This is a genomic window from Vescimonas coprocola, from assembly GCF_018408575.1.
In the GTDB taxonomy this organism is placed as follows: domain Bacteria; phylum Bacillota; class Clostridia; order Oscillospirales; family Oscillospiraceae; genus Vescimonas; species Vescimonas coprocola.
This window is the reverse complement of the sequence record NZ_AP023418.1, coordinates 397450-626732: the sequence shown is the minus strand read 5'-3', so window position 1 is coordinate 626732 and position 229283 is coordinate 397450. Positions and strand designations below refer to the sequence as shown.

The 229283-nt window shown below is 57.7% G+C and carries 224 protein-coding genes, 1 tRNA gene, 1 other RNA gene, 2 pseudogenes and 1 riboswitch (2 of these 229 only partly in view); of the genes and pseudogenes, 93 read left to right on the top strand and 135 right to left on the bottom strand.

Annotated elements, in window-relative coordinates; genetic code table 11:
* The 7 genes in view from KJS28_RS03110 to hprK are tightly spaced (at most 15 nt apart) and all read right to left on the bottom strand, a layout consistent with a single transcriptional unit that may run on beyond the window.
* On the bottom strand, positions 1 to 51 hold the beginning of the coding sequence (locus KJS28_RS03110) for a C-GCAxxG-C-C family protein (RefSeq protein WP_228298456.1). It extends 402 nt beyond the left edge of the window; the window shows 51 of its 453 coding nt (coding positions 1-51); its start codon is at positions 49 to 51; its stop codon lies beyond the left edge, outside the window.
* A complete protein-coding gene (gene whiA, locus KJS28_RS03105) occupies positions 51 to 950 on the bottom strand; it encodes a DNA-binding protein WhiA (protein WP_213541695.1) in 900 nt (299 codons plus the stop codon). Before whiA ends, KJS28_RS03110 begins: the two co-directional genes overlap by 1 nt.
* Positions 951 to 957: 7 nt before the next feature.
* On the bottom strand, positions 958 to 2007 hold the full coding sequence (locus KJS28_RS03100; protein WP_213541694.1) for a gluconeogenesis factor YvcK family protein: 1050 nt from the start codon (positions 2005 to 2007) through the stop codon (positions 958 to 960).
* Positions 2008 to 2022: 15 nt separating this feature from the next.
* The gene (rapZ, locus tag KJS28_RS03095; RefSeq protein ID WP_213541693.1) at positions 2023 to 2880 is read right to left on the bottom strand and encodes an RNase adapter RapZ; all 858 of its coding nucleotides are present in this window, start codon (positions 2878 to 2880) and stop codon (positions 2023 to 2025) included.
* 13 nt (positions 2881 to 2893) lie between these two features.
* On the bottom strand, positions 2894 to 3805 hold the full coding sequence (gene murB, locus KJS28_RS03090; protein ID WP_213541692.1) for a UDP-N-acetylmuramate dehydrogenase: 912 nt from the start codon (positions 3803 to 3805) through the stop codon (positions 2894 to 2896).
* A gap of 11 nt (positions 3806 to 3816) precedes the next feature.
* Complete coding sequence (locus KJS28_RS03085; RefSeq protein WP_213541691.1) at positions 3817 to 4782, bottom strand: ROK family protein; 966 nt, start codon at positions 4780 to 4782, stop codon at positions 3817 to 3819.
* Complete coding sequence (gene hprK, locus KJS28_RS03080) at positions 4779 to 5741, bottom strand: HPr(Ser) kinase/phosphatase (RefSeq protein ID WP_021857911.1); 963 nt, start codon at positions 5739 to 5741, stop codon at positions 4779 to 4781. Before hprK ends, KJS28_RS03085 begins: the two co-directional genes overlap by 4 nt.
* A 284-nt stretch (positions 5742 to 6025) precedes the next feature.
* Between hprK and rpmB the strand changes: the two genes are divergently transcribed.
* A complete protein-coding gene (gene rpmB / locus KJS28_RS03075; RefSeq protein WP_021857912.1) occupies positions 6026 to 6214 on the top strand; it encodes a 50S ribosomal protein L28 in 189 nt (62 codons plus the stop codon).
* A 455-nt stretch (positions 6215 to 6669) separates the two neighbouring features.
* On the opposite strand, the gene tsf is transcribed toward rpmB, so the two are convergent.
* From tsf to pyrH, 12 genes are all read right to left on the bottom strand, one after another.
* Positions 6670 to 7596 carry a translation elongation factor Ts gene (gene tsf, locus KJS28_RS03070; protein WP_213541690.1) on the bottom strand — a complete coding sequence of 309 codons (927 nt, stop codon included), beginning with the start codon at positions 7594 to 7596 and terminating at the stop codon, positions 6670 to 6672.
* Positions 7597 to 7680: 84 nt separating this feature from the next.
* Positions 7681 to 8409, bottom strand: coding sequence for a 30S ribosomal protein S2 (rpsB, locus tag KJS28_RS03065; protein ID WP_021857915.1), 729 nt, complete (start codon positions 8407 to 8409; stop codon positions 7681 to 7683).
* 195 nt (positions 8410 to 8604) lie between these two features.
* Complete coding sequence (locus KJS28_RS03060; protein ID WP_213541689.1) at positions 8605 to 8883, bottom strand: YlmC/YmxH family sporulation protein; 279 nt, start codon at positions 8881 to 8883, stop codon at positions 8605 to 8607.
* A gap of 43 nt (positions 8884 to 8926) precedes the next feature.
* Entirely contained in the window at positions 8927 to 9493 is a 567-nt protein-coding gene (locus KJS28_RS03055) for a 4'-phosphopantetheinyl transferase family protein (RefSeq protein ID WP_213541688.1), read from the bottom strand.
* Between the two features lies 1 nt (position 9494).
* On the bottom strand, positions 9495 to 13442 hold the full coding sequence (locus KJS28_RS03050; RefSeq protein WP_213541687.1) for a PolC-type DNA polymerase III: 3948 nt from the start codon (positions 13440 to 13442) through the stop codon (positions 9495 to 9497).
* 15 nt (positions 13443 to 13457) lie between these two features.
* A complete protein-coding gene (ispG, locus tag KJS28_RS03045; protein WP_213541686.1) occupies positions 13458 to 14495 on the bottom strand; it encodes a flavodoxin-dependent (E)-4-hydroxy-3-methylbut-2-enyl-diphosphate synthase in 1038 nt (345 codons plus the stop codon).
* A gap of 92 nt (positions 14496 to 14587) precedes the next feature.
* A complete protein-coding gene (locus KJS28_RS03040) occupies positions 14588 to 15649 on the bottom strand; it encodes a M50 family metallopeptidase (protein WP_213541685.1) in 1062 nt (353 codons plus the stop codon).
* A gap of 8 nt (positions 15650 to 15657) precedes the next feature.
* Entirely contained in the window at positions 15658 to 16800 is a 1143-nt protein-coding gene (locus tag KJS28_RS03035; protein WP_213541684.1) for a 1-deoxy-D-xylulose-5-phosphate reductoisomerase, read from the bottom strand.
* Positions 16801 to 16813: 13 nt separating this feature from the next.
* Entirely contained in the window at positions 16814 to 17650 is an 837-nt protein-coding gene (locus KJS28_RS03030; RefSeq protein WP_213541683.1) for a phosphatidate cytidylyltransferase, read from the bottom strand.
* Positions 17651 to 17662: 12 nt separating this feature from the next.
* A complete protein-coding gene (locus KJS28_RS03025) occupies positions 17663 to 18415 on the bottom strand; it encodes an undecaprenyl pyrophosphate synthase (protein ID WP_213541682.1) in 753 nt (250 codons plus the stop codon).
* On the bottom strand, positions 18415 to 18972 hold the full coding sequence (frr, locus tag KJS28_RS03020) for a ribosome recycling factor (protein ID WP_213541681.1): 558 nt from the start codon (positions 18970 to 18972) through the stop codon (positions 18415 to 18417). The genes KJS28_RS03025 and frr overlap by 1 nt, the downstream gene beginning before the upstream one ends.
* A 2-nt stretch (positions 18973 to 18974) precedes the next feature.
* The gene (pyrH, locus tag KJS28_RS03015; protein ID WP_021857925.1) at positions 18975 to 19694 is read right to left on the bottom strand and encodes a UMP kinase; all 720 of its coding nucleotides are present in this window, start codon (positions 19692 to 19694) and stop codon (positions 18975 to 18977) included.
* Between the two features lie 160 nt (positions 19695 to 19854).
* On the opposite strand from pyrH, the gene KJS28_RS03010 reads away from it, so the two are divergent.
* A complete protein-coding gene (locus KJS28_RS03010; protein WP_213541680.1) occupies positions 19855 to 20748 on the top strand; it encodes an MBL fold metallo-hydrolase in 894 nt (297 codons plus the stop codon).
* 123 nt (positions 20749 to 20871) lie between these two features.
* Here the strand turns inward: KJS28_RS03010 and KJS28_RS03005 are convergent, their stop codons facing one another.
* Positions 20872 to 21504 (bottom strand): HAD family hydrolase, encoded by a 633-nt coding sequence (locus tag KJS28_RS03005; RefSeq protein WP_213541679.1) that lies wholly within the window; start codon positions 21502 to 21504, stop codon positions 20872 to 20874.
* Between the two features lie 145 nt (positions 21505 to 21649).
* Here KJS28_RS03005 and KJS28_RS03000 point away from each other — a divergent pair, with 145 nt between their 5' ends.
* Entirely contained in the window at positions 21650 to 22318 is a 669-nt protein-coding gene (locus KJS28_RS03000) for a dTMP kinase (RefSeq protein WP_213541678.1), read from the top strand.
* 73 nt (positions 22319 to 22391) lie between these two features.
* Here the strand turns inward: KJS28_RS03000 and KJS28_RS12610 are convergent, their stop codons facing one another.
* Positions 22392 to 22517: a hypothetical protein gene (locus KJS28_RS12610; protein WP_267873552.1), complete on the bottom strand. Its 126-nt coding sequence runs from the start codon at positions 22515 to 22517 to the stop codon at positions 22392 to 22394.
* A 118-nt stretch (positions 22518 to 22635) separates the two neighbouring features.
* Between KJS28_RS12610 and mltG the strand changes: the two genes are divergently transcribed.
* The 8 genes from mltG (at position 22636) to KJS28_RS02960 (ending at position 33067) form a co-directional block, all read left to right on the top strand.
* Positions 22636 to 23772, top strand: coding sequence for an endolytic transglycosylase MltG (mltG, locus tag KJS28_RS02995; RefSeq protein ID WP_213541677.1), 1137 nt, complete (start codon positions 22636 to 22638; stop codon positions 23770 to 23772).
* A gap of 5 nt (positions 23773 to 23777) precedes the next feature.
* Positions 23778 to 25001: a peptidase U32 family protein gene (locus tag KJS28_RS02990; RefSeq protein WP_213541676.1), complete on the top strand. Its 1224-nt coding sequence runs from the start codon at positions 23778 to 23780 to the stop codon at positions 24999 to 25001.
* A 246-nt stretch (positions 25002 to 25247) separates the two neighbouring features.
* Positions 25248 to 26510, top strand: a complete 1263-nt coding sequence (gene yfmF / locus KJS28_RS02985) for an EF-P 5-aminopentanol modification-associated protein YfmF (protein WP_213541675.1) — start codon at positions 25248 to 25250, stop codon at positions 26508 to 26510.
* A 2-nt stretch (positions 26511 to 26512) separates the two neighbouring features.
* The gene (gene yfmH, locus KJS28_RS02980; RefSeq protein WP_213541674.1) at positions 26513 to 27778 is read left to right on the top strand and encodes an EF-P 5-aminopentanol modification-associated protein YfmH; all 1266 of its coding nucleotides are present in this window, start codon (positions 26513 to 26515) and stop codon (positions 27776 to 27778) included.
* Positions 27779 to 27780: 2 nt separating this feature from the next.
* Positions 27781 to 29463 carry a M3 family oligoendopeptidase gene (locus tag KJS28_RS02975; protein ID WP_213541673.1) on the top strand — a complete coding sequence of 561 codons (1683 nt, stop codon included), beginning with the start codon at positions 27781 to 27783 and terminating at the stop codon, positions 29461 to 29463.
* A gap of 59 nt (positions 29464 to 29522) precedes the next feature.
* Positions 29523 to 30557, top strand: coding sequence for a prolipoprotein diacylglyceryl transferase (gene lgt / locus KJS28_RS02970; RefSeq protein ID WP_213541672.1), 1035 nt, complete (start codon positions 29523 to 29525; stop codon positions 30555 to 30557).
* The gene (gene folD / locus KJS28_RS02965; protein ID WP_213541671.1) at positions 30554 to 31405 is read left to right on the top strand and encodes a bifunctional methylenetetrahydrofolate dehydrogenase/methenyltetrahydrofolate cyclohydrolase FolD; all 852 of its coding nucleotides are present in this window, start codon (positions 30554 to 30556) and stop codon (positions 31403 to 31405) included. The genes lgt and folD overlap by 4 nt, the downstream gene beginning before the upstream one ends.
* A 3-nt stretch (positions 31406 to 31408) precedes the next feature.
* Positions 31409 to 33067 (top strand): formate--tetrahydrofolate ligase, encoded by a 1659-nt coding sequence (locus KJS28_RS02960; RefSeq protein ID WP_213541670.1) that lies wholly within the window; start codon positions 31409 to 31411, stop codon positions 33065 to 33067.
* 81 nt (positions 33068 to 33148) lie between these two features.
* On the opposite strand, the gene KJS28_RS02955 is transcribed toward KJS28_RS02960, so the two are convergent.
* The gene (locus KJS28_RS02955; RefSeq protein WP_213541669.1) at positions 33149 to 34276 is read right to left on the bottom strand and encodes a C40 family peptidase; all 1128 of its coding nucleotides are present in this window, start codon (positions 34274 to 34276) and stop codon (positions 33149 to 33151) included.
* A 21-nt stretch (positions 34277 to 34297) separates the two neighbouring features.
* A complete protein-coding gene (locus KJS28_RS02950; protein WP_021857940.1) occupies positions 34298 to 34594 on the bottom strand; it encodes a hypothetical protein in 297 nt (98 codons plus the stop codon).
* Between the two features lie 376 nt (positions 34595 to 34970).
* Between KJS28_RS02950 and KJS28_RS02945 the strand changes: the two genes are divergently transcribed.
* Together KJS28_RS02945 and KJS28_RS02940 are read left to right on the top strand one after the other, a co-directional pair.
* Complete coding sequence (locus tag KJS28_RS02945; RefSeq protein ID WP_228298426.1) at positions 34971 to 35480, top strand: transcription repressor NadR; 510 nt, start codon at positions 34971 to 34973, stop codon at positions 35478 to 35480.
* A gap of 157 nt (positions 35481 to 35637) precedes the next feature.
* Positions 35638 to 36744: a PTS sugar transporter subunit IIC gene (locus tag KJS28_RS02940; RefSeq protein ID WP_213541668.1), complete on the top strand. Its 1107-nt coding sequence runs from the start codon at positions 35638 to 35640 to the stop codon at positions 36742 to 36744.
* A 58-nt stretch (positions 36745 to 36802) separates the two neighbouring features.
* On the opposite strand, the gene alr is transcribed toward KJS28_RS02940, so the two are convergent.
* From alr to yqeC, 3 genes are all read right to left on the bottom strand, one after another.
* Positions 36803 to 37966: an alanine racemase gene (gene alr, locus KJS28_RS02935; protein WP_213541667.1), complete on the bottom strand. Its 1164-nt coding sequence runs from the start codon at positions 37964 to 37966 to the stop codon at positions 36803 to 36805.
* Positions 37967 to 38086: 120 nt separating this feature from the next.
* Positions 38087 to 39454, bottom strand: coding sequence for an alanine/glycine:cation symporter family protein (locus KJS28_RS02930; protein ID WP_213541666.1), 1368 nt, complete (start codon positions 39452 to 39454; stop codon positions 38087 to 38089).
* Between the two features lie 93 nt (positions 39455 to 39547).
* Positions 39548 to 39639, bottom strand: a riboswitch (glycine riboswitch).
* 115 nt (positions 39640 to 39754) lie between these two features.
* The gene (gene yqeC, locus KJS28_RS02925; RefSeq protein WP_213541665.1) at positions 39755 to 40414 is read right to left on the bottom strand and encodes a selenium cofactor biosynthesis protein YqeC; all 660 of its coding nucleotides are present in this window, start codon (positions 40412 to 40414) and stop codon (positions 39755 to 39757) included.
* A gap of 324 nt (positions 40415 to 40738) precedes the next feature.
* On the opposite strand from yqeC, the gene nrdD reads away from it, so the two are divergent.
* The 4 genes from nrdD (at position 40739) to rnpB (ending at position 44451) form a co-directional block, all read left to right on the top strand.
* Positions 40739 to 42937 (top strand): anaerobic ribonucleoside-triphosphate reductase, encoded by a 2199-nt coding sequence (gene nrdD / locus KJS28_RS02920; protein ID WP_213541664.1) that lies wholly within the window; start codon positions 40739 to 40741, stop codon positions 42935 to 42937.
* A gap of 43 nt (positions 42938 to 42980) precedes the next feature.
* Entirely contained in the window at positions 42981 to 43514 is a 534-nt protein-coding gene (gene nrdG / locus KJS28_RS02915) for an anaerobic ribonucleoside-triphosphate reductase activating protein (protein WP_213541663.1), read from the top strand.
* 194 nt (positions 43515 to 43708) lie between these two features.
* Positions 43709 to 44077: a hypothetical protein gene (locus KJS28_RS02910; protein ID WP_213541662.1), complete on the top strand. Its 369-nt coding sequence runs from the start codon at positions 43709 to 43711 to the stop codon at positions 44075 to 44077.
* Between the two features lie 33 nt (positions 44078 to 44110).
* Positions 44111 to 44451: RNase P RNA component class A (gene rnpB, locus KJS28_RS02905), an RNA gene on the top strand.
* Between the two features lie 44 nt (positions 44452 to 44495).
* Here the strand turns inward: rnpB and KJS28_RS02900 are convergent.
* The 5 genes from KJS28_RS02900 to rsmA all read right to left on the bottom strand — a co-directional run bounded on the left by KJS28_RS02900 (position 44496) and on the right by rsmA (position 49038).
* Positions 44496 to 45833, bottom strand: a complete 1338-nt coding sequence (locus tag KJS28_RS02900) for an Orn/Lys/Arg family decarboxylase (RefSeq protein ID WP_213541661.1) — start codon at positions 45831 to 45833, stop codon at positions 44496 to 44498.
* Positions 45830 to 47212, bottom strand: a complete 1383-nt coding sequence (scfB, locus tag KJS28_RS02895; protein WP_213541660.1) for a thioether cross-link-forming SCIFF peptide maturase — start codon at positions 47210 to 47212, stop codon at positions 45830 to 45832. Before scfB ends, KJS28_RS02900 begins: the two co-directional genes overlap by 4 nt.
* A gap of 76 nt (positions 47213 to 47288) precedes the next feature.
* Positions 47289 to 47438 carry a six-cysteine ranthipeptide SCIFF gene (gene scfA, locus KJS28_RS02890; protein ID WP_213541659.1) on the bottom strand — a complete coding sequence of 50 codons (150 nt, stop codon included), beginning with the start codon at positions 47436 to 47438 and terminating at the stop codon, positions 47289 to 47291.
* Positions 47439 to 47519: 81 nt separating this feature from the next.
* Positions 47520 to 48176: a YesL family protein gene (locus tag KJS28_RS02885; protein WP_213541658.1), complete on the bottom strand. Its 657-nt coding sequence runs from the start codon at positions 48174 to 48176 to the stop codon at positions 47520 to 47522.
* 1 nt (position 48177) lies between these two features.
* Positions 48178 to 49038 carry a 16S rRNA (adenine(1518)-N(6)/adenine(1519)-N(6))-dimethyltransferase RsmA gene (gene rsmA / locus KJS28_RS02880; protein ID WP_213541657.1) on the bottom strand — a complete coding sequence of 287 codons (861 nt, stop codon included), beginning with the start codon at positions 49036 to 49038 and terminating at the stop codon, positions 48178 to 48180.
* A gap of 161 nt (positions 49039 to 49199) precedes the next feature.
* On the opposite strand from rsmA, the gene tsaE reads away from it, so the two are divergent.
* The 5 genes from tsaE (at position 49200) to ygfK (ending at position 55636) form a co-directional block, all read left to right on the top strand.
* The gene (tsaE, locus tag KJS28_RS02875) at positions 49200 to 49628 is read left to right on the top strand and encodes a tRNA (adenosine(37)-N6)-threonylcarbamoyltransferase complex ATPase subunit type 1 TsaE (RefSeq protein WP_213541656.1); all 429 of its coding nucleotides are present in this window, start codon (positions 49200 to 49202) and stop codon (positions 49626 to 49628) included.
* Positions 49625 to 50338, top strand: a complete 714-nt coding sequence (gene tsaB, locus KJS28_RS02870) for a tRNA (adenosine(37)-N6)-threonylcarbamoyltransferase complex dimerization subunit type 1 TsaB (RefSeq protein WP_213541655.1) — start codon at positions 49625 to 49627, stop codon at positions 50336 to 50338. The genes tsaE and tsaB overlap by 4 nt, the downstream gene beginning before the upstream one ends.
* A 32-nt stretch (positions 50339 to 50370) precedes the next feature.
* A complete protein-coding gene (gene upp, locus KJS28_RS02865; protein WP_213541654.1) occupies positions 50371 to 51012 on the top strand; it encodes a uracil phosphoribosyltransferase in 642 nt (213 codons plus the stop codon).
* Between the two features lie 289 nt (positions 51013 to 51301).
* Positions 51302 to 52645 (top strand): putative aminohydrolase SsnA, encoded by a 1344-nt coding sequence (gene ssnA / locus KJS28_RS02860; protein WP_213541653.1) that lies wholly within the window; start codon positions 51302 to 51304, stop codon positions 52643 to 52645.
* A gap of 39 nt (positions 52646 to 52684) precedes the next feature.
* Entirely contained in the window at positions 52685 to 55636 is a 2952-nt protein-coding gene (gene ygfK / locus KJS28_RS02855) for a putative selenate reductase subunit YgfK (RefSeq protein ID WP_213541652.1), read from the top strand.
* Between the two features lie 133 nt (positions 55637 to 55769).
* Here the strand turns inward: ygfK and KJS28_RS02850 are convergent, their stop codons facing one another.
* A complete protein-coding gene (locus tag KJS28_RS02850) occupies positions 55770 to 58661 on the bottom strand; it encodes a 5'-nucleotidase C-terminal domain-containing protein (protein ID WP_213541651.1) in 2892 nt (963 codons plus the stop codon).
* 275 nt (positions 58662 to 58936) lie between these two features.
* Between KJS28_RS02850 and hydA the strand changes: the two genes are divergently transcribed.
* From hydA to KJS28_RS02835, 3 genes are all read left to right on the top strand, one after another.
* Positions 58937 to 60310: a dihydropyrimidinase gene (gene hydA, locus KJS28_RS02845; RefSeq protein WP_213541650.1), complete on the top strand. Its 1374-nt coding sequence runs from the start codon at positions 58937 to 58939 to the stop codon at positions 60308 to 60310.
* 18 nt (positions 60311 to 60328) lie between these two features.
* Positions 60329 to 60874 (top strand): hypothetical protein, encoded by a 546-nt coding sequence (locus KJS28_RS02840; RefSeq protein ID WP_213541649.1) that lies wholly within the window; start codon positions 60329 to 60331, stop codon positions 60872 to 60874.
* A 303-nt stretch (positions 60875 to 61177) separates the two neighbouring features.
* Positions 61178 to 61318 carry a hypothetical protein gene (locus KJS28_RS02835; RefSeq protein WP_213541648.1) on the top strand — a complete coding sequence of 47 codons (141 nt, stop codon included), beginning with the start codon at positions 61178 to 61180 and terminating at the stop codon, positions 61316 to 61318.
* 46 nt (positions 61319 to 61364) lie between these two features.
* On the opposite strand, the gene htpG is transcribed toward KJS28_RS02835, so the two are convergent.
* The 3 genes from htpG to srtB all read right to left on the bottom strand — a co-directional run bounded on the left by htpG (position 61365) and on the right by srtB (position 64497).
* Positions 61365 to 63239, bottom strand: a complete 1875-nt coding sequence (gene htpG / locus KJS28_RS02830) for a molecular chaperone HtpG (RefSeq protein WP_213541647.1) — start codon at positions 63237 to 63239, stop codon at positions 61365 to 61367.
* A 61-nt stretch (positions 63240 to 63300) separates the two neighbouring features.
* Complete coding sequence (locus tag KJS28_RS02825; RefSeq protein ID WP_213541646.1) at positions 63301 to 63582, bottom strand: hypothetical protein; 282 nt, start codon at positions 63580 to 63582, stop codon at positions 63301 to 63303.
* A gap of 144 nt (positions 63583 to 63726) precedes the next feature.
* Positions 63727 to 64497, bottom strand: coding sequence for a class B sortase (srtB, locus tag KJS28_RS02820; RefSeq protein WP_213541645.1), 771 nt, complete (start codon positions 64495 to 64497; stop codon positions 63727 to 63729).
* A 180-nt stretch (positions 64498 to 64677) separates the two neighbouring features.
* Between srtB and ylqF the strand changes: the two genes are divergently transcribed.
* The 15 genes from ylqF (at position 64678) to KJS28_RS02745 (ending at position 80187) form a co-directional block, all read left to right on the top strand.
* Positions 64678 to 65544 carry a ribosome biogenesis GTPase YlqF gene (gene ylqF / locus KJS28_RS02815; protein WP_213542208.1) on the top strand — a complete coding sequence of 289 codons (867 nt, stop codon included), beginning with the start codon at positions 64678 to 64680 and terminating at the stop codon, positions 65542 to 65544.
* A complete protein-coding gene (locus tag KJS28_RS02810) occupies positions 65541 to 66164 on the top strand; it encodes a ribonuclease HII (protein ID WP_213541644.1) in 624 nt (207 codons plus the stop codon). The genes ylqF and KJS28_RS02810 overlap by 4 nt, the downstream gene beginning before the upstream one ends.
* A complete protein-coding gene (locus tag KJS28_RS02805) occupies positions 66161 to 66517 on the top strand; it encodes a YraN family protein (RefSeq protein WP_213541643.1) in 357 nt (118 codons plus the stop codon). The genes KJS28_RS02810 and KJS28_RS02805 overlap by 4 nt, the downstream gene beginning before the upstream one ends.
* Position 66518: 1 nt before the next feature.
* A complete protein-coding gene (locus KJS28_RS02800) occupies positions 66519 to 67496 on the top strand; it encodes a dipeptidase (protein ID WP_213541642.1) in 978 nt (325 codons plus the stop codon).
* 21 nt (positions 67497 to 67517) lie between these two features.
* Positions 67518 to 68207: a metallophosphoesterase gene (locus KJS28_RS02795; protein ID WP_213541641.1), complete on the top strand. Its 690-nt coding sequence runs from the start codon at positions 67518 to 67520 to the stop codon at positions 68205 to 68207.
* A gap of 91 nt (positions 68208 to 68298) precedes the next feature.
* Positions 68299 to 69621, top strand: coding sequence for a trigger factor (gene tig, locus KJS28_RS02790; protein WP_213541640.1), 1323 nt, complete (start codon positions 68299 to 68301; stop codon positions 69619 to 69621).
* Positions 69622 to 69695: 74 nt separating this feature from the next.
* Positions 69696 to 70277 (top strand): ATP-dependent Clp endopeptidase proteolytic subunit ClpP, encoded by a 582-nt coding sequence (clpP, locus tag KJS28_RS02785; protein WP_021858329.1) that lies wholly within the window; start codon positions 69696 to 69698, stop codon positions 70275 to 70277.
* A gap of 3 nt (positions 70278 to 70280) precedes the next feature.
* Positions 70281 to 71582, top strand: a complete 1302-nt coding sequence (gene clpX, locus KJS28_RS02780; RefSeq protein ID WP_213541639.1) for an ATP-dependent Clp protease ATP-binding subunit ClpX — start codon at positions 70281 to 70283, stop codon at positions 71580 to 71582.
* Between the two features lie 63 nt (positions 71583 to 71645).
* Positions 71646 to 74021, top strand: a complete 2376-nt coding sequence (lon, locus tag KJS28_RS02775; RefSeq protein ID WP_213541638.1) for an endopeptidase La — start codon at positions 71646 to 71648, stop codon at positions 74019 to 74021.
* Positions 74022 to 74044: 23 nt separating this feature from the next.
* Positions 74045 to 74635, top strand: coding sequence for a ribosome biogenesis GTP-binding protein YihA/YsxC (gene yihA, locus KJS28_RS02770; RefSeq protein WP_213541637.1), 591 nt, complete (start codon positions 74045 to 74047; stop codon positions 74633 to 74635).
* Between the two features lie 290 nt (positions 74636 to 74925).
* Positions 74926 to 76053, top strand: coding sequence for an aminotransferase class V-fold PLP-dependent enzyme (locus tag KJS28_RS02765; RefSeq protein WP_213541636.1), 1128 nt, complete (start codon positions 74926 to 74928; stop codon positions 76051 to 76053).
* Positions 76050 to 76280 (top strand): putative Se/S carrier protein, encoded by a 231-nt coding sequence (locus KJS28_RS02760; protein ID WP_021858333.1) that lies wholly within the window; start codon positions 76050 to 76052, stop codon positions 76278 to 76280. Before KJS28_RS02765 ends, KJS28_RS02760 begins: the two co-directional genes overlap by 4 nt.
* Before the next feature lie 216 nt (positions 76281 to 76496).
* The gene (xdh, locus tag KJS28_RS02755; protein WP_213541635.1) at positions 76497 to 79085 is read left to right on the top strand and encodes a selenium-dependent xanthine dehydrogenase; all 2589 of its coding nucleotides are present in this window, start codon (positions 76497 to 76499) and stop codon (positions 79083 to 79085) included.
* 207 nt (positions 79086 to 79292) lie between these two features.
* Entirely contained in the window at positions 79293 to 79979 is a 687-nt protein-coding gene (locus KJS28_RS02750; protein WP_021858335.1) for a GTP pyrophosphokinase, read from the top strand.
* On the top strand, positions 79972 to 80187 hold the full coding sequence (locus KJS28_RS02745; RefSeq protein ID WP_213541634.1) for a hypothetical protein: 216 nt from the start codon (positions 79972 to 79974) through the stop codon (positions 80185 to 80187). Before KJS28_RS02750 ends, KJS28_RS02745 begins: the two co-directional genes overlap by 8 nt.
* A gap of 212 nt (positions 80188 to 80399) precedes the next feature.
* On the opposite strand, the gene KJS28_RS02740 is transcribed toward KJS28_RS02745, so the two are convergent.
* Genes KJS28_RS02740 through KJS28_RS02730 form a run of 3 tightly spaced genes read right to left on the bottom strand, consistent with a single transcriptional unit; the run spans position 80400 to position 84300 of the window.
* On the bottom strand, positions 80400 to 80963 hold the full coding sequence (locus tag KJS28_RS02740) for a ribonuclease M5 (protein WP_228298425.1): 564 nt from the start codon (positions 80961 to 80963) through the stop codon (positions 80400 to 80402).
* 8 nt (positions 80964 to 80971) lie between these two features.
* On the bottom strand, positions 80972 to 82018 hold the full coding sequence (gene holA / locus KJS28_RS02735) for a DNA polymerase III subunit delta (RefSeq protein ID WP_213541632.1): 1047 nt from the start codon (positions 82016 to 82018) through the stop codon (positions 80972 to 80974).
* Positions 82019 to 82020: 2 nt separating this feature from the next.
* On the bottom strand, positions 82021 to 84300 hold the full coding sequence (locus KJS28_RS02730) for a DNA internalization-related competence protein ComEC/Rec2 (RefSeq protein ID WP_213541631.1): 2280 nt from the start codon (positions 84298 to 84300) through the stop codon (positions 82021 to 82023).
* A gap of 130 nt (positions 84301 to 84430) precedes the next feature.
* On the opposite strand from KJS28_RS02730, the gene KJS28_RS02725 reads away from it, so the two are divergent.
* Entirely contained in the window at positions 84431 to 84721 is a 291-nt protein-coding gene (locus tag KJS28_RS02725) for a hypothetical protein (protein ID WP_213541630.1), read from the top strand.
* Positions 84714 to 85139 carry a DUF1893 domain-containing protein gene (locus KJS28_RS02720; protein ID WP_213541629.1) on the top strand — a complete coding sequence of 142 codons (426 nt, stop codon included), beginning with the start codon at positions 84714 to 84716 and terminating at the stop codon, positions 85137 to 85139. Before KJS28_RS02725 ends, KJS28_RS02720 begins: the two co-directional genes overlap by 8 nt.
* Before the next feature lie 351 nt (positions 85140 to 85490).
* Here the strand turns inward: KJS28_RS02720 and KJS28_RS02715 are convergent, their stop codons facing one another.
* Together KJS28_RS02715 and KJS28_RS02710 are read right to left on the bottom strand one after the other, a co-directional pair.
* Entirely contained in the window at positions 85491 to 88925 is a 3435-nt protein-coding gene (locus KJS28_RS02715; RefSeq protein ID WP_213541628.1) for a M14 family metallopeptidase, read from the bottom strand.
* 378 nt (positions 88926 to 89303) lie between these two features.
* Positions 89304 to 90320 (bottom strand): helix-turn-helix transcriptional regulator, encoded by a 1017-nt coding sequence (locus KJS28_RS02710; RefSeq protein ID WP_213541627.1) that lies wholly within the window; start codon positions 90318 to 90320, stop codon positions 89304 to 89306.
* Positions 90321 to 90625: 305 nt separating this feature from the next.
* Between KJS28_RS02710 and KJS28_RS02705 the strand changes: the two genes are divergently transcribed.
* Complete coding sequence (locus KJS28_RS02705) at positions 90626 to 91864, top strand: dicarboxylate/amino acid:cation symporter (RefSeq protein WP_213541626.1); 1239 nt, start codon at positions 90626 to 90628, stop codon at positions 91862 to 91864.
* A 360-nt stretch (positions 91865 to 92224) separates the two neighbouring features.
* On the opposite strand, the gene KJS28_RS02700 is transcribed toward KJS28_RS02705, so the two are convergent.
* From KJS28_RS02700 to rbr, 5 genes and pseudogenes are all read right to left on the bottom strand, one after another.
* A complete protein-coding gene (locus KJS28_RS02700) occupies positions 92225 to 92827 on the bottom strand; it encodes a Type 1 glutamine amidotransferase-like domain-containing protein (protein WP_213541625.1) in 603 nt (200 codons plus the stop codon).
* A gap of 137 nt (positions 92828 to 92964) precedes the next feature.
* Positions 92965 to 93150: pseudogene (locus KJS28_RS12420) on the bottom strand (TnpV protein); the annotation flags it as partial.
* A 38-nt stretch (positions 93151 to 93188) separates the two neighbouring features.
* Positions 93189 to 93755: an NUDIX hydrolase gene (locus KJS28_RS02690; protein ID WP_213541623.1), complete on the bottom strand. Its 567-nt coding sequence runs from the start codon at positions 93753 to 93755 to the stop codon at positions 93189 to 93191.
* Positions 93752 to 94516: a formate/nitrite transporter family protein gene (locus tag KJS28_RS02685; RefSeq protein WP_213541622.1), complete on the bottom strand. Its 765-nt coding sequence runs from the start codon at positions 94514 to 94516 to the stop codon at positions 93752 to 93754. Before KJS28_RS02685 ends, KJS28_RS02690 begins: the two co-directional genes overlap by 4 nt.
* Before the next feature lie 80 nt (positions 94517 to 94596).
* On the bottom strand, positions 94597 to 95130 hold the full coding sequence (gene rbr, locus KJS28_RS02680; RefSeq protein ID WP_213541621.1) for a rubrerythrin: 534 nt from the start codon (positions 95128 to 95130) through the stop codon (positions 94597 to 94599).
* A 173-nt stretch (positions 95131 to 95303) separates the two neighbouring features.
* On the opposite strand from rbr, the gene proC reads away from it, so the two are divergent.
* Positions 95304 to 96104, top strand: a complete 801-nt coding sequence (proC, locus tag KJS28_RS02675; RefSeq protein ID WP_213541620.1) for a pyrroline-5-carboxylate reductase — start codon at positions 95304 to 95306, stop codon at positions 96102 to 96104.
* A gap of 381 nt (positions 96105 to 96485) precedes the next feature.
* Here proC and KJS28_RS02670 read toward each other — a convergent pair whose 3' ends face one another.
* The 7 genes from KJS28_RS02670 to KJS28_RS02640 form a co-directional block, all read right to left on the bottom strand.
* Positions 96486 to 97277 (bottom strand): SDR family oxidoreductase, encoded by a 792-nt coding sequence (locus KJS28_RS02670; RefSeq protein ID WP_213541619.1) that lies wholly within the window; start codon positions 97275 to 97277, stop codon positions 96486 to 96488.
* The gene (locus KJS28_RS02665) at positions 97270 to 98457 is read right to left on the bottom strand and encodes an aminotransferase class I/II-fold pyridoxal phosphate-dependent enzyme (RefSeq protein ID WP_213541618.1); all 1188 of its coding nucleotides are present in this window, start codon (positions 98455 to 98457) and stop codon (positions 97270 to 97272) included. Before KJS28_RS02665 ends, KJS28_RS02670 begins: the two co-directional genes overlap by 8 nt.
* 628 nt (positions 98458 to 99085) lie before the next feature.
* A complete protein-coding gene (locus KJS28_RS02660) occupies positions 99086 to 99670 on the bottom strand; it encodes an indolepyruvate oxidoreductase subunit beta (RefSeq protein WP_213541617.1) in 585 nt (194 codons plus the stop codon).
* Positions 99670 to 101442 (bottom strand): indolepyruvate ferredoxin oxidoreductase subunit alpha, encoded by a 1773-nt coding sequence (gene iorA, locus KJS28_RS02655; RefSeq protein WP_213541616.1) that lies wholly within the window; start codon positions 101440 to 101442, stop codon positions 99670 to 99672. The genes KJS28_RS02660 and iorA overlap by 1 nt, the downstream gene beginning before the upstream one ends.
* Positions 101443 to 101498: 56 nt before the next feature.
* A complete protein-coding gene (gene buk / locus KJS28_RS02650) occupies positions 101499 to 102554 on the bottom strand; it encodes a butyrate kinase (protein WP_213541615.1) in 1056 nt (351 codons plus the stop codon).
* 189 nt (positions 102555 to 102743) lie between these two features.
* Positions 102744 to 103193: a GNAT family N-acetyltransferase gene (locus KJS28_RS02645; RefSeq protein ID WP_213541614.1), complete on the bottom strand. Its 450-nt coding sequence runs from the start codon at positions 103191 to 103193 to the stop codon at positions 102744 to 102746.
* The gene (locus tag KJS28_RS02640; RefSeq protein ID WP_213541613.1) at positions 103190 to 103792 is read right to left on the bottom strand and encodes a TetR/AcrR family transcriptional regulator; all 603 of its coding nucleotides are present in this window, start codon (positions 103790 to 103792) and stop codon (positions 103190 to 103192) included. The genes KJS28_RS02645 and KJS28_RS02640 overlap by 4 nt, the downstream gene beginning before the upstream one ends.
* A gap of 122 nt (positions 103793 to 103914) precedes the next feature.
* Between KJS28_RS02640 and KJS28_RS02635 the strand changes: the two genes are divergently transcribed.
* Positions 103915 to 104748: a TrmH family RNA methyltransferase gene (locus KJS28_RS02635; RefSeq protein WP_213541612.1), complete on the top strand. Its 834-nt coding sequence runs from the start codon at positions 103915 to 103917 to the stop codon at positions 104746 to 104748.
* Positions 104749 to 104819: 71 nt separating this feature from the next.
* On the opposite strand, the gene KJS28_RS02630 is transcribed toward KJS28_RS02635, so the two are convergent.
* The 24 genes from KJS28_RS02630 to KJS28_RS02515 all read right to left on the bottom strand — a co-directional run bounded on the left by KJS28_RS02630 (position 104820) and on the right by KJS28_RS02515 (position 127892).
* A complete protein-coding gene (locus tag KJS28_RS02630; protein WP_213541611.1) occupies positions 104820 to 105329 on the bottom strand; it encodes a hypothetical protein in 510 nt (169 codons plus the stop codon).
* 224 nt (positions 105330 to 105553) lie between these two features.
* Positions 105554 to 106699 carry a cell division protein FtsZ gene (gene ftsZ, locus KJS28_RS02625; protein ID WP_021858003.1) on the bottom strand — a complete coding sequence of 382 codons (1146 nt, stop codon included), beginning with the start codon at positions 106697 to 106699 and terminating at the stop codon, positions 105554 to 105556.
* A gap of 136 nt (positions 106700 to 106835) precedes the next feature.
* The gene (locus KJS28_RS02620) at positions 106836 to 107588 is read right to left on the bottom strand and encodes a cell division protein FtsQ/DivIB (RefSeq protein ID WP_213541610.1); all 753 of its coding nucleotides are present in this window, start codon (positions 107586 to 107588) and stop codon (positions 106836 to 106838) included.
* A 13-nt stretch (positions 107589 to 107601) separates the two neighbouring features.
* Entirely contained in the window at positions 107602 to 108858 is a 1257-nt protein-coding gene (murA, locus tag KJS28_RS02615; RefSeq protein ID WP_213541609.1) for a UDP-N-acetylglucosamine 1-carboxyvinyltransferase, read from the bottom strand.
* A gap of 57 nt (positions 108859 to 108915) precedes the next feature.
* The gene (gene murG, locus KJS28_RS02610) at positions 108916 to 110034 is read right to left on the bottom strand and encodes an undecaprenyldiphospho-muramoylpentapeptide beta-N-acetylglucosaminyltransferase (protein ID WP_213541608.1); all 1119 of its coding nucleotides are present in this window, start codon (positions 110032 to 110034) and stop codon (positions 108916 to 108918) included.
* Positions 110035 to 110045: 11 nt separating this feature from the next.
* Positions 110046 to 111323: a putative lipid II flippase FtsW gene (ftsW, locus tag KJS28_RS02605; RefSeq protein ID WP_228298424.1), complete on the bottom strand. Its 1278-nt coding sequence runs from the start codon at positions 111321 to 111323 to the stop codon at positions 110046 to 110048.
* Between the two features lie 37 nt (positions 111324 to 111360).
* Positions 111361 to 112350, bottom strand: coding sequence for a phospho-N-acetylmuramoyl-pentapeptide-transferase (gene mraY, locus KJS28_RS02600; RefSeq protein ID WP_213541607.1), 990 nt, complete (start codon positions 112348 to 112350; stop codon positions 111361 to 111363).
* A gap of 33 nt (positions 112351 to 112383) precedes the next feature.
* A complete protein-coding gene (locus tag KJS28_RS02595) occupies positions 112384 to 113814 on the bottom strand; it encodes a UDP-N-acetylmuramoyl-L-alanyl-D-glutamate--2,6-diaminopimelate ligase (RefSeq protein WP_213541606.1) in 1431 nt (476 codons plus the stop codon).
* Between the two features lie 30 nt (positions 113815 to 113844).
* Positions 113845 to 116088 carry a penicillin-binding transpeptidase domain-containing protein gene (locus tag KJS28_RS02590; RefSeq protein WP_213541605.1) on the bottom strand — a complete coding sequence of 748 codons (2244 nt, stop codon included), beginning with the start codon at positions 116086 to 116088 and terminating at the stop codon, positions 113845 to 113847.
* A 95-nt stretch (positions 116089 to 116183) separates the two neighbouring features.
* Positions 116184 to 116717 (bottom strand): hypothetical protein, encoded by a 534-nt coding sequence (locus tag KJS28_RS02585; protein ID WP_213541604.1) that lies wholly within the window; start codon positions 116715 to 116717, stop codon positions 116184 to 116186.
* 60 nt (positions 116718 to 116777) lie between these two features.
* The gene (gene rsmH / locus KJS28_RS02580) at positions 116778 to 117743 is read right to left on the bottom strand and encodes a 16S rRNA (cytosine(1402)-N(4))-methyltransferase RsmH (RefSeq protein ID WP_213541603.1); all 966 of its coding nucleotides are present in this window, start codon (positions 117741 to 117743) and stop codon (positions 116778 to 116780) included.
* Between the two features lie 3 nt (positions 117744 to 117746).
* Entirely contained in the window at positions 117747 to 118163 is a 417-nt protein-coding gene (gene mraZ, locus KJS28_RS02575; protein ID WP_213541602.1) for a division/cell wall cluster transcriptional repressor MraZ, read from the bottom strand.
* Between the two features lie 39 nt (positions 118164 to 118202).
* The gene (locus KJS28_RS02570; protein WP_213541601.1) at positions 118203 to 118604 is read right to left on the bottom strand and encodes a hypothetical protein; all 402 of its coding nucleotides are present in this window, start codon (positions 118602 to 118604) and stop codon (positions 118203 to 118205) included.
* A complete protein-coding gene (locus tag KJS28_RS02565) occupies positions 118601 to 119140 on the bottom strand; it encodes a hypothetical protein (RefSeq protein ID WP_213541600.1) in 540 nt (179 codons plus the stop codon). The genes KJS28_RS02570 and KJS28_RS02565 overlap by 4 nt, the downstream gene beginning before the upstream one ends.
* A gap of 5 nt (positions 119141 to 119145) precedes the next feature.
* Positions 119146 to 119616 (bottom strand): pantetheine-phosphate adenylyltransferase, encoded by a 471-nt coding sequence (coaD, locus tag KJS28_RS02560; RefSeq protein WP_213541599.1) that lies wholly within the window; start codon positions 119614 to 119616, stop codon positions 119146 to 119148.
* The gene (rsmD, locus tag KJS28_RS02555; protein ID WP_021858016.1) at positions 119613 to 120173 is read right to left on the bottom strand and encodes a 16S rRNA (guanine(966)-N(2))-methyltransferase RsmD; all 561 of its coding nucleotides are present in this window, start codon (positions 120171 to 120173) and stop codon (positions 119613 to 119615) included. Before rsmD ends, coaD begins: the two co-directional genes overlap by 4 nt.
* Positions 120174 to 120176: 3 nt before the next feature.
* Entirely contained in the window at positions 120177 to 121007 is an 831-nt protein-coding gene (locus tag KJS28_RS02550; protein WP_213541598.1) for a glycerophosphodiester phosphodiesterase family protein, read from the bottom strand.
* A 6-nt stretch (positions 121008 to 121013) separates the two neighbouring features.
* Positions 121014 to 122564, bottom strand: a complete 1551-nt coding sequence (locus tag KJS28_RS02545) for an MFS transporter (RefSeq protein WP_213541597.1) — start codon at positions 122562 to 122564, stop codon at positions 121014 to 121016.
* A complete protein-coding gene (locus KJS28_RS02540; protein WP_213541596.1) occupies positions 122561 to 123358 on the bottom strand; it encodes an HAD-IIA family hydrolase in 798 nt (265 codons plus the stop codon). Before KJS28_RS02540 ends, KJS28_RS02545 begins: the two co-directional genes overlap by 4 nt.
* Positions 123359 to 123475: 117 nt before the next feature.
* Positions 123476 to 124888 carry a spore germination protein gene (locus KJS28_RS02535; protein ID WP_213541595.1) on the bottom strand — a complete coding sequence of 471 codons (1413 nt, stop codon included), beginning with the start codon at positions 124886 to 124888 and terminating at the stop codon, positions 123476 to 123478.
* Between the two features lie 386 nt (positions 124889 to 125274).
* Positions 125275 to 125823, bottom strand: coding sequence for a GNAT family N-acetyltransferase (locus tag KJS28_RS02530; RefSeq protein WP_213541594.1), 549 nt, complete (start codon positions 125821 to 125823; stop codon positions 125275 to 125277).
* Positions 125813 to 126856: a M42 family metallopeptidase gene (locus KJS28_RS02525; protein ID WP_213541593.1), complete on the bottom strand. Its 1044-nt coding sequence runs from the start codon at positions 126854 to 126856 to the stop codon at positions 125813 to 125815. The genes KJS28_RS02530 and KJS28_RS02525 overlap by 11 nt, the downstream gene beginning before the upstream one ends.
* 45 nt (positions 126857 to 126901) lie before the next feature.
* Positions 126902 to 127258 carry a Smr/MutS family protein gene (locus KJS28_RS02520; RefSeq protein ID WP_213541592.1) on the bottom strand — a complete coding sequence of 119 codons (357 nt, stop codon included), beginning with the start codon at positions 127256 to 127258 and terminating at the stop codon, positions 126902 to 126904.
* Positions 127203 to 127892, bottom strand: coding sequence for a gamma-glutamyl-gamma-aminobutyrate hydrolase family protein (locus KJS28_RS02515; protein WP_213541591.1), 690 nt, complete (start codon positions 127890 to 127892; stop codon positions 127203 to 127205). Before KJS28_RS02515 ends, KJS28_RS02520 begins: the two co-directional genes overlap by 56 nt.
* Positions 127893 to 128368: 476 nt before the next feature.
* Between KJS28_RS02515 and KJS28_RS02510 the strand changes: the two genes are divergently transcribed.
* Positions 128369 to 128457, top strand: a tRNA-Ser gene (locus KJS28_RS02510).
* A 91-nt stretch (positions 128458 to 128548) separates the two neighbouring features.
* On the opposite strand, the gene KJS28_RS02505 is transcribed toward KJS28_RS02510, so the two are convergent.
* The 3 genes from KJS28_RS02505 to KJS28_RS02495 all read right to left on the bottom strand — a co-directional run bounded on the left by KJS28_RS02505 (position 128549) and on the right by KJS28_RS02495 (position 130103).
* Positions 128549 to 129481 carry a site-specific integrase gene (locus KJS28_RS02505; protein WP_229365630.1) on the bottom strand — a complete coding sequence of 311 codons (933 nt, stop codon included), beginning with the start codon at positions 129479 to 129481 and terminating at the stop codon, positions 128549 to 128551.
* A 157-nt stretch (positions 129482 to 129638) separates the two neighbouring features.
* Positions 129639 to 129776 carry a cysteine-rich KTR domain-containing protein gene (locus tag KJS28_RS02500; RefSeq protein ID WP_228298454.1) on the bottom strand — a complete coding sequence of 46 codons (138 nt, stop codon included), beginning with the start codon at positions 129774 to 129776 and terminating at the stop codon, positions 129639 to 129641.
* 72 nt (positions 129777 to 129848) lie between these two features.
* Positions 129849 to 130103 carry a DUF1653 domain-containing protein gene (locus KJS28_RS02495; RefSeq protein WP_177288864.1) on the bottom strand — a complete coding sequence of 85 codons (255 nt, stop codon included), beginning with the start codon at positions 130101 to 130103 and terminating at the stop codon, positions 129849 to 129851.
* Positions 130104 to 130259: 156 nt separating this feature from the next.
* Between KJS28_RS02495 and KJS28_RS02490 the strand changes: the two genes are divergently transcribed.
* Positions 130260 to 131591: a sodium-dependent transporter gene (locus KJS28_RS02490; protein ID WP_213541590.1), complete on the top strand. Its 1332-nt coding sequence runs from the start codon at positions 130260 to 130262 to the stop codon at positions 131589 to 131591.
* Here the strand turns inward: KJS28_RS02490 and KJS28_RS02485 are convergent.
* The 12 genes from KJS28_RS02485 to KJS28_RS02430 form a co-directional block, all read right to left on the bottom strand.
* Positions 131531 to 131827: a ParB N-terminal domain-containing protein gene (locus tag KJS28_RS02485; RefSeq protein ID WP_213541589.1), complete on the bottom strand. Its 297-nt coding sequence runs from the start codon at positions 131825 to 131827 to the stop codon at positions 131531 to 131533. The two genes, KJS28_RS02490 and KJS28_RS02485, sit on opposite strands and share 61 nt — an antisense overlap.
* A gap of 13 nt (positions 131828 to 131840) precedes the next feature.
* Positions 131841 to 133199 (bottom strand): relaxase/mobilization nuclease domain-containing protein, encoded by a 1359-nt coding sequence (locus KJS28_RS02480; protein ID WP_213541588.1) that lies wholly within the window; start codon positions 133197 to 133199, stop codon positions 131841 to 131843.
* Positions 133200 to 133528: 329 nt separating this feature from the next.
* Entirely contained in the window at positions 133529 to 133951 is a 423-nt protein-coding gene (locus tag KJS28_RS02475) for a class I SAM-dependent methyltransferase (protein WP_228298423.1), read from the bottom strand.
* Positions 133952 to 134037: 86 nt separating this feature from the next.
* Positions 134038 to 135447: a recombinase family protein gene (locus tag KJS28_RS02470; RefSeq protein WP_228298422.1), complete on the bottom strand. Its 1410-nt coding sequence runs from the start codon at positions 135445 to 135447 to the stop codon at positions 134038 to 134040.
* A 101-nt stretch (positions 135448 to 135548) separates the two neighbouring features.
* Positions 135549 to 135944, bottom strand: coding sequence for a recombinase family protein (locus tag KJS28_RS02465; RefSeq protein ID WP_050618475.1), 396 nt, complete (start codon positions 135942 to 135944; stop codon positions 135549 to 135551).
* Positions 135941 to 137548, bottom strand: coding sequence for a recombinase family protein (locus KJS28_RS02460; RefSeq protein ID WP_213541586.1), 1608 nt, complete (start codon positions 137546 to 137548; stop codon positions 135941 to 135943). Before KJS28_RS02460 ends, KJS28_RS02465 begins: the two co-directional genes overlap by 4 nt.
* Positions 137549 to 139255, bottom strand: coding sequence for a recombinase family protein (locus KJS28_RS02455; protein WP_008816136.1), 1707 nt, complete (start codon positions 139253 to 139255; stop codon positions 137549 to 137551). It lies immediately after the preceding gene.
* A 15-nt stretch (positions 139256 to 139270) separates the two neighbouring features.
* Positions 139271 to 140905, bottom strand: coding sequence for a recombinase family protein (locus KJS28_RS02450; protein WP_213541585.1), 1635 nt, complete (start codon positions 140903 to 140905; stop codon positions 139271 to 139273).
* Positions 140906 to 141118: 213 nt separating this feature from the next.
* Positions 141119 to 141361 carry a DUF6870 family protein gene (locus KJS28_RS02445; protein ID WP_008816138.1) on the bottom strand — a complete coding sequence of 81 codons (243 nt, stop codon included), beginning with the start codon at positions 141359 to 141361 and terminating at the stop codon, positions 141119 to 141121.
* Between the two features lie 511 nt (positions 141362 to 141872).
* A complete protein-coding gene (locus tag KJS28_RS02440) occupies positions 141873 to 142355 on the bottom strand; it encodes a hypothetical protein (protein ID WP_008816140.1) in 483 nt (160 codons plus the stop codon).
* Between the two features lie 450 nt (positions 142356 to 142805).
* Positions 142806 to 143534, bottom strand: a complete 729-nt coding sequence (locus KJS28_RS02435; RefSeq protein WP_008816141.1) for an ImmA/IrrE family metallo-endopeptidase — start codon at positions 143532 to 143534, stop codon at positions 142806 to 142808.
* Positions 143531 to 143857 carry a hypothetical protein gene (locus KJS28_RS02430; RefSeq protein ID WP_008816142.1) on the bottom strand — a complete coding sequence of 109 codons (327 nt, stop codon included), beginning with the start codon at positions 143855 to 143857 and terminating at the stop codon, positions 143531 to 143533. Before KJS28_RS02430 ends, KJS28_RS02435 begins: the two co-directional genes overlap by 4 nt.
* 203 nt (positions 143858 to 144060) lie before the next feature.
* Here KJS28_RS02430 and KJS28_RS02425 point away from each other — a divergent pair, with 203 nt between their 5' ends.
* The 21 genes from KJS28_RS02425 (at position 144061) to KJS28_RS02320 (ending at position 161021) form a co-directional block, all read left to right on the top strand.
* Complete coding sequence (locus tag KJS28_RS02425) at positions 144061 to 144489, top strand: helix-turn-helix domain-containing protein (protein WP_005934745.1); 429 nt, start codon at positions 144061 to 144063, stop codon at positions 144487 to 144489.
* 140 nt (positions 144490 to 144629) lie between these two features.
* Entirely contained in the window at positions 144630 to 145094 is a 465-nt protein-coding gene (locus KJS28_RS02420; RefSeq protein ID WP_223385148.1) for an ImmA/IrrE family metallo-endopeptidase, read from the top strand.
* A 24-nt stretch (positions 145095 to 145118) separates the two neighbouring features.
* A complete protein-coding gene (locus KJS28_RS02415; protein WP_008816143.1) occupies positions 145119 to 145943 on the top strand; it encodes a hypothetical protein in 825 nt (274 codons plus the stop codon).
* A gap of 33 nt (positions 145944 to 145976) precedes the next feature.
* Positions 145977 to 146282: a hypothetical protein gene (locus tag KJS28_RS02410; protein ID WP_008816144.1), complete on the top strand. Its 306-nt coding sequence runs from the start codon at positions 145977 to 145979 to the stop codon at positions 146280 to 146282.
* Positions 146282 to 146968, top strand: coding sequence for an AlkZ-related protein (locus KJS28_RS02405; protein ID WP_148336294.1), 687 nt, complete (start codon positions 146282 to 146284; stop codon positions 146966 to 146968). The genes KJS28_RS02410 and KJS28_RS02405 overlap by 1 nt, the downstream gene beginning before the upstream one ends.
* Positions 146969 to 146974: 6 nt before the next feature.
* Positions 146975 to 147454 (top strand): flavodoxin, encoded by a 480-nt coding sequence (locus KJS28_RS02400; protein WP_213541584.1) that lies wholly within the window; start codon positions 146975 to 146977, stop codon positions 147452 to 147454.
* Positions 147455 to 147487: 33 nt separating this feature from the next.
* Entirely contained in the window at positions 147488 to 148144 is a 657-nt protein-coding gene (locus KJS28_RS02395; RefSeq protein ID WP_004851532.1) for a hypothetical protein, read from the top strand.
* A 37-nt stretch (positions 148145 to 148181) separates the two neighbouring features.
* Positions 148182 to 148391 carry a hypothetical protein gene (locus tag KJS28_RS02390; RefSeq protein ID WP_008816147.1) on the top strand — a complete coding sequence of 70 codons (210 nt, stop codon included), beginning with the start codon at positions 148182 to 148184 and terminating at the stop codon, positions 148389 to 148391.
* A gap of 19 nt (positions 148392 to 148410) precedes the next feature.
* Complete coding sequence (locus KJS28_RS02385) at positions 148411 to 149454, top strand: O-acetyl-ADP-ribose deacetylase (protein WP_008816148.1); 1044 nt, start codon at positions 148411 to 148413, stop codon at positions 149452 to 149454.
* Positions 149455 to 149459: 5 nt separating this feature from the next.
* Entirely contained in the window at positions 149460 to 150992 is a 1533-nt protein-coding gene (locus KJS28_RS02380; protein WP_213541583.1) for a hypothetical protein, read from the top strand.
* A gap of 22 nt (positions 150993 to 151014) precedes the next feature.
* Positions 151015 to 152523 carry a Y-family DNA polymerase gene (locus KJS28_RS02375; RefSeq protein ID WP_213541582.1) on the top strand — a complete coding sequence of 503 codons (1509 nt, stop codon included), beginning with the start codon at positions 151015 to 151017 and terminating at the stop codon, positions 152521 to 152523.
* Positions 152520 to 152942 (top strand): YolD-like family protein, encoded by a 423-nt coding sequence (locus KJS28_RS02370; protein WP_213541581.1) that lies wholly within the window; start codon positions 152520 to 152522, stop codon positions 152940 to 152942. Before KJS28_RS02375 ends, KJS28_RS02370 begins: the two co-directional genes overlap by 4 nt.
* A 101-nt stretch (positions 152943 to 153043) precedes the next feature.
* Positions 153044 to 153700, top strand: coding sequence for a vWA domain-containing protein (locus KJS28_RS02365; RefSeq protein WP_407701751.1), 657 nt, complete (start codon positions 153044 to 153046; stop codon positions 153698 to 153700).
* On the top strand, positions 153700 to 154359 hold the full coding sequence (locus KJS28_RS02360; protein ID WP_213541579.1) for an SIMPL domain-containing protein: 660 nt from the start codon (positions 153700 to 153702) through the stop codon (positions 154357 to 154359). Before KJS28_RS02365 ends, KJS28_RS02360 begins: the two co-directional genes overlap by 1 nt.
* A 236-nt stretch (positions 154360 to 154595) precedes the next feature.
* Positions 154596 to 154925 (top strand): plasmid mobilization protein, encoded by a 330-nt coding sequence (locus tag KJS28_RS02355; protein WP_005934759.1) that lies wholly within the window; start codon positions 154596 to 154598, stop codon positions 154923 to 154925.
* Positions 154886 to 156250, top strand: coding sequence for a relaxase/mobilization nuclease domain-containing protein (locus tag KJS28_RS02350; protein ID WP_213541578.1), 1365 nt, complete (start codon positions 154886 to 154888; stop codon positions 156248 to 156250). The genes KJS28_RS02355 and KJS28_RS02350 overlap by 40 nt, the downstream gene beginning before the upstream one ends.
* 149 nt (positions 156251 to 156399) lie before the next feature.
* On the top strand, positions 156400 to 156639 hold the full coding sequence (locus KJS28_RS02345) for a helix-turn-helix domain-containing protein (RefSeq protein ID WP_008982943.1): 240 nt from the start codon (positions 156400 to 156402) through the stop codon (positions 156637 to 156639).
* A gap of 69 nt (positions 156640 to 156708) precedes the next feature.
* On the top strand, positions 156709 to 158211 hold the full coding sequence (locus KJS28_RS02340; protein WP_118564759.1) for a class I SAM-dependent DNA methyltransferase: 1503 nt from the start codon (positions 156709 to 156711) through the stop codon (positions 158209 to 158211).
* A complete protein-coding gene (locus tag KJS28_RS12415) occupies positions 158201 to 159373 on the top strand; it encodes a restriction endonuclease subunit S (RefSeq protein ID WP_228298421.1) in 1173 nt (390 codons plus the stop codon). Before KJS28_RS02340 ends, KJS28_RS12415 begins: the two co-directional genes overlap by 11 nt.
* Before the next feature lie 108 nt (positions 159374 to 159481).
* Positions 159482 to 160465, top strand: coding sequence for a site-specific tyrosine recombinase/integron integrase (gene xerA, locus KJS28_RS02325; RefSeq protein ID WP_118564838.1), 984 nt, complete (start codon positions 159482 to 159484; stop codon positions 160463 to 160465).
* Positions 160466 to 160478: 13 nt separating this feature from the next.
* Entirely contained in the window at positions 160479 to 161021 is a 543-nt protein-coding gene (locus tag KJS28_RS02320) for a restriction endonuclease subunit S (RefSeq protein WP_213541577.1), read from the top strand.
* On the opposite strand, the gene KJS28_RS02315 is transcribed toward KJS28_RS02320, so the two are convergent.
* A complete protein-coding gene (locus KJS28_RS02315; RefSeq protein WP_213541576.1) occupies positions 161018 to 161740 on the bottom strand; it encodes a restriction endonuclease subunit S domain-containing protein in 723 nt (240 codons plus the stop codon). The two genes, KJS28_RS02320 and KJS28_RS02315, sit on opposite strands and share 4 nt — an antisense overlap.
* Between KJS28_RS02315 and KJS28_RS02310 the strand changes: the two genes are divergently transcribed.
* The 5 genes from KJS28_RS02310 (at position 161705) to KJS28_RS02290 (ending at position 170494) form a co-directional block, all read left to right on the top strand.
* Positions 161705 to 163207 carry a hypothetical protein gene (locus KJS28_RS02310; protein ID WP_213541575.1) on the top strand — a complete coding sequence of 501 codons (1503 nt, stop codon included), beginning with the start codon at positions 161705 to 161707 and terminating at the stop codon, positions 163205 to 163207. The two genes, KJS28_RS02315 and KJS28_RS02310, sit on opposite strands and share 36 nt — an antisense overlap.
* A 16-nt stretch (positions 163208 to 163223) precedes the next feature.
* Positions 163224 to 166313: a type I restriction endonuclease subunit R gene (locus KJS28_RS02305; RefSeq protein ID WP_213541574.1), complete on the top strand. Its 3090-nt coding sequence runs from the start codon at positions 163224 to 163226 to the stop codon at positions 166311 to 166313.
* 25 nt (positions 166314 to 166338) lie between these two features.
* Positions 166339 to 167730: an NYN domain-containing protein gene (locus KJS28_RS02300; RefSeq protein ID WP_213541573.1), complete on the top strand. Its 1392-nt coding sequence runs from the start codon at positions 166339 to 166341 to the stop codon at positions 167728 to 167730.
* Between the two features lie 29 nt (positions 167731 to 167759).
* Positions 167760 to 169808: an ATP-dependent DNA helicase gene (locus tag KJS28_RS02295; protein ID WP_213541572.1), complete on the top strand. Its 2049-nt coding sequence runs from the start codon at positions 167760 to 167762 to the stop codon at positions 169806 to 169808.
* Positions 169809 to 169882: 74 nt separating this feature from the next.
* A complete protein-coding gene (locus KJS28_RS02290) occupies positions 169883 to 170494 on the top strand; it encodes a hypothetical protein (protein WP_213541571.1) in 612 nt (203 codons plus the stop codon).
* A gap of 277 nt (positions 170495 to 170771) precedes the next feature.
* Here the strand turns inward: KJS28_RS02290 and KJS28_RS02285 are convergent, their stop codons facing one another.
* On the bottom strand, positions 170772 to 171347 hold the full coding sequence (locus KJS28_RS02285; protein ID WP_213541570.1) for an SLOG family protein: 576 nt from the start codon (positions 171345 to 171347) through the stop codon (positions 170772 to 170774).
* Between the two features lie 151 nt (positions 171348 to 171498).
* Here KJS28_RS02285 and KJS28_RS02280 point away from each other — a divergent pair, with 151 nt between their 5' ends.
* Positions 171499 to 171828 carry a helix-turn-helix domain-containing protein gene (locus tag KJS28_RS02280; RefSeq protein WP_196031883.1) on the top strand — a complete coding sequence of 110 codons (330 nt, stop codon included), beginning with the start codon at positions 171499 to 171501 and terminating at the stop codon, positions 171826 to 171828.
* 143 nt (positions 171829 to 171971) lie between these two features.
* Here the strand turns inward: KJS28_RS02280 and KJS28_RS02275 are convergent, their stop codons facing one another.
* From KJS28_RS02275 to KJS28_RS12605, 25 genes are all read right to left on the bottom strand, one after another.
* On the bottom strand, positions 171972 to 172193 hold the full coding sequence (locus KJS28_RS02275; protein ID WP_006573528.1) for a hypothetical protein: 222 nt from the start codon (positions 172191 to 172193) through the stop codon (positions 171972 to 171974).
* Positions 172190 to 173962, bottom strand: coding sequence for an antirestriction protein ArdA (locus KJS28_RS02270; RefSeq protein ID WP_228298420.1), 1773 nt, complete (start codon positions 173960 to 173962; stop codon positions 172190 to 172192). Before KJS28_RS02270 ends, KJS28_RS02275 begins: the two co-directional genes overlap by 4 nt.
* A gap of 13 nt (positions 173963 to 173975) precedes the next feature.
* A complete protein-coding gene (locus KJS28_RS02265) occupies positions 173976 to 174191 on the bottom strand; it encodes a transposon-transfer assisting family protein (protein ID WP_213541568.1) in 216 nt (71 codons plus the stop codon).
* 1 nt (position 174192) lies between these two features.
* Positions 174193 to 175386, bottom strand: a complete 1194-nt coding sequence (locus tag KJS28_RS02260; protein ID WP_213541567.1) for a MutS N-terminal domain-containing protein — start codon at positions 175384 to 175386, stop codon at positions 174193 to 174195.
* Between the two features lie 12 nt (positions 175387 to 175398).
* A complete protein-coding gene (locus KJS28_RS02255) occupies positions 175399 to 177273 on the bottom strand; it encodes a DUF3849 domain-containing protein (RefSeq protein ID WP_213541566.1) in 1875 nt (624 codons plus the stop codon).
* 1 nt (position 177274) lies between these two features.
* The gene (locus KJS28_RS02250; RefSeq protein ID WP_213541565.1) at positions 177275 to 178048 is read right to left on the bottom strand and encodes an adenine nucleotide alpha hydrolase family protein; all 774 of its coding nucleotides are present in this window, start codon (positions 178046 to 178048) and stop codon (positions 177275 to 177277) included.
* Positions 178045 to 180114, bottom strand: a complete 2070-nt coding sequence (locus KJS28_RS02245) for a DNA topoisomerase 3 (protein ID WP_213541564.1) — start codon at positions 180112 to 180114, stop codon at positions 178045 to 178047. Before KJS28_RS02245 ends, KJS28_RS02250 begins: the two co-directional genes overlap by 4 nt.
* The gene (locus tag KJS28_RS02240) at positions 180111 to 180890 is read right to left on the bottom strand and encodes a DUF4366 domain-containing protein (RefSeq protein ID WP_213541563.1); all 780 of its coding nucleotides are present in this window, start codon (positions 180888 to 180890) and stop codon (positions 180111 to 180113) included. Before KJS28_RS02240 ends, KJS28_RS02245 begins: the two co-directional genes overlap by 4 nt.
* Positions 180883 to 181119, bottom strand: coding sequence for a DUF4315 family protein (locus KJS28_RS02235; RefSeq protein WP_006573549.1), 237 nt, complete (start codon positions 181117 to 181119; stop codon positions 180883 to 180885). The genes KJS28_RS02240 and KJS28_RS02235 overlap by 8 nt, the downstream gene beginning before the upstream one ends.
* Before the next feature lie 17 nt (positions 181120 to 181136).
* Positions 181137 to 183344, bottom strand: a complete 2208-nt coding sequence (locus KJS28_RS02230; RefSeq protein WP_213541562.1) for a C40 family peptidase — start codon at positions 183342 to 183344, stop codon at positions 181137 to 181139.
* Entirely contained in the window at positions 183344 to 184330 is a 987-nt protein-coding gene (locus tag KJS28_RS02225) for a DNA-methyltransferase (protein WP_228298452.1), read from the bottom strand. The genes KJS28_RS02230 and KJS28_RS02225 overlap by 1 nt, the downstream gene beginning before the upstream one ends.
* Before the next feature lie 41 nt (positions 184331 to 184371).
* Positions 184372 to 184965 carry a nitrogen fixation protein gene (locus tag KJS28_RS02220; protein ID WP_213541561.1) on the bottom strand — a complete coding sequence of 198 codons (594 nt, stop codon included), beginning with the start codon at positions 184963 to 184965 and terminating at the stop codon, positions 184372 to 184374.
* 15 nt (positions 184966 to 184980) lie between these two features.
* The gene (locus KJS28_RS02215; RefSeq protein WP_213542205.1) at positions 184981 to 187380 is read right to left on the bottom strand and encodes a VirB4-like conjugal transfer ATPase, CD1110 family; all 2400 of its coding nucleotides are present in this window, start codon (positions 187378 to 187380) and stop codon (positions 184981 to 184983) included.
* Position 187381: 1 nt separating this feature from the next.
* A complete protein-coding gene (locus KJS28_RS02210; RefSeq protein ID WP_113999279.1) occupies positions 187382 to 187762 on the bottom strand; it encodes a PrgI family protein in 381 nt (126 codons plus the stop codon).
* Positions 187731 to 188219: an XF1762 family protein gene (locus KJS28_RS02205; protein WP_113999280.1), complete on the bottom strand. Its 489-nt coding sequence runs from the start codon at positions 188217 to 188219 to the stop codon at positions 187731 to 187733. Before KJS28_RS02205 ends, KJS28_RS02210 begins: the two co-directional genes overlap by 32 nt.
* Complete coding sequence (locus KJS28_RS02200) at positions 188207 to 188800, bottom strand: MT-A70 family methyltransferase (protein ID WP_444860187.1); 594 nt, start codon at positions 188798 to 188800, stop codon at positions 188207 to 188209. Before KJS28_RS02200 ends, KJS28_RS02205 begins: the two co-directional genes overlap by 13 nt.
* Positions 188790 to 189659: a VirB6/TrbL-like conjugal transfer protein, CD1112 family gene (locus tag KJS28_RS02195; RefSeq protein ID WP_005934793.1), complete on the bottom strand. Its 870-nt coding sequence runs from the start codon at positions 189657 to 189659 to the stop codon at positions 188790 to 188792. The genes KJS28_RS02200 and KJS28_RS02195 overlap by 11 nt, the downstream gene beginning before the upstream one ends.
* Before the next feature lie 39 nt (positions 189660 to 189698).
* Positions 189699 to 189914 carry a Maff2 family mobile element protein gene (locus tag KJS28_RS02190; RefSeq protein WP_005934794.1) on the bottom strand — a complete coding sequence of 72 codons (216 nt, stop codon included), beginning with the start codon at positions 189912 to 189914 and terminating at the stop codon, positions 189699 to 189701.
* Between the two features lie 134 nt (positions 189915 to 190048).
* Positions 190049 to 191818, bottom strand: a complete 1770-nt coding sequence (locus KJS28_RS02185; protein ID WP_213541559.1) for a VirD4-like conjugal transfer protein, CD1115 family — start codon at positions 191816 to 191818, stop codon at positions 190049 to 190051.
* Positions 191815 to 192306: a PcfB family protein gene (locus KJS28_RS02180; protein ID WP_005934796.1), complete on the bottom strand. Its 492-nt coding sequence runs from the start codon at positions 192304 to 192306 to the stop codon at positions 191815 to 191817. The genes KJS28_RS02185 and KJS28_RS02180 overlap by 4 nt, the downstream gene beginning before the upstream one ends.
* 130 nt (positions 192307 to 192436) lie before the next feature.
* Positions 192437 to 193342 (bottom strand): DUF6017 domain-containing protein, encoded by a 906-nt coding sequence (locus KJS28_RS02175; RefSeq protein WP_213541558.1) that lies wholly within the window; start codon positions 193340 to 193342, stop codon positions 192437 to 192439.
* The gene (locus KJS28_RS02170) at positions 193339 to 194100 is read right to left on the bottom strand and encodes a phage antirepressor KilAC domain-containing protein (protein ID WP_213541557.1); all 762 of its coding nucleotides are present in this window, start codon (positions 194098 to 194100) and stop codon (positions 193339 to 193341) included. The genes KJS28_RS02175 and KJS28_RS02170 overlap by 4 nt, the downstream gene beginning before the upstream one ends.
* Complete coding sequence (locus KJS28_RS02165; RefSeq protein WP_040650084.1) at positions 194093 to 194341, bottom strand: hypothetical protein; 249 nt, start codon at positions 194339 to 194341, stop codon at positions 194093 to 194095. Before KJS28_RS02165 ends, KJS28_RS02170 begins: the two co-directional genes overlap by 8 nt.
* Before the next feature lie 126 nt (positions 194342 to 194467).
* Complete coding sequence (locus KJS28_RS02160) at positions 194468 to 194776, bottom strand: DUF6050 family protein (RefSeq protein WP_005934801.1); 309 nt, start codon at positions 194774 to 194776, stop codon at positions 194468 to 194470.
* Positions 194777 to 194869: 93 nt separating this feature from the next.
* A complete protein-coding gene (locus KJS28_RS12605; RefSeq protein ID WP_213542204.1) occupies positions 194870 to 195100 on the bottom strand; it encodes a recombinase family protein in 231 nt (76 codons plus the stop codon).
* Between the two features lie 190 nt (positions 195101 to 195290).
* On the opposite strand from KJS28_RS12605, the gene KJS28_RS02150 reads away from it, so the two are divergent.
* The 3 genes from KJS28_RS02150 (at position 195291) to KJS28_RS02140 (ending at position 197239) form a co-directional block, all read left to right on the top strand.
* Positions 195291 to 195548, top strand: coding sequence for a hypothetical protein (locus KJS28_RS02150; protein ID WP_228298419.1), 258 nt, complete (start codon positions 195291 to 195293; stop codon positions 195546 to 195548).
* A gap of 142 nt (positions 195549 to 195690) precedes the next feature.
* Positions 195691 to 196239 (top strand): ABC transporter permease subunit, encoded by a 549-nt coding sequence (locus KJS28_RS02145; protein ID WP_213540293.1) that lies wholly within the window; start codon positions 195691 to 195693, stop codon positions 196237 to 196239.
* 4 nt (positions 196240 to 196243) lie between these two features.
* Positions 196244 to 197239 carry an ABC transporter permease gene (locus tag KJS28_RS02140; RefSeq protein ID WP_213541556.1) on the top strand — a complete coding sequence of 332 codons (996 nt, stop codon included), beginning with the start codon at positions 196244 to 196246 and terminating at the stop codon, positions 197237 to 197239.
* A 291-nt stretch (positions 197240 to 197530) separates the two neighbouring features.
* On the opposite strand, the gene KJS28_RS02135 is transcribed toward KJS28_RS02140, so the two are convergent.
* Positions 197531 to 203542, bottom strand: coding sequence for a S8 family serine peptidase (locus KJS28_RS02135; protein WP_213541555.1), 6012 nt, complete (start codon positions 203540 to 203542; stop codon positions 197531 to 197533).
* Between the two features lie 253 nt (positions 203543 to 203795).
* Here KJS28_RS02135 and KJS28_RS02130 point away from each other — a divergent pair, with 253 nt between their 5' ends.
* The 8 genes from KJS28_RS02130 (at position 203796) to KJS28_RS02095 (ending at position 208223) form a co-directional block, all read left to right on the top strand.
* Positions 203796 to 204401, top strand: a complete 606-nt coding sequence (locus tag KJS28_RS02130; RefSeq protein ID WP_213540297.1) for a TetR/AcrR family transcriptional regulator — start codon at positions 203796 to 203798, stop codon at positions 204399 to 204401.
* Complete coding sequence (locus KJS28_RS02125; protein WP_213540298.1) at positions 204398 to 204631, top strand: GNAT family N-acetyltransferase; 234 nt, start codon at positions 204398 to 204400, stop codon at positions 204629 to 204631. The genes KJS28_RS02130 and KJS28_RS02125 overlap by 4 nt, the downstream gene beginning before the upstream one ends.
* A 20-nt stretch (positions 204632 to 204651) precedes the next feature.
* Positions 204652 to 205287, top strand: coding sequence for a DUF998 domain-containing protein (locus KJS28_RS02120; protein ID WP_213540299.1), 636 nt, complete (start codon positions 204652 to 204654; stop codon positions 205285 to 205287).
* Between the two features lie 6 nt (positions 205288 to 205293).
* Positions 205294 to 205884, top strand: coding sequence for an ATP-dependent Clp protease proteolytic subunit (locus tag KJS28_RS02115; RefSeq protein ID WP_213540300.1), 591 nt, complete (start codon positions 205294 to 205296; stop codon positions 205882 to 205884).
* Between the two features lie 11 nt (positions 205885 to 205895).
* On the top strand, positions 205896 to 206522 hold the full coding sequence (locus KJS28_RS02110) for a GNAT family N-acetyltransferase (RefSeq protein ID WP_213541554.1): 627 nt from the start codon (positions 205896 to 205898) through the stop codon (positions 206520 to 206522).
* A gap of 13 nt (positions 206523 to 206535) precedes the next feature.
* The gene (locus tag KJS28_RS02105) at positions 206536 to 206904 is read left to right on the top strand and encodes a TfoX/Sxy family protein (RefSeq protein ID WP_213541553.1); all 369 of its coding nucleotides are present in this window, start codon (positions 206536 to 206538) and stop codon (positions 206902 to 206904) included.
* On the top strand, positions 206870 to 207610 hold the full coding sequence (locus KJS28_RS02100) for an N-acetyltransferase (RefSeq protein WP_213540301.1): 741 nt from the start codon (positions 206870 to 206872) through the stop codon (positions 207608 to 207610). Before KJS28_RS02105 ends, KJS28_RS02100 begins: the two co-directional genes overlap by 35 nt.
* A 64-nt stretch (positions 207611 to 207674) precedes the next feature.
* Positions 207675 to 208223, top strand: a complete 549-nt coding sequence (locus KJS28_RS02095) for a GNAT family N-acetyltransferase (protein ID WP_213541552.1) — start codon at positions 207675 to 207677, stop codon at positions 208221 to 208223.
* Positions 208224 to 208325: 102 nt separating this feature from the next.
* Here KJS28_RS02095 and KJS28_RS02090 read toward each other — a convergent pair whose 3' ends face one another.
* The gene (locus tag KJS28_RS02090; protein ID WP_213540302.1) at positions 208326 to 208913 is read right to left on the bottom strand and encodes a recombinase family protein; all 588 of its coding nucleotides are present in this window, start codon (positions 208911 to 208913) and stop codon (positions 208326 to 208328) included.
* Between the two features lie 147 nt (positions 208914 to 209060).
* Here KJS28_RS02090 and KJS28_RS02085 point away from each other — a divergent pair, with 147 nt between their 5' ends.
* Positions 209061 to 209303 carry a helix-turn-helix domain-containing protein gene (locus tag KJS28_RS02085; protein WP_213540303.1) on the top strand — a complete coding sequence of 81 codons (243 nt, stop codon included), beginning with the start codon at positions 209061 to 209063 and terminating at the stop codon, positions 209301 to 209303.
* Here KJS28_RS02085 and mobQ read toward each other — a convergent pair.
* From mobQ to KJS28_RS02050, 7 genes and pseudogenes are all read right to left on the bottom strand, one after another.
* Positions 209275 to 210984: a MobQ family relaxase gene (gene mobQ, locus KJS28_RS02080; protein ID WP_324614754.1), complete on the bottom strand. Its 1710-nt coding sequence runs from the start codon at positions 210982 to 210984 to the stop codon at positions 209275 to 209277. The two genes, KJS28_RS02085 and mobQ, sit on opposite strands and share 29 nt — an antisense overlap.
* A 408-nt stretch (positions 210985 to 211392) precedes the next feature.
* Entirely contained in the window at positions 211393 to 211599 is a 207-nt protein-coding gene (locus KJS28_RS02075; RefSeq protein WP_213541551.1) for a DUF3847 domain-containing protein, read from the bottom strand.
* A 14-nt stretch (positions 211600 to 211613) separates the two neighbouring features.
* Entirely contained in the window at positions 211614 to 211829 is a 216-nt protein-coding gene (locus tag KJS28_RS02070) for a DUF6471 domain-containing protein (RefSeq protein ID WP_071441608.1), read from the bottom strand.
* Between the two features lie 515 nt (positions 211830 to 212344).
* The gene (locus KJS28_RS02065) at positions 212345 to 213646 is read right to left on the bottom strand and encodes a DNA primase family protein (RefSeq protein ID WP_213541550.1); all 1302 of its coding nucleotides are present in this window, start codon (positions 213644 to 213646) and stop codon (positions 212345 to 212347) included.
* Positions 213618 to 214244 (bottom strand): CHC2 zinc finger domain-containing protein, encoded by a 627-nt coding sequence (locus tag KJS28_RS02060; RefSeq protein WP_213541549.1) that lies wholly within the window; start codon positions 214242 to 214244, stop codon positions 213618 to 213620. The genes KJS28_RS02065 and KJS28_RS02060 overlap by 29 nt, the downstream gene beginning before the upstream one ends.
* Positions 214245 to 214312: 68 nt before the next feature.
* A pseudogene (locus KJS28_RS02055) lies at positions 214313 to 216371 on the bottom strand (DUF4368 domain-containing protein).
* Positions 216362 to 216670 carry a transposon-encoded TnpW family protein gene (locus tag KJS28_RS02050; RefSeq protein WP_213540306.1) on the bottom strand — a complete coding sequence of 103 codons (309 nt, stop codon included), beginning with the start codon at positions 216668 to 216670 and terminating at the stop codon, positions 216362 to 216364. Before KJS28_RS02050 ends, KJS28_RS02055 begins: the two are co-directional and overlap by 10 nt.
* Positions 216671 to 216826: 156 nt before the next feature.
* Here KJS28_RS02050 and KJS28_RS02045 point away from each other — a divergent pair, with 156 nt between their 5' ends.
* From KJS28_RS02045 to KJS28_RS02035, 3 genes are read left to right on the top strand one after another with little or no spacing between them, the layout of a single operon-like run.
* Positions 216827 to 217759 (top strand): sigma-70 family RNA polymerase sigma factor, encoded by a 933-nt coding sequence (locus KJS28_RS02045; RefSeq protein ID WP_213541548.1) that lies wholly within the window; start codon positions 216827 to 216829, stop codon positions 217757 to 217759.
* A gap of 56 nt (positions 217760 to 217815) precedes the next feature.
* Positions 217816 to 218736: a hypothetical protein gene (locus tag KJS28_RS02040; RefSeq protein WP_213541547.1), complete on the top strand. Its 921-nt coding sequence runs from the start codon at positions 217816 to 217818 to the stop codon at positions 218734 to 218736.
* Positions 218726 to 220123 (top strand): ATP-binding protein, encoded by a 1398-nt coding sequence (locus KJS28_RS02035; RefSeq protein WP_228298418.1) that lies wholly within the window; start codon positions 218726 to 218728, stop codon positions 220121 to 220123. Before KJS28_RS02040 ends, KJS28_RS02035 begins: the two co-directional genes overlap by 11 nt.
* Before the next feature lie 122 nt (positions 220124 to 220245).
* On the opposite strand, the gene KJS28_RS02030 is transcribed toward KJS28_RS02035, so the two are convergent.
* From KJS28_RS02030 to KJS28_RS02005, 6 genes are all read right to left on the bottom strand, one after another.
* Entirely contained in the window at positions 220246 to 220617 is a 372-nt protein-coding gene (locus KJS28_RS02030; protein WP_213540307.1) for a TnpV protein, read from the bottom strand.
* 312 nt (positions 220618 to 220929) lie between these two features.
* Positions 220930 to 221208: a hypothetical protein gene (locus tag KJS28_RS02025; protein WP_213541546.1), complete on the bottom strand. Its 279-nt coding sequence runs from the start codon at positions 221206 to 221208 to the stop codon at positions 220930 to 220932.
* 177 nt (positions 221209 to 221385) lie between these two features.
* Positions 221386 to 221613 carry a hypothetical protein gene (locus tag KJS28_RS02020; RefSeq protein ID WP_213541545.1) on the bottom strand — a complete coding sequence of 76 codons (228 nt, stop codon included), beginning with the start codon at positions 221611 to 221613 and terminating at the stop codon, positions 221386 to 221388.
* Positions 221614 to 221657: 44 nt separating this feature from the next.
* Complete coding sequence (locus tag KJS28_RS02015) at positions 221658 to 222641, bottom strand: relaxase/mobilization nuclease domain-containing protein (protein WP_228298417.1); 984 nt, start codon at positions 222639 to 222641, stop codon at positions 221658 to 221660.
* 5 nt (positions 222642 to 222646) lie between these two features.
* Positions 222647 to 222952 carry a MobC family plasmid mobilization relaxosome protein gene (locus tag KJS28_RS02010; protein ID WP_213541543.1) on the bottom strand — a complete coding sequence of 102 codons (306 nt, stop codon included), beginning with the start codon at positions 222950 to 222952 and terminating at the stop codon, positions 222647 to 222649.
* A 515-nt stretch (positions 222953 to 223467) separates the two neighbouring features.
* Entirely contained in the window at positions 223468 to 224535 is a 1068-nt protein-coding gene (locus KJS28_RS02005) for an AAA family ATPase (protein ID WP_213541542.1), read from the bottom strand.
* Between the two features lie 147 nt (positions 224536 to 224682).
* On the opposite strand from KJS28_RS02005, the gene KJS28_RS02000 reads away from it, so the two are divergent.
* Both KJS28_RS02000 and KJS28_RS01995 read left to right on the top strand, forming a co-directional pair.
* A complete protein-coding gene (locus KJS28_RS02000) occupies positions 224683 to 225792 on the top strand; it encodes a DUF6076 domain-containing protein (RefSeq protein ID WP_213541541.1) in 1110 nt (369 codons plus the stop codon).
* Between the two features lie 18 nt (positions 225793 to 225810).
* Positions 225811 to 226770, top strand: a complete 960-nt coding sequence (locus KJS28_RS01995) for a sigma factor (protein WP_213541540.1) — start codon at positions 225811 to 225813, stop codon at positions 226768 to 226770.
* A 44-nt stretch (positions 226771 to 226814) separates the two neighbouring features.
* On the opposite strand, the gene KJS28_RS01990 is transcribed toward KJS28_RS01995, so the two are convergent.
* Both KJS28_RS01990 and KJS28_RS01985 read right to left on the bottom strand, forming a co-directional pair.
* The gene (locus KJS28_RS01990; RefSeq protein WP_213541539.1) at positions 226815 to 227279 is read right to left on the bottom strand and encodes a DUF6550 family protein; all 465 of its coding nucleotides are present in this window, start codon (positions 227277 to 227279) and stop codon (positions 226815 to 226817) included.
* A complete protein-coding gene (locus KJS28_RS01985) occupies positions 227276 to 227596 on the bottom strand; it encodes a DUF6809 family protein (RefSeq protein WP_213541538.1) in 321 nt (106 codons plus the stop codon). Before KJS28_RS01985 ends, KJS28_RS01990 begins: the two co-directional genes overlap by 4 nt.
* Positions 227597 to 227812: 216 nt before the next feature.
* Between KJS28_RS01985 and KJS28_RS01980 the strand changes: the two genes are divergently transcribed.
* Both KJS28_RS01980 and KJS28_RS01975 read left to right on the top strand, forming a co-directional pair.
* On the top strand, positions 227813 to 228043 hold the full coding sequence (locus tag KJS28_RS01980) for a helix-turn-helix domain-containing protein (RefSeq protein WP_213541537.1): 231 nt from the start codon (positions 227813 to 227815) through the stop codon (positions 228041 to 228043).
* A gap of 21 nt (positions 228044 to 228064) precedes the next feature.
* Positions 228065 to 229283, top strand: the 5' portion of a protein-coding gene (locus tag KJS28_RS01975) for a hypothetical protein (protein ID WP_213541536.1). 341 nt of this gene lie beyond the right edge of the window; 1219 of the gene's 1560 nt are visible here — the first part of the coding sequence; the start codon lies at positions 228065 to 228067; the stop codon falls past the right edge of the window.

Below are 229283 nucleotides of genomic sequence, written 5' to 3'. Positions count from 1 at the left end.
GTGCTGCCGGTGATAGCCAAGGGCCAGACGGCACCGCTCTTCCTTCGTCATCACAGCTTCTTCGCCTCCTCCAATAACTTCCGCATCCGATGGTTCATGCAGGATTTCGTCACCGGCGGGTCGCATTTCTCCGCCAGCTGGGACAGGGACATCTCCGGGTATTGCAGGCGCAGCAGAGCTGTCTGCCGCAGCTTTTCCGGCAGGCGCTCCAGCCATCCGTTCTCCTGTAGACGCTGGATGGCATTTTTCTGCTCCAGCGCAGCGTCAATGGTCTTATTTACATTGGCCATGTCGCAGTTCATGGCTCGGTTGGCCCCGTTGCGGATCTCCTTATCCACCTTGGCGGTCATGATATCCATAGCCGCCGCCGGAGCCCCAATGGTGGTCAGCAGATCCTCGATATGCTCAGACTGCTTGAAGTAAATAACAGAGCTGCCGCCCCGGCGGACGCTGTGGGGCAGAAAGCCCATCTCCGTCAGCAGGGCCGCTACCTCCCGGCTGGCCTGTGCATGGCCGGTATCCAGCTCCAGATGATAGCGCTTTTCCGGGTCGGTGACACTGCCACCCGCCAGAAAGGCCCCCCGCAGGAAGGCCGTCCGGCAGCACTCGTCCTCCAGCAGCCCGAAGTTCACATGGAGCACCAGATTCTGCCGGGGATCGTAGCCCAGCTGGTTGATGATGCGGTCCAGCTTGCTCCGGTCGGTGATGCCGAAGATCAGCTTCCCCCGCTCCTCCTCCGGCAGACGGTCGAATTTCAGGCCGAAGGCCCGCTGGAACAGCCGGGGCAGCCGGGCGGCAAAGTCGGCACTCTCGGTAATGAGCCGCACCTCTGTGGGGCTGAAGGTATTGCCGTAGAGCAGCACACCATAGGCCTCAGCTCTGGCGCAGCACAGGCGCTGCACCGGCACCCGGCACAGCTCGTTTTTTACCTTTCCCGCAAATGACTGCATACCTTCCTCATTTCTCCACTCGGTTTCTCGGCGTCCGGCGGAGGGAATCCTCCACCAGACGGATATTTCTCTGGGCATGGAGCCGCACCAGCTCCCACGCCAAATGGCCCGGATTATGGCGCACCAGCCCGTTTTCCACTGTGGACACGGGGCGAGTGATGACCTCCACCCCCAGCGCCTCGCAGGCATCCCGGTCGCACAGGATGGGTTCCGCCCCCTCACGGGTATAGCCCCGCATCACCGAAGGCGGGATGGGGGCGTCGTTGACCAGGCATAAGTCAAAGAGGCCGGGGCAGCTGTGGTTAAACAGCGCCCGGATATGGTCCGAGGCAGTATACCCCTCTGTCTCCCCCTCCTGCGTCATGACATTACAGACGTAAATTTTCAGGGCACGGGACTCCCGGATGGCCTCCACGATGCCATCCACCAGCAGGTTGGGGATGATGCTGGTATACAGGCTCCCCGGCGCCAGCACCACCATCTCCGCCTCCCGGATGGCCTCCACCGCCTCCGGCAGGGCCTTGGGACGGCTGGGCAGCAGATTCACCCGGCGGATGCGGCAGTCCTGCTCCTGCTTGCACTGAAAGATGCGGGACTCCCCCACCACCCGTGCGCCGTTTTCAAACTCCGCCTCCAGCTGGATATTCTCATTGGTCACCGGCAGCACCCTACCGGTGATGGCCAGCACCTGACTCAGGCTCTCTACCGCCCGGTCAAAGCTGGGCATGATGCCGTTGAGGGCCGCCAGAAAGAGATTGCCGAAGCTCTGGCCCGCCAGCTCTCCCTCCGGGAACCGGTAGTGCATCAGCTGGGCCATCAGGGGTTCGGCATTGGCCAGCGCCTCCAGACAGTTGCGGATATCTCCCGGCGGAAGCATCCCCAGGTCCTGCCGCAGCCGCCCGGAGCCGCCTCCGTCATCGGCCACCGTGACAATGGCCGTGATATTCTTCGTATAACGCTTCAGGCCACGCAGCAGAGTGGACAGGCCCGTGCCGCCGCCGATGGCGGCGATGCGGGGGCCGTGCTCCGGTGCTACCGACTGTCGGTATGGCTCCATACAGCGTCCCTCCTGTTATCGGGAGATGTCCCGATGGTTTTCCGTGACCTGATACCCTTCCTCCGTGATGTACTCCGCCAGTTCATGGGCCACCGCCACGGAGCGATGGTGGCCGCCGGTACAGCCGATGGCAATGACCAGTGCGGACTTGCCCTCCTCGGCGTACAGGGGCAGCAGGAAGGTCAGCATCTTCTCCAGCTGCTCCATGAAATCATTGGTCTGGCGGAAGGAAAACACAAAGTCCCGCACCGCCTGATCCAGTCCCGTTTTATTCTTCAGCTCCGGCACATAGTAGGGGTTGGGCATGAAGCGCACATCGAACACCAGATCCGCCTCGATGGGGATGCCGTGCTTGAAGCCGAAGGACAGGACGTTGACGGCCAATCCTCCCCGATCCCCCTGCTGGCCGAACAGGTCCAGCAGCTCGCTGCGGAGCTTGGCGATGGAGAGGGCGGAGGTGTCCAGCACGAAATCCGCATGGTCCCGCACCGGCTGCATCCACTCCCGCTCCCGGCGGATGGCCTGCTCCACACTTTCGCCCTTCTTTTGCAGGGGGTGCATCCGGCGAGTCTCCTTATAGCGGTTGACGATGGTCTGGTTATCCGCCTCCAGAAACAGCATCCGGCAGTTGACGCCGCTGGCCTTCAGGCGCTCCAGCGTCTCGATGAGAATGTCCGTGGGTTCCCCGGAGCGGACGTCGTACACCAGCGCCACCCGGTCATATCGACCGCTGGACCCAGCGCAGAAGTCGGCAAACTTCACCATCATCTCCGCCGGCAGATTATCTACCGTGTAGTAGCCGATATCCTCCAGATAGGAGGCCGCCCGACTCTTGCCGCCGCCGGACAGCCCCGTGATGATCAGAATTTCCATGCTCGTTCCTTTCTCAGCGGACGATCCGCACCTCCGGCTCCAGATGCACACCGTGGGCGGCGTACACCGCCTGCTGCACCTGCCGGATCAGCTCCTCCACGTCGGCGCTGGTAGCGCCGCCCACGTTGATGACAAAGCCTGCGTGCTTGGTGGAAACCTGCGCTCCGCCTACCGTCAGGCCCTTCAGGCCCGTCTGTTCGATGAGTGTCCCGGCGAAGTAGCCCTCCGGCCGCTTGAAGGTGCTGCCGGCGCTGGGATACTCCAGCGGCTGGGACTGGCGGCGGCGGGCCATGAGATCATCCATCCGCTGCCGAATGGCGGCGGGATCGTCGGGGGTCAGGCGCAGTCTGGCGCCCAGCACCACCGCCTCCGTATCCAGAAAGGCGCTGTGTCGATAGCCGAAGGCCGCCTCCTCGGCCGTGAAGCGCCGCACGCCCTCCGGCAGCAGCGCCGTCACCTCCGTCACCACCTGACGCATCTCGCCGCCGTAGGCTCCGGCGTTCATACATACGGCCCCGCCTAAGGTGCCGGGGATGCCGTGGGCGAACTCCAGACCCGACAGGCCGTGCTGCTGAGCATACACCGCCAGATGGTTCAGCAGGATGCCGGCGTCCGCCTCCAGCGTCACCTCGTCCAGCTGCCGCACCGCCGTCATATGCTCCGCCGTCTTGATGACCAGCGTGTCCAGCCCCCGGTCGTCCACCAGCAGATTGGTGCCACGGCCCAGCAGGAACGGCTTCACGCCGCAGGTCTCCGCCAGTCCCATGAGGATCACCAGCTGCTCCCGGCTGGTAGGGAAGGCCATCCGCCGGGCGGGGCCGCCGATGCGGAAGGAGGTGTGCCTGCTGAGGGGGACCTCCCGCTCCATGGTCATATCCGGCAGGTACTCCCGCACTTTTTCATCCAGCTGCTCATACCAGCACATAGGCCAGCCTCCTATTTCCGTAATTTTCGTTTTCCCAGCAGAGCGGCACCGATGATCCCGGCGTTGTTGCCCAACTGGGCCTTGACGATCCGGGTGCGTTTGTCCCGGTTGCAGGGGATGCTCTCCTGCTCCACCAGCCGCCGCAGGGGCAGCAGCAGCTGCTCGTCGCTCTCGTTGCTGACGCCGCCGCCGATGGCCAGCGTATCCGGCTGGAAGATGTTCACCACGTTGGTGACTCCCGCCGCCAGATAGCCGATGTACTCGTCGCAGACGCTTTGGCCCACGGGGTCGCCCTCCCGTGCGGCGATAAAGGCCGACTGGCCCGATACCTTGCCGTTGTTCTCGGCCACCACCCGGCACAGGATGCTGCCGGGATGCTCCTCCATAGCCCGTGCCGTCAGGCGCTTCAGGGCGCTGGCGGAGGCGTAGCGCTCCCAGCAGCCTCTGCGGCCGCAGGGACAGGGCTCCCCGTGGTAGACGATGCTCATGTGGCCCACCTCGCCGGCCATGCCGTTAGCGCCGTGATAGATCTGTCCGTTGTGGAGGATGCCCGCTCCCACGCCGGTCCCCAGCGTGATGGTGACAAAGCGCTTGCTGCCCTTGCCGGCTCCGGCGTAGTATTCCGCCAGCGCCGCACAGTTGGCGTCGTTCTCCACATACAGGGGGTAGGGCAGATACCGGTGGAAGAGCTTGCGGAGGGGGACGTTCCGCAGGGGCAGATTGCAGGTGTACAGCACCGCACCGGAGTGGATCTCCACCGCTCCCGGCACGCCCACGCCCACGGAACGTATCTGCTCCGGCGTCAGGCCGCCCCGCTCCGTCAGGCTCTGAGTCAGCGCCACCAGTGCCTCCACCAGTGCTTTCTGATCGGATATCTCGGCAATTTTGCGCTTTTCCATAGCGAGGATGCTGCCCTCGTCGTTCACCAGCCCCGCCTTCAGGTTGGTGCCGCCGATGTCAATGCCGATGTAGTTCATTTCTGCTCCTCACTCTGCCGGGTCAGGGCGTCGATCTGGCGGTCTACCCGATCCACGAAATCCCGGGCCGGGTTATAGCCGAACTTCATCTGCCGGTTCTTCATGGTGGCGATCTCCACGATGCCGGCCAGATTTCGGCCCGGCCGGACGGGGATGATCATATACGGCAGCTTGACGCCCAGAATGGAATACATCTCCTCCCCCAGACCCAGGCGGTCATAGAACTTGCCGTCCACCCACTTCTCCAGCTGCACCACAAGGTCCAGCTCCGTATCAAACTGCACGGAGCCCATGCCGAACAGCTGCTGCACGTCGATGACGCCGATGCCACGGATCTCGATGTAGTGGCGGATCAGCTCCGGGGCCGTGCCGTAGAGGGAGTCGGACACCCGCCGGATCTCCACGGCGTCGTCCGCCACCAGACGGTGGCCTCGCTTCAGCAGCTCGATGGCCGTTTCGCTCTTGCCGATGCCGGATTCCCCCAGCAGCAGCACGCCCTGCCCGTTGATGTTCATCAGCACGCCGTGGCGGGTGATCTGGGGGGCCAGCGCCCGGTTCAGGTAGTCGATGATCTGGCTGGTCAGCTCCACGGTGTTCAGCTCGGAACGCAGCAGCGTGCGACCGTGCTTCCGGGCAATCTCCAGCAGCTCGGGGAAGATCTCCATGTTCCGGGCGATGATGAGGGCCGGTATCTCGCAGCGCAGCAGGTTGTCGAACACCCGGCGGCGGTCCTCCAGCTTCATGGCCTTGAGGAAGGTCATCTCAGACTTGCCGAACACCTGCAGGCGCTTGGGCTCGAAGTAGTCGTAAAAGCCCACCAGCTGCAGGGCCGGGCGGTTCATATCGGAAATGCTCACCGTGCGCTGGTCATAGTCGCTGCCCCGGCACACGATCTCCATGTCAAAATCCTCCACCAGCTTACTGAGCTTGGCGGGGGTGCGCTTCACCTTATCTGCCATATGGAAGCCCCCTGTTCCTCGGTTTATATTTATAGTATTATATCGTACGGGGGGCGTTTTTACAATACCAAAAACGCATCCCACCTCCCCTTACGTCTCCTCTGCGGTACCCGCCTTCCCGCTCCCTGAGCGGTTTCCTGCGGCGGAGGAGCTGCCGCTTCCGTCCTCGGCCGAATTTTTTTGTTTTTTTGTCAAATAGTGCTTGCATTTTCCGGTTTTATCTGCTACTATATTAGATGCTTGTGAATCAAGCGGAAGTTAGTCACAGCAAGGAGGTGCAACGGATGGCTAAGTGCGAATTTTGCGACAAGGGCGTGACCTTCGGCATCAAGGTCTCTCACTCCCACCGGCGTTCCAATCGTCCCTGGAAGCCCAATGTCAAGCGTGTTAAGGCGGTTATCAATGGCACGCCTCGCCATGTGTATGTTTGTACCCGGTGCCTGCGTTCCGGCAAGGTTACCCGTGCGATCTGATGATTAAAAGCTCTGTGAAGCCTCACAGAGCTTTTTTCATTTTGTTTCTGTCTCCGACGGCATACTTTTTGCCAACAGCTGGAAAAGTGAGCCGCCGGGGGCAAATAATATTCTATGAAAAGGTCGTTTGCGTTTCTTTCGTTTTCCCTTATCGGCTCTTCATCGACTAAAAAAGCGTCTAATTTCGGAAGCTTACCCTTTATTTGGGCGTAGTAGTTGCGGCAGTACCCGCAGTCGCAGAGGGAGTGTGCTTCATCATACCGTTGTGTCTGCTCGGTATCGACAGGAAAAACATCGTCCGCCCTTTGGATCGTTATCATAGCCAACGCCCCCTGATATCCGTATGATGCTTTACCATGGTCTGAAAGCAAATAGGAAAGCACAGGGCGCTCCCTTACGGAAAGCGCCCTGTGCTTTTATCTTACGGTGTATGATTTCTTTTGCTATAAGGAGACTTACTTGCCCTGATTCATCTGGGCAGCCACCTCGGCGGCGAAGTTCTCTTCCTTCTTCTCGATGCCCTCGCCGGTCTGATAGCGGACGGCAGTCAGGAACTTCACGCTGCCGCCCAGCTTCTTGCCGGCGTCGGCGATATACTGCTCCACGGTGCCGGAGAACAGGTCGCCACGGACGAACTCCATCTGCAGCAGGCAGTTCTCCTCGTAGAACTTGTTCATCTTGCCCATGACGATCTTCTCCTTCACCTGAGCGGGCTTGGAGGCCATCTTGGGGTCGGAATCCATCAGGGCCAGAGCCACCTTCTTCTCCTCGGCCAGCACATCCTCGGTGACCTGAGACTTGTCCCAGAAGCGGGGATTCAGAGCGGCGATCTGCATGGCAACGTTCTTGCCGATCTCGGTGGCATCCACGCCGCCCTCCACGGCCAGATTCACCAGCACGCCGATCTTGCCACCGGCATGGACATAGCCCACACTGGTGTTCTCGGCAAAGCGGACAAAGCGGCGGATCTGCAGGTTCTCACCGATGGACATGACCTTTTCGGGCATGGTCTCGGACACGGTCAGCTCAGTGCCGGGATACTTGCAGTTCATCAGGGTATCCACGTCGGCGGGATCGTTGTCGGCCACCACCTTGGCGATGTCCTTGACGAAGGCCACGAAGGGAGCGCTCTTGGCGCAGAAGTCGGTCTCGCAGTTGACCTCCACCAGTGCGCCCACGCCGTTCTCCACCAGAGCGTAAGACACGCCCTCGGCGGCGATGCGGCCGGCCTTCTTGGCGGCCTTGGCCAGACCCTTCTCACGCAGATACTCCACGGCCTTGTCCATATCGCCGTCGGTCTCGGTCAGTGCCTTCTTGCAGTCCATCATACCCACGCCGGTCATCTCACGCAGGTTCTTAACATCAGCAGCAGTAAAAGCCATTTTCTTTTCCTCCAGTTCGTATTTTCAAAGGTAAACGGGGCAGGGCAACGACCCTGCCCCGTTGGTTAAGCGGTGATCCTCGGATTATTCAGCGGTCTCGGCGGCGGCTTCCTCATCCTGCTCGCCCTGACGGCCCTCGATCATGGCATTGGCCATAATGGAGGAGATCAGCTTGATGGCACGGATGGCGTCGTCGTTGCCGGGGATGGGGTAATCGATCTCGTCGGGATCGCAGTTGGTATCAGCGATGGCCACAACGGGGATGCCCAGACGATGGGCCTCAGCGATGGCGTTGCGCTCCTTACGGGTGTCCACGATGAACAGAGCGCCGGGCAGCTTCTTCATTTCCTTCACGCCGCCCAGATACTTCTCCAGCTTTTCGATCTCGCCCAGGTGCTTGATGACTTCCTTCTTGGGCAGCATATCGAAGGTGCCGTCGGCCTGCATGGCCTTGAGCTGGTTCAGACGGTCGATACGGGTGCGCATGGTCTTGAAGTTGGTCATCATGCCGCCCAGCCAGCGGGCGTTGACATAGTACATATTGCAGCGCAGGGCCTCGTCCTTGATGGCCTCCTGCGCCTGCTTCTTGGTACCCACGAACAGCAGGGACTGGCCATTCTCGGACAGCTGGCGCACGAAGTTATAGGCCTCCTCCAGCTTCTTCACGGTCTTCTGCAGGTCGATGATATAGATGCCGTTGCGCTCCGTGTAGATGTAGGGAGCCATCTTGGGGTTCCAGCGGCGGGTCTGGTGGCCGAAGTGGACACCGGCCTCCAGCAGGGCCTTCATGGATACGATGTTCTGGTTTGCCATGTTTGTTCATTTCTCCTTTGAATTTAGTTTCTTACCTCCAGAGGCTTCCTCCCCCCGGCCAACCTTGCGGCACCGACCGGGAGTCCGCCCCTGTGCGGAATGCTGAAATATCATACCACAGTCTATAGCTGTTTGCAAGAGATTTTTTGCGTTTCTCCAGGAAAATCAGCGGCTTTTTCGCCGTATTGTCCCGGTTTAGCCCCAGCGGCGGCGCTTTTTATCCTCCTCCCGCCGCTGGAAGGGCTTGTCGATGAGGATGATGTCGTCCCCGAACCGCTGCACGCAGTCCCACGGGACGTAGAAATCCTCCCCCCTGCCGAACAGGCCGAAGAAGCGGCAGGGGCCGAACACGATGAGGGCCTTGACCTCTCCCTCCGGGACCTTCAGCTCCAGATCCCCCACGAAGCCCAGTCGCCGCCCGTCGCAGATATTGATGACCTCCTTGCGCCGCAGGTGCGAAAATCGTTCCATCATGCTGTTCCACCTCGGAACCAGCCTATGCTGCACCGGGCCGGTCCTATGTCCGCTTTTCCGCCAGACACAGGGTGCCTGTCCAGCCCTCCGGCAGCTGCACCGGGGAAAAGGCATAGCCCGGCAGGGCGAAGCCCTCCGGCGTCAGGAAGGGCGCCGGCTCCCGCAGCTGCCCGAATTGGCCGCCACGGCATTTCAGCAGTGCCTCCTTGGCGGTCCACAGGCGGAAGAACGCCGCATCATCGGCGGCATAGATCCGCTCCTCCGGGGACAGGTGCTCCCATACACGCCGGGGCGCAGGCCGTACCAGCTCCACATCCAGCCCTACCGGGCGGTCCGCTACGGCGCAGGCCGCCAGCTCACGGCTGTGGCTGATGCTGAGATACAGGCCGTCGGTCATGGGCTTTCCCTGTGCGTCGTATCGTAGGGGTGCCTCCTCCGGCGGGCAGTGCAGCGCCGCCGCCAGCAGCTCACGGGCCAGTCCCTCGCCGCAGACCGTCTCCCGGTCGTCCGGCATCCTTTCGGCTCGCTTCCGCCGCTGAGGGGACAGCCAGCTGCGCCACAGGGCCAGACGCTCCGGCGGCACCTGCGTGATCTGAATATACCGCACCATATCAGAACAGGGTGATCTGGCTGGTATCCGCCATGCCTGCGAAGGAGCCCAGCGCCTTCAGCTGCTCGATATGGGTCTTGGAGAGCTTGTTGCAGCAGGTGGAGAACTCCTCCACCGAGATGAAGCGCTTTCCCTTGCGCTTTTCCACGGTGTCCAGAGCTGCCGACTCGCCCAGTCCCCGGACGGAGATGAAGGGCGGCAGCAGGCCGTTCTCCGTGATTTTGAAGGCGGTGGCGTCGGAGTCGTAGATGCTGATGGTATCAAAGTGGAAGCCACGGAGATAGAACTCGTAGCACACCTCCAGCGTCACCATCAGATTCTTCTCTACAGCGGTGGCATCCTTGTTGTTCTCGATCTCCCGGATCTTCTGCTTCACGGCGTCGATACCGGCGCAGCAGTACTCGGCGTCGAAGGCCTTGGCCCGGACGGTGAAGAAGGTGGCGTAGAAGGCCAGCGGCCGGTGGACCTTGAACCATGCGATGCGGAAGGCCATCATGACGTAGGCCACGGCGTGGGCCTTGGGGAACAGATAGCCGATCTTGGCCAGCGAGTCGATATACCACTGGGGGACGTTATGCTCCTGCATGGCCTCCACCCAGCCCTCCTGAAAGCCGCCCTTTTTCACCTTTCCCTTACGGACGGCCTCCATGATCTTAAAGCTCATTTTGGGGTCCAGCCCCATGGAGATGAGATACAGCATGATATCGTCACGGCAGCCCACCGTCTCCAGAACGGAGGCGGTACCGCTGACGATCAGCTCCCGTGCGTTGCCCAGCCACACATCCGTACCGTGGGAGAAGCCGGACAGACGCACCAACGTGTTGAAGTCCTTAGGCAGGGTGTCCATCAGCATCCCACGGGTGAAGCGGGTGTTGAACTCCGGGATAGCCACGGCACCGGTGGGGCCCAGCAGTTCATCGTTTTCAAAGCCCAGCACCTTGGAGGAGACGAAAATACTCATGGTGTCCGGATCGTCCAGCGGGATCTGGCGGGCGTTGACGCCGGTAAGATCCTCCAGCATCCGGATCATGGTGGGGTCATCGTGACCCAGCATATCCAGCTTCAGGAGGTTATCCTCCATGCAGTGGTATTCAAAATGGGTGGTGATGGTATCGGCGTCCTCGGCATCCGCCGGGTGCTGCACGGCGGTGAAATCCTCCACATCCATGTCATCCGGCACCACCACCAGACCGCCGGGGTGCTGGCCCGTGGTGCGCCGCACGCCTACGCAGCCCTGAATGAGGCGGTTCTCCTCGGCACGGGACACCTCCCGGCCGTTCTCCTCCAGATAGTGCTTGACAAAGGGGTACACCGTCTTGTCCTTCAGGGTGCCGATGGTACCGGCCCGGAACACCTGCGTCTCACCGAACATCTCCACGGCGTGGCGGTGGGCTCTGGCCTGATATTCCCCGGAAAAGTTCAGGTCGATATCCGGCACCTTGCCGCCGCCGTAGCCAAGGAACGTCTCAAAGGGGATGTCGAAGCCGTCCTTGACGTACTGCTCCCCGCAGACGGGGCAGACCTTATCCGGCATATCGGCGCCGCAGCCGAAGCTGCCGTCGGTGATGAACTCCGAATGGCGGCACTTGGGGCAGCGGTAGTGGGGCGGCAGGGAATTGACCTCGGTGATGCCCGACATATAGGCCACCAGCGACGAGCCCACAGAGCCTCGTGAGCCTACCAGATAGCCGTTTTCCAGGCTCCGCTGCACCAGCTTCTGGGCCGACATATACACCACGTCGTACTTGCCCAGAATACTGCCCAGCTCCACATTCAGGCGGTCCACGATCAGCTGGGGCGGCTGGTCGCCGTACAGCTCATGGCACTTGTCCCACACCAGACGATTCAGGTCCTCCTCGGAGTTTTCCAGCCTCGGCGGGAACAGCTGGCCCGGCGGCAGCAGCTCGATCTCCTCCACCAGATCCGCAATATGGCGGGGATTGGTCACCACCACCTCATAGGCCTTGTCCTCCCCCAGATAGGAGAACTCCTCCAGCATCTCGTCGGTGGTCTTGAAGTAGATGGGCAGCGGCGCATCGGCATCGGGGAACTTCTTGCTGGCCAGCAGCACATGGCGGTAGATCTCGTCCTCCGGCTCCTGAAAATGCACGTCGCCGGTGGCGCAGACGGGCTTATGCAGCTCCTCCCCCAGCCGGACGATGGTGCGGTTATACTCCCGCAGCTCCTCCTCCGACTGCACGTCGCCGTTTCGCAGCATGAAGAGATTGTTGCAGATGGGCTGTATCTCCAGATAGTCGTAGAAGGAGGCGATGCGCTTGAGCTCCGCCCAATCCTTGTGATCCGTCACCGCCCGGAACAGCTCGCCCGCCTCGCAGGCCGAGCCGATGATCAGCCCCTCCCGGTGGGTAATGAGTTCCGTCTTGGGGATGATGGGCACCCGCTTGAAGTATTTCAGGTTGGAAGCGGAGATCAGCTGATACAGGTGCTTGAGGCCCAGCTTGTTCTTGGCCAGAATGATGATGTGCTTGGGGAAGCGGCTGGTCTTGCTGCCCTGAGGCCGCAGCTTCAGCATCTCCCCGTTGATCTCCTGCAGGCGGTGGATGCCCAATTCCCGCTCCATCTTCTCGAAGAAGGGGATCAGCATATAGGCCACCATGGCCGCATCGTCCGAGGCCCGGTGGTGGTTGAAGGCGGGCAGATCCAGATGCTCCGCCACAATATCCAGCTTATACTTGTGCAGCTCCGGCAACAGGTTCTGGGCCAAAATCAGGGAGTCCACATAGGTGGGATCGAAGGGAAGGCCCACCTTCCGGCACCCGGCCCGGATGAAGCTGATGTCAAATTCGGCGTTGTGGGCCGCCAGCGGGCGATCCCCCACAAACTCCAGAAAACTCGTCAGGGCCTCCTTCAGCTGGGGAGCGTCGGCCAGCATGGCATCCGTGATGCCCGTCAGGCCCACGATCTCCGGCGTCAGGCGGCGGTTGGGGTTGACGAAGGTCTGGAACCGCTCCGCCACCTCACCGTTGCGCAGCACCACGGCGCCGATTTCCGTGATGGCCTCCCGCTCCACCTTCAGGCCCGTGGTCTCGATGTCGAAGCACACGATCTCGTCGGCAAAATTCTGATCCTGCGGACCGTGGACGGCGATGCGGTCGTCGAGGTTGTTGACATAATACCCCTCCACGCCGTAGAGGATCTTGATCTTCCCCTTGGCGGTGTGCCATGCATCCGGGAAGGACTGGGCTACGCCGTGGTCGGTGATGGCGATGGCGGGATGCCCCCAGGAGATGGCCTGCTTGATGACGGAGGCCGTGTCCGTCAGGGCGTCCATGTTGGACATCTTCGTATGCAGGTGCAGCTCCACCCGCTTCTCCGGGGCCGTGTCCTTGCGGCCCTCATGGGGAACCTTCATGATATGGTAGGGCTTGAGCTGAATGTCCTTGCCGTCACGGGTCAGCTCCGGCTGCCCCTGCACCCGCAGCCACATACCGGGGGCGATGGCACTCTGTAGGGCCAGTGCCTCCTGTCCCTCGGTATATTTACGCACGGTGACGGAGCTCTGATAGTCCGTCATGTCGAAGCTCAGCATCCACATACCGGGACGCTTGGTCTCCCGGCACTCGGCGGCAAAGACCTTGCCCTCCACGATGGCCGTACCCATTTTCACGTTCAGCTCCGTCATGGAGACGGGCTTGCCCTTGATCTCCTTGCCCAGCAGCACCTCGGTGCCGCCGCTTTTCTTCTCCGCCTTCCGGTCATGAATGGTGAGATGCAGCCGGTGCAGGCCGTACTGCTGGCTCAGCAGCTGCTCCAGCGCCGTCTGGGCCGCCTCCGGGATGCGCTCCCCGGCGGCCACGTCCAGCTCCAGCGCCCGCCGCTTCACGTCCAGCGCTCCGCCGGTGACGACGGCGTCGTGAAGCAACAGTCGCAGTTCTCTATGCGGCACGAAGTTTTCAAAAAAATCAAAAAATGCAATCTGTTCCCTCATAGTGCGCTCCTGCTGTCATAGTCGGTCGATTTCGTCCATCAAGGCGTCCACCAGCTTGTCCTGCGGCACCTTGTAAAGGATCTCCCCCTTACGGAACACCAGACCCTCGCCGTCGCCGCCGGCGATGCCCACGTCCGCCGCACGGGCCTCCCCCGGTCCGTTGACCACGCAACCCATCACCGCCACGGTGATGGGCTTGGTGCAGCCCGCCAACCGGCGCTCTACCTCCCGTGCAATGGGGATCATGTCATATTTTGTGCGGCCGCAGGTGGGGCAGGAGATGAGGTTCGGCCCCGTCTGCCGCAGTCCGGCGGCAGAGAGGATATCCTTGGCCGCACACACCTCCTCCACCGGGTCGGCGGTGAGGCTCACCCGAATGGTGTCGCCGATGCCCTGACACAGCAGGCCGCCGATGCCGATGGCGGATTTCAGCACTCCCATCCGGGGCGTGCCCGCCTCCGTGACCCCTAAATGCAGGGGGTAGTCCGTCTGCCGGTGCAGCAGCTGATAGGCCGCCATGTTCACCGGCACACGGGAGCACTTCACGGAGATGCAGATGTCGTCGAAATTGCAGTCGTTCAGCAGGCGGACATGGCCCATGGCACTCTCCACCAGCGCCTCCGGGGTGACGCCGCCGTATTTTTGCAGCAGTTCCCGCTCCAGTGAGCCGCCGTTGACGCCGATGCGGATGGGGATACCCTCGCTGCGGCAGGCGTCCGCCACGGCCCGCACCTTCTCCTGTGAGCCGATGTTGCCGGGGTTGATGCGGATCTTATCGATGCCCTGCCGCACGCACTCCAGCGCCAGCCGGTAATCGAAGTGGATATCCGCCACCAGCGGGATGTGGATGGCCCGGCGGATACGCCCTACGGCCTGCGCCGCCGCCATATCCGGCACCGCCACCCGGATGATATCGCACCCCGCCTCCTCCAGCCGGAGGATCTGGGCCACGGTGGCGGCCACATCCTCCGTCCGGGTGTTGCACATGGACTGGATGGCGATGTCCGCCCCGCCGCCCACCGGGACGCTGCCCACATGAATTTGCTTGCTCATGGCTGATTCCTCCTCAGTTTATCCCCCTCCATGGGGCAAAAACGCACCACCGGGACGGGAAGCCGCTCCCCGTCCCGTGTGCTCTTTCTCTCTTACTGAAACAGCTTCCACACGTCCTGAAAGGTGATGACCAGCATCAGCAGCATCAGCAGTGCGAAGCCGGCCAGATGGACGTAGCTCTCGAATTTTGCCGGAATTTTCTTGCGGATGGTCAGCATACACAGGGCGTTGACCACCAGAAAGAAGATCTTTCCTCCGTCCAGCGCCGGCAGGGGCAGCAGGTTCATCACCGCCAGATTCACCGCCACCAGCGCCGCCAGATAGGCGATGTTCTCCACCGCCGCCGAGGCGCTCTCCGCCTGTTCGCCCACGTCCGTGATGGTGGAGACGATGCCCACCGGGCCGCTGACGTCCTTGAGGCCCGCCTCACCGGTCACCAGCATCTGCAGGGACAGGCGCACGATCCGCACGAAGTCCACGGCGTTGTTCCAGCTGTACTGGAGACGTGTTCCCACTGTGGCCTCCTCCGCCCCGAACATCAGGCCGAAGCCCGTGTAGGTCTGGCCCTGCTGGTCGGTGTACTCCGCCCGCTCCATGGGGAAGTCCTTCAGGGTCACGGTCTGACCGTCACGCTTGACCTTCAGGTCGAATACACCGGTCTTGTTGCGGCCCAGCAGCAGGCTCACGTCACTGTAAACATACACCCGCTCACCGTCGATGCTCACCAGACGGTCCCCCACCTGCAGACCGCTCTCGCTCTGGAGGGGGCAGCCGTCGGCAAAGTCCGTGATGACCGGGACGTAAAATGCCTTGGCCCCGGCGTACAGGACGACGATGATAATCAGGCCCGTCAGGAAGTTCATAAAGGCCCCGGCGGCAAAAATGATGAGTTTTTTCCAGAAGCTCTGGTTATTCAGGGCCGTAGGGTCGTTGGAGTCCTCCTCCTCGCCCTCCATGGCACAGAAGCCGCCGATGGGCAGCAGCCGCAGAGAGTAGGTGGTATCCCCCTTGGTCTTGTGCAGGATGGTGGGGCCCATACCGATGGAAAATTCGTTGACCCGCACTCCGCAGGCCTTGGCCGCCAGAAAATGGCCCAGCTCGTGTACGGCGATGAGTACGCCGAAAATCAGGATCGCAGCAATAATATAGATCATGGTTCCTCCTACCGGTTCAGTACAGCGGCACGGGCCAGTCTGTCTGCCTCCAGTATATCCTCCAGAGAGGGCGTATATTTCACCTCCACCCGGCACAGGGCATCCTCCACCCGCCGGGCGATATCGTTAAAGCCGATCTCCTGCCGCAGGAACAGGCCTACGGCCTCCTCGTTGGCACCGTTCATGATGGCGCAGGCGGTGCCGCCGGTTCGGGCGCACTGACGGGCAAGGGCAAGGCATGGAAACGCTTCCGTATCCGGTGCCTGAAAGGTCAGCGGCCCGCAGGACAGCAGATCCAGCGTCCGATCCGGTGTCTCGGCCCGATAGGGCCATGTGAAGGCGTAGCGGATGGGCAGCTTCATATCCGCCGTCCCCAGCTGGGCGATCATGGCCCCGTCCCGGTACTCCACCAGCGAATGGACGATGCTCTGGCGGTGGATCACCGCCTCCACCTGCTCCACCGGCAGCCGGTACAGCCGCATGGCCTCGATGATCTCCAGTCCCTTGTTCATGAGGGTGGCCGAGTCGATGGTGATCTTGGCCCCCATGCTCCAGTTAGGGTGCTTCAAAGCGTCCGCCGGAGTCTTATGCTCCAGTTCCTCATGGCTCAGACCGAAAAACGGCCCGCCGGAGCAGGTCAGCAGCAGACGCTTTACCTCCCGGCGATCCCGGCAGCCCTGCAGGCTCTGGAAAATGGCCGAGTGCTCCGAATCCACCGGCACGATCTCGGCGCCGCAGCGCTCCGCCTCCGCCATCACCAGCTCGCCGGCGCACACCAGCGTCTCCTTATTGGCCAGAGCGATGCGCTTTTTCTCCCGGATAGCCGCCAGCGTGGGCTCCAGCCCAACGCTGCCCATGACGGCGGTGACCACTGTGTCCGCCTCCGGCAGCGTCGCCGCCTCCAGAAGCCCCTCCGGCCCCGCCGCCACCCGGATATCCGTGTCGGACAGCCGCAGCCGCAGCTCTCCCGCCGCCGCTCGGTCATACAGCACCGCCAGCTTCGGATGGAACTGGCGAGCCTGCTGCTCCAGCAGATCCACCTGGCGGTTGGCCGTCAGCGCCGCCACCGTCAGTCCCAGCTCCTGCACCACCTGCAGCGTCTGCCGCCCGATGGAACCGGTGGAGCCCAAGACCGCAACAGTCTTTGTCATAGTCATATCTCCTTTACAGGCCAATGACCCAGCAGGTCATGAGCCACAGCACCGGTGCAGCGAACAGCACGCTGTCGAACCGGTCCAGCACGCCGCCGTGACCCGGCAGCAGCCGCCCATAGTCCTTGATGCCGTACTGGCGCTTGATGGCCGAGAAGCTCAGGTCGCCCAGCTGGCCCATGAGGGCGCCCACCAGACCCATGAGGATGCAGCCGCCGATGTGCAGGGGCTGCAGGGTACAGAGGTAAAAGATGATCCGGAAGATCACCATGCCCAGCATACCGCCGACAAGGCCGCCCACGGCGCCCTCCACAGTCTTGTGGGGGCTTACCAGCGGCGACAGCTTGTGCTTGCCGCAGGCCATGCCGGTGAACAGGGCCGCCGAGTCACTGCAGAAGGCCGCCACCAGCGGCACCAGCACCAGTCCGCCGCCGTAGGGCAGCAGCCGCAGCAGCAGCAGGCAGCTGAAGGAGGCCGGGATGGCCAGCCCCGCCAGCGCCATGACGCACACATCCAGCAGGGTCAGGGCGTGGGGCTTGCCGTAGGACAGCACGCCCGCCGCCGGCAGCGCTATCACGCCCACCAGCAGCAGCCCGTCCACGATGCCCAGCGGCAGCTGCCACCCATGGCCCGCACCGTAAAAATGCAGCACCACTAATATGCCCATCACCGCCGGCAGCGCCGTCCAGCGCCGGGTCTTTTCCGGCCCGCACACAGCCGCCAGCAGCTCATGGGTACCCACCACGCTCAGCGCCGCCAACAGCGCCGCCGTGGCCCAGTCCGGTGCCACGCACAGGATGGCCAGCAGCAGCGGGATGCCGATCACCGCCACGATAATTCTCTGTTTCATATGCTTTCCTCTTTATTTTACCCCGCCGAACCGGCGGTCACGCTGCTGATACGCCACAATAGCCCGGTCCATATCCTCCGGCCCGAAGTCCGGCCACAGGGTATCGCAGAAATACAGCTCCGAATAGGCGCACTGCCACAGCAGAAAACCCGACAGCCGCTCCTCTCCGCTGGTGCGGATGATAAGCTCCGGATCCGGGAGACCGTCCGTAAACAGGTAGCCGGAGAATCGCTCCTCATCCAGCTCCTCCGGGCGGCAGCGGCCCTCCACACAGTCGGCGGCAAAGTGCCGGGCCGCCCGCAGCAGCTCATCCCGACCGCCGTAGTTCAGGCAGACGTTGGCCTGAAAGCCCTGAATGTGGGAGGATATCTCGTTGGTGCGCCGGGCCAGCTCCTGCAGCTCCGGCGAAAGGGCGCTCAGGTCCCCCAGAAACCGCAGCCGGATCTGATCCCGCTCCATGGAGTCGATGGCCTCCAGCATATACTGCTTCAGAAGGCCCATGATGGTGTTGACCTCGTCCGCCGGGCGCTTCCAGTTCTCCGTGGAGAATGCGTATACCGTCAGGTACTCCACTCCCAGCTCCTTGCAGTAGGTAGCGATCTTGCGGAACACCTCCGCCCCCACCTTATGTCCGGCGGTGCGGGGCAGGCCCCGACGCTTGGCCCATCTCCCGTTGCCGTCCATGATAACAGCGATATGGCGGGGAAGGCGGTTTTCATCCACCTGCCCCGCCGTATGATGCTTCTTTTTGGAAAACAGGCCCATCAGACAGACATGAGTTCCTTTTCTTTGGTATCCAGCAGCTTATCCAGCTCCTTGCAGTGGTCGTCGGTCATCTTCTGCAGGTCCTTCTCAGCCAGCTTCAGTTCGTCCTCGGTGATCTCGGAGGCCTTCTGCATCTTCTTGAACGCCTCCAGCGCATCCCGGCGGATGTTGCGGATGGCCACCTTGCCGCCCTCGTTGTACTTGCGGATCTGCTTGACCAGCTCCTTGCGGCGCTCCTCCGTCAGCTGGGGGAAGGCCAGCCGGATGGACTTGCCGTCATTCTGGGGATTGATGCCCAGATCGGACTCCTGAATGGCCTTCTCGATGCCCTTCAGGGCCGAGGCGTCCCAAGGGGTGATGAGCAGCGTCCGGGGATCGGGGGACGCCACCGCAGCGATCTGCTGGATGGGGGTGGGGGTGCCGTAGTAGTCCACCTGAATGCGGTTGAGGACGGATGCGTTGGCCCGTCCGGCCCGCACGGCTCCGAAGTCACGCTCCACCGCCTCCACGCTCTTCTTCATCTTTTCCTCGTATACCTTGTAGTGTTCCTTCAGCATGGTTATGCCTCCTTCACGATCGTTCCGATTTTTTCGCCCCGCAGCACACGCACGATATTATACGGGTCTTTCAGTGCAAACACCAGCACCGGGATGTGGTTGTCCATGGACAGGCTGGTGGCGGTGGAATCCATCACCGCCAGATGACGCTTGAGCACCTCGTCATAGGTGATGGCGTCGAATTTCACGGCGTCGGCGTTCTTGGCCGGGTCGCAGTCGTACACGCCGTCGATGTTCTTGGCCAGCAGGATCACGTCGGCGTTGATCTCCGCCGCCCGCAGCACCGCCGCCGTATCGGTGGAGAAGAAGGGGCATCCCACACCGCAGCCAAACAGCACCACCCGGCCCTTTTCCAGATGCCGGACGGCTCTGGCCCGGATATAGGGCTCCGCCACCTCACGGATCTCCAGTGCCGTCTGGAGCCGGACGTCCACGCCCTTCTGCTCCAGCACGTCCGCCAGCGCCATGCAGTTCATGGCCGTGGCCAGCATCCCCATGTGGTCGGCACGGGTGCGCTCGATGTGACCCTCGCCGTTCTTCACGCCCCGCCAGAAGTTGCCGCCGCCGATGACAACGCCGATCTGCACGCCCATGTTCACGCACTCCTTGATGACGTCCGCCACCTGACCCAGCACCTGAAAGTCCAGGCCGAAGTGCTTCTCGCCCGCCAGTGCCTCGCCGCTGATCTTCAGCAGCACCCGTTTATACTTCGGTTCGTCCATTGCTCTTCCTCCGTATGTGATACTTGGGAGTATTTTACCTTATTTTTTCCCGTTTGCATAGAGGGAAAAGCAAAATTTTTTCCGTCCTCTCTCCCCGCCTTGCATTTTCCGGCGGAAGATGGTACCATCTCAACGAAAAGAAACTGATAGGAGACGCCTTATGGAGCTGCTGCACATACATAAAGATACATGGGCCGCCGTGGGAGCCACGGCCCTGATCCCCTTTTACCGCCTGACGGATACGGACATTGTCCTGCTGGACACCGGCATCGCCGCCTCTGACCGGGAGGGTCTTACCGCCCTGCTGGAGGAGCACGGTCTGCGCCCCAAGGGGATCCTCTGCTCCCACGCTCACTACGACCATGTGGGCAACGCCGCTTATCTCCGCCGGCGCTACGGCTGCCCTATCGCTATGCCCATGATCGAGGCCGCCATCTGCGCCGATGCCACCGCCTTCCGGGCCAACTACGAGACCCTCACCTACGGCACCATCCAGTCCATGTTTCCGGAGGAGTGCTTCCTGTCGGACGTTCTCATCTCTCCGGATATCGATCATCTGGACTTTTGCGGCGTCCGTTTCGGCCTGCTGCCCCTGCCGGGCCACTCTGCCGGGCAGATGGGCTTCATCACCCCCGACGGCACTGCCTATCTGGCAGACTGCCTGTTGGGGCCGGAGCAGTTGCAGCGCTTCAAGCTGCCCACCATCATGCACATTGCCCGTGATCTGACGGTGATGGAGTCTCTCCGCAGTCTCCGCTGCCCGGTCTATGTGCTGGCCCATAAGACCAGCGTCACAGAGCTTGGTCCCGTCATCGATGCCAACATCGCCGCCATCCACGATAAGGGGCGGCGGCTGCTGAGCTGTCTCACCGACGGCATGACCGCCGACCAGTGGCTCTATGCCTACTGCCGTCAGGAGGGCATCCACACTCATGATCCCTTCCGCATCAGCGTCACCCAGCGCAATTTCCTGCATCTGTCCAACTGGCTGGTGGACGAGGGCCGGGTGGCTCTGCACCATGACCTCTGCGTGAGCCGTTACAGTAAGGTGTGAAGTAAGGTGTGAACCGGTCCACGGTGGGTAAGTTTTCGTTTTTTATCGTCCGTAATGGCCACAGGGGAGGGGGCAGCATCCACTGTCCCCTCCCCTGTTTCTTCTTTCGGCAATTCCGTTTTTTCAATCCTCCAGCAGCTCTGTGAAGCTCCGGATGGTCCGATCGCACACCCGTGTCATCTCCTCCCACGAGACGTGAAAGAACTGATCGTAGACCCCCACCGTGTGCATCCCGGCCGCCTTGGCCCCACGGCAGGCCGCCACAGAGTCGTCGTACACCACGCACTCCGCCGGCTCCACGCCCATGCGTCGGGCCGCTACCCGGAAGATCTCCGGGTCCTTCTTCTCGATCTTCAGATCGTGGGCAAACAAGATCTCCTCAAAATATGGCATCAGTCCCAGATGCCCCAGTGCCGCCCGGCAGTGGGCCGGAACACTGGAGGTCAGCACCATCATCCGCTGCCCCCGGCGGCGGCACTGATCCAGATACTCCCGCACGCCGGGCTTCACCTGTACCCGTGTGGCGTAGGCGTCCCCGGCCATCTCCATCCACTCTGCCATGATATCCTCCACAGACTCCTCCAGATGGCAGTAGCGCTTGGTGAACTCCGCCGCCAGCGGGAAAATGGTGTGCGCCACCCCCTGATAGTACTCCTTGGTGTAGGGAAAGCCACGCTTGGCCAGAAAGGCCTCATCCACCTCCCGCCAGATGCCGTTGGAATCGATCAGGGTCCCGTCCATGTCAAAAATATGCATCCATTCGTCCTCCGCTCGGATCGTTTCTGTGATTATATCAAGTTTTTGCCATTCTGTAAACGCCAGTTTCCCATGTGGACAAATGGGGAAAGCTGTGGTAGAATAGTGTGATAAAATTTTCCGAGCCAACGGGAGGGACAATGCCATGCAGGGAAAGCTCATCGTATTTGAGGGGACCGACGGTTCCGGCAAGGCTACGCAGTCGGAGCTGCTGTGCCAGGAGCTGACCCGACGGGGCATCCCCTACCGCAAGCTGACCTTTCCCCGGTATCAGGAGGAATCCTCGGCACTGGTACGGCTGTATCTGGGCGGGGCCTTCGGCCAGAAGCCCGGCGATGTCAATGCCTATGCCGCTGCGGCCTTCTACTCCGTGGACCGCTACGCCTCCTACAAGCAGGACTGGGGCAGCTACTATGAGCAGGGCGGTCTGCTCATCGCCGACCGCTATACCACCTCCAACGCCGTTCACCAGACCTCCAAGCTTCCGCCGGAGCAGCAGCGGCCCTTTGTGGACTGGCTCTTTGACTTCGAGTATCAGAAGCTGGGCCTGCCGGCTCCGGATCGAGTGCTGTACCTGGATCTCCCCACGGAGCTGTCCGAGCAGATGATGCGCCGCAGGGAGGCGGCTACCCATACCCACGCCGACATTCACGAGCAGGATGAAGCTTATCTCCGCTCCTGCCGGGAGAGCGCCGCCCGTGTGGTGGACTGGTGCGGCTGGCAGCGCATCCGCTGCGACCGGGACGGCCGGATCCGCAGTATTCAGGACATCCATCAGGAGGTTCTGGAGCGTGTGGCGGATCTGCTGCCGTAAAAAAGGACGGAACGCCGCAGCGTCCCGTCCCGGTTCGGCCGAACCCTATGGTATGTGTCTGTCCCTATGTCCCTCAGCAGGAGCAGCGGGAGTCGCCGCCGCAGCAGCGCTCGTTCTGTCCGCCGCCGCAGCAGCAGAGCACCAGTAAAACGATGACGATCAGCCAGATGCAGGAGCAGTTGTTGTTGTCAAAGCACACTTGAACCTCACCTCACTTGTTCTTCACTGGCTTATTCTATGCCCCACCGCCCCGGAAGGTATCTTGTCCGGTCTGATTTGCGCTGGGGAAAATGCGATAAAGAAAGGAACAACGATCTATGGCAGACCGCAAAAACAACGAGACCACCAGCTGGAACGCCGACGAGGTGCGCCGCCAGCAGACTCAGCGCAAGCAGCGCAAGAAAATGCGCCGGACCCGTTTCTGGGCCATCTACTGTGCCGGTGTGGTGCTGGGCTCCTGCCTGCTGGCGGGACTGGGCTGGCTCATGGTCAATGACGTGTGCGCCCTGAACAAGGCACCTCTCACCGCCACGGTGGAGATCGAAAAAGGCGACTCCGTGGGGCAGATCGCCTCCAAGCTGAAGAAGGCGGGCATCATCAAATATAAGCTGCTGTTCGTCATCACCAGTCCCCTCTTCCACGCCAAGGACACCATCCAGCCCGGCAGCTACGAGCTCAACACAGACATGGACTACAACTGCATCATCGACTCCATGCAGCAGGGCTCCTCTGTGGCCGGGACGGTGAAGGTCACCATCCCGGAGGGCTACTCCGTGCAGGAGACCATCCAACTGCTGGCCGACAGCGACGTGTCCAACGTGGAGGACCTGACGGAGGCCGCCAAGAACCATGTGTTCGACTACACCTTTGTGGATAACGAGAATCTGGGCAGCATCACCCGGCTGGAGGGCTTCCTCTTCCCGGATACCTACGAGTTCTTCCACAAGGAGGACGCCGTCTCTGCGCTGGATCGCCTGCTCTCCAACTTCCAGACCCGTGTCAGCGGCGAGCTGCTGACGGATATCGAGAACTCCCAGTACAGCCTCCGTGAGATCGTCACACTGGCCTCCATCATCGAAAAGGAGGCCATCGGTGACGACGAGGAGCGGGCCAACATCTCCTCCGTGTTCTATAACCGCCTCAGCGGCGACAACTCCGAGATCGGTACTGCCCTCCAGTCCGATGCTACCATCTACTATGCCCTGCACATCGCCGGCATGGACGATACCCAGTTCTCCACGGATCTGGACAGCCCCTACAACACCTATAAGCACGGCGGCCTCCCCGCCGGCCCCATCTGCAACCCCAGTTTGTCCTCCATCAAGGCGGCGGTGCATCCCAGCGACACCGGCTACTACTACTTTGCCTACGGCAAGGATGGAGTCAGCCACTTCTTCCGTACCTATGACGAGCATCTGGCCTTCGTCAACAGCGATATGTACGCCCCGGATTGATGGATATGATGAGAAAAAAGCCTGAGCTGCTGTCCCCGGCCGGGGACATGGAAAAGCTGAAAATGGCCGTGGCCTATGGAGCCGACGCCGTGTATCTGGCAGGCACCTCCTTCGGGATGCGCTCCTTCGCCGGGAATTTCTCCCCGGAGGAACTGCCCTGTGCGGTGGCCTATGCCCATGACCACGGTGTCCGGGTCCACGTCACCGTCAACACCATGCCCCGCAGCGGCGAGGTGGATGCCCTCCCCGCCCATCTGGAGCGCCTGAACGATGCCGGGGTGGATGCTCTCATTCTGGCGGATCTGGGGGCCTTCACGCTGGCGGGAAAATACGCTCCCCGCTGTGAACGCCACATCAGCACCCAGCAATCCATCGCCAACTACGCCTGCGCTCAGGCGTGGTACGATCTGGGCGCCAAGCGGGTGGTGCTGGCCCGTGAGCTGAGCATGGACGAGATCCGTGAGATCCGCCGCCGCACCTCCCCGGAGCTGGAGCTGGAGACCTTCTGCCACGGGGCCATGTGCGTGTCCTACTCCGGCCGCTGCCTGCTCTCCAACTACATGACCGGCCGGGATTCCAACCGGGGCGCCTGCGCCCAGCCCTGCCGCTACCAGTACGCCCTGATGGAGGAGAAGCGCCCCGGCGAGTACTTTCCAGTGTTCGAGGACGAAAAGGGTACCTACATCATGAACTCCCGTGATATGTGCATGATCGACCATCTGGACGACCTCATGGACGCCGGAGTGGACTGCCTGAAGATCGAGGGCCGGGCCAAATCCGCCTATTATGCCGCCATCGTCACCGGGGCTTACCGCCATGCCATCGACGACGTGGCGCAGGGCCGCCCCGTCGATCCCGTCTGGCGGGATGAGGTGGAGCACGTCAGCCACCGCCACTATTCCACCGGCTTTTTCTACGGCCCTCCCGGCCAGTATTACGAGAGTTCCCGCTATATCCGGGACTGGCAGATCTGCGCTGTGGTAACGGACTGCACCCCGGAGGGACTGGCCACCCTGAGCCTCCGCAACAAGTTCCGCACCGGCGATACCGTGGAGGTGGTGGGGCCGGATACCCGTCCCTTCTCCCTTACCGTGCCGGAGATGGCGGATGCCGATGGGCTGCCTCTCTTTGAGCCGAAAACGCCTCAGATGACCTTTACCATGCCCCTACCCCGGCCGGTACCGCCTATGAGTTTCATCCGCCATGCCGTGGAACTGTCGGGAAAGTAATGCCCCCATGACCGACGTCCCCTTCCGAACCCCGGAAGGGGGCGTCGTTTCGACACAGACATGACAGGTTCAAGTTGAAATCGTTTTTCCCCCTCCTAAAGCTATATCCCCTGCGGGGCGGACCCTCTGTCCGCCCCGCTTCCTTTTGCCCATAAAAATTCCCCGCTCCGGCAACTGGCTCTTTTCAATCGATGCAGATTGCGGTATAATAAGCCCTGATTACGACCCGATGGAGGTGCCTATCTCATGGAAGTGAAGCGCTGGGAGCTCATGCCCCATGTGTATCTGACCTATCTGCCGGCCCGGAAATTCAAAACTGGGGTGCTGTCGGCCCAATTCATCACGCCGCTGGCCAAGGAAACGGCGTCCTACAACGCCCTGCTGCCGGCGGTGCTGCACCGCGGCACCATGCGCTGCCCGGACATGGAGCAGCTCGCTGCGGCCATGGATCGGCTCTACGGCGCACAGATCAGCCCCACCATCCGCAAGCGGGGGGAGACGCAGTGCCTTGGCTTCGTGGCCAGCTTTATCGACGACCGGTTCGTCTCCCGGAATGAACCGCTGCTGGAGCCTGCGGCGGAGCTGCTGGGGGAGCTGCTGCTGGACCCTGTGACCCGTGGCGGCCGGTTTCTGCAGGAATATGTGGAGGGCGAGAAGGCCAATCTGGCCGACGCCATCCGCTCCATCCGCAACGACAAGCGGGACTGGGCCGATCTGCGGCTTTTGCAGGAGATGTGCGCCGGGGAGCCCTATGGCATCAGCCGCTTCGGTGACGAGGCGGGGCTGGCCAAGATCAACAACCAGAAGCTCTACGCTCACAGCCAGCGGATGATGTCCTCCTCCCGGCTGGAGCTGTTCTACTGCGGCAGCGCCGAGTGCCATCGGGTGGAGGAGGCCCTGCTGACGGCCTTCTCCTCCCTGACCCGTGGCCCCCAAACGGAGCCGGAGCCGCCCCGACGGTTCGCCGCTCCCTCCCAGCCCCGACTGGTGACGGAGGAGATGGACGTGACGCAGGGCAAGCTCTCCATTGGCTTCCGCTGCGATACCGATGACGAGCCCGCCATGATCCTGACAAACCTCATGTTCGGCGGCTCCAGCAACTCCAAGCTGTTTCTGAACGTCCGGGAGAAGCTCTCCCTCTGCTACTATGCCTCCAGCACCTACGTCCGCTCCAAGGGCATCCTGACGGTGTCCTCCGGCATCGAGACGGCGGACTATGACCGGGCCGAGGCGGAGATCCTCCGCCAGCTGGACGAGATCCGGCAGGGCCTCTGGGAGGACTGGGAGCTGACGGCGGCACGGGAGAGTCTGCTCAGCGCCCTGCAGGCGCTGGGAGATTCTCAGGGAGCGCTGGAGAACTACTATCTGGGGCTGGCGGCCACCGGCCGCCGGGAGACCCCGGAGGAGATGGCGGCGCTGCTGCGGCAGGTGACCCCGGAGCGCATCCGTGCGGCAGCCCAGAGCGTGCAGCTGGATACCATTTACTTCCTGAAGGGAAAGGAGGCGTGAGGATGTATTATCCCCGCATTGACGAGACGGTGACCTTCCGCCGCCTGAAAAACGGTCTGCCGGCCTATGTGGTCCACAAGCCCGGCTACACCCGGAAATACGCCATGTTCGCCACCCGCTACGGCGGCATGGACCTGCGCTTTCAGCAGGACGGCGCATGGCAGGATACCCCGGCGGGCATCGCCCACTATCTGGAGCACAAGATGTTCGACACCGCCGACGGAAACGCCATGCAGGAGATGGCCAAAAATGGCGCCGAGCCCAATGCCTTTACCAGCAATGCCATGACGGCCTACTACTTCGACTGCACGGAGCATTTTGACGAGAATCTGCGGCAGCTGCTGTCCTTTGTGTCGATGCCGTACTTCACCGACGAGAGCGTGGCCAAGGAGCAGGGCATTATCGCTCAGGAGATCGGCATGATCGAGGATGACCCGGAGTGGCAGGTCTATAAGCGGATGCTGCAGGCCCTGTACCGGGAGAGTCCCGCCCGTATCCCCGTGGCCGGCTCCGTGGAGAGCATCTCCCGCATCACCGCCGAGACCCTGTACCGCTGCCACAAGGCCTTCTACACCCCCGCCAATATGTGTCTGGTGGCGGTGGGCGATCTGGACGCCGAGGCGGTGTTCCGGGCGGCGGAGGATATCCTGCCCCCGGAAAGCGGCCCGGATATCCCCCGTGACTACGGTGGCAGCGAGGGAGACACCCCCGCTCAGTCGGAGACCTCCTGCCGGATGGAGGTATCCATGCCGTCGTTTCTGGTGGGCTTCAAATGCCCCGCTCCCCCGGAGGGAGAGCAGCGGCTGCGCTGGGATATTCTGGGGGATCTGGCCTGCGATATCCTCATGGGGGACTCCAGTCCCTTGTTCTCTCGACTGTACAGTCAGGGCCTTATCAACGGTTCCTTCGGCAGTTCCTTCGACCTGCTGCCCGGTGCGGCCTACGCCTATGCCGGCGGCGACAGCAACGATCCCGCCGCCGTGATGGAGGCCATTTTAGAGGAGGCCCGACGCCTGACCCGTGAGGGTCTGGATCCGGACTACTGGCAGCGGATGAAGCGGGGGAACTTCGGGGCCTCCCTGAAGGGTCTCAACTCCTTCGATTCCATCGCTATTTCGCTGGTGGAGGGCTGCTTCCAGCACTTTGATCCCCTGCGCTTCCCGGAAATTTACGACAGCATCACCCCGCAGGATGTGCTGGATTTCATCCGGGAGCACATCTGCCGCAGCCGTGCAGCCCTGTCCGTTATCTATCCCAAGGAGGACTGATCATGAATGACAACTGGAAATTTTCCGATCTTCCCTATACCAGCCCCGATGTAGAGGCCCTTCAGGCCCGGTACGACGCCCTGACCCAGCGGGCTAAGGACGCCCAAGATTCGGAGGATCTGCTGGAGGTGGTTCGGCAGCGGGATGCCCTCCAGCAGGAGGTATCCCTCTGCCAGAGCATCGCCTTCATCCGGGCCTTCCACGATGTCACTGACGAGTTTTATCAGCGGGAGCTGCAGGAGACCATGCCCCGACTGGAGACGCTGGATACGCAGTCTCTGTCCATGGCCATAGCAGAGAGTCCCTACGCTGCGGCGGTGGATGAGGCCTTCGGCCCCCAGCTGCGCCGCCTGCTGACGCTGGACCAGCGGCTCCACACCGGCGGCAAGGAGCTGCAGGCCCGCATCTCCCGGCTCACCGCCCAATACCAGCAGCTGGTGGCCTCCGCCAAGTATCAGGTGCAGGGCGAGACTCTCAGCGGCGGCCAGCTGCGCTTTGCGCTGACCAGCACCGACCGGGAGCGCCGCAAGGCCGCCTATGACGCCCAGCAGCAGACCGCCGTGGAAAACGGCCCCGTAATGGAAAAGCTCCTGCGGGAGCTGGTCCATGCCCGGAACCAGCTGGCCCGTGAAAACGGCTTCGACAGCTTTGCCGACTACGGCGATCTCAGTATGCAGCGTCTGGGCTATGGCCGGGCGGAATTGGACGAGTTCTGCCGTCAGGTGCAAAAGTACATCACGCCCCTGTATCTGCAAATGCAGGAGCAGCAGCGCCAGCGGCTGGGGGTGGAAACGCTGCTGCCCTATGACCGGGCGCTGGTGTTCCCGGAGGGCAACGCCGTCCCCGTGGCGGCAGAGGAGCTTCCTAAGGCTGCACGCCGGATGTACCACGCCCTGAGTCCGGAGGCAGGACATTTCTTCGACGAGATGATCCGCCACGACCTGTTGGACGTGGCAGGCTCCCCCAACAAGATCTCCGGCATGGGCTTCTGCGATATGCTGAGCGCCCCCTGCGGGATGCCCTTCATCTTCGCCAACTGCGACGGCACCGGCTCCGACGTCACCGTCTATACCCATGAGCTGGGCCACGGCCTTCAGGGCTACCTCTCCTACCGCAGCCAGCCGCTGGCGGACTATGTGGGGCTGAGTCCCGATCTGGCGGAGGTCTACTCCAAGACCATGGAGCTGCTGACCCTCCCCTACGCACGGGAGTTCTTCGGCCCTCACGCCCCCCAGTTCCTGACGGAGCACCGCTACGACTTCATCAAGGAGCTGTGCGCCTTCTGCTCCATCCACACCTTCGAGACGTGGCTCTATGAGCACCCGGATGCCTCTCTTTCTCAGTGGGCGGAGGAGTTCGACCGCACGGAGAAGGCCTTCGGCCGGGCCCAGAACAACGAGCCGTGGCGGCAGCAGGTGCTGGCCGGCTGCGATCTGTTCACCAACATGGCCATCTATATGCTCCCCCGCTATGTGGTGAGCTACGCCCTCTCCATCGTCTGCGCCCAGCAGCTGAAGGCCGCCTATGACGCCGACCCCGTGGACGGCTGGGCCAGATATCACGCCCTGTGCGCCTCCGGCGGCAGCAAGCTCTACGCCGAGACGCTGGCAGATGCCGGGCTGGAGCTGCCCTACGCCCCCGGCGTGGTGGAGCGGCTGGCCCGTGAGCTGGCGGCGCAGGCCTGAAGCCACCCCATCCCTTCGAGCGCACGGCGCTCTGCACTTTATCCCAAGGAGGAATCATCATGCAAATTATGACTGACAGCCCCATCCGGTTCCCCGGCCTGTTCGGGGACTGGGCCTTTACCGCCAGCTCCAAGGCGCTGGACATCGGCAACGGCATCTACTGGTACGGTATCCTCATCGCCCTTGGTCTGGTCATCGCCATCTGGTGGTGCATGAACCAGAAATCCAAGTACGGCATCACCGAGGACGACCTGCTGGACAGTGTTCTGTGGGGCATCCCCTGCGCCATTGTGGGGGCAAGAATTTACTATGTGCTGTTCTATCTGGATCAGTTCAAAAACAGCGACGGCAGCTTCAGCTTCCGCAAGGCCATCGCCATCTGGGACGGCGGCCTTGCCATCTACGGTGCCGTCATCGCCGTGGTCATCGTGGGCATCTGCATCAGCCGCCACAGGGGCTATAAGCTGGGAGCCATGCTTGACCTTGCGGTGATGGGCCTGCTCATCGGCCAGTGCATCGGCCGGTGGGGCAACTTCATGAACCGGGAGGCCTTCGGCGCCGAGACCACCCTGCCCTGGCGGATGCAGCTGACCACCGTCACCGGCCAGCTGGTGGAGGTCCACCCCACGTTCCTGTATGAGAGCCTGTGGAATCTGGTGGGCCTGCTGCTCATCATCTTCGTGGTATCCAAGGCCCGCCGCTTCGACGGCGAGAACACCTGGTTCTACTTCCTGTGGTACGGCATCGGCCGCTTCTGGGTCGAGGGCCTGCGGACCGACAGCCTGTACCTCTTCAACTGGACCATCGGTGGCCAGCCCATCCGGGTGTCGCAGGCCCTGAGCCTTGTGATGGTATTCGTGTCCCTCTTCATGCTGTACTACAACATCAAGCTCCATCCCCACAAGCCGGAGGAGCTGTATGTCAACATCGTGGCGGCCCGCAATGCCGCCGCAGCCGAAGCGGCTGTCGCCCCGGCAGCTGAGTCTCCCGCTCAGGCGACCCCCACCGAGGATGCTCCAGCCGTCTCTTCCGAGCCGGAGGCTCCCTCCCAGAAGGATACCTCCGGTGAAACCCCGACGGAGGATCCGTCATGAGCGCCGTGCTGTTAGACGGCAAGGCCCTGTCCGCCCGGATGCGGGAGCGGCTGGGGCAGGAGGCCGCCGCCCTGCCCCGCCAGCCGGGTCTGGCGGTGATTCTGGTGGGGGACGACCCCGCCAGCGCCGTATACGTCCGCAACAAGGAGAAAGACTGCGCCCAGTGCGGGGTACGGTGCCTGAACCATCACCTGCCCGCTGAAACCACCCAGCAGGAGCTGCTGGCGCTGGTGGAGGACATGAACCGCCGGGAGGACGTGGACGGAATTCTGGTGCAGCTTCCCCTTCCGGAGGGGCTGGACAGCCGGGCCGTGTTGGAGGCCATCCGCCCGGAGAAGGATGTGGACGCCTTCCATCCGGAAAATGTGGGCCGCCTGATGCTGGGGCTGCCCCGGTTCCTGCCCTGCACCCCCGCCGGGGTCATGGCCCTGCTGCGGGCGTATGGTATCTCCCCCGCCGGGAAACACTGTGTGGTGATAGGCCGCAGCAACATCGTGGGAAAGCCCATGGCCCTGCTGCTTCTGGCGGAGGACGCCACCGTCACCGTCTGCCACAGCCGCACGCCGGATCTGGCGGAGCAGTGCCGTCGGGCGGACATCCTCATCTCCGCCGTGGGCCGCCGTGGCCTCATCACCTCCGACATGGTCAAACCCGGCGCCGTGGTCGTGGATGTGGCTATGAACCGCAATGAGGAGGGCAAGCTCTGCGGCGACGTGGACTTCGCCGCCGTGGCGGAAAAGGCGGCCTATATCACCCCCGTGCCGGGGGGCGTAGGCCCCATGACACGGGCCATGCTCATGGAAAATACCATCTCTGCATCCCGCAGACGGCAGCATAAGGAGGACTGACTCATGAAAACTGATATCGAGATCGCACAGAGCTGCCCCCTCCTCCCTATCACCGCCATCGGCGCAAAGCTGGGCCTGACGGAGGAGCAGCTGGAGTGCTACGGCCGCTATAAGGCCAAGCTGCTGCCCTCCGCCACAGCGGGCAAGCCCCAGACCGGGAAGCTGATCCTGGTCACAGCCATCAACCCCACTGCCGCCGGAGAGGGCAAGACCACCACCAGCATCGGACTGGCGGACAGCCTGTCGGCGCTGGGGAAAAAGACGGTGCTGGCCCTGCGGGAGCCTTCTCTGGGGCCGGTGTTCGGCCTCAAGGGCGGAGCCACCGGCGGCGGCTGGGCGCAGGTGGCCCCCATGGAGGGCATCAACCTCCACTTTACCGGCGACTTCCACGCCATCGGCGCCGCCAACAACCTGCTGGCGGCCATGGTGGATAACCACATCTATCAGGGCAACGCTCTGGACATCCAACAGGTGACGTGGCGGCGCTGCGTGGACATGAACGACCGCCAGCTGCGGTACATCCTCTGCGGTCTGGGTGGCAAGGGAAACGGCGTACCCCGTGAGGAGGGCTTTGACATCACTGTGGCCACGGAGGTCATGGCGGTGCTGTGTCTGGCGGAGGATCTGACAGACTTGAAGGCCCGTCTGGCTCGGATGATCGTGGGCTACAACGGCCACGGCCAGCCGGTGACTGCCGGGGATCTGAAGGCGGCGGGGGCCATGGCCGCCCTATTGAAGGACGCCATCCGCCCCAATCTGGCCCAGTCGCTGGAGGGGACTCCCGCCATCATCCACGGCGGCCCCTTCGCCAACATCGCCCACGGCTGCAACAGCGTGGCCGCCACCAAGGCCGCTCTGCGGCTGGGGGACTATGTGGTGACGGAGGCGGGCTTCGGCGCTGATCTGGGGGCCGAAAAGTTTCTGGATATCAAGTGCCGTAGGGCGGGACTGCGTCCGGATGCGGTGGTCATCGTGGCCACGGTCCGGGCCCTGAAACTCCACGGGGGCGCCGATAAGACCCAGCTGGCCACGGAGGACACGGCAGCCCTGCGCCGGGGTCTCCCCAATCTGCTGCGGCACATCGAGAACATCACGCAGGTCTACGGTCTGCCGGCAGTGGTGGCCCTGAACCGCTTCACCAGCGACTCGGCGGCAGAGCTGGCGCTGGTGCAGGAGGCCTGCGCCGTCTATGGGGCGGAGGTGGCCCTATCGGAGGTGTGGGAGAAGGGCAGCCGGGGCGGCATGGAGCTGGCCCACGGCGTCCTGCGGGCGCTGGAGCAGGAGAACCACTTCCGCTTCGCCTACGATGCCGCCCTTCCCATCCGGGACAAGCTGCTGGCCCTGACCCAAAGAATCTACGGCGGCCACAATGTGGCCTATACCGAGGAGGCCGACCGGGAGATCAACCGCCTGACGGAGCTGGGCTTCGGCGGCCTGCCGGTGTGCGTGGCCAAGACCCAGTACAGTCTTTCCGATGACCCCAAGAAGCTGGGGGCCCCTCAGGACTTCATCCTGACGGTGCGGAAGGTGAAGGTCTCCGCCGGAGCCGGGTTCATCGTGGCCCTGACGGGGGACATTCTCACCATGCCGGGTCTGCCCAAGACCCCGGCGGCAGAGGCCATCGACGTGGACGAAAACGGCGTCATCTCCGGTCTGTTCTGATAGGTAACATAACACGATAGAAATAGAAAAAAAGCATCGCATCTGCATAGCAGATGCGATGCTTTTTGTTCTCTTATCCCCTCAGAACAACCGCCGGCCCGTCAGGAAGTGACTGGCATAGTAGCTCTCGCTGAAGGATGTGATCTTCACACAGTTGAAGCGGGAATCGGAGGTGGCGTGGATGAACTGCCCGTCTCCGATGTAGATGCCGCAGTGGGAGGCGGCACTGGAGGAGAAATCCGCATCCTGAAAGAACACCAGATCCCCCGGCTGCAGTTCCCCGAAGCCCACCGCCATGCCGTAGCTCAGCTGATCCGTGGCCCCGTGGGGCAGATACACCCCGAACTGCTGATAGATGTACATGGTATAGCCGGAGCAGTCAAAGCCGCTGGGAGACGCCCCGCCATAGGCGTAAGGCACCCCCTGATAGGACAGGGCCAGCGCCACCAGATCCGACGCCGATCCGGAGACCGTTCCAGCGTTGCCGCCGCTGGGTAGGTCGTCGGAGCCGCCGGAAGAACCGCCATCGGAGGAGGTATCTCCCCTGAGCTGGGGCCGTGAGGCAGACAGCTCCAGATAGTCCCCGGAGACGTAGCCGCTCACCCCGTCGTAGTCTACATAAAACCAGCCGTTTTCAAACCGGGACACCGACACCCACGCCCCATTGGGGAGGGATGTCACCGTCCCATAGCCGGTACCGGCCCCGGAGCGCAGGTTCAGCGCATCCGCCGTCACCTGTCCGTAGCCGGTCAGGCCGGAGGTTCGCAGGTCCAGATATTCCCCGGAGAGATAGCCCTCGATGCCGTCGTAGCGCACCTGATACCAGCCGCCGCTCTTTCCCGTGACGGCCACCGTGGTGCCATAGTCCACCAGCGCCAGCGCCTCGGCGTCCCAATCGCCGCTGCGGCGGATGTAGAGGGCGTCAGTGGTGACAGCCGCCGCCAGCACGGAGGTATCCGTCGCCGGAAGGCTCTCCTCCTCCGCAGGCTCCGCTGTCACGTCTGCCGTCGGCTCCGCCGTCTGGGGGGCCGCCAGAGCCGCAGTCTCCGCCGCCTTCAGCTTCTCCAGCGCCTCTCTTGGCACCACCATGCCCAAGTGGACGGCGGGGGAAACCACATTCTCCGGCGGTGTGCGCTCCGTGGTGAAATGCACCGTACACAAAGCCGCCAGCAGGATCACCAGCGCCGCCAGCAGAAATTTTCGTGTCATGCTGGACACCCTTTCTCTCGCTTATTTCCCGGCCAGAGCCCGCTCCAGCCAGATGGAGCCCACGTCCATGGCTGCGTACAGGCTGTCCTTCTCGGACTTCTTCACCACCCGGTCACGGGACTTCAGGTCGGGATCCGTCAGCTGCAGCTGCACGGACACACGGGTGGCCACGTCCATGTCCTGCTCCTTCTTGGTGTCCAGGATCTGCAGCATAATGATGTACTTGTCCGCCATGCTGCCGTAGTAAATGATGTTGTCGATACGGCGCAGAGGGTGGTTTTTATAGATGAGACCCTCGGTCTTTTTGTTTTCAGCCATTTGAATAACTCCCTTCTTTAATAGAACCATACACTTGTAACCAAATTGTAACACACACCGCTCCCCTTGTCAATTCGCCCGCCGGGAAAAAGCCTGCCGCTTTTTGTCGTCGGTATCATTCCACGCCCTCCCGCCGCCAAATTTTTAGCATCCACATTAATTTTATCTCATATTAGTAAGGTTTCATGATCCCATTTTACAGCGATTTTCGCATACACAGCGCAGATAGTGAAATCCTTTCCGCCAAATCCCCCATAGTTTCGTCACGTTTTCGTCACATAACAGAAAACAACCTCTCTATACGCTAAAAAGTGCTTGCCAAAAAATGGCAGTTGGTGTATAATGACCAGAGATTTTCAAAAGAGGAGACCTTGCCATGTCTGCTATGACTGCTTCGGAGCGCCGCCAGCAAATCGCCCGGCTGCTTTCCGCATCCCAAGCACCTATCAGCGCCACGACCCTTTCTCAGGAGCTGGGCGTCAGCCGTCAGATCATCGTGGGGGATATCGCCCTGCTGCGTGCCGCCGGTCAGGAGATCACCGCCACCGCACGGGGCTATGTGATCCCCGCACAAAATGGCCTGCTGCGCCGCATCGCCTGTATACACTCTGCCGAGGAGACACGGGACGAGCTCGACGCCATGGTGGACTGCGGCTGTACCGTGGTGGACGTCATCGTGGAGCACCCGGTCTACGGGCAGCTTACCGCTCCCCTTCACCTGTCCAGCCGTCTGGACGTGGATCAGTTCATGAAGCGCATGGACGGGGCCGCCCCCCTGTCCCAGCTCACCGGCGGTGTGCATCTGCACACTCTCTCCTGCCCGGACGAGACCGCCTATGAGCATCTGCTGCAGCTTCTGCGCCAGCGGGGCTTTCTGGTGGAGTGACCACCGGCCCTAAAAGAACGACCATTTCCCCTTTTCCCGGCGGAGGCCCTCCCTCCGCCGGGAATTTTTCTGTTGACAAATGGAAAAGAGCCGCTATAATATTGGAAAGTGGTCATGTGTCAAGACACCAAAGTTTACCAATAAGAGAGGGACACTCATGAACAAATTCAAAGCATTTCTGGCCCGGAAGAACATCGCATTCTCCGCCAAGCGCTACTTTATCGACGCCATGGGAGCTATGGCGCAGGGTCTCTTCTGCACCCTGCTGGTGGGGACCATCCTCAACACTCTGGGGACGCAGCTGCACATCGGCTTCCTGACGGAGAGCATCGTCACCATCGGCAAGGGCGAGGGGGCCGTGGCCTACGCCATCGGCAGCCTGTGCTCCGCCATGGTGGGCCCCGGCATGGCGGTAGCCATCGGCCGGGCGCTGGAGGCCCCGCCGCTGGTGCTGTTCTCCCTGATCCCCGTGGGCTTCGCCACCAACTCCATGGGCGGAGCCGGCGGCCCGCTGGCGGCGCTGTTCGTCACCATTCTGGCCGCCGAGCTGGGTAAGGCCGTCAGTAAGGAGACTAAGATCGACATTCTGGTGACGCCCATCGTCACGGTGCTGGCGGGTATCGGCTTCGCCGCCCTCATTGCCGCCCCGGTGGGCAAGGCCGCCTCCGCCGTGGGACAGGCCATCATGTGGGCCACGGAGCTCCAGCCCTTCTTCATGGGCATCATCGTCTCCGTGGTCATCGGTGTGGCTTTGACGCTGCCCATCTCCTCTGCCGCCATCTGTCTGGCGCTGGGCCTGACGGGTCTGGCCGGCGGTGCTGCCGTAGCAGGCTGCTGCGCCCAGATGATCGGCTTCGCCGTCATGAGCTTCCCGGAGAACCGCTGGGGCGGTCTGGCGGCGCAGGGACTTGGCACCAGTATGCTGCAAATGGGCAACATCGTCCGCAATCCCCGTGTCTGGATCCCCCCCACGCTGGCCGCCGCCGTCACCGGTCCCATCGCCACCTGCGTCTTTGAGCTGCAAATGAACGGCCCCGCCGTGTCCAGCGGCATGGGCACCTGCGGGCTGGTGGGGCAGATCGGCGTATATACCGGCTGGGTCAGCGACGTGGCCGCCGGACTGAAGCCCGGCATCGGCGCCATGGACTGGCTGGGGCTGGCGCTGATCTCCTTCGTGTTGCCGGCGGTGCTGACGTGGCTGTTCGCCATGCCTCTGCGGAAGTGGGGCTGGATCAAGCCCGGCGACCTGAAGCTGGATCTGTAATCGTTTTCTCCGAAAAAGAGGGCTGTGGCAAATGCCACAGCCCTCTTTTACTATTTCGTCAAAACCGCAGCAGCAGCTCCCGTGCGATCTCCTGTCCCTGCCGCAGATAGATGCGGGGTACCCGCTTGCTGACGGCGCAGGTCAGCTCATAGGGGATGGTCCCCGCCTGCTCCGCCATATCGTTGACGGAGTTGTCCGGCCCGAAGATCTCCACCTCGTCCCCCACGTCCACGCTGGGCCGATCCGTCAGATCGATCATGCACATATCCATGCAGATGCGTCCCCGCTGAGGGGCAGGCCCCTCAGCCGTCATCATCTGCCACCGGTCGGACAGGCACCGGAAAAATCCGTCGGCGTAGCCGTAAGGCACCACGCCCATGCGGGTGGTGCGGTCCGTGACGAACCGCCGCCCATAGCTGACGGAGGTCCCCGGCTCATAGACCTTGATGGTGCTGACGGTGGTTTTCAGGGTCATCACCGGCCGCAGGCCCAGCTGCCCGGCAAATTCACCGCAGCCATACAGCAGCAGCCCCGGCCGCACCATGTCCAGATACGTCTCCGGCCACCGGGCCACCGCCCCGGTGTTGGCGCAGTGCCGCAGGGGGAACCTCCGTCCCAGCCGCTGCTCCACCGCCCCGATGACCCGGCAGAACAGGTCGAACTGCTCCCGTGTATAGGCGTCGCTCTCTGTATCCGCCTCATCGGACACAGCGAAATGGGTGAAGATACCCTCCGCCTCCAGTCCCGGCAGGGTGCAGGCAGCACAGATGCCCGCCACCCCTGTCTCAAAGTGATCGCCTCCGCACAGGAAGCCCAGCCGGGACATCCCGGTGTCCACCTTGATGTGGATCTTCAGCGTGCCGCCGCAGCGCACCGCCTCGGCGCTGTACTCCAGTGCCTTGGCTTCGCAGGTCACCGCCTGCGTGATGTGGTAGCGCAGCAGCTCCTCCACCCGCTCCGGCGGTGTGTGGCCCAGAATCAGGATGGGCATGGTGATGCCCCCGGCCCGCAGCTCCATGGCCTCGTCCAGACTGGACACCGCCAGATAGTCCGCCCCCAGCTCCTCCAGCACTCGGGACACCTGCACCGACCCGTGGCCGTAAGCATCCGCTTTCACCACGCCCACGAACCTTGTCCCCGTCCGCCGCCGCAGTGTTTGATAATTATGCGCCAGCGCATCCAGATCGATCTCCGCCCAGGTGCGCCTCAGTGTGGATTCCATGTTCGTTCCTCCTCTGCCCCGCAGGGCCAGATATCTTGCCTCTCATGATACTACATCCCGCCGGAAAAGTCTATGGGCGGAACACCGAAAAGCGGGGACGGTCTCCCGTCTCCGCCGCCGTTACTTCCTCCGGCAGGCCGCTGCCACCAGTCCGCCCAGCGTCACCAGCGCCAGTACGTTGGGCAGCACCATCAGCTGGTTGAATAGATCCGCCAGCTCCCATACCAAGTCGTTGGACAGGCACGAGCCCAGAAAGATGAACCCGATGGCCAGCACCGAATACACCCCCACGGCCTTCTCCCCCAGCAGCCACGATACGTTGAGCCGCCCGAAGAAGTTCCAGCTGAGGATGGTGGAAAAGGCGAAGAACAGCAGGCACACCGCCACGAACATACTGCCTGCCCGGCTGCCCAGCACCGTGCCGAAGGCCAGCTGCGCCATGTTGGCCTTGCTGACGCCCTCCGCTGTCCCGGCGGAGAGGATGCCGTTTCCGGCATATAAAGTGGAGATCACCACCAGCGCCGTCATGGTCAGCACCACGAAGGTATCGATGAACACACCCGTCATGGCCACCACGCCCTGTTCGTGGGGATGCTTCACCTTGGCCATGGCGTGGGCATGAGGTGTGGAGCCCATGCCCGCCTCATTGGAGAACAGCCCCCGCTTGACCCCCTGACTGACGGCCATTTTCAGGGCATAGCCCAAGCTGCCGCCGATGATGGCGTTGGGGACGAAGGCGTAGCGGAAGATCATCCCCACCGCCTCCGGCAGGTACCGGACCCGGCACACCAGCACCACAAGTCCCCCCAGCAGGTACAGCGCCGCCATGACCGGCACCAGCTTCTCCGTGACCCCGGCAATGCGCTGGATGCCTCCCAGAAACACCACCACCGCCAGCACCGCCACCGCGATGCCCACCGCCCACGACGGCACACCGAAGGCGGCAGCGCAGGTCTCCCCGATGGAATTGGACTGCACCATGCACCCCATGAAGCCCAGCGCCAGAATCAGCGCCACGGCGAAAAAGCCCGCTAAAAACGTACCGAATCTCCCCGGAAAGGCCCGCTTGATGTAGTATACCGGCCCGCCGCTGACGCTGCCGTCCTCGGCCACCCGGCGGGTCTCCTGCGCCAGCACCGCCTCGGCGTAGATGGTGGCCATGCCGAAAAAGGCGATGATCCACATCCAGAAGATGGCCCCCGGCCCGCCCAGCAGGATGGCACCGCAGGCGCCAATGATGTTGCCGGTACCCACCTGAGCGGCGATGGCGGTGGTCAGGGCCTGAAAGGAGGACAGGCCCCCCTTCTGCCTGCCGCCCTGCATATTGAACTCCCCGAACACCGCCCGCATCCCCTCACCGAAGCACCGTACCTGCACAAATCGGGTGCGGACGGAGAAATACAGACCCGTACCGATGAGCAGGAACACCAGAATATAATCCGACAGATAAAAGTTGATGCGCTGTACCACCTGCAATACCGCTTCCATAATGTGTCTCCTCCCTGCCCCTCTGCGAAAAAAGGAGCCGCCGGCCTGTGCCAGCGACTCCGGAGAAACCACCGCTCGCCGCCCTGCGGGCGGCCCGGTCGCTCTGTCCTTTTGCCTGAGAGATTCGGCCCGCGGGCCTTGCACCTTCGGCACTCACTGTCGTGAGTTTCTCCAGAGTCCCCTCCCCGGCCAGTTTCCTTGGATTCTGTCCGTTTCTTGGGGGCATATGTTTTTGTTGGAGGTACTATACCACAGATGGCCGGCGGATACAAGCCCTATCTGCAAAAATTTTTCCCGTCATCACTTCAGTCGCTGCCACCGGCCCTCCCGCAGGGTCCCTGCCGTTACGGGACAGTCCAGCACCGCTGCCAGCCGCCGGGCCAGCGGCCACTCCTCCGCCCGGTCCACCTGATTCAGAAACACCCGGTCGTGGAGGCCCTCCAGACGCACCACACGGGCCGCCAGCTCCGGCGTTACCTCCTGATCCTCCGTGGCGCCCGCCAGCCGGGCATACAGCTCCGGCCGATGGGCCATGCGACTGATGGGCTTGCCGAAGCCGTCAGCCCCCATCACCAGGACCGTTGCCTGCCGTTCCTCCGGCAGCACCGGCTCCCAGTCGGTATGGGCCTTGAAGGGCCGCCCCGCCGAGCCGTCCGCCTCCACCAGCACGAAATCCGCCATGGTCTCCCAGTTATCTATGGCCGGGGCCGTCAGCTTCCCCTGTTCCGTAGGCGTCCCGGTACAAGCGATGCCCCGGCGGCGCAGCTCCTCCCGCAGCGTCCCCTCCTCCGTGCAGACCCTCAGGTGCGCCGGGGGCCATATCTTGGTGGTGGTACACACCAGCACCGTCCCCTGCTGCCGCAGCTCCGACGCCAGATGATACATCAGCGTGGTCTTGCCGCCGCCGCCGATAAGCGCCGTCAGTCCCGGCCCGATCTCCAGCAGTTCCCGCAGTTCCATCCCGTGATCCGCCCCTTTCGTATCCGTTTTTCCCAATATACCACACTTTCCTGAAAAAAACGAGGCCCCTTCTGTGAAAATCCTCCCGCTTCCCCGGCGTTTTTCCGCAGGATCACTATATTTTGTGCTTTCTTTTCTCTGTAATATCCCTTATCTTGTGTCGATTGTGAAGTATTGACAAATTTCTCTCTGGATTTTTGGTGCTGGTTTTCGTCTATATTTTGGCTCTCCCCCTTGCATCACCACCATATATAGTGTATGATATCAGTGTTCGCATTCATAGCCGCCCTGTGGCGACTTTTCATACGGCAAGGAGGAGAAAGAATGAAAATCATCAAGCGCAACGGCTCCGAGGTGGCCTTTGACATCACCAAGATCATTGTGGCCATCACCAAGGCCAACGAGGACGTGGACGAGGCCGACCGCATGACCCCGGTGCAGATCCGCCGCATCGCTGAGTCCGTGGAGCTGCAATGTCAGAAAATGAACCGTGCCGCCACCGTGGAGGAAATTCAGGACATGGTGGAGCACCACATCATGGCCCATGGGGCCTTTGAGGTGGCCAAGCACTACATCACCTACCGCTACACCCGCTCTCTGGTGCGCCGCTCCAACACCACCGACGACAAGATTCTCTCCCTCATCGAGTGCAACAACGAGGAGGCCAAGCAGGAGAACTCCAATAAGAACCCGGTGGTGAACTCCACCCAGCGGGACTACATGGCCGGCGAGGTGAGCCGTGACATCACCAACCGCCTGCTGCTGCCCCGTGAGATCGTGGAGGCCCACGAGGAGGGCATCATCCACTTCCACGACACGGATTATTATGCCCAGCATATGCACAACTGCGATCTGGTGAATCTGGAGGATATGCTGCAAAACGGCACCGTCATCACCGGTACCCTCATCGAGCGGCCCCACAGCTTCGCCACCGCCTGCAACATCGCCACCCAGATCGTGGCCCAGGTGGCCAGCAACCAGTATGGCGGCCAGTCCATCAGCCTGACCCATCTGGCCCCCTTCGTGGAGGTCAGCCGCCAGAAGATCCGCAAGATCGTTCAGGCGGAGATGGACTCCATCGGCTTTGACCCCGGTGAGGAGAAGATCCACGAGCTGGTGGAGACCCGCCTGCGGGAGGAGATCCGCCGTGGCGTACAGACCATCCAGTATCAGGTGGTGACGCTGCTGACCACTAACGGACAGGCCCCCTTCATCACCGTGTTCATGTACCTCAACGAGGCCCACGACGAGCGGGAGAAGAAGGATCTTGCCATGATCGTGGAGGAGATGCTCCTCCAGCGGTATCAGGGCGTCAAGAATGAGCAGGGCGTGTGGGTCACTCCCGCCTTCCCCAAGCTGATCTATGTGCTGGAGGAGGACAACATCCACGAGGACACCCCCTATTGGTATCTGACGGAGCTGGCGGCCAAATGTACCGCCCGGCGCATGGTGCCGGACTACATCTCCGAGAAGAAGATGAAGGAGCTCAAGGGTGACGTGTATACCTGCATGGGCTGCCGCTCCTTCCTGACCCCCGACCGCTTCACCGACGCCGGGGTGGGCAACATCGCCAACGCCGGGAATTACGAGCCCGGCAAGCACAAATACTACGGTCGGTTCAATCAGGGTGTGGTGACCATCAATCTTCCGGACGTGGCCCTGTCCTCCGGCGGCAACATTGAGAAATTCTGGAAGATCTTCGACGAGCGGCTGGAGCTGTGCCACCGTGCGCTGCGCTGCCGCCACGAGCGCCTGAAGGGTACCACCTCCGACGCCGCCCCCATCCTGTGGCAGTACGGTGCTCTGGCCCGTCTGAAAAAGGGCGAGGTCATCGACAAGCTGCTCTACGGCGGCTACTCCACCATTTCGTTGGGCTATGCAGGCCTGTATGAGTGCGTCAAGTTCATGACCGGCAAGAGCCACACCGACCCCTCCGCCACCCCCTTTGCCCTGTCCATCATGCAGCGGATGAACGACAAGTGCAAGGAGTGGAAGAACGCCGAGGATATTGACTACTCCCTCTACGGCACGCCGCTGGAGTCCACCACCTACAAGTTCGCCAAGTGCCTGCAAAAGCGCTTCGGCGTCATCGAGGGCATCACCGACAAGGGCTACATCACCAACAGCTACCACGTCCACGTCACCGAACCCATTGACGCCTTCACCAAGCTGGAGTTCGAGGCCCAGTTCCAGCACCTGTCCCCCGGCGGCGCCATCAGCTATGTGGAGGTGCCGGATATGCAGAACAACATCCCCGCCGTGCTGGAGGTCATGAAGTTCATCTATGACCACATCATCTACGCCGAGCTGAACACCAAGAGCGACTATTGTCAGGTCTGCGGCTGGGACGGCGAGATCAGCGTGGTGGAGGAGGACGGCAAGCTCATCTGGAAATGCCCCCAGTGCGGCAACACCGATCAGGATAAGATGAACGTGGCCCGCCGCACCTGTGGCTACATCGGCACCCAGTTCTGGAATCAGGGCCGCACGCAGGAGATCAAGGATCGGGTCCTGCACCTGTAAGCCCCCATTTCCCCGCAATATCTTACCGAAAAGAGACCATGTCATGTACTACGGAGCCCTGAAAAAATGTGATATTGCCAACGGAGCCGGAGTGCGGGTGACGCTGTTCGTCTCCGGCTGCACCAACCACTGCCCCGACTGCTTCCAGCCCCAGACCTGGGACTTCCGCTACGGCCGGCCCTTCACCCACGAGACGGAGACGGAGATCTTCCGTGAGCTGGACAAGCCCTTCGTCAATGGCCTGACGGTGCTGGGTGGCGAGCCCTTCGAGCCTCGGAACCAGCGGGACCTGCTGCCCTTCCTGCGGGAGGTCCGCCGCCGCTATCCCCGGAAGAATGTCTGGTGCTTCACCGGTTTCCGACTGGAGGACGAGTTGCTGCAGGATGGCTCCTATCCCCGCTGCGAGGTGACAGACGACCTCCTGCACTGCATTGATATTCTGGTAGACGGCCGCTTCCTCCGGGAGGAAAAGGACATCTCCCTCCAGTTCCGTGGCAGCCGCAACCAGCGCATCATCGATCTGCCCCGAACCCTCTCCTCCGACCGCATTGTCCTCTGGGATCAGCTGCGCCGATAGCCCCTCTCCACACATCCCTTATATCTCCTCCTGAAGGGGGTGGCCTTCTACCAGAGGCCGCCCCCTTATTTTATACTCTGTATATAATTTTCTATATTTTCCACAAAGTTTTTTAATATATTTCACTTTTTATGTTGCGCATTGTCTATTCCTATGCTACAATGATATCATCAACTAAAGAAAGGACAATGGCTATGAAAAAGTGCATCAACATATTGCTGTATGCCGCCTTCTTTGGCATCTTAGCAGCGCAGAGACCCATACAGGAATACTCCACGATACACTTCAACATATACCCTATTGCGACTTACTACATATTGTCCGTGATTTTGGGCACACTGATCCTTCTGATCCGTCCCAAATTGGTGTCTCCGAATCTCCCGCTCCCGGACCTGCTGCTGCAAATCGCTTTTATCGTGGTCACAACTGCACTGTTTATCTGGAAGTTCGGCTCGATTCGTTTCCTCGTACTGGCTCTGCTGACGGAGGATGTCTATACCCTCATCGCCCTGCTGGTCCGCAAGCGCCGCCGCACCCCGCCGGAGGAGCCCATCTCCGGTTGACTTTTTCGGCGCCATCCTGTACAATAGACCCTGCGAGTAGGCCAGACAGTTGCGGGGACAAGGCGAAAGCCTGTTCATGAGGAAAGTCCGGGCTCCACAGGGCAAGGATAACGGGTAACGCCCGCCGAAGGCGACTTCAGGAAAAGTGCAACAGAGATATACCGCCTCTTCGGAGGTAAGGGTGGAAAGGCGAGGTAAGAGCTCACCCATCGGCTCGAGAGTGTCCGATGCTGTAAACTCTATCCGGAGCAACACCGCTATGGGAGCAATAGGGCGGCCCGTCCGCTCCCGAGGTGGCTGAAGCGCACCGGCAACGATGCGCTTAGATAGATGACTGTCAAATACAGAACCCGGCTTACAGACCTGCTCGCATAGATATGGAACCCCACAGCGTAATACGCCGTGGGGTTCCTTTTTCTTATTCCGTCAGTACAGCGCACCGGTGAAAGTCGTAATAGCGCAACACCTCCACCGCCGCCGCATCTATCCGCTGGCCGCACAGCACCACCGGCACCGCCGGGGGACAGCCCAGTACTCCTGCAGCGGAGATACGGCCGCAGCACGCCGCCAGCGGCACCTCCTCCCATGGGGAGAGCATGGCCTCATGGGGCGTCACCGCCTGTTCCAGCCGAGGCATGGGGGGCGGCCCCTGCCGGATGGCTGCCCTTCGGGGCAGCGCCGTCAGCGCCTTCTCCAGCCGCCACAGATCTGACGGGTCGTTCTGGGGCGATACCATCAGCACCACATGATCCGGGTCGTAAAACTCCGGGTAGATGCCGTCTCTCTCCAGTGCCGCCGCCACCTCCGAGCCGGTGTAGCCGTACCCTTTGGGACACAGCGTCACCTTCAGCGGCTCGCCGGAGAGAAGCTCCCATCCCTGCGCCGCCAGCCGACGACGCAGACTCTCCAGCTGCGGCAGCAGCGCTTGCAGCTTCTCCGGATAGTCCGCCAACAGCTCGTTGGCAGCGTCCAGCGACTGCAAGATCAGATACGACGGGCTGCTGGAGCCCCACAGCCCCATGGACGCCTTGGCCTGCCGGTGCAGCAGCTCCGGGGCCTGATGGGCGATGTGCAGATACGCCCCGCCCGTGACCACCGGCAGCGTCTTATGGGCGGAGTCGCAGCACAGGTCTGCTCCCAGATCCATGGGATGCCGGGAGGGGGACAGGAATTTCAGATATGCCCCGTGGGCATTGTCCACCGCCAGCAGCACCCCAGCCCGGCGGCACACCGTCGCCAACGCCGCCACATCCGGCAGCTCCCCCAGATAGTCCGGGCAGGTGAGATACACCGCCGTCACCGGCTCCCGGCTGCAAGCCAGCTCCCGCTCCAGCTGCTCCGGGGTCACGGCCCCGCTGTAATAGGTCTCTCCCGCTGCCGGACAGAGCCAGCGCACCGGCACGTCCAGCAGAGCGGCGGCATTGACGAATGCCTTGTGGGCATTGCGTCCCGCCAGCAGCAGGGGCCTCTGCCCCCGACTGCGTGCATATACCGCCAGCAGCTGCACCATGGCCTGGATGCACAGGGTGGAGCCTCCGGTGGCGTACAGGGTGTGTGCTCCAAAGATGGCTCCGGCGTTCTCCTCGCTCCGGGCGATAATGCCCTCCGGGTGAAACAGATCGTCAGCGCCGTCTATCTCCGTGATGTCCAGTGCCTCGAAGCCCAGCGGGCCGCAGCCCTTGTGGCCGGGCATATGCAGCCGCACGGCCCCGCCGCCGGCGTAGCGGCGGACGAAATCGCAGATAGGGGTACTCATTCCGTCCCCAGCTCACGGGCCACCGCCACGGCGATGGCACACTCCATGCGCTTGCGGAACAGATCGCAGCCGTCGGCGTATACGCCCCGGACGGAGCCGGTGGCATGATAGGCGTTGGCAGCGCAGCCTCCGGAGCAATAGAGCCGTGCCCAGCAGTCCCGGCACTCCTCCCGTGCATACACGTTGCACCCGGCAAACTCCGCCTGCACGGCATGGTTCTCCACCCCGTCCCAGATATTGCCAAGCTTGAATTTCTCGTCGCCCACGAACTGGTGACAGGGGTACAGGTCGCCCCAAGGAGTCACGGCCATGTACTCCGTACCGGAGCCGCAGCCGGAGATGCGCTTATAAATACAGGGGCCGCCCTTGAGGTCGATCATGTAATGGTAGAAGGTGAAGGGCCGTCCCTCCTTGTCCCGCTGCAGCATCAGTCGGGCCAGCTCCTCATACTGCTGCATGACGATTTCCTTGTCCGCCTCCGTCAGGGCCGCCGGATCACCGGGGGCAGCCACCACCGGCTCCATGCTCAGCTCCGTGAAGCCCAGATCCAGCATGGTCTGGATGTCCTTCAAAAAGTCGGGGTTTGCATGGGTGAAGGTCCCCCGCATATAGTAGTTCTTCCCCTGCCGGGCCTGCACCAGCTTCTGGAACTTGGGAACGATCTTCTCCCAGCTGCCGTTTCCTGCATAGTCCACCCGGTAGCGGTCATGGACCTCCTTGCGGCCGTCCAGACTCAGCACCACATTGCTCATCTCCCGGTTGGCGAAGTCGATGACGTCGTCGTCGATGAGCACCCCATTGGTGGTCAGGGTAAAGCGGAAGTGCTTGCCCCGCTCCTTCTCCACGCTGCGTGCATAGGCCACCAGCCGCTTCACCACGTCGAAATTCATCAGCGGCTCACCGCCGAAGAAGTCTACCTCCAGATTGTGCCGGGTACCGGAATGATCCATGAGGAAGTCCAGCGCCTGCTTGCCCACCTCATAGCTCATCAGCGCCCGGTCGCCGTGGTACTTGCCCTGACTGGCGAAGCAGTAGGAGCAGTTGAGGTTGCAGGTGTGGGCCACATGGAGGCACAATGCCTTGATGACTCCGGAGGTACGGGCCTTCAGCTCCCCGGCCATGGGGGCGAAGGTGTCCTCGGTGAAAAGCTTCCCCGCATCCTTCAGCGCCAGCAGCTGATCGTAGCACTCCTCCAGCTCCGGCCGGGTCACATCCTCCCGATCCCGGTACTTCTCCGCCAGCGCTTCCACCAGCGTCTCCCGCTCCTGCGTCTCGAACCCGGCGATCATGTCATAGGCCACCTCGTCCACGGCGTGGACGGAGCCGGAGCACACATCCAGCACCACGCACAGGTCACCCAGCTTATATTGATGTATCATCCTGTTTCCTACCTTTATATTTGATCTCTACGCCAAAAATGCCGCCCGGCAAGGGCGGCACCATGGTTTTCACAACTCAGTCGTTGTTCTTCTTCTCGCAAGCCTGATTGGCAATACCGCAGCTGGTCTTGCAGGCAGACTGGCAGGAGGTCTGGCACTCGCCGCAGCCGCCGTTCTTGGCGCTCTGGCAGAGGTCACGGGTCTCAATGGTCTGAATGTGCTTCATAGCTGTACCCTCCGTACATTACAAAATTTATCACAGTTTACCATACCTGACGCCGCTTGTCAAGCCGTCAGCTCCCGCCGGTCAGGACGCATCCGTCCCGTCCTTCTTCGGGTCATCCTTGGGCTGCTCCAGCCGCCGGAACACCGGCCGCAGCAGCAGAGCCGTCACATAGCTGAGACTGCTGTACCCGATCAGCAGCCACACAAGGCTCAGATACAGCCGCAGCCACGGGAACACCAGACACGCCCCCACCGGCACCGCCCAGATCAGCCAGATCAGCAGCATCCGTGGCAGGTTCCCCACCCCCACCAGCATGGCATTTTTCATGTGGCTGCGCCACGTGTTCTGATACCGGGCCATCAGGGGAAACACAAACGTCAGCTCCACTGCCGCCAGCTGCAAGGCGAATACCGCCAGCAGCTTCCACAAAAACCGATCGTTCAGAACGGCGAAGTACAGATCAAAGCCGCACAGAACCAGCACCGCCAGCATGGGCAGCCATACCAGCAGGGCACACTTGAAGTTCTCCCGCCATGCGGCGAAAAATTTTCTCGCCGTGTGGCTGTCCTCCCCCTGTATCACTTTCCCCAGCACCTGATACAGCGCCGCTGTGGAGGGGCCTATGGTCACCACCGGCAGAGAGCACAACACCCACAGCACATTCAGCACCACCAGCGTCCACACCCGCTCCATGCCACGGGAGAAGGCGCTGTTGGGATCAAACAACGAGCGAAACATCTCACCCCTCCTTTTCCGCCGCCAGCGCATCCGCCAGCCGGGCATATTCCGCCAGCCCCAGCCGCTCTCCCCGCACAGAGGGATCCAGCCCGCAGGCAGCGACGATCTCCGTCAGCCGCTCCTTGGGCAGGGGGAAGGCCGTCTGCAAGGAGTTCACCAATGTCTTGCGCCGCAGGGCAAAGCCCGCCCGGACGGTGCGGAACAGCATCTCCCTGGAGCACACCTCCACCGGCGGAGCCTTGCGGCTGCGGCAGTGGATCACCGCCGAGGTGACCTTGGGGGCCGGCAGGAAGCAGGTGTTGGAAACGGTGAACAGCAGCTCCGGCTGGGTATAGTACTGCATCAGCAGGGTAAAGGCCCCGTAGTCCGCCGTACCGGGGGCAGCGCAGATGCGCTGGGCCACCTCCTTCTGGATCAGCACCGTCAGACTGTCGAAGCACTGGGCCTCCACGCAGGCGGTAAGGAAAGGTGTGGTGATGTTATAGGGCAGATTGGCACACAGAATGGGCCGTAGACCGGAAAACTGCTCTTTCACCGTCTGCCGTAGGGGCAGCTTCATGGCATCCCCCTCCAGCAGGGTGAAGTTGTCAAAGTCCGCCATAGTCTCCCGCAGCACGGGATAGAGCCGACGATCCAGCTCCACGGAGACTACCTTCCCCGCCCGCCGGGCCAGCTGCTGGGTCAGGGGGCCGATGCCGGGACCGATCTCCAGCACGCCGGTCTGTCGGTCGGCGCCGCTGGCGGCGGCGATATCCTCCGGCACCCAGCTTTCAATGAGGAAGTTCTGCCCCATGGATTTGGAAAAACGGAAGCCGTGACGCCGCAGCAGCTCCTGTATCTCATTGCGGTCACACAGGTTCATGGGCCGCCCTCCCTTCGTATGGTTGCATATCATGTATCAGTATAGCACAGGAGCGTAAAAAGGTAAAGCCTACATTCCCCCTACCCTTGGGCAAGTTTGCCCTTTTCATCCGTGGGGATGTGTGCTATAATAAGTCGATTTCAGGATAGGAGGCGATGGACATGGAGCATCTCACCCACAGCGCCGCCGAGACGGAGGCGCTGGGCTGTCGGCTGGGCTGCGCCCTGGCCCCCGGCACCGTCATCGCCTACCGTGGCGGGCTGGGCATGGGCAAGACCGCCTTCACCCGTGGTCTGGCCCGTGGGCTGGATTGCCGGGACCGGGTCACCAGCCCCACCTTCACCATCGTCAACGAGTATCAGGGGCGCATCCCCCTGTTCCACTTCGATATGTACCGCCTGCCGGATGCCGACGCTCTCTTTGATATCGGGTGGGAGGACTATCTGGACCGGGGCGGCGTGTGCGCCGTGGAGTGGAGTGAGAACGTGGCCGAGGCCCTGCCGGAGGACACCGTGTGGGTGGACATCCGCCGGCTGGAGGGCGAGGACAACGGACGGTGCATCACCATAACGGGGGTGACGGGATTTTGAAAATACTGGCTCTGGAAACCTCTGCCAAAAGCGTATCCGCTGCCGTGACCGACGGCGGCGTGGTGCGGGCCTATACTTATCAGAACACCGGCCTCACCCACAGCCGTACCCTGATGCCGCTGGTGGACGCCATGCTGCGGGAGAGCGAGCAGTCGCTGTCGGACATGGACCTGCTGGCAGTGGCGGCGGGGCCGGGAAGCTTCACCGGCCTGCGGATCGGGGTATCGACCCTGAAGGGGCTGGCCTGGGCGGCGGACAAGCCCTGCTGCGGTGTGTCCACGCTGGAGGCCATGGCCCAGAACCTGCGGCACATGGATGGCCTCATCGTCTGTTCCATGGACGCCCGGCGCAGTCAGGTCTATAACGCCGTATTCGCCGCCGAAGGCGGACAGCTCACCCGGCTGACCCCCGACCGGGCCATCGCCCTGTCCCAGCTGGCGGAGGAGCTGCAAAACGATCCCCGGCCCAAGCTGGTGGTGGGGGACGGCGCCGCTCTGTGCAGCGGCTTTCTCTCCGAGGCGGGCATCCCCTGCCGCATGGCCCCGGCCCAGCTGGTGATGCAGAACGCCGTGGGCGTGGCGTTGGCGGCGGAGGAGATGGCCGCCCGTGGCGAAACGGTATCCGCCCGTGATCTGGTTCCGGTCTACCTGCGGCTGAGTCAGGCGGAGCGGGAGCGGCTGGCCAAGGGCCTGAAGATCACTTTGGACTGATTCAAAAATTTTTATATGCGGAGGACAAGACTATGAGCAATCAGTTTCCCACCCTGCACATTGTGGACCATCCCCTGGTGCAGCACAAGCTGTCGGTGATGCGTGACAAGAACACCAGCGTGAAGGACTTCCGGGCACTGGTGGGCGAGATCGCCATGCTGCTGACCTACGAGGCCACCCGTGACCTGCCCATGACCACCCGGACCATCGAGACCCCCATCTGCTCCTACGAGGCGCCTGTGCTGGCAGGCAAGAAGCTGGCCATCGTCCCCATCCTGCGGGCCGGACTGGGCTTTGAGGACGGCATCCTGACGCTGGTTCCCTCCGCCCGTGTGGCCCACATCGGCATGTACCGGGATGAGGAGACGCTGGAGCCCCACTTCTACTTCCTGAAGTACCCCAAGGACATCGCCGGCCGTGACGTGCTGATCGTGGATCCCATGCTGGCCACCGGCGGCAGCGCCGACATGGCCATCACCAAGATGAAGGAGCTGGGCTGCAAGAACATCAAGCTGATGATCCTGGTGGCAGCCCCGGAGGGCGTGAAATTCATCTATGAGCGCCACCCCGATGTGGACATCTACTGCGCTGCGCTGGACGACCACCTGAACGAGAACGGCTACATCGTCCCCGGTCTGGGCGACGCCGGCGACCGCATCTTCGGCACCAAGTAAACCCCGCAGCAAAACTGAAAGCTTTTTCAGCAATTCTCTCTTTTCTATCCGAAATATCCGCAGACATTCCATGCCTGCGGATATTTTTCGGCATTTCCATGGAATTTGCTGTTGCATTTTGCGCCGTTTTCGGGTAGAATGAGTGTGACAATTCAGATTGGTAGCTGTAAGGAAGTGTCTCGCACACGGGCTGCAACTATCACTCGGCGGTTGCTTGAGTGTTTCAGATCTCTCCGGGGATTTGGAGCATTTTTTGTTACCCGGAAACATTATAAAAGGAGGAAACATCATGAATCTGGTCATCAACGGCAGACTCATCACCCGTGACACGGAGGGCAAGGGCTATTACGAGCATGGTGCCGTGGCCTACGAGGGCAGCAAGATCGTGGAGGTAGGTGAGGAGAGCGCCCTACGTCAGAAGTACCCCGACGCCCACTGCATCGATGCCAAGGGCGGCGTCATCATGCCCGCCCTCATCAACGCCCACACCCACATCTACTCCGCTCTGGCGAGAGGTCTGTCCATCGTGGGCAACAATCCCACCAACTTCTATGAGGTACTGGACGGTACATGGTGGGCCATCGACCGCAAGCTGATGATGGACGGCACACGGGCCAGCGCCACGGCTCTGTACATGGACTCCATCAAGCAGGGTGTCACCACCATCTTCGACCACCACGCCTCCTATGGCGAGATTCCCGGCACCCTCCACACCATCGCCGAGGAGTCCAAGCGTCTGGGCCTGCGCTCCTGTCTGTGCTATGAGGTCTCCGACCGGGACGGCGAGGAGAAGTGCCTGCAGGCCATTCAGGAGAACGCCGACTTTATCACCGAGTGTGAGAAGAACAAGGACCCCATGCTGGCGGCCATGTTCGGCGGCCACGCCCTGTTCACCATCAGCGACAAGACCTTCGACCGGATGGTGGCCGCCAACAACGGCCGCACCGGCTACCACATCCATGTATCTGAGGGCATGAACGATGTGTATGATTCCCTGCAGAACTACGGCCGCCGCCCCATCCAGCGGCTGCAGGACCACGGTATTCTGGGGGACAAGACCATTCTGGGCCATTGCATCCACGTCAACACCGCCGAGATGGAGATCATCCAGCACACCAACACCATGGTGGTGAATAACCCGGAGAGCAACATGGGCAACGCCATCGGCATCTGCCCGGTGATCCAGCTGCACAAGCGGGGCATCCTGCTGGGCATGGGTACCGATGCCTATACCAACGATATGCTGGAGTCCATCAAGGTGGCCCTGTGCTCCCAGCGGAGCCAGAACTGCCTGCCCAACGTGGGCTGGTGCGAGGTGACGGATATGCTGTTCCGCAACAACGCCAAAATCGGTGAGAAGTACTTCCCCACCACGCTGGGCGTGCTGAAGGCCGGCGCAGCGGCGGACATTATCGTCATGGACTATAAGCCCTTCACCCCCTTCTCCGACGAGAACATCGACGGCCACATGATCTTCGGCATGACCGGCCGCCAGTGCCAGACCACCATCGCAGGCGGCAAGGTGCTGATGCAGGACCGTGTGCTGGTGGGCATCGACGAGGAGGCAGAGAACGCCCACATTCTGGAAGCCGCCAAAAAGCTGTGGGGTGACCTGAACCACAGAACGTATTGATATCCCATCATCCCCATATCACAATAAGGAGGAATCCCCATGTCTGAAAAAATGTATCCCATCCCCTTCCGCTCTCTTATGAACTGGGTGGTCACCGAATACGCCGACTGCGGCGAGATCTTCGGCATCCACAAGGCCTATCGCGCCTCCGGCAAGAGTCTGCCCATCTTCGGTGAGCGCATCGAAACTCCCTTCGGCCCCGCCGCCGGCCCCAACAGCCAGCTGGCTCAGAACATCATCGCCGCCTATGTGGCCGGCGCACGGTTCTTCGAGGTCAAGACCGTCCAGAAGATGGACGGCGCCGATCTGGCCGCCTGCGTCCCCCGCCCTTGCATTCTGGCCAACGACGAGGGCTACAATCAGGAGTGGTCCACGGAGCTGACGGTGCCGCAGGCCATGGACGAGTACATCAAGGCCTGGTGCGCCCTGAAGGTTCTCAGCAAGGTCTACGATCTGGGCGATCCCGACGGCTTCGTGTTCAATATGTCCGTAGGCTACGATCTGGAGGGCATCAAGGGCGAGAAGGTGAACACCTACATCGACGGCATGATGGACGCCCGCCGTACCGCCATCTTCGGTGAGTGCAAGGCGGTTCTGAAGGAGCTGTTCCCGGCGGAGAGCGACTTCATCGACGCCATCTCCCCCCGTGTCTCCGGCAGCGTCACCGTCTCTACCCTCCACGGATGTCCTCCCGATGAGATCGAGCGCATTGCCAGCTATCTCATCTCCGAAAAGCACCTGCACACCTTCGTCAAATGCAACCCCACCATTCTGGGCTACGAGACTGCCCGGCGGACGCTGGACGCCATGGGCTATGACTACATCGTCTTTGACGAGCACCACTTCAACGAGGATCTCCAGTGGGCGGACGCCGTTCCCATGTTCCAGCGGCTCCAGAAGCTGGCGGACAGCTGCGGTCTGGAGTTCGGCCTGAAGCTCTCCAACACCTTCCCGGTGGACACCACCCGTGGTGAACTGCCCAACAACGAGATGTATATGTCCGGCCGGAGCCTGTTCCCCCTGACCATCGAGATGTGCCACCGCATCTCCCGGCAGTTCGGCGGCAGGATGCGGATCTCCTTCGCCGGCGGCGCCGAGTACTTCAACTGCGACAAGCTGTTTGCCGCTGGTATCTGGCCCATCACCGTGGCCACCACCATCCTCAAGCCCGGCGGCTACAACCGCCTGCTGCAAATGGTGGAGAAGGTGGAGGCTCTGCCCTACCGCCCCTTCTCCGGCACGGACACACAGGCCATCTGTGACCTGTCCACCGCCAGCCACACGGACTTCCACCACGTCAAGCCCATCAAGCCCCTGCCCAGCCGCAAGAGCGACAAGCAGGTGCCTTGGCTGGACTGCTTCATGGCTCCCTGCAAGGGCGGCTGTCCCATCGAGCAGGATATCCCCGAATATGTGGAGCTGGTCCGCAAGGGCCTGTACGGCCCGGCCCTGAAGCTCATCACCGAGAAGAACCCCCTGCCCTTCCTCACCGGCACCATCTGCGCCCACCGGTGCCAGACCAAGTGCTCCCGGAATTTCTACGACGAGTCCGTCCGTATCCGAGATACCAAGCTGGTGGCGGCGGAGCGTGGCTATGAGGCCCTGATGGCCTCCATCCGCCATCCCGCCAAGGTGGCGGGCAAGAAGGCCGCCATCATCGGCGGCGGCCCCACCGGCATCGCCGCCGCCTATTTCCTGGGCCGTGCCGGTGTCGAGACCACCATTTTCGAGCGGGAGCAGTGTCTGGGCGGTGTCCCCCGCCACGTGATCCCCGCCTTCCGCATCACCAACGAGGCCATCCAGAAGGACATCGCCCTGATGGAGAAGTACGGCGTGGAGGTCCGCTGCGGCGCTCCCGCCCCCTCCGTGGCGGAGCTGAAGGCCATGGGCTACACCCATATCCTCTATGCCGTGGGCGCATGGAAGCCCGGCCGGCTGGGCATCCCCGGCGATGTGGCCGGCGCCATCCAGTGGATGAAGGGCGTCAAGGCCGGGAACATCTCCGTGGGCGGCAATGTGGCCGTGGTGGGCGCCGGCAATACCGCCATGGATGCGGCCCGTCTGGCCAAGCGCAGCGGCGCCCAGCACGTCACCATCGTCTATCGCCGCACCAGGAAGTATATGCCCGCCGACGAGCATGAGTTGGCGCTGGCGCTGGCGGACGGTGTGGTCTTTGCCGAGCTGTGCGCCCCGGTGGAGCAGAAGGATGGCGTGCTGCGCTGCGAGAAGATGAAGCTGGGCGAGGCGGATGCCTCCGGCCGCCGCAGCCCCGTGGCCACCGGTGAATATGTGGACATCCCCTGCGATCTGGTGATCTCCGCCGTGGGCGAGCAGGTGGACAGCGACCTCCTGACCTCCAACGGCGTGGAGGTGGACGGCAAGGGCCGCCCCGCCTTCCGAACCAATGTGGAGGGCGTGTACGCCGCCGGTGACGCCCGCCGTGGCCCCGCTACGGTGGTGGAGGGCATTGCCGACGCCGCACAGTTCGCCGAGGCAGTCATCGGCGCTCCCCATACCTACGATATCCCCCAGCAGGCCTACATCACCAAGGCCGACGCCATCGCCAAGAAGGGTATCCTGCGGATGAGCGGCTGCACCGCCTGCGAGGGTGAGCGCTGCCTCCAGTGCTCCACCGCCTGCGAAAACTGTGCCGACTCCTGCCCCAACCGGGCCAACGTGGTCATTGCCATGGCCGACGGCAGCCACCAGATCCTGCACGTGGACAAGATGTGCAACGAGTGCGGCAACTGCACCCAGTTCTGCCCCTACCACTCCGAGCCCTGCCACGATAAGTTCACCCTCTTCCAGACAGCGGAGGATATGGCGGATTCCCACAACGCCGGTGTCCTGTTCCTGGGCGGCGACCGGGTGAAGGTGCGTACCTTCGGGGAGCCCAAGGAGTACGACCTCTCCGGCAGCAACGACCTGCCTGCGGAGCTGGAAAAGCTCATCGTCACCGTCCGTGACCGGTACAGCTATCTGTTTGCGTAAGTAGCCATAGTAGAAGGGAGCCGCCTTTAGGCGGCTCCCTTTTATACGGTACGAAGGAGTACAAAAAAAGCGTTCCGGAGCCAAAGGCTCCGGAACGCTTTTTCAAAAGGGGAATATGATCTGCGGAAAGAACTTAGAACTGCTCCTTCTTCTTAGCCACCAGCACCCCACCGGCCAGAGCCATCACGCCCAGACCCAGATACACCACGATACCGGCGTCACCGGTAGCGGGCTTGGAGGGTGTCACAGGCTCCACGGGGGCCACGTAGCCCAGATTCACCATCAGATCGGTGATCTCGGCGTCGGTAAGACCGATGGCCTTCATGTAGTCCTTAGCGCCCTTCTGCAGGTCGGCCTTGGACAGATCCTCCACGCCGAAGGCGTTCTGGAGGGTCTTGATGATGTTGCTGTTGGCAATGGCGTTGTACTTGTCCGTACCGGGCTCCACGCCGTAGTAGTTGTAGTAGGTGACCATGTAGTCCGCCACCACCTCGTCATAGGTAGCGCCCATCAGGCACTCCAGCAGAGCGGAGACGAAACCGGCACGGTCCTTGCCCTCGGTGCAGTGGACATAGTAGGTACCCTTGTTGGCGGCGAAGAACCGCAGGCCCTCGGCCAGACCCTTCTGGAACTCCGGAGCGGAGAAGTCCACGCCCAGATTCAGATAGATCACCTTCTGGCCGGAGTAGTAGGTATCAGCGAAGCCCTCATAGGCCTCGGCCTCCTCCTGACTGTTGGCAAGGTTCATGATGACGTTCACGCCCGCCTGCTTCAGAGCGGCATCCACATAGGTGTTGCGGCCCAGCTCCGGGTTGATGGGGGAGGAGCCACGGTACAGCACATCCTTGCCCATGCCGGTGGTGGCGATGTTGCGGAAGTTGCCGAACTCGGCGTCGGACAGGTTGGGATAATCGGCACGGTCATTGGTGCGCTGCAGGTCGTGCATGATGTACTCGGCCATGTAGCCGCCCTTCTCCGCCATCTTGAAGGTGACCTCCACGGGATAGGTCACACCCTCCCAAGCGGTCCAGTACCACGTCTTATCCTCATTGGTGTGCTTCTTGGCCAGCTCATAGGTCTCGGCAAAGTTACCCATGTTGATAGCCATGGAGACGTAGCCGGTAGGCTTACCGTCGGCGTCCTTCTCCACGATGATGGCGGGCTTGCCGGAATCCACATAGGAATAGGTAGGCACCACCGGCAGGGTCAGGGTCTTATCCAGGAACTTGACCGTCACCAGATCGCCCCAGGCAAAGCCCAGCTTGCCCATGAAGTCCTTGGCCTTGCAGTCGGTGTAGACGTTGCCGTACTTGGTCATCCAGACGTTGGCGTCCAGACCGCCGATGGTGATCTTGCCGTCATCCGTCTTCTCCGGCGGGATGATGGTCATGCGGCCCTGAGGCTCGCCGTACCGGGCCTTGGTGACGGTGCCGCCCAGTTCATCGGTGATGTAGTCCATGACCACGGTGTCCAGCGACAGACCGCTCTCGATCTGGCTGCTGGCAGCGGCGAAGGCGTAGTAGATGTCGCCGCCGGCGGCCAGGAAGTCGTTGGTGATGACAGCGTAGGTGGCATCCTTATCAAAGGGCTTGCCGTTGATGCTCTCGATGGTCACACGGTTGATGCTCTTGGGACCATAGTAGGTGGAGCCGGGATAGGTGGTGTCGTTCTTGTCGTAATCCTTGGTGCAGTCCACCGTCAGCTTCATGCCGGCGGTCTGGGGGAAGCCGCCCAAGGACACAGGAGTGCAGAAGGTAGCAGCCTCCAACGCCTCCAGCAGCTCGGCGCCGGTGACATTCACCACCGTCAGCGTATTGCCGAAGGGCAGAACGGTGAACACGTCCTTCTTGGTGATGTCGCCGGCCTTGATGGCGGCACGGATGCCGCCGCCGTTGGTGATGGCCACAGCGTTCTCCATGTTGATGCTGGGCATCCGGGTCTTAACGGCCCACATCATGGCGTCGGTAATAAGGTCGCCCATGTTGGTCTCCTCGGTGCGGTTGCCGGGCTCCTTGTCGCCGTTGAGCTCCACCTCGGTCTTGGCGAACACCTTGCCGTACTCGGCATCCACCTCACCGATGATCTTGTCGGCGATGGCCTTGACGGAGGCATCCTCCTTGGTGTAGGTGCTCAGGTCGATGAGACCGTTGCTCTCCACGCTCTTGGTGGCGTTATCAATGACGAAAGCGCCCACATACGCAAGACCCGTACCGGTAGACTGGATCATGCCGTTGTCCTTGTTGGCGGTCATCACGGTGTGGGAGTGGCCGTCGATGACGATGTCCACACCGGGGACGTTCTTCACGAAATCGATGGAGCGGTTGGGTTCGGAGGACGCATCTACGCCCAGATGAGTCAGAGCGATGACGATATCGGCGTTGCCCTCCTCACGGGCGACCTTGATCACGGCGTTGGCGGCGTCATACAGCTTCTGGCCGGACAGGAAGGTCAGGCCCTTCATCAGAGCGGGGTTGGCCTTGGTCTGAGTCTCCGGAGTGGCCACACCCATCACGGTGAGGTTAAAGAGGGGGTTGTCGTCAGCGTCCGTAACGGGAGCGGTAGCGCCGGGAGCGAAGATGGGCTCACCCTCGTCGTCCACCAGATTGACGCAGGTCACCAGGAAGTCGGCGGCGCTGTAGCTGAGATTCGCCTTCAGCTGGGGGAAGCCGTAGTCAAACTCGTGGTTGCCCAGCGTCACGGCGTCGTAGCCCACGGCATTCATCAGCTCCACGGCGGTAGCGCCCTTGCTGAGGCTGACGTAGGTAGAGCCTTGGCTGAAGTCACCGGCATCCAGCAGCACCACAGCGCTGGCGCCCCGGTCGTAGCACTCGTTTTTCAGTGCCGCAACCTTGGCGTATTTGTCAATAGCGCCATGTACGTCGTTGGTGTGCAGAATGACCGTCTTGCCCTTCAGAGAAGCTGGCAGCTGATACCCAGCCGCCGGCTTCTCTTCTGCCCAGGTGGCCGGCACCAACAGAGTCAGTGTCATCACCAGGGACAGGAGCAATGCTAATACTTTCCGCATGGTTCTTTCCTCCTTTATTTTTTGGAACGCCCGTGGCATCCCATAATACGTCTCTATCATACATGATTTTGCACAGGAATACAAGTCCGATCTGTGTTTTTTTGTGTAAAAGTACGATAAAATCTCTCTGTACGAGCCATACAAAAATCCCATGCCGTTTTTGTACATTCCGCCGCAACCGGTACGGACGACCCTGAAAAATGGTGTGGCTTTTTGGTTTTTTTCTGTTATAATATAGGTTAGTTTCGTGTCAAATTCGGAAGGGAGTGCAAGCTATGAAGTATCTGTTTCGAGGCGGCACCGTTGTCTCCGGCAGAGGGACACGCCGTGCCGATATTCTGGTGGAGGGTGAAAAGATCCTGGAGGTGGGCCGCAGCATCACCCGCAAGGCCGACCAGATCATCGACGTCACCGGGATGCTGCTGATGCCCGGCTTCATCGACGCCCACACCCATTTTGATCTGGACGTGTGCAATACCACCACTGCCGACAATTTCACCACCGGCTCCCGGGCGGCCCTGCGGGGCGGCACCACCACCGTGGTGGACTTCGCCTGCCCCAACAAGGGGGAGAGCCTGCACCACGGGCTGGAGCTGTGGCACCGGAAGGCCGACGGCCGCACCTGCTGCGACTACGGCTTCCACATGACCATCGACGACTGGAACCCGAAGATCGAGGCGGAGATCGACGATATGTACGCCGCCGGTATCTCCTCCTTCAAGATGTATATGACCTATCCCGCCATGATGATCGGGGACAACGCCATGTACCACGCCCTGAAAAAGCTGAAGGAGAAGGGCGGCATCTGCGGCGTACACTGCGAAAACAGCGGCGTCATCGACGCCCTCATCGAGGAAAAGAAGGCCGCCGGGGAAATGGGTGTCTCCTCCCACCCCCGGACCCGTCCGGACTTTCTGGAGGCGGAGGCCGTGAGCCGCCTGCTGCGGATCGCTGAGGCGGTGGATATCCCCGTGGTCATCGTCCACCTCACCAACGCCGCCGCCCTGCGGGAGGTGGAGGCCGCCCGGAAGCGTGGCCAGAAGGTCTATGCCGAGACCTGCCCCCAGTACCTGCTGCTGGACGACAGCGTGTATGATAACCCCGACTACTCTCTGGCGGCCCGCTACGTCTGTGCGCCCCCCATCCGCAAGGCAGAGGATCAGAAGGCCCTGTGGATGGCCCTGCGCCGTGGCGAAATTCAGACCATCTCCACGGACCACTGTTCCTTTACGCTGGCCCAGAAGGACGCCGGCCGGGGAGACTTCACCAAAATTCCCGGCGGCCTGCCGGGGGTGGAGACCCGTGGCGAGCTGATCTATACCGCCGGTGTCACCACCCGGAAGATCAGCCTTGCCACCATGTGCCGTGTACTGGCGGAGAATCCCGCCAAGCTCTACGGGATGTTCCCCCGGAAGGGCATCCTGCAGGCCGGGGCCGACGCCGATATCGTGGTGTACGATCCGCTGGCGGATCACGTCATCCGTGCGGCGGACATGGTGGCCAACGTGGACTATAACCCCTACGAGGGCTTCACCACCCGTGGCTCCATCCAGCAGGTGTGGCTCCGGGGCCGTCTGGCAGTGGAGCACGGCACCGTGCTGGCCGGGCCCGACGGCAAGTACATCCTCCGTGGCAAGAACTGCCTGTAAAGAGAGGGGCAGGCTTCCATGACCGAGATATTATACTGCCAGTCCCCCGCCCTGTTTCTGCTGGCGGTGGTGCTGCTGATCTGCTTCTTTCTGCGGCGGCAGGCCCACCGGGTACGGGCGGCGCTGGACCTGATCCTGTGCATCCTGTTGCTCATCGGCGGCGTGGTGCTATATTATTTGGGAATGTACGGCGACTGCTTCACCATCCATGACTTCTGGCAGATCCGCACCTCCGGATGGGTGGGACTGGGCGTTGTAGCCGCCGGGTCGGTATGGCATCTGTGCAAGGTCTGCAAGCGGGGCGTGGAGCGCCGCCGGACGGAAAGGGCCGCCCGCCAGACGGAGGAGGCCCACCGTCAGGCGCTGGAGAGCGCCCGCCGGGAGGCGTATGAAGCCGGAAAGGCCGACGCCGCCAAGGAGCGTCAGCCGTCCCCCTCCGCCCCGGATGTATCCGCCCCGGAGATTTCCCCCGCCCCAGCGGACGCCGTCTCGCCGGAGCGTGCAGCTGCTCCCGCCGCTGACGCACCGCAGTCCTCCACCGGAGGAACAGGTCAAGCCCTGTAAAAACCCCGGCACAAAGCCTATGACCCTCTGGTTGCAGTGTCTGCCAAACACCGTGCAGCTCCGGTAAGCAGTCGATGCTGAGCTTAAATACCGCCGGTGCAGCAACCCTCAAAATACCATGCAGCACCGATAGAACACCATGCAGCACCGGCAGAACACTGTCCTTGACTTCCCCATCGGCATCTGCTGCAATCCCCCGTGTTCGCTGGGAGGGCGAGTCCTTCGGAGAAATGACAGCCGGATAAGGCGCAGACTGAAATGTCTGTCCTTATCCGGCTTTTTTTCTGGGAAGGGAGCGATCCCATGGAGTTAAAATTTCTCCCCTCCCCGCCGGGGGCGGAGAGCCTATGGCTGGCCATGCCCATCGCAGAGGTGCTGACGGCCCTCTATGCTGCCTCCGCCATGGGGCGCTATACCCGTGCGCTACCGCTGAGCACGAGATAAAAAGGACGCCGGTCGCTTAGCCGGCGTCCTTTTGGTATTTTGTGGATCACTTCCACAGGGAGCAGAGCAAATCCGTATAGTCGGAGGGATTCTCCAGCGGCAGACCCGCAATGAGCATGGCCTGATTCAGCAGAATCTCGGCATACTTTTTGGCCCGGTCGGGGTCCGTGATGCGGGCGGACTCCAGAGCGGCGAAGGCGGGATGCTCCACGTTCACCTCCAGAATACGCTTGGCCTTCAGGGCGAGGTCTGGCTGCACGGCGGCGAAGTACTTCTCCATTTCGAAGGTCATGCCCTCGCCGCTGGTAAGGCAGACGGGATGGGACTTCAGCTTGCTGGAGGCCTTCACCTGATCCACCCGGCTACCCAAGGTCTCCTTCAGAAAATCCAGCGTCTCCTGATGATCCGCCGTCTCCGGCTGCTTCTCGTCCCCCAGCTCCAGATCGCCATCTACGGCGGAGCGGAATGCCTTGTCGCCGTAGGTGCGGAAGATATCGGGGATGAACTCGTCGGTCTTATCGGTGAAGTACAGGATCTCCATGCTGCGGTCCTTCAGCAGCTCCGTCTGGGGCAGATGATCCACCGCCTCCACGCTGTCGCCGGAGGCGTAATAGATATACTTCTGCTCCTCCGGCATCCGGGAGACGTACTCACCCAGCGTCACCAGCTTCTTCTGGGTGGAGGAGTAGAACAGCAGCAGATCCTGCAGCTTCTCCTTCATGGCGCCGTAGTTGTTCAGGGCGCTGAGCTTCAGCTGGCGGCCGAAGCTGCGGTAGAACTTCTCATAGCCCTCCCGGTCGTCCTTCAGCATCCGCTCCAGCTCGCTGCGGATCTTCTTCTCCAGATTGTTGGAAATGACCTTCAGCTGGCGGTCGTGCTGCAGCAGCTCACGGGAGATGTTCAGGCTCAGATCCGGGGAGTCCACCACACCACGGACGAAGTTGAAGCACTCCGGCAGCAGATCGGCGCACTTATCCATGATCATCACGCCGCTGGAATACAGCTGCAGGCCCGGCTCGAAGTCCTCGGTATAGTACTGGCCGGAGGGCTGGGAGGGAATGAACAGCAGGGCCTTATAGGTAACGGCCCCCTCCGCAGAGACGGTGATCACCGACTGGGGCGGAGCGAAATCCCCGAAGTGCTCCTGATAGAACTTGTCGTACTCCTCCCGTGTGACCTCGCTCTTCTTCCGCTGCCACAGGGGGACCATGCTGTTGAGGGTCTCCCACTCCTTGATCTCCTCATACTCCGGCTTGTCCTCCGGACAGCCCTCCTTGCGCTTGGAGCGGGTCATTTCCATACGGATGGGGAAGCGGATATAGTCGGAGTACTTCTTCACCAGACGCTGGAGGGTGTGCTCCTGCAGGTACTGGCTGTACTCCTCCGGCTCCTCGTCGGCCTTCAGGTGCATGATGATATCCGTACCCACAGTGTCCTTCCGGCAGGGTTCGATGGTATAGCCCTCCACGCCGTCGGACTCCCAGCGCCACCCCTGCTCATCACCGTACTTCCGGGTGACGACGGTGATGTGGTCGGCCACCATGAAGGCAGAGTAGAAGCCCACACCGAACTGGCCGATAACGTCGCTCTCGGCGTCCTTATCCAGCTCCTGACGGAACTGGAAGGTACCGCTGGAGGCGATGACGCCCAGATTCTGCTCCAGATCGGTATCGTTCATGCCGATGCCGTTGTCGCTGACGGTGAGGGTGCGGGCCTCCTGATCGGGGCGGATGGTGATGGCGAAATCCTCCCGCTTCATGCCCACCTGCTCATCCGTCAGGGAGCGGTAGCACAGCTTGTCGATGGCGTCGGAGGCGTTGGACAAGATCTCCCGCAGGAAGATCTCCTTATGGGTGTAGATGGAGTGGATCATCAGCTCCAGCAGACGCTTGGACTCCGCCTGAAATTCTTTTCTTTCCATAGTTGATTCCTCTTTTCTAATAGATCGGGAGACGCCGCAGCGCCTCCCGCTTTTTACCTGTTCAGCTGCGCTGGCGTTTGCTGCACAGCAGATAGCCCAGTCCCGTGAGCACCGTGGCCACAGCGGAGACGATCATGGTGAGCTTCAGCAGCAGCCGCACGGCCTTGCTCTCCAGCAGATAATCCGTCACCTGCCGGACGCAGCGGCCCACAGTACCCAATAGCCGGCCCGCCAGACCCGTCACCTTGTGGAGAAGTCCCTTCCCCAGCGACAGGATGCGCCGTGTCAGAGGCAGGGCGTGTGACGCCAGCTGCCGAGCCTTGTGTACCTTGGTCGAAAGCATTTTCATCCCTCCCCATTTCTCTATGGTCAATTATAGACAGTCTGTCCGTTATTGTCAATTCCCGCCGGGGCGGGGCGTGTAAACTTCCTGTGAACAATGGGATAAAAAAGCTGCGGTAGGGCTTACGCTCTACCGCAGGGGACATTATTCGCCGCTTCCGGTGGGGGCCGCCACCGGATCGATGGCGGTCAGGACACCCACCACCACAAACCGGGCATCTTCAAACTCATACGAGCAGGTGGAGAGGGTCACCAAATGGGCGCTGGAGAGGTCCTCTGGCACCGGCGTCTTGGACTCGAACCGGGACGAGCGCACCAGCGCACTCACCGTATCTGCCGACAGCACCGTGGAGTACACGGCGTCGTCATAGTCCACCACGGACCCGGCGATCAGGTCCAGCCGGTAGCTCTGCTGGGGAGTGTAGAGATACAGATAGGGGTGGGCGTCGTAGAACTCCTGCTTCTTATACTGCACCAGTGCGCCGAACATGGCGCCGGACTTCATGTGATGGCCGTAGACCAGCGTATTCTGGTCGGAGAAGTCCGAGCGATTGACGTAGTCCATGAAGATGGTGCCGTTCTTGTTCCATGTGCCGTCCAGCAGGCGATAGAGATAGTAGTCGTTGTCCTCCGCCTGCACGATGGGGTAGTTCAGGCCCGTGTCCGCCCCGTAGAGCCACGCCACGATGTCGCTGTTGACGCCTTCCAGCGCCGCAAAGTCCACGTAGACCTGCTCCGGCTCCCCTTCCGGCTCCTCATCGCTGCTCAGGTCCGGGATGTAGACGTATTTGCCGGCATCCTTCAGCACCTCGTCGCTCTTGTGCTTTTCCAGCATATAGCTGCCGATCTGATAGGCTGCAAAGAGAAATACACCTATGAATACTGCCAGCAGGATATAGTATACCGCTTTCTTCATACCGGAGCCCTCCCTGTTGATTTTTTACATTATACCAGATGGCCCACCGCTTTTCAAGAAAAAGCTTGATGCCCTCCGGAGGAACGGGACAGGGGTTTCTGCGCTGGACAGGGGGCGGCGGATGTGATATGATAGCCTGGATCAGAAGGTAAATATCCAACGAAGAAAGGTGTGAGACAGATGCAGGTAGAGAGCCTGAGCTGGTTCCCCGGTCACATGACCAAGACCCGGCGGATGATCGCCGCCGAGATCGGGCATATGGACGCTGTATGCGAAATTCTGGATGCCCGCATCCCGCTGGCCAGCCGGAACCCGGATGTGGACGAGCTGACGGCGGGCAAGCCCCGTCTGGTGGTGCTGAACCGGGTGGATCAGGCCGATCCCGGCCAGACCCGGCGCTGGGCTGCCTACTTCCGGGAGAAGGGCTATGCCGTGCTGGAGGCCAACGCCAAGGGCGGCGCCGGCACCGCCCAGTTCGCCGCCGCCGTGCGGGAGCTGCTGCGGGATAAACTGGAGGCCTATGCTCAGAAGGGGCAGGTGGGCCGTGTGGTGCGGGTCATGGTGCTGGGCATCCCCAACGTGGGAAAATCCACCTTTATCAATAAAGTAGCCCGCCGCAAGACCGCAAAAGCCGAGGACCGGCCCGGCGTCACCCGCAGCAAGCAGTGGGTGCCGGTGGACAGCACGCTGGAGCTGCTGGACACGCCGGGTATCCTGTGGCCCAAGTTCGACGACCCGGAGGTGGGCAAGCGTCTGGCCTTCACCGGGGCCATCAAGGACGACGTGCTGGACATCGAGGAGCTGGCCTGCTATCTCATGGAGTATCTGGGACAGCACTATACCTCGGTGCTGGAGGAGCGGTATAAGATCGCCGTGGAGCCGGAGGACAGCGGGTATGACCTGCTGGAGAAGGCCGGGCGCAAGCGGGGCTTTCTCATGCGGGGGGCGCAGGTGGATACCGAGCGCATGGCCCGCATCCTGTTAGACGAGTTCCGGGGCGGCAAGCTGGGCCGCTTCACACTGGAGACGGTGGAGGACGCCACATGACGGACTTCTCGCTGGAAAAGGCCGCCATGGCCCGTGGCTGCGCCGCCGTGTGCGGCTGCGACGAGGCAGGGGCCGGGCCGCTGATGGGGCCGGTATACGCAGCGGCGGTGATCCTGCCGGTGGACGGCTGCATCCCCGGCCTTGACGACAGCAAGAAGCTGACGGAGAAGAAGCGGGAGGTGCTGTTCGACGTCATCTGCCAACAGGCGGCGGCGTGGGCGGTGGCCTCCGTCAGTGCAGAGGAGATCGACGCAACGGACATCCTCAGCGCACGGATGAAGGCCATGCAGCTGGCCATCAACGCTCTGGCGATCCCGGCGGATTATGCCCTCATCGACGGCAACCGGGATCACGGGCGATCCGCCGCCATCACCACACCCCATGAGACGGTGGTGGGCGGGGACGGGCGCTCGGCGTCCATTGCCGCAGCCTCAATACTGGCCAAGGTGAGTCGGGACCGGTATGTGTGCCGGGTACTGGACTCTCTGTATCCGCAGTATCAGTTCGCCAGGCATAAGGGCTACGGCACCAAGCTGCACTACGCCATGCTGGACCGATACGGACCATGTCCGGAGCACCGGATGAGCTTTCTCACCAAGTGGAAGGAGCGGCGCACATGAGCCGGGCGGAGGGCGTATGGGGCGAGGCCCAGATCGCCAACTATCTGCGGCGCAGGCGCTATGAGCTGCTGGCTCACAGCTATCACTGCCGGTTCGGGGAGATCGACCTCATCGCCCGCAAGGGCGGCGTGCTGTGCTTTGTGGAGGTCAAGACCCGCAGCAATCTGGCCTGCGGCCTGCCCAGAGAGTACGTCACCGCCGCCAAGCAGGAGCGCATCCGCAAAACGGCGGCTTTCTATCTGATGGAAAAGGGGCTGGACTGCCCCGTCCGCTTCGACGTGGCAGAGGTCTATACCGACGGGGCGCACTCCCTCTCCGCCACCCACATAGAATACATCGAAAACGCATTTTGAGGTGATACATACGATTCCCTATTTTGACGCACACTGCGACACCATCCACCGCTGCCACACGGCGGGGACGCTCTTTCGGGACCCGGAGCTGCGGGCCTTCTACGACATTGCGGGTAATTTGCGCCGCAGCGGCGGACACATCGATCTGGAGCGGGCCGGGGGCTTTGCCCGCTATGCCCAGTTTTTTGCCCTATACCAGAGCCCCCAGCTGGTGCCGGAGGGCAGCTCCATGCCGGAGCAGGGCGTTCTGCTCCACCAGCGGTTCCTGCGGGAGATGGAGGAGAACCGGGAGCGCATCCTCCCCTGCCGCACCGGGGCGGAGGTGGACGAGGCCGTGGGGCAAGGCAAGGCGGCGGCGCTGCTGAGCATCGAGGGCGCCGAGCTGCTGGACTGCGACATCCGGCGGCTGGACACTGCCTATGACTGGGGCGTGCGGCTGCTGAACCCGGTGTGGAACTACGCCAACCGTCTCTCCGGCTCCAATGCCCAGCAGCCGGAGCAGGGACTGACCGCTTATGGCCGGGACTTCCTGCGGCGGATGGAGGAGCTGTCCATCTACATAGACGTGTCCCATCTGTCGGATGCGGGCTTCTGGGACGTGGTGCGTCTTTCCCGGCGGCCTGTGGTGGCCTCCCACTCCAACAGCCGGGCCGTCTGCCCCCACCGGCGCAACCTCACCGACGATATGTTCCGGGCCATCCGGGACAGCGGCGGCGTGGCAGGGCTCAACTACTACCAGCACTTTGTGGGAGAGGACCCTACCATAGAGGGTCTGGTGCGCCATGTGGAGCATTTTCTGGAGCTGGACGGGGAAAGGTCTCTGTGTCTGGGCGGCGACATGGACGGCTGCGAGCTGCTGGCCGGCGGGATGCGGGGTCTGGAGGATGTGCCGCTGCTGTGGCAGGCGCTGGCGGACCGGGGCTATCCCCAGTCGCTGCTGGAGGATCTGTTCTGGAACAATCTGCGGCGGCTGATATAAAATCGGGAGAGGAGGCGGCGCATGGCGCTGTATGCTCTGGGGGATCTGCATCTGTCCCTCAATTCCAACAAATCCATGGAGATCTTCGGAGACGGCTGGCAGGACTATGTGTCCCGGCTGAAGGAGGCCTTCTCCGCTCTGAGACCGGAGGACGTCACCGTGCTGTGCGGCGACCTGTCCTGGGGCATGAGTCTGGAGGAATCGCTGGAGGACTTCCGGTTCATCGACGCCCTGCCGGGGAAGAAGTATCTGCTCAAGGGCAACCACGACTACTGGTGGAACACCGCCGCCAAGATGGAGCGGTTCTTCCGGGAGCATGAGCTGACCACCATGGAAATTCTCCACAACAACTGTAAGTTCTACGGAGAGCTGGCCCTGTGCGGCACCCGTGGGTGGTTTTACGAGCTGGACAACCAGGGGACCCACGACGAAAAGGTGCTGCTGCGGGAGATCGGCCGGCTGGAGACCTCCCTGAAGGCGGCGGGGGAGCACGAGAAGCTGGTGTTTCTCCACTATCCGCCCCTGTATCAGGGCTACCGCTGCCCGGAGATCCTGCGGCTGCTGAAGGAGTACGGCGTGAAGCTGTGCTGCTACGGCCATCTGCACGGCGCTTCCCACCGCCGGGCCATCGAGGGAATGTGGGATGGAACGGAGTTTTCGCTGGTGTCGGCGGACTATCTGAAATTTGTTCCCAAAAAAATTTGCGAATGATGCAAAAAAGGTGTGGAAATTGAAATTGTTTTCTGGTATTATATAAAATTGCATTGATTATAAATGAATGCTGAACGGAGGAAAAGTCAAAATGAGTGTAAAGTCCTGTGAAAATCTGGAAAAGAGCCAGGTCAAGCTGACCATCGAGGTCGGCGCAGAAGAATTCGAGAAGGCTGTCAACAAGGCCTATCTGCAGATGCGTGGCAAGATGAACGTCCCCGGCTTCCGCCCCGGCAAGGCTCCCCGCAAGATCATCGAGGGAATGTACGGCGCTGAGGTCTTTTACGAGGAGGCTGTGAATATCGTGCTGCCCGACGCCTATGAGGCCGCCGTGCAGGAGCAGAAGCTGGAGGTCGTGGGCTATCCCCAGGTGGAGCTGGAGTCCTGCGGCAAGGACGGCGTGGTCTTTCAGTGCACCGTGGCGGTGTATCCCGAGGTGACGCTGGGCCAGTACAAGGGTCTGGAGGCCCCCCGTGCCGAGGTGAAGGTCATGGCCGCCGACGTCAACGCCCGTCTCAAGGAGATGGCCGAGCGCAACAGCCGTCTGGTGAGCGTGGAGCGTGCCGTGAAGAAGGGCGACACCGCCACCATCGACTTCGAGGGCTTCGACAACGGCGTGGCTTTCGACGGCGGCAAGGGCGAGAACTTCGATCTGGAGATCGGCTCCGGCAGCTTTGTCCCCGGCTTTGAGGATCAGCTCGTCGGCATGAAGGCCGGTGAGGAGAAGGATATCGACATCACCTTCCCCGAAAACTATACCCCCGAGCTGGCCGGCAAGCCCGTTGTGTTCCATGTGAAGGTCAACGAGGTGAAGGTCAAGGAGATCCCCGCCATGGACGACGAGTTTGCCAAGGACGTCTCCGAGTTCGACACCCTGAAGGAGCTGAAGGCCGATCTGAAGAAGAAGATCACCGGGGAGCGCAAGGAGTCCGCTCAGCGGGCCTTCGAGGACGTGCTGATGCAGAAGGTGGCCGAGGGCATCACCTGCGATATCCCCGATGCCATGGTGAATCTGCAGGCTGAGCAGATGGCCAACAACTTCAAGCAGCAGCTGGCCTCTCAGGGCATCCCCTTTGACCAGTATCTGAAGATGACCGGCACCACCGAGGCCGACTTCCTGTCTCAGGCCCACGGCCCCGCTCAGGAGCAGGTCCGCATGGATCTGGCCGTGGAGGCCATCATCAAGGCCGAGGGTCTGGAGGCCACCGACGACGAGGTGAACGCCGAGATGCAGAAGCTGGCCGACAAGTACGGCATGGATCTGGAGTCCGTGAAGAAGTATCTGCCCGCCGCTCAGGTGCGGGAGCAGGTCATCCGTGAGAAGGTGGTCAAGCTGGTGGCGGACAGCGCCGTGGCCGTGGCCCCCGAGGCGGAGGAGAAGAAAGAAGATAAGGCGGAGGAGACTGCCGAATAAAACCGGCGCATTCTGCTAAAATCACAAACGGGCGGGTATACTTTGAACATCTATCTGTACAGGAGGCATATTTTATGAGTTTAGTTCCTTATGTTGTGGAGCAGACCAACCGGGGCGAGCGTTCCTACGACATTTTCTCCCGGCTGCTCAATGACCGCATCATCTTCCTGGGCGAAGAGGTCAATGATACCACAGCCAGTCTGGTGGTGGCACAGCTGCTGTATCTGGAGGCACAGGACCCCGACAAGGACATCCAGATGTACATCAACAGCCCCGGCGGCTCTGTGACGGCGGGTATGGCCATCTACGACACCATGCAGTATATCAAGTGCGACGTGTCCACCATCTGCATCGGCATGGCGGCCAGCATGGGCGCTTTCCTGCTGTCCTCCGGGGCCAAGGGCAAGCGCATCGCCCTGCCCAATGCCGAGGTGATGATCCACCAGCCCTCCGCCGGGACCCAGGGTAAGGTCACGGATATGGAGATCGACGTGGAGCATTTTCTGAAGATCAAGCAGCGGATGAACAAGATCCTCTCCGAAAACACCGGCAAGACCCCGGAGCAGGTGAAGCTGGACTCCGAGCGGGACAACTGGATGACCGCTGAGGAGGCCCGTGACTACGGTCTGGTGGACAAGGTCATTTTCAAGAGGTAAATCATGGCAGAAGACAAGAAAAATCTGCGCTGCTCCTTCTGCGGCAAGCCGGAGGGGCAGGTACATCGCATGATCCAGGGCCCCGGCGGCGTTCGCATCTGCGACGAGTGCGTTCAGCTGTGTATGTCCATTCTGGACGACGGCTACACCCCCGGCATGGGGGAGGACGTGCAGACGATGGATCAGCTGCCCACCCCCCGTGAGATCCGGGAGGTGCTGGATCAGTACGTCATCGGGCAGGAGGATGCCAAGGTGGCTTTGTCGGTGGCGGTATACAACCACTATAAGCGCATTTTCTTCGGCGGCGGCGAGGATGTGGAGCTGCAGAAGAGCAACATCCTCATGATCGGCCCCACCGGCTCCGGCAAGACGCTGTTCGCCCAGACGCTGGCCCGTGTGCTGAAGGTGCCATTTGCCATTGCCGATGCCACCACCCTCACCGAGGCGGGCTATGTGGGCGACGACGTGGAGAACATCCTGCTGCGGCTTTTGCAGGCGGCGGATTTCGATGTGGAACTGGCAGAGCGGGGCATCATCTATGTGGATGAGATCGACAAGATCGCCCGCAAGAGCGAGAACACCTCCATCACCCGTGACGTGTCCGGCGAGGGCGTGCAGCAGGCACTGCTGAAAATTCTGGAGGGTACCGTGGCCAACGTGCCGCCTCAGGGCGGGCGCAAGCACCCCCATCAGGAGTTCATCCAGATCGACACCCACAACATCCTCTTCATCTGCGGCGGCGCCTTCGACGGTCTGGAGAAGATCATCGAGCAGCGCACCGACCGCAAGGGCATCGGCTTCGACGCCGTGGTGGAGAGCAAGGCTGAGCGCCGGACGGGCCAGCTGCTGAAGGAGGTCCAGCCCCACGATCTGCTGAAATTCGGCATCATCCCGGAGCTGGTAGGCCGTATGCCGGTGATGGTGACCCTCAACGGTCTGGGCCGGGATGATCTGGTACAGATCCTCACCCAGCCGAAAAACGCACTGGTGAAGCAGTATCAGAAGCTGCTGGAGTATGACGATGTGGAGCTGGTATTCCAGCCGGAGGCGCTGGACGCCGTGGCCGATCAGGCCATTCAGCGGAACATCGGCGCACGTGGCCTGCGGGCCGTGATGGAGGGACTTCTCACCAGGATCATGTACGAGATCCCCTCTGACCCCACCATCACCCGTGTGACCATCACACCGGAGGCAGTCCTAAAGACCGGAGAGCCGGAGATCACCCGTGATCCCCAGCGCACGGAGCGGCCCGGCCGCACCCGTGACGGCAAGGCGGAGCACGATCCCTCCGCCCCGGCATCCTAACGAATCATGAGGAGAGGCGAACCCGTTCGTCTCTCCTCTTTTCCACAGCAAAGGAGACCAGTTATGAATACCATCAATATCCCCGTTCTGGCGCTGCGGGGCATGACCGCCTTCCCCGGCGAAACTGTAAGCTTCGACGTGGAGCGGGAGATTTCCATTTTTGCGCTGGACAACGCTATGGAGGGCGACCGTCGTCTGTTTCTGGTGACGCAGCGGAAGATCGGCGTCTCCGAGCCAGAGGAGCAGGATCTCTACGAGATCGGCACGGTGTGCCATGTGCTCCAGATCATCAAGACCTCCGAGACTACGGTACGGGTGCTGGTGGAGGGTGAGCAGCGGGCGAGACTGCATCGTCTGTGGCAAACCTCCCCGTTTTTGCAGGCCAATGTAGAGCTGCTGGAGGATGCCCCCTACCGAAGCACCTCTCACACGGAGGCTCTGCTGCGGCAGACCTACTCCATCTTCGGCGCCTATAAGGAGCTGTCCCCCCAGCTGTCCGACGAGGTGGTGGCGCAGGTGCTGGATCAGCGTGACCCCGGCCGTCTGGCGGATTTCATCGCCCAGAACCTGACCCTGCGGCATCAGGACCGGCAGCGGGTACTGGATCAACTGCACCCGGTGAAGCGGCTCCAGCTGGTCAATGACATCCTCACCCACGAGGTGGACGTCATGGGTCTGGAGTTCGAGATGGAGCAGAAGGTGCGCCAGCGGGTGGCGCAGGTCCAGAAGGATATGATCCTCCGGGAACAGCTGAAGGTGCTGCAGCACGAGCTGGGAGAGGACGGCGACGAGGAGCTGTCGGATTATGAGGCCCGCATCACCGCCCTGCACCTGCCGGAGGAGCTGCACCGCAAGCTCATGAAAGAGGTAGACCGGCTGGCCAAGCAGCCCTTCGGCAGCGCCGAGGGCTCCGTCATCCGCAACTATCTGGACGTGTGTCTGGAGCTGCCGTGGGGCAAGTACACTCGTGACCGGGCAGACGTGGCGCAGGCCCGGCGCATCCTTGACCGGGATCACTTCGGTCTGGAGCAGGTGAAGGAGCGTATTCTGGAGTTCGTGGCGGTGCGGCAGCTGAGCCCCGACTCCAAGGGGAAAATTCTCTGTCTGGTGGGGCCTCCCGGCGTGGGCAAGACCTCCATCGCCTTGTCGGTGTCCAAGGCCCTGCACCGGAAGATGGCCCGGCTGAGTCTGGGCGGCGTCCGGGACGAGGCGGACATCCGGGGTCACCGCAAGACCTACATCGGCGCCATGCCGGGCCGCATCATCGACGCCATCTCCCGCAGCGGCTCCATGAATCCCCTGTTGGTGCTGGACGAGATCGACAAGCTGGGCAGCGATATGCGGGGCGACCCCGCCTCCGCCCTGCTGGAGGTGCTGGACAGCGAGCAGAACTACGCCTTCCGGGATCACTATCTGGAGATCCCGGTGGATCTGAGTCAGGTACTGTTCATCACCACCGCCAACACCACCTCCACCATTCCCCGGCCCCTGCTGGACCGGATGGAGGTCATCGAGCTCACCAGCTACACCGACGAGGAGAAGCTGCAGATCGCCAAGCGCTATCTGCTGCCCCGGCAGATGAAGGAGCATGGGCTGAAAAAGACCCAGCTGCGCCTGTCGGACGACGCCATCCGGCAGATCATCTCCGGCTATACCAGAGAATCCGGCGTTCGGCTGTTGGAGCGGCAGCTGGGCAAGGTGTGCCGCAAGACCGCCATGCGTCTGGTGGACGGTGGGGAGAAGCGGGTGAATGTGACCCCCGACTCCCTGCGGGAGCTGTTGGGCGTGGTGCGTTATCAGGACGGCGTACATAGCACACGGAATCAGGTGGGCGTGGTGAACGGTCTGGCCTGGACCGAGGTAGGCGGCGAAATTCTGGAGGTGGAGGCCGGCGTCATGGAGGGCTCCGGCAAGCTGGAGCTCACCGGCAATCTGGGTACCGTCATGCAGGAGTCCGTCCGGGCGGCGCTGACGTGCCTGCGGAGCCGGTGCGGCGAGCTGGGCATCGAGAAGGACTTTTACAAGACCCGTGACATCCACGTCCACTTCCCGGAGGGGGCGGTGCCTAAGGACGGCCCCTCCGCCGGCATCGCCATCACCACCGCCATGCTCTCCGCTCTGACGGGACGGAAGGTCCGGGGCGATGTGGCCATGACCGGCGAGGTGACGCTGCGGGGCCGGGTGCTGCCCATCGGCGGACTGAAGGAAAAGACCATGGCCGCTCTCCGCAGCGGCATCCGCACGGTGATCCTCCCCAAGGACAACGTCAAGGATCTGGAGGAGATCGACCAGACCGTCCGGGCGGCCCTGCACTTCGTGCCGGTGGAGAGCGTGGATCAGGTGTTTGCGGCGGCGTTGGTCCCCTCCCCTGCCGTGTCGGCGGTGGAGCATATGACCGCCCTGCCCATGGAACCGGCTGCCCCGGCCCTGCGGGTCTGAGGCAGTCAGAGAAGGAGGCCATCATGACCATCAACTTCAACAAGGCGGAGTTCGTGCTGTCCGCCACCACCCAAAACGCCTTTATCCGGGACGGGCGGCCCCAGGTGACCTTTGCCGGACGCTCCAACGTGGGCAAGTCCTCCGTCATCAACCGGCTGCTGAACCGGAAGAACTTCGCACGGGTGGGCGCTACCCCCGGCAAGACCTCTCAGGTGAACTACTTCCGCATCGACGGCAAGCTCTACTTTACCGACCTGCCCGGCTACGGCTATGCCAAGGTCAGCAAGGAGGAGCGGGATCGCTGGGGCCGCCTGATGGAGAGCTACTTTCAGGAGCCGGGGCTTATCTCGCTGGGAGTCCTCATCGTGGACGCCCGGCACAAGCCCTCTGCGGACGACGTGACCATGTGCAATTGGTTCAAAGAGGCAGGCTGCCCCATGCTGGTGGTGGCCAACAAGGTGGACAAGCTGAAAAAGCGGGAAGTAGAGCCAAATCTGGAGGTCATCCGCCAGACGCTGGAGCTTTCCCCCGACACGCCGCTGGTCCCCTTCTCCGCCGAGAAGGGCGACGGCAAGACGGAGGTGCTGTCCCTGCTGAGCCAGTTCTTCGCCTGAGTATGTTCCGTATCCCCCTGCCCTTCCCGGCAGGGGGATATCCGTACCCGGCCACGGGGGGTGCCGTATCCGACCACGGGGTACCCTCCCCGGCGGAATAGTTCCGGTGCGGGATCAGCTTCCGGGGCGGAGGGAAATTTTCATCAAATATTGTATGAAAAGATTGTATTTTTTTCAAACTGTGATACAATCAGATGGAATGAGACTGCCCCCTGCGGGCAGAAGGCCCCTGTGAGGAAAAACTCTGCGGATAAAAGCGTCCCTTCGGGGACAGAAAGGCGGTTCCTGCTGTGATCTATCTGGATAATGCCGCCACCACCCTAAAAAAGCCCCCCTGTGTGGCGGAGGCGGTGGTGCGGGCTATGGCCACCATGGGCAACTCCGGGCGCAGCGCCCATCAGGAGGCGCTGGACGCCTCACGGGTCATCTATCGCACCCGTGAGCAGCTGGCCAGGCTGCTGGGCTGCTCCGCTGCGGAGCGGGTGGTGTTCACCTGCAACTCCACCGAGGCCCTGAACATCGCCATCGACGGGCTGTTCGCCCCCGGTGACCATGTGCTGTCCACCGACTGCGAGCACAACTCCGTGCTGCGGCCCCTGTACCGATTGGAGGGGGTGGAGGTGGACTTCCTGCCGGCGGATCGGCGGGGCTGCATCGACTACGACGATTTCCGCCGCCTGCTGCGGCCCAACACACGGGGCATCGTCTGCACCCACGGCTCCAACCTGACGGGGAATCTGCTGGATATCCGGGCCATCGGGCGCTTTGCCAAGGAGCACGGCCTGCTGCTGGTGGTGGACGCCTCCCAGACGGCGGGAGTGTTCGACATTGACATGGAGGCCATGGGCATCGACGTGGTGTGTTTCACCGGTCACAAAAGCCTGCTGGGGCCGCAAGGTACCGGCGGACTGTGCATCGCTCCGGGGGTGGACATCCGCCCCTTCAAGGTGGGCGGTACCGGTGTGCAGACGTATCTGCCTCAGCAGCCGCCCCAGTACCCCACCCGGCTGGAGGCCGGCACCCTCAACGGCCACGGCATCGCCGGGCTGTCGGCGGCGCTGGACTATCTGGAGGAGACGGGGCTGGAGGCCATCCGCAGCCACGAGCAGGCGCTGGCCCGGCAGTTTTACGAGGGGGTGTCCGCCATCCCCGGCGTCACCGTATACGGCGACTTCACCACATGGGACCGGGCGCCGGTGGTGTCTTTGAATATCCGGGACTATGACTCCTCTCAGGTCAGTGACGTGCTGGCGGAGCAGTTCTCCATCGCCACAAGGCCCGGCGCACACTGCGCCCCCCGGCTGCACCGGGCGTTGGGTACGATGGCACAGGGGGCCGTGCGGTTCAGCTTCGGCTGGTTCAACACGGAGGAGGAAACACAGGCCGCCATTGCGGCAGTCAGGAGCGTTGCAGAATGATCGAAAAAAAGCGTTGGCTTCTTATCACCTTCCACACCACCTCCGAGGCCATGGCCATGGAGCAGCGGTGTCAGGAGGCGGGCCTTGCGGGCCGGTTGATCCCCGTTCCCCGCACCATCACCGCCGACTGCGGCCTTGCATGGCGGGCAGAGCTGTCCCTGCGGCCGCAGCTGGAGGCTCTGACCCAGAGCATGGACGTGGCGGGCTACTACGAGCTGGAGCTGTAAGAAAACACCGCCCCATCCGGCAAAGCCGGGATGGGGCGGTGTTTTGTGTGTATGCCCCTCTCCTGCCGCTCTTGGAAGGGAAAGGGTTATTCTCCAAATAGAATCAGGCTTTTCCCTGTCCCAGCTTGCGTAGGCAACAAAAATATAGTATAATATCTCCGGATATCATGTGCAATTCCGATAAAATCAGCGTAATTTCGCAGAAGGAGACACGTCATGGCCAGCTTTATCGTCAACGGTCACCCCGTCACCGTGGAGAAAAATCAAAAACTCATCCGCTATCTGCGGGATACCCTGCACCTGACCTCTGTGAAGGACGGATGCAGCGAGGGTGCCTGCGGCACCTGCCATGTCCTCATTGACGGCAAGCCCACCAAGGCCTGCGTCCCCCAGACGGAGAAGCTGGAGGGGAAAACCATCGTCACCGTGGAGGGGCTGTCCGACTGGGAGAAGCAGGTCTACGTCTTTGCCTTTGGTGAGGCGGGGGCCGTGCAGTGCGGCTTCTGCATCCCCGGCATGGTCATCTCCGCCAAGGCGCTGCTGGATGTCAACCCCGATCCCACCCGTGAGGAGGCGGCCTTCGCCATCCGCAACAACATCTGCCGCTGCACCGGATATGTGAAGATCATCGACGGCATCCTGCTGGCGGGTAAAATTTTCCGGGAGGGGAAGCTGCCGCAGCCTGCCGCCGTTGACTGGCAGATGGGCAGCCGGGTCCACCGGCTGGACGTGGCGGAGAAGGTGCTGGGCTACGGCCAGTACCCCGACGACGTGTACGTGGACGGGATGTGCTACGGCAGTGCCGTCCGCAGCCAGTATGCCCGTGCCCGTGTGCTGTCCATCGATACCAGCGAGGCGGAGGCACTGCCCGGTGTGGTGTGCGTTCTGACCCAGAAGGACATCCCCGGCAAGGTGAATGTGGGCCACCTGAAAAAGGATCAGCCCACCATGATCGGCATCGGCGAGATCACCCACTATCTGGGGGACGCCGTGGCCTTGGTGTGTGCCCGTGACCGGGATACGCTGGAGGAGGCCAAGAAGCTGGTGAAGGTGGAGTACGAGGTCCTCCCCGCCGTCCACAACCCGGAGGAGGCCGCTGCGCCGGATGCGCCGCTGGTCTTTGAGGAGGACGAGAGCAATGTGCAGGCGTACAAGCACGTCTCCCGTGGTAACGCCGAGGAGGCCATCCGCCATTCCAAATACGTCCTTACGCAGCATTTCCACACCCCGTGGACGGAGCACGCCTTTCTGGAGCCGGAGTGCTGCGTGGCGCTGCCGCTGGAAAACGGCGGCGTGAAGCTGTTGACCACCGACCAGAGCTCCCACACCACTATGCACGAGTGCGCCTCCATGCTGGGAGTGGACTATGAGCACTGTCAGGTACAGAATATGCTGGTGGGCGGCGGCTTCGGCGGCAAGGAGGATATGTCCGTGCAGCACCATGCGGCGCTGCTGGCCTATGTGGCCCGTGTGCCGGTGAAGGTGAAGCTCACCCGGCAGGAATCCATCCTCATTCACCCCAAGCGCCACAGCTTTGACATGGACTTCACCATGGGCTGCGACGAAAACGGCATCATTCAGGGCGTCAAGGCCAGCGTGGTATCCGATACCGGTGCCTTCGCCTCTCTGGGCGGGCCGGTGCTGGAGCGGGCCTGCACCCACGCCGCCGGCCCCTACGCCTATGAGAATTTCGAGATCGAGGGCCGCGCCTACTATACCAACAACCCCCCTGCCGGGGCCTTCCGGGGCTTCGGTGTCACCCAGACCTGCTTCTGCACGGAGACGCTGCTCAACGAGATGGCTGATCTGGTGGGCATCAGCCCGTGGGAGATCCGCTACCGCAACGCCATCCGCCCCGGCGGTGTGCTGCCCAACGGCCAGATCGTGGACGATTCCACCGGCCTTGTGGAGACGCTGGAGGCTATCAAGCCCGCCTATGACGAGGCCGTCAAAAACGGCGATCCGGTGGGCATCGCCTGCGCCATGAAGAATGCCGGTGTGGGCGTAGGTATTCCCGACTGGGGCCGCTGCAAGCTGATCGTGGAGGCGGACGAGAAGGTGCATATCTACTCCGGCGCCTCCTGTATCGGGCAGGGGCTGGGTACCGTGCTGGTGCAGGTGGTGGTCACCAATACGGGGCTGCACCGGGACAACATCGTTTATGAGCGCAGCAACACATGGATCGCCCCGGACTCCGGCGACACCTCCGGCTCCCGCCAGACGCTGGTCACCGGTGAGGCCACCCGGCGGGCCTGCGAAAAGCTGTCGGCGGCGCTGGCGGGCAAGACCCTCCATGATCTGGTGGGGCAGGAGTTCTACGGCGAGTATCTGGCCAAAACGGACCCCCTGGGGGCCGATGTACCCAACCCCGTCAGCCATGTGGCCTACGGCTATGCCACGCAGATGTGTATTCTGGACCGGGAGACGGGCCGTGTCAAGAAGATGGTGGCCGCCCACGATGTGGGTAAGGCCGTGAACCCCCTCAGCTGTGAGGGACAGATCGAGGGTGGTGTGGTCATGAGTCTGGGCTACGCTCTCACGGAGCAGTATCCCATCGACGCAAACTGCAAGCCTACCGCCAAATACGGTATGCTGGGTCTGTTCCGTGCCAACCAGATCCCGCCGGAAATTCAGGCCATCGTGGTGGAGAAGCCCGGCCTGAAGGTGGCCGGAGGGGCCATCGGCATCGGAGAGATCACCTCCATTCCCACGGCTCCCGCCATTGCTGACGCCTACTTCCGGCTGGACGGTCAGCGCCGCCTGACCCTGCCGCTGGAGAATACCCCCTACGCCCGGAAGAAGTGATTTGAATTTTTCTGCACCTCCCCCATGCAGTCCGCTGCATGGGGGAGGTTTTTGGGGACGCTGCTGCATGGGCCACGGGTTGGCCGTCCACAGGGATTCTTTCTGTGAAATTTATACAACGTTTTCCCCTTCGTTCATAATTTTTTCACACCTATGTGCTAAAATAAACTTTATTAACGGAACGTATCATAAGGAGGCTTCTGTCCCATGATGATCGAAAAGAGCGGCAGCATCCGTCTCAAGGATATCCCCATTCCCTCCGGCGCCACGCCGGAGCAGCGGGAGCTGGCTCAGGGCATGGTACGGGTGAATCACCTGTACCGCAGTGCCCTGAAAGTGGCCGTGACCCAGATGGAGATCCTGGACGAGGAGTTCGCCAGTCTGTACGACCATTCTCCCATTCACCACATCGAGTATCGCATCAAGACGCTGGAGAGCATCAGCGATAAGCTGCGCCGCCGGGGCTACGACGTCACCATCGACAATATCTATGCCTACATACAGGACGTAGCCGGTATCCGGGTCATCTGCAACTATCTGGATGACATCTACTATCTCCGCAGCCTGCTGACCCGGTCCGAATCCTTCAAGGTGCTGCGGGAGGTGGACTACATCCAGCAGCCCAAGGAATCCGGCTATCGCAGTCTGCACCTCATCATCGACGTACCCATCGTCATCTCCGAGGGGACGCTGCATCTGCCGGTGGAGATCCAGCTGCGTACCATTGCCATGGATATGTGGGCCAGTCTGGAGCATGAGCTGCGGTATAAATCCGACCGCAATTTCTCCGATTCCGACGCCGCACGGCTGCGGCTATGCAGCGAGGCCATCAGCGAGATCGACCGGGAGATGCAGGACATCTATCAGGGCAAGGAACCCAGCTATCATGAGTAAAGCAAAGGAGTGCTGCGGCTGTGCAGCACTCCTTTGTTTTGGATGGTTTTTGCGTACCGACGGCATGCTTTTTCCGATAGCTTTTCCCTTTGTGCCTCCGGCGGCCCACTTTTCCCAGCAGCTGGAAAAGTGGGCAAAAGAGTCGTTTGAAACCGATGGTTTCAAAACTTTCTTTCCTCTCAAGAGCTTCGTTTATTATAGGTCGTAACGGGAATTGACTCAGCAACAGACCCGCTGCCGCTCCCACTCAGTTGAAGGGGTAGGAGCTTCTGGTCTATGATATCGTGCCCGGGACAACAAATTTCTCTCCCTGATACCGGCCGTAGTACGAATACTTGCAGAAAATCCTATCCGGATACTAAAAAAGCCCTCCTGCCTGAAGCAGGAGAGCTTTCGTCCGTCTCTGCGGAGCCGCCTGCTTTACAGCGCCGCCCACTCCTCCTCCGTCAGCAGCGTGTTCAGCGCCTGCAAAAGGGCGTTGGGGGTCATGCGCTCCGGCAGACTCAGTTTCCTGCACAGCGCCTGCCGCCGGGCGGCGGAGTCGGGGCCGATCAGTCCCTTTTCCAACAGATCCGCCTTGGTAAGCCGCAAGGGGGCCGCCGGGGCCTCCTCTCCCTCCCATGTGGCGCCGCAGCGGCGCAGGGCTTCCAGCAGCACGGCGGGGGGCATCCCCTCCACGCCCAGCTTGCCCTCCTTACCGCCCTTGCGTTTGCGGCGCTCCTTGCCGTACACGTCCGGCACATAGGCCTGCAAGATCTGCTCCGGCGGCAGAACACCCTTCAGGTGATTGCGGATCACAAAGCCCGCCCCGTCCGGGTCCGTCATAAGGATGACGCCGCGGGCCGCCGCCAGACGGCGGAGATAGGCCAGCTTCTCCCGGTCGTGGAACACGGAAAAGCCTCCCGTCTCCACGATAACGGCGTCCACCACCTGCGAAAGAGCATTCTTATCGTACCGCCCCTCCACCACGATGACCTGCCGCACACGGGGCTTCACCGGCTGCCGGCCAGTTCCATGAGGAACAGCTTCAGCTCCGCCTCGCTGTCCATATTCTTCTCGCTTTTCATCCGCCGATCCAGCCTCTGGCATCGGATGACCGCCGTTTGACACCATTCGTGATCCACCTTTCCTGCCGCCTGCATCAACAGCTTGGCGGGATAATCGGAGCTCATGCTCCACAGCTGCTTGAGCCAGAACCGGTCCTTCCCGGCATCCAGCGCCATCCGGGCCGTATACAGCCGCCTCAGCTCCTTGCCCACCGCCGCCAGTATGACGATGGGCTCCGTCTGCATCCGCAGCAGCTCCCCCAGCACCTGCGCCGCCTGATCGTACTTCCCGGCGGTGATGCTGTTGGTCATGTCAAAGACCCGTGCGTCCAGCACGGGATCCGCCACGGCGTTGATATCCTCCACCGTCACCGCCCGGCTCTTGGCATAGGCGGCGATCTTCCCGATCTCCGGCACCAGCTCCGTCATCAGGGAGCCGCAGGTGAACAGCAGATGATCCGCCGTGGCGTCGTCGATGTCGTGTCCGGCGGCGGCAAAGCGGCGCTTCACCCATCGCAGCAGCTGCGCCCGCTCCTGCTGGCGGAACTCCACCTCGCACACGGACTTGTCCAGCGCAGCGCATAGCTTTTTCATCTTGCCGTCCCGCTTATAGGGCAGCAGATCGTATACCAGCACCAGCGTGCAGTACTCCGGAAAGTCCGCCAGCAGGGCCATCAGCGCCGTGCGCTGCTGCTCATCCAGCCGGAAGATGTCCAGATCCGTCACCACCACCATGGTGTGCTGGGCCATCATGGGCATGGCCTCCGTCACCTCTGCCAGCTCCTGCACTGTCAGTCCCTTGCCGGAGAGCCGGTGGTAGTTGAACTCCTCGAAGCCCGCCGGGATCAGGAGCCTGTGCAGCTCCTCCAGATAGTAGCTCCGCAGATACGTCTCCTCTCCGTAGAACAGGTATACGTTCTGTGGGGTCTGTGCCTTCAGATCCGCCCGCAGGCGATCGAAGCCGTTGTTCTTTTTTTCAGCCTTAGGGGGCATGGTCAGTCTCCTCCGTGTACGGTCACTAAAATATTTCCCTGCCGGTCGGTGCGGTAGATCTCCGCTCCCGCCTGGCTCAGCCGGTCCATGGCCTCCTGCGTGGGGTGGCCGTAGCTGTTGTCGCCCACGCTGATGATGGCCGTCTCCGGCCGCACGACCTGCAAAAGCTCCTGCGAGGAGCTGTATCGGGAGCCGTGGTGGCCCACCATCAGCACCTCGATATCCGGCAGATCGTACTGCCCCACCAGCTTGCGCTCCGTGCTGCCCGCCATGTCGCCGGTGATGAGCACGTCAAAATCCCCGGCGCTGCACAGGGCCGTCAGCCCCTGCTCATTGAGGTCGCCCTCCCCCACCGGGGGATAGAGGCTCAGCACCGCCCCGCCCAGCGGACACTCCACCGTCCGGCGGACATACACCACCTCGATGCCGTTCTTCTCCGCCAGCCGCAGCAGCCGCTCCCTCACACCGTATTCGTCCTCGATATCCGGCAGATACAGGGTCTGCACCTCCAACCGGGCCAGCAGCTGATACAGGCCGTTGGTGTGGTCGGCGTGATAGTGGGTCACCGCCACGGCCCGCAGCCTGTGGATGCCCATGCTCTCCAGCTGATCCGCTGCACGGCTCCCGGCATCCACATAGCTGTTGCTGGAGCCGCAGTCCACCACCACCGCCTGATCCCCGGCATACAGCAGGGTACACTGTCCCTGCCCCACATTCACCGCCATGGCGTTCATCTCTCCGCAGCGGCTGAGCCGGACATTGAGTCCCACCGTCAGCAGCAGGGTCATGGCCGCCAGCGCTGCCGCCACGGCGTATTTCCGCCGCCGCTCCCCGGTGATGGCGCAGGCGGTGAAGAGGGCGTAGGCGTACACCAGCCAGTATTTGAGATAACGGTTGGAAAAATACAGCGCATGGCCCGGCAGACGGGTCAGAGCCGATGCCATCCACAGGACATACCGCACCAGCGCCCACACGCCCCAACCCAGCACCCGTGCCGCCGGAAGCCAGAGAAAGCCCGCCAGCGTCGCCACGAAGGCCAGCATGAAGCTCCATCCCGCCGCCGGAACGATGAGCAGGTTGCTCAGCGGCGCTATGAGGGAAAATGTGTTGAAGTAACAGGCCGTCAGCGGGATGGTGAACACCATGGCCGCCAGCGAAGCGGAGAGATTGGCGGCCACGAAGGACACCACCGCCCGCACCGGCCGCTTCTTCCCCCGGTACAGCCCCTTGAAAAAGCCGCTCAGCCTTTGGGAGAAGCACACCAGCCCCAGCGTGGCGGCAAAGCTCAGCTGCAGGCTCACCCCCGCTGCAGCGAAGGGATCGGCCAGCAGGATCACCAGCAGCGCCGCCGACAGGCTGGTAAGCCCGTCGCTCTCCCGGCGCAGCAGCGGAGCCGCCAGCAGGAATATCTGCATGATGCAGGCCCGGACCACCGAGGGTGTCAGACCCACCATCACCATATAAAACAGCAGCACCGCCATAGAGAGCCCCGCCCCCAGCGCCCGCCGCCGGACGGGGAGCAGCAGCCCCAGCAGGGACACCAGAAAGGCGCAGTGCAGCCCCGATACGGCGAACAGATGGGCCACCCCCGCCTGCGTCATGACGGCAGCGTCCTCCTCCGTCATACCGCTGCGATCGCCGGTCAGCTCCGCCGTGACGAAGGCCGCCGTGTCGCCGTCGGGCCATATGGCGGCGATCTTCTCCCGCAGGGCATATACCGCCCGCTGGGGCAGCCACCGGATGCTTCCGGCGCTGCCCTCCTCCGCCGTCAGCGGTCCACGGGCATACAGCAGAGCGAACACGCCCCGTGAGGCGAAGGCCGTCACATCGTTTTCCCGGATGCGGGCGGCGTCCTGCCATTGGGCCATGCCGGAGATCTGCTGCCCCGGCTCTAAACCGGCATATTCCGCATCGGCGTAGACCTCCGCCTTGGCCGCCGAGCCGGAGAGGCGGATGGTGACACGGACGCCCCACTCCGTCTCCACCGGGCGGGAGAGCACCGTGCCGGAGAACTCCCCCATCTGCCCGCAGCGGGCTGTCACCGGAGCCTGTACCAGTGCCTGAAACAGCGCCGTGTACACCAGCGCCCCGCACAGGGCAAAGAGGATCAGCATCCCCCGCAGTCGCAGCCGGGCGGGCATCGTCCGCTTCAGCCCCAGCAGCACCAGTCCCACCAGCAGGCAGGCCCCTGCCGCCCACAGCTGCCAGACGCCCACGCCCAGCAGCACGGCGGCAAAAACGCCCGCCGCAAAGGACAGCGCTATGGTGGCTAAGGTCCGCATCCTCTCCCCCCTCCCTGCTGCTTTTCGTCTTATTATAGCAAACCTCACCGCCCCCGGCAAGGCCTTTCCTTGACAGGTGCCTCATGCGTGTGATAGCATCCATATATGCACTCTCACATGAGAGGGAACCATGAAGCTTCTGGTAAACGATCTGAAGCTGTACTTCGGTCTGATGTTCCTGCTGCCCCTGACGCTGGCCGGTCACAAGCTGCACCTGACCCTCCCTACGGGCAGCTTCTTCCACCTTCTGGTTTTCCTGACCCTCATCGGGGGGGCTCTCCAACAACGACGTGATCTCCTCCCACCAGGACAAATACTACGCTGTGTCCCTGCTGCTGGTTTACCGGTTGGCTCCCCGCACCTTCCGTCTCCGCATCTGATTTCACGAATTATAGCAATGGAGGTTCTGCACCATGACTGATCTGGAACGGGCCAAGGAGGCCCTGACAACCATTGACTGCACCTGCGCCCTGTGCCGGGACGAGGAGGTCCGCACCACCCAGCTTCGGGGGGTAGCGCCCCTTCTTAGCTGGCTGGAGGAGGGCCTTTCCGGCTGGAGCGTGGCCGATCGGGTGGTAGGTGCCGGAGCCGCATGGCTCTATACCCTGCTGCACCCGGCGATGGTCTATGCCCCGGTGATGAGCCGCCGGGCCACGGCCATCCTCACCCAATACGGTGTTCCCTATACCTGCGATGAGGTGGCGGAGTCCATCCTGAATCGAACCGGCACGGGCCTCTGCCCCATGGAGGAGGCCACCGCCAATGCCGCCGACCCCCAGCAGGCACTGGCGGCCATCCGGCAAAAGGTGCAGGAGCTGAGGGCCATGTCCGGCCGCTGATCCCCCCGCTGCCCCAGCCCATGCCCGCCCCACAAACAGCGCAAGCCCCGCAAACAGCGCAAACCTTGCAAATGGTGCAGGCATCTTACCCCCACAAACAGCGCCCCGGCCGCATGGCCGGGGCGCTGTTTCTCCGCAATATCTTCCTGTCACTTCCCCCGTGGGGAACGCCACACCTCCGGGAAGTACTGTACCTCCATCGATACTGCACCTCCGGGAACGCATCCCGATAAAAGCACCATTTGCCCAGAAAAATGCCCGCCGCAGGCCGAAGCCTGCGGCGGGCACGCTTTTGCAGTTGGTGCTTATCCTCTCATGTGACGGTCACGCAGACCTCTCACAGCGAGTGCTTCAGCGAGCCTTACGCTTCAGGACCACCACAGCGGCGGGGATCATACCGCAGCTGATAACGGCCACAGCCACCCACAGCATCACATTGCTGGTGTCGCCGGTTTCGGGAGGCGTAGTGGGCTTGGGATCGGTGGTACCGGAATCACCGGGCTTAGGATCGGGCTTGGGGTCGGGGTTGCCGGGCTCAGGATTCTCAGGCTGCTGAACACCCTCGTAAGCGACGGCGCTCAGGCTGCGAGAGAAGATGAAGTTGCTGATGAAGGTGAATTCATCCGTCTGATGGATCTTGTGGTTCAGTACATTGGCAAACAGAGCGATGTCCATGTTGCCGGACTGATACTCGAAGCCCACCACACCGTTGTTGTAGGTCTCGAACTGCTTCACCAGACCGTCGTCGGTCAGGCAGATGCAGCCCTGCAGGGGATCCTTCCCGGCGTTCTGCACCAGAACGGTAGCGCCGTCGGGAATCTCGGAGAACCAATAGGTACCATACTCGTACATCACGTCGTCACCCTCGTTGATGTAGGTGGCGTTGATGAGAGTGTTGTTGGGATACACCACGCGGCCCAGGAAGTCGGTACCCATCTCGCAGGAGGAGAGCTCCAGATCCACCAGCTCCCCGACCCTGCTAACGGCGGTGGAGGTATAGCCCATGTAGGGAGTACCGGCCTTGACAGCGCCCAGAGCCTCATCATTCAGAGCACGGGAACCCACGATGACGTTGGCAGCGGAGAGGTCGTCGGTGACGGTGAAGCCCATATTGGTCAGAGCCAGCCAGTCGAAACGATAGTTGTAAGAGCCGGAGCGCAGAGTGGTCTCCACGTAGCCGCTGGTGTTGTTGGCGGGCTTACCGGGCAGATACACGGTGGGGTTGTCGATGACGGCGGCCTTGTAGTTGGCGCCGTACACGCCGGTGGCGGTCACGACATACTCATCGGCGATGGTCAGGAAGTCCTCATAGGAGCACAGGAAGTTGCCCTTCTCCTCGCCCTCGGTGATCATGGCCACGGTCTTGCCGGCGTTCAGCAGAGCGTTGACGGCATTGGCGGAATCGTTGGAGACGTTGTCGATGATGACATCGGCATTCTCAACGCCGTCGAAGTCGGCGGTGCACTCAGCCAGAGCGGCCAGAGTGCCCTCATAGTCGATGGTAGCCTGGCAGGACTGCATGATGGTCTCATAGGCGGCGGGCTCAGCCACGATGATACGGTCATAGCCACGGGCATGGCTGCGCTGGGCAAAGCTCTCGGAGTACAGGCCGGACCACACGCTGATGAAGGTGCCGTCGTACAGCTGGCTGTTAGCCAGAGAACGCTTGGCCTGATACATGGAGATGACCGTGGTGCCCTCGGGATAGGTCACGCCGTCATAGACGAAGGACTCGGTGGCCACGTTGACCTTGACATCGTTGCGGGTCAGATACTTCAGCTCCGCAGCGGCGTCGAAGAGGTTCTTCTGGTTGTCACGATCCAGAGGGATGATGTAGCACTCGGGATAGAAGTTGCCGTTCTGGCCCTCGCCGTCGTACACGGGACGCATCAGCTCAGCCTGAGCGCCGGTCTCGTCGTACTGGTTCACGTACCAGGGAGCCACATCGGCGTTGGAGTTGGTGTTGTTCACGCCACGGGAGAACAGCTTGGCCTGATTCTCCAGCATGGAGATCTTGTTGTCACGGATGAACATAGCCTGGGTCATCAGGCCGTAGGGAACCATGTACTCGGCGCTGATATCGCTGTACACGGGCAGCTCCCAAGTGATGCCGGCGGTGCCGATCAGCACGGGATACTGAGAACCGTAGGCAGTGGTCATATCATCCCAAGGCTGGGTCCACTCCTTGCCGGTAGGGGAGGTCTCGTTGCCTCTCAGGAAATCCCGGAAAGGCATCTCGAAGCTGTTGTGATCGGGGTTGTTGGCGATGGCGCCGACACCGACGGCCTCGCCCAGCTTAATGAACTGCTCAGCGATCAGGTCATACTCGTAGTTGGGCTCGTGGGGAGGCGTGCAGGGCTCAATGAGGACGGCGTCCACACGGCCATGGATCTCGGTAAAGACCATGGGATTGAACTTGTTCACCAGAGCCATAGCGTTGGCATCCTCGAACAGGGTCTGGTTGGCCTCGTCACGGTTGGGGTCATAGCCCTGACCGGTGGTACGGGTCATGTGCTCATAACCCTCCACGTTCTGCTCAGGAACGATGACGACGAACACGTCGGTCAGCAGTTCCTTAATATTCACGGTTTCGCTCTCAACGTTGTAGTACTTCTCCAGATCCAGCTGGCCGGAGTACAGGCCCTTGGAGGAACCGCTGGTGGTCCAGTGGTTGTAGCCGTTCTCGCCGCGGATGTAGCCCAGATAGGAGGCGTAATCCTTGATGAGGTCGGGAGTCTTGGCATTGTTTCTTGCCATTTCCTCGGCCAGAAGCGCCTTACCGGCCTCCGTGAAGCCCGTCAGGGTCTTGACGTCAACGGTCTCGTTCTCCAGCAGCATATGGCCGAACTCCAGAATACCGTTGACGGCGGCATTCTCGTTGGAGTGGACGTTGGAGGCGAACATGGGGACACGCAGGTCATCCCACTTGCCTTCCTTCAGCTGAGCCAAGACCAGATCGGGGTCCTGCTCCACCAGTTCGGTGTACTCCAGCCAGCGGTCCACGGACGCCTTCTGGTCGGCAATGATCACGTAGGGGATGTCGTAGCCGTCGGTGGTGGAACGGCCCATGGACTCACGGGAGACGTACAGATCGGTCTCGGCGTTGGCCAGAGCATCCACATCGTCGTACAGCTCATAGATGGTGCGGAAGGTGTCATAGGGAACGACCTTCGTAGCCACGCTGCCCACGGTCTTCTCCGCCACGATGGCGTTGAAGTTGAAGTAGCCGCAGACGTCCAGATACGCACCGCCGTTGTTGTGGGGAGCGCTGTAGTCCACATCTCCGACACCGTCATTGACACGGGCATTGTAGAAGTAGCAGTTGATGTCCATCAGGACCTTCAGATACACCTTACCGTCGTTGTCGGTCTCGACGACCATCTCCTTGATGTCAAACATCTGGACGGTCTTCTGGGTGTTCTGGGTGACCCACTGATCCAGCGTGCCGCCCTCCCAGGGGTTGGGGAACTTCTCGGGGTTCAGGTACTGACGCTCGCCGTCACGTACCAGAGAGAAGCTGATGGACTGTGCCTCGATGGCGGCGGTCAGCTCGTCAGCGGTCAGGGATACGGGAACCTTTACGGTGACGTCCTTGGTGTCCTCAGCCAGAGATACCTGCCAGTCTACCGGCAGGTTGGGGTAGGTATTTGCCAGAGATTTGCCTGGAGCACGGGTGTCATCCGCCAGATCAGCTACGCTGGCGAAGGCAGACACAGGGAATACGAGGGAAACTGCCAGAACAAACGCGAGGATCTTCACCATCAGGCGGGGTCTTCTGTGTTGCATAGTTGCCTCCTCATTCTTCTCATATTGTGTTACTTCGGGTCTTGAGTCTCTGCTTGTGTCCTACGCTTTTCAAACGGTCCGGCCCTTCGTCAGTGGGCTTGTGCGCCTCCTTCCGCCAACTGCCACCGTCAGGATGCCTGTCCGCCCTCTGCCGGCGGACCTTTCCGTCCGTTAGCTTGAGTGTAACAAGTTCTTAACGTATTGTCAATATTGCTATACGTACATTTTGCGTAATATATTTTGTGTATTTCGCTGTCACTCCCGTCAATCAAATTGGCACGCCGCCGCTTTTTTCTGTATATACTGCATAAAAGCAGCCCTTCGATACATCGAGAGCTGCTTTTTAGCGAATTTCCACTTGTTTTTGTCAGAAAACCGTCATACAGATGTCTTGTCCCCATCCGGCGCACAGTACTGCTCCGCCAGACGCTGCACCAGCGCCTGCATCTTCTGCACCACCGGCTCCGGTGAAACGATCCGCAGGCCGCCGCCAAGGCCCGCCACCCAGCCCAGGAACTGGGGACTCACCGCCACATCCACGAAGGCCTGAAAGTGCGTCCCGTCCACCGGCAGCACCGGCACCTCCTTGCCGAACCGGTCGATGAGCACGCCCACCATCTCGTTCTCCCCCTCCAGCGTCACCCGCACCGGCTGACCGCCGTACATTCCGAACAGTTGCTGTGTGTACACGGCCAGGTCGGACCGGGCCATCTTCTCCTGCCCCAACCGGGGCGCCTCCAACAGGGTGATGCGCTTCATCTTGTCCACCCGATAGTGCTTCACCCGGTCCGCCTCGGCGTCATAGGCAATGAGGTAGTAGTTCTCGTCGTCCCACCGCAGATGCCATGGGCTGACGCAGTACCACCCGCCGTCCCGGCGCAGCGCTTCCTTCTTCTCCACCGTCCACTGAAAGTACTGGAAGCGGATCTGCTTCCCCTCCCCGATGGCAGTATGGAGCTTATCGATGTTATAGTAGATACTCTCGTTCATGGTCTTGACCCGCCCGGCGATGAGCACCTGCCGCTGAAGCTGCCGGGCGTCGCGGACGCTGACCAGCGACTCCAGCTTTTTAATAAGACTGCGGGATTTGCTCTCCGTGATGAACCGGGAGGCCTGCACCGCATCCACCAGCAGCTTCAGCTCCGGCAGTTCAAACTCCCGTGACGCCAGCCGGTAGCGGTACTCCCGCCCCTCCTTCCAGCTGTCGATGTCCAGTCCGCAGCGCCGCAGCTCCTCCATGTCGGCGTACAGGGTCTTGCGCTCCGCCTGCACGCCGTAAGCCGCCAGACGCTCCGTCAGCTCCGCCAGTGTCAGTCCGTGCGCCTCGTCCGTCTCCCGGTGAAAGATCTCCGCCAGATAGAGGAGCTTCCCCTTCTGATTCCCGCTCTTGGCCATGTCTCCCGCCCTCCTTTTTTCTCCAGTGTACCACACTTTTTCTCATACGAAAAGCCTGACTGTCCGTTTTATTGGATAGTTTCTCTTTTATAATAGCCTCAAGATCAAGCAAGGAGGCCACGGATATGAAGGGTTATTTCGTCAGCGGAGGATATATGGGACTGGTGGGCGGCAGCTATCAGCTGTTCGCCACGGAGAGCGACTATCTGGAGTATCTGGCAGACTGACGCATGGGGCAGGCTCTCCCCCGCATACACTCCCCCATAGGGCCACGCCCCCATGGGCTGGCAGACAGGAGGAGTGCTATGGAAAAACGAGCCGTGCTGAAAAATTACGGACTTTTGGGGGCCATGCTGGCGGCCATGCTCACCGGCGGCGTCACCGGCTGGCTGTGGCCTGCCGCCGCCGGGACCGTCCGCCCGCTGGGGCAAATTTTCATCAACCTCATGTTCTGCGTGGTGGTGCCGCTGGTGTTTTCCTCCATCGCCGGAGCCATCGCCGGGATGCGGAGCGTCCGCCGGGCCGGGCGCATCATGGGCGTCACGGTACTGACCTTCGTGGTGACGGGCATCCTCGCCGCCGTGCTGATGTTCCTGTTGATGAAGGCATTTCCCCCGGTGCTGACCCCGTGGCAGTCGCTGCCCACCGAGGCCGTAGGGGACTATGCCGCCCCCGGTCAGCTGCTGGTAAATTTCTTCACCGCCGAGGATTTCGTGGGCCTGCTGAGCCGCCGGGCCATGCTGCCCCTCATTGTTTTTTCCGTGCTGCTGGGCTTCGCTGCCAATCTCGCCGGCGGCCCCGACGGCCCGGTGGCCCGTGGCCTGACCGCCGTCACGCAGGTAATGATGCAGCTGATCCGCCTGCTGACCTACTATGCCCCGGTGGCCTTTTTCGCCATCTTCGCCGGGCTGGTGGCGGACTATGGCCCCAAGATCGCCGGGGCCTACGGCCGGGCCATGGCGGTGTATTACCCCCTGTGCTTCGTGTACCTCTTCACCGCCTTTCCCCTGATGGCCCGGCTGGGCGGCGGACGGGGCGGCGTTGGCATCATGCTGCGGCACATCGCCCGCCCGGCCCTGACGTCTCTGGGGACCTGCTCATCGGTGGCCACCATCCCCGCCAATCTGGAGGCGGCGGAGGACACCGGCATCAGCCGTGACGTGGCGGAGATGGTCATTCCTCTGGGGGCCACCATGCACATGGACGGCTCGTGCTTCAGCTGCGTGCTGAAGATCGCCTTTGTCTGGGGCGCATTCGGGCAGGAGCTCACATGGGGAAAGCTGCTGCCCATCGTGGCGGTGGCGGTGCTGTCCTCCGTGGGGATGTCCGGCGTCCCCGGCGGCGGCTACATCGGGGAGTACATCATCTGCTCCCTCTTCTTCCCCCGGCAGATGGAGATGGCCTTCCCCATTCTGGTGGCCGTCGGCAATCTGGTGGACCCGCCCGCCACCATGATCAACTCCTCCGGGGACTATGTGGTCTCGTTTCTGGTGTCTCGCTTCGTGGACGGCAAAGACTGGCTCACCCGCCATCAAAAGGGATAGCAAAAGCACCCTCCGGCATAGACGGGTGTCCGTAAAACAGTTGATCCTCCGTATGGCTTAGACCATGCGGAGGATTTGTTTATGTCTGATCTTCAAACTTGCTGGCGGCAAACGGTTTGTCAAAACCGTTTGCCGCCAGCAAGTCCACAGGGGATAGCCGCTTTAGCAGCGCAAGGGGGTGTAGCCACCTTGACGGAAGGTCGTGACGAAACATGTTCGGTCGGGCAGTTTTCTTCTGCTGACCGGGAATGAAGCGACCCAGGACGCACATACTCCCGATAGGAGAGTATAGAAGTGCGCCCTTTCGTCCCTAAAGGGATTTGCTCCGGCTTAACTTCTCGACAAACTGGAATTTTCAAATTAGTCTTTGCAAATCACCTTTGACTCGCTGCCATCAACTATAATTGCCTGTTTGTTGTTAATGGGGCGTAGATTCAAATCCGAAAACTCAGTCATTATTTTCTCAGTAACTTTCTTAAATGGTGCTGCAAGATAATGCGGAAGAACATAGAAATCAATCAAATCAATCCCTGCATCATCTTCTTGTGAGTAGTCCTCCGGCTTTTCATCCATTTGCTCGATATATTGGATGCTTGGAGCGCATATAATTGCGCCTGCCGACTCACCGATCATCAATTTTCCATTTGCCAATTCCTTTTTCAGCAGTCCATCAGTTCCCGTTTTACGGAGCTGGTCCATAAGAAAGAAAGAATTTCCGCCGGTAAAATATATCACATCTGCTTCTTCAAAAACAGACTGTATCGTTGAATAAGCCTCCGTTGAAATATCAATTTCAGTTACGATTGCTCTCAACTTTTTGAATAATTTTCGAGCCGAGCCGACATAACCGGTGTAGCCTTCACGCAGTGAAGCTGTTGGAATAAATGCGACTTTCTTATTTTCAATTTCTTCCTTTATCAGACTTCCTACACTTGAAAAGTGCGAACATAAAAATAGTTTCATCAATATTCTCCTTTATAAATTCCGATTTGTTTCTCAATTTTGTATTCAAATTATACCATAAAACTTGTGAACAATTCTACCGCAACTTTGGACTGTATGAGAAAAGTCCGGACAGTTTTCTGCCCGGACTTCCTCGCTCAATCGTATATCAATTCTGTTTTCACAACTTCCTCTGCCTGTGCCTTGCAAGCGTTCATCTGCCGCACCCATTCCATTTGGTTTTCGGCTTTCAGTTGCTTGGTCACACCACTTTGCTCTGCCAGTGACCGCACGATCAGCTTCATGCGGTTTCGTGCCGCTTCGTCGATCTCGGCGCAATACTGTCTTACGTACACCCGGCTATCGCCGGAGGGTGCTTCTCTCAGGTTTTCATGTACGCCGCCGCACGGTCTGCCAGCTTCCGATAGACCCGCTGTACCATCCACGGCTCCGTGGAGGCCGCCAGCGCCTCCTCCGGCGTGAACCACGCCACGCCGCTGTTCTCGTCGGGCTTTTCCCGGAGGGCATCGTCCTCCGCCGCCAACAGGTACGTCACGTTCATGTGGATGTGGCTGGGGACATACTGCCCCCGCTTCTCATGGCCGTCCACCGTCAGGCACTCCAGTGAGAAGATCCCCTCCACCACCGGCGTCAGGCGCTGCAGCCCCGTCTCCTCCGTCACCTCCCGCATGGCCACCGCCAGCAGATCACGGCCGCCGTCGGCGTGACCGCCGGTCCACGACCACGAGCGGTACAGATTGTGGTACACCATCACCACCCGCCGCCGGTCCCGGCTCAGCACCCATGCCGAGGCGGTCATGTGCGCCGTGAGATTCGTCCGCAGGAAGGCGTCCTCATGAACCGCCAGAAATTCCAGTATGGCCTCCCGGTCCCGCTCCTCCTGCTCGCAGCCGGGAACGAAGGCCCGGATGTCCTCCAAAATGCTCATGCTCGCCGCCCCCTTCGCAGATACACCGCCCAGTAGACCACGCCCACCAGACAGCCGCCCAAAATGTTCCCCAGCGTCACCGGCAGCAGATTTCCCATCCACATGGAGGCCCAGCTCAGGCCCTCCGCCGCTACGCCGTACCTTCCCGCCGCCAGAATCCCCGCCGGCAGATAGAACATATTGGCCACGCTGTGCTCAAACCCGCACAGCACAAAGGTGAAGATGGGCAGATACATAGCCGCCAGCTTCCCCGGCACCGACTGGGCCGCAAGGCTCATCCACACGGCGATGCACACCAGAAAGTTGCACAGCACGCCCCGCAGCAGCGCCGTCAGGAACGGCAGGCCCGCCTTGGCCGCCGCCGTGGCCACCACGGACTCGTATACCCCGTCGAAGGTGCCTGCCGCCACGGTAAGGGCCGCCACCAGCCCGGCACCCAGCACGTTGGCCAGATACACGACGCCCCAGCTGCGGAGCATCCGCCCCCACGTCAGCTGCCGCTCCAGCAGCGGGATCACCAGCAGGCAGTTGCCGGTAAACAGCTCGCTCCCCGCCAGCAGCACCATGGCAAGCCCCGCCGGGAACACCGCCGCCCCGGCCAGCCTGCCTCCATAGCTCACCGCAAAGGTGGCCGATCCCCCCGCCAGAGCGATGAAGGCCCCTGCCAACATCCCCAGCAGCAGCATCCTCCCCACCGGCAGCGCCGCCTTGCTCTTTCCCGTCTCCACATAGCGCCGTGCCACCTCTGCCGGACTGTACATACGCATCGCTCCTCTCTATACCCGCAGGCGGGCAGGGGGATCGTCCTCCTGCCCGCCGCATCCACGCCGGTCCTGCCGGATCAATAGTTCTCTTTCCGCACCTCGAAATAGCTCTGGGGATGGGCGCACACGGGACAGACCTCCGGGGCCTTCTTCCCGATGACCAGATGGCCGCAGTTGCGGCACTCCCACATGGTCTCCTCGCTCTTTTCAAAGACCCGCTGCATCTCCACGTTGTTCAGCAGCGCCCGATAGCGCTCCTCGTGGGCCTTCTCGATGCGCCCCACCTGCCGGAACTTCTCCGCCAGCACGGTGAAGCCCTCCTCCTCGGCCTCCTGCGCCATGCGGTCATACATATCCGTCCACTCGTAGTTCTCTCCGGCGGCGGCTGAAGCCAGATTCTCCGCCGTGGTGCCGATACCGCTGAGAGCCTTGAACCACATCTTGGCGTGTTCCTTCTCGTTGTTGGCGGTAGCCTGGAAAATGGCTGCGATCTGCTCATAGCCCTCCTTCTTGGCCACGGAGGCGAAATAGTCGTACTTGCTGCGAGCCTGAGTCTCCCCGGCAAAGGCCTCCCGCAGATTGCGCTCGGTCTTGCTTCCCTTCAATTCCATGATAAGCTCCTTTCCGCTCCCTGTGGGAGCCATAAAATTTGTCGGTTCATTATACCATACCCTTCCCCGGATTGACAATTTTTATTTTTCTTGCGCCGGAGGGTCTGGTGGTGTAAGATAGTAAAAAATCACGGGGCAAAGGCCCCGCAATTTCCGCAAGGAGGTATCATGTTATGAAAGTCGGCTTTATCGGCACCGGCAATATGGGGGGCGCACTGGCCCATGCCGCCGCCCAGTCCCCCGCCCCGGCGGAGCTGCTGCTGTCCAACCGCACCCCGGAGAAGGCACAGGCTCTGGCCCAGCAGCTGGGGGCCACCGTCTCCGACAATGAAACCATCGCCCAGACCTGCGACTACATCTTTCTGGGGGTCAAGCCCCAGATGATGGCGGACCTGCTGGCCCGGCTGCAGCCCATCCTGTCCCGGCGGCAGGAGGGCTTCGTGCTGGTGTCCATGGCCGCCGGCCTGACTCTCCAGCGCTTGAGGGAGATGGCGGGGCTCTCCTGCCCCATTCTGCGGATCATGCCCAACACTGCCTGCGCCGTGGGAGCGGGCCTGACGCTGTACGTCCCCTCCCCGGAGGTGACGGAGGAGCAGCTGTCCGCCTTTCTGACCCTGATGTCCGCCTCCGGACGGCTGGAGCCGCTGGAGGAGCACCTCATCGACGCCGGCAGCGCCGTGGCCGGCTGCGGCGGCGCCTTCGTCAGCTTGTTTCTGGAGGCGCTGGCCGACGGCGCCGTCACCTGCGGCCTGCCCCGTGACAAGGCCCGGCGCTACGCCGCCCAGATGGTGCTGGGTACGGCGCAGCTGGCTCTCCAGTCCGACCAGCACACCGCCACTATGAAGGACGCCGTCTGCTCCCCCGGCGGCACCACCATCGCCGGGGTCCGGGCGCTGGAGCGGGGCGGCTTCCGCTCGGCGGCCATGGAGGCCGTCATTGCCGCCTATGAAAAGACGCTGGCACTGAAAAGCTGACCCGTCCCAAACGTAGAGGCCCTTCGGACGGAGGTCTGCCCCCCCGCCCGGAGATCAGCGCACCACACATCCCCCCTTCTCCGGGCAAAAACGCCCCACCGGCCATGCCGGTGGGGCGTTTGAGACTGTCGAAAAAAACTCCGGGTTTTTCCGACAAAAGGCTTGCAGTCTGCTGTGCGCATAATTTGTGTGCCATAGGCGCACAAATTCCACACTTGCAGCCTGAGAAGTATTTTCTCTCACGCATCTATCGTGAGAGAAAATGATTTCCATTCTTTGCCGCCTGCGGGCGGCAAACTCTGCGAGGCTTTTTTGACACACTGAAACGCCCCGTCGGCCATGCCGATGGGGCGTTTCCTTATAGGGAAATACAAAGCCTGCTTACTTCCCGTAGATCACGCCGATGAGCCAGTTCAGGAACCGGTAGGGCAAAATGCGGGTCAGCAGGGCCAAAAACTGATAGTCAAAGCGGATGGTGTAAATGGGCTTTACCCGCCGCTTCATGGCCACCTTAGCGATGAAGGCCCCCGCCTTGGACGGATCCATGCCCGTCTGCTCGTCGTGCTCCATCCGGGCCACGGAGCGGCTGATGCGGCCGCCGTACACGTCGTCGCCGTCGATGGTCTTTTCCCGTGCGGCGGTGAAGCCCGTGTGGATATCCCCCGGCTGCACGGCGCACACCGTGACGCCGTAGGGCCGCAGCTCGTTGGCCAGCGCCATGGTGTAGCTGTTCACCGCCGCCTTGGCAGCGGAGTAGTAGGCCTGAAACGGGATGGGAGCCGCCGCCGCCACGGAACTGAGGTTCACGATGCGCCCGGCGCCCGCCTGCCGCATATGGGGGATCACCGCCCGGTTCACGTTGACCATGCCGAAGAAATCTGCGTCAAAAAGCCGCTTGGCATCCTCCGTCTTGGTGAACTCGATGGCCCCGCTGATGCCGAAGCCGGCGTTGTTCACCACCACATCGATGTGGCCCTCCTGCCGCAGCACCTCCCCGATGGCGGCATCCACCAGCTCCTCACGGGTGATGTCCGCCACCAGATGGTGCAGGCCCTCTACGCCCTGCGCCCGGCGGCTCAGCTCATATACCGTATAGCCCGCCGCCTTCAGCGCCAGAGCCGTCTGCTTTCCGATACCGGAGGTTCCTCCGGTGACAACCGCTACCTTACTCATGCTTTACCAGCACCTCCGCCATAATGTCCATGGCCTCATCCAGCAGGGCCTCCGTGTGGGTGGCCATGTAGCTGGTCCGCAGCAGGGCCTCTCCCTCCGGCGTAGCCGGGGGCAGGGTGGGGTTGACGTACACGCCCCGGTCGTAGATCTCCTTGGCCACCTCCAGCGTGTGATACGTCTCGTAGGTGTAGATGGGGATGATGGGCGTGGGGGCGTTCAGGGCCGACTCCCGGATCTTCATTCCCCGGTCCGTCATGCCCTTCCGGGCGTACAGGCTCAGGCTCCGCAGCCGGTCCACCAGCTCCGGGTGCTGCTCCAGATGTCGCAGGGCCGCCAGTGCCGTGGCGCAGTTGGCCGGCGGGATGGACGCCGAGAAGATGAATGGCCGGGAGGCGTGGCGCACATACTCCGCCACCTCCTCCGAGGCCGCCATGTAGCCGCCCAGCGATGCCAGCGACTTGGAGAAGGTACCCATGTACACATCCACCTGATCCTCCAGCCCGAAGTAGCTGGCGGTGCCTCGGCCGCCCTCGCCCAGCACGCCCAGTCCGTGGGCATCGTCCACCATGACCCGTGCGCCGTACTGCTTGGCCAGCGCACAAATTTCCGGCAGCTTGGCGATGTCGCCGCCCATGGAGAATACGCCGTCGGTGACGATGAGGGCGCCGTTCTGCTCCGGCACCCGCTGCAGCTGCTTCTCCAGATCCGCCATATCGCTGTGGCGGTAGCGCAGCATCTTGCCGTAGCTCATCTGGCACCCGGCGTAGATGGAAGCGTGGTTCTCCCGGTCGCAGATCACATAGTCGTGCCGCCCCACCAGTGCGCTGATGATACCCACGTTGGACTGGAACCCTGTGCCGAAGGTGACGATGCCGGGCTTACGCAGAAACTTCCCCAATTCCTCCTCCAACTCCAGATGCATCTGGAGGGTGCCGTTGAGGAACCGGGAACCGCTGCACCCGGTGCCGTACTGCTCCAGGGCATGGATGCCCGCCTCCACCACATCCGGGGCCGTGGTCAGACCCAGATAGTTGTTGGAACCCAGCATGATGCGGCGCCGACCCTCCATCATCACCTCCACATCCTGCCGGGACTGGAGGGCGTGGAAATAGGGATACACCCCCGCCGCCTTCAATTCCTTCGCCAGAGACGGCTCATAGCATTTCTGAAAAATATCCATAGCTCTCTCCTGTTATGTAATATAAAATATTAGTTATTTTCGTTTTGCAAGCCATATTATGTGGCTTTTTGTTGCAATAAATATTATATAGTGTTGTGAAAAATTTGTCAACCCCCATCACCTTCGTCGGCTACGGCAGGGGTACTTTCTCCCACCGTCCGGCGTGTCCAAACAGGACGTTTTACCCTCTGTCCAGCCGTACAGATCCGTCCGGAAAAATGTCCACCGGACGTCCACCTCGACCTTTGAAAGCGTCCCATGTCCGGTGGGCCTTGAAAACCGCCATGGCACAAAACGAGATCGGCAGAGCTGCGATGTGTGAAATAGAGTATCAAAAAAGCAAAAAGGTAGGCGTCGGTCAGAAAACCATAGAAATAAAAATGGCATCGGCAAAATGCCGTGCTGCAAAACCGAAGTACCCAAAAACAGTGCCATGAAAAAGCAGGGCATCGGCAGAAATGCCGATGCCCTGCTTTCCAAAAATCTTTTGCGTAAAATTCCGCTGCCGCAAAGCTTATTTGCCCAGAAAGTTCTTTGCCAAAAACCATTCGGCAACCGATCCCATCGTGCGGATCCGGTAAGATTTCTTCGGTCAGAGCCGCCTGCCCGGAGTGGTTGGTCCGTTTGTTCAGCGCTGCTGCGCCGCCTGACGGCCCGCCCGGAAGGCCCGGAGGTTCAGCTCCCGCACCTTCTCCGGCACGGTGTCCGCCACCACCTGCTCCCAGTCGATCTGGGGGCTGCCCAGACTGTCACACATAGCCCCGAAGAGCACCACGTTCATGCACTTGGGGTTGCCCAGCCCCAGCGCCATGTCGCTGGCCGGCACGGCAATGGTGCGGAACACCTTTGCCATGGCCTCCACGCAGCCCTCCGGGTAGGTCTCCGCCCCGGAGGCAATGGTGGTGGACTTGATGGCGTAGTCGTTGATGACCGCCACGCCGCCGGGCTTCAAGAACTCGGCATAGCGTACGGCTTCCATCTTCTCCAGCGCCACCAGAATGTCCGCCTCGCCCTTGCCGAACACGGGGCCGTACACCTTGTCGCCCCAGCGCACCTGCGTCGAGACGCTGCCGCCCCGCTGGGCCATGCCGTGTACCTCGCTCTGCTTCACGTCGAAGCCCGCCTGCATGAAGCCGTTGGCCATGATCTTGGAGATCAGGATGGCCCCCTGACCGCCCACGCCCACCAGCAGCGCACTTTTCACACCAGACATCACACTTCCTCCTTTACGATGGCACCGAAGGGGCAGACCTGAGCGCAGACGGTGCAGCCCACGCACTGGGTACGGTCGATGACCGCCTTGCCCTCCTCCATGGAGACGGCGGGGCAGCCCACCTTCAGGCAGCTGCGGCAGCTGCGGCACTTATCCGGCTCCACATGGCACATTCCCTTTTGGAACCTATCCCGCTTGATGAGCAGGCAGGGCCTCCGGGTGACGATGGCGGGATGCTCGCCCCGCTCCAGCGCCGCCACGGCCCGGTCTACCGTCTCCTTCATAGCCGTCAGGTCCTGCGGGTCCACCGTCAGCACCGGGGCAAAGCCCATGGCCGTGAAAATTTTCTCCACGCTGAGCATGGGGGCCTCGTCCCCCAGCAGGGTATAGCCCGTGCCGGGGTTATCCTGATGGCCGGTCATGCCGGTGATGCGGTTATCCAGCACGCAGGGGATCATGCGGCCGTTGTTGTAGATGATCTCCGCAGCGCCGGTCATGCCGCTGTGGAAGAAGGTGGAGTCGCCCATGACGCCGAAGATGGTCTTATCGGTGACGCCCTCCCGCTCAAAGCTCTTGGCAATACCCATGCCGGCGGAGAAGCCTGCGCCCATGCACACCACGGAATCCATGCAGTTCAGCGGGGCGGCGCTGCCCAGCGTATAGCAGCCGATGTCGCCGGTGACGACATAGTTTTTGTTCTTGGACAGGGTATAGAAGAAGCCACGGTGGGGACATCCCGGGCAAAGGGCCGGAGGACGGCTGGCCGGGGTCACATCGGTCTTGCGGAAATCTGCTTTCTCTCCCAGCACCCGCTCCCGCAGCAGCTGGGTATTCAGCTCGTACAGAAGGCCCGTCAGTTCCTTGCCCACACAGGGGATGCCGGCGGCCTTGATCTGATCCTCCATAAAGGGTTCCAGCTCCTCGATGACATAGAGCTTTTCCACACGGGAGGCAAAGTCCCGGATCAGATCCATGGGCAGGGGGAAGGTCAGGCCCAGCTTCAGGAAGGACGTCCCCTCCGGGAACACCTCCTTGGCGTACTCATAGGCCACGGAGGCCGTGATGACGCCCACCTTGCCGTCGCCCATCTCCCTCTTGTTCAGACCGTTTTCCAGCGCACGGGTGCAGCCGTACTCCTCCAGCCGCCGCAGCCGCTCCTCCACCAGCGGGTGGTTGGCGTAAGCGTGGGCGGGGGTGCAGACGAACTTGCGGACGTTGCGCCGGTAGGGCGGCGCCGTATGCTCCCGGCGCTCCCCCCACTGCACCAGCCCCTTGGAGTGGCAGACCTGCGTGGTGGTGCGGTACAGCACCGGGGTATCGAACTCCTCCGACAGCTGGCAGGCCAAGGCCACAAAGTCCTTGCACTCCTGCGGGTCGCTGGGCTCCACCATGGCGATCTTGGCCGCCCGTGCATAGTGGCGGTTGTCCTGCTCATTCTGGGAGGAGTGACAGCTGGGATCGTCCGCCGTCACCACCACGAAGCCGCCGCCTACGCCCATATAGCCGGCGGTGAACAGGGGATCCGCCGCTACGTTCAGGCCCACCATTTTCATGGTGCAGAAGGAGCGGGACCCGGCAATGGAGGCCCCGTAGGCCACCTCCACCGCCACCTTCTCGTTGGGCGCCCACTCGCAGTAGACGTCTTTTTGATAGGGGGGCAGGTTCTCTAAAATCTCTGTACTGGGGGTGCCGGGATAGGCGGAGCATATCTTGATGCCTGCCTCATACACGCCTCTGGCCGTGGCCTCGTTGCCGCTCATGAGATGCTTCATATGATTTTTCACCTTTCTGTTCCGGTTGGTATCAACATGACTATGCCGGGATGTATTTAATATGTTTCCGCCTGCGCCTCACCGTGGAGCACCCGCAGGGCGCCCTCCGCCAGCGCCCGCATCTCCTCCTCGCCGGGAAACCGCAGGACGGGGGCCAGCCGCCCCACATAGGCGGTGATATCGTCACAGAAAAACTGCTCATAGGCCATGCCACCGGTGTAGACGATGGCATCCACCTCGAAATGCAGCAGCGCCGCCATGGCGCCGATGTCCTTGGCCAGCTGGTACACCAGCGCCCGGTAGGCCGCCGTGAACCGCTCGTCTCCGGACACCACCCTGGCGCAGATCTCCCGGAAGTCCGTGGTACCCACATAGGACAGCATCCCGGAGCGGCGGCCCAGCGTCCGCTTGACCTCCTCCCGGCTGCGCCCGGCATAACAGTAGTCGATGAGCTGATTCACCGGCAGGCCGCCGCCACGGTCCATGCCCATGGCCCCCTCATCCTTGACGTTGAACACGTCCACCACACGGCCATGGTCATGGGCCGCCACGGACACGCCACCGCCCAAATGGCAGACGATGAGCCGAGCCTCCTCGTAGGACTTGCCCAGCTGGCGGGCCGCCTTGCGGCCCACGGACTTCTGGTTCAGGGCGTGGAACTGGCTCAGCCGCCGGAACTCCGCAAAGCCGGAAACATGGGCCACCTCCGTCATCTCGTCCACGCACACCGGGTCCACGAAAAAGGCCGGGATACCGACCAGATCACCAATGCGCCGGGCCAGATATGCCCCCAGATTGGAGGGATGCTCGCCGTAGGGGGCCTGCTCCACATCCTGCATCACCCGGTCGCTGACGGCGTAGGTGCCGGAGGGGATAGGGCGGTACAGGCCGCCACGGCCGCACACGGCATCGAAATCCTCCAAGCGGAAGCCCCCCTCCGCCACCGCCTCCAGCACCGCCCGCTGACGGAGCTCCGCCTGATCGATGACCCGGTCGAAGCCCTCCAGCTCCTGAGCCGTGTGGATGATGCTCTTCTTCAGCAGCTCCCGTTCCTCCTCAAACACCGCCACCTTGGTGGAGGTGGCGCCGGGATTGATGACCAGTACCTTCATCCGTTCCCCCTCTCCCGGTGATGTCTTTCACCGAATTACTTAATGAATGATTTTATTATGGCAGTCTGCCGCCGGTTTGTCAATGTCCGGCGGGGAATTTTCCAAAACCCGTCAAAGCCCACAAAATTCTCCGCCGGAAGCTGGTGGAAACGCAGAAAAGAGGAGCCGGATGGCTCCTCTCTGGGATTTTTATTCGTTGGGCGGCAGACGGTATACCTCCAGTCCGCCGGTGCGGCCCACATAGGCAAAGCCCTTTTTCTCAGCGATGTACCGGGTGACGGTCTGCTCCGGGACGCACTCGATGACCGCCGTCTTTCCCGCTCGGTGGGCCAGTTCCACCAGCCGGTCCGTCAGCCGGGAGGCATAGCCCTTCCCCCAGCAGTCCGGGGAGAGCACCCAGCCCAGCTCCATGCTGTCCGGGTCATAGGCGTGGTAGATGACGTAGCCCAGCAGACGGCCGTCCTCCTCCGTGCCATACACAAGGGGCGGCTCCGCAAGCCCCGCCTCCCGGAGGAACTGCTCCGTTTGAAGGCGGTCGTAAGGCGGCTCCAGATAGCGCATCACCTGCCGGTCGGACAGAATCCTATACAGCGCTTCGGCGTCCGATGGCCGCAGCCTGCGGATGGTCAGGTCTTTCATCCCCGCATCCCCTCCAGCAGATGCTCCGCCATGCGGCGGCCCCGCTGGGCCAGTGGAAAACCTCCCTCATAGATACGCCACTCAAACAGCATCCCTCGGTGCAGCGTCACCAGCTCCTCCACCACCTCCGCCGTGATCAGCTCCTGCCGGATGCTGCCCTCCCGGCGGCACAGATCCACCAGCTCACCCAGCAGGCGGTAGTATACCCGCTTCTCGCTGCCCTTCAGTACGCCCTGCTCCGGGTAGCGCAGCCCGTGGATGAAGGCCTTGTACAACACCTCGTCCCCCACGCTGATCTCCAACGACCGGCCCACGAAGTCCAGCAGCTTCTCTCGGCCGGAGCGATCGGTGTCCGCCAGATACGCCTGCTCCAGCACCTGATACGCCTCGTCCACGTGCTGGGTCAGCTGGATGGCCAGTTCGTCCTTGCTTTTGAAGTAGTGATAGATATTGCCCACGGAGCAGCCGGCGGCCTGTGCGATCTCCTCCACGGAGACGTTTTCAAAGCCCTCCCGGTCAAACAGATCCAGCGCCGTCTCCTGGATCCGACGGCGCATCTCCATGGCCTGCCTCTTTCGTGCGGTGATCCTCTCTGCCATCGCACCTTCCCCTGTATTGTAAATTCTGCATGTATCATACCGTTTTGACGGCGGAAAGTCAATATCCCGTTGACGCAGCGGCCTTTGACGGCTACAATAGAGAAAAAACGCAGGAGGCAGCCATGGCCCACATCATCTCCATCACCGATTTCGACACCCCGGAGCTGGACGTCTACGCCCGTCTGACGGAAAACCAGCTGGTCAACCGGGCAGACCCCGCAAACGCCCTCTTTATCGCAGAAAGCCCGCTGGTCATCGGGCGGGCGCTGGAGAGCGGCTGTGTGCCGGTGTCCTTTCTCATGGAGCCACGGCACCTGACGTCTCAGGCCCTGCCCCTGCTGGAGCGCTGCCCGGAGGACATCCCCGTCTACACCGCTGCGCCGGAGGTGCTGACCCGGCTGACGGGCTTCCATCTGACCCGTGGGATGCTGTGTGCCATGCGCCGCCCGGCCCTGCCCACGGTGGAGGAGGTGTGCGCCAACGCCCGGCGCATCGCCGTGCTGGAGAATGTCATGAATCCCACCAACATCGGGGCTATCTTCCGCTGCGCCGCTGCGCTGGGGATGGATGCGGTGCTGCTCACCGCCGCTGGGAGCGATCCCCTGTACCGGCGGGCTTCCCGTGTCAGTATGGGCAATGTGTTTCTCGTTCCATGGACGTATCTGCCGGAGGAGGCTCCGTGGCCGGAGCGGCTGCGGCGGCTGGGCTTCCAGACGGTGGCCATGGCCCTGCGGGAGGACTCGCTGCTTCTGAACGACCCCCGGCTCATGGCGGCGGAGAAGCTGGCGGTGGTGCTGGGGACCGAAGGGGACGGTCTGTCCGACGGTACCATCGCCGCCTGCGACTACACGGTCCGCATCCCCATGACCCACGGAGTGGACTCCCTGAACGTGGCCGCCGCCAGCGCCGTGGCCTTTTACCAGTTGGGGCTGATGAGCGGCGGCGCTCCGACATAACGAAAATTGCTTGCTGCACTCTGCAAAAACCAGCCCCATCGTATGGATACGATGGGGCTGGTTTTTATTTCTTAATCCGCCGGGGTGATTCGCTTCGTGCGGAAGTAAACGATCATGGGGATGAGAGTCAGTACCAGACACGGCAGCCAAATCAGCAGGGTCGTGGCCGGAGGCCCACCGAAATAGTGCAGCGGCATTTCATCCCGGTAGGCGGTGAGTCCGCCGTGAGCCACCAGTTCATAGACGGAAATCAGAAGGATGATACCGTTAAAAATGCAAAGATCCCGCAGCTTTGTCCGGCGCTCCACGGCACTTTTCCACCAAACATGGATGACCATCAGCAAGGCAATGAGTGCAGCCACCATGGCAAGGGTTTCGGCAATCCCCATCAGATGATTCGACAGGAAAAACTGATGGAAAAATTCCTCATTCCGTTCCATCTGCGTGTTGGCCGCCTCATAATGAAGATTGCCGCCAGCGTAAGCCCCTGCACCGCAGAGATGGATGAACAGCAGCACATTGCAAATCAGGCAGATGACCGCCGGCACCGTAAAACGATCCTTTTTAGAAATCTCAGACAAATCGTCATCTCCTTTCCATTCCACGGATGGATGGCTACTGACAATTTCAATATATCAAGCCCCTCATCATTTGTCAATATAGTGCAATTACTTTGTATAATATATGCAATATGTCAATTAAGAATTCGTTGCCTTGCCAAAATCCGAAGCAATCAGCTTGTGGGAGTTCTCTCCATGAGAAAGCATAAAAAGGACCGCAGAGCTTTCTGCGGTCCTTTTTAACATCAGAACTTATCGCCACGGCTGAAGATCTTCAAAATCTCGTCGAAGGAACGGTCCACATCGCTCTCCTCTGCCTTCTCGCCCTCGGCCTCGTCCAGAGGCTGGGGGGCGGCGGCGGGGGCAGCGGCATCATCCTGCGTAGGCTGCTGCGTATCGGCAGCGGCGGGGGCAGCAGGGGCCTCCTGCTGGTCATTGCTCTCGAAGCCGGTGGCGATGACGGTGACACGGATCTCGTCGTCCAGCTCCTCGTCGAAGGTGGCGCCGAAGATGGTCAGGGCATCGGGATGCACCGCCTGCTGCACCAGCGTGGCGGCCTGCTCCACCTCCTCCAGACCGATGTCCATGGAGCCGGTGACGTTGATGAGGACGCCCTTGGCGCCGTTGATGGAGGTCTCCAGCAGGGGGCTGGAGATGGCCATGCGGGCGGCCTCCTCGGCCTTGCCCTTGCCGGCGGCACGGCCCACGCCCATATGGGCAAGGCCGGCATCCTTCATGACGGCGGTGACGTCGGCAAAGTCCAGATTGATAAATCCGGTGTCCCGGATCAGGTCGGAGATGCTCTGCACCGCCTGGCGCAGCACGTCGTCGGCAATTTCAAAGGCGTTGCGGAAGGTGATCTTCTGATCGGTGGCGTACTTCAGCCGCTCGTTGGGGATGATGACCAGAGAGTCCACCTTGCCGCGAAGCTGCTCAATGCCAGCCTCCGCCGCACGCATCCGCTTCTGGCCCTCGAAGCCGAAGGGCTTGGTGACCACGCCCACCGTCAGGACGCCCTGCTCCCGTGCGATCTCCGCCACCACGGGGGCTGCGCCGGTGCCGGTGCCGCCGCCCATACCGGCGGTGATGAACACCATGTCGGTGTCCTCCAGCGCCTTGGACAGTTGGGTGCGGCTCTCCTCGGCGGCCTTCTGACCCACCTCCGGATTGGCGCCTGCGCCCTGTCCGTGGGTGAGCTTCTCACCGATCTGGAGCTTATATCCGGCGCTGGAGGTATTCAGCGCCTGCTTATCCGTATTGACGGCGATGAAATCCACGCCTTTTACGCCGGAGCGCACCATGCGGTTGACCACATTATTGCCGCCGCCGCCGACGCCCACCACCTTGATACTTACCACGTTCTCCGGTCCTGTTTCAAACCCAAAAGCCATGACGCTTCCTCCTGCCGTAATTTGTATGTCAAAGACACGTTTTCTGTCCGTATACCCAAGATACAGTATTTTGTTTATTGTATTACGGTTTACCTGTCCCGTCAAGTGTTCCGACGGGATTTCCCGAAAAAATCCCTTATCCGGGAATAAACCGGGCGCTGCCCTCGGCATCCCAGCGGATGGTGCCGGTCTCGTTTTCCTCCAGCTTCTCCAGCACCGCCGCCAGATATCTCAGGCGGTAGGCGAAATCATCCTCCCGGTCCAGATACACGTCCAGCCGGTCCTGATACCGCAGGACGATGCCGCTCTCCTCGAAGCGGATCTCTCCGATCTGGGCGGTCATGCCCTTGGAGCGCAGCTGGCGCAGCAGCTCCAGCAGCCGGGCAAGATCCCCGGACTGCTCCTCCGGCACCGCCGCAAGGCTCCCCACCTGCGGGTCTGTCAGGGACAGGCCCACGACCATAGGGCAGCCGTTTGGGGCCTCAGCGGGGGAATCCACCAGCTTGCCCTCCGGGCTGATAAGCCAGCAATGGCCGTCCTGTTGAATGCCCGCCGGGTCGCTGCACTCCACGATGTCGATACACAGGGTCCCCGGCAGCTTGCGGCTCAGCCGCACCGACTCTACATAGGGCAGAGCCTCGGTGATCCTGGCCGCCGCATCGTACTTATTCAGCAGAAAGAGATTATCCCCCTCCGAGACGCCGCTGGCGGCCAAAATCGTCTCACGGGAGTAGCGGTCATTGCCGCTGACAGAGATGGTATCCACCTTGAAAAACAGCACCAACGCTCCCACGATGGCGGCACAGATCAGCACGAAGCACAGCAACCGATAGAGGAAGGCAAACCTTCCCCGCCTGCGCCGTCTGTTTCTTCTGCTGCGTCTGGCCATAAGTGCTCTCCTTTTATCGTTCCTCCTGACGGATGTCGGCACCCAGCTGCGCCAGCTCCCCCGTCAGGTCTTCATATCCTCGTTGAATGTGCTCCACGCCGGTGACAGCGGTCTCGCCCTCCGCCTGAAGGGCCGCCAGCACCAGCGATGCGCCGCCCCGCAGCTCCTTGGCCCGGACAGCGGCTCCGTGGAGCCGGTCTACGCCGCATACCACGGCCACCCGACCCTCCAGTCGGATATCCGCTCCCATCCGCACCATCTCCGGCACATGGCGGTAGCGGCTGTCGAAGATGTTCTCCACAAAGACGGTGGCTCCCTCCGATCGCAGCAGCGACGCCATCAGCACCGCCTGTGCGTCCGTGGGAAAGCCGGGATACGGAGCCGTGCGGATGGGGCCTGCGCTTTGCAGCCGCCGGGGAGCCTGCAGGCGGATGGAGGTCTCGCCGCAGGTGAGGCGGCATCCCGCCTGACGCAGCATCGTGGCAACGGCGGAGAGGTGACGGTAGTCCACGCCCTCCAGCCGGATATCGCCGCCGGTGCCGGCGGCGGCCGCCAGATAGGTAGCGGCCACAATGCGGTCCGCCACCACCGTATGTACGCAGCCATGGAGGGGTGCGCCGCCCTCCACCACCACGGTGGAGCTGCCCGCCCCCTGCACATGGGCGCCCATTTTCTGCAAAAAGGTCTGCAAATCCACGATCTCCGGCTCACGGGCGGCGTTGGCGATGACGGTAGTTCCCTCTGCACCGCAGGCCGCCAGCATGGCGTTCTCCGTGGCTCCCACGCTGGGGAGACTCAGCACGATCTCCGTGCCGGTAAGGCGCTCCCGGCGGCAGGCCAGCCGTCCGCCGGTCTCCTGAATGGCCGCCCCCATGCTCCGCAGCGCCGCAAGGTGCAGATCAATGGGCCGGGCTCCCAACTCACAGCCGCCGGGATAGGTCATTTCCGCCTGTCCGCAGCGGGCAAGAATGGCTCCCAGAAACACCACCGACGAGCGCATCCGGCTCATGAGGTGATCCGGTACATCCCAACGGGTCAGGTCTGCGGCGTCCACCAGCAGGTCTCTGCCCTGCCAGTCCGCACGGCAGCCCAGATGCCGCAGGATCTCCATGGCCGTCTCCACGTCCCGCAGACGGGGACAGTGCCGGATGCGGCACACCTCCCCGCTCAAAAGGGTGGCTGCCAGAATGGGCAGCACGCTGTTTTTGGCCCCCTGCACCGTCAGGCTGCCAGAGAGGGGCCGCCCGCCCCGGATGATGATCGCACTCATATGCCCCCGCCTTTCTTAGCGTTTTCGCCATCCTATGCAGGGGGACAATGTGTGGTGTTACTTCCGCAGGGCCATGACGGTCCGATAGATGCGTTCCGTGGCGTCGGGGATGCCCAGCTCCGCCATGCCGGCGCTCATGCTGCGGCGCAGCTCCGGGGAGCGGAGGATCTCTCCGGCGGCCCGGTAGAGGGCTTCGCCGGTGGCATCCTTCTCCAGAATGACCTGTGCGCCGCCGTGCTTTTCCAGGATCCGGGCATTCTTCTCCTGATGGTTGTTGGTGACGTAGGGGGAGGGGACGATCACCGCCGGGACTGCCAGCGCCGTCAGCTCGCTGACGGTGGAGGCTCCCGCCCGGCAGATCACCAGATCCGCCGCACGCATGACATCCGCCATGTCGTAGATATACTCCCGGACATCCAGTCCCGGTGTCTTCGTCAGCTGCTCTGCCTCCAGCGTCTGGCGCATGGTATCCCAACTGCCCTTGCCGGCGGCGTGGATGTGGTGAAAGGGCATTCCGTCCCTCGCCTCCAAGCGGAAGAAGTCCAGCATATGCTCGTTCATGAATCGTGCGCCGAGACTGCCCCAGAAGGAGACGGCCAGCGGCCGGTCATCGGTAAGCCCCAGCTTCTGCCGGGCCTGCTCCCTGGTCTGGCGGAAGAAGTCGCCCCGCACCGGTGTGCCGGTGACCACGATCTTCTCCGGGTGCTTATAGTGCTGGCGGCACTCCTCGAAGCCCACCATGATGCACCCGGCATAGCCCTCCAGCATTTTAGTGGTAAGGCCGGGGACCATATTGGACTCGTGGACTGCCGTGGGGATGCCCTCCTTGGCGGCGTATTTCACCATGGGATAGCTGGCGTAGCCGCCGGTCCCCACCACCAGATCGGGTCGGAAGTCCCGGAGGATGGCACGGGCTCTGGAGCCGGCCAGCGCCAGATTTTTAAGGCTTTTCACGTTGTGGGCGATGCCCGACGGAGACAGGGACCGCTGAAAGCTGGAGACCTCGATGGAGCGGAAGTCGTATCCCGCCTTTTCGATGAGCCCCCGTTCCATACCACGGGGCGTTCCCACGAACAGCACCCGCAGATCCGGATGCCGCTCCTGCATATAGCCCGCCAGCGCCAGCGCCGGGTTCACATGGCCCGCCGTGCCGCCGCAGGTAAAGATCACGTTCATATAGCTTCCTCCTAACCGTTGCGGGGCGCCGGGATCTGGCGGGATACGCTGAGCACGATGCCCATTTCAAATAATTGCAGCGCCAGCGCCGTGCCGCCGTAGCTGAAAAACGGCAATGAGATACCGGTGGCGGGAATCAGTCCCGTGACCACCGCAATGTTCAAAAAGGTCTGTAGACTGATGAGGGTCATGATGCCCACCACCATCAGGGTGCCGAAGCGGTCCTTGGCGTGGAGGGCGATCCAGAAGCCACGGAGGATCAGCAGCACAAACAGCAGCATCACCACGCAGGCCCCGATGAGACCCAGCTCCTCGCACACCACCGCAAAGATGCAGTCATTGTGCTCCTCCGGCAGATAGAGGAACTTCTGTCGGCTCTTGCCCAGCCCCACGCCCAGCAGGCCGCCGGAGCCGATGGCGATGAGGCTCTGGCTGATCTGCCAGCCGTCGCCGTGGAACCACGCCTCGTTGAAGGGGTCACGCCAAGTATCGATACGGCCCTTACCGTATTGAATGATGCCCTTTTCCACCAGCTGCACATACAGCACCGCCACGATGCCCACGCCGCCCAGACCAGCGGCCACCAGCCAGCGCTGGATGCCGCCCACGATCATCATGACGATGCCCGTCCCCACGATGAGGATGGTGCCGGACAGGTGAGGCTCCAGCATCATCAGAATGGCGATCAGTCCCAGCACCGCCAGATACGGCACGATGCCGTAGCGCCAGGTCTCCATTTTCCGTTTTTTCTTGGAGATGCTGTCGGCAAAGTAGACCACCACCGCCAGCTTGGCGATCTCGGAGGGCTGGAAGGAGAAACCCTCCGTCCCCAGCCAGCGGGTGGCGTTGTTATTGGTGATGGCCAGAGGGTTCTTCGGCACGATCACCAGCACCAGCAGGAAGACGGCAAAGCCCAGCAGCAGCTTGGAGGCCCCTCGCAGCCGCTGGTAGTTGATGCGGGACATGACCACCATGGCAAACAGCCCCAGCACCGCAAAGATCAGCTGGCGTTTGAAGTAGTATGCCCCGTCGCCGGTCTCATAATAGGCCGATGGAAAGCTGGCGGAAAACACCATCACCAGCCCCACGCCGGTGAGCAGCAGCGTCAGAAGCAGGAAGGGAAGATCCATGGGTCCCATGAGGGACTGGCGCTCCATCTGGGTGGTGCGCTGCCGGTGGTCCCGGCTGATGCGTATCTGCTCCCGGCGCTCCGCCTCCTCTCTCTGGCGGCGGCGCTGGGCCTCCCGGCGGCGTCTGTCGTCGTCGGGGCGGCGTACCGTATTGGGCATAGGGATCCCTCCTTTCCCACAGAATGTCAGTGAAGCGTTACAGGGAGAAGCGGTCGGCCACGCCCCAATAGGCCAGCAGGCACATCAGGGCGCTGACGGCGGTGAACACCGCCACGATCTTCTTCTCGTTCCAGCCGCACATCTCGAAGTGGTGGTGCAGCGGCGCCATCTTGAAGATGCGCTTGCCGTGGGTGGCCTTGAAGTAGGCCACCTGTATGATATCGGACAGGGTCTCGCACAGGTATACGAAGCCCACCAGCAGCAGGATCAGCGGCATATCGTAGGCGAAGGCCAGCGCCGCAATGGCGCCCCCCAGAAACAGGGAGCCGGTATCGCCCATGAACACCTTGGCGGGATAGTGATTATAGTACAGAAAGCCCAGCAGGCCGCCGAACATGGCCCCGGCAAAGACACCCAGCTGCGTGAAGCCGCCCCACACGGCACCCATCACCGCAAAGAACAGCGCCACCGGCAGCGTCACGCTGGAGGACAGGCCGTCCAGTCCGTCGGTGATGTTGACGGCGTTCACCGTACCCACGATGACGAAGGCAGCGAAGATCATATACACCACCCAGTTCATGACGATGTGGGTGTTGAAGAAGGGGATATACAGGTTGGGGCTCAGCATCCCCTCGTAGCGCATAAGGCACAGGAAGGCCACCGCCGCCGCCAACTGAAGAATGAACTTCTGAGGGGCCGTCAGGCCGGTATTCTGATGGTGCTTCACCTTCTGATAGTCGTCGATGTAGCCGATGACGCCGAACACCAGTGCAAAGGCGTAGACATACAGGTGGGTGAAGCGGCCCTCCAGCATCTCCGGCCAGCCCGCCGCCAGAATGGCCACGCCGATGCCGATGATGAACATGAGGCCGCCCATGGTGGGTGTCCCCTGCTTGGTCATGTGCCAGGTGGGACCGATCTCCTTGATGCTCTGTCCCGCCTTCAGCTTCACCAGTGCCGGGATCAGCAGCTTTCCTGCGATGAGTGTCACGATAAGGCTGATAACGCCTGCCAGTATAATATACATATTCTTCTCTCCCTCTCGCCCCGCAGGGCGGTGTTATCCGTTGGTGTATGCCGCCACCAGTTCCCGCTCATCCATGTGCCGCTTTTCGCCGCACACCTCCTGATACGTCTCGTGGCCCTTGCCGCACAGGACGATAACGTCCTTGGGGCGGCTGTTTTTCAGTACCCAGCCGATGGCCTCCCGCCGGTCGCAGATGACGACGCTCTCGCCGGGGCCGGTCAGGCCCGGCAGGATATCCTCGATGATCTTCTCCGGCTGCTCCCAGCGGGGGTTGTCGGAGGTGACCACCGCCACATCCGCCAACCGGGAGACGATGCGGCCCATCTGCGGGCGCTTCTCCCGGTCCCGGTCGCCGCCGCAGCCAAACACCGCCACCACCCGGCCCTCGGCAAAGCCCCGCACCGCTGTCAGCACGTTTTCCAGCGCATCCGGCGTATGGGCGTAGTCGATGAGGACGGTACACGGCAGGCCCGGCGTGGGGACCACCTCCATGCGTCCCTTGATGCCGGAGGCCGTTTGCAGCGCTGCTGCCCCCTGCTCCGGCGGAACGCCCAGCATATGGCAGATGCCCAGCGCCGCCAGTGCGTTATATACGGTGAAGCGGCCGGGAATGGGGACGGTCACTGGGATGCGCCGCCCATCCAGAAGGGCGTCAAAGGCCACGCTCCGGGCCGTCAAGCGGAGGTTCTCCCCCCGCAGGCGGCTGCTGTCCCCGGTGCCGTAGCGCAGCACGGGGCAGGCACATTCTCGCAGCAGCCGGGGCGTCCACGGGTCATCGCCGTTGCAGACGGCGGCCTCGCACTGGCGGAACAGCTGCGCCTTGGCATCGCAGTAGTCCTCCATGGTGCGGTGAAAGTCCAGATGGTCCCGTGTGAGATTGGTAAAGGCTCCCACCCGGAAGTTGATGCCCCGTACCCGCTCCAGCGCCAGCGCATGGGAGGACACCTCCATCACCCCATAGCGGCATCCGGCATCAGCCATCTGCCGCAGCAGGCGGTAGACGTCGCAGGACTCCGGGGTGGTGCGCTCTGTCTCCAGCTCCGTCTCGTCGATCAGGTTCCGGATGGTGCCTATCAGGCCCACCCGCACCCCCAGCGTCTGTCGGAGGATGTGGCGCACCAAACAGGTGGTGGTGGTTTTGCCGTTGGTGCCGGTGACGCCCACCACCGCCAGCTCCCGGTCCGGATGGCGGTAGAGGCGTGCGCTGACCTCCGCCAGCGCACGGCGGGGATCCTGCACGGCGGCCCATGGCAGCTCCTGCACCGGCTCCCGGCTCAGAACGCACACGGCCCCTCGTGCCTTGGCCTCGGCGATGTGGCAGCGGCCATCCTCCCGGAAGCCGGGAATGGCTACGAACACGTCGCCGGGGCGTATCCTCTGTGAATCGCAGCAAACGCCGGTGACCTCCGGCACCTGCGGCACGGCGGCGGAGGTAAGTCCCGCCAGCAGCGCCCTGAGATCCACGAAAAGACTTCCTTTCTGCTCTGTTTTAGCTCAGTCGTTGAGGCTGGTATCGCCCAGCTGCACGCTGATGACGGTGCCGGGCTCCACCTGAGCACCGGCCTCCACATCCTGATTCAGCACCACGATGCTGCCGGAGGTGCTGTTGGTGGCGCCGGTGAAGCGCAGGATCAGTCCGGCGTTGCTGGCCAGCGAATTGGCCTCCGACGCCGTCCGGCCCAGCAGGTTGGGGACAGTACACAGCTCTGTGGCTTTCTCCGCCCCGGCATAGAGGATCACCGTGGCGTTGCCGGGGATGATGGCCCCGCCGGCAGGGGTCTGGTCGGTGATGGTATCGCCGTCACCGACGATCTGGCAGCCGAAGCCACGGTCCTTCACCCGCTGCTGGGCTTCCTCACGGGTCATGCCCACCACATAGGGGACGGTGGTGTCGGCACCCATGAGCTCCTCAGCGGTATAGGTGGGCTCGATGCCCAGATAGGGGAGGATCTCCGCCATGACCTTGCTGGCCACCGGAGCCACCATGGCGCCGCCGGAGGGGTAGGTGCCGGTGTCACGGGCGGGGGAGTCCATGGCGATGAGCATGATGATCTGTGGATCGTCCGCCGGGGCAAAGGCCACGAAGGACACCACCACGTCGCCGGTCTTGCCCTTATCCGCCGTACCGGTCTTGCCGCCGATGCGGTAGCCCTTCACCTGCCCGTTGCGGCCGCCGCCGTCGGAGACCACATACTCCAGGCACTCACGGGCCATGGCGGAGGTCTGCTGGCTGACTACCTGACGCAGGGGGGTGTTGTCGTGCTGATACACCACAGCGCCGCTGCTGTCCCGGACCTGCTCCACCACATGGGGCTGGTACAGGTAGCCGCCGTTGATGCAGGCGGCCTGTGCGGCGATGAGCGAAATGGGGGTCACGTTAAAGTTCTGGCCGAAGGCATAGCAGGCCAGATCCAGCTGGGAAAAGTCGCTCTGGGCCATGAAGATGCCGGTGGCCTCACCGGCCAGATCGATGCCGGAGCCTTCCAGCAGGCCGAAGGAGCGCATATACTCGTAGAAGGTATCTGTTCCCAGTCCCAGGCCACAGTTGATGAAGGCGGGGTTGCAGGAGTTGCCGGTGGCCTCCTTCAGGGTCTGATGCCCGTGGCCGCTGGTGTTGCTGCAGTGGATGGTCTGGCCCATGACGGTGATGGAGCCGGAGCATTCAAAGGTGGAGCTCATATCCACCACGCCCTCCTCCAGCGCTGCCGACAGCGTCAGGATCTTGAAGGTGGAGCCGGGCTCATAGGTGTCGTTGAGGGCCTTGTTGCGCCACTGGCGCAGCTGCTGATCCGCCAGTGAGGCGCTGCCGTCCTCAATGGCCGCCTTCAGGCGGGCGTCCGACACCTCGGAGTAGTTGTTCAGATCGTAGTTGGGGTAGGACACCATACCCAGCACGCCGCCGGTCTTAACGTCCATGACGATGCCGGTGGCGCCGTTGGCAGCCTCGAACTGGTCCGCCATCTCCTTGACGTATTTCTCCAGATAGTACTGGACGTTGGTATCCAGCGTCAGCACCAGATCGTCGCCGTTGTGGGAGGCGTAGTACTGCTCGTATTCATAGGGCAGGGCGTTGCCGCCGTTGTCCTTGGCGCTGACCACCAGACCCGTCTGGCCCTGCAGCTCCTCCTCATACTGGGCCTCCAGCCCGTAGAGGCCGGTGTTGTCCGTTCCCACGAAGCCGATGACGTGGGCCGCCAGCGAGCCATAGGGATAGTAGCGCTTGGCATCGGTCTCCAGATACACGCCGTGGACCTCGTTGTCATTGAGGAACTCCCGGACGGCGTTGGCCGTGTCCTCGTCCACCCGGAGCTTCACCACCTCGTACTGGGAATAGGTACGCTCCATCTGCTCCAGAATACTCTCCTGCGTCACACCCAGCAGCTGACTCAGGCCGGCGGAGAGACTCTCCTTGGTCCACTTGGTCTCAGGCTTTTCCAGCTCCTCCGCCAGTTCCTTGGGAGAGAGGAACACCGTCTCCGCCGTGGCCGATACCGCCAGCTCGTTGCCGTTGCGGTCGTAGATGGTGCCTCGTGAGGCCGTCACCACAGTGCTGCGGGTCTGCTGATCCAGCGCCTTGCTCTGGTAGTAGTCGTGCTGCTTGATCTGCAGCTGATACAGCTTCAGGGCCAGCACCAGAAACACCGCCACGCCCAGCACCAGCATCAGCACAAAGGTACGGGTCTGGATGACCCGGTTGGCCCGCCGGATGTTTTCACTTTTCCTTCTGTTTTCTGCCATGCTCCGCTCCCTGCGGTCTGCGCCGCCGCAATGTCAGGCAAGGAGCAAGAAGTCACCTTCTTACTCCTTGCGTATGGTCCACTATATGGCGTCGCTCAGCGGAAATATTCCACCAGAGCCCCGATGCCGCTTTTCACGCTGTGGGTCAGCCGGCTCAGCAGGCTGTCGCTCTCGGCCTGATAGACCTCTGCCTTGCTGCCGCCGCCCAGCTCCACGTATTCCACCTGTCCGGCGGTGGGCTTCTTCATGCCCGCCGCCTCGGCGGCCTCCTTGATCTTGGCCATATCGAAGGTGCGCTCATAGTCCATCACCAGACTCACCCGCTGATCCTCCAGCTGGCTGACCTGCTCCTGCAGGTCGCTGATGGATCCGGTGACCGCCGTCAGCTGGATGTAGCCCATGACCAGCACCACCGCCATGGCTGCCAGCGCACCCACGGCACACAGGGCCAAGGGGGACACCCGCTGCCGGGGACGGGCCGCCGTCCGGTGGCGGGGCGCCTGCTGGGGCTGGGACTTCCGCTCCGGGCGGGCTGCCTCCTCCAGCTGCCGCTGGCTGGCCAGTGTATCCAGATCGTAGGCCAGATTCCCATATACCATTGTGTTGGGTCGTCTCCTCTGTTGTGCCATGACGGCAGCTCCTTTCCGTATCCTCTGTATGGTCAGGGGGACAGGCCCCCGTTCTCTCGTTTATAGCTTCTCCGCCACCCGCAGCTTGGCGCTCCGTGCACGGGGATTGTAGGTCAGCTCCGCCTCCGTGGCCACGATGGGCTTGCGGCTCACCAGCTTCATCTGTGGCTTCTTGCCGCAGACGCACACCGGGAAATTCGGCGGGCAGGTGCAGCCGGTGGCCAACTCCTGCATGGTTTTCTTAATGATGCGGTCCTCCAGCGAGTGGAAGGAGATCACCGCCAGCCGCCCGCCGGGATGCAGCCGCTGCGCCGCTGCACGCAGCATGGGCGGCAGCTCCTCCAGCTCGCCGTTGACAGCGATGCGGATGGCCTGAAAGCTCCGCTTGGCGGGGTGCTGTTTCTCCCGCAGCGCCGCCGGAGGCATGGCGGAGCGGATCACCTCCACCAGCTGCCCCGTAGTCTCGATGGGCGCCTTTTCCCGGCGCTCCAGGATGTGCCGGGCGATGGCGGGGGCATAGCGTTCCTCGCCGTATTCAAACAGGATGCGCCGCAGCTCCTCATAACTCCAGCCGTTGACCACGTCCCGTGCCGTCAGACCCGCCGTGCGGTCCATCCGCATATCCAGCGGGGCGTCGTGCATATAGGAAAAACCACGCTCTGCATCATCCAGCTGTGGGGAGGAGACGCCCAAGTCAAAGAGCATCCCGTCCACGGCGTCGATGTGCAGGTCGTCCAGCACCTCCGCCAGACGGCTGAAGTTGCTGTGGATCAGCGTCACCCGGTCGGCGTACTCCGCCAAACGGACACGGGCGGCCTCCAGCGCCGTCCCGTCCCGGTCCAGACCGATGAGCCTTCCCCCTGCCGTCAGTCGGCGGAGGATCTCCAGTGAGTGACCGGCCCGGCCCAGTGTGCCGTCCAGGTAGACGCCGTCGGGGCGGATGGCCAGCGCCTCCAGACACTCGTCCAGCAGCACCGGCTTGTGGCCGTAGGCCTGATCGGCCTCGGCATTGCGGTCAAACGCCATCTCTTACAGCCCCATTTCTTCCATCGCCTGCTCCAGTGAACCGGAGGAAAAGGCCTCCTCCTCCAGCTTGGCCCAGCGCTGTGCGTTCCAGATCTCCACACGGTTGAAGATACCGGCCACCACCACTTCCTTTTCCAGCTTCGCCCGCTGACGCAGGTGGTTGGGGATGAGGATGCGGCCCTGTGCATCCGGCTCGCAGTCCGCCATGTATGCAAACATCAGCCGGAGCTTTTTCACGTCGGTAAAGTTGCGCTCGTCCAGCTTTTGCTGGAACTTCTCCCACTCGGTGTCGGAATAAACGGACAGGCAGCCGTCCTGCCCCACCGTCACGTGGAGGGTATCTCCCAGCTGCTCCCGCAGCTTGGCAGGGATAAACAGGCGTCCCTTGGTATCAATATTGTGAAAATACTGGCCCGTCATGCCTGTTTCACCCCTTTCCCGCAACTTTTTCGGCAAATCTCAGCGTTGTGGGCAGCTGCCCCACTTTAGGGAATGGCCCTCCACTTTGTGGGCTTTTGCACCACAATCATGGGTAAACGCACCATAATTCCCCACCGCTACGTTGAGTATACAGGATTTCTCCGCCGATTGCAAGTACCATTTTCCCGGCTTTTGTAAGTAAAACCCGTGGTTTTTTTCATTATTTCCATCATTTTCTCCGTTTTCCAGAACATTCGTTTCAGTGCCGAAAGAGGCAAAAACGGCGGGTACTATATATAGTACCCGCCGTTTTTTATTACTACAAGATATTCGCCCGTTTTCTTCCGCAAACGACAGAAGGGACAAGCTCTCACCCGTCCCTTCTTGCGTTATGTTGTTTTTCAATAAAATTGCACAAAAATCAGCCGAAAATTTCGTCAAGCATTCTCGTCGCTCTGGGGTTGCTCCGAGGCGGATCTCCGCTCCCGCAGCTTCTCCTGATTGGCCTGCATCTGCTCGTTGGAGGTGGCCCGGAACCGGACACGGGACTCCTTCACCTCGTCCAGCGCCGCCTGAATGGCCTCCTCCGTCCGGCGCAGAGCGTCCTCGGTGTAGGTGTTGGCCACGTGGTACAGCTCCTTGCTGCGTTCCTCGGCCCGACGAATGATCTCGGAACTCTTGCGGCGGGCCTGCTGCAGGGTCTCGCTCTCGGAGACGATGACCTTGGCGTCCAGCTCCGCCTGACGCAGCATCTTCTCCACTTCCTTCTTGGCGGAGGACACATACTCCTCCCGCGCCCGCACCAGCTCCTGCGCCTTCTTGATCTCCAGCGGCAGCTTGGCCCGGATATCGTCCAGCAGATCCAGCGCCTCATCACGGCTGATGACGCACTTATCCGAGCTGAAGGCCGCACTCTTGGCCTCGTCGATCATGCTGTAAAGCATATCCAGCAGTCGCTGCACATCCTTCTCTTCCATAAGGTTTACCTCCCTTTCAGTTCCTCCGCCACCGGGGCGGGAACATATTTCTCCAAAGGCTGTCCGTACCGGATCATCTCCCGCACCATAGTGCTGCTGAAGTGCTGATAGGCCGGACTGGCCGGCAGCAGCAGCGTCTCCAGCTCCGGACAGATGCCCCGGTTGATGGCCGCCTGTTGATACTCCAAATCAAAATCCGTGGTGTTGCGGACGCCCTTCACCAGAATGCCCGCTCCCTTCTGCCGGGCGTAATCCGCCAGCAGGCCGCTGTAAAGCTCCGCCTCCACATTGGGCAGGTCCGCCACCGAGCGGCGAATCAGCTCCAGCCGCTGCTCCGGGGAGAACATGGGCTTTTTGTCGCAGTTCACCATGACACAGACAAAGAGCCGGTCGAAGCAGGGGGCGCTGCGGCGGATGATATCCAGATGTCCCAGCGTGATGGGGTCAAAGCTGCCGGGATAGATGGCTGTTTTCATGTGGCCTCGTCCTCGTTTCCACTGCGGTGATACACCGACAGTCTGATCTTTCCGTAGCGGTATTCCCGATACAGGCGATAGGGCGCCGGAAGCTCCGGCAGCACCTTATCGGCGGCGCTCTCCGCCACAATTATACCATGCTCCCGGCAAATGTCAAACGAAGCGATGGCGGTAAGGGCCTGCTCCAGCAGGTCGGCGGCGTAGGGCGGATCCAGAAAGATCAGGTCGAACTTCTCCCCGCTTTTGAGATACGCCAGCGCATCCCCGGACTTCACTCTGGCCCGATCGGTAAAGCCGCACAGGGCCAGATTCTCCTGCACCAGACGCACGGCATCCGGACGCCGGTCCACGAACACTGCCTCCGCTGCTCCACGGCTCAGGGCCTCGATGCCCAGCTGGCCGGTGCCGGCAAAGAGATCCAGCACCCGGCGGCCCTCGATGTCAAATTGGATGATGGAGAACAGGCTCTCCTTGACCTTGTCGGTGGTGGGACGGGTCTCCATCCCCTGCAGCTCCTTGAGCCGCCGACCTCTGGCCGTTCCTGTGATGACTCGCATGGCTTACACCTCCGGATCGAAGCACTCGAAGATGACGAGGTTCCCCGCCTGCTCCGCAGCTTCCATTTCTTCCTTCGCTCGGATGGTCCAGTTGACCTCCTGTACATGATATACTTTATGGCACAGCCGCAGGCACAGATTCTCCCGGTCGGAGAACCGATAGGCGATGAAATCCGGCTGGGTGGCCACGTTGGTCAGCAGATTCCCCAGCAGCCACATGGTAAGCCTTCCGTGTCCGCCGCCGGACTCCCCGTGGCGCAGGAACTGCTCCGACAGCTGGCCCCGGATGATCAGGGGCCGATGCTTTTTCAGCCACAGGATGCACCGGGGGTCGAAGGACTCGATGCAGTAATTCACCCGGAACCAGTCCAACATGGCGCAGGTGGCCTCCGCCAGCTGGGCATGGTTGCCCCGCTCCGCCTTCAGCTCGATGATGAGGGGCGTTTTCCCCTGAAACAGGGGCAGCACCTCCTCCAGAAGGGGGATCTGCTCCTGCGTCCCCTCCAGATGGTACTGCTTCAGCTCCTCCGCCGTCAGGTCCTCCACCAGAACGTCCGCTCCGGCGGTGCGCTTGAGACTGGCGTCGTGGATCACCGCCAAGCGGCCGTCCTTCATCAGATGGACGTCCAGCTCAGCACCGTAGCCGTGTTCAATGGCACGGCGGAAGGCCGCCATGGAGTTTTCCGGAATATGGGGCTTGTCGTGGTAGCCCCGGTGGGCGTAGCGGTACTGCCGCAGCAGCTTCCAGCCGGGATGCTCCCGGCGGCAGCGCAGCATCAGCAGAAACAGCTCCGCCAGAATGATCAGTACCAGCAGTACAATGACAACAGGCATTTGGCGTCAGTCCTCCATTTCATCCAGAGCTTCCAGCCCCCGCTTTGCCTCAGGCTTGCTGTCGCCGTGGCGGACGAACAGCATGGTCACAAAGGCCAGCGCCGTGAACACGGCGGCATAGGGGAACAGCACGTGCATCCCCATGCGGTCCATCAGCAGGCCGGAGAGCATGGGCGTGGCCACCTGCGCCGCCATGGAGGCGGTGTAGTAAAAGCCGGTGTACTTACCCACGTTGCCGCCGGAGCACATCTCCACCACCATGGGAAAGGAGTTGACGTTGATGGTGGCCCATGCGATACCCGCCAGAGCGAACATGGCGTTCATGAGCATGGTGGGACTCTCGGCGCTCATGAAGGAGGCAGTGGTAAAGGCAGCGGTCAGCATGACGACGCCCGCCAGAATGGTCTTTTTCCGGCCCACCTTGGAGGCGATGAAGCCCACCGGCAGGTAGGAGATGATAGCCGCCGCCTGAGCGATGATCAGGGTCAGGTTATAATCCTTGTGGAGGATATTGCTGGCGTAGACGGAGTATTTGCTGGTCACGGCGTTGTAGCCGAAGAACCACAGCACGATGGACAGCAGCAGGAAGATCAGGGACTTCACCTCGTCCACCGACAGCTTCCGTTCGCCGGTGGCGGCCTCCTCCTTATCCTCCAGCCCCAGCTCCACCGACTGCTGCTGCATCTCGGCGGCCCACTCATTCTCCCGCACCGTCAGCATGAACACCACCAGCGCCGCCAGCATGATGGCGGCAATGACGGCGAAGTAGCCGGTATAACTCATCAGGGAGTTGCGAACGGCAGAGGTGGCGAACACCATGCCCAGCACCAGCACCAGGATCCCGCCGGCGGAGCCCATGAGGTTGATGACGGCATTGGCCTTGGAACGCAGGGGCTTTAAGGTCACATCCGGCATCAGCGCCACCGCCGGGGAGCGGAACACCGCCATGGACACCAGGATCACCAGCAGCAGAGCGATAAAAAACACCAGCGTCACTGGGCTTTTGGCGGTGGCGTCCCAAGCGCAGGCCTGCCGGGCCGGCATCACGTAGTTGGTGTAGTCGGGGTTGGTGACGGCGGCACCGTCCACAGTGATCTGGCTGCGGATCTGGGTGAACTCCTCCTTGGTGAACTGGCGGCTGAGCACGAACTTCTGGCCGCCGGGGGTCAGCAGCGTCTCATCCGCCTCCCGGTCGTAGATGGTCTCCAGCGCCGCCGGGTCATCGATGGCGGCCACATCGGAGATGTGGTGCAGCTGGGCGTTATCCACGAAAGACAGGGCAATGAGCATCACGGCGGCAATGAGGGTACCCACCACGATGAAGGGCGTCCGGCGGCCCCACTTGCTGTGGTGCTTGTCGGAGATGGCGCCGAACAGCGGCAGCATGAACAGGGCCAGCACGTTATCCAGCGCCATAATGGCGCCGGACCATGCCTGACTCATGCCGAACTTGTTGGTGAGGATCATGGGGATGGTATTGTCATACGCCTGCCAGAAGGCCTGGATCAGGAAGAAGGCAAAGCCCACCAGAATGATCCGCTTGTAGTTGAGTTTCATACAGTCTCCTCCAGTTCCCGGTACAGGGTACCGATGTCGGGATACACCCAGGTGGGGTGGATCTGATAGGCGGCGATATCCGCCTGCGTGCCTTCGCCAGACAGGACGAACACGGTATCAATGCCTGCGTTAACGCCGCAGGCGATGTCGGTATAGAGCCGGTCCCCCAGCAGCACCGTCTGCTCCGTGGAAAAGCCCGTCCGCTCCATGGCCAGCCTCGCCATCTCCGGCTGGGGCTTGCCGATGAAGGTGGGCTCCCGCCCGGTGGCGGTGGTGAGCATCCGGCACACACTGCCGCAGTCCGGCACGGAGCCGTACCATGTAGGGCAGACCCAGTCCGGATTGGTGGCGATGAAGGGGACGCCCCGGTTCAGCAGGATGCAGGCGTCCTCCAGCTTCTGAAAGGTCAGCTCCGTGTCGAAGCCGCACAGCAGCACCTCCGCCTGCTCCCGGTCACGGGTCACAGGGATGCCCGTCTGCGCCAGCTGGTCCATAAAGGACACAGTTCCCGCCACATAGCAGGTCTTTCCCGGCAGACTCACCCGCAGATAGCGGATAGTAGCGTCCACGGAGGTCAGATAATCCTCCCGGCAGGTGTCAATACCCAGCCGGTGCATCTTTTCTATGTACCCCTCCACGCCACGGGAGGAGTTGTTGGTGAGGAACAGATACCGTCCCCCTATGCGCCGGACGTATCGCAGAAACTCCGGCACGCCGTCGAAGAGCTGCTCATCCAGATAGATGGTGCCGTCCATATCCAGCAGGAACAGGCGCTTCTCCCGCAGCTGCGCCACGATCTTCTCTCCTCTCTCCGCAGAAATGCGTCTTTATACAAAAAACCATGCTAAGAATAGCACAAAGCCGCCCCGCTGACAAGTGGGACGGCCTTGTTTTTGGAAATTTTGCAACCCTCAGCTGTTATTCCGGTCAATGGGGCGGTGATGCAGCAGGGCCCACAGGTCCTTGCCGTTGAAGGGGATCAGGGGATAGAGGTACCCTTTTCCGATGAGGGGACGGGTACTGGCGATGAGGGCCAGAATCCCCAGAATACCGCCGATGAATCCCCACCAGTCAAACAGCCAGATGAGCAGCAGCAGGACCATGCGGCACAGCTTCACGGCGTAGCCCATCTCATAGCTGTGCTGGGCGTAGTTGGCGATGGCCACGAAGGCCATATATACCAGCACCTCCGGTACCAGCCATCGGGCCTGCACCGCAAAGTCCCCTAAGATCAGCGCACCCAGCATACTGAAGGAGTTGCTGAGCACATCCGGGGTGTTGAGGGAGGCCAGCTTCAGCACGTCGATAATGAACTCCACCAGCAGCAGCTGCAGGATCAGCGGCACATAGTACTCGTCCTCGATCAGGAGAAAGTGCAGGCTCTGGCGAAGGGTATCCGGCGACTTCACCAGCAGATACCACAGCGGCGTCACGAATAGTGTAAGAAGCAGCACGATGACCCGGACGATCCGCAGATACGTCCCCACCAGCGGCGGGAAATAGTAGTCGTTGACCTCCTCCAGAAACCGGAACAGACTGCACGGCAGCAGCATCACCGCCGGGGTGTTGTCGATCATCAGCAGAATATCCCCCTCCAGCACCGAGGCCGCCGCCACGTCCGGCCGCTCGGTATAGCGGGTCTTGGGGAAGGGATTCCACCATTGGGGTGGGGCGATGGCCTCCGCCACGCTCTCCTGGCTCATGGCGGTGGAGCCCACATCCATGGCCTCCAGCTTTTTTCGCAGCTGATCCAGCAGCTTCCGGTCCACCCGGTTTTCCATGTAACACAGCACCACGTCCGTCCGGGAGCGGGTCCCCACCTGCAAAGACTCCAGCGTCAGCTGCGAGTCCCGGATGCGGCGGCGCAGCAGGGCGGCGTTCTTCATGACGCTCTCCCCGAAGCCGTCGTGGCTGCCCCGCAGCACCTTGCTGGTATCCGGCTCCTCCACGGAGCGCAGGGGGAACTGCTTGGCATCCAGCACCACGCCGCCGGAAAAGCCGTCGATGATGAGCAGGGTCTTGCCGGCGAATACCGACGTCACCGCCTTCAGCCGGTCCGTCTCCACCGTTGCGTCGCAGACGCTGACGTAGCGGTCGGCAAAGGCCTGCAATGTCCCTACGTCCTCCAGCGACGGGATGGGCAGCCATGCGGAGATAGCCCGCTCCAGCACCGTGTCGTCGGCGTAGCCGTTGACCACCCATAGCCTGGCTCGGCGGCCGCCGATCCGCAGGGTCCGCCCGATCATGTCGAAGCTGCGCCCCACCCCCAGCAGGCCGTCCAGCGCCGCCGCCCTTTCGTCAAATGCATCCTTCACCCGTTTCATGCCGTCTCCTCCGCCTTGCGTTTGGAGGTAGTATGGGAATTTCTGCCGGGGAATATGCAAAAGGAGAGCGCCCACCTCACGAGGTGAGCGTTCTCCGATCCGTCTTCATGTAATGCTGTTACTCTTTAATGGCCTCCAACAGCAGGATAAGCAGTCCTATCAGTACAAATGCATACCCGATATAAATTATGAGGTCCGCTCCCAGTCCCAATGTATAGACAGCAGTTATAATGAGGCCCAAACCAAGTGCGCTTTTGTTTGTCATAGGTTTCTCCTTACTCTCACAGGTTCACAACGGTAGATGCCCCCATAGTTTTATTGGTGTACTCGGAGCATATCACATCTCGTCTATATTTGTCAACACTTTTATCTAATTATATATTTTTTCATTCTGATAGAATATCCATATGCATATCATTCTCATTTTGTATACATTTCTCAAAATAGAGGTACGTCTCGTCCTCACCGGCGGGGTCCATACAGGCGGCCAGCATATGCCGGGAGGGATGATTCTCCCGGAAGCATTTGGCCGTCACCCGCCGCAGATCCCAGCCCTTCAGGCCCCACGCCAGAGCGGCGGCAAATGCCTCGGTGCCGTAGCCGTGGCCGGCATAGGCGGCAGCGATGCGGCAGCCCAGCTCCGCCGTGCCGCGGCCGTCGAAGTGGGTGAACACCACCTCCCCGATGCACCGGCCCCGGAGCCGCACCGCAAGGCCCAGCTCCCGCCCGGCGGCGTAGTCCTCCTCCGACGCCTGCAGGAACCACTCCTCCGGGGGATGGGGCTGCTCCTCCCGGTAGTCGTAGCCCCACCAGCGGTTGCGCCGGGTATCCCGGCACAGGGCGGCATAGTCTCCGCAGTCTGCCGGGGTCAGGGCATTCAGCGTCAGGCGTGGGGTGGTAAGGTGGGGCCGGGGCGGGAAGGCGTTACCGGACACCGTCCGCCTCCAGATAGCCCGCCAGCACCTTCAGGGTGTTCCACACGCCGTCCACATGGCTGCGCTCATAGCCGTGGCTGGCGTAGACCCCGGCGCCGATGAGCCCGTGGCGCAGGTCGTGGCCTGCCGACAGGGTCGCCTCCACATCGGAGCCGTAGTAGGGGTACACGTCCACCGCATAGTCCGCCCCGGTGCGGCGGGCGGCATCAATGAGCTTGCCCACCACCTCATAGCTGTACGGGCCGCCGGAGTCCTTGGCGCAGATGGATACCTGCCGCTCGGTGCATTGCAGCCCCTCGCCCACGCAGCCCATATCCACGCTGATGGCCTCCGTCACTCCCTGCGGGACGTTGGCGGCGCCGCCGTGGCCCACCTCCTCGTACACCGTCACATGGAGGTACACATGGCGCTGGGGGACCGTGCCTGTATCCTTAAGGTACTTGGCCAGACCCAGCAGGATGCCCACCGACAGCTTGTCGTCCAGAAAGCGGCTCTTGATATAGCCGGAGGCGGTGAGGCGGGTGCGGGGCTCGAAGCACACCACATCCCCCACCTCGACCCCCAGCGTGCGGGTCTCCTCGGCGGACTTCACGTCCTCGTCCAGCACCACCTCGCAGCTGTCGAAGGTGCGCTTGGTGTCGCCGTACTGGCCGTTGACGTGGATGGAGGCGTTGCACAGCTGGAAGGTTCCCTCCAGCACCCGCCCGCCACGGGTATAGACCCGGACATTCTCCGCCTCGCCGTTTTCCGCCCGCATCCCGCCCAAGGGCGTCAGGCGCAGGCGGCCACTATTCTTCACCTCCGCCACCATGCCGCCCAGCGTGTCGGCGTGAGCCTCCAGCAGCAGGCCCTCGCCCCGGCCGCCCAGATCCACCAGCACGCCGCCCTTGGCGGTGCGCCGGGCGGTATAGCCCAGCTCTTCAAAGGCCCGCTGCACCCAATCTGCCGCACGGGCCGTGAAGCCCGTGGGGCTATCGATGGCCAGCAGCTCCATGGCCTGCCGGGCGGCGTATTCTGCATAGGTACGTTCCATGATCCATTCCTCCGTATTAAATATATGTGGTATAGCGTTTTTTCCTCAGAAGCGGCGCATAAACACGAAGGTCACGCCCATGTTCTCCCGCTCCAGATCCCGGTCCTGCCGCAGATGGGGATACTGCTGCAAGGCCCGGCGGGTGGTCTCATCGAAGATGGTAAACCGTTCCCCCGGCACCACAGCGGCGATGCGCCCCTTCTCCTGCTGGGCCAGCAGATACTTTCGGCTGGCCGTACGGATGCGCCCGCCCTTGCCAGAGGAGCCGTACCCGTGGATCAGCTTCAGCAGCGGCGTGTTCATATGGCGGGCCGCTTCCAGCTCTGCCTCCAGCCGTCGTAGGGCTTCATCCGCCGTGGGCCGTCCCAGCTCCAGATTCAGTTCCCGTGTGATGGCTTTCATCAGCCTCCCCCCTTTTCCCACAGTGTACCAGTCCTGACGCAGATTTGCAACTGCATTGGCCCACAAAATACCGCAGCAGCGGCCCGGCATCCACCGCATCCGCCCGCAGGCGGGCGCCGCTCTGGCGCTCCGGGTGCCATTGCACGCCCAAAATGGGCAGCGTCTCATGGCAGAAGCCCTCGATGGTGCCGTCGGCCGCCTGTTGCAAAAGGCACAGTTCCTCCCCCAGCACCCGCACCGCCTGATGGTGGTTGCTGTTTACCAGCGGGGCCGGCCCCAGCAGCTGCGAAAGCAGTCCTCTGGCCCGCGTGGGGTGGATCAGATCCCCCTGCGCCTGCTGATGTCCGGGGATGCGGGCGTGGAGCGTGCCGCCGAAAAAGACGTTCAGTGCCTGCATCCCCCGGCAGATGCCCAGAATGGGGCGGCCGCTGTCGGCAAAGGACCGGATAAGAAAGCTGTCCGTGGCCTCCAGCGTGACCCCGATGTCCCCGCCGCCGGGCAACAGCAGCCCGTCGCAGCCGCAAGCCCGGAACAGGTCCCGGCTCAGCACCGGCTCCGCTCCCGGCTCCGTCAGTGCTGCCAGATAGTTGCCGTATTGGCCGCTTGTCCCATAGAGATAGATCTTCGGTTTCATAGCGATTCCCTCCTCCCTATCATCTCATGCGGCGGCGGAGAAAAATATGCGGCAATACCTGTTGCACGGCGGGAAAATTTGTGGTATGATAGTTAGGTCGAAGCTTTCATACGCAGCGGCATCGAAGTGGTCATAACGAGAACGGCTCGAAATTCCCAGCGGGTCTGTCCTTTTCGTCCCCTCGAAAACCCCTGTTAATTCCCGGTTTTCAAAATTTCAAATCGAATACTTTTATGTTTTCTCTCCTGCTTTTCTCTCCAAAAGATTTTGCGAGTTAAAAGCAGACGGAAATATACGGAGATGTACCCAAGCGGTTGAAGGGTCCGCACTCGAAATTTTTGGAAGCTCCGGCCGTTTCGTCCGCTGAAAATGTCCACCGTACAGGGCTTTGTGCGGGTTCGGATTTCACAATTTCATATTGTTCTTGCGTGTTTTTCTTGCATTCTTCCGGAGCAGGGATTACACTTGAGATATACGGAGAGTTGTCCGAGAGGTCGAAGGTGCGACACTCGAAATGTCGTGTTCCCAAAAGGAACCTAGGGTTCGAATCCCTAACTCTCCGCCAAAAACCCAGTCATATCAAGGCTTTTGCCCATATGACTGGGCTTTTCTTTTCTCTCAAGGTCACATCGGCGTACATGATTTTCGGCAAGAGCTCAGGTGTGCCAGCCGGTCTGCCTTGTGTCCGGCAGAGTCAGGAGATTGTCCATTACATTTGCCGAGGTGATCTTGGACTTGTAATCCAAATGGCTGTAAATATTCGCCGTCGTGCCAATATCGCTGTGGCCCAGCCACTCCTGAATTTGCTTCAGAGGCACATCGTTCGCCAAAAGCAGTGAGGCGCAGCTGTGTCTGAGGTCGTGAAAGCGAATGTGCCGCAGGCCGTTCTGCTCCAGCAGCTTGCTGAAATTGGCGGTAACGCTTCTGGGGTTGAAGATATTGCCCATGGCATCCACAAAAACATAGCCGTCATACTTTTTGCTGTAGCAATTTCCGCATACGCGCCGATTCTCCTTTTGCTGCTCCCTCAGCGCCAGCAGCTTTTCCCGGATGTTGCTGACCAGCGGCAGGGAGCGCAGGCTGGATTTCGTCTTGGCACGGTCGGCGCAGACGATTTCACATTTGCCGTCTATCTTTGCGTTGGTTACAATGTGCTTAATGGTGATGGTGTCCCGCTCAAAGTCGATGGCGTCCCATTTCAGCCCCAGCGCCTCGCTGCGGCGCAGGCCGTAAAAGGCGGTCATCTGAATCAGCAGGGAGTACGGATGATCCTTGGACGCTTCCAGCAGCCTCTCCAGCTCCTCCTGCCGGTAATAGTCTGCAATGTACCGCTGCTTCTTGGGGCGCTCCACCTTGTCGGCGGGGTTGAAGGGAATCAGGTCCATTTTGACGGCGTATTTCAGTGCCTTGTGGATATTGGCGTGATAGTGGATCACCGTACCGGACGACACGGTTTTCAGCTCATGCAGATAAAAGCTCTGAATGTGCTTGGCTTGGATTCCGTCCAGCGTCAGTCCGGTGTTTCGGAAATACGGCGCAATCTTCCCCTTTACCATCTGCGTGTAAGAGGAAAAGGTAGTCTTTTCCACCAAGCTGCGGATAATCTCCAGCCACAGCAGCGCCTCCGTGCCGGGATATCATGCATAAGCACTGCCGCAGCCAGCAGCAGGCGTACGGTAATTTCTTTCATAGGGGTTCTGTCTCCTTTCCTTCGACGCAAAAACGCAGAGCAAACCTGGAATGGAATCAAGTTCGGCTCTGCGTCTCTGCGTCTGGCATGATTGCTCTGTATTCTATTTTTCCACTGTGGGCTGCCACCAGGAAGGTCTGTTTACACTTGGGGCAGAACAGCGGGAAATTTTCCGGTATGGTATCCTCCCGGATCTAGGTGCGGGTTTTGCCCCAGCAGGCCGGGCACAGCACCCAGTGAATCTTTTCACACTCCATGGGACAGCCTCACTCCCCGTGATGCGCCACACTGGCGATCTCCTGCAGCTGGAAGCGGTATTCCTGGCGGACCTCCGGGTATTTTTCCCGGTCTACCCGGCTAAGGAACATCTCCAGCGGGCGGACCCACAGGCCGCCATCCCCGTACAGCTTGCGGTAGATGACACAGGGCACGCCGCTTTCCGAATCGTGCGCCAGGCCCTCCACCAGGTAATAATCGCCCTTAAAGTGGCGGTAAACTCTGCCGATCTGCAATTCCTGCATGGTGTTGTCCTCCTTAATTTGTCAAGCATATTTTTGCGGATATTTGGAATACCGGGCGGGGCTGTGTTGACTCTTTCGATATAAAGCGCTAAAATAGCAGGGAGCAGCAAGCCGGCCGCAAGGCACGGCTTGTTTTATGGAAACGGAGAAAATGAAATGAAACATCAAAAAAGCACACGGAGCTTTGCCAGCCGGTGGGGCTTCATTCTGGCCTCGGTCGGTTCGGCGGTAGGAATGGCCAATGTATGGGGTTTCCCAAACAAACTGGGCAGTAATGGCGGCGGGGCTTTCCTGCTGATCTACCTGCTGTTTGTCTTTATCTTCAGCTATGTCGGCCTTCCGGCGGAATTCGCCATGGGGCGGCGGGCGGCCACCGGCACCCTGGGGGCCTACCGCAATGCCTGGGCCACCCGTGGAGAAACAGCCGGGAAGGTGGGCGGTGTGCTGGGCTGGCTGCCGCTGGTGGGCTCCCTGTGCATCGCTATCGGGTATGCCGTTATTGTTACCTATGTGCTGAAAGCGCTGGTGGATTCCCTGACCGGCACCCTGATGACCGCCGATACCGCCGCCTGGTTTGCCTCTTTTTCGGCGCAGCCCTATTCGGTGGTGCCTTATCACATCATCGTAGTGGTGGGCACCCTGCTTACGCTGTTTCTGGGGGCCCACAGCATAGAAAAGACCAATAAGATCATGATGCCGCTGTTTTTCCTCATCTTCCTGGTGCTGGCGGTACGGGTATTTTTCCTGCCCGGCGCTGCGGAGGGATATCGGTTTATGTTTACTCCGCGGTGGGAGGCCCTGACAGACCCCATGATCTGGATCTGGGCCATGGGGCAGGCGTTTTTCTCGCTTTCGGTCACCGGCAGCGGCATGATCGTCTACGGGGCTTATCTCTCTCCGCAGGAGGATGTGGTGGGAGTGGCACAGCATACCGCCCTGTTTGATACCATCGCTGCGGTGGTGGCCGCGCTGGTCATCATCCCGGCCTGCTTTTCCTACGGGCTGGATGTAGGCGCGGGACCCAGCCTGCTGTTTGTCACGCTGCCCACCATTTTGCAGGATATTCCCCTAGGTCAGCTGTTTGCCGTTATCCTGTATATCGCCATGATCTTTGCCGGGGTCAGCTCGCTGCAAAACATGTTCGAGGCCGTGGCGGAATCGCTCCAGAACCGGTTCCCCCGGCTGAGCCGCACCGCTACCCTCATCATCCTGGCCGTACTGTGCCTTGGCTTCGGCATCGGTATGGAGACCATCTCCCAATGGGGGCCGTGGATGGATCTTGTTTCCATCTATATCATCCCCATCGGCGCTACGCTGGGCGCTGTTTCCTGGTTCTATGTAATGAAAAAGGACGAGCTGCTTTCGGCCATCAATACCGGCAGCGGGAAGACCCACGGCCGCCTGTGGTATGGCATCGGCCGGTACCTTTATGTTCCGCTGGCTGTTATCCTGTGCTGCGTTGCCCTGTTTATGAAGGTCGCATTCTGATCCCATAAAATACTGCCTCCCGCCGGAGAGAGTACGCCGGCATCGGCAATGCTCCGCATGAGCTGCGCCATTTCCTCGTCCTCCTTCACCTGGAAGGGGTGATTTTGAAAGGGTGTGAGGTCAGCCAGCGGGATTGCCTCTACCTTTGGCTTTTTCGCATCGAGCCGTTCCTCCGTGCTCATAAAAAGCTCCTCATACCCGGTCAGCCCCAAATCAATCGATCGGTCGTTCTTCATCGAATTCTTCCTTTCATCGTATAATCGTCTTGTCCTCTTGGGACGGTCGCTGATTTCGCAGCACCTGCTTCTCCCGCAGGGAGAGGTAGGGGTCGTTTTCCATCCACGCGTCCAATTCACACGCCAAGAGGGCTTTCAGCTTTGGGTTATCCTCAATCATGTTATAGGCGGTTTGCTTTTGCTTCCGAAGCCGGGAAAGCTCTGCGGTGCAGGCGGCGCAGGACTTTTTCAGCTCGACCCTCTCCGCAGGATCGGCGCAGCCTCGCTGCTTATTGCGGATTTTGCTGCGTGCAGCGGTTATTGCATCCATCTCCTTGTCCATTCGTGCAAGAAACCTCTGCACATCCTCCGGCGTGTCCAAATGCTCCCGACACACCAGCGTTATCTCAGCGGTGAAGCGATCTAGCTTGCGGCAAGCCTCCCGGCACTCTGCCGACAGGGGCTGCCGATACTCCTTTTCGTACAGCGGCGCAACGCCCAGCACGATTGCCACACAGCGGAAGAAGCTCAAATACCCGGTGACACGGGGCAAATGCAGATAGAAATCCCGCTGCCGGTAATATTTTTCCGTCGGCGGATTTTTCCTGGCATATTCCCGTGTGTAGGGCCTCATGAATTCAAAATAGCGCCGGGTCACACGGATGTCCCACTGGTTCTCCAGCAGCCTGTCCTGCAGCGCCTCCTTGTCATATTCGGCTCCCAGCCGGAAGGTGCGCATACACTTTTTAGCGCTTAAAGAACGGATGGTGGCGTACCTGCGGTAGGGATCGCACACGAACACATAGCCCTTCTTCCGCAGCACGGCACTCAGCTCCGTCCAGCTGCTCGATATCGTCAGCGCCTCGTCCAGTGCCCGCCGCATGAGGTTGTAGCGGGTGGGCTCGCCGTTCTTTTCGGCGAAGTAGACCGACCGCGCTGTTTTGTGCCGCTGGGGATTTTTCACCACCGACAGGCCATGCTCCTTGCAGATACGGTCGGACATATCCCGCAGCTTGTAGTAGACCTCGTATTTTGCCTCCAGCTTTTTGCCCGTCCACATATTCACCGGATTCACAACAAAGTGGTTGTGATAAGTGCCGGTGTTGAAGTGGGTGGCAACAAGCACCTGCCGGTCGTTCCCCCAAAGCTGCCGCGCCGTCTCCACGCCGATGCGATGGCATTCCTCCGCCGTGACCTCACCGGTCTTGAAGGACTGGTAAGCGTGGTAGGCCACATTGCCGCCGGCTTTGCCGAAGCGCCTCTGCACGGCAGCCATCTCCCCTGCGGCAGACTCCGCCCTGCAGCCAATTCCGGTGACGGCGTATTGCTGCTCCCCCTCATCCAGGGTTTTTTCTTTGTCGGCAGCATACACAGCGGATAAAACGGGAACCACACGTCACAGCCTGTCTCGCAGCACAGCTTACGCATCACAGGCAGGTCGCCCTTATCGGGACCGATCACCATACCGCCGCCGAAGAAATAGAGAATCGCGCGCTCGGACGGCTTCGAGTTTTCTCGCACGATCAGGCAGGGAAAGCCGCCCACTGTGATCGTCTCATAATGTGCTTTGTGGTCGGTGGGCGTAAAAACGCCACGATGCCGGTTCTGCTTTTCAATTTCCTTTCGCAGTGCATCCTCCGGCAAGGCGAACGCCTTTTTCGCGCCGGAGAGCTTATACGCCGTGCGCAGGATGGATGCAAAAATGCTCATGATTTAGCCCCCTCATTTCCACGCCGTAATGCAGAGCCAGCTTTTCTTTTTGTGTATCTGCACCCCGTGAAAACCCGCCTGCTCCAGATACGCCTTCAGCTCGGTGTCCTTATAGATGGTCATGCCGCCGATGATCGCCGTCCACTTTTCGTCCTTGTCCGTATCGCCATTGCTCTCGTTGCAGATGAGTAATGTCCCGCCGGGCTTCAGCACCCGGTAAACCTCCCGGAAGCACTGCGGCAGATCGGGCCAGAAATAGACGGTTTCAAAGGCCGTTACCGCATCGAACCAGTCGCCTGCAAAGATCATATCCGCCACGCTGCCTTGCAGGACGGCGCAGCGTCCCTCTGCGATGGCGGCCTCGTTGACCTTTTGGGATTTCTCCACACTGACGGGGGAATAGTCAATGCCCTTGACAATACTCCGGCGTTCCATAGGGACAATTTATGAACCTACCCACATAACTTAATATTTGTTCCTGTGGAGGGAGGCTGTGTTTCGGCACAGCCTCCCTTTTCTGCTCATGCAACCTCGTTTGGAATTTCTTCTGCCATGGAATCTGTCATACTCTGAGGCAGTTCATCCACCAGACCAATGTCGCGGTAATAGATACGCACCTCCTGCGGTGCTGTGCGGGAGTATTTCTCCGCACGCTCTCCGACCTCCACTCGCTTGATGAAGATGCGCAAGATCTCAGCGGTCAGCTCCGGGATCTCCTTGTACCGCTTGGCGTTCTCAATGAACCGGGCAATATTGGTGCTGGAGTCTTTCAGCTCCTGAAGCCTTACTTCCATGGCGGGGAGCTGCTCTTGAATCTCTTTCTGCTCGGTGGTGTACTCCTGAGAGAGGATGCGGTATTGCTCATCCGGGATACGGCCAAGGACGCTGTCCTCGTAGAGCCGTTTGAACAGCTTTGTCAGCTCAGCCTGGCGCTTCTGCATGGTGTCGATCTTCTTCCGGAGCACTGCAATCTCCTGCTGCGCCTCCTTGCCCTGCTTCTTGCGGATATGCTCCGCAAACCGCAGCTCATTCTGACGAGCGAAGTGCGTAACACGGCGGATATCATCCAGCAGGATGGCACTGAGCTCCTGTTCCCGGATGTAATGACCGGAGCAGACCTCCTTACCTTTTTTCTTATAGGTGGAGCACATGAAGTTGTTTTTCACCGCATCCATGGTGTGCGCCCGGTGCAGTACCATGGTGCCGCCGCAGTCCAGGCAATAGACCAGCCCGGAGAAGATATTCTGCTCGGCCATGTTGGCTCTGCGCCGCTTATGCTTGCGGATATCCTGTACGATCTCCCAGGTCTGTCGCGAAATAAGCGCCTCATGCGTATTCTCAAAGCGGAGCTGCTCAGACTCTGGACGCTCAATGCGCTTCTTGTTCTTGAAGGACAGGGTGGTGGATTTCAGGTTGATGGTGTGCCCCAGGTAAGTCTCATCCTCCAGAATGCCAGCGACGGTGTTGGTGGACCAGTTGTACGGCTGGGTGATGTCCACTCCGGTCAGTTCCACCCCATGCTTCTGGTAGTAGGAATACCCAGGCGTGGGAATTTTGTCTTTCTTGAGCTGCTTTGCGATCTGGGCAGGACCCTTTCCGGAAACGCAGAGGTCAAAGATGTAACGCACCACCGGAGCAGTCTCAGGATCAGGCACCATGTGCCGTTTGGGATCTGCCGGGTCTTTCATATACCCATAGCGGGGACGGGAGGAGACTCTGGCACCAGTCTCAGCCTTGAGACGAACCACGGAGCGTCCCTTTTTGCTGCAGTCCTTGGCATAGAACTCGTTCATCAGATTCCGGAAGGGCGTGAAGTCGTTGGTGGACTCGCACAGGCTGTCCACGCCGTCGTTGACGGCGATAAAGCGCACACCATAACTTGGGAAGATGAGTTCCGTGTACTGACCCACCTGAAGGTATTCACGGCCCAATCGGGACATGTCTTCTTGTGTCAAGTAGGGACTAAAAAAATTTTGAGAATTTACAAGCCGTTCATAGGTGGACAACCACCCGTGAACGGCTTGCGTTTTCTCTACGCTCTTGTGCCGTTCTTTGTGCGACGCTTCTTATACGCCGCCGCAAATGCCTCCAACATCGGAGTGACCGGAAGCTCGTTGTCAGGCTTGGACAGATACTCGAACCGGATGCCGTTCTCCCGGAACTTTCGCTCAAACCTCATGAAAGAGGAAGTGTCCCGGCTGATTCGCGAGGTGTCGCGGGTGAGGATCGTACCGATGTCCTGACGCTTGGCTTCGTTCAGCAGGAAGTTCATGATACCTTCCGTATGGACGCCGGAGATGCCGTCTGCCGCCACAGCAGCAGCCACCTCATAGCCTTTGTCCTTCGCATAGCGTTCCAGCTCTTCCCGCTGGTCTGCTGCCGCAAGCTGATCCGCACAGGCAACGCGGATATAAAGAAATACTTTCATTTGGCTTCTCCTTCTGATGTAGTGAGGAAGTCCTTGAACTTCCAGACGATTTCTATGTTGTCAAGATCGTAAATGTAGACCGCAGAAATGAATGCGTGGGTCAGCTCATAGGTCAGAGCTTTGCAGTCGGCGTACTGTTCGCAGACCGCATCCAGCTTTTCATCTGAACAGGCGGTCTCGGAGTCAAGCTCCTTCATCCGCTCGTGACTGCGCTGGATTGCTCCATCGTTTTCAGCAATCTTCACATCCGCTGCCGCCTTCTGCTGAATGTACGCCTCCTTCGTGATGCTTCCGGCTGCATACTTCTCGTAGAGCCTCAGCTTGGACGCCTTGTTCTGCTCGTTCTGCTTTTGCAGAGTGCGGATTTTATCAGCACATTCCTTGATGGCAGATTTCCGCAGATCACCGACTTCGCGGTTCTGTATTGCTTCCTTCTGTGCCAAAGCAAGAAACTGAGTAAGGGCATGGAAGACGACCTTCTCAATATCCATTTCCGGAAAGCTCCTGCCAACCGGACAGTCTGTGTTTCCGTTGTTGACCGAGTGAATGCACTGGAAGTATCGAATGCCAGCCTTGTTCTTTCGGCGTGTCATAGCACGTTTACAGTTACCGCAGCGGACGAGTCCCTTGAGCGGATAGTCATGCTGCTTGCGCGTGGGATTCCGTCCTCCGCCTCGAATGACCTTCTGAGCAAGCTCAAAGTCTTCCTTGCTGATAATAGCTTCATGCGTTCCTTCTACGATAATCGGCTCATTGACAACACGCTTTTTTGAGCCGACACCGCAGGACTTCATTTTGCGGCTGACCAGTGTTCCGGTGTAAACAAGGTTTTTGAGGATGTTATAGACCATCACGGTTTCCCAACTGATTTTCTCGCTCATGTTACTGAACTTCTTCTTGTCGGGATGCTTGCTCTTGAAGTATTGCCCCGGCGTCGGGATGCCGTCATCATTCAGGCTGCGGGCGATCTGAGAGGTGTTGCTGCCTTCCAGCGCCTCGCGGAAAATACGACGGATCACATCAGCCGCCTCCGGGTCTACGGCAAGTTTGTTCCGAATGGTGGGATGCAGGACGTAGCCGTATGGGGCGTAGCCACCGACATACTTGCCCTGCTTCATCATCTGGATTTTTGCCGATGTGGTCTTTACGGAAAGGTCTTTGCTGTATGCGGCGTAGATGATGCTGCGCATAACCACTTCCAGACCGCCCGTTGTGCCTTTGTAATCGTCACTGTCATAGCCGTCGTTGATGGAAATAAAGCGGACGCCCATGAATGGAAAAGTGCATTCCAGATAGTTTCCCGTTTCAATGTAGTCACGAGAAAAGCGGGAAAAGTCTTTGACGCAGATCAGGTTAATCTCGCCGCGCTTGACCTTCTCCATCATCTGCGTGAACTGAGGACGGTGAAAGTTCGTGCCGGTATAACCGTCATCCGCAAACTCAGACCGCTGACAGTGAGACAGCTCCGGATGATTGTCAAGAAAGCGATTGATGAGCATACGTTGGTTGCCGATGCTGTCACTTTCCGCCTTGCTGCCATAGCCGGTATCTTCATCAGCCATTGAGAGGCGGATGTAGATGCCGATGTTGTATTCCTTGCTCATTTACATCGCCTCCTGTACTTCCTTGATACTCTGAACGGTCAGAGCGTAAATATCGCCGTATTTCATGACCAGCTCGATTGAGCCGTCCTCATGGACTTTCACAAGCTCTACGGACTCGTCAACCAACTCCTGAGAGAGCATCGTTGCACCGCTGACGGATTTCATCAGCGTTAGCCACTTGTTGTCCTCGGACATTGCCTCGGCAAACTTTACCTTCCGCTGAACCGCTTCATCCAACCGCCGTGAAAGATCGACATACTGCTCATCGTAGGCTTTCTTGGCAAAGGCGTATTCCTCTTCATCGAGAATGCCTTCCGTGAAGTCCTCATAGAGCCGAGTACGCTTCTTGGAGATGCCGCTGAGTTTCAGATTCAGGCTTGTGATGAGCGCATTCTGCTGATCGCGGATGCTGCGTTCGCCTTCGCTGTTTCTCAGCTTGGCAAGCAGCTTGTCGTAATTGAGAGCCGCCTTGACTTGAAGCTGGATCGCCGCAAGCACATCGGCTTCGAGCTTGTCCTGCCGCGTATAGTGTGGCGTACAGAGATTGCCGCGCTTGACGGATGAACTGCACTCATAGAAGGCGTACCATGCGCCGTCCTTGCGCTTGTCAACGCGCTTGCGATGGAAATAGAGCTTCCTGCCGCAGTCTGCGCAGACGATTTTGTCTTCAAAGAGATTGATCAACGTAGCGCGGATTTCTTCCGTGCGCTCCATCTTCTCAACCCTTGTCCTTGCAGCAGCGTTCCGCATTTCTCGTACCTTCTGGAAGTCCTCACGGGAGATAATCGCTTCGTGAGTATTGGGAAAAACAATCCATTCCTCGCGGTCGATATGCTGATTTTTGACGCCCTTGTAGATAGCGTTCAGCGTCCGTCCGAGAACGGTATCTCCGACGTAGTGGGGATTATCCAGAATGGTAGTGAGTGAAGACTTGTTCCAAATCTTTTTCGCCGTAGCATTGCCTGTGCGGACGCCAACCTGATACTTCTGAAACTCCGGATTGGGCGCGTTCATTGCATCAAGCCGATCTGCAATCGCAGGAAGGGACAGCCCTTCAATCTTCCATTGGAAAATCTTCCGGACAATCGGTGCGGTTTCCTCATCGAAGACCATATTGCTGTGTTCTTCATCCCAGCGATAACCATACGGGAGATTGCGCTTCTTGAACTCTCCACTTTCCATCTGTGCCTTGAGCGCAGTAGAAACCTTGCGGGAGATGTCCTTCGAGTAGAGGGTGTTGATCATGTTTTGCAGAGGGATGATGAGGCTTTCGCCGGAGCCGTCCGCATCAAAGTTATCGTAGTTTTCCTTGATGGCGATAAACCGAAGCCCGATCTGCGGAAAGACCCGTTCCAGATAGGTTCCTGCCTCGATGTAGTCTCGCCCGAACCGGCTGAGATCACGAACCACAAGGCACTTGATCCTGCCGGTGCGGATGTCGTTCATCAGACGGTTGAACTCCGGTCTGTCAAAAACCGTACCCGTTCGTCCGTTGTCCACATAGGTATCTATCAGATTCAGGTAGGGACGCTCTGCAATGTAGGACTTGCAAATCTCAATCTGATTTGCGATGACATCCACCTTTTCGGACTTGCCGCTGTTTTCAACGGAAAGACGGGCATAGATGGCTGTTGAGAAGACCTCGGAAGAGACAGATTCAACAACCGGCTCTTCGACTGCAATTTGCTTTCTGCTTTTTCTTGCCATTTGCTCATCCCTCCTTTATACGGCAATATCCAGTTCATCGGCATAGCCGAGAACGTATTCAAGCGTCTGCTGGTATTCGTCCCTGTATTTGAAGACGATTTCGATTGCATGGTTTTCGTGAATCAGAATGCGGTCAACAAGGGACATCAGCACACGGCGGTTCAGCTCTTCGACGTTTTCATACTGCTTGAAAAGCGTTACCCAGTTCCGTTCGGTCGTGCCAGTTGTCACCGTCTGCTTCATTTCTTTTTTGACCCGCAGAAGTGCCTCCTGTTTGTCCTCAATGATTTTGGTGTAGCTACTGCGGAACTCGAAGTATTCCGATTTATCAATGACGCCGCCGATGAAGTTCTCGTAAAGACCCAGCTTGAGCTTTTGATACCGCTCAATCTCTTCCTCGATTTTTGCAATCTGGGCTTCGTAATTGAAAGCCTTACGGCTCTGAGACGGAAGCCGTTCAATCATTCCAAGCGCGTGTTCCAGATTGATGACAAGCTCGATCTGGTCATGAATAGCACGGAAGACCTTCTCTTCAACCTCTTTTGCGGCGATGCTGTGCGGGCTGCACGTCCGGCTGTGCTTATTGGTGGAGCAGACGTAGTAGATATACTTTTTCGTCTTCGACGGGACGGTCTTGCGGATCATTGGCTGCTGACAGTCTCCGCAGAACAGGAAGCCGGAAAACAGATGCGCTTCGTCCTGATCGGGCGAACAGCGCATATCCCGCTGCATCATGACCTTGACTGCCATGAAGTCCTCGTAGGACACAAGAGCTTCATGCGCATTTTCTACCTTGACCCACTCGGATTCATCCTTGCTTTTCACAACGCGGACTTTGTAGTTGGGAGTGCCGCGCTTGCCTTGCGCCAGAACGCCGATATAAACCTCGTTGGTGAGAATACGCTGGACGGCTTTGTATGTCCATTTTGCGGTATCGCTGGTTTTGAAGACGGTATCAAACTTCACACCGGCGGAATGCTTGTATTCCATTGGGGACAGGACGCCCATCTGGTTCAGACGCTTTGCAATACGTCCGATGGAGAAGCCGTCCTTGTACATGGAAAAGATCATCTGCACATATTCGCTGACCGCTTCATCCACGATGAGCTGGTTTTTGTTCTCCAGCGATTTCATGTAGCCGTAAGGCGCGAACGAGCCGACGAACTCACCGCTCTTCTGCTTGACTTCCAGACTGCTTCGGATTTTCATGGAGATGTCCTTGCAGTAAGAATCGTTAATCAGGTTTTTGAACGGGATAACAAAGGAGTCGGACTGCGGATCACCGGTCAGACTGTCATACGCATCATTGATTGCGATGAAGCGAATGCCGAGCTGCGGGAAAATCTTTTCAATGTAGCGTCCGCCGTCGATGTAGTTTCTTGAGAAGCGGCTGAGATCCTTGACCACGATGCAGTCAAGCGCACCCTTGCGGATTGCCTCTTCCAGCTTTTTGAACTGAGGACGATTGAAGGAAACGCCGCTGTAACCGTCATCCACAAACGGCTCACAGACAAGCTCTAAATCATCGTGCCTTGCAATGTAGTCCTCGCAGATGGCTCTCTGGCTGGCGATGGAGTTGCTTTCTACTTTGTCTCCATCCTCACGGGACAGGCGGCAGTAGATCGCCGTGCGGTAAACCTTGTCTGGCATAAAAATAACCTCCGTTTTTCTGTTTGGTGTGGTACATCAAATCAGAAAGACGAAGGCTTGCTTCAACTCTTATGAGAGGAACACGAAAACGCCACATGACCATCTAGGCAAGCGGCTTAATCCGTATTCTTCTTTTTTTGACCGATTTCATTATACCACAGGCTCAATCGCTTGTCCATAGAACCGGGTGAAAAGATTCAGACTGTTCATAAATCAAAGACCTCTCAGATAGTGTTCCAGACAATCTTCCATTGTCGTGTCCGTCGCGGCGAAGCTGATCTTCACCACAGTTTTCCCGTCCAGATAACAGTAGGGATTTCTGATCTGCTTGATGAACTCCCTCAGCCTGTCCTCGCGCGGTGCCGCAGGATCAAGCCGGATGCTGCTTCTCTGAACGAGTGTGCTTCGGTCAACCGTTTTCGGGCTGACGCTTTTCATTGTTTCAATGCCCATCATATTCTAAGCACCTCCTGTTTCGTGGAAATATTCAGGACAAAAGGATATGGCAGAGCATCTTGTGAAGACACTCTGCCACATAGTTTTCATCCTGAAACTATATAGTAAGTTTCTTTTGGGTTTGTTTCATTGTCCGGCATATTTGCAGCTCGCGCCCCTGCCAGAAGAACTTTGCAGTTCCGGGAATGCTGCGGACTACCAATGGTCAATCGGTATCATGGGACTCTCACCCCTCCGAGGATCGCTCCGAGCCGCCCATTCAAAGAAAAGACGGAAGTATCATTATACCCGGCATCTGCATCGTCGCAAGCAGCCGCACCACACGACTGTTATAGCTCTCCGGAGGTCGCTCACTCCCTTTCGGGAGGTCTTGGCGTCGGAAGCTGTGTTGCTTCGCAGAAGCGGAAAGATCCGCAGCACTGAACTATTCAGTTTTCAAGGAGCAGTGAAGTGGTCTGATTGACCCTTTCACTTTACAACGGACATCTTTTTGCCGTTTGTTGAGTACCGCTCAAAAAATTCTTTGAAATTTTTTCTGCACCGCTGCTTTGAGGTCAAATGCAGCTCTGATGCCGATGCCTTTCCTTCGGGCAAACTCTCGAAGAGTCAGTCCTTCACGGGTCATCGCAAGATACAATTCGCGCTGCTTCCCGGTCAGAATGGAAAGAAGCTCCTTCTCTTTGAGAGCGGTGATCAGTTCCTCCATGCAGTCGCGGGAGTCTGCCAGCCATGCAGCGGACTTCACATCGTCCTCCGGCATAGCGTCAAGGGACAGCACGGTATCAGAAATTTTCTCTGCGCCGTCCTCATCCTCAGAGGTGTTGTCAGAGCCATACGAGCGTCTGATCCGCTTTTCCTCTGCGCGAAGGATTCTCATAACCTTGCGGTCAACCTCGGAAACTTCGCCGGTTCGTTTCACGCGCACCATGCACTTGCCGTCCTCCGTAGTCCAGAGGTCGTAATCGAACGCGATAGGGGTTTTAGGGATTTTCATTGTTCATCCTTTCCGCTGCGCGGGAGCAGCGGGAAGGGTGAAGACAGAAAAAGAGCCGCATGACGGTGAGGTTTGAATCCCATGCCGATAAAACAGAGCAATTAAACTCTGTCTCATGCGGCATTAGGATGACTTCACCTATCAGGCGGCTCCACAGCTCAGCTATGACATATATTTTATTTTAGAACAGAGGCTTGTCCTCCGGTTCTTACTTGGTACGCGGTCGCAGTCTTCTCATATTCAGCACATCAAAGACTGTGATCCGCCCGCATTTCTTGCACTTGGATTCTACATGACCCCTCGTGTCCTCGTAGACAGCAATGGCATTATGCTGACAATAGGGACATTTCAGGTATCGGGGCTTCTGCTGGGAAATGGCAACTCTTGCCCTGCGGATTTTTTCGATCAGCTCCGGCGTCGGTTCCTGAACCCTAATGGATGCTCTCTTCATTACCACACCTCCAATGGGTCAACATACTCACTGAATGGACGATCTACCATGTAGCCGAGCTGACGAAGGCGGATAGACGCCGTTGTCTTGGAGACACCGAACAACCGGCAGAAAAGGCGCAGCGTTAAGTGATCACCATACGAATACCTCCCCTCGTAATTGATCAGCGGCGTTTCTGCAAACCGACGCATTGCCAGGTCAACCTCTTTTTGAGGAAGCAGGATCGCCGCGCCCAAGACATTTGCTTGCCACTCGTTCCAGTCCTCGCGGGTTTTCAGCTCTCGCGGCGTATAGGCTGTCCGTGCGGAATATTTCATTTCGCAGGACGCCTTTACCTCTTCCGATTCCAGTTGGAAGAGAATCTGATGGGCGCACTCGTGGGCAAGGGTAAATCTGCGCTTGGCGCAGAGCCGCTGCACATTTCCGGATCGAATGAAGCTCTCGTCCAAGATGACCTGATTACGCTTCAAAGCCAGTGTGCGCGTAATACCAAGTTCCGTGATCTTGTACTCAGTGTCGGCATAGGCAGTGACACCGCAGATGCTTCCGTCCGGCGAGAGACGGGCGAATGATACGCGAAGACCGAGATAGTTCTTTGCAAACTGATCAATGGGTGTTGGCAAAGCTGATCGGTCGGGCTTGTCCGCCTCATCCCCGAAAAAGAACCGGTTGAAGTCCTTCGTTGTTGAGGCTGCAATTTCTTCAAGTTGGCGCTGGGATAAAATCATGAGCAGTTGTCCTCCTTTGCTTCGACGAACCACTTGTCTCCTTCGTGGAAAAGAAATGACTCCTTTCCGCGAATCTGAACTGTGTAACGGATGCCTCCGCCCCAAACCTTTTTGGATGTGGCGCGGCATTTGTATAGAATCTGGTCGATTTGAAAGATTACACCGTTGTCCCACCAGATAAGGCGAGGAAGGATTGCCCCCTCCTTGTCCACATCCAGCGTAACCGGGACGTATGCTTTTCTGTACTGTGTAGCCATTTCCGTTTTTCTCACTCCTGTTCCCTCATACCGGTGTATGCCGGTATGGATGATCTTCGGCAGCATAAATGCCTGTCCATTTGAACTGCTCAAAAGATGTAACTTTTTCGTGTACAACTACTCATGCCCCTTGACAGGATGAGCAATTCAGGATATACTATGAGTAGTTGGATTGCTCAGTCATTATTATACGCACTTCAAGTGCCTTTGTCAATAGACTTGCGCAATTTGATGTCGCAAACTTTTTGTGAACAGGAGTGATTACCAAAATGACGTTTGGAGAGAAATTCAAGGCTGAACGGGAGAAGCGGAAGCTGACCCAGCAGGAAGTAGCCGATGCACTGGGGATCAACAGGCGTATGATTACCCGGTACGAGAACGGCATTTCCTTCCCCCGTACCAAGGACGCTTACAGAAAAATCGCGGAATACTTCAAGGTGGATGTGAACTATCTGCTGACCGAGGACGAAGAGTTTGTGGTTCAGGCATCCGAGCAGTACGGCTCCCGTGGCATGAAACAGGCAAAGGACCTGATTGAAGGGATGTCCGGCTTGTTTGCGGGCGGTACGCTGTCTGAGCAGGACAAGGATGCGGTGATGAAGGCGTTGCAGGATATATATTGGGAATCCAAAGCCCGGAATGTTGAGAAATACACGCCGAAGAAATACAAGAAGACCGGTACGGACGCAGAGGAATAACTGTCTGCGTCTCGGTTTCTTGACGGATTTACTTTGACTGTTTTCAACATGAAAGGGGTGAAGGTCCCGTGATAATTCGCTCCGAGGAAATATACAAAAAGGCGAACAGCATTGTCAAAAGCTGTGGAACAAGAGATACCTTGAAGATTGCCCGTGAGCTGGGCATTCATCTCCATTTTCTTGACAATCTGAACGATCTGCTCGGAATGTACACCTACCGCCATAAAGAGCGGCATATTCTTCTGAACTCCAACATGGAGTATCTGATCATGCAAATGGTTTGCGGTCACGAGATCGGGCATGATACCTTTCACCGTGATCTTGCCAAAGGAAACGAACCGCTCCCGGAGTTCGTGCTGTTCGATATGCGCACAAAACACGAATATGAGGCGAATGCGTTTGCCTCACACCTGATCATTGACGATGATGAGCTGATTGACCTGATGAAGCAGGACTACGATGTGGTGCAGCTCTCGGCTGCAATGGGAACAAACATCAACCTGATGCTGATCAAGCTCAACGAACTGAACCGCATGGGCTGGCAGCTCAACTTGCCTTATGTACCGCACTCTGACTTCCTGAAAAATGTCAGACCGGAGGGGTGAATGAGGATGAAGGATAGTAATTAGATGAACAACGACGACTATAAAGAAGCCCTTTTCTATGCCGCTTCCATCTTTAACGAACGCTTGGGGGCAGAGTTCAGTGAGGACAACCTTGTACTGCGCTGCTTTCAGACGGAAAACCAGCAGGAAGTCTTTGAGCAGTTCTGCAAGCAGTATTTCCCTGACCGGCTGGAAGACCGATATACAGAGGACGGCTATTTTGACTTTCACGCCTCTGCATTCGTCGGCACAGGAGATGGCGCGGACGGAATCCTTCTGCGCACAGACATAGCGCGTCATCCGGCAGAGTTGAAGCACATTCTTCTGCATGAGCTGGCGCATATCTTCTGCACCCGCAACGAGATTGACGGAGATAATTTCTTTGAGCGATACTGCATGGACGATACCATCAGCCGCAAAGAGGACGGAACCATTAACGCCGGTTATGCGGTCTGGCGGGAACTGATTGCGGAGCTGATTGCATTTGAGCTGGATGACAACTGCGATGTAGTTCCGCTTCGACGCAAGAAAGACCTACTCAGCTATTACGAAGGAGAACTCCTGACCGGCAACGGAAAAATGGGCGTCAGCATGATTCTCTGTGAGGCAATGACCAGTGCTGAGGGCGAAGCGTCTATGACATGGGACGCTGCCAAAAGCAAGTTTACGCGGTTCAAGCCCTTTGATGATCCGCTGTACAGGGACTTGCTGGAACTGGTTTTTACACACGTTAGAGAATACTTTATCGTGATCGACCGCGACTTTATCTATGAAATTGGAGTTTTGTATCTGAGCATTGCCGCACAAGCGATGATTGCGTCCCTAAAGAACAGATTTCAGGAAGAATAGGCAGACCGAAAGAGAGAAAGGACGGGCAACGATATGAAATATAAGCTGTTTCGCTCCCCCGGTAATCTGGACAAGGCAGTCCGGAAGCACGAACTGGTTGCCGTGGAGACCGGCAAGAACATTGATGATGTGGCAGAAGCGCTTATCCGTGATGTTCGGGATGATCTTGCGGAAATGCCGGAGTATGCGCACTGTGAAACCGCTGCGTATGCACCGGAACCAATTCAGGAGCATCGCCGCGTAAGACGTTATCAGTATGAGATGATGGGTGTTGTTTACCCGCAGTATGCGGAGAAGAACATCCTGATTGATTATGGCGTGATTGAAGAGGCGGAGTAATGTCAAAGAGATATGCCAGACAACTACATAGTGCAGATGGTTTGATTGCCGCCGTCGAACAATACGGCTTTCTGCCCTTCTTTCGGAACGAGATTCACGGCTTCTCCATCGAGGAACTTTGCCCACCTGAGTTATGGTTTGCGGATGATGTAGATGGTCCGTGGGAATGGAAAGGACCGGCTGCGCGGAGCGGCAAATGTCTTTACGGCAAACTTTTCAACAAGAAGGCTGGATTTGTGAGTCGGGAGTGGATTCCGGACTTTGCGAACTTCCGGCGTGACGGCTATGACTTTGACGCCCGTTGGGATGACGGCTTGGCGTCCTACAAGGACAAGGAGCTTTATGAAGCCATAGCCGGTGAAGGCAGGATGCTTTCCAAACGGCTGAAAGAGGCTCTGAACTACCGCAAGGGCGGCAACACCGGTTTTGAGACGTGCATCACGCGGCTGCAAATGCAGAGCTATGTCTGCATCGCAGATTTCGTCTATATGCAGGACAGATACGGAAAACCTTATGGATGGGGTGTCGCGGAGTATGCAACCCCGGAAGAACTTTTCGGGTACGACCTTATCACATCTGCCTATCAGCGAGACCCGCAGGAATCCAAAGAGCGCATGATGCAGCATCTTTCCTCTATCCTGCCGGATGCGTCCGCACAGCAGATTACGAAGATATTGAAAGGATAAAACACCATGAGCAAGAAACTTGTAGCGTATTTTTCTGCGTCCGGCGTGACCGCAAAGGTTGCCGAGACGCTGGCAGAGGCAATCGGCGCGGACATCTTTGAGATTGAGCCGAAGGTGCCTTATACGGAAGCCGATCTGAACTGGATGGACAAGAAAGCCCGCAGCACGATTGAGATGAACGATCCTGCTTCCCGTCCAGAGATTGCCATAAAGCGGGACAACATGAAGGACTACGACGCAATTTTTGTGGGCTTCCCGATCTGGTGGTACGTTGCGCCGACGATTATCAATACGTTCCTTGAGAGCTATGATATGACCGGCAAGACGATCATCCCGTTTGCAACCTCCGGAGGAAGCGACATTGGCAAGACGAACGAACGCCTTGCGCCGAGCTGCAAAGGCGCAAAGCTGATGGACGGCAAGGTTTTCAAGGGCTGCGTCGGGCATCAGGAGCTTGCGGCGTGGGTTGAAGGACTTGGACTTTAAGGGGCAGACAAATCGGAATTTGTGAGGGTAATTATGATAAATTTTTTGAATGATATAAGGAATGCAGAAAATCCAATATCCAATAATAGAAAACTTATAAATACCATAGCGATATTGTTTCTCGGAATAGCTTTGGGAACTTTCTCAAAATATCTGGATTTTCGTCAAACTGAACTTCCAGGTGTGCTTATGGCAATAAATGGAGTCTTAGATATTGGTAATTTTCTTGGGCGTTTTGCAATCTGGATATTGATTGCACTGTGTATTTCTATTTATAGCAATTCTGCAATAAGAGCAAGCATCAATGTTTTTGTATTCTTTGTTGGTATGGTTGCAAGCTACTATTTGTATTCAAACTATATTGCAGGATTTTTCCCAAGAAGTTATGCGATGATTTGGTTTGGATTTACAGCTGTTTCTCCATTATTGGCTTTTGTCTGTTGGTATGCAAAGGGGAAAAGCAAACTGGCATTTATACTATCAGCGCTGATTTTGGCAGTATTGTTCAATATGTGCTTTGTATATGGATGCTGGTATTTTAATGCAAAATCTGTTTTGGAAGTGATAGTCTTTATTATTGGACTTATTGTTTTGAGGAGAGACACATTGAGGAGTTCTGCGCTAATGGGAACGATTAGTATAGTTCTTGCAGTTTTACTTGATATGGTTATTCCATTTCATTTTGGATAAACAACTTCCAGTTTAACGAACAGGAGATGATGAACGCATGAAAATCCTACATGAACTTTCTTGGCTATGGGAAACGCTGGGCATTGCGCTTGTTGCTGCGGCTGTCTGCATGGCTTGCACTGCTCTGATTGGCAAGGCAGCGAAGAAGAAGCTCGACAAAAAGGTGTTGGCAGTCGTAGGGGTAGCGGCATTTGTGGGCGCGATTCTGGCGGTCATTCTGATCGCCCGGACACCGATGCCGCTTTGATAGGACGGAGGATAGAATAATGCCGCTTCAAATTGTCAGGAATGACATCACAAAAATGAAGGTGGACGCCATCGTCAACGCTGCCAACGAGTCGCTGCTGGGTGGCGGCGGTGTGGACGGCTGCATTCATCGTGCTGCAGGACCGGAACTGCTGGCGGAATGTGAAACGCTCCACGGCTGCAAAACCGGGAGCGCAAAAATCACGAAGGGCTACAAGCTGCCCTGCAAATATGTCATTCATGCTGTCGGTCCGCGCTGGTATGACGGGCGGCATGGTGAGCGCGAACTGCTGATCTCCTGCTATCAGACTTCGCTTATGCTGGCGAAGAAATACGGATGCGAGTCGGTTGCGTTCCCGCTGATTTCCTCTGGCATCTTTGGCTATCCGAAGGATCAGGCTCTCAAAGTGGCGATTGACACCATTAGCAGTTTCCTTCTTGAAAACGAAATGACGGTGTACATCGTCATTTTCGACCGCAAAGCCTATCAGATCAGCGGCAAGCTGTTTGCCGACATTGCTTCATACATAGATGACCGCTATGTGGACGAACATACAGATAGTCGTTCCGAGCGGCTGCGCAGAATGAGTGCCTTCCGGATGGAAGAACCCATGCCTTGCGAGGCATCCGTTTGTGAAGAGGCAATCGAACAGCTCATGCCTCCCGTCTCTGCGGCGGCTGCCCCCAAAAAGGCGGCAACCCTTGATGACGCGCTGGGACAGATCGACGAGAGTTTTTCCGAGATGCTTCTGCGAAAGATTGATGAGCGCGGCATGACGGACGCGCAGTGCTATAAGAAGGCGAATATTGACCGGAAGCTCTTCTCGAAGATCCGCTCGGACAAGTCTTATAAGCCTTCCAAGCCCACGGTCATTGCGTTTGCCATTGCCCTTGAGCTGCCGCTTGTTGAAATGAAGGATATGCTCATGAAGGCTGGCTTTGCGCTCTCCCACTCCAACAAGTTTGACATCATCGTGGAGTATTTCGTGGAGCATGGGAACTATAATGTCTTTGAGATCAACGAGGCTCTGTTTGCCTTCGACCAAAGTTTAATAGGAGCATAAGGTCTATGGATAAAGTGTTTCAGAAATTTTTGCGAAGTGGTATTGACCTTTCGCCCGTAGGGGTGGAGCGTCGTGAAGATAACAACCCATACTTTTGCACGCCAAAAGGTGCATCTATTTTTGGCTGGGCGGGTGTGGACGGCATCCACTTCTGCTTTGTTCGAGACTTTGGCGGTATGGTATTTTCCGTCAGTCCCATGAACTCGGCTCCGGATTTTGTTCATCCGCTGGCAAACGATTTTGAAGACTTTCTGAGGTTGCTCCTTGCTTGCAGTGATTCGGCAGCGCTGGAACAGGCGTGGATGTGGGATAAAGCCCAGTTTGAAGCCTTTTTGCAGGACAACCCTCCAACGCAGGATCAGCAAAGAACGCTATCAGAGCTTGCTGAGAAAATGAAATTGACGCCTATGGAACAGCCGTGGGTATACATCAAAAAGCTGCAAGCATCTTTTGATTATAGTAAGATCAAGTACACCGAGGACTATTATGATGTTGATATGAACCCAGAAGCAGAACCGACCATGCCTGAGTGGAAGGTCTACTTTGAGGGAAACTTCTGGGGACATTCGGGAAAAGACCATGCCGGAACGGAAATCCGGTTGAATAAGCAATTTGACTGGGCGAGGCATCATTGGGTTATTCCTGCGGCGTATTCTTGCAGCAAGGGACTCGTCATGGACTTTTGTATGCGTACCCCGGAAGAAGACATTCGCAAGTTCATAACTAAATGGGATTTACACCCCGAAAACGACTCCTGCGAATACTTCACGCAGGAGCAGCAAATGCAGATAGATTTAGACAATCCACTTTGCCTTGACTTTATTCCTCGTTTGGAATTGAACGGGAAAACAATGCTGACCTCCCACGGCTGTTCCGTGGTCTTTAATCCATGTTTGCCAGACGGGGTGATCAATGAAGCGGAAGCAAAGTGGGCATTGGAACACTATGATTTGGATACATCCTATGGATGGATGATTTTTCGGGCAACTTTTCCGTGGACAAGCAAACGCCGTCCTGAAATAAAAGCCCTCTCCCTTACAATGGAGCAGCAGTCGTGTCGTGTCCCGGGACCACATTTCAAGGCACACGCTCCCGGTGATTCGTTTTCTTTCCTCCATCCGGTCAGTGGAAAAAAATACACATTGACTGTACAGGAATTAGAGCAGCAGACAATTTCCGAAAAGCGTTACGGTTCTGACCGCTGGTTTTATCCTACGCATTTTACTGCTATGAGCTATACACTTTCTCCTGAACCTGACAGCGATGTTACGATCTGTGATTGCGCTGAGGGGGACAAGCCTTTGGAAATTGCGCCATGCTCTGACCGCTATGCACCAGAGGCACGAAACGATATTGCTTGTATCGGCATTATCGGCGGAGCGGACGGTCCAATCGCAATCGTGTGTGGAGACAGCTCAAAAGAAAAACTTCATGCAGTTTGTTCCTCTCTACACTTTGAACCGGTGGAGGGTGATATTGAATGGCGTATCGTATTCAACATTAAAAGCTCCAATGAAATGTCATTAGGGCTGATCTAAGAAGAAAGCGGAGGCAAAGAAGGTGAAACAACACACTTACATCGCAATCGACCTGAAATCCTTCTACGCCTCCGTGGAGTGCCGGGAGCGCGGCTTAGATCCTCTGGACACAAACCTTGTTGTTGCGGATGAAAGCCGTACCGATAAGACCATCTGCCTTGCCGTCACGCCCTCCCTCAAGAGCTACGGTATCTCCGGACGCGGGCGGCTGTTTGAAGTCAAGCAGCGTGTGAAGGAAGCAAATGCCGGACGGCAGCACGATGCGCCGGGACACAGGCTGGACGGTACATCACACTTCTTCTCGGAGCTGCAAGCAGACCCTTCTCTGGCGATTGACTTCATCATCGCGCCGCCTCGGATGGCGTACTACATGGAATACAGCACCCGCATCTATCAGGTTTATCTCAAGTATATTGCCCCGGAAGATATTGTGGTCTACTCCATCGACGAGGTGTTCATGGACGTGACGGACTACCTGAACACCTACAAACTCTCCGCCCATGATCTCGCCATGAAGATCATCCTCGATGTGCTTGAAACAACCGGCATCACAGCAACCGCAGGAATCGGCACGAATCTTTTCCTCTGCAAAGTGGCAATGGATATTGTGGCGAAGCACATCCCCGCCGACAAAAACGGCGTCCGCATTGCAGAGCTGGATGAGACGAAGTTCCGGCGTGAGCTTTGGTCTCATCAGCCCCTCACGGACTTCTGGCGCGTGGGTCGGGGCATTGCCAAGAAACTTGAGCAGAACGGGATGTTCACCATGGGCGATGTTGCCCTTTGTTCAGAGCGGAACGAGGACTTGCTTTATAAGCTGTTCGGCAAGAATGCGGAACTACTCATTGACCATGCGTGGGGCTGGGAGCCTACGACCATTAAAGCAATCAAGGCGTACCGTCCCAGCTCCAACAGCCTCAGCTCCGGTCAGGTATTGCACTGCCCATACGAGCCGGAGAAAGCAAGGCTGGTTGTCCGGGAAATGACAGACTTGCTTGTGCTGGACTTGGTGGACAAGGGACTTGTCACCGATCAGATGGTTCTCACGGTTGGCTACGACATTGAGAACCTGACCGATCCGGCACGACGGGCAAAGTATCACGGTGCGGTGGAGAAAGACCTCTACGGTCGGGAGATTCCCAAACAGGCGCACGGGTCTATCAACCTCGACGGTCACACATCATCTACCCGCAAAATAATGTGTGCTGTGTCAGAACTGTTTGACCGGATCGTGGACAAGAATCTGCTTGTCCGCCGTATGTATGTTGTAGCAAATCATGTCCTGCCGGAAGCGGACGCGCCGAAGAAAAATGACGGTGCTGTCCAGCTTGACCTCTTTACCGACTATGCCGCCGAAGAGGAAAAACAGAAAGCCGAAGATGCCGCTTTGGAGCGTGAGCGGAAGATACAAGCCGCCACGCTTGCCATCAAGAAGAAGTATGGAAAGAACGCCATCCTCAAGGCAATGAATCTTGAAGAAGGTGCAACCGCGAAAGACCGCAATGCGCAGATTGGAGGGCATAAGGCGTGAACGGAAAATACGACGAGATCATGGGACTTCCTCACCACGTTTCCAAAACGCGACCACAAATGCCGATGTCAGATCGTGCAGCGCAGTTTGCGCCCTTTGCCGCCCTCACCGGCTATGATTCTGCAATCAAGGAAACCGGACGTCTGACCGACGAAAGGATTGAGCTTGATGAGGGAGCCTTGACCGCTTTGAACATGAGGTATCAGCTTCTCATGGATGCCCTTGATGAAGAGCCGGAGGTTGAAATAACCTACTTCAAACCTGATGAGCGCAAAGCTGGCGGTGCGTATGTAACTGCAACCGGCGCAGTCATAAAGGTTAATGACTTTGAGCGCCTGATTACCATGCAGGACGGCACGAAGATTCCGATGGATGACATCCTAAGCATTGACGGAGAGCTGTTCTTTTCTTTAGAATAATGTCGCTTGCCATGCGACCAAATGAAGTGAATACCGAAGTACAATATGACTGTAAGGTGAGACACCAAGCAGTCATATTTTTATATACGGAGGTACAAAACATGAGAAAGAACTTGACGGAGATCGTATTCATCCTTGATCGCAGCGGCTCTATGAGCGGACTGGAAACAGACACCATCGGAGGATTCAACTCCATGATTGAAAAGCAGAAAAAAGAGAATGGCGAGGCATTGATCTCTACCGTTCTCTTTGACAACGTGAGCGAGGTTATCCATGACCGTGTGCCGGTTCAGAAGGTGGATCCGATGACCGACAGAGACTATTCCGTTCGCGGCTGCACCGCGCTTCTGGATGCTATCGGCGGAGCGATTCATCACATTGGGAATGTCCATAAGTACGCAAGAAAAGAGGATGTCCCTGAACACACACTGTTCGTCATCACAACGGATGGCATGGAGAATGCAAGCCGCCGTTATGACAGCGAGAAGGTCAAGAAGATGATTGAGCGACAGAAGGGAAAGTACGGCTGGGAGTTTCTTTTCCTCGGTGCAAACATTGATGCAGTTGAGACGGCAAAGCATTTTGGAATTGGAGCAGATCGAGCGGTCAATTACCACTCTGACCGCGAGGGAACGCAACTCAACTATGAAGTTCTGAGCGAAGCGGTTTCCGCTGTCCGATGCAGCGCACCGCTGGGTACGAATTGGAAAAAACGTATTGATGAGGACTACAATTCCAGAAAGGACGGGAGAAAGTAATGAGAATAATCACCGTAAAAGGGACAGGCAATGTCTCCGCAAGACCGGATTACATCATCCTATCCCTGAACATTGAAGTCTTATCTGAAACCTATGACCGCGCAATGTCGGAAGCTGCCGAGAGAATCGAAAGACTGCAAGGTGCCGCAGTCCGCGTTGGGTTTCGCAAGGAAGACCTGAAAACCACGAGCTTTGATGTCCAGACAAGGTACGAGAATGTCAAGGATCGGCAAGGAAATTACAAGCGGGAGTTTGCCGGATATGCTTGCAGCTATCGCTTGAAACTTGCCTTTGACTTTGACAGCAAGCAGCTTGCAAAGGTCATTTCTGCGATTGCGGATTGTGGGGCGCAACCAGAACTCAGCATTGCGTTCACCGTGAAAAACCCGGCAAGAGTCAGCGAAGAGCTGCTGATCAATGCGACGGAGAACGCCAGAGCAAAGGCGGAGATTCTTTGCAAAGCATCAAACAGTACGCTTGGGCAGTTGCTCAACATCGACTACAACTGGGGCGAACTCAATGTGTATTCCAGAACGAGCTACGAGGTCGAAGACTGCATTCAGCCTCTCATGGCGATGAGCAAGTGCGCCGCACCTGAGATTGAGCCGGTTGATATTGATGTGACAGACACAGTGGCTTTCACATGGGAAATCCAATGATTTTTTGACTTTTTTGAAATCCGGTACTCAACAAACGCCCTTTTTGTGTCCGTTGTAAAGTGAAGGGACATTTCACGGAGGAATCTTCGGGGAATACGATTTTGGGAGATTAGCAAGCAAATCCGGTGAGTACCCACCGGAGAAAAATCAATTAAGGAGATCCTGCCCTTAACATCAGATTTTTGCTTGTTGGGATAGTCCCAAACCCTTCTAATCTTTACGACGGAGGGCGCAGCATGGTACGAAGAACACGAGACATTCAGAAGAAGATTTGGCTGACACCACAGGAAGAACGGACGATTGCAAAGAAGATGGAGATGATCGGCACGGAGAACTTCGGTGCGTATGCAAGGAAGATGCTGATCGACGGCTACATCATCGTTGTGGACTACACAGAGCAGAAAAAGCTCGCCGCCGAAATCAACAAGATCGGCGTGAACATCAATACCGTCTGCCGCAGGATCAACTCGACGGGACGATTCTATCAGGACGATATTGACGAGCTGAAAGAAAAGATGGACGCGGTATGGCAGTTACTAAAATCAAAGCAATCCGAGGAACTTTGAGCAAGGCAATCGCGTACATTCTGAATCCCGAAAAGACCGATGAGAAGCTGCTGGTCTCGTCCTACGGCTGTGCCAGCGAGACCGCAGCGCGGGAATTTGAGTGGACGCGGAAAATAGCCGAGCAAAAAGGGATGAATCCGGTCAGGATCATAGCTCGTCATGTGATCCAGTCCTTTGAAATTGGAGAGGTCACACCGGAGCTTGCCCACGAGATCGGCAAGCAGTTTGCAGACGAAATCCTCGGAGGAAAATATGAGTATGTGCTGACCACTCACATTGACAAAGACCATGTTCATAACCATCTGATTTTCAATGCGGTTGACTTTGTGGACTACCACGCATACAAGAGCTACAAGCGGATTTACTATGATATGCGCGAGGTCAGCGACCGGCTCTGTAAGGAAAACGGTCTCTCTGTTATCCCTCCCTCTCAGAACAAAGGCATGGGCTACAAGGAGTACACCGAAGCCAAACGCGGCACGAGCTGGAAGCAGAAACTCAAGCAGACCATCGACCGGCTTGTCATTACAGCGAAGGATTACGATGATTTTCTGCGGCTCATGCAGGAAGCTGGTTATGAAATCAAGACCGGCAAATATATCTCCTTTCGCGCTGAAGGACAGGAGCGGTTTACCCGGTCTAAAACCATCGGAGAGAACTACACCGAGGAACGCATCAAGGAGCGGATTGCCGGACGGACGCCGCGCAGAAACCGGAGGCAGACTGTGCCGAAGGGCATCTCTCTCATCGGAGATATTCAGGAGCGGATCAGACTTATCGACAGCAAGGGCTATGAGTATAAAGCCAAGCTCACGATCCTCAAGGAAGCGGCACGGACACTCAACTATCTCACGGAAAACAACTTGCTCCAATACGCCGATCTTGAGAAGAAGGTCGAGGATGTTCACAGCTCCTATGACCGTACCGGCAAGGAACTGAAAGGCGTTGAAGCACGTCTGCGGGAAATCCAGCCGCTTATCAAAAACATCTCCAACTACCAGCGGCTCAAGCCTGTATATGACGCCTTCCAGAAGGCAAAAGACAAGCCGGGTTTCAAAGCAAAGCACGAAGCCGAGCTTGTGATCTTTGAGGCAGCGAGAAGCACATTACTTGCCATGCAGGGCGATGAAAAACTGCCGAGCATGAAGACACTGCAAGCGGAACAGCAGCGACTTCTTGAAGAGCAGCAGCGGCTCTATGATGAACGTGCGAAGCTCAAAAAAGAAGTAAAGCAAATAGAGACGATCAAGTCTAATGTTGATACGTTTCTCGCTCCTTCTGTTGACCATGACCGTGATCATCTGCGCAGCACACAGCGCGAATAATCTCTTCAAAAGCAGGGCATCTTCTGTTGACCGGAGATGCCCTGCATCCTTGAGAGAAGGTTCGAGAAGTTGAAACTTTTTCTTTAATTTCTGCATCAACGGATTGCTTTTGAGAATGAAATCCGGTATAATATTAGAAACGATGTTGAATGCAAGCAAGCGAAAGGATGGTTGCCGTGCGCATAAGCTATAAGAAACTATGGATGCTTCTTCTGGAACGCGACATAAAGAGGGCTTCTCTACGACATGAGGTAGGGCTGTCTGCCGGAACATGGACAAAACTGAATAAGGGGGAAGAAGTGTCCCTCTCTATTTTGCTGCGCATTTGTGATTACTTGAACTGTGACATCGGAGATATATGTGAGGCTGTGCGAACGGACAAGAACTGAGTCCGGTTTTTCGTACAGCTCTTTTTGTAGAATAGTAAGTGTGAAACTATAACTTTGGAGGTTGCTGAAATGGCTGAGAATAACACAAGCAATATCGGCTTTGAAAAACAAATCTGGGACGCGGCTTGCGTTCTGCGCGGAAACATCGACGCATCCGAATACAAGTCCGTCGTCCTCGGATTGATTTTCTTGAAATACATTTCTGATCGCTTCGAGGCAAAGTACAAGGAACTGGTTGAAGAAGGCGATGGATTTGAAGAAGACCAGGACGAATACACTGCCGAAAACATCTTCTTTGTCCCTGAGAATGCACGATGGAGCGCGATTGCTGCTGCCGCTCACACGCCGGAAATTGGCACGGTGATTGATGATGCAATGCGCAGTATTGAGAAAGAAAACAAGCGTCTCAAAGATATTCTTCCTAAGAACTTCGCCCGTCCAGAGCTGGACAAGCGGCGTCTTGGTGAAGTGGTTGATCTCTTCACCAATATTCAGATGATCGAGCATGGAAACAGCAAGGACATTCTTGGTCGCACATACGAATATTGCCTCTCCAAGTTTGCCGAGCAAGAAGGCAAACTTGCTGGTGAGTTCTATACTCCCTCTTGTGTTGTGCGTACCCTTGTTGAGGTGTTGCAGCCGTTTAATGGACGTGTTTATGACCCGTGCTGCGGCTCTGGCGGTATGTTTGTTCAGTCCGCAAAGTTCATCGAGAATCACGGCGGCAACATCAACAAGATTTCCGTTTTTGGTCAGGACTCCAACCCGACCACATGGAAGATGGCGCAGATGAATCTTGCCATTCGCGGTATTGAAGCCGACCTCGGCAAGTTTAATGCGGACACGTTCTTTAACGATTGCCACCCTCAGCTCAAGGCAGACTTCATTATGGCAAATCCGCCCTTCAATCTCTCCGGCTGGGGTGCAGATAAACTCGTTGATGATGTCCGTTGGCAGTATGGTACGCCTCCTGCTGGCAACGCCAACTTTGCATGGTTGCAGCACATGATCTGGCATCTCGCCCCGAATGGACGTATCGGTATGGTGCTTGCAAATGGTTCGCTTTCCTCGCAGTCCGGCGGTGAAGGCGAAATCCGCAAAAACATTATTAACGCTGACCTTGTAGACTGTATCGTCGCAATGCCGACGCAGTTATTCTACACGACGCAGATTCCGGTATCACTTTGGTTCCTTGCAAAGAACAAGAAGCAGAAGGGCAAGACGCTATTCATCGACGCACGGAAGCTCGGCACTATGGTTACGCGGAAGCTGCGTGAGCTGACGGATGAAGACATCAAGAAAATCGCTGACACCTACAACGCCTTTGTTGAAGGAACACTTGAAGATGAAAAGGGCTTCTGTGCGGTTGTTACTACGCAGGACATTGCAAAGCAGGATTACATTCTCACTCCGGGACGCTATGTTGGCATTGAGGAACAGGAAGATGACGGTGAGCCGTTTGAAGAGAAAATGGGACGCCTGACTTCTGAACTGTCTGAGCTTTTCACTAAGTCTCATGAACTTGAAGCTCAGATCAAAGAACGACTGGGGGCGATTGGATATGACATCTGAGTGGCATGAGGTACCGTTAAGAGAGCTGGTTGGGTATATTTCCAAAGGAATTGCTCCTTCGTATGCAGAAGAAGCATCCGAGACAACCATTAGAGTTCTCAATCAAAAGTGCAATCGGAATTTCCGAATAAGCTATGGAGATTCAAGGTTGCATGATACCCTGAAAAAGAAAGTCCCTCCTGAACGATATGTCAAACCTGATGATATTCTGATCAATTCGACAGGCGCGGGAACTGCTGGGAGAATTGCGCAAATTGAAGATGTTCCATCCGCAACTACAATAGACGGACACATGATCCTTATCCGTTCAAACGGAAAGGTAACGCAGAAGTTCCTTGGTTATGCTCTTAAAGCGCACCAATGGGAAGTCTTGCAGTTGGATGAAGGCTCTACGGGACAAACTGAACTAAACCGTGACCGCCTGTTAGATGAAATTATGATCAACTACCCCGTTTCATTTGATGAGCAGAACGCCATCGTAGGCACACTTGAATCTATTGATAGGAAGTTGATTGTAAACGAACAGCTAAACGATAATTTACATCAGCAAGCAGCAACACTTTTCAAAGCATTGTTCGTAGACCTCACACCGTTTGACGGGACAATGCCGCCTAATTGGACTATAAGCACGCTTGGCGATGCTACTGAAATGGGCGCTGGCGGCGATAAACCGAAGGAATCTTCTCCGGTTAAAACACCTTTGTGTCCATATCCCATTTACTCGAATGGTATAAATGACTACGGCTTGTACGGTTACACCAACGATCCGAAGATCAAAGTTGAAAGTGTTACGGTTTCTGCCAGAGGTACGATTGGTTATGTATGCTTGAGACATACCCCCTATGTTCCGATTGTTCGTTTGGTAACGCTGATTCCTGACACAAAGGTGCTTAGCGCGAAATATCTGTATTTATATTTACGCCAGCTTCACATAACCGGAACTGGTACAACTCAGCAACAATTAACGGTTCCTGATTTCCGCAAAACTGAGATCATCATTCCTGACAAAAACACAATGGACTCTTTTACGGAAACTGTCACTCCACTTTTTGAGCAAATCTGGGCAAACGAAGACGAGAATACCAAACTTGCCGAAGTGCGTGACGCGCTATTGCCGAAACTCATGTCCGGCGAGATTGATGTTTCTGACATCCAGCTCTAAGCCGCTAAATTATCGTTTACCGTCTGAATAACTCTCACCAGTGGCGAGAGTTTTACAAAAGGGACTGCCACTGAATGTCGTTCTCTTACCTCGAAAGGAGACACGACAATGACAGAACAACTCATCACGGAGATACAGCGAAAAATGCTGCCATATCTCAATAACGAACAGCTCATGCACCTTCGGGATGCAATGGCTGAGACATTGGAAGGGGCAACGATCACCTATGATAGTGGCTCAATTCCAGCAGAAGAAACAGATGCAGTCGAAGCATTTATCACGGCAAAACGGATCGAAGGCTGCTCAGAGAAAACCCTGAGCTACTACCGGAAGACGATTGAATCTCTGATTGCCGGAGTCGGAAAGGCTGTGCAACAGGTCACCACAGATGATTTGCGCCGCTATCTAACCAACTATCAGGTTCAGCGAAGGTCGAGTAAAGTGACCATAGACAACATCCGCCGGATCCTGTCCAGTTTCTTCTCTTGGCTTGAGGATGAGGACTTCATCGTGAAAAGTCCGGTGCGACGGATTCATAAGGTGAAAACCGCAAAGGTTGTTAAGGACACCTACACCGATGAAGCGTTGGAGCTGATGCGCGACAACTGTACAACGGCGCGTGATTTGGCTATGGTTGATCTTCTGGCTTCGTCCGGAATGCGTGTTGGAGAACTGGTCACGCTAAACCGCGAAGACATCAACTTCAACGAACGCGAATGCGTGGTTATCGGCAAGGGCAATAAAGAACGATTGGTCTACTTCGATGCAAGGACGAAGATCCACCTTCAAAACTATCTTGAGGGGCGAACAGATGAAAACCCAGCTTTGTTTGTTTCCCTGAAAGCTCCCTTTGACCGATTGATGATTGGCGGAGTGGAGACACGCCTTCGGGAGCTGGGAAAGCGTCTGAATATCCCGAAGGTTCACCCTCACAAGTTCAGGCGTACACTGGCTACAACTGCCATAGACAAAGGAATGCCCATAGAGCAAGTCCAGCAGCTCTTAGGGCATCAGAAAATCGACACCACCATGCACTATGCAATGGTGAAACAACAGAATGTGAAGCTGGCACATAGAAAATACATCGGATAGGATGGTGTACCGCATGACAGAATGGATTGAGTGTACTCTTGATAAATTAGGAGAAATAGTTGGTGGGGCAACCCCATCTACAAAATGTGAAGACTACTACGGAGGCAGTATTCCGTGGATAACGCCCAAAGACCTATCTTCTTTCAAAGGAAGATACATAACCAGCGGGGAAAGAAATATAACCGAAAAGGGACTTGCGTCATGTTCTGCACAAATGATGCCGAAAGATGCTGTTCTCTTCACATCACGCGCTCCCATTGGTTACGTCGCAATCGCTTCTCAAAGTGTTTGTACCAATCAGGGATTCAAGAGTATTGTCGTAAATGAAAAAGCTGATCCGCTATTTGTTTACTACCTTTTGAAGTACAACAAGGACGCTATCGAAGCGATGGGAAGCGGAACCACCTTTAAGGAAGTATCAGGAAAAACGATGAGGGCTGTTAAGGTACGCATTCCCTTAGATGTCAGCTACCAAAACCGAATTGCTGCTGTGCTGGATAGCCTTGATACCAAAATTGAAAACAACGAAAGGATAAACGATAATTTAGAGGCTTAGAGATGAACAGAAGAGACATCAATCTCGCCGGACATCAGCTTGGGTAAAAGACTATCCCGAAGTCGTTTGAGCTTGTCGTTTTCAATGGCGTTAATCCGCATTTGAGCGTACATCGGTGAAACGAGAGACTGAAACTCTGCCAGCTCGTCCTCCGAAGGAAGAATTAACTCATAAGAGAGCGTGTCCGACGGTGTTGTTCTTTGTCTACTGCCCGTTGAGCCAGTAACATGACTACACATAAAGTCGGAAAAGGAGCCGCTGTCTATGACTGAGTACAGGAAATCCGTAATAGATTGATCCTTTGCTTTATAGACGATGAACTCCGTAGAGCATACTGCATTCCCGGTCAGACAATACGGCTTCCAAACACGCTTCGTTGTTGGGTTGAGTTTTGAGATCATGAAGCACGAGGCATCAATGATGAATTTATTGCTCTTGATGGATGTGGATAGCTCAAAGACCGGAAACCTCGCCTCATCAAAAGCTGGAATGCTATAATGCTCAAGCAGTATCTCAGGCTCTTTCAGTGGGTTGAAACTCTTATTTGAGATCGTCGCAACCTCTCCAAGAGTTACAATACGCCAGTCGGAAGGCAAATCATTAGGCGAAACAGTCTCAAAACGCTCATGATATATTGCTTGCGCTTGCTGCTCTAAATTATCGTTTACGTTAGGAGGGATGAGATGAAATACTGCTTTTACTACGATGAGTCTGAGCATAGCAGGGTCATCAATCTCTCAACCGTTACTGGTGAGACATATTATGATGGTTTTCTGGCAGCTATTATCGGGTGGCGCAGCGATCACGAAACAGCTTTTGAACAGCGTTATCATGCTTTTGAAGAAAAATACGCTGATAGGAAGAAAAAAGGAGAGCTGAAAAGCGGAACGATAAAGCCGAAGCAGTTAGTTCATGGATTTGCCTCTCTCAACGAAGCAAATGTAAAGCTGCTTGGAGCTTTCTTCTCCATCTTTGATGAGAACAGCTATATCTATCTGTTCTGTGCAAGCAAAATCGAATACGTTATCACCCAGATTTTCAAAGGCTATCGCAATAGCGTCTTCTTTGATATGGACGCTGCACGCTACTCAATAGTCAAAGCGATAGTTACATACCGACCCAGAGAGGTAATTGAAAGCCTGTATAAAAGCCCAGCAGAGTTTGTAGCTGCGTTAATGACATTCTTGACGAACCGGATTAGGCGCAACAAAAAAAACCGCGAATTGAAGGCGCAGGAAAACACGGCATTTGAAGCCGTCCTTTATGTACTGAATAACGTCGATGTTCCGCAGTCCCTCGCTTGGGACTACCATTCGCAGTTCGTCGGGTTTGGAAATTTCCTGAGCAGCAAGGGCATTCTTGATTATTCAGTCTTGCTTGACAAGGAAGGTGAAGCAGGAGCCGAAAGCAAAACTCTCATTGCCGCGAAAGAAGCCAGTTTGAAGAATTGCGAAGAGGCAGACTCGATAGACCACTTTGGAATTAGAATGGCTGATATGCTGGTAGGAATTATCGGCAAACTGATGAAATCGCTATACCATTCCTTGACACCGACGCAGGACAGTCCCCGCATTGCGAAGACTCTTCTTAGCAAAGAATGGTTCAGACTAACCGATGGGCAGTTACAGCTATACAAGCAGCTTTATCATATCGTGTTCGAGATCAACAATGATTGGTATAAGGTCTATGCCGGTAATTATTCAGATGACCTTGTAAGCTTTTTGGGACTGCTGGATTTCATGAATCTTTTCAATTCAGCTAAAGACATCGAACAAGACTTTGATATGCAACCGGAGTATTGTAATAGCTGCATCTGCCAAAGACTTGAAACCCATTTTGAGCAGATGAAAAACAAGCTGCCTGTTGAGCCGGTGAAAGATCAAGAAAAGGATTTTTTTAGGAATCGACGCGGCGCAAAAGTTTATCACGATGTAGACAGACAACCCATTCTGGAACTCACCAAAGGAAAAAACGCCTTTGTAGTTCTTTCTGTCGGTATTGCAAAGGGCGGCATCCCATTAGTCACTGTTGAGGCATCACCTGAAAATCTATGTTATAGGCTGCCTGTACAGATGAACGAATGGGCAATGACGCTGGTTTCAATGGCAAATACAGGAGAAGATTTATTTCCTGCTGAGGTAATCTTCACAAAAGCTGAAAACCGCATCTATGCGGATATTATATAGAGGGAGTTGAGTACAAATGTCGGGCTATTTTACCGAATCAAATTATGAGAATGCCGTCTTGCAGCTTCTCAATGAGGATCTTGGATATACCTATGTCTATGGACCAGATGTGGAGCGCGATTATCACTCTCCGCTTTATGAGGATGTCCTGCTGCCCTCTTTGCAGCGAATCAACAAAAACTTGCCAATGGATGCTCTGACGGAGGCAATCTATAAGCTCAAGAACTTTGAAACCGGAACGCTTTTGCAGAAGAACATGGTCTTTATGGACTACCTCCAAAACGGAGTCCCGGTAAAATACTATGACAAGGGTGAAGAACGCTCTACCCTTGTTTACCTTGTAGACTTCAAAAATCCTGCCAGTAACGAGTTCACAGTTGCGAATCAATGGACTTTCATTGAGAACTCCGAAAAAAGACCAGATGTGATTCTCTTTGTCAATGGTCTCCCACTCGTCATTGTGGAGTTGAAGTCTCCGTCCCGCGAAGAAACCGATGCTTCCGCAGCATACCGCCAGCTCCGGAACTATATGTATGAGATTCCCTCTATGTTCATTTATAATGCGGTATGTGTCATGAGCGACTTGACCACTTCAAAGGCTGGTACAATCACGTCCGGCGAAGACCGATTTATGGAGTGGAAAACAACAGACGGCAGCTATGAGAATACGCAACACGCATCATTTGACACATTCTTTGTAGGACTGTTTGAGAAGACCCGCTTCATTGACATCGTGAAAAACTTCATCTGCTTTAATGTGGATGGACAGAATACTTTCAAGATACTCGCCGGGTATCATCAGTATTTCGCAGTCAAAAAAGCGATTGAGTCTACAAAACACGCAACCGTGACGGACGGTAAGGGTGGCGTCTTCTGGCATACACAGGGCAGCGGAAAATCGTTGTCTATGGTCTTCTATGCTCATTATCTGCAAGAAGCGTTAGAAAGCCCCACTATCGTTGTCATTACCGACCGTAACGATCTGGACGACCAGCTTTACGGACAATTCGCCCGCTGCAAGGACTTCCTCCGGCAAACGCCGCAGCACGCTGAGAGCCGCAAGAATCTGAAAGAACTGCTTGCAAACAGACAGGCAAACGGCATAATCTTCACGACCATGCAGAAGTTTGAAGAAGGCAACGAAGCTCTTTCGGAACGCCGGAACATTATCGTGATGGCTGATGAAGCGCATCGCGGGCAATATGGTCTCAATGAGAAGGTTGTGGTCAAGCAGAAGGACAACGGCGAAGTCGAGGCGAAAACCGTTATCGGCACTGCCCGCATTATAAGAGACACGCTTCCTAATGCGACCTACATTGGATTCACCGGAACACCGATCTCCACAAAAGACCGCAGTACACGAGAGGTCTTCGGTGATTACATCGACATCTATGATATGACACAGGCAGTTGAAGACGGAGCTACAAGACCCGTCTATTACGAAAGCCGCGTTATTCACCTGAAACTCGACGAGAACACCCTCCATCTGATCGATAATGAGTATGACATTATGGCTGACAACGCCGATCCGTATGTCATTGAAAAGAGCAAAAAGGAACTTGGTCAGATGGAAGCAATCCTCGGTGCCGACCAGACGATCAACTCCTTGGTAAATGACATTCTTGATCATTACGAGAATTACCGCGAGAATATCCTGACCGGCAAGGCGATGATCGTTGCTTATTCGCGTCCCATAGCAATGAAGATTTATAAGCGCATTCTTGAGCTACGCCCGGCGTGGACGGAAAAGATTGCAGTGGTCATGACGCAAGGCAATAATGATCCAGAAGAATGGCGTGAGATTATCGGCAATAAAGCGCATAAGGACGATATGGCGCGGAAATTCAAAGACAATAACTCTCCGCTGAAAATCGCTATCGTCGTGGATATGTGGCTGACCGGCTTTGATGTTCCCTCCCTTGCTACGATGTATGTCTATAAGCCAATGGCTGGACACAACCTGATGCAAGCTATCGCCCGCGTCAATCGTGTCTTCAAAGATAAAGAAGGCGGTTTGGTTGTTGATTACGTCGGTATTGCGGCTGCACTGAAACAGGCAATGAACGACTATACTGCCAGAGACAAGAAGAACTATGGTGATACAGATGTAAGCAAGGCTGCATATCCGAAGTTCCTTGAAAAGCTCTCTATTTGTAGAGATTTGTTCCACGGATTCAGTTATGAGAAATTCATGACCGGAAGCGACCTCGACCGTGCAAAGCTTATCAGCGGCGGCGTGAACTTCATACTCGGCAAGAGTGTTGCAGAGTACGATCTTCCCGACAATGAGAAGACACAGAATGTGTTTATCAAAGAAGCGCTACTTCTCAAGCAGGCACTTTCGCTGTGCAGCAGCTTGGTAGACGAGCAAACTCGCATGGAGGCGGCTTTCTTCGAGTCCGTAAGAACAATGACCGTGCGCTTGGTTTCAGGCGGTACCGGAAAGAAGTTTACGCTTCCGGAAGTAAATGAGCGCATTAACGAGCTTTTGAAGCACAGCATCAAGAGCGAAGGCGTTATCAACCTCTTCTCCGATGTCCAGACTGAGTTTTCGTTGTTCGATCCGAAGTTCCTTGAAGAAGTGGCAAACATGAAGGAGAAGAATCTGGCAGTCGAACTTCTGAAAAAGCTGATTGCTGAACAAGTATCTGTTTATCGTCGTACAAACATTGTCAAATCCGAGAAGTTCTCCGAAATCATTCAGAGCGCAATGAACCGCTATTTGAACGGAATGCTGACCAACGAGGAAGTCATTCAAGAATTACTCAAGCTGGCGAAAGACATTGCCGCTGCTGCCGCCGAGGGTGAAAAACTCGGATTGACAGCGGACGAACTTGCTTTCTATGATGCTCTCACGAAGCCGCAAGCAATCAAGGACTTTTACGAGCATGACGAGCTTATTGCTATCACGAAAGAACTGACAGATTTGCTTCGCAAAAACCAGACAATAGACTGGCAAAAGAAAGAGAGCGCAAGAGCTGGAATGCGCCGCTTGGTCAAAAGGTTGCTGAAAAAACACAAATATCCGCCAGAGGGTATGGATGATGCTGTCCAGACTGTCATGAGCCAGTGTGAGATGTGGACGGACAATGTAATGACCGCGTAACTCCCCTACGAGAAAGGAGTAGATCATGGGCAATTCAGTCATGTTGAATGGCGTCGAATATGCCGGAGAGCAGATTGCCTACAAAGACAGCACCTATGAGCTTGTGTCAAAGGTAGCATACCTGATCGGCGTCCCGCTCCGCATTTTTCAAAATGAACACGAGCCGCCGAAGATAGAGATATACAACCGGCTTGAACAGGATAAAAATGCCCGTATCATTCGTAATCTATGTATCATCCGCACCGCCATTGAGCGCAATTACCGGAAAATAAATGACATCATGCGGATGGAATACCGTGGGCTTCTTTCGATGCCTGAGATCCTTCCAACATCCAGTATGCAGCAGCTTTCAAATGACGGAATCAGCTTTATCAAAAAGTCGAGCACAAAGCTCTGCCACCATATTATAGAGATCAACCGGCTGATTTCAGACCGCATTAACAACTGCAAAAGCCTCTTTCCAATCTGGATTAACTGGGCATACATAAAAGAGTTGTTCATCATGCCAAACGGTTTGACAGAGGACGGAACGAAAGATGCTGCGGACATCTATTACGCAAGTCTCTCCTACTACCCCTATCAAATGTATATCAACTGGGTACCGATGGACGAGGGTAATGTCCTCTATAATGATAAGAAGTTTGCTACCCTGCTTTATCAATGGCATTGCGACGCCTTCACAGAATACAGTAAAGTCTCTGATGCAGGGGCTTTTGTAAAAAACAATATCTACGACTTCATAGATGACAGCGAGAAGACCGTATTGGTAGTGGACTGCGAAAACTCTGACCCGTACAAGCTATGTGCCACGCTCAAAAATCTTGATTATGAAGTCATGCAGAAAATTACGGCGATTATTCTCTTTGATGACGTGCATACTGCTACGGCATGGCGCATTCTCGAAAACTACACCCGCATCCCCGTTGAACATATCATGATTGAGCGGATCAAGCAGAACAAGTCACTGGTAGACATCAAACTCACCGCAAGAGCCTGTCAGGAACACTACCAGAAGCAAGTGGATTCCTTCGTCATCGTCTCAAGTGATTCCGACTACTGGGGGCTGATTTCTTCCTTGCCGGACGCCAGATTTCTTGTCATGATCGAGCGGGAAAAATGCGGACCGGATATGAAGGCGGCACTTGCAGAATCCGGGATATTCTACTGCTATCTGGATGACTTCTACTCCGGCAACAGCGAGGACATCAAGAAAAACGCACTATTCAAGGAGATGTACCGCTGGATTGACAACTCCGTTCACCTGAACGTCAACGATATGTTTGACGCTGCTCTGCGAAACACGAGGATCGAAATGTCTCCCGCAGAGCGGCGGCAGTTCTATGAGAAGCACATCAGGCACATGACGCTGACCATCGACGAGAACGGAAACGTCAGCATTGAACTGAAACGCGGATAGCCTTGGTTTCTATTCCGGGAGGAATGTGGATGGACAACAGATTCTATTTTGGATTCAATACATCGGAGGAACGGAAAAAGCGCAGAAAAGCAGAGCTGTACTCCATGAGTGAGCAAGTCAGCACCTTCTTTTGGGATGAAGCCCCGCAGCATGGATTGGAAATGCGTGAGGGGCAGCAGGATATGTCCTTTGAGATTGTGGACGCCCTCATAAACGATCAGCATTTTGCGATTGAAGCTGGCGTGGGCATTGGAAAGTCCTTTGGTTATCTTGTGCCGGTGCTGCTGTACAGCAAACGCATGAACAAGCCGGTTATCATCGCAACCTCGACCATTGCGCTTCAAGAACAGCTCTGGCGCGATGTCCACGCGGTAATGCCCCTTCTTGGGCTGAACAGAGATGTTATCCTCGCAAAAGGACAGACCCATTATCTCTGCAACAAACGCGCAGATGAGTATATGTGTGACCCGAAAGCAGACCCACCGGACGCGATCAAAGAAGGAATCAAGCAAGGGTATGAGGAACGCAAGGATTTCCCGGAGGTTTTGCCGCAAGGAGTCTGGGACAAGGTAAACGTGCAGCGGTTCAGCATGAAGAATTGTGGCTCCTGTGAAAAGAAGTGCAAGTATTACAAAGTCCGCGCAGCATTAAAGTTTACGGATGGAGTGGTACTGTGCAATCAGGATTTTTTAACCCAGCATCTCATGAAACTCCGGCGCGGTCAGGAAGGGCTGATTAACGCCGCCGCTGATCTGCTTGTCGTGGATGAAGCACACAACTTGGATGATAAGGTGCGGAGTGCCACAACGGAGCGTTTCGGGCAAGGTATGCTCTTTGGAATGATTAAGAGCGCATTCTATGAGCTGCGATCCTTTGACCAGAGCAGTGTGTCAGGTGAAAAGCGAGAGGCAGAGAGCGCAATCATCGCCTTCTATAACTGCCTGAAAGCACAAGTCCAAAAGCAGATCAACGAGGCAGAACAGGATATGCGCTACGCTGACCGCTTTTTCTTCGACAACAATGGCAGTGCGATTGAACTGCTTACCGAGATGAACGCCGCCATACACAACCTTTCGTCCAGCATTCAGATTTATTCCAGCATGGATTTCAGAAACAACCGTTCCTTTGCTGCCTCTGATGATCTGGATGCCGTCAGCGAGTCCCTTTCAGAGCTTCTTGACCAGATAGATGATATGCTGATCTGGATTGAGCAGCACGGCAGCAACACGGAACTCGTCTATTGCCCTAAAAACACAAAAGAAATTGTGAGCCGCCTATACTTCAATGGTGATGAAAGAACCATCTTGACCTCTGCCACGCTGACGAACGCCACGAGCGGGTCTCTGGAAGAACAGTATTCTTACTTTATCAGCAATACCGGCTTTCCCGCTGGTGATCGCGGCTGCTTATCCGAGCCAAAGCCTTCCCCATATCCATACGATGAACACGCCATGATCTACTATTGCGACGATCTCCCGCACCCGACCAGAGAACATGAAGCCTTCATTGAAAAGGGCGTGGAGCGGCTGCTTGAGATCCTGAACATTTCCAATGGAAAGGCACTCGTGCTGTTTACGGCAAAGACCGACATGGAAGAGGTCTACTCCATTCTCAGTAAGAAAAATCTTCCGTACAAAATCCTGATGCAGCAGCCGGGATCGTCGCAGGACAAGGTGCTGCTTGAGTTTAAGGAAGATACGAACTCCGTGCTTCTGGGGACGGGTGCATATTGGGAAGGTATCAGCATTGAAGGAAAAAGCCTTTCCAATGTCATCATTTTCCGGCTTCCGTTCCCTGTCCCCGATCCAATTATCGAGTATAAGTGTTCCGTCGCAAAGGACGCTCTGATGGATGTCCGCGTTCCCGAAATGATTATCAAGCTCAAGCAGGGCATCGGGCGATTGATCCGCAATTTCACAGACACCGGCATTGTCTGCATTATCGACCGAAGACTGCGGGACGAGCCGCCGGAACGCTATCATGACATCACATGGGACTCCCTGCCTATCAAGAATCGTACAAGCAGTCTGGACGAACTGAGGAAATTTTACGAAGGTCTGCCCTCAGCCAAGGAATGATGATACAAACGGCAGTCTCTTCGGAAACATAAAGCAACCCCCAAAAAACGAGAATCAGAAAATGGAGGTGTATCATGATGTACAATGAAAATCTGCACGAAGAAGAACAACATCTAATCCAGCAGATTGCCGAGCAAACAGAGAGAGGAAAAATCAACTGGGAACTAACAGAGTACAATCCGCTGTCCTTTCTGAATGAGGACAAGATAGACAAGAACCCAGCAGTAATCTGTCAGTCCTTCTCCTTTGAAGCGATCATCGGCGGATCCCGTTACGAGCTTGATGTCATGGAGAATATTGATGTGCCGTCCGGTATGGGAGACTACACCATAACCTTGACGCGGGATGAAACCGAAAATTATCTTAAAATTGAGGATGCGCTTTCCTTTGACTGTGACCGCTATGAATGCACACCGGAGGAAGTCGCAGAGCGATTTGCGGACAGCCCCATTGTCCGTCTCAGCAACGCCATCATTCCTGCCACGCTTGGGCAGGAGGATTTAGAAGAGGTCTTCACATGGGCAAGGTTTTTCAACGAGACTGGCATTTCTGCAAAGCTGATGAATCATCCGCTGACCAAGCTCTGTGAAAAGCTGTTCGACGAACACCGTCTGATGGACTTCCATCGCTGCGTCTTGGATGTGGACTATCGAAAGCTGCTCCTAAATGAACTGGCTCATAACTAAGACACGGAAAAACGCCCCCGACACTGTGCCAGACGCACAGTGCCGGGGGCGTTCCCGTTTCCAGCGATTTATTTTTCCCTCGGCAATGGACTGTCCATAAGGTGACACTTTCCGTTTTTGCGAAGCCGTGAAAATTCGATGTTTTCCGTGGAGATGTTAACTGGGCAGCATACGCTGTACACGTTTCCAATAATCACTGAGCAGTGCAATGCGTATTCGCTATCGGGAAATACTTCACGGTTTTCACAACGCTTGATTCAGAAGGGATTTTTTTGCCTTATTCCCGCGTGACATCAAGGGAAGCCGGATTGATGACGATGATGGTCTTGCCTTTTTTGTGGGCATATCTCACGGTATTCCCGGTACCGCTGGGGCATCCATTCCATACTGCGAGAATATAATCGGCGTGATCGACCATGTACCGATTTCTCTTGTCCATGCAGTCCGGCGTGTACTCCCCTTGCAGCATGGTCTCCTTGTCACACTTTGCAGCGATATTATAATACCGTTCCCGTGAAGCCACAGACCATTTGATCGCTTGTGTCTCACAAGGGATTGCGCTTTCCAGAGTAATGTGAGGGTATTTTGATTTCAAATCAAGTACAATTTCCGCAGCATACATATCAACACCAAGAGCCATGCCGGTAATAAAATGCGTGACACCCTCGTTCTCGATGAGTGCTACAATCTGATCCCGCATAACAGACTTCAAAGAAGTACAACGCTTATCGGATTCATCAAAGCCGAACGGAAGACTCTGCGGTCTATGACCGGTAAACGCACAAGTCTTACCTTGAGCGGATTGCCTTTCAGCTTTTTGAGCAGACTTTCTAAACTCAATAATGCGCGACATGACATCCCTTCTTTCACTCTTTTGGTAGGTAACTCCATTTTATCACCCTCATCACGGACAGTCAACGCATTGTCGTTAGTAAAATCAACGACGGCATACCGTGGATAATGACACCGCCGTTAGGTACACTAAATGCAAAGGTGGTGAGGCTATGCGAGAGAAGAAGGACATCAATATTGAAATCGGCGGCAATATTCAAATGGCAAGAGAACAGGCGGGCTATACGCAGGACACGCTCTCAGAAATGCTTGGCATGACGCCGAATCACCTGAGTGCCATTGAGCGTGGTGCATCCGGTATCTCTCTTGAAGCCTTGCAGCGTCTTTGCCGTTTGCTCGGCGTCAGCGCAGACCGAATTATTTTTGGGACTGACGATCCAGAAGCGGAAGCCCTTGCGCTTGCCAGACGTATTTCGGACATAAAGCCGGAATACCGGCAACAGGTTCAAGAGCTGCTATCCGCTATTTTGAATATGTCATAAAAAAAGAGCCTCTGCCGACACCCAAACCGGGCATCGACAGAGGCTCTTGGTTCGTTTTCCGGGCATTCAAACAAGTGCCGAAATCGACACTTATTTCTGCGCTAAAGAAGAAACCGCGCAGGGAATACAATCACTTAGGTTGGTCAGTTTGCGCCGCTCTGAGGCTTGCAATCACAGGCTTTTTCGACCCCTAACTGTCTACACCTCGATGCCTTGCGGGAGAAGTGCGGACAGGCGATGAGATCCGCACGGAAGCTCTGCTTGCAGCTATGGACGCAGCGGACGCAGAAGCGGTTATACTTCCGGCGTCCGCTGTCCCCGATGAAGAACGACCACTCCTGCCGCCATTTCTGACTTCTGCTCACAGTTCAATCTCTCCTTTGTGCTTTTTGGGAGGGCAGCATTCCTTCTGCTTTTCAGCCTTTGCAGACTTGAGCCTGTCCATGATGGAGGACTTTTCGCCCCTTTCGGGGGCTTTGACCTCTGCGGTCTTGTCCTCCTTCGGACCGTTGTTGATGATCCCATCAATCATGCCGTAGTCATCCTCCATCGACATCTCCGCCGCCTTGAGGTAGTTTTCCTTCTCAAGAGCCGCCATCCAGCTTTCCTTGCTGATACCGAGCATTCCGCCCTTTGCTGCATGATCGGCAATCTCCTTGGCATCTACGCACAAGCCCTCGGTGTTATCGGAATAGAGGCGGTAAACCTCGCAGCCCTTCTCCAAAGCCTTCTCTGCCGCCTCCTGCCCAGCGGGAAGAACGCCAGCCCATGCGTAGCCATAGTCCTTCATATCCTGAATGGAGAGAGTGGGATCCGGCATTTCCGGCACTTCCTTGACCTCAAGGTCGAGAAGGCGGAGCGTGTCATCGTCAAAGCCGTTGTAGACATCATCAAGAACGAGCTTGCCGCGCTCATCGACGATGATGCAAGCCGCTTCATCGCCGTAGGTGTCATGCTCCATCAAATAAAAGCTGTGACCGCCGACCTCGTGCTGATCAATGGTGTGCCATGTCCCGATGTGACCGGCAACCGTCAGACCGGAGGTATCGGCGTTCATCTCAAAGTCCTTCTGCTCGATGCTCTCCTGCTTCTGCTGTTCCTTCGAGATCATGGGAATCGCAACAATCTTATCGCCCAACTTAACAAACTGCTCCGGCACTTTGAAGTGGTCAGAGAACTTCTGCATCTGCTCTACGGTCAGAGAGCCGAAGCTGTCATCCGTCAAGGCAACTACCATGAATGTTCCGGCAACAACGTCGTAGATGTCACCGTCCTCATCCCGCAGAGCGCGGTTCAGAGGCAGACCTTCCAGCTTGCCTTCCTCGTTGCAGACTAAGGCAACCGGGTCTTCATAGGGATAAATCGCCTCGATGCAGCCGCCGACCTCATGCTGCAAGGACTCCAGACCGGAGTCAATCTCCTTCACATAAGGCTCCTTTCCCGGCTCGACGATAAGAACGGCGATGGTGCCGTCACGCTCGACGGCTTCCCCTGAGCCGGTGATCCGGTATTCATCGGGAATATCATCAAGCTCCCCGTTAAACTGCCTGTCCCAGCGTTCGCTTGCAACGCGGACATAGCCCTCATCGGTGAAGCGTCCCTGCTCATCCATCGCAATGTCGCGCCCATAGCGTTCATAGTCAATGTAATTTGCCAGAGGACCGAGATCCTTTTCAGAGTAGATACCGGCTTCGTGGGCGTAATAGTAGCCGAGATCGGATTCGTCGTTGATACCGGGCATGATGTCGTAGCAGTCCAGATTGAACGTCAGGTTGATGAGATCGTCAATATCGCTGACCTCATCGCAGCCAGCCTCCATAACGGCAACGAGTTTTTCCTGATCGCTCAGGGAAAGCTCGTCAATCAAAGCGGCAAGGTAGTTGAGCTTATCAAGGCTCTCGTACTCGCCAAGCATCTTCTGAACGCCATAGATCGGGCATTCGTAGTCGGTGATAAACCACTCTTCGTAGGGCTGACCGAAATCATCCTGCTTGCCGATTCCGATGCGCTCAAAGACCTTCTGCATCTCTTCCTCGGTTGTGGGCAGCTTCACCCACTCACCGACCAGCATACCCTCGTTGTACTTGCCAAGGTTCGTGACGAAGGCTTCAAAATCACCGTCTAATACGGGCATAGGCATCCTCCTTTCAGTCATCTACCATGCCGTCCGGCATGATATACAGTTCCTCAAACTCCGCGTCGGTCATGGCTTCGAGCTTCTGGACGGTTTTGTACATCAGCTCTGCGATCTCGCCGTCCATGTCGTTCAGGGTGACGCCCTTCATATCGTCGATCAGCCGCTTCCGGCTGGACGTGTTGAAGCAGCACATCAGGTTGATTTCTTCCACGGTAAAATTCTTCATATCAGATTTCCATATCCTTTCCTTTGTTTTTCTGCGGCTTCGGTGTGTGGGACGGCTGGGCTTTCTGCGCGGATTTCAGCTTGTCGCGGATGGATTCACGGGCAGCGGGCTTCTTCGGAACGGTGTCATAGACGGCAATACCGGTATCTTCCACATACGAGCGGACATACTTGATGCTTTCCGAAAAGCGGATGGGGCGGTTCTTGTTCTCGATGTTGGTCAACCGGACTTCATCAGCGGCAAAATCAACCGCGTCAATCCTGCACTTGATGCCGTCCATATTCAGCGTCGCGCCGACAGGAATGTAATCTGCGGCTTTGAGTTCCTTGAAGGTCTCGCCGTCCTTGCTGAGAAAGACATCCGCGCCGGACTGCCAGAGCTTCTTTGATGCTGCTACCCACGCAGCTTCACGGAAGCCGGTCACCGGCATGGAGGGCTTGCCGCGCACCTTCTTCTCAAGGAGCTTCGTGCCGAGCAAGGGTGCGGCTTTTTCCGCGTCCTTGCCGTACAGCTCAAAATAGCCGTTCTGAGCAAAGCAGACCAGCGCGTCCGGATGAATCTTTTTGACTGCCTCATATTTGCGGAGTTCTGCGATGGGGAGCGGCGAAAGCACCTCTGTCCTCTCTGCCTCTGGCAGTCTGTCACGGCGGCTTTTCTGCTTAGACAGCACTTCCACCAGAGCATCTGCGTCCTTCGGGAGCGTCCGGTGGGCTTGTACGCCACCATGCTCACCAACCAGAGCCATTGCCTCATCGAAGCTGCTGCGGCAGGGTGCGTCCAGCACAAAGCCGTCTGCGAAGGTCAGCCGGTCATGATCCGGCGTAACCGAGTTCTGCGCCACATTTGCCGCCTGTTCCCGGTAGTTGATCTCAAAGACATCTCCGAATACCTTGCCGCGCTTAATAGCTTTTGGGACAATGACGCGGGCAATGCACTCGTCGTAGGTCTGCTCCGCGTAAAAGCGGAAGGTGTTGTGATCCCGCGTCCCCTGAATAAAGACCTGATTTTCGTTGAGACAGTGCGTTCCATGCGGACGGCAGAACCACATCAGCGTTTTGTCTTCGGGATTCCGGCTTTTGGCAGCGCGGCTGATGATACGCTTGTCGATGTCGAAGTCTTCCTTGTAGCTGTCTACATGACTGTCCACGAGCTTCTGCAGCTCCGCAACGACGTCAACGTCTGTGTATTTCTTCATGCGTCTCCTTTCTCACAACTCCATGTCGTGCGTTTTGGATTTGACCGGAGACTTCTTCTCCGGCTGCTGTTTTGCGGCAGTCCTGAGCTGATCGCGGATGGAGGGCTTTTCCTGCTTCTGCTCCTGCTTGACGTATTCCAGCGTCGGCATCAGCTCACGATAGCAGCCCTGTGTTTTCCGCGCTGCATGACGGCGATGGATTTTGAACAGCGGCTCACCGTTCTGCGTGACTGTGTTGCCCTCGATCCTGACGCTGTTCCGTGCCAGCAGATTGAAGGAGTGGTTGGAGGCGCGATAGGACGCCCGCATTCCGTCGTTGTTATAGGCGATCTGCCCCTTGAGCGTGTCCATGACGGCGGCTTTGATCTCCTTCTCTTCGGCAGTCAGGCGGTGTGCCTTCGGCGCTTTTGCTGCTTCCTCCGGCAAGGGCGCAAAGGGAGACTTGACCTCCACGGTTTTTACCTCAATAGAGGCAATCTCATCGTTCTCCCATGCAACGACCTCCGGGTCTCTTTCCTCTGTTTTCTCAGAAGTGACTTCCTTCTTAGGTTCAGTCTGCTGACGGAACGCATCGACGAAAAGGGCGGTCAGTCCGGGATTGGGTTTATCCACAAGGAAGCGAGAGGCATTCTCAGGGCAGACTTCAACGCTCTTTGCCCACTCCTTGAGAGACTGCGGAATGCGCCCGTCGAAGTCTTTCTGCTGAATGGTGTTTGCGAGGACGTACCGGACGCGCTCCGGAGAGAATTGCTCAAGGACGCTTTTCACGGCATCATCCGCATCCAGCCGGTTATCTCCGTAGTTGGTGCTGATCGCCGCTTCAATCGCACTGCGGCATTCCACGTTTGCAGCGAGAGAAGCACGATATGACTCCAGCTCACCGGCTTCATAGGCGTAATTTGCCGTCTCGCGGTAAATGGGGACTTCCGACATCGGCTCTGCGGGCATTTCGCTTTCCTTCTCTGCGGACTGCGCTTTTTCTGCCAGCAGCACCTTGAGCTTGGCGTCAATTCCCTCAATCATTTCAGCCGCTGTCTTGCGGATGGTGTCCAGAGAGCTTTTCAGCTCCTTGGTTTCCTTGCCGGAAGACCAACCGGCGATATAACCGAAGGAGTAGTCCGAGGTTTCAATGCCGTACCGCTGACAGACAGTGTAGGCTACGCTTTCTGCCTCAACCTCCTTGGTGTGACGATCCTTCTTGTCTTCGGGGGCGGTTTTCTCGTCCGGCTTGAAAGCGTGGAGCTTTGCGTGAGCGATCTCATGAATGGCGGTTTTGACCGTCTGGATTTCACTCATGCCTTCCTGAATGGCAATGCGGCTTTCAACCGGAGAGAAGAATCCCTTCGCGCCACCCGGAATATCCTCAAAGGAAATGGGGACGGGAGACTCCTGCTTGAGCGCATCGAAGAACGCCTCGTAGTTCTCGACGGTGCCTTTCAGCTCATCAACGATGATGTCCGGAAGCTCCTTGCCATCCGTCTGAGAAACATCGAAGACACTTACCACCTTGAAGGCAGGACGCAGAACCTCGACCGTTTCCGTGACAGCATTTCCGTCTGCGCCGATCACCGGCTTTTGCGTCACGGGGTCAATCTTCTCACGCTCTTCCTGCGCCTTGTACGGTGCGGGTGCAAGAATCTTGATGCCCTTTTCGCCCTTCATGACCTGACGATCAAAGTTGCGCTGCCACGAGGTATAACCGGCAACGTAGGTTGCCTCCGGCTTCTGCATCGCAATGAGCAGCGTGTTGTTGAAGGAATAGTTGTAGAACTTGGACATCGTGCGGAGGTATTCCTTGAACCGCTCGGATTCAAACAGCTCCTTGATGCCCTGTTCCAGCTTGTCCGTGATTTCGCGGACTTGCTGTGCATTTTTGTTTTCAGCCATTTCAAACCTCCATTTCGGATTTGTTTCGGGGAGAAGCAAACCCCGTCTGGGATTTGCTCAGTAAACGAGCCTTTACCTCTGACGGGGTTTCTCTGCGCGTCAGCCGACGATGAAAGATGTTATCCTCCTTCTCCCATTCAATCAGTCTGTCAAACAGCTCCGGGTGTTTTGTAATCATGTGCAACAGCTCTTCGTCGCTTGCATTGGGACAGAACCAGCAGCCGTTTCTTCGGCAGTGAGCGTAGATCGGGGAAAGCAGCCCGTGTTCCTGACAGAGCTTGTAGGCGTCCGCCTCGCTCATGCCGTACTTGGCAAGCAGACTGACCTTCTTCACTCCGTCCAGACGCGCAAGGCGTTTTGGCTCATCCTCCGCGATGCCGACATAGCTCACGGTGTCCGGAGAAAGCGCGGCATTGTACTTGCGAACGGGCGGGATTTTGCAGTCCCGATTGACTGCACACATACCAGCCCATGCGAAGCCGCGAACCTCGCCCTTATGCGGTCCACGGGTGATGACATGATGGAATACGTCATCGTAGGTCTTGTCTGCATGGAGAATGGTGAACTTGATGCCCAGTTCCTTTTCACAGAAGGGCTTGAGCCGGTCATAGATGAAGTCCCGGTGTTCCGGGACTTCGCCGCTTGTGTCCTGATCAAACATGACCTCACTGAAAACCGCCTCGTCCAGCGGCTCATTGTACTGTGCAGCCAGCAGGAGCGTCGCCACGCTGTCTTTGCCTCCGCTGCAAGAGGCAACATACTTCGGACGGTTCATCGGTCAAACTCCATCTTGAAGCTGACGTATTTGCCGCCGCTGTCATCCAGACGGATCACCGCATCATAGAGCTGAGGCTTCTTCGGCGTGTAAAGCCCGGTCACGCGGCACCAGCCCTTATCCAGCAGCTCCTTTGCAATCCTCTTGGTCAGCTTCTTTTTCTTGCTGGAAAAGAACTTGTTGTCTTCCCACAGGCAGAAGGAGCATTCCTTATTCGAGCAGTAGAAATTGCCCTTGCCGACATAGACCGGAGATCCACAACGAGGACATTTGCCGATTTCCTCCTTGCCCGTGCCGAAACGCTGGGCTTCGGCATCGGAGAGAAACGGGTAGGCTTTCACGAGATCCCCGGTCATCTGGACAATGCCTTTGAGGAAGGCGTCCGCATCTGCCTTGCCGCGCTCAATCTCCATGAGCGTATTTTCCCATTCCGCCGTCATTTTGGGAGACGTAATCTGTTCCGGCAGGACGCAGACGAGGTTGCAGCCGTCCTTCGTGGGAATGAGAGACTTACCCTTGCGCTCTGCAAAGCCGGATTTCACCAGCTTTTCAATGATACCGGCGCGTGTCGCGGGTGTTCCAAGACCTTTCTTCTCGGTGTCATCGTCAAACTGATCGTTTCCGGCAGTCTCCATCGCAGACAGGAGTGTATCTTCCGTGTACTGCTTCGGAGGCGTCGTGAAGTGTTCCGTGATACTGGCAGAGACACTATCCAGAACATCACCCTCATGGACTTCGGGCAGGGACTTCATGGGATCGTCCTTTTCCTTCGCCTTGAGGGAAGCCTTGAACAGCTCTTCGATGGCTTTCCATCCGTTTTGAACGACGGTCTTGCCCTTGGTTTTGAACGTATAGCCCTCGCAGGAGAGCGTGATCTGCGTTTCCGCGTAGGTGTGCTTCTCGCCGGTCGCACACAGAAGGCGCATTCCGACAAGATTGAGGATTTTCTGCTCCGACTGAGGCAGCGCGGAAACATCCTGCTTTTCGAGCTGAACGGTCGGGAGAATGGCATGGTGATCTGTGACCTTGCTGTTGTCGGTTACGCGAGAAATGTCCGGAGTGACCGAAACGCCGGAGAAAAGCGGAAGCTGGCGGCAGACGATGGAGATCACCTGACGGGCAGTGTCCTCCATATCGTCCGTGATAAACTGGCTGTCCGTGCGCGGATAGGTCAGGAGCTTCTTTTCGTAGAGCGTCTGAACGAGATCAAGCGTCTGCTGGGCGGTGAAGCTGTAGTATCGGTTTGCCTCGCGCTGCAAGGTGGTCAGATCATAGAGCTTCGGAGGATTGACGGTTTTCGTCTCCCGCTTGAGAGAAGAAACGACGGCTTGCTTTTTCTCGCAAGCCGCCGCAATTCTTTTTGCTTCCTCTTCGGTTTTGACCTTTTCCAGATCGGCGGTCAGATCGCCCTTGCCGACGTGGACGTTGAAATACTTCTCCTTCTGGAACGTGGAGATTTTCCCGTCACGCTCCACCAGCATTGCAAGAGTCGGCGTCTGGACGCGCCCGACCACCAGCTTCTTGTGATAGAGCGTGGTGAAAAGGCGGGTGCCGTTGATACCGACAATCCAGTCTGCCTTCGAGCGGCTAAGTGCCGCTTCATAGAGACGGTCATATTCCTTGCCGTCCCGGAGATGGTTGAAGCCTTCGCGGATGGCGGAGTCCTCCAATGAGCTGATCCACAGACGCTTGAAGGGCTTGGTGCATCCGGCTTTGTTGTAGACCAGCCGAAAGATCAGCTCACCCTCGCGTCCTGCATCGGTTGCACAGACCAGCTCGGTGACGCGCTTGTCCTTCATGAGAGAAGACAGCACCTTGAACTGCTGGGCTTTGTCCTTCGTGACCTCATACATCCAGTTTTCCGGAACAATGGGCAGATCGTCGTACCGCCACTTGGCATACCGCTCATCGTAGGAGCTGGCGTCTGCCAGCTCCACCAGATGACCGAAGCACCACGAAACGATGTAATTGCCGCCCTCCATGTAGCCGTCCTTGCGGGACGTCGCGCCCAACACCTTTGCGATGGACTGGGCAACACTGGGCTTTTCAGCAATGACTAAGATCAATCTTCATCACCATCCGTTTCGGCATCCTCCGCAATCTGCGGCTCTTCATCCTCGTTGATGTACGGCTCTTCCTCGTAGCCTTCATCGTCGAAGAAGTCCATGTCTTCATCCTTGGGCTTTCTGCCCTTGACGAACTTGATGTAGTAATAAGCTGCACCCGCAGCACCGGCAAGGGCAAAGATGACGAGGATCATGCCGATGTTGGATTTCTTTTCGGGTTTAGGGGCGGGGACATCGGTTTCTGCATCCTTATCCGGCTCAGGTGTAACGGGGGCTGTGCCGGTGCATTCGCTCATATTGGTCTTGCAGACCGGGCAGTCTGTGTTGACCTGACCGGCAGCGCACTTTTCCTTGCAGTTACAGGTGGTCAGCGCAGCCGCAGTATCTTCGTCCAGCAGCGCAAGCAGATCGCTCTCATCGACCTTGTTCAGGAAGTACGTCTGATACTGTTCCTCATCCTCGTTGATGGGCGCATCGTAGTCGATGACAATGAAAAAGGTGTTGCCGTTTTTCGTCTGGACTGTGATGAACTGCTTGTTGGTTGCCCTGTCATAGAGCAAGTCGCGGGTGTAGGCGTTGCCCTCATCGTCAATCGGCTCACCCTTCGGCTTTTCCGGCGCGGGTGTAGTTTCAGGCTGCTGTTCCGGCTGTGTTGCCTCCGTAACGGGAAGGTTCTGCTCGGTGTCATCGGCATAGGCAAACGCCGTCACCGAGAAGCAGGACAGAACCATGACGCAGACCGCAAGGACGGTCAGAAAACGAAACTTCTTACGCATTGTCGATTACCTCCGTATTTTCAGCGGGCTTGGTACCGCCCTTCATGGAAGACAGGAACGCCATGATCTGATCCTTGTCCATCACCATAGAGCGCACGGTATTGATGATTTCAAGGTTTTCCAGCTCTGTCTTCTTGTCGTACAGCTCCTTGAGCTGTCCTTCGATTTCGGACTTCTTCTTTTCAGCCTTCTCAATGTCGGAGAGGACTTTCTGGTACTTGGGATTCATGAAAAAACTCCTTTCTTTTAATAGGCGGGTCTTCCGAAGGCGTAGAAATGCTGCTGCCAGTAGGAAGAGTTGATGGATGTGTACTGAATGGGATCGCCGCAGTGGATCATGACCCCATCACCAACATAAATGCCGACGTGAGACACGCCGGGGGTGTCATACGTTCCGACGAAAAAGATAAGATCACCGGGCTGTGCATTCGCCTTTGAAACCGGCGTACTGATGTTGTAAAGGCCCTGTGCGCCAAGCCGTCCGGTATTTACAAGTCCGCTGTTCGTGAGAACGTAGCTGACGAAGCCGGAGCAGTCAAAGGACGTGTCGGGATTGGAGCCGCCCCACACATACGGATAGCCGAGATACTTTTCCGCCTCGGTAATCAGCGTTGCAAACTTCTCGTCGTTCAGGTATTCCGGGTTGACATCGTAGTCGGCGGGAGGATTGGTGATGTACTTGTCCACATAGGGAGAGTCACCGAACAGATCCTCGCGGTTGCCCAGCACCGACATATACGTTGCGTACATGGAGAGCTGTTCCTGAGACATGATGTAGACCGGGACGTGGGAGAGATTGAAGTTTTCGAGCTTCACGTTGCAGATGTAGTAGTCATACGGGACGCGATAGGTTTCCGTGTGCGTGTTGCCGTCTGCGTCCGTCCATGTGTTGGTTTCCGTGCGGTATCTGGTTTCGACGATAACCTCTTCGGTGAGGATGTACTGCTTTTCAAACAGCATTTGGAGCGTACCCTGCACCTCATCCAGCGTGAACTCGCCCTCATGGAGAGCCGAGAGGATGGAGATCAGCACATAGGGGTCATGCTCAATATCATCCAGATCAAAGTGATACTCGTCATAGTCATGGGTGCTTTCATAGTTATCCAGATAGCTTTGCAGCTCTTGCTCCATCCGGCAATACTGCGCCTCCGCGCCAAGCATCGCGTCGTCCTCGCTGAGATAAGAGGATGCAATAACCGACGAGCCGGTAGAGGAGAGCATCGAACACGAGCTGATTCCGGCACCGAGCAAAACGAGAAGGGCAATTCCGACGCCGATCCAGATGAAGACCTTCTTGTTCTTCTCAAAGAACTCCTTGATCTTGTCGGACACCTTTTCACCGAGCTTCTTGCCGGTATTCTTTGTGGCAGTCCCGGCAGTCTGAGACCCGGCATTTCGAGCGGCGGCATATTCCTTCTTGATGCTCTGCTTCTGGTAGTGCTTGTTCATGTTCTGCTTCTTCATCTCAGGATGCTCCTGCTGATTTCTCTCATATTGGAGCTTCGCATCCGCAGCATCCGCCTTGTGTTCCAGCTTGGAGACCTTCTCGTAGGGCTTGTTGACGCTGCTTTCCCGATGATGACGGAAATGCCGAGCGGCAGTCTCAGCGGCGATCTCCGTTTTATGCGCCGCCTCAACCGCCGTGTTTTCCTGTTCGACCTCATGGATTTTGCCGTGAATGCCGGAAGCGAGGGTGTCACCGACCTTGCGGACGGTTTTATCCGCTTCAAATTGCAGCTTGCCTTTGCCCTTTGGGTTTTTCAGCTCATCCTCAAAATGAAGGCGGGTTTTGCCCTTGCCGGTCTCTTCATCAAAAACGCGCTCCTTCTTGAGAACCTTGTGCGTGGGCAGCTTTTCACGGGCGGCATCCAGACGTTCATGCGCCTTCTCGGACTTCCTTTCGAGCTTCTGTATCCGCTTCGTGGGCGGGACGGCATCATCCGAGACCGGCTTTGCGGAGGAAGTCTCTGCCGCTTGGGAGAGAACGGCATCCGCATCCACTGCCTCCACTGCCGAGGTCTTGCTCAGCTTGTGCGTAACAACCGTTTCGGCAATCACCGTGCCGGTATGAGAAGAAACGCCGTGCTGCTCCAAAGCAGGAGGCTTGAACGGAGTCTCTGACACGGGCAGCGGTTCGGGTGCATTCTGGGGTGGATTTTCTGCCCTTTTCTCTTCTGTGACGGACGTTTCCGAGGGCGGCTGTGTGTCGTTATCCTCGGCGTGTTCCGCCTGAAACTGACGCTGCTGACGGCGCATCTGCACCTTTTTCTGTTCCTCTGGGGAAAGAGCTTCGGAAGGCTCGACTGTCTCAACGGGCTTCACCAGCTCCGCATCTTCCAGCCGCTTTGACACACGCTGCTCGGTGCCAGCCGTCAGGTTTTCCTCAACCGCGCCTTCCCGCGTCATCCGCACGACCACCTTGTCACGGGCTTTGAGTTCCGGTTCCTTCGCCATCAGATTTCACCTCCAATCCGCTTGTAGGCAAGCTCGGTGTATTCAGGGTTCAGCTCGATGCCCACGAAATGACGCCCCATCTGCGCAGCAACCATTCCCGTTGTGCCGCTTCCCATGAAGGGATCAAGCACAATGCCGCCTTCGGGACAACCGGCGAGAAGACAGGTTTCAACCAGCTTCGGAGGGTAGGCGGCATAGTGACCGCCCTTGAAGGGAACGGTGTTGATCTTCCAGACATCGCGTTTGTTGCGAAGCGGATTGATGTCACAATCCTTGATCTCGCCATGCTCACGGGGGCGGTTGATGGACTGCGGCTGAGGCTGACCGGGAACGGGCTTTCCGTATTTGTTACCGCCCTTCATGCCGCGCTTGAGGCGTTCTGCCGTTGCAGTGGCAATCGGCTCGGAGATTGCCTTGTAGTCGAAGAAATACTTCCTCGACTTGGAGAACAGGAAAATATGCTCATAGCAGCGGGATAGGCGGTCTTTCACGCTCTCCGGCATGGGGTTATCCTTCATCCAGATGATGTCGTTGCGCAGATACCATCCGGTATCGCGGAGAGCAAAAGCCAACATCCACGGAATGCCGATCATGTCTTTCGGCTTGCAGCCCTCAACCTTGTTATTGAGAGCCACAGCCTGACCGGTTCTGCCGTTGGGGTTCTTCGGGTCAACAAAATCGCCCTGATTTCCTTTTCCGGCGTAGGTGTCCGAAATGTTCAGCCAGAGCGTTCCATCCGGGCGCAAAACGCGCCTGACTTCGGTAAACACTTCCGTCAGGCGCGAGATATATTCCTTCGGCGTTGTCTCTCTGCCGATCTGAGCATCCATGCCGTAATCGCGGAGCGCGTAATACGGAGGGGACGTCACACAGCAATGAACGCTGTCATCGGGCAGAGTTTTCAGGATTTCAAGGCAATCGCCGGTATGAATGATGTCAAGTTGTATGGTGGTGTACCTCCTGTTCTGTTGGATTTGTGTTTCCATTGAAATGTTGGCTGTGAAACCCGATAACATTTCAATGGGCATCAGTCGGAGTAATACTCGTCCGGCTCATAGTCCTCATCTTCCATGAAGTCCTCGTCGAGATCGTCAATCTCGTCTGCCCAACGGTCGAAGATTTCCTCGGCTTCCTTCGCCGCCTCACGATAGAGGCTCAGGCGGTTCTTCTCAAAGGCGGCAAAGGCGGGGACGAACTTGCCGAACTCGCGGATTGCCTTCATATCCTGCGTGCGCATATCTGCGACGCACTGAATGATTTCGGACATCGTGAGCAGATCGTCGATCATCAGCTCATACTTGTCCTTGGGGATAGATACGGTTTCATCATCCGCCGCGTCAGCGAAAGGGGTATTCTCATCGCTGTTGCTGCACTTGGGAACATCAACCTTGAAGTAGAAACCGATCATATCCACAGATACCTTGGTCATAATCTGACGCGCCTCCTTGACCTTTTCGTCGATGTCCTCCCTCACATGGAGGTAGGCGCGGTGATGCTTCTTGAGGTCGCTTTCCAGTCGGATCAGATCGGTCAGCTCCCACAGAGCCTTAAACAGCGCGGAGGTGTTCTCTCCGTATTCGATAGCGTCCGCGTAGGGAATGGTAATCATCTTGTTGTTCATGTTCAAAAATCCTCCTTAGTTCTGTACGGTTTCTTCTAAACGGGTGGTCATGATGCGGTAGAGCTGGGTGTCCTTCGGGAAATCGTCCTTGAAGGGAACGATGGTCGAGCCGTAGAAGATCAGCCCCTCACCGGCATTGGAATTGGTGATGTAGTTCTGCTGGCTGGGCGAGATGTTCAGCGCCTTCGAGAGAATCTGCCGGTCGCCGGACGCCTGATTCAGAAGGTAGACAAAATCCGAGTTTTCAAAAATGTTCTCCACCTCGCGGGAGGCAAGAAGATCCTTGACATTCTGCGTGATTCCGGTCGGGATGCCGCCCCATTTTCTGAAACGCTTCCAGATTTCCACGCTGTACGCGGCGGTCTGTTCCTCTTTCAGCAAAAGGTGGAACTCGTCCATGTAGTAGCGCGTTGCCTTGTGCTGGGCGCGGTTGATGGTAACTCTGTTCCACACCTGATCCTGCACGATCAGCATACCGAGCTTTTTGAGCTGCTTGCCGAGTTCGCGGATGTCATAGCAGACGAAGCGGTTGTTGACATCCACATTCGTTCTGTGATTGAAGACGTTCAGAGAGCCGTGAACATAGATTTCAAGGGCAGTTGCGATGCGCTGTGCCTCCGGCTCCTTCTGATTTCTCAGAATGTTGTAGAGGTCTTCAAGGATCGGCATTTTCTCCGGTTTGGGGTCTGCAAGAAACTCCTGATAGACCATGCGAACACTGCGGTCAATGATGGTCTTCTCAACCGGCTGCAAGCCGTCCTTGCCGCCAACAATCAGCTCACACATGGAGAGGATGAAGTCGGATTTCAGCGTCAGCGGGTTTTCCTCTTCGGAGTAGTTCGTGTTGATGTCCAGCGGATTGATGTAATCCGTGCTGACCGGCGAAATGCGGATGACCTGACCGCCGAGCTTCTGCACGAGGGGAAAATACTCGGCTTCGGGGTCGCAGACGATGATGTCATCCTCCGTGATGAGGAAGGCGTTCGTCATTTCGCGCTTGGCGGAGAAGGACTTACCGGAACCGGGTGTACCCAAGATCAGCCCGTTGGGGTTTTTGAGCTGCTTGCGGTCAACCATGATCATGTTGTTGGACAGCGCGTTCAGCCCGTAGTAGAGAGCTTCGCCGCCCTGAAAAAGCTCCTGCGTGGTGAATGGCACGAAAACCGCCGTGCTGGAAGTGGTCAGTCCGCGTTCGATCTCCACCTGATTGATGCCGATAGGCAGAGAGGACATCAGCCCTTCCTCCTGCTGAAAGTCAAGACGCTTGAGCGCACAGTTATACTTTTGGGCAATGGCGGCGGTCTGGAACACCGCATTTTCGAGCTTCTGGCGATTGGTTGCCGTATTCATGATGAGGATGGTCACAAGAAACAGTCTCTCATTGCGGGTCTGGAGATCCTGCAACAGACGCTTCGCCTCACCGCCAAAGGTGGCGAGATCGGACGGGATGATGTCCATATCGTAGCCGGAGCGGACTGCCTTTTTCTGCTCTTCAATCTTCATCTTGTCGAGGTCGGTGATCTTCGACTTGATGCTCTTGATCGCCTTCGCCTGGTCAATCGTCCGGATATGAAAATTGACCGTGATGTTGCTGTCCATCTCAAGGAAGTCGGCAAGCATACGGTCATTGAGTTCCGGCGCGAGGATTTGCAGGAAGCTCACCGCGCCGATGGTTTTGCCCATCTTGAAGCACTTGCCTTCACGGAAGTCAAAGGAAGTGGGAGCGATGAAGTCCTTGCTGGAAAGTCCTGTCCGGGCAACCATATCGAAGGAAAAGCGGAACGGCTCATTGCTGTCCATATTGAACACATCATGAAGCACTTTCAGCCGTTCGTAGCCGGACAGCGGCTCGGTTCTCACGCCGAGAGTTTTGAAGTTATTGAGAATGTCGGTTTCAATGCGTTCGAGCTTCGGCTTTGCCGTGCGGAGGGAGTCCGCCTCAATGCCGAAGGTGATGTACTTCCTCTTGACCAATCCGTTGTTGCCCTTGGTGAGCTGGCTTTGCAGCATACCGGAATACTCGGAGCGGATGTCGTTGAAGGCGTCCTCCTGTGCCGGAATGTTGATGCGCTTGCGGAACTCATTGAGACTTGCCTTCTGATTGATGAAGGAGAGCTGGACGAAGATCGAGCTGTCGAAGTAGTTCAGAAAGTCGCACCAGTTCTCAAAGATGGCAGTTTTGTCCTCGTTCTGCGCAAGCTGGTAGTTGATGTCCTCAAAGGCGATGGACTTCGTGTAGAGGCGGCTGTTCACCTTGCAAATACCGTCACGGCACATCTCCACATAGGGGATGGTCTGCTGGGCGGACTTGCGGACTTTCTTTGCCTTCCTGTCCTTTTTCTTCTGCACGACGATCCGCTTCTTTTCCTGAGCGGAAAGGGCGTCGCCGTAAACGACGCCGTTTTTGACGGTCATCTTAGGCTTTGCCTTTGCTGTGCTGTTGTTCAAGCTGCAATTCCTCCTGTTCTTTGATTTTCTGCTGAATTTCAGCGTAGAGATTGTTTGTGCGATAGGGACGCACCTTGTCCCGGATAAACATGGACTGTACGATGTGGTACAGATACTTCTCGGCGGGCTGACCGTCCTTCTCATAAAGCGCGAAGAAGATGAACGGGAGCATGATGACCACCATCAGCATTGCCGCCGTAGATAAGTCGAGATGCGCCTTCGCCAGAAAGAAGATCGGGACGCCGACTGCCGCAGCGATGGAAAAACAAACGAGCTGCCGCTTAGTCAGGTTGAACATGACCTTCGTTTTGACGCGGTTAAGATCCTTCGGGACCGGAACAAATGCCATTGACTGTTTCCTCCTTTCCGAGCTGCTTTTCATAGCGCAGCTTCATTTGTGCGGGATATTGATCCTCCTTCGGCTGACGCTTGCCCGTCCAACGAAGCCCACCCGCTTTGCCTTGACAGATCCAGCCGGAAGCCCGAAGGCTTGCACCGTTTTCACTTTCCAGCGTGTAGGTGATGATGCGCTTATAGCCCATAGCCGCAGCAGCTCTTGCCGCCGCGCCGTAGAGAAAGCTGCAAGCGTTCTTTGCGCCATTGGTGCATAGCCTTGTGACCTCCAACGTGAAGCCGTCATCCAGATACCGGCTGACAGGACGCCCGGCGATGATTACGCCGACCAGCTCACCGTCTGCTTCACAGCCGATGGAAAACTTGTGACCGGCAACCGGCTTGTGATGCCGGTGATGCTGCCGGACATACTCGTTGGCGTCACGAAGAGAGATGGGTTTTAGCCGCAGCATGGTGCTTCCTCCATAGGAAGATGCGCCGTGCATTCGACCTCGTTGCCCCAAACATCCCAGCCTTCGGGAGACTGACGGGCAAAAAGCTCTACGCGGGGAAGGTCTCCCATGAGCCGAACAATGCGCTCCCGCGCTTCATCCGGCTTTTTGGAATGCTCTTCGATGTGGCTGAGGATGACCTGACGCACACCGGCGTCAACTCGCTTCGGGTGTCCCTTTGTAGCAAGGATGCAGATTTCGGCGTTTGCCCTTGTCCAGTACCCCATGCCGGTAAAGAGGTCATCGTTCCTGCGGTTTTGCTTCACCCATACAAAAGCCACGGTCTTATAAGAAAAGCCCCATGCCGTCAGCACTTCGAGTGCTTCACAGAGGCACGGGAACGTGATCCAGAGAAACAGGGCGCAGTCCTTCGCGGCAAGCTCACCGACCGGAAGTGCCTTGATGTCCTCAATGCACATTGTCGGGTAGTGGCTTTCTGCCGACCGTCCCTGTCCCTTCTTGGAGTAAGTCCGATACGCCCAAGGGGGATCGGCGTAGATGATGCTGTACTTCTTCATGCTGCCGACCTCCTTAGTGCGCATGGAAAATGGATTTTGCGAGGCTTCCGGTCTTGAACAGCGAGAAGCACAGAATAACCGTGTACGCTGCCACAGAGAACAGAGCCGAATGAATGTTGTCTGCGATGATCATGCCGTTGATCAGCACCGCATAGATGCCGACGCAGACCATGATGAGGAAGCCCTGAAATGCCAGAGCGAACAAGCCTTTCAGATAGTTTGTGCCGATGCTGCCCCATTCGCGGTTGCTCATGGTTGCGATGGGAATAGGCGCAATGCTCACGGTGCAGTAAATCTCAATCATGCGCCCGTAGAGAATGACCGTAATGAGGATCGCCATGATTTTGAGGCACAAGCTGATCAGAAGCGTTTCTATTGACAGACCGAGCAGTTCTCCGACGCCCATGTTCTCCATGCCGGTACGCATCTGCGCAATCGTCGCGTCAATGTCAATGCTGGTGTTGCCGTGGATTACTCCTGCTGCACCGGAAACTACGTTCTGCCCGATGTCGAATACTGCCATCACGATGTCAAAGGTGTGCGTCACGAGATAGATCGCCACAGCCGCCTTGAAAAACCACTTGAAGAACATCCAAGTGTCCATGTCGTGAAGGTTGTTTTTCTCGGTGATCATGGAAATCAGCTCGTAGCACAAAACAAAGGTGATGATGATACCAGCGATGGGGACTATCACGTTTTCGGATAGTCCCCGGATCATCTGGTACACGCCGCCGTTCCAGCCGGACGGAGTTTGACCGACCTCGGCGGCAATCGTTCCTACCTTCTCGTTGACATCGGTGAACATATTGGTCAGGTTGCTCTCGATCCATCCGATCAGCATATCCTTGAGAGCCTGTTCGATCTTTTCTAAAATGCTGCCCAATATTTCACCACCCTTCGGTTAAGCTGGGCTTGCCGTGGATTAGCCGAACAAACCGGAGAGCAGGGGGATAAGGGTCGTGCCGATCAGCACCACACCGCCGCCAGCCATGAGCTGCTTGATGCCCTGAGACTTAGCGCCGGGGTTGTCGTTGCCGTAGCCTTCCATGAGGTTGACAACACCCCACACTGCGAGACCTGCGCCGAGGGCGATAACGAGCGTCTGAAGAACCGTGACAGCCTGATTGATAAAAGCCATAGATTTTCCTCCTTGAATCGATGAAAGTTGAGTGTGTATTTTTGAAAATGGGCATAAAAAAAGAAGCCCCGTCGCTGTTCTGCTTTGGGATGAGCCATCAGGCTTTACCCACTGCGCAGTGCAGCGACGGGGCTTTAATCCGCTTCGACCTCGCCCATATCATAGAGGTCGAATGTGTCATCGGGCTTGACTACCAGCTTGTGCTGCCGGTACTTCTCGATGTCAAAGGCGTTCCGCTTGTTATAGTCGGAGAGCTGCCGGTACTTTGGATGCTTCGTAATGTCGTATTTGTTACTGAGAAAAGGTCTCACGCCTCGAAGCTGCAAAATACACTTAGCTCCGTCCATGACGGCGATCTCATCCTGAGACATCAGTTCCTTGCCGGTTTTCTGATAGTTCAAGCCATAGGAGTTGTTGTTGGAACGGGTTTCTGAGGTGTTGTAAAGGTCGATTGTCTCCTTGCCCAGCACCTCGCTGATTTCCTTGAGGGTCGATTTTTCTTTTCCACCGAGGAAAAGTGTGCAGTCACAGTTGCCCGTGATGGTGTCCGCCGCGTCCTTGTAGATGGTCTTGAGCTGAGACTGGGACTGCAAGATGATTGACGCCGAAATTTCCCGGCTACGGATGGTGGCGATGAGCTTATCAAACTTCGGGATTTGACCGATGTTCGCAAATTCATCCAGCAGACATCGCACATGGACGGGAAGTCGTCCGTTGTAAACGTCATCTGCTTTGTCGCACAAAAGGTTGAAGAGCTGGGAATACATGATTGCCACGACAAAATTGAATGTATCATCGGTATCGGAAATGATGACGAACAGCGCCGTCTTCCGGTCTCCGATGGTGTCCAGCTCCATCTCGTCGTAGCTCATCAGCTCCCGCAGCTCTGCAATGTCGAAGGGCGCAAGCCTTGCACCGCAGGAAATCAAGATCGACTTCGCGGTTTTGCCAGCCGCCAGCTTGTATTTGCGGTATTGCTTGACCGCAAAGTGGTCAGGGTCGCGGGCTTCCAGCTCATCGAACATGACATCCACTGGGTTCTTGAAGGTCTCATCGTCCTCTCTGGCTTCTGAGGCATTGATCATTTCGAGTAGGGTAGTAAAGTTTTTCTCGTGGTCGGGTGCCTCGTACCAGATGTAGCCGATGAGGGCTGTGTAGTAGAGCTTTTCCGCCTTGACCCAGAAATCTTCGCCGGACTTATCGCCATCTCCCTTCGTGTTGACGATGATCGTATTGACCAACTTGAGGATGTCCTTCTCGCTGCGGATGTAGCTAAAAGGGTTGTAGTGCATGGATTTCCGGAAATTGATGGTGTTCAGCGACTTGATGACGTAGCCGCCCTTTTCAAGCATTTTGCCGCACTCCACCAGCACCGTACCCTTCGGGTCAGTCACAACGTAGCTGCTGTGCATCTGCATCAGGTTAGGTTTGACGAAAAAGCGCGTCTTGCCTGAGCCGGAACCGCCGATGACGAGGATGTTTTTGTTGCGGGCGTATTTCGGCTGCTTCGGGCGGCTGTTCATGGTCAGGAACTCCGTCTGCGTCAAGATGACGTTGTTCGAGAACTCCGGGTCCATGTACGGCTTGATGTCCTCTGGCTTGCCCCATCGTGCAGATCCGTATTCTTCGCCCTGCCGGAACTTCTTGCGGTTTTTGCCCTTGACGTAGACCGCCAGCTTGAGCAACACGCCAGCCGACAGACCAACGAGCAGATCGACGGGATGAAAGCTGGGCAGCGGATTTGCAAAGGCAGTGCCGAACACGGCAAAGCCGTTTGTCAGCTTGTCGATGAACTCCGTGCCGGGGGCGAGACGGAACACAGCGGCGATCTTATCCGCAAAGTAGAAGGCAAAGGCATACGGAAGGTTCAGAAGAATGAGCTTCTTCACATCGGGTTTGTTCACAGCTCCACACCCCGATCCTTGGTCTTGACCTTGACTTTCTCCTTATGCTGCGCCTTGCTTTGGGCTTTCTCCTGATCCAGCTTGTGCCGGATGGACGGCTGTTCCTTCTGCTTGACCGTCTTGGCGGAGAACTCTTTGAAGGCGGCGGTCATGACATCAACGTCCCGTCCCTTGAAGAAGACAAGATAGCTGGGCGGCTCTACGGAAACATCCTTCTTGAGCGCAAAGTCCAAACCGTATTTGCTGGCAGTCCGCTCAAAGGACTTGATGTTGCCGTCCGTTACTTCGATGTTGGAGATGGCGGCGTTCTGGCTCATCAGATGCTTGATGGACTGTTTGCCGCGATAGGTTTTGGGCTGCTGCATCTGCTTCTGCGCCTTCTCAATCTCCTGCACGAACTTGTCCAGTGCCTTTTTCAGCACCTCGGCTGAGATTTTGCCGCCCTTGATCATGATTGCAACAACTTTGGTGTTGACTTCATCCTGCATTGCGGCGTTTACCTCCTTTCGTTGGAATGATTATGGGGACTGATGCCGAAGCTAAGGCGGCACAATCCGGCGATAGATGATTTTCATTTACACTGTCCTCCTTTCCGAGCATTGCTCACGATGGTATTCATTAAAGAGTGTCTTCACAAAGGCTATAATCGTAGGTCTTCGGCTTCTTTGACCCTGCCGATCTGTCCTGCCCGTAGAAATCATGGTTGACGAGGGCGGAGTAGTAATTGTCTATCGTCAGAGAGGCGTTATACAGAGCGGTCAACAGGTACGCCCGGATATTACGGATGTCTGACGGGTTCTTGTTCATTGCTTCCAGAACGTACTCTATGTGGCTGCTATTCAGCTTGAGAAAGCGGGACTTAACCACTTGCTGCGGCATATCCTCGCCATTGATGCGGATGGTCGGCGCAGTGGAACAGACGGCATCCAGCATGATGTCCATGATCTCCCGGAAGCGGTCTTTATCGAACTTCGGATCCTGACAGAGAATGTCGTAATCAAGATTCTCTTTGATAATCTCTTCATACTCGCTTCGCTCATCCATCCTGTCCATCCCATCAAGATTGATGGATTGATAGTTCTTTGAGAGAGTATTTCTTTCTTGGGTAATTACTTGATCAGTATTTATTTGTGCGGACTTATCCCCGTGTGGATTATCCACATCTGGCTTCTCCACACATGGATTTCCCGTGTGTGGCATTTCCCGTTCTGGCGTTGACTCCTGCGGCTCTTCGTATATCTCAAAGATTGTGCTGCTCATCCTGCCTTTACCGTCTCTCTGCCGGTGCCGGACAAGGTAGCCGTGCTTTTCAAGCTCACGGAGCGCGGAGAGAATGGCATCCGGACCTTCCTTGCAGATTGCAGAAAGTCCCTTGGTTGAGAACTTCCAGCCATCATTGAACGAGAGCATCTTTGAGAGAAGACCGACTGCCTTGAGTGACAGGCTCTTGTCTCGAAGGTGGAAGTTCGCCATGACCGTATAGCCACGATTCTTGTTTACGCGATAGACTGCCACGAAAATCACCTTGCCATCTTGGGAAGCAGCTCTTCGGCACACTTTTTCTGGAACTTCATTCGGATGACCTCCTTGCCCTTCGGCGTGAAGTAGGTCTGAGAACCGGTGTAGCAGTACGTCACAAAATCGCGGACGATGAACAGTCCGGCGTTGCTGTCCTTGTTGTAGGGAAGAAGCTGACCGGAGGGAGATCGGAACAGGTACTTCTCTCTGAGAAGGAACTGGACGAACTTGCGCTCCGGGATTTTCAGTTCCTTCGCCGTCGTTCGGATATTGGTGCAGTCATCCGGATTGATGAAGGCGTCGTAGTAATCGGCTTTGGGCTTCGCCGTGTTCAGCTCACACTCAAGAGCCTTCACACGATTCTTTTCCAGAATCAACGCCTGAGCAAACTCCACAATGACCGCAGGTTCCTTCTGAATGCGTTCCAGAAGGGAGTCCGTCATGTAGCCGCCGGTCTTGCGAATGGTAGGAATGACCTCATCAAATACCCACAGTTCAAACTTTTCAGCCGCAGGAAGTTTGCTGCGAATAATTAGCCGATAAACGTCTCCTTCCGGGATGAAGTTGATACTCTGAACTTTCCCGCTGATAGGGGTAGAACGTTTCGTTATAGCCCTGCAATGGTCGTTGACCGCCTTGTTCGGGTTGGTGTAACCGAGTGCCTTTGCAACATCTGCTGCACAGAACAGAACTTTTTCTCCTTCGAGGATCGTTCTTACCTCACCAAACTGTTCATTCTTGAAGATTTCGATTTTGTTATCCATGACTGGCTTCCTTTCCGGCATCAGATGTGCCACTTTGATTTTTGAGGGTTGAAACGGGATTGCAGCAGTAGGGACACTCCGCAAACACGCAGGACTGATATTTCCAGAAGGGACGATGAAAGCGGCAGCTTCGGCACTCAGGGAGAATGCCATCCACACCGCTGTCATAATGCTCAAAGCCGGGTGTGGTCTGCATCAGCAATTCCAGTGCTTGCAGATCACCGGCTGTCATGCGTTTCATGCTTAAAAACTCCTTTCTTTCGCCGCATCGCCAGCAAATATTGCGGCTTTTGGGCAACAAAAAAAGAGGGTTTGCTTCTTACTCCAAATTGGAGAAGAAACAAACCCTCTTCGTTTACGATGTAGTTCAGATGATTTCTCGGATGGTATGAATGACACCGAGCAGCAGCCCGATGAAGAAGGCAAGTCCTCCGATAAGACCGCCTATGATTAAGTTCAATGCGAAGATGCCGACTGAGCCGGAGATACCGTAGCCGCTGGGAACGAGCCAGAGGCACATCCTCCGGATGCCGAATGGCAAGCCGACGCAGATCCACATAAGGAAGTAGTCACATACGCCGTCAGGCATATAGATCGGCTTGAGAAATGACGCGAGGCAGAACGCAAGCGCGATTGGAAGCAGAACCTCCTTCAAGAAGACTTTGATAGCACCCACTATATCCTCCTTCTGCCGGAAGTGTGCAGCAGCACCCTCCGGCTTGCTTGATTATTGTGAAAGTCCTTTGTTTTCGGTCAAAAAAAGAAGGGACTAAGCCAGAATGCCTTGATTTTCAAGGTCTTTCTGATTTAGTCCTATTATCGCACAATAATCCTTGACGATGAGTGTTTCCACCTGACCGTTTTCCATCAGTTCCATGACCTGCTGCCAGCCTGGGCGATTGAAGTTCGTTCCAGAGTAACCGTCGTCATACAGGAAGAGGGTGTTGGTGAATCCTTTCTCAGCTGCATACTTCTCGAGCAGAAGTTTTTGAGACGAGATTTGTCAAGGGTATTCTCTTCTCGAAAATACAATTTCAAAATCATTATATGAATGAGTCAGTCCTCTTCCGGGTCTGACTCTTTTTTCTTAAAGACTTATACAGTCTTAGTTTCGATTGCAGGACCCTTTTCCCCACTTAATACTTTAAGCGGTATTATGGCCTTGCAAGAAAGAAATGAGGTGAACAATTATGAGCATTACAAATGCGGCGAGAAGATTTGAACAGAGATTTGACGCAAAAAGCGGAGCGCTTTATTTGGCATCATCCGCTACTTGGCTTCATCTCCATCTTTGTTGGAATGCCCTTACTGGTTTTGGCGTGTGTCTGTATCAGTACGATCGTTATCGCCTTTCCTATGGCATGGCTTTTGGGTTGGTTGTAATCTTTATTTCATCTTTAAACGCACAAAAGATGACTAATGCCATTTTTAGAGGAAAGGTTTTATGATATTGGGGACAGCAAAAAAAGGAGGATGAATCTTATGCAAATGCTAATTGCACTCATAGGTGTATGTGCGGCAGCAATGCTGCTGTGGTATGTCTATATTTTAATGAAGGGAGATGATCAGGCATGAGCACCATGATTCAGTATGATCGGCATCATCAACCAGGACTCCCAGGCCGGCTGGCTGCCCACCATCGGCAACCAGAAGTATCTGCTGGCCATTCTGGTGGTAGCCGTGATGACGGGTCTGATGTACATTTATCTGAACTACAGCAAGCAGGGCTATGAGATCGCCGTGGTGGGCGAGAGCCGCCGCACCGCCAGCTATGCCGGTATCAAGGTGGACCGGGTCATTATCCGGACCATGGCCCTGTCCGGCGCACTGTGCGGCCTCATCGGTCTGCTGCTGACCTCCAGCACCGACCACACCATGACCACCACCATCGTGGACGGCCGCGGCTTCACCGCCGTTATGGTGTCCTGGATGGCGAAATTCAACCCCATTATCATGATCTTCGTGTCCCTGCTGCTGGTGGTCCTCAGCCGCGGCGCCAGCGAGATCTCCACGGCCTTCGGCCTGAACCGCTCCTTCTCCGATATCCTGACGGGCATCATCCTGTTCTTCATCATCGGCTGCGAGTTCTTCATCAACTACAAGGTCCAGTTCCGTTCTTCCGGAAAGAAGGAGGCGTGAGAAAATGAATTTTGATATTGTATCCTTCATCCCCCGCGCGGTCATGCAGGGTATCCCCCTGCTGTACGGCAGCACCGGCGAGATCCTCACCGAGAAGTCCGGCAATCTGAACCTGGGTATCCCCGGCATCATGTATGTGGGCGGTATCTGCGGCGTCATCGGCGCGTTCTTCTATGAGCAGGCCGTGCCCGCCGACCAGATGAGCGGCTTTCTGGCCATTCTGATCCCCATGCTGTGCTCCCTGCTGGGCTCTCTGCTGATGGGCCTGCTGTACTGCTTCCTGACGGTGACCCTGCGGGCCAACCAGAACGTTACCGGTCTGACCATGACCACCTTCGGCGTGGGCATCGGCAACTTCTTCGGCGGCTCCCTGATCAAGCTCACCGGCAGTGAGGTCCCCTCCATTGCCCTGTCCGCCACCAGCGGCTATTTTGCCAAGTCCCTGCCCTTTGCCAAGAGTCTGGGCTGGTTCGGCCAGATCTTCCTGTCCTATGGCTTCCTGGCGTATCTGGCCATTATCCTGGCCCTGCTGTCCTCCTATTTCCTGAAGCACACCCGCCCCGGCCTGCACCTGCGCTCCGTGGGTGAAAGCGCCTCCACCGCCGACGCCGCCGGCATCAACGTCACCCGGTATAAGTACCTGGCCACCTGCGTGGGCAGCATGATCGCCGGTCTCGGCGGCCTGTACTACGTGATGGACTACGCCAGCGGCGTGTGGTCCAACAACGCCTTCGGCGACCGCGGCTGGCTGGCCATCGCCCTGGTGATCTTCACCATCTGGCGTCCCAATGTCAGTGTCCTGGCCTCCATCCTGTTCGGCGGCCTGTACATCCTGTATCTGTACATCCCCACCGGCAGCCAGATGGCCGTGAAGGAGCTGTACAAGATGCTGCCGTATGTGGTCACCGTGGTGGTGCTGGTGATCTCCAGCCTGCGCAACAACATGGAAAAGCAGCCGCCTGCAAGTCTGGGCCTCAGCTACTTCCGAGAGGAACGGTAAGCTGCCGGTTCCTGAGTCGGCTCCCCTGCTGCTTTTCCCCCGCGGCGCAGCCGCGTCCCAAGCGTTTTGCCCAGCAAAACCTTGCCGCAGGGCGGATTCACTCCGCCCGTGTCCGCAGCGCTTTGATGGAGCCGCTCCCCAGCGGAGAATGTCCCATTAAGGATTTTTGACAAGCCAAGGCCGGCAGGTCATTGACCTGCCGGCCTTGGCTTGTTTCGTTTCCCGGCTCTCCGGCGCACATGTGCCGGAGAGCCTTTTATAACAGCCTGTGCAGAAGCACTTCCGGTCTGTTTATTCGCCCATGAGCTTCCGCCGCTTCAGCAGGAGCATCACAGCGCCTGCGGCAGCCGCCATCATCGCGCCGCTCAGCAGGAAGATGGGGAACCCGTCGCCGGTCTGGACACTGTTTTCGATCCAGCGGGCCGTCAGGGTCGTGTCACCCTTGACGCTGTACACGCTGGAGGCGTCGTAGCGGTTGCCGTCCTTGTCGTACCAGCCGCCGAAGGTATAGCCCTCCCGGGTGGGTACGGGCAGGGTGCCCACAGCCTGACCGTATACCACCGCCAGAGCAGAGGGCTCCACCTTGCCGCCATTGGCGTTCAGGGTAATGGTGAAGGTGCTGTCCTCCTGACCCCAGCGGGCGGTGAGGGTCACACCATCGGCTGTGCTGTAGACGGTGGAAGCATCATAGCGGCTGCCCACCTCGTCGAACCAGCCCAGGAACACATAGCCCTCCCGGGTAGGTGTGGGCAGGGCGCCCACGGCCTGGCCGAAGGTCACCTGGACCAGGGCCACGTCGGTGACGCCGCCGTTGGCGTCCAGGGTGATCTCGTAGATATTGGCGGTCCAGCGGGCAGTGAGGGTGGCGTCTCCGGCGATGGCATATATGGTGTCCTCGGTGTACTGCGCACCGTTTTCGTCATACCAGCCGTCGAAGGTATAGCCCTCACGGACGGGCACAGGCAGCTGGCCCACAGCTATGCCGTACTGGACGCTGACGGAGTCGGGCTTCACCATGCCGCCGTTGGCGTCCAGAGTCACGGTATAGCCCTGACCAGGCAATACCTCCACCACGCAGTAGGCGGTGACGCTGGTGTTGATATCGGTGGACACCTTGATGTAAGCGTAGCCGGGCTTGTGGGCGGTGACAACGCCGTTTTCATCCACGGTGGCTACCTCGGGGTTGAAGGAGGTCCAGGTCAGCGCGGCGTCCTCCGCCCGGGTGGGGGTAGGAGTCAGCGTCGCGTTCAGCGCCAGAGTCTCCAGGGGATGCAGGGTGGCCCGGGTATCATCCAGGCGCAGGGTATTGGCCTGCACCGGCAGGCAGACCACGGCGAAGTTCACATGATACTGCCCGTCCTTGGTGGTGGCGGTCAGATAGCTGACGCCGGGCTCCGAGGGGGTGTAATAGGCAACGTTCTTGCGGGTGCCGTTAACGTTGACGTCCTCGGCGGTCTCCAGCTTGCCGCCGCCCTCCGTCACCGTCCAGTTGAAGGGACCGTAGGTGCTGTCGGGACGGTCATAGGTGACGCCGGAGAGGGCACCCGCCGGATTACCGGCCTTCTCCGTGCCGTCTGCCCGGATCACCACCGTGGTGGAGGAGCCGTAGGGGGCGGACACGACGATATCGCCGGTGGTACGGTCATAGGTATAGCCATTGTACATGGCGTTTTCCGTCAGCTCATACTCATAGCCGTAATCATAGCGGTAAACCACATGGATGGACTCCGGCAGGGCATAGCCCTCGGTGTTCACCAATCTGCCGCGCCAGGGCTCGCTGCCGGAGAGGACAAAGTCCGGGCCGTCCAGCACCAGGCCGGTGGCGGCGGTGGTGGGATTGTCGCTGCCGCCGGAAACATACCCCTGGGCCGTGTACAGCTTCACATCGGAGAAGGAGTGGGTCTGGCGGTACCGGGCGATGAGGCTGGCGGTCTCACCGGCGGTGACGTAATAGGTCTGCTCGTTGTAGTAGGCGTCGGACTGCAGGTCCTCCTGGTCGGAGGTCTGATAGACGTCCTCCCAGTCAAAGGTCATGGTCCGGGTAACACCGTTGATGGTGACGTCCAGATGGCCGGTTCCGGAGGGGATCTTGTCCGCGGAGGCCTGATAGTTCAGGTCGATAAGGCCCTCCAGCGCGTCGCTGCTGTTCTGGGAGACGCTGACCAGGCCCGCCCAGTCCTCGTCGTCCTCATATACCAGCCACTGATTCTGATAGATCTCCACATCGGCGGGCTGCAGGTCCACCACCCGGACGGTGATGGCGCCGTTGGGCTTCAGGCCGGAGAAGTGGTCCATGGACAGCTTGAAGTCCTTCACCTCCGTGGAGGATGCCTCCACCGCTATGACGCACAGGGCGGAGTAGGTGCCGTTGGACACGGTGATGATGGCCTGGCCGGGAGCCACAGCCACCACATGACCGAACTCATCCACCGTGGCCACCTCGGGGTTGCTGGAGGTGCGGGTGATGGGCGCCGTGGAGCCGGTGTTGTTGTTCACGCTGAGGTCAAAGCTCTGGCCGGGGTGCAGGCGGGCGGATGTCTGGGACAGGGTCAGGCCCTGGGAGGCGTCCACCTTGATGGCATAGGTGCGGTCATTGGCCGCATAGTCGCCGCAGGAGAGATACACGTTGCCGGTCCAGTTGTAGCTGCCGCGATACTCCGTCACATCTGCGGTGAAGGTGAAGGTGTGGGTATCGGCGTCATAAATGCTCTGGGAATACAGGGGATTCAGCAGATCGATGTTGTACTCGGTGATTTCCCGGCCGGTGGAGTCGGTATAGGTCCGGCTCACCTGGGCGTGGACCGCCACGGAGGCCAGGGAGCCGTCCTCGTCATAGACGGTGCCCTGCATATAGGTGCGGCCATCCTTCTGATAGAAGGTCACGGCGTTGTTCTCCAGCTTGGGGGCCTGGGTGTCCACCAGCACGTCGAAGGAGAGCACGTCGCCGGTCTTGTCCATTTTGTGGCCGTTGAAGGTGGGCTCCTTGCCGTCCACGAAGGACTCGAAGTCCGTCACCGGGCGGCCCAGCTCCTCATTGTCCACGGTGTCGCCGTAGTCACCCTCGCCATAGGCGGTAATGGTGTAAACGCACTGGGTGCCGTTGGGCAGGACGTCGCCGTTCAGGTCCGTTCCATCCCAGGCATCCGTGAAGTAGTAAAGGGACATGGGCAGGACCACGCCGTAGCCGGCCTGATAGACGCTGCGGGGCACATAGGTGTTGAAGGTGCGGAAATAGAGCTCGTTGGTGTTCTTGTTCCGGACCTCGGTGACAAAGAGCTTGGCATCCCGCAGCTGATAGAGCTCAAGGTCGTCAATGGCGTCGAAATAGCCGCTGCCGTCCGGGGAGATGGCAAAGTTCTCCTGGTGGAAAACTGTCTGCTTGCTCTCGGCGGCAATGTCGGTATCAAAGATGTTCTGGCCCAGGTTCAGGAAGTTCACCACTTCCCCGGCGCTGCGGATGGTACTGCCCACCACGTTGACGCCCAGGGTACAGTCGTTGTTCATCACGTTTTCGCCGTCCTGGGGCTCGTCGAACCAGTTGGCGCGGTCCAGGATGGGGGCAGAGGTCCAGTCGCCCAGGAAGGCCAGCAGGGGCATGCCGATCTGAGGCGCGGAGCCGTCGGCGGCGGTGAGGATCACAAAGCCCTCCACATAGCTGCCGTTGGGGAACAGGTCGCGGATGGCGGCGATGTCGGAAGCGGTGAGGGAAACGGTCCGGCTGACCTGTGTGCCGCCGGCGGGCACGCTGACGCTGCCCAGATCCACCTCACGGATCAGCACATCGCTGGCAAGGACCATGGTCTTGCCGTCCTGCTCTGCGGTATCCGGCCGCAGAAGCACGGCCTTCATGCTGTAGCTCAGGGCGTCGCTGCCCAGGTTCTCCACCCGGAAGTCCAGATCATAGCTGCCGCTCCAGCCGGGATCGTCGCCCAGCTCCAGCTTGCCCACCAGCTTGCCGTCCACATCGATGTAGGCAGGGGTGGAAATGGCCGCGGCTGCGTTCACAAGGCCGGCGCCCTGGCGGCGGGGAGAGACGTATACGCCGTTCTCCTGCTGGGGCACGGCGGTGCTCACCAGCAGATGGTTGGTCAGGTCGGCGCTGGCGGCGGCGTCCTGCTGGGGATGCTGGGACTTGACATACTGCTCCACCAGCGCGGCCAGGCCCGCCATATGGGGCGTCGCCATGGAGGTGCCGCTCATCAGACTGTAGGACCCGGTATAGTCATCGTACTTCCCGGCGCCCTCCACATAGCTGCTGTCCATCACGGTGGACCAGATGTTGCCGCCGGGGGCGGTGATCTCGGGCTTCAGCTCCAGTCCGGAGCCGCTGCCCCAGGAGGTGAAGGAGGACATCTGGCCGCCCTCCTCCCAGTCGGACAGCTGGTCCTGCTGGTGAACGGTGATGCGGACCTCCTGCCCGGCGTTCAGCGCATCGATCATGGCCGCGCCGTCCACGCCGGAAATAAAGGCGGAGGTCAGCGAGGTGTTGTCCGTGTTCATGTTGATAAGCGTGGTGGCGGCGGGGTCGCTGTCATAAACCAGCACAGCCAGCACGCCGTAGCTCTCGCCCATGTAGTTGGTGCCGGAGAAGCTGCTGGCATTGTTGATCTTGTCGGCGAAGGAGAGGGTGCTGCCGTCTGCGCTGCCGCGCTTGACCAGGGCAATACCCGTCTTGCCGCCGTTGTAGCCGTTGCTGAATCCGGCGTTGTAGTAGTCCATGTAGGTGCCGTAGCCCGCGTCATACACAACGAAGCTCTGGCTCTCGGGGAACTTCCCCTTCATGGCCACTTCGTTGGGGTCGGAGAAGGGCACGGTATGGCTCTGGCCCTGGGCGTCGGTCCAGCTCAGCACACTCTGCATGTTGATGGTGCTGTTGATGGAGGCCACCGCCAGGTTGGAGGGGTAGACGGCGGGAGAGGACATCATGGAGATATCCGGGTCCTCCGCCAGGTTCAGGCCGCCCCGCTCATTGCCCTGGGCGGGGGAGTTTTCGCTGTTGCCGGCGGCGGTCATCAGGATGACGCCGGCCTGCTCCAGCCGGGCATAAACGCCGTGGATGGCGGTGTCGTCATAGGCAAAGCCGTTGTCGGAGCCCAGAGACAGGTTCACGGCGTCGGCGCCCAGGGTCATGGCGTCCTCCAGGGCGTTGAGAATGGCGCTTTCCGTGGCGCCGGAGTTGCCGCCGTCGGCAAAGACCTTCATCATCATCAGCTGGGCATCGGGGGCTACGCCGGAAAAGAGGACCTCGCCCTCCTGGCTCTGGACAAAGCCCGCCACGGTGCCGGAGACGTGGGTGCCGTGGTTGCTGCCGCTGTTGCGGACGTTGACGTCGCCGCTGATGATCTCGCCGGTATAGGGGTCGGCGTCTCCGGCGTAGTCAAAGGCGAAGGGGACCTTGCGGGTCTTGTACATGGCCTCGTTGGAGGCGGGGCTCAGCCTATTGGCATTGAGCTGGCGGCCGTTCAGGAAGGCCAGCAGGGACTCCTTGGTATAGCGCAGGTCGCTGTTGCTGAGCTGGGAGTAGAAGGAGTCGTCCCGGAAGGCCTCGTGGACCCGGCGCAGACCGGTGACGTTGGCGCCCTCCTCATCGCTCCACCAGCTGGAATACTCCATGTCCAGGCCGGAATCCACCACGGCCACCAGCATTCCCTTGCCGGTGTAGCCCTTGTTCCAGACCTCCTGCAGGTGGACCATGTCATAGCTGTAGCCTGCCACACCGGCATTGGTGGCCGGAGAGGTGGGCTGACTGTAAACATGCTGCACATGGGCGGACTTCACACCCTTCAGATTGCGGATGGTATCCAGCATGCCATAGGGGGCGCGGACGGCCATGCCGTTAAAGAGCACCGTCCACTGCTCCATCAGCTCAGGGGCACAGGCAGTGCAGGTGCCCTCCGCCTGGAGAGCGGCGGGCTGGGCCGCCTGGATCTCGGCAAAGACCTTTTTCTGATCCCGGCGAATGGCGGCATCCTGTTTCTCCGCGCGGCCGCCGGCAAGATAGGCGGCGATCTCCGCACCGGCAGAGCTGGTGGAAGCCGTTTTCTTCGCGGCAAAGCCCTCCAGCACGGGAGCGCGCTCCAGCTCCACGAGGATGGTCACCATATCATCGGGCTGATGCCCGGTGGGCTGGGTGGTTTCCGCCGCAGAGCCGTTCTCCGCCATGGCGTCCAGCCGGGGGGTGCCGCTGACCTCCTCCGCCTTCACCACGGTCCCGTCGGGGGCGGCGGCTTCGGCGGCCAGAGCCGTGGGCACCAGGCCCAGCAGCATGACCAGCGTCAGTAGCAGTGCGATCACTCGTTTCATGTTATACATTCCTCCCTTGTGTTGAACTCCCATGTGCTGCATTCTTTATAGGACAATGAATGTTCTATGATCATGGGATGACCGTCGTTACTATAGCATTTTACCGCGGCGGTGTCAAGCTATGCCGGGTGGAACTTCCGGGTTTTCTCCATTGAAACAGGAGAATAACATGCTGCTTGACAAATCACGTCCCACAAGATATAATAACACTGCGTTATATATAACGCAGTGTTATTATACAAGGATGGTGCTTATGCCGGCAGTCAGAAAAGTTTCAAAGGAACAGATCATCGACGCTGCGGTGGAGGTATTGCGTGACGACGGTTTTTCTGCCATCAACGCCCGCAGCGTCGCCAAAAAACTGGGCTGCTCCACGCAGCCGATCTACTTTTCATTCAAGAACATGGACGAACTGAAGGCCGCGCTGACGCAGCGTGCGATCGAACTGCACACACAGCGCGTGCGGGATTCTCTGTGCGCCCACGAGGGGAGCGACAGCCGCTACAGCAGCTACGGCATGGGCTTCGTCAAATTCGCTGCCGAGGAAAAGCAGCTGTTCCGCTGGCTCTATCTGGAGGGCGAACAGCCAGGGGCATATCAAAGCGATGTTCTGATGCAGGAGGTCATCGGCGTGATCGTCGATGAATTCGGATATGCGGAGGACGTCGCACGCCGCTTTCATCAGGATATGATCTACTTTACCTACGGACTGGCGATTCTCGCCAATACGGATCATCTGCACCTGACGGAGACAGAGCTGCGTGAGGCGTTCCGCCGGGAGTTCCGCGCGCTGATTGCCATTTATGGAAAGCCCGCAAAGCTGCCTGAATTTGCTGTGAAAGCCGGTGTTGCTTTATGAATCTGAAGGTATCCTTTTCGTGGATCGGGCTTGTGATCTTTGCGCTGCCCATGCGGCACATCTCACCGTGTCGATTCAATCCTTTTGCTGACATTTGCAAAGCGCAAGCAAAACATCGAGATTTTGATCAGGTGACACTGGATGTCTGGACATTCAATGAGTCGGCGCAGAAATTCTATGCGGCAGCAGGCTTTCAGCCCTATCGGTGCTTTTGGGAAAGCCAAACTTGATAAGCACAGGGAGCGATAAAATGAAGCGATCTTTGACTCAAAAATTAGGGCTGCTGGGCGTTGTCAGCTTTCTTTCGTACACGGCGGCGGTCGTGTTTGCGCCGCTGACCTATCCCGGCTATAACTGGATGGCACAGGCTGTCAGCGACCTGAGTGCCGCCAATGCGCCATCGCTGGCACTCTGGAATCAGCTGAGCGCCCTTTACAATGCGTGCGAGGTCGTTTGCGCGACCGTCGTCTGTATCGGCATCCAAGGACAGAAAACCAAGCTGCTCCGTTCGGGCATTTATCTGTTCGCCATCATGGAGTGGATCTCGGCGGTCGGGTATCGGATGTTCCCGCTCAGTAGCAGCGGCTATGCCGGGGCCTTTCAGGATGTGATGCACATGGTCACAACCGCTTTGGTGGTGCTGCTGTCCATCGTATCACTGACCATGATCATCGTCGCAGGAGCCAAGAGCAAAAACTGTCGTTCTTATGGTGTCTGCGCCGCTGTCGCATTGGCCATGATGCTTGTGGGCGCAATGGGTATGAAAATCGTCCCTGCCGAGTATTTCGGCGTGGTCGAGCGTTTCAGCGTGTTTGCTGCAACAGGCTTCAATGCGGCGCTTGGCATTCACCTGTTTTGTATGAAACCAAAAGAAATCAAGGAGTAAACATATATGAGCATCATTCCCTATGTGATCGAACAAACCAGTCGCGGCGAACGTAGCTACGACATTTTTTCCCGGCTCCTCTCCGACCGAATTGTTTTTCTCGGTGAGGAAGTAACGGACGCATCCGCCAGTTCCATCGTCGAGCAGATGCTGTTTCTGGAAGCACAAGACCCAGACAAGGATATTCAGTTCTACATCAACAGCCCCGGAGGCTCGGTCACGGCCGGGTTTGCGATTTACGACACCATGCAGTATCTCAAGTGCGACGTGTCCACCATCTGCATCGGTCTGGCCGCGAGCTTCGGCGCTTTCCTGTTAGCAGGCGGCGCAAAGGGCAAGCGGATCGCACTGCCGAATGCGGAAAACATGATCCACCAGCCGCTGATCGCTGGGAACGGCGTACACGGCCCGGTCACGGATATTCAGATCGTGACCGAACAAATGCAGAAAACCAAACAGCGGCTGACCCGCATTCTTTCCGAGAATACGGGAAAAACCTTTGCACAGGTTGCCGCCGATACGGAGCGCGACAACTACATGTCGGCGCAGGAAGCCCTTGCTTACGGGCTGATCGACAAAATTATTGACAAGAGATAAGGAGAAACGCCATGTCAGAAAAGAAGATCACCATTCGTTTGGAAACCAAAGATGACTATCGCAATGTTGAAAACCTGACCCGCGAGGCCTTTTGGAATGTCTACCGCCCCGGCTGCATGGAGTACTATGTGCTGCACTGCTATCGGGATGACCCGGCATTTGTGCCGGAGCTGGACTTCGTCATGGAGCTGGACGGCGAGCTGATCGGGCAGGTCATCTACGTGTGGTCGGAAATCGACTGCGATGACGGAAGAAAGGTGCCGATCATGACCTTCGGCCCCATCGGCATTGCGCCCGCATACAAGCGGCAGGGCTACGGAAAGAAGCTGCTGGACTATTCCATGGAAAAAGCCAAGGAAATGGGTGCAGGAGCACTTGCCATCACCGGCAATATTGACTTTTACGGCAAGTCCGGCTTTGTGCCTGCCAAAATAAAGGGTATCCGCTATGCCGACGACCCTGAAGCGGATTATTTTCTCATCAAGGAGCTGACGCCCGGTTTTTTGGACGGTATCTCCGGCACCTACAAAGACCCAGTGGGATATTTTGTCTGTGAGAAAGACCCGGAGGGCTTTGAACGATTTGAAGCGACTTTTCCGAAGAAGGAAAAGCGGAAGCTGACGGGGCAACTGTTCTGAACAGGAGGAAAAAATGGCATCCGGTAAAGAGTATCTTCATTTCATTCTGGAACAGCTATCCGATCTGGACGATATTTCTTACCGTCCTATGATGGGAGAATTTATCCTCTATTACCGAGGTAAAATCGTCGGTGGAATCTATGATGATCGACTGCTTGTAAAGAAAACAAGATCCGCTCTGGAACTTATGCCTGCGGCAATCTGTGAGCTCCCGTATGAGGGAGCGAAAGAAATGCTGCTGGTGGATGAAGTTGATAGCAAAGTGTTTCTTACAGAGCTCTTTGAGGCAATGTTCGATGAATTGCCATCGCCAAAACGAAAGAACAACGGCATTGGAGGAATAACCGATGAACTATATTCGGATCACAAAAGAAAATATTGACAAGGAACATATCTGCTGCGCCATGTCCGGTAAGCAGAGCGTCGCAAAAAAAGAATGGCTGCGGCAGCGCTTTGATGATGGACTTGTTTTCTATCGCAGCGAAGAACGCGGTAAATGCTTTATCGAATACATTCCGGCTGAAAACGCATGGGTGCCTATTGAGGCAGACGGCTATCTCTACATTGACTGTCTCTGGGTATCCGGTTCCATGAAGGGACACGGATACTCAAATGATCTGCTGGAGGCGTGCATCCGTGATGCCAAGGCGCAGGGGAAGAAAGGTATTTGCATTCTGTGCGCGGAGGGCAGGAAGCGGGAATTTCTTGCTGACCCGAAATTCCTTGCCTACAAAGGGTTCCGTGTGGCAGACATATCCGACTGCGGGATCAATCTCATGTACCTTTCCATTGAACCGACTGCACAGATGCCGAAGTTCCGGGAATGCGCGAAGCATCCGGCGATTGAAGATAACGGTTTTGTTCTGTATTACACCGATCAGTGTCCCTACACCTATTATTGGGTACCAAGGGTGCAGGAGGTGGCGAAGGAACATGGTATCCCGTTCAAGGCCATCCATATCACTGACAAAGAATCTGCACAGAATGTACCCGCACCGGTCACGACCTATGCCCTGTTCCGGGACGGTCAGTTTCTGACACAGAGTATTCAGTCGGATAAAAAATTCCTGGCGCTGGCGGGCTTGTAAAACTGATTGTAGCGAAATGCAAGCATGCGATGCCGTCGAAAAAGATAGCAGGAGGCAATAACCATTGCAATACGAAAAAGAAATTATCTTAAAGGACGGCGCGAAATGCCTTCTTCGCGGAGCGGGTGAAGCTGATGCCGCCGAAGTGCTCCGCACTTTTGATCTCACGCATGCAGAAACGGACTATTTTCTGACCTATCCGGAGGAAAATTCGTTCACCGTCCAAGAGGAAGCAAAATTTTTGAAGGCGCGCAGCGAAAGCAAAAATGCCATCGAAATTGCGGCGTTCGTTGACGCCAGGATTGCCGGAACAGCGGGCATTGATCCGATTGATGACAAGGAAAAGATTCGCCATCGTGCGGACTTCGGCATCGCCATTGAAAAAGCCTACTGGGGGCGCGGCATCGGGAAGGCTCTTACGCTTGCGTGCATCGAATGCGCGAAGCAAGCGGGATACCTGCAAATAGAGCTGGAGGTCGTAGCAGAGAACGCATCTGCTGTCCGGCTGTATGAATCGGTCGGATTTCAGGAATATGGTCGCAATCCAAGAGGTTTCCGTGCAAGAAGCGGCTGGCAAACGCTTGTTCTTATGAGGCTTGAACTCGATTCTTAAGCACCCCTCGGTTTCATAACCCCGTCGGTGCCTTTCGCAGAAAGGCGGATTATACCTATGAACCTGCCATTGGAAGACCATTTGTACTTTTCCATCCAATCCCTACTTGTATCGTGTCCATTTTAAGAATGTACTGTGCGACACGCCCAATGCGATGGCGGCGGCTCTGGCTGAGAGCTGGCCGCTTTCCCATTTTTGACGCACATCTTCATATGACTCTGGCAAGGGCAGCGGCCTCCGCCCGAACTTCACGCCCCGGGCCTTGGCTGCTGCAATTCCCTCTGCCTGCCGCTTGCGGATCATCTCCCGCTCTGTCTGCGCCACATAGGATAGAATTTGCAGCACCAAGTCGGCGATGAAGGTACCCGTCAAGTCTTGGCCCCGGGCCCGCGTATCCAGCAGAGGCATGTCCAGAACAACGATGTCCACCCGCTTTTCCTTGGTGATGACTCGCCACTGCTCCAGAATCTCCCCATAGTTGCGGCCCAACCGGTCAATACTCTGAATGACCAGCAGATCGCCGGGGTGCAGCTTTTTTACGAGACGCTTGTATCGGGGACGGTCAAAGTCTTTTCCGGACTGCTTGTCCATGTAAATATTCTTTTTGGCGATCCCAAACGCCGTCAGCGCAATCATTTGACGCTGCTCGTTTTGCTCCTTTGACGAGACCCTCGCATAGCCATAGTTCATAATCCGACCTCCAATCCATTGAATGAATAGATTGTAAGCCAGCCGCCAAAATTTCCCGATTAACCCTTTTGAGATAATTATAACTCAAAAGGGTTAATCTTTTCAAGTGCATTCGGATATGCTTTCTCTATAAAAGGAGAAAGTACTATGAATATTGGAGAAGCTGTTAAAGAGAGAATTATAGAGTTATGTCGGGAGCGGGATATTTCCATCAACAAACTGTGCAACATGAGCGGTGTCACGCAATCGACTGTCAATAATATTGTCAGAGGACGCAACAACAGTGCAACGATTTCAACCATCAAAAAGCTATGCGATGGCTTGGGTATCACGATTCAGGAGTTTTTTGCGTCAAATCTGTTTACCGAGTTGGAGCAGGAGATCGAATAATATGGGCGGCGACTGCTACGATGCCGCCGCCTGACGTTATCTCTCCCAATGCTCTTTTTTCTTGGACTGATTTTGCGGAACTGTTCTCTGTTCTTTCTGCCGCCGCATAATGAGCTGTCGCACTTGCCGTTCTTCTGTGTCCTCTCCAAGCAGACGCGATGCTTCCTGCTTGGCGCTGAGCAGCACAATAAGAGATGGCTTCTCCTGCATGGTGTCCTCTAATTGCTTTTTTGACTGCCTTTTCCAGCGCAGGGCGAATGACCTGCCGTGCTTTGTACAGCTCTACCGGGTCAAAATCCGCAGCCTGCGCTTTCAGTTCAGCGTATTCATCCAAAGCCTTATCCAACTCGGCAGAGTATTTCTGCTCCTGCGCCTCCAGCTTTTTTAGACCGGCCTCCATGGTGGCAATATCCTTGCGGAACGCCTCAGCGCCTGCATCCTCCGCATACTCAAATCTTTGCAAAAGGAGTGCCTTTTCGGAACGGAGTTCTTCCAAATCTTCTGTCAGCTCGGTAATGCAGACAGCCAGCGTTTTGTGGCGTTTCACATGGTATATTGGCAATTCCTTTTTCTCAGCAACCAGCGCTTTGCGCTCCTTGCTCTTTTTCTTGATTTGCTGCACCAGACCGGTGTAACGCTCCAGCTCCGGCTTCCATACGGCGAGAGATTTTTGAATATGCGATTTGCCGCTGCGAATATGCGAGAGCTGATAACAGAAGATCAGCACACGGCTGCGTAGCTTTTCCAGCCCTTCCGCAATGGCGGGGACAGTACGAGCGACCAGTGCGGCTAGCTTCTTGATTTCGGCTTTCAGCTCCCGCAGCAGCGCATTGTCTGCCCTGATCTGCCGGTTCAGCTCGCAGCGGTCAGAGACGATTCCTTTGCGCTCTAATGCCTGCGCTGTCACGCCCTCATGGATGGTGGGGATCTCATCCAGCCCCCGTGCAGCGTTGCTGCGATGGTCAATGCGTTCTTCCCGTCCAGCACTTTCCAGATAACGGTTGGTCACATCAGCCCATGCCACCCGCCATGATACAAGCTGTTCCTCGCTGTTCCAGCGTTCGGAGATGGGATTCTGTCTGCCGTAGGGGGTGCTTTTGGGATGCTTGTCTGCACGGATAAGCTCCTGCGCCTCAGCAGCAGATGGTGTCATGTACACCTTCTTTTTGCCGACCTTGTAGGGATATTGCTTCTCCCAGCCATCGTTCTGCGCCGACTTGAATTCGGCGGCGGTAAAACCTCGTTCCTCGCCGTTTCTCATGCAGAGGTATTCCTTCTCGGTTTTGTACTGCCACTTGCCCCGTTCGTCCAGTGGGCGCACCGTCAGCAGAATGTGGGCATGGGGATTGTGACCATCGGTGTCGTGGATAGCAGCATCGGCGCACATTCCATCGGACACAAACTGCTCCCGGATAAAGTCTTGCAGCAGTTCGATCTGCTGCTCACGGCTCAGTTCAATGGGCAGCGCCACGACGAACTCACGGGCAAGTCTGCTGTCCTTGGCCGTCTCGACTTCCTCCACGGCGTTCCAGAGCTTTTCCCGATCTTGCCATTCCTGCGGGGCATATTCCGGCAGAAACACTTCCTGCCAGACAAGTCCCTGCTTTTTTGTGTAGTCATGCTGTATCCCATCGTAATCATTATACAGGCGGGAACAGCTTAAATAAGCGGAGGCGGCCACGGCAGAGCGCCCTGCGCCCCGGCCGACCACCTTCGCTTCCAAATGATAAATCGCCATATCTTCTTCACCTCATTCTTTCTTTTTCTGTTTCTCTTTCGCAAAAGAGAAAATGACCCGAAGCTGAGCTTCGGGTCATAACCGCAAACAAAGCTGCCGGTGGCAGGTTTGTGCGGGCAGGGAGCAGACTGTTTCCAAAACGGAAACAACTGCGACCTGCGCAGACGATGACAGCAGCACTTGCAGGTGCTGTGGCATTGTCTGGAGGCTGCCGCAGCAGCCGCATTCGCCTCGCAGAGCGCACGATTTCCGCAGGAAATACCACCGCCCCTTCGGGGTGGTGAGTAAGTGCGCCCTTCGGGAGAAAAAAGAGGAAGGCCCCCGGTTTCCCGGAGACCTCCCATCTGAAATTTAGATTTCTTTTCCCAGCTTCCGTGAAAGATACCCCTCCAGCGCAGGCAGCTCCATCGTCCGCACCTCCGGCAGCACCTTTTCCAGAATTGCACCCTCCTGAATGAGTCTGCGCGTTCTGGCTTTGCGCTCCTTGACCCGATTCCGTGCCTGCGCTTCCTCCAAACGGTGCTGCGCCTGAATCAATTTTTTCTCTGCATCTGTCATGTGAAGACTCCCCCTTATCTTCGTTTCTGCCAGACGATCTCGTACCCCAGCGCATCGGCAAGCTGGACGGCCTCGACATAGCGCAGGGATTCCCGCTGGAGCTTATTGGACAGGTTGGAAACGCTGTCAGACCAACCGTGTTCGTCCCGCAGCAGATCGACCACCTCCTGCATGGTCATTCCCTGACGGACGATGTACGATTTGATCTCATTTCTCAGATTGGATTTCATTTGGTTTTACCTCCATAATTTCGTATAATCGGTTTTCGTATCGGTGATGCCAGCGTGCTTGTCGGTGAAAAATCCGCTGTGCTGCAAATTCGCTCAGATTTCTGCCCGTGATGCCCTGTTCGTAGCAGCACCCTATCGGCTTCATCGTTCGGCATGGGAACATACAGAACGGCAGGATATGCCGCAGTCCGGGGCAGCGGATTCACGCTTCGGTAAATCACCTGATGGTGCAGTGCGTTCGACCTACGACAAAAATCTTTACGGATTTCACAAGCATTGATTTTGAAGCCGTTAAAATAGGCTGTCCGTGTACGGCTCGGTACGGCATAGACGGCTTGTGTACGCTGCTGTACGCCGGTTTTGTGTACCGAACGCCGATTCAGCGGCAGATTTTACACGATGCCGTGAATTGCTTCACCAAAGGCACAAGCAAACCCGTATTTTGCGGATGAAGTTGAAAAATGCCGTACAGAGTGTACGGCGTGTACGGCAATTTTGAAGTCCGGTTCTCATTTTTAATACGGCAGTGGGTTGACCACTTCAATGCCCATAAAACCGCGCACCCGCTTGCCACCGACATGGACATTGTTGGTGGCCTCTACATTGTAAAGGCGCTCGTTCTGCGCCAGTTCCGAGCTGAGACGATTTGCAGACATGGGCTTTTGCGCATTGTCCTCGCACCAGCGCTGATACGCCTCATACAGTGCCTTGGAGCTGGCTTCACTGTCGGCCTTGAAGCGGATATAGCCCTCAGATTGCAGAAACTCGATCACATTGTTGCTGCTGCGCTTGACCGTCTCCATATTCTCTCTGGCCTTGCCGGAAATGCTGAACTGATAGTTGTTCCCAATCAACCGATGCAGGCCCTCCAGACACCAGAGGAAGATGCCCTCCTTTTCCCGCAGCAGCTTGTCCACCAGAAACGGATCGTCTGCTCTGCCTGCGGGCCGGTCTTTGGTGGTCAGCACGATCTGGCGGCGAAAGAAACCGTCGGATTTGTCGTGCAGGGCGGTGAGCGCACCGTTGCCGAAGCAAAGAAAACGCACATAGAGCTGGCTTTGGTAGCTCTGAACACCCTTACGCTCCATGTCCATTTTGCACTCGGAGGTCACGATGGATTTGATGTAGTTGGTCTTTGGCAGGGCGCTCATGTCCATATCGTCGTCCACCATCAGGAGCTTGTTTTCCAAGTCTGCACGGCTGAACCGGTTGCTCTCCACCTTTTGGATGCTGGTGGTATTCATGCTGTCCCCCAGCAGCGAGCGCATGACAAGACCAATGCGGCTTTTGCCCTCGCCGCCCTTGCCGATCAACATGAGCATTTTCTGCCCCTTGGTGGTGGGCAGCAGGCAGTAGCCGAGAAATTCCTGCAAGGTGGGAATGTCCTCCGGTTGCAGCAGCTCGGACAGGAATTGCAGCCAGCGTTTCGGTGCAGATGCATTGGAATTATAAGAGACGGTCAATCGGTTGTTGCAGTAGCTCTTGTCGGCGATGAAGCTGCCGTCCATAAAATACGTCCCGTTGGCAACGTGGATGCGGTCCGTCTCAATGGGCAGCGGCGGCGAATAGGCTTGCAGTTTGATGCTGGCAAGCAGATTTGCCACGACTTTGGACAAGCCGGAGGTCAGACAGCCGGAGATTTCCTTCAGAATGAGATTGCCGATCTGCCCCTCATCCTCGATCAGTCCGTCCGCGGTGAAAAGCCGCCCACGCACACATTTCATGGGGTGTTTCTCCAAAAACTGCTGGCAGAACAGCACCTCATTGATGTGTTTGCTGTCGTACCAGTCAGGCCACGTCTGCGGTGTTGTTGTCATTTTCGTCCTCCTTGTGAATTTCCTCTAATCTTTGCCGCAGCTCTTCCAGCTTTCCATCCGACATCTGCTGCCGCACCACCTCGGCGCATTCGTGGGAATCCCCGGCGCACAGAATGTCCAGATAGTATTCTGTCTGGTCGAGGTTGTGGCAGGCTTCTATAAATCGTTCATCCGGTGCTTCTGCTGGTAACTGCGGCGCATACCGCACCTTCCAGTCCCGCAGGACACGGGCGTAATCGGACAGAACAGAAAAGCACAGCCGCTCGTTTTCCATGAGCTGCTGTGCTTCTGTTTGGATATGCTTTGCGTGGAGTGCTGCTGCGCTGGGCGGCTTGTCCGGGCTGAGATGAAAATCTGCCATCAGCTTCCGCGCCGCATCATAGGGCGAAAGCTGAAACAGCTTGCCCACAAAGTCGATCACATCCCCGTGCTTCCCGCAGGCAAAGCAATAATAGTGATCATCCGCCACATACAGGCCGGGGTGCCGGTCGTTGTGGAACAGGCAGAGCGCCATGCCGTAATGGTTGACCTCCACGCCGTACCGCTCTGCTGCATCCCGGCAGCTTACGCCATATTTGACAATTTCAAAAAGATTCATTGTTCCTCCTTTTCTGCACAAAAAGGCGGCCTGCCCGATCTGGGGCAAGCCGCCGTCTGCGTCTCTTCTTATGCTGTTTTCGTTTCTTTCTCCGGCACTGCTGGTTCGAGCTTCGCCTCTCGCAAGGCTTTCTTCCGTGCGACCTGCCGCTTGATCTGTGCTGCATACCGACAATCGTCACTGCAATATTTCACATCTGACCTTGTTGTGATAAACTCCTTGCCGCAGTTCTCACAGGTACACTCTCGGCTGCGGCTCTCCGCCGCCTCCTGCCGGTAGAATTTCGCCCGGCAGTTGGGGCCGCAGAACAGGGTATTTGTCCGCTTGGATGCAAACTCCTGCCCGCAGCATTTGCAGGTCAGCGTAACCGGGACACCCACGATGCGTTCCCCGGATTTCAGCTTCTGATAGCGCTCCCGGCTGCGGATGCGCTCCTTCTTCAAGAACTCCTGCCGCTTGATTTCTTCTTCGCTCAGCTCCGTGACAGGCAGCTCAAACCGCCCGATGAACCGCAGATGGATCTCCACTTCCTGCACCCGGTCGCCGTCAATTTTTTCCGGGGCGTGGACGATGATTTTCTCAATAAACTCGTTGATCATGGGCGTGGTCAGCTCGGAGAAGTCCGTGTACTTCTTTGCCAGCTCCAGAAACTGCTTGGCTCGGTCGGTGTCCTCGGCAAAGGCGGACATCTGCGTTTCCATTTCGGAGACGGACGCTGTCAGCGCTTTCTGCTCCGCCTCATATTCTGCCAGCAGACTGTCAAAGCGCTCATCAGTGATGCGCCCGACGGCAAAGGATTCATAGAGTTTTTTGATGATGGTGTCCAGCTCGGCAATGCGTTTCTTGTCCTTGCTCAGCTTCCGCTTGGCATCCTTGGCCGCTTCCGCCTGCCGCAGCTGGGAGGCAGAGCGCACCTTCTCCAGAAAAGCATCTCGGTCAGAGATGGCGAAGGTGCTGGCAGCCCGGATGGTTTCCAGAATCAGCTCCCGCAACACCTTGCTGCGGATATAGTGTCCGCTGCAAGCGTGGGTGCGTTTCTGATGTGCCAGCGTATAGGTGGAGCAATCGTAAAAATCCGACGGATAGGGATTGTTCTCCGTACCGCCCCGTGAACGATGATTCATCATCTTTGCGCCGCAGTCCGCACAGAACACAAGTCCCGTCAGCGGATTGGCCTCACCCAGCGTGTCATGCCGCCGTGGCGTTTTCCGCAGCTTCTGCGCCAGCTCCCATGTTTCTGCATCCACGATGGCTTCATGGGTGTTCTCGAAAATCAGCCAATCCTCTTTGGGATTCATTACGGCATTTTTATCCTTATAGGACTGCTTGTGGGAACGGAAATTCACCGTATGCCCCATATACTCCGGCTTGGACAAAATCTGCCCAACGATGTAGCCGCTCCAGTTATAGGGGTTGGGGAACTCCTCCTTGCTTTTCCAGACGCCTTTATTCTGCTTGCCAAAGTAGACCGCAGGCGTGTCGATCTTGTCATCGAACAGAATGCGGGCAATATCGTAAGGGCCTTTGCCCTCGATGGTCAGCTGGAAGATACGCCGCACCACGGCGGCAGCTTCCTCGTCGATCAGCCAGTGATACTTGTTCTCCGGGTCTTTCTTGTAGCCATAGATGGCGCAGTTGGTGGTGGGCTTGCCGGATTCCCCTTTGACCCGAATGGCGGTTTTCTGCTTGCGGCTCAGGTCACGAAGATACCATTCGTTCATGATGTTGAGGAAGGGCGCAAATTCGTTGCTGTTCTGATCGTCGCTGTCCACGCCGTTGGCAATCGCCACAAAGTGGACGCCGTGCTGCCGGAAGAATACCTCCGTGTAAAAGCCGGTTTGCAGGTAATCACGACCGGCCCGGCTCATATCCTTGACAATGACATGGGCAACCTTTCCGGCCTCGATGTCCGCCACCAGCCGTTTCCATGCGGGACGGTCAAAATTACCGCCGCTCCATCCGTCATCGGTATAGTGGCGGCAGTTGGCGTAGCCTCTCTGCTGGGCATAGCTTTCGAGGTATTTTTTTCTGATTCACGATGGAGTTGCTATCACCAGCATTGTCATCGTCACGGCTCAGCCGCTCATACAGAGCGGTGATCTTTTCCTCAGTCTGTTTCATGCGCATTCGGCGCTCCTTTCAGACTGACGGCTCATTTGTGGTGCTTCCATTATACCACAAGTACCGTCATTTGTAACCCCCTCATTGCGGATCATCCGCAGAATCTTTTCCTCCATAGTCTCCGCTGCTGTTTCGCTGAATGCGACCCTTACCTTATAGGTGGTGCCGCCGATGCGCCGAATGATGAACTGTTCCTGTTGCGTTTGCTCCATAGGCTTCCTCCTTGCGTAATTTGCTGGTTTTTGATATAATAAATCCGGTTCCGTTGACTGTAAGCCAACCGTGTCTTTCTGTTGGTTTTCCATGCCCCATATCCTCCTTTTCTTCGTTGATGGCTCGGAGAGTAACCTGTGTAACTTGCGTTAAGATTACTTCCTCTACTAATAGGAGAAATACGGGGTGTAAATCGGAACTGTTTTTTGAGAAAAAGAAAAATATTTTTTCGAGGAGGTGAAGCTGTCGTGGAATCATGGGAGGATGAACTGCTGTGGGATGATGATTTTTCCGATGAGGAAGAAGATACCGAGGAGCAAATAGAGGAAGCCGACCTTGAAATGGATGAGGATAGCTTCGCCGATTGGGAGGATTCGTCTGACGGTGCGCCGGAGGACGAGACGCTGGAGGAAGCACTTGCAGAAGAACGCACACTGGAGATGGAGAGCGAGCTGGAGCAAGACGAGCACCCCAGAGACTACAACGCCGAGCAGGAGGACGAGGAGGAAGAAGCCGCGCCCACCAGCGAAAAACGGCTCAAACGGGAAATTCGCGCAGAGGCTCTGCGGCGGCTGGAGGAAGCAGCCCGGACGGAATCGGATTTTCTGAGTGTTGTGGACGAGTGGAACAAGCTGGACAGAAATCGGGAACGCCGGGAGCGTGACCACGAAAATCTGCGCGGGGATGTGCCGTTGGAGTTTCAGGCCGTGCCTGATCCGAAGATCGCCCCGATGTGGATGAATTTGCCAAGGTTTCGCCAGCTTTGTCAGGGAAATTTTCTTGACATCATCTTCTCCTGTCCCTACGAGCTGCACCAGCTGACAGCAAACCGTTTTCTCTCCAAACTCTTCTTCACCCTCAGCGATGAACAGAAGGAGGTACTGTACTACCTGTTCGTCAAGCAATACAGCACCACAAGGCTTGCTGCCATCCGTGGGCAATCCGACCGGAACATCCGTAAGCTGCGGATGACCATTCAGAAAAAGCTGCAAAGGCGGATGTATGAGCATCTGAGCGAAAAGCTGGAAAAGGACTACAGCATTACCCTGCGAGAGCGCGAGTTCGTGGAGGAATATGAAGCACTGCTGCAAACCATGGGCAAAGATGCCGTAATCCGCCCGGAGAATAAAACACCTCCGAGAAAGAAAAAAGCCGCCCTTGACGAAGCCAAGGACGGTTGATACAATAGTAATATGGTTAATATATAGTTGGATTACGAGCAGAGAGGAACAGTACCATGAAGAATCTCTTTGAGCAGTCCCGTTCCCATTGGGTGCGGTATGACCGCTATGAACTGAAAACTGCCGCAGACGGAAAGCGGTATATCACGCCGGGGAAGAATGCCAAACCCGACATCTATAATCCCTTGAAGGAAGCGCCGGGAATCGTGCTGGATGCGCTGAATGTGGGAATGCTGATGATGAACCGCAGTCCGGAGGACGAGGTGCAGAAGGCTATTCTGGAGTTTGTGACCCATTACGGTTTGCTGGGTCTGATGACGGCGCTGCCCACCACGCCGTCCTTTATGGACTATGAGAAGGTGTATCTGCCGAAAAACCATTTCATCAAGGAAGAAAGCATGGCAACAGAGGACTACCTTGCCCTGTTCTATCCCTTTGACAAATTGGATGTAGTGAAAAAAGGCGTGGAATCCAGTTGGAATGTTTCCGGGGATAATATGATGATTGCCCTGACCATGACCTTCATGGATGAGCCGATGGCAAAGAACATGAGCTTCCAGCGGGAGTATGCTGAAGCCTATGACTGGGTGGCGCAGCAGTTCAAGGACTGGGCTTTCACTCTGACTACCTCTATTTTGTACTACAATGACTACGACAGCATTGACGAGGATACAAGAAATCTCTACCGCAAGGCCATGGCTGCCTTCGGCGGCATTGCGCCCAGCTATCATATTGAGCTGTTGGACAAGCCGACCATCTATTGGGATTTTCACTCCCTGCTGCTGGGCATCCAGATGATGTTCAGCTTCCTGCTGGTGGATGGAGAGAAGCCCCTGCGGCTGTGCAAGCACTGCCAGAAGGTGTTTCTGAGCAGTCGCTCCAATTCCGCATTTTGCAGCCCCCGCTGCAAGAATCAGTATAATGTCTATAAGAGCAGAGAAAAAAATAAGGGGCAGGACGGTGAGAATGATGATTGACCGCTGGATCGCAGAAGCGACCGAATGTGATTTCAAGGTCGCGCTGGAGGTAAAGAAGCCGAAAAGCTGGCTCAAAAGCGTCAGTGCGTTTGCAAACGGAATTGGCGGTACGCTGTTTTTTGGTATTGATAATGACAGAAATGCTGTCGGCTTAGACGATGCACAGACCGATGCAGAGGCAATCAGCCGGTTGATCAAAGAGCGTATCACGCCTTATCCGAGTTTTGTCCTCGCACCGGAGCGGGAGGACGGCAAGGACATTCTTGTGCTGTCTGTGTCAGCAGGGCGCTCCACACCGTATTACTACAAAGCGGACGGCATTATGGAGGCGTATATCCGCATCGGCAATGAAAGCGTGATCGCCCCGTCCTATGCGCTGAACCAACTGATTCTCAAGGGAATGCACCGCACTTATGACGAACTGGTTTCCGAGTATGATTTCAAGGATTACGCTTTTTCCAAGCTGCGCGAACGGTATAAGGCTTGGACGGGCAACAGCATGGAAGAAAAGCTGTTCGATTCCTTCGATATGCGGGACGAACACGGCAAGCTGACCAATGCGGGCGCTTTGCTTGCAGATGATTCTCCCATCCGGCATTCCCGCCTGTTCTGCACACGCTGGAACGGCCTTGATAAAAGCGGCGGCATGGTGGATGCACTTGACAGCGCAGAATTCTCCGGTAGCCTGATCATCCTGCTCAATGAGGGTGTCAGCTTTGTCAAGCGGAATATGAAAACGCGCTGGAAGAAAACTGCCGATTCTCGTGTTGAGATGCCCGACTACTGCGAACGAAGCGTTTTTGAGGCGCTTGTCAATGCGCTGATCCACCGCGACTATCTGATATTGGGCAGCGAGGTACACATTGATATTTACGATGACCGCCTTACCATTTATTCTCCCGGTGGTATGCCCGACGGTACGCGAATACAGGAACGAGACCTGTCCAGCATTTCCTCCACACGACGCAATCCCGTCCTTGCAGATATTTTCGGCAGATTGGGCTATATGGAGCGGCAGGGCAGTGGTTTTAAGAAGATCACGGAATCCTATCATGCCGCCCACAACTACCGTGCTGAGTTGGAGCCTAAATTCTACTCGGATGTTACCTCATTCCAAGTGACGCTGTACAACCTGAATTATGGGCAATCCATTGATAAAACGAGTATTTCGGATGAAAACCAGTTGTTTGATGAGCAGAAAGCAGTTGTTTCTGAGAAAAACCAGCTGTTTGAAACATTCCTTTTAGGGCTGAAAGCGAAAGCAAGCACCAAGGAAACAATGCTAAAGCTGTATCATAAATTTGGTTTTGACGCTGCATTTGCACGAGCGGATATTATGAATCTCGCGGGTGTAACCCTCCTCACCGGCAGGTGCATTGATAGATAAGCTCAAAAGCGCAGGACTAATAGAACCTGTTGCCGGTCAAGGCAAGGGCAAATATAGGTTCGTATTGCCCAAAGAATAAGAGAACGCCCGTTATCGGCCATGCAGCCAATAACGGGCGTTCATCAGTTATATACAAGTTCAGTCAGAACAATTTCCTCAGCACGGCTGCGGATGCTGTTCATGCGGCGCACCCATTCCATTTGGTCGGCGGCTTTGAGCGCTTCGGTCACATCTTCCTGCCTTGCCATATCGGAAACGATGATTGCCATACGCTCGTTGCAGGCTTGGTCGATCTCGGCAAGGTGCCGATGCAGCGTTCCGCTTGTGAGCAGGCTTGCATAGAGAACCGGACGATGTTCTTTCAGATAGTTGCGGCGCATACGCCCGTACTTGCCGATCTGGTATTCTGGTTCGTCCGGCAGCGCAAGGTTCGGGATAAGATAATCACCCTCCTGACGGTAAGTGCCGCCCATTTCCTCAAATAGAGATTTCATAAAGTTCAGCTCCTTTTTGTGTTGATTTGCAGCGGTTATAAGTTTTTTGTCTCCTTTCCTACAACTGCTGTTCCATTCACCACAAATGAGCCGCAGTCATATGTATTAGGTGGGAGAAACCACCCTCTACATAGTAACTCTTGATTCTGGATACTGTTCGAGTCATCCGTCTTATTTGTTTTCTGCGTATCCTCCTGACTCAGCCGGCCATAGAGGATGGTATATTTTTCGTTGCTTGCCATTGCTACTCCTTTCCGGGCAAGCCGATACGGCAACAACTAACATACCGTATCTCCTGCCCAATGTCTATCCTCAAATCGAACCTTTTCCCAAATCACTGTCGATGATTTGGAGCATCTGCTCCGTAGGTGTTTTCGCTTTCTCTGCGGTAGAGAAGATGGAACGGACAAAGAATTTTCGTCCGCCCACGATCATCTCCCGACGCAGCTCCATACCACGTTCCGTTTCGTGATAGGATGTATCCCGGTAGATCGGCGTGATTGTATTGTCATCCCGGTAGCCGATTGCTCGCTCCGGAATATAACCACCCAGAATACCTGTCTCCATATACACTTCGAATTCACTTTTCATAGCATTCCTTTCCCCCAAAACCAATTCGGGCAACAAAAATAGCAGACCGTCACATGGTCTGCTGCCAACTCCGTTCTTCTTCGTGATCGTCCTCTTTCTGACCGAGGGCAATCTTCTTTTCCTTTTCTTTGCGCAGCGTTTTTCTGTCTGCGTGATAATGCATGGTGGTGCTGTCCGTCACAGGCTCAGCAGACTGAGATTGTTCCAGTCTCCAGCCCAGGCCCACCACAGCAGAAACAACGCCGCCAGCGCCATCAGCAGGACTATCCATGTCGGACCATCCAGGTGCGGCAGATGCAGCCTGGGTAGTTTGATATTGGGCAGAGAAGAACGCTTCTCTTTCGGCTTCCCAGCCTGTTCGGCCATCTGCTCCAGATGCTTCAGCACTTTCAGCAGCTCGTCCACCTGTGTCCGGGTCGGGAACTGCTCCTGCAGTTCGCTGGCCTTCTTCAGATAGCCGGTCTGTCTCTCGGCGTGGTAACCCAGCGTGTAGAGGTCGCTCTGCAGATCCCCCCCAGTCTTCTTTCGTGGGATGCACTTCGGAAGTAGGTGTCTGCTCCTGTGCCAGGGGTTGCGGCGTGCTCTGTACTGTCAGCGCTGATGTGGTCTGCGCTGTCTGTGCAGGACGGTTCTTCTCCAACAGCTCGTCCATAGATAATTTCTTCTCTGATCCTGAATTCATATTCCATGTTCTCCTTTAGATATTTGTCACCGAACAACAGCCGGTCACGACATTGCCAGCCGCTCGGCGTGGTATAGGTGATGTTCTTTCGGGACTTTTCCCAGCGAACCTTGTAGCCCTCGCTCTCCATCAGCGCAATGAATTTCTCACGGGTGAACGCATGGCGCATACAATCGTTGATGATATTCATGAGCTGCAGCTTTTTGCTCTGACCACGGGCTGCTGTGTGATACTCACCGATGGTCATAGTCTTTGTTTTCTGCTTTTGTTCCCTTGGTTGAAACACAGGAAGTGAAAACTCCCTGCAGACCATGTCGTTGCGATGCCGCAGTTCCTGGAGCTGCTCCTTTGCGATATGCAGTTTCCGTCCGGTATCAAAGTTGACCGAGTTGATGAGAAAGTGAGAATGGATGTGCTCCCGGTCTACGTGGGTGCAGACCAACACCTCGCAGCCGTCGAAGTATTCCGCCAGCCGCCGCGCGGCTTCGTGGGCCTGCCGGGGATCGACCGCCGCGCCCTTCGGAAAGCACTGCACCATGTGGTAGAACATCACGCCGCCGTCCTTGTGGTAGAGCAGCTTGGTATTCAGGAAGTCGTCATAGACGCTTTGGGGCTGACAGTTGATGCCGCTGATGAGCGGCCCGTCCTCCCATGCGGTTTTCTTCTCCTGCATGATGTAGAGCATCACGCTGCGCATGGCGGCGTGGGATTGCGTGCCCCGCTTGTAGTTCACGAAATGTACGATGGCCATACGGCTCACCGACCTTCCAAGACTGACCGCAGAGCGGCGCTGACCTCGGACAGTTCCTGCGCGGCCTTGTCGAGGCCGATGACCTGCACCTTGCCCATGTTGGCGAGGACGGTAAGGCGGTTGATGTTGCTGCCGATGCCCTTGAGCTGGCGGAGCAGTTCTTTCTGCCCGTCGATGACAATGATCCGCTTGCCGAGACAGCAGGCGGTGACGTAGTCGCTCATGGACATATGGGCCTTCGCTGCCAGCGCCTTGATCTTCTCGCGGTCGGCGGACGCCATGCGCGTACTGAATTTGATATCTTTTTTCATAATCAATGACCTTTCTGAAATGATTTCTTTCGTCCCCTCGGAGAGCTGGGGGGGGCTTCAAGTGGGTGTGGGCTTCTGCCCGAAAATGGGGTGTGGGGCCACGCCCCGCCCAGAGCATTTGGCAGGGCAGCGGCTTCGCCGCAGACCAGACAAATGCGATGCTGGCCACCTCCAACGGAGGTGATAAGACTCCTGTAAAAGGAAACTCCCTGCGCCTATTGGAAATAACGGCTTAAGCAGAGAAATTTCCCATCTGCGGCAGAGAAATGAAATGTTTCTTCATCCGGTTTTTAAGGGATTATTTCTCCTGCACACAGCACTTTTTCGGCGTTCCTGCATGGGGGTGGTATCACTACCCTCGGCGTGCGCTTCATGCCGTTGAAACGCTGGACGCCCACGGGTCACGGCGGCGTATTCGCCGTTTTTATGCCGCCGCAGTGCTCGCCCTGTGCGGGCTGAATATCCCCTCAGCGGATACACACACCACCCCAGCCCCGAACCGCGCACACAGCGGCTTACAGGGCGAAACACGGGGCGTTCTCACCGCCTGAGACATCGGCAGGGTCGATAGGGTCAACAACTTGGGTATCCTGTGTATCGTCACTTTCGGCACGGCGCAGCTCGATGAGCCGCTTGCCGTTGCTGCGGCGCACCACGGCGGAAATGCCGATTTTCCTTAGTGCGTCAAGGTTTTGCAGGATCTGTCGGGATACTTTCTTGGGTGACATGCGCTCCACCCCCACAGGGTCGATTCGTTCAGACAGCTCTGTGGGAGTGCCGATAAATTTGGTTCGCTCACGCATTAGTTCAGAGAGAAGATAAATGATGCGGTCGCCCAGCAGTTCTGGCTGTGTCCGGCTGTCCGACACCAGCTCCCATACATTTTCACCGTTGCGCTCCAGTGTCAGCTCCCGGTATTCAATGTCACGGCCAATACAGGAGAGCTTCGCTCTGCCGCTGCCCCGCCGTTCCTCCACCAGCGTGAAGCTGGAATCCACCGCACCGCTGATGGCGGTGGTGCCGGAGATGCGATTGAACACATCGTCAGCGCTCTCCTTGCGCAGATGATGGATCAGCAAAATGGCGATGCCGTGGGCATCCGCAATCTGCTTCAGAGCAGAGAGGTCACGGTAGTCATTTGCGTAGGTGTTGTCATAACCGGCGCCGCGGATCATTTGCAGCGTATCGATGATAACCAGCACCGTGTCGGGGTGCTCTGAGAGGAACGCGCGGAGCTGTTCCTCCAGACCCTTGCCAAGGGTATCGCTGTTGGTGGAGAAGTGGACGTTGGCGGGGGCGTCCTCTGTGATCTCGAACAGACGGTTCTGGATGCGGAGGGTGGAGTCCTCCAGGCAGAGGTAGAGCGTGGTGCCCTGTTTCACGCCCATGCCCCAGACGGGATCGCCCTTCGCCACCGTGACGGCCAGCCACAGCGCCAGCCATGACTTTCCCACCTTGGGTGAGCCCGCGAGGATGTGCAGACCCTGAGAGAGCAGCGTGTCCACCACGAAGTTCAGCGGTGTGAGCGGCTGACTCATCAGCGTTTCACCGTCGATGGTCAGTAATCGGTTTTCTTTTTTCAATTTTTGTTCCTCCAGATAAAAGAATAAGGGCAGAGACCTCGCTGCAGTCGAGGCTCTAACCCTTTCACTTGATTATTCTGTCTTTTTTGATAGAATGAGAATATCGCGGGACAGCTGTAAAACGGATATGGGACAGGGGGCGATGCTATGCCGCTGGGAGTACAGCAGAACAACGATTTCACGCAGTTCACAATGGATGTCTGGAATGACAAGATCTTTTATCAGGAGCAGGAGTTTCCGGCGGGATTCATGGCGATGTCCATTCTGAACATTCCCGAAGAAGAACTGCCGGAGCTGATACAGGCCGGCGGCGCACCAACCTTCCTGTTCCCTGTGGTGGTACAGGGCAGCGATGAGGACGCTGCGGCGGTATTCCCGCAGCTGCGGGAACGGATACTGTATCTGACTGAACTGCTTTGGAAGTATCCGCCCTTTTGCTACAATGACTATGAGAAGGAAATGAGCCGGATCAATATCCTGTTTGACGAAAGAAACCTCCTGCAAATACGGACGCCCAATTCAGAGCTCCAGACAGAGTTTCTGAGATTCTGCGTCGGGATTATACGCATCCCTATCGCCATGTACCACTTCTATGCAGCGGGGCGGTTCTTTGAGCTGGATTATCTGCGGCGTCTGAAAAAACGGAACGAAACACATTTCGCCGTGGCCGCGCATGACTGCTTCAACAGCGAGCAGTTTTGGGATGAGATGCGGAGTTTACAGAGCTTGGATATGGAGCCGTTCACGGTCTACCCGGAGCTGTCCTCCTCCTATGTGTTTGCCCGCAGTCCTAAAAACGAAAAAGAAATGGTGTTTGTGGAACGGGTGATTTTTCCGCGCCTGACCGATTTCTACACCTATGACCTGATGAACGGATTGCACCACGGCCACGCGCCCAGCCAGTGCCAAGGCTGCGGGAGATACTTTCTGACCACTAACGGCCACATCCCTAAATACTGCGACGGCGTCGCCCCGCAGGACAGCCGCTATACCTGCCGGCAGTATGGCGCGATGATGCACCAGAAGGAGCAGAACAAACAGCACCCGGTCTACCGCCTGTTCAATACCCGCACCGACACCATCCGCAAGCATCACCAGAGAGGGAAGATCTCCGATGACCTGCGGCGGGAGGCACTGTATCTGGCGGGGAGCTACCGGGACAAGGCGCTGATGGACAACGACTATGCCGCTGACGGATATGCGCACGACATGGAATTGGAACACATTTACGCGGAGGCAGAGAATCGGCTGAAATGAGGAAGGGGGGCCATTCCTGTGACGAAAAATATGTACATCGTTGCCGGGGACGGCCCCTGCAATGAAGAGCTGGCGTTGCGAATGCAAGCCGGAGACAAAAACGCTGCGGAGCGGCTCGTCGCACAGAACGAGGGCTACCTCACCGACCTGGCGTGGGCGTACACACCGTTGTGTGAGATGGAGGATTTGAAGCAGGAGGCGGCGCTGGCACTGCTGGACGCGGCGAGGCGCTTTGATCCCGCCTACGGAACGAAGCTGCTGACCTATGCGACGCCCGCGATAGAAGCAACGCTGTCTGACTACGCCGCGCGGCATGCCTTCCCGCTGTCCGTCCCAGCCAGCCGCGGCAGCCAACTGCGCAGGGTGGCATACCTCTGCGTCGAGGCACAGGATGCCTCAGAGACAGAATTGACCAAGGCGGTATGCGAAAAGTTGAAGGTATCCTCCAAGGCAGCCGAGGCGTTGATAAAAGAATACCGGACGCTGTTTTGCGTCCAGCAGTTAGGTGACGATGTGTTCTCCGTCAGCTGCGGCGGCAATCCCGCTGTTGCCTATGACCGCCTCATGCGTCGGACGCTGCTGATGCAGCGGATGGAGGAGGTGCTGACGCCCAGAGAGCTGAATCTGGTGCGAAGCTACCTCGGCATCGGTCAGCCGGACGAGGTCGGCATGACCTTTCAGGAGCTGGCGATCTATCTCAACTACAATGGCCCCAGCGGAGCGGAGAAGGCGTATAAGACTGCTCTTCAGAAGCTGAGGAAAAATCTGTATTCTGGCACATACGGACAGTGGCTTTCCGCACAGAGAGCGATCCGTGCGGCCAAGGCGGAAGCCGAAGCGAATTCTGGGCAGTACACAACGCCACAGAGGACATGGTTGGACGAAAAGGCACTGATGGAGCGGTTTATCTGCGAGGTCGTTTCGCTGATCCGTGTCCATAAGATTTTCAGTGACACATTGGAGAAGGAAACAGAATGAGCGGTACGGCACCAGGCTTGGCCTGATACCGTACTGCTTTTCGTTTATCCCATGATGCCGATTTTATTGCTGTTCTCGTACATGTCCTCGGCGTATTCAACATGGTTGGGGCCTTGACTTTCTATCCAGCCGAAGCCCGGCACATAGACCATGTTGTACGGAGAGCTGTCAGATGATGCCGAGGCAGACCCCGGTTCTTGCGGTGGTGTGGCATTCTGTTCAGGGGAAGCCTGTACTTCACCCGACGGAGTCGCTTGAATAGGCGATGACCCCAGTGCAGTGGCAGCTTCTTTGACTGGCTCCGGTTGCGTTACATCCGACTTTTCTTCCTCTGGCATTATGATTTCTCCAATTTCTGGCAACTCCGGAACTTCGGGCTGTGCGGCGATTACGGCGGGCGAAGTAGGCGACGCAGATGTTTCCACGGCTGGCTCGTTCTGCAGCCACACGGCGGCACACAGGGCCAGACAGGCGGCGGATGCGGCTACAGTAGTGATTAGCTTCTTCATTTTGCTTCTTCCTTTCTGGACATGGAAAGAGCGCCCAATCTTTTCGCCGTACAGCGAGAGACTGAGCGCTCTTTTTCATGTTGATTCAGTTCCATAGAGAGCCGCCACGCCAGCTCAAATCCAGAGATAAAGCTGTCGATGGATGTGTCCTCCACAATGCGGTCTTTGGCGTCGATGATCTGCAGCACCAGCCGCCGTTCCGGCTTTTCCAACACTTCAATGAGTGCCTGATGGCATTCCTCGATTTCCTTCTTCTGTGCTGGGAGCTCTGGCGGAGTATAGAAGCAATCGTACAGGTCCTTGAGTAATGTTTTCATGTGTTGCACCTCCTGGTAGCAACACACCATACCACAGAACGAGGAGAATAGCCAACAAAATATTTAAAAAATCACTCGTAAAGAAAAAAGCGTTTAGATTCGCGATAACTTTAATTCATGCAATCGAAACAACTCGCGAAAAAGCGAAATATGTTGAAAACAGATGTGGTTCGTAGTAGTATAATTTTATAAATCCTTCTTATTCGGGGTGAAACCATGAAAGTAACTTACAAAAAATTATGGGTCCTTTGCGCTGAACGAGAGATGAGCAAAGCTGAGCTACGCAAGCGTGCAGGACTTTCTTCTGCTACATTTACTAAGCTCCGAAAAAATCAAGAAGTGAATCTATCTATCCTCCTTAAAATTGCCACTGTTATGGATTGCAATGCGGGAGAAATGATGGATTTTATCAAAGATGACACTCCTGTGGAGAGTACAGAACCATAAAGGGAGTACGGGTGACTAAATATGCCGTTAACGCATGTATGTGTATGGGATTCTAAAACTGGATATCGTCGTGTCACGGTCGAAGAAGCATGCGAAATGTACCCTTATGGTGCGTCAGCACGAAGCGGCCATTTTGTATGTGAATTATGCGCACAAAATGTTTTACTTACCGCCCCTGGTATGAATGTTCAACACTTCCGTCATGATCCGGCCTCTCCCAATAAAGAATGCGACGAACGCCAAGCCTCTTTTGATCCAAACTACGGTCGATCGCTACGAGCACTTAACAGCCATATAATGCCTTTGCGTCTTGTTGTAACAGGATCGATATTTTCTCTACAATTAGGGTTCTTCTACCCTCCAGACAACAAGGCACACTGCGACAAAATTAAGATAGCCGGAGATTCACACCAAGTTTATGAGTACTCGTTTGAGCGAATTGAGCGGATTGGAACAACATACTTAAGCGTCGGCTCTATTCCGAGCCAGATTTACGGGGTCGAGTATGTAAATGCTAACACAGAGCTAAAACGCTTCTGGTCTAACAAAATAACAGGAATTAATACGACAGGATCTTTCTTTGATGGCCGAACTGGGCAGATTCTCCAATCCGGAGGAAAAGCTTATTCCGGGAATTCCTATTATTTATTACAACGATGTCCACTGTATTCCTACCATACAGATATTGAGGCAACAGAAGTAGCAAGAAATCAAGCGAGTCCTTTCACTACTTGGTATCTGTACAAGATTCGTATCAAGAAGTTTTCAGCTTACTCTGCGAAGTTTTTCCTAAAATACGCGATTTTCCTGACCGAAAAACCGACGAAATTCTATCCTATATGGCCGGCATACATCAATGATCCGTATTTTATATACCACAACTCACCTGAGTTCTACTTCTATTTATGTGGTGATGATGCCGAACTGAAATCATATCCCGCAACAGCGAATGTGCTGGGTATTCAGGATGGAAAACTGTATAAGCTCTACACTCGAGAAAGAGAACAGTTAATTTCACTCGGAAAATCGGGAGCATTGGGCTTCTCCTATTTGGTAAAGCAACCCCTGCGCAAAAAGGCGCCGTTACCAGCAATAATCATATCTGACCATTCTGGCAACACGCTAAATGAAGAGAGCTATGCAAAACTTCCTAAATTAAAGTGCATATCAGTTTCTTGCCCGTATGATGGGAAGGCTGTGGTTCAAAGAAACGGTAAGACCGAATATATCTACAAGCTTT

Bases quoted from the DNA above. Each gene is read 5' to 3' on its own strand.
- KJS28_RS02635 (WP_213541612.1), top strand. From the start codon at position 103,915: ATGGCCCACATCATCTCCATCACCGATTTCGACACCCCGGAGCTGGAC.
- folD (WP_213541671.1), top strand. From the start codon at position 30,554: ATGAGCGCCGTGCTGTTAGACGGCAAGGCCCTGTCCGCCCGGATGCGG.
- clpP (WP_021858329.1), top strand. From the start codon at position 69,696: ATGAGTTTAGTTCCTTATGTTGTGGAGCAGACCAACCGGGGCGAGCGT.
- KJS28_RS02230 (WP_213541562.1), bottom strand. From the start codon at position 183,344: ATGGCGAAGGAACCGGAACTCAAAGCCCGTGACAAGGTGGTCGTGCGG.
- frr (WP_213541681.1), bottom strand. From the start codon at position 18,972: ATGCTGAAGGAACACTACAAGGTATACGAGGAAAAGATGAAGAAGAGC.
- KJS28_RS02525 (WP_213541593.1), bottom strand. From the start codon at position 126,856: ATGGAACGTACCTATGCAGAATACGCCGCCCGGCAGGCCATGGAGCTG.
- KJS28_RS02585 (WP_213541604.1), bottom strand. From the start codon at position 116,717: ATGGCACAACAGAGGAGACGACCCAACACAATGGTATATGGGAATCTG.
- KJS28_RS01990 (WP_213541539.1), bottom strand. From the start codon at position 227,279: ATGAAGAAGCTAATCACTACTGTAGCCGCATCCGCCGCCTGTCTGGCC.
- KJS28_RS02665 (WP_213541618.1), bottom strand. From the start codon at position 98,457: ATGGATATTTTTCAGAAATGCTATGAGCCGTCTCTGGCGAAGGAATTG.
- tsaE (WP_213541656.1), top strand. From the start codon at position 49,200: ATGGAGCATCTCACCCACAGCGCCGCCGAGACGGAGGCGCTGGGCTGT.
- KJS28_RS02410 (WP_008816144.1), top strand. From the start codon at position 145,977: ATGAAATATAAGCTGTTTCGCTCCCCCGGTAATCTGGACAAGGCAGTC.
- KJS28_RS02520 (WP_213541592.1), bottom strand. From the start codon at position 127,258: ATGAAAGCCATCACACGGGAACTGAATCTGGAGCTGGGACGGCCCACG.
- KJS28_RS03050 (WP_213541687.1), bottom strand. From the start codon at position 13,442: ATGAGGGAACAGATTGCATTTTTTGATTTTTTTGAAAACTTCGTGCCG.
- murB (WP_213541692.1), bottom strand. From the start codon at position 3,805: ATGTGCTGGTATGAGCAGCTGGATGAAAAAGTGCGGGAGTACCTGCCG.
- KJS28_RS02135 (WP_213541555.1), bottom strand. From the start codon at position 203,542: ATGAAACGAGTGATCGCACTGCTACTGACGCTGGTCATGCTGCTGGGC.
- KJS28_RS02590 (WP_213541605.1), bottom strand. From the start codon at position 116,088: ATGGCAGAAAACAGAAGGAAAAGTGAAAACATCCGGCGGGCCAACCGG.
- KJS28_RS02745 (WP_213541634.1), top strand. From the start codon at position 79,972: ATGAGTAAAGCAAAGGAGTGCTGCGGCTGTGCAGCACTCCTTTGTTTT.
- KJS28_RS02400 (WP_213541584.1), top strand. From the start codon at position 146,975: ATGAGCAAGAAACTTGTAGCGTATTTTTCTGCGTCCGGCGTGACCGCA.
- KJS28_RS02700 (WP_213541625.1), bottom strand. From the start codon at position 92,827: ATGAAACTATTTTTATGTTCGCACTTTTCAAGTGTAGGAAGTCTGATA.
- KJS28_RS02110 (WP_213541554.1), top strand. From the start codon at position 205,896: ATGTCAGAAAAGAAGATCACCATTCGTTTGGAAACCAAAGATGACTAT.
- KJS28_RS02450 (WP_213541585.1), bottom strand. From the start codon at position 140,905: ATGCCAGACAAGGTTTACCGCACGGCGATCTACTGCCGCCTGTCCCGT.
- KJS28_RS02280 (WP_196031883.1), top strand. From the start codon at position 171,499: ATGCGAGAGAAGAAGGACATCAATATTGAAATCGGCGGCAATATTCAA.
- KJS28_RS02225 (WP_228298452.1), bottom strand. From the start codon at position 184,330: ATGGAAACACAAATCCAACAGAACAGGAGGTACACCACCATACAACTT.
- KJS28_RS02265 (WP_213541568.1), bottom strand. From the start codon at position 174,191: ATGAAGAATTTTACCGTGGAAGAAATCAACCTGATGTGCTGCTTCAAC.
- KJS28_RS02205 (WP_113999280.1), bottom strand. From the start codon at position 188,219: ATGCTGCGGCTAAAACCCATCTCTCTTCGTGACGCCAACGAGTATGTC.
- KJS28_RS02180 (WP_005934796.1), bottom strand. From the start codon at position 192,306: ATGCAGGATGAAGTCAACACCAAAGTTGTTGCAATCATGATCAAGGGC.
- holA (WP_213541632.1), bottom strand. From the start codon at position 82,018: ATGCCCCCTAAGGCTGAAAAAAAGAACAACGGCTTCGATCGCCTGCGG.
- rapZ (WP_213541693.1), bottom strand. From the start codon at position 2,880: ATGGAAATTCTGATCATCACGGGGCTGTCCGGCGGCGGCAAGAGTCGG.
- KJS28_RS02670 (WP_213541619.1), bottom strand. From the start codon at position 97,277: ATGAGTAAGGTAGCGGTTGTCACCGGAGGAACCTCCGGTATCGGAAAG.
- KJS28_RS02485 (WP_213541589.1), bottom strand. From the start codon at position 131,827: ATGAAGAACGACCGATCGATTGATTTGGGGCTGACCGGGTATGAGGAG.
- KJS28_RS03060 (WP_213541689.1), bottom strand. From the start codon at position 8,883: ATGATGGAACGATTTTCGCACCTGCGGCGCAAGGAGGTCATCAATATC.
- KJS28_RS02515 (WP_213541591.1), bottom strand. From the start codon at position 127,892: ATGAAACCGAAGATCTATCTCTATGGGACAAGCGGCCAATACGGCAAC.
- KJS28_RS02425 (WP_005934745.1), top strand. From the start codon at position 144,061: ATGACGTTTGGAGAGAAATTCAAGGCTGAACGGGAGAAGCGGAAGCTG.
- proC (WP_213541620.1), top strand. From the start codon at position 95,304: ATGAAAGTCGGCTTTATCGGCACCGGCAATATGGGGGGCGCACTGGCC.
- yfmH (WP_213541674.1), top strand. From the start codon at position 26,513: ATGTATTATCCCCGCATTGACGAGACGGTGACCTTCCGCCGCCTGAAA.
- KJS28_RS02405 (WP_148336294.1), top strand. From the start codon at position 146,282: ATGTCAAAGAGATATGCCAGACAACTACATAGTGCAGATGGTTTGATT.
- KJS28_RS02440 (WP_008816140.1), bottom strand. From the start codon at position 142,355: ATGAAAATCCCTAAAACCCCTATCGCGTTCGATTACGACCTCTGGACT.
- KJS28_RS02220 (WP_213541561.1), bottom strand. From the start codon at position 184,965: ATGAACAACAAGATGATTACCATTCCCTACGCGGACGCTATCGAATAC.
- KJS28_RS02640 (WP_213541613.1), bottom strand. From the start codon at position 103,792: ATGGCAGAGAGGATCACCGCACGAAAGAGGCAGGCCATGGAGATGCGC.
- KJS28_RS02825 (WP_213541646.1), bottom strand. From the start codon at position 63,582: ATGCTTTCGACCAAGGTACACAAGGCTCGGCAGCTGGCGTCACACGCC.
- KJS28_RS02260 (WP_213541567.1), bottom strand. From the start codon at position 175,386: ATGAAGAAATACACAGACGTTGACGTCGTTGCGGAGCTGCAGAAGCTC.
- htpG (WP_213541647.1), bottom strand. From the start codon at position 63,239: ATGGAAAGAAAAGAATTTCAGGCGGAGTCCAAGCGTCTGCTGGAGCTG.
- KJS28_RS02900 (WP_213541661.1), bottom strand. From the start codon at position 45,833: ATGAGTACCCCTATCTGCGATTTCGTCCGCCGCTACGCCGGCGGCGGG.
- KJS28_RS02300 (WP_213541573.1), top strand. From the start codon at position 166,339: ATGGGCAATTCAGTCATGTTGAATGGCGTCGAATATGCCGGAGAGCAG.
- KJS28_RS02025 (WP_213541546.1), bottom strand. From the start codon at position 221,208: ATGAAAAGTGAATTCGAAGTGTATATGGAGACAGGTATTCTGGGTGGT.
- KJS28_RS02385 (WP_008816148.1), top strand. From the start codon at position 148,411: ATGCCGCTTCAAATTGTCAGGAATGACATCACAAAAATGAAGGTGGAC.
- KJS28_RS02430 (WP_008816142.1), bottom strand. From the start codon at position 143,857: ATGCTGCCGAAGATCATCCATACCGGCATACACCGGTATGAGGGAACA.
- KJS28_RS02340 (WP_118564759.1), top strand. From the start codon at position 156,709: ATGGCTGAGAATAACACAAGCAATATCGGCTTTGAAAAACAAATCTGG.
- ygfK (WP_213541652.1), top strand. From the start codon at position 52,685: ATGTCTGAAAAAATGTATCCCATCCCCTTCCGCTCTCTTATGAACTGG.
- KJS28_RS02105 (WP_213541553.1), top strand. From the start codon at position 206,536: ATGGCATCCGGTAAAGAGTATCTTCATTTCATTCTGGAACAGCTATCC.
- KJS28_RS02235 (WP_006573549.1), bottom strand. From the start codon at position 181,119: ATGAATCCCAAGTACCAGAAAGTCCTCTCCGACATTGAGAAGGCTGAA.
- KJS28_RS02350 (WP_213541578.1), top strand. From the start codon at position 154,886: ATGGCAGTTACTAAAATCAAAGCAATCCGAGGAACTTTGAGCAAGGCA.
- rsmD (WP_021858016.1), bottom strand. From the start codon at position 120,173: ATGCGAGTCATCACAGGAACGGCCAGAGGTCGGCGGCTCAAGGAGCTG.
- mltG (WP_213541677.1), top strand. From the start codon at position 22,636: ATGGCAGACCGCAAAAACAACGAGACCACCAGCTGGAACGCCGACGAG.
- rsmH (WP_213541603.1), bottom strand. From the start codon at position 117,743: ATGGCGTTTGACCGCAATGCCGAGGCCGATCAGGCCTACGGCCACAAG.
- scfA (WP_213541659.1), bottom strand. From the start codon at position 47,438: ATGAAGCACATTCAGACCATTGAGACCCGTGACCTCTGCCAGAGCGCC.
- KJS28_RS02270 (WP_228298420.1), bottom strand. From the start codon at position 173,962: ATGCCCGTATTAGACGGTGATTTTGAAGCCTTCGTCACGAACCTTGGC.
- KJS28_RS02930 (WP_213541666.1), bottom strand. From the start codon at position 39,454: ATGGAAGCGGTATTGCAGGTGGTACAGCGCATCAACTTTTATCTGTCG.
- KJS28_RS02495 (WP_177288864.1), bottom strand. From the start codon at position 130,103: ATGCAGGAATTGCAGATCGGCAGAGTTTACCGCCACTTTAAGGGCGAT.
- KJS28_RS02150 (WP_228298419.1), top strand. From the start codon at position 195,291: ATGAGCATTACAAATGCGGCGAGAAGATTTGAACAGAGATTTGACGCA.
- lon (WP_213541638.1), top strand. From the start codon at position 71,646: ATGAATACCATCAATATCCCCGTTCTGGCGCTGCGGGGCATGACCGCC.
- alr (WP_213541667.1), bottom strand. From the start codon at position 37,966: ATGGAATCCACACTGAGGCGCACCTGGGCGGAGATCGATCTGGATGCG.
- KJS28_RS02455 (WP_008816136.1), bottom strand. From the start codon at position 139,255: ATGGCAAGAAAAAGCAGAAAGCAAATTGCAGTCGAAGAGCCGGTTGTT.
- ftsW (WP_228298424.1), bottom strand. From the start codon at position 111,323: ATGCCCAATACGGTACGCCGCCCCGACGACGACAGACGCCGCCGGGAG.
- KJS28_RS02835 (WP_213541648.1), top strand. From the start codon at position 61,178: ATGGAGTTAAAATTTCTCCCCTCCCCGCCGGGGGCGGAGAGCCTATGG.
- KJS28_RS02545 (WP_213541597.1), bottom strand. From the start codon at position 122,564: ATGAAACTCAACTACAAGCGGATCATTCTGGTGGGCTTTGCCTTCTTC.
- xdh (WP_213541635.1), top strand. From the start codon at position 76,497: ATGGCCAGCTTTATCGTCAACGGTCACCCCGTCACCGTGGAGAAAAAT.
- xerA (WP_118564838.1), top strand. From the start codon at position 159,482: ATGACAGAACAACTCATCACGGAGATACAGCGAAAAATGCTGCCATAT.
- KJS28_RS03005 (WP_213541679.1), bottom strand. From the start codon at position 21,504: ATGCATATTTTTGACATGGACGGGACCCTGATCGATTCCAACGGCATC.
- murA (WP_213541609.1), bottom strand. From the start codon at position 108,858: ATGAGTGCGATCATCATCCGGGGCGGGCGGCCCCTCTCTGGCAGCCTG.
- scfB (WP_213541660.1), bottom strand. From the start codon at position 47,212: ATGATACATCAATATAAGCTGGGTGACCTGTGCGTGGTGCTGGATGTG.
- KJS28_RS02390 (WP_008816147.1), top strand. From the start codon at position 148,182: ATGAAAATCCTACATGAACTTTCTTGGCTATGGGAAACGCTGGGCATT.
- KJS28_RS02130 (WP_213540297.1), top strand. From the start codon at position 203,796: ATGCCGGCAGTCAGAAAAGTTTCAAAGGAACAGATCATCGACGCTGCG.
- KJS28_RS02215 (WP_213542205.1), bottom strand. From the start codon at position 187,380: ATGACCGTCAAAAACGGCGTCGTTTACGGCGACGCCCTTTCCGCTCAG.
- rpmB (WP_021857912.1), top strand. From the start codon at position 6,026: ATGGCTAAGTGCGAATTTTGCGACAAGGGCGTGACCTTCGGCATCAAG.
- yqeC (WP_213541665.1), bottom strand. From the start codon at position 40,414: ATGGAACTGCGGGAACTGCTGGAGATCGGGCCGGGACTGACGGCGCTT.
- KJS28_RS02910 (WP_213541662.1), top strand. From the start codon at position 43,709: ATGAAAAAGTGCATCAACATATTGCTGTATGCCGCCTTCTTTGGCATC.
- KJS28_RS03010 (WP_213541680.1), top strand. From the start codon at position 19,855: ATGGAGCTGCTGCACATACATAAAGATACATGGGCCGCCGTGGGAGCC.
- KJS28_RS02565 (WP_213541600.1), bottom strand. From the start codon at position 119,140: ATGGAAGAGAAGGATGTGCAGCGACTGCTGGATATGCTTTACAGCATG.
- KJS28_RS02805 (WP_213541643.1), top strand. From the start codon at position 66,161: ATGAGCCGGGCGGAGGGCGTATGGGGCGAGGCCCAGATCGCCAACTAT.
- yihA (WP_213541637.1), top strand. From the start codon at position 74,045: ATGACCATCAACTTCAACAAGGCGGAGTTCGTGCTGTCCGCCACCACC.
- whiA (WP_213541695.1), bottom strand. From the start codon at position 950: ATGCAGTCATTTGCGGGAAAGGTAAAAAACGAGCTGTGCCGGGTGCCG.
- KJS28_RS02060 (WP_213541549.1), bottom strand. From the start codon at position 214,244: ATGAATCTTTTTGAAATTGTCAAATATGGCGTAAGCTGCCGGGATGCA.
- tsf (WP_213541690.1), bottom strand. From the start codon at position 7,596: ATGGCTTTTACTGCTGCTGATGTTAAGAACCTGCGTGAGATGACCGGC.
- KJS28_RS02115 (WP_213540300.1), top strand. From the start codon at position 205,294: ATGAGCATCATTCCCTATGTGATCGAACAAACCAGTCGCGGCGAACGT.
- KJS28_RS02660 (WP_213541617.1), bottom strand. From the start codon at position 99,670: ATGTCTGGTGTGAAAAGTGCGCTGCTGGTGGGCGTGGGCGGTCAGGGG.
- murG (WP_213541608.1), bottom strand. From the start codon at position 110,034: ATGAACGTGATCTTTACCTGCGGCGGCACGGCGGGCCATGTGAACCCG.
- KJS28_RS03025 (WP_213541682.1), bottom strand. From the start codon at position 18,415: ATGGGCCTGTTTTCCAAAAAGAAGCATCATACGGCGGGGCAGGTGGAT.
- KJS28_RS03030 (WP_213541683.1), bottom strand. From the start codon at position 17,650: ATGAAACAGAGAATTATCGTGGCGGTGATCGGCATCCCGCTGCTGCTG.
- clpX (WP_213541639.1), top strand. From the start codon at position 70,281: ATGGCAGAAGACAAGAAAAATCTGCGCTGCTCCTTCTGCGGCAAGCCG.
- KJS28_RS02725 (WP_213541630.1), top strand. From the start codon at position 84,431: ATGAAGCTTCTGGTAAACGATCTGAAGCTGTACTTCGGTCTGATGTTC.
- hydA (WP_213541650.1), top strand. From the start codon at position 58,937: ATGAAGTATCTGTTTCGAGGCGGCACCGTTGTCTCCGGCAGAGGGACA.
- nrdD (WP_213541664.1), top strand. From the start codon at position 40,739: ATGAAAATCATCAAGCGCAACGGCTCCGAGGTGGCCTTTGACATCACC.
- KJS28_RS02015 (WP_228298417.1), bottom strand. From the start codon at position 222,641: ATGGCCATCGTACATTTCGTGAACTACAAGCGGGGCACGCAATCCCAC.
- KJS28_RS02955 (WP_213541669.1), bottom strand. From the start codon at position 34,276: ATGACACGAAAATTTCTGCTGGCGGCGCTGGTGATCCTGCTGGCGGCT.
- KJS28_RS02145 (WP_213540293.1), top strand. From the start codon at position 195,691: ATGATCGGCATCATCAACCAGGACTCCCAGGCCGGCTGGCTGCCCACC.
- KJS28_RS02305 (WP_213541574.1), top strand. From the start codon at position 163,224: ATGTCGGGCTATTTTACCGAATCAAATTATGAGAATGCCGTCTTGCAG.
- rsmA (WP_213541657.1), bottom strand. From the start codon at position 49,038: ATGAACCTGTGTGACCGCAATGAGATACAGGAGCTGCTGCGGCGTCAC.
- KJS28_RS02490 (WP_213541590.1), top strand. From the start codon at position 130,260: ATGAAACATCAAAAAAGCACACGGAGCTTTGCCAGCCGGTGGGGCTTC.
- KJS28_RS02010 (WP_213541543.1), bottom strand. From the start codon at position 222,952: ATGAAAAAAGATATCAAATTCAGTACGCGCATGGCGTCCGCCGACCGC.
- KJS28_RS02720 (WP_213541629.1), top strand. From the start codon at position 84,714: ATGACTGATCTGGAACGGGCCAAGGAGGCCCTGACAACCATTGACTGC.
- rbr (WP_213541621.1), bottom strand. From the start codon at position 95,130: ATGGAATTGAAGGGAAGCAAGACCGAGCGCAATCTGCGGGAGGCCTTT.
- KJS28_RS02750 (WP_021858335.1), top strand. From the start codon at position 79,293: ATGATGATCGAAAAGAGCGGCAGCATCCGTCTCAAGGATATCCCCATT.
- KJS28_RS02075 (WP_213541551.1), bottom strand. From the start codon at position 211,599: ATGACAGATGCAGAGAAAAAATTGATTCAGGCGCAGCACCGTTTGGAG.
- KJS28_RS02310 (WP_213541575.1), top strand. From the start codon at position 161,705: ATGAAATACTGCTTTTACTACGATGAGTCTGAGCATAGCAGGGTCATC.
- lgt (WP_213541672.1), top strand. From the start codon at position 29,523: ATGCAAATTATGACTGACAGCCCCATCCGGTTCCCCGGCCTGTTCGGG.
- KJS28_RS02685 (WP_213541622.1), bottom strand. From the start codon at position 94,516: ATGTACAGTCCGGCAGAGGTGGCACGGCGCTATGTGGAGACGGGAAAG.
- buk (WP_213541615.1), bottom strand. From the start codon at position 102,554: ATGAAGGTACTGGTCATCAATCCCGGCGCCACCTCCACCAAGGTGGCG.
- KJS28_RS02795 (WP_213541641.1), top strand. From the start codon at position 67,518: ATGGCGCTGTATGCTCTGGGGGATCTGCATCTGTCCCTCAATTCCAAC.
- KJS28_RS02120 (WP_213540299.1), top strand. From the start codon at position 204,652: ATGAAGCGATCTTTGACTCAAAAATTAGGGCTGCTGGGCGTTGTCAGC.
- hprK (WP_021857911.1), bottom strand. From the start codon at position 5,741: ATGGCAGATAAGGTGAAGCGCACCCCCGCCAAGCTCAGTAAGCTGGTG.
- KJS28_RS02250 (WP_213541565.1), bottom strand. From the start codon at position 178,048: ATGAACCGTCCGAAGTATGTTGCCTCTTGCAGCGGAGGCAAAGACAGC.
- rpsB (WP_021857915.1), bottom strand. From the start codon at position 8,409: ATGGCAAACCAGAACATCGTATCCATGAAGGCCCTGCTGGAGGCCGGT.
- yfmF (WP_213541675.1), top strand. From the start codon at position 25,248: ATGGAAGTGAAGCGCTGGGAGCTCATGCCCCATGTGTATCTGACCTAT.
- KJS28_RS02465 (WP_050618475.1), bottom strand. From the start codon at position 135,944: ATGAAAGTATTTCTTTATATCCGCGTTGCCTGTGCGGATCAGCTTGCG.
- KJS28_RS02040 (WP_213541547.1), top strand. From the start codon at position 217,816: ATGAAGAATCTCTTTGAGCAGTCCCGTTCCCATTGGGTGCGGTATGAC.
- KJS28_RS02850 (WP_213541651.1), bottom strand. From the start codon at position 58,661: ATGCGGAAAGTATTAGCATTGCTCCTGTCCCTGGTGATGACACTGACT.
- KJS28_RS02320 (WP_213541577.1), top strand. From the start codon at position 160,479: ATGACAGAATGGATTGAGTGTACTCTTGATAAATTAGGAGAAATAGTT.
- KJS28_RS02255 (WP_213541566.1), bottom strand. From the start codon at position 177,273: ATGGCTGAAAACAAAAATGCACAGCAAGTCCGCGAAATCACGGACAAG.
- KJS28_RS02050 (WP_213540306.1), bottom strand. From the start codon at position 216,670: ATGGAAAACCAACAGAAAGACACGGTTGGCTTACAGTCAACGGAACCG.
- KJS28_RS02885 (WP_213541658.1), bottom strand. From the start codon at position 48,176: ATGTTTCGCTCGTTGTTTGATCCCAACAGCGCCTTCTCCCGTGGCATG.
- KJS28_RS01985 (WP_213541538.1), bottom strand. From the start codon at position 227,596: ATGAAAACATTACTCAAGGACCTGTACGATTGCTTCTATACTCCGCCA.
- KJS28_RS02810 (WP_213541644.1), top strand. From the start codon at position 65,541: ATGACGGACTTCTCGCTGGAAAAGGCCGCCATGGCCCGTGGCTGCGCC.
- KJS28_RS02715 (WP_213541628.1), bottom strand. From the start codon at position 88,925: ATGCAACACAGAAGACCCCGCCTGATGGTGAAGATCCTCGCGTTTGTT.
- KJS28_RS02705 (WP_213541626.1), top strand. From the start codon at position 90,626: ATGGAAAAACGAGCCGTGCTGAAAAATTACGGACTTTTGGGGGCCATG.
- KJS28_RS02295 (WP_213541572.1), top strand. From the start codon at position 167,760: ATGGACAACAGATTCTATTTTGGATTCAATACATCGGAGGAACGGAAA.
- ftsZ (WP_021858003.1), bottom strand. From the start codon at position 106,699: ATGGCTTTTGGGTTTGAAACAGGACCGGAGAACGTGGTAAGTATCAAG.
- KJS28_RS02085 (WP_213540303.1), top strand. From the start codon at position 209,061: ATGAATATTGGAGAAGCTGTTAAAGAGAGAATTATAGAGTTATGTCGG.
- tig (WP_213541640.1), top strand. From the start codon at position 68,299: ATGAGTGTAAAGTCCTGTGAAAATCTGGAAAAGAGCCAGGTCAAGCTG.
- KJS28_RS02030 (WP_213540307.1), bottom strand. From the start codon at position 220,617: ATGAAATCTCTATTTGAGGAAATGGGCGGCACTTACCGTCAGGAGGGT.
- KJS28_RS02395 (WP_004851532.1), top strand. From the start codon at position 147,488: ATGATAAATTTTTTGAATGATATAAGGAATGCAGAAAATCCAATATCC.
- KJS28_RS03035 (WP_213541684.1), bottom strand. From the start codon at position 16,800: ATGACAAAGACTGTTGCGGTCTTGGGCTCCACCGGTTCCATCGGGCGG.
- KJS28_RS02290 (WP_213541571.1), top strand. From the start codon at position 169,883: ATGATGTACAATGAAAATCTGCACGAAGAAGAACAACATCTAATCCAG.
- pyrH (WP_021857925.1), bottom strand. From the start codon at position 19,694: ATGGACGAACCGAAGTATAAACGGGTGCTGCTGAAGATCAGCGGCGAG.
- KJS28_RS02550 (WP_213541598.1), bottom strand. From the start codon at position 121,007: ATGCCTGTTGTCATTGTACTGCTGGTACTGATCATTCTGGCGGAGCTG.
- KJS28_RS03040 (WP_213541685.1), bottom strand. From the start codon at position 15,649: ATGATCTATATTATTGCTGCGATCCTGATTTTCGGCGTACTCATCGCC.
- KJS28_RS02940 (WP_213541668.1), top strand. From the start codon at position 35,638: ATGAACAAATTCAAAGCATTTCTGGCCCGGAAGAACATCGCATTCTCC.
- KJS28_RS02690 (WP_213541623.1), bottom strand. From the start codon at position 93,755: ATGAGCATTTTGGAGGACATCCGGGCCTTCGTTCCCGGCTGCGAGCAG.
- ispG (WP_213541686.1), bottom strand. From the start codon at position 14,495: ATGAGCAAGCAAATTCATGTGGGCAGCGTCCCGGTGGGCGGCGGGGCG.
- KJS28_RS02100 (WP_213540301.1), top strand. From the start codon at position 206,870: ATGAACTATATTCGGATCACAAAAGAAAATATTGACAAGGAACATATC.
- KJS28_RS02345 (WP_008982943.1), top strand. From the start codon at position 156,400: ATGCAAGCAAGCGAAAGGATGGTTGCCGTGCGCATAAGCTATAAGAAA.
- KJS28_RS02140 (WP_213541556.1), top strand. From the start codon at position 196,244: ATGAATTTTGATATTGTATCCTTCATCCCCCGCGCGGTCATGCAGGGT.
- KJS28_RS02760 (WP_021858333.1), top strand. From the start codon at position 76,050: ATGATCGAAAAAAAGCGTTGGCTTCTTATCACCTTCCACACCACCTCC.
- KJS28_RS03055 (WP_213541688.1), bottom strand. From the start codon at position 9,493: ATGGTGCGGTATATTCAGATCACGCAGGTGCCGCCGGAGCGTCTGGCC.
- mraY (WP_213541607.1), bottom strand. From the start codon at position 112,350: ATGTATATTATACTGGCAGGCGTTATCAGCCTTATCGTGACACTCATC.
- KJS28_RS02285 (WP_213541570.1), bottom strand. From the start codon at position 171,347: ATGTCGCGCATTATTGAGTTTAGAAAGTCTGCTCAAAAAGCTGAAAGG.
- KJS28_RS02645 (WP_213541614.1), bottom strand. From the start codon at position 103,193: ATGAAAGACCTGACCATCCGCAGGCTGCGGCCATCGGACGCCGAAGCG.
- upp (WP_213541654.1), top strand. From the start codon at position 50,371: ATGAGCAATCAGTTTCCCACCCTGCACATTGTGGACCATCCCCTGGTG.
- KJS28_RS02945 (WP_228298426.1), top strand. From the start codon at position 34,971: ATGTCTGCTATGACTGCTTCGGAGCGCCGCCAGCAAATCGCCCGGCTG.
- KJS28_RS02125 (WP_213540298.1), top strand. From the start codon at position 204,398: ATGAATCTGAAGGTATCCTTTTCGTGGATCGGGCTTGTGATCTTTGCG.
- KJS28_RS02960 (WP_213541670.1), top strand. From the start codon at position 31,409: ATGAAAACTGATATCGAGATCGCACAGAGCTGCCCCCTCCTCCCTATC.
- KJS28_RS02460 (WP_213541586.1), bottom strand. From the start codon at position 137,548: ATGAGCAAGGAATACAACATCGGCATCTACATCCGCCTCTCAATGGCT.
- KJS28_RS02360 (WP_213541579.1), top strand. From the start codon at position 153,700: ATGAGAATAATCACCGTAAAAGGGACAGGCAATGTCTCCGCAAGACCG.
- KJS28_RS02210 (WP_113999279.1), bottom strand. From the start codon at position 187,762: ATGGCATTTGTTCCGGTCCCGAAGGATCTTAACCGCGTCAAAACGAAG.
- KJS28_RS02355 (WP_005934759.1), top strand. From the start codon at position 154,596: ATGGTACGAAGAACACGAGACATTCAGAAGAAGATTTGGCTGACACCA.
- iorA (WP_213541616.1), bottom strand. From the start codon at position 101,442: ATGAAGCATCTCATGAGCGGCAACGAGGCCACGGCCAGAGGCGTGTAT.
- ssnA (WP_213541653.1), top strand. From the start codon at position 51,302: ATGAATCTGGTCATCAACGGCAGACTCATCACCCGTGACACGGAGGGC.
- nrdG (WP_213541663.1), top strand. From the start codon at position 42,981: ATGTACTACGGAGCCCTGAAAAAATGTGATATTGCCAACGGAGCCGGA.
- KJS28_RS02170 (WP_213541557.1), bottom strand. From the start codon at position 194,100: ATGGATAACAAAATCGAAATCTTCAAGAATGAACAGTTTGGTGAGGTA.
- KJS28_RS02190 (WP_005934794.1), bottom strand. From the start codon at position 189,914: ATGGCTTTTATCAATCAGGCTGTCACGGTTCTTCAGACGCTCGTTATC.
- KJS28_RS02240 (WP_213541563.1), bottom strand. From the start codon at position 180,890: ATGCGTAAGAAGTTTCGTTTTCTGACCGTCCTTGCGGTCTGCGTCATG.
- KJS28_RS02710 (WP_213541627.1), bottom strand. From the start codon at position 90,320: ATGGCCAAGAGCGGGAATCAGAAGGGGAAGCTCCTCTATCTGGCGGAG.
- coaD (WP_213541599.1), bottom strand. From the start codon at position 119,616: ATGAAAACAGCCATCTATCCCGGCAGCTTTGACCCCATCACGCTGGGA.
- KJS28_RS02990 (WP_213541676.1), top strand. From the start codon at position 23,778: ATGATGAGAAAAAAGCCTGAGCTGCTGTCCCCGGCCGGGGACATGGAA.
- KJS28_RS03085 (WP_213541691.1), bottom strand. From the start codon at position 4,782: ATGAACTACATCGGCATTGACATCGGCGGCACCAACCTGAAGGCGGGG.
- KJS28_RS02035 (WP_228298418.1), top strand. From the start codon at position 218,726: ATGATGATTGACCGCTGGATCGCAGAAGCGACCGAATGTGATTTCAAG.
- KJS28_RS02975 (WP_213541673.1), top strand. From the start codon at position 27,781: ATGAATGACAACTGGAAATTTTCCGATCTTCCCTATACCAGCCCCGAT.
- KJS28_RS02070 (WP_071441608.1), bottom strand. From the start codon at position 211,829: ATGAAATCCAATCTGAGAAATGAGATCAAATCGTACATCGTCCGTCAG.
- KJS28_RS02840 (WP_213541649.1), top strand. From the start codon at position 60,329: ATGACCGAGATATTATACTGCCAGTCCCCCGCCCTGTTTCTGCTGGCG.
- KJS28_RS02380 (WP_213541583.1), top strand. From the start codon at position 149,460: ATGGATAAAGTGTTTCAGAAATTTTTGCGAAGTGGTATTGACCTTTCG.
- KJS28_RS12415 (WP_228298421.1), top strand. From the start codon at position 158,201: ATGACATCTGAGTGGCATGAGGTACCGTTAAGAGAGCTGGTTGGGTAT.
- KJS28_RS02065 (WP_213541550.1), bottom strand. From the start codon at position 213,646: ATGACAACAACACCGCAGACGTGGCCTGACTGGTACGACAGCAAACAC.
- srtB (WP_213541645.1), bottom strand. From the start codon at position 64,497: ATGAAGAAAGCGGTATACTATATCCTGCTGGCAGTATTCATAGGTGTA.
- KJS28_RS02090 (WP_213540302.1), bottom strand. From the start codon at position 208,913: ATGAACTATGGCTATGCGAGGGTCTCGTCAAAGGAGCAAAACGAGCAG.
- KJS28_RS02730 (WP_213541631.1), bottom strand. From the start codon at position 84,300: ATGCGGACCTTAGCCACCATAGCGCTGTCCTTTGCGGCGGGCGTTTTT.
- mraZ (WP_213541602.1), bottom strand. From the start codon at position 118,163: ATGACGGGCCAGTATTTTCACAATATTGATACCAAGGGACGCCTGTTT.
- KJS28_RS02435 (WP_008816141.1), bottom strand. From the start codon at position 143,534: ATGATTTTATCCCAGCGCCAACTTGAAGAAATTGCAGCCTCAACAACG.
- KJS28_RS02000 (WP_213541541.1), top strand. From the start codon at position 224,683: ATGCCGCTGGGAGTACAGCAGAACAACGATTTCACGCAGTTCACAATG.
- KJS28_RS02620 (WP_213541610.1), bottom strand. From the start codon at position 107,588: ATGGCCAGACGCAGCAGAAGAAACAGACGGCGCAGGCGGGGAAGGTTT.
- KJS28_RS02200 (WP_444860187.1), bottom strand. From the start codon at position 188,800: ATGCGCACTAAGGAGGTCGGCAGCATGAAGAAGTACAGCATCATCTAC.
- KJS28_RS02535 (WP_213541595.1), bottom strand. From the start codon at position 124,888: ATGAAACGGGTGAAGGATGCATTTGACGAAAGGGCGGCGGCGCTGGAC.
- KJS28_RS02315 (WP_213541576.1), bottom strand. From the start codon at position 161,740: ATGCTCAGACTCATCGTAGTAAAAGCAGTATTTCATCTCATCCCTCCT.
- ylqF (WP_213542208.1), top strand. From the start codon at position 64,678: ATGCAGGTAGAGAGCCTGAGCTGGTTCCCCGGTCACATGACCAAGACC.
- KJS28_RS02365 (WP_407701751.1), top strand. From the start codon at position 153,044: ATGAGAAAGAACTTGACGGAGATCGTATTCATCCTTGATCGCAGCGGC.
- KJS28_RS02475 (WP_228298423.1), bottom strand. From the start codon at position 133,951: ATGGAACGCCGGAGTATTGTCAAGGGCATTGACTATTCCCCCGTCAGT.
- KJS28_RS03000 (WP_213541678.1), top strand. From the start codon at position 21,650: ATGCAGGGAAAGCTCATCGTATTTGAGGGGACCGACGGTTCCGGCAAG.
- KJS28_RS01980 (WP_213541537.1), top strand. From the start codon at position 227,813: ATGAAAGTAACTTACAAAAAATTATGGGTCCTTTGCGCTGAACGAGAG.
- KJS28_RS02415 (WP_008816143.1), top strand. From the start codon at position 145,119: ATGAACAACGACGACTATAAAGAAGCCCTTTTCTATGCCGCTTCCATC.
- KJS28_RS02950 (WP_021857940.1), bottom strand. From the start codon at position 34,594: ATGGCTGAAAACAAAAAGACCGAGGGTCTCATCTATAAAAACCACCCT.
- KJS28_RS02165 (WP_040650084.1), bottom strand. From the start codon at position 194,341: ATGAAACGCATGACAGCCGGTGATCTGCAAGCACTGGAATTGCTGATG.
- KJS28_RS02445 (WP_008816138.1), bottom strand. From the start codon at position 141,361: ATGATGGGCATTGAAACAATGAAAAGCGTCAGCCCGAAAACGGTTGAC.
- KJS28_RS03100 (WP_213541694.1), bottom strand. From the start codon at position 2,007: ATGGAGCCATACCGACAGTCGGTAGCACCGGAGCACGGCCCCCGCATC.